Origin of the sequence: Halorussus sp. AFM4 (assembly GCF_051194995.1) — an archaeon.
Classification (GTDB): domain Archaea; phylum Halobacteriota; class Halobacteria; order Halobacteriales; family Haladaptataceae; genus Halorussus.
Map to the genome: position 1 here is coordinate 56,609 of NZ_JBNTJT010000001.1, position 221,600 is coordinate 278,208.

Sequence of the window (221,600 nt, forward strand, 5' to 3'; positions counted from 1 at the left end):
CAGCTACTGGTTCGGGCTGGCGGTCGGCGGCCTGGCGGCGTTCTTCGTGATCCACCGGACGTAGCGCGGCGACGGCCGGGCCGCGTCGGGACGGGTCGACCGGGCTCAGACGTTCAGGAACGACCCGACGACGACCCTGGTGAACACCGCGATGGCGCTCGACATCCACGTCAGGAACACGAAGTGCATGTAGGAGTTGACCTTGTGGCCCCCGTCGGCGATGCGGACCATCAGCGCCGACAGCACCGCGTTGAGCAGGGTGATGATGACCAGGAGGTACTCGATGGTCGGGATGTCGTACACGTTGGTGTGGATGATGGTCGTCACGTCGAGCTGGCTGCTGTTGAGCCCGATCGACATGCCCGCCAGCACCTCGACGATCTCGAGGCCGATGAAGAACGCGAACGTCGACGCCGCCGTGATACCGTAGAGGACGCCGATGAGGGTGACCGTCGACTGGGCGCGGCGCTCCCGGAGCTGGAGCACCTCGTTCATGTTGGCGGCGATGAGCTCGCCGAGCTGCTTGGGGTCCCCGCCCATCTGGCGGCCGACCAGGAACATCTCGGAGAACTTCTGGATGAGGTACGACCGGGAGTCGGCGGTGAAGTGACGCCACGCCATCGCGGGCTCGATCCGCATGTTGAGCCGCTTGTAGAGGTCGTCGACGTTCTCGGTCAGCGCGCCGAAGTTCTTGCCGCGCAGGCTCTCGAGGACCTTCGTGGTCGTGGACTGCTTGGCGCTCTCGGTCGCGCCGAGCGCCCGGATGAAGCTGGTGAACTCCTCGTCGCGCTCCTTGATCTGCTCCTCCTCCTTGCGGGCGACCAGGCCGGGGATCAGCAGCGGCGTCGACGGGATGGCGGCGTAGAACGGCAGGGGGATGGCGTCCGGGTCGACGCTCGTCCGACCCAGCAGGATCAGCAGGCACACGCCCATCGCGAGGAACGTCAGCAGGATGCCGACCGCGACCGAGATGCGGATCCGCCACTCGGTGTCGGTGGTGGTCCCCTCGGGGTGGTACCAGACCGGGTCGTACGGCGCCGTGGTCCGGATCATCACGAGGAAGCCGGTCTGGACGAACGCGAACATCACCACGACGGCGCTGACCGTCATCGTCGGGTTGGTGCCGGTCAGGATTGGCAGGACGGTCGCGAACACCAGCGCGAACGTCACGGACAGCACCATCGAGAGGTAGAGGTCCTTCATCACCTCGAGGTTCTGGAGCGACCCCTCGTAGATGGTGACGTAGTTCTGGATGACCACGTCCTGCTCGCTCAGCAGGAAGTCCTGGATCTCCTGGCCGGCGTTGATGGTGTAGGCGAGCCGGTCGAGGAAGTCGGCGAACGGCTTGCTCGGGGACTTGTTCGCCCGGATGCGCAGGGCGTCGTCGAGGCTCTGGTTCCACGTGTCGACCAGCTGGGTGATGCGGCGCATCTCCTCGGCCAGCGCGCCGTACTCCTCCTCCTCGCCGAGCGTCCGGAACACCTCGACGCGGTCGATGTTCGCGGTCGAGAGGATGGTCATGTGGGTGATGAACAGGTGGAGGCTGTCCTCGATCTCCTTGCGCTTCTGGTCGCGCAGGATCTTGGGGTAGATGACCGCGACCCCGAGCGACAGCAGGCCGAGCAGCGGGATGGGGCCGCGGATGAGCAGCGGGAAGTCGGTCAGCAGGAACGCGACGACCGTCAGCAGGAAGAAGGCGATCGCGGGCGCCACCACGAGCGTGAGGTATCGGCCGACCGGCGTCTCCATGTGCCGGTAGGACTCGATGGTCGAGGACGCGAAGCTGGCGAGCAGGTCCTTCGCGTCCGGTGGGTTCTCACCCGATTGCTCGTTGGTCGCCATTGTCGTCGGTCGAACCGCGGGTGTTCGCGGGGTTTTCGTCCCACCTTCATCTCTCTTTCCCTCGGAATATTTTTACTGATAATCGTCTGACCTTTCGATCTCTCGCTCACCGCCGTTCGTCGACGAGCTCAGCCTCGTCGGCCTGCACCCGCTCGTGGTCCGCCACCGCGTCGGCCCGCGCCCGGTCGTCGCCCGCCTCCCTGCCGGCGAGTTCCCGCAACCGGTCTTCCCTTCCGTACACGACGACCACGTCGCCCGGCCGGACCTCGAAGTCGGGTCGGGGCGCGCCGACGTAGGTGTCGTCCCGCCGGACCCCGAGGACGAGCACGCCCTCCGCGGGCAGGTCGAGGTCGGCGAGGGTCTCGTTCGCGAGCCAGTCGCCGTCCCCGACGTCGACCTCGGCGACGCGGTACTCGCGCTGGAGACCGAGGACGCGAGTGTAGTCCCGGAGGTCGAGGTCGGTCGTGTGCTCCAGCGCCCGCTCGATCAGCGGGGTGGCGAGGCGATTGAGCCACCGGCTCCGGGCCAGCAGGATCACTCCACCGACGCCGCCGACCACCAGCGCCAGGCTCCGAAACCGGTCGACGCCGGTGCCGGTGAACGACAGCACCAGCGACGAGACCGCGCTGATGAGCCCCAGGCTCCCCAGCCGGATGAGCGCCTTCACCACCTTGCGGCGTCCGGGCGTCTCGACCGTCCGCTCGGCCTCCTCCGTGGTGTAGCCGGCGCCGGAGAACGCGGAGGTCGCCTGGAACGACGCGACGTCGGGCGACAGCCCGGTCATGCGGAGCGCGACCGAGCCCACCCGGATGACGACCAGCGAGACCGCGAAGATGACCAGCAGCGAGAGGATCGGATAGAGGTTGACCATGGGGCGTGTCCCTACTCCGGCGAGCGTGTAAAGCGTGTCTGCCTCGCCGAATCCGGAAGACGGACCGACCGACGTCGGAGACGGGGCCGTCAGTCGAACGACCGGTGGATGTCGAACGGGAGCCCCTCGACGCCGTCGCGCTGGAACGCCTCGATGGTCTCGTTGACCTCGTGGTAGCCCAGTACGTTCTCCTCGATCATCCGCTCGAACACCTCCGCGCGGAAGTCGAGCTCGTCGTAGATGTCGCGGGTGTTCTCGTAGCCGAGCAGGGTCGCGATCTGCTCCTCGAGCACGTAGGAGTTGTTCATCCCCTGGAAGACGATCTCGTCCTCGACGGGGTCCCAGTAGAACGACTGCCGGGTGACCACGCCGCCCATCTCCTTGGAGTAGCCCTCGATCTCCTGGACCGAGGTCACCCGGCGCAGCACGTCGTCGCCCTGCTTGACCCGGTTCTGGAACAGCGCCACGTCGGCGTTGTCCATGAACGTCTCGGGGATGTTGATGGGGTCGCCGGTGAACCGCTGGATCATCGAGACGATGTCGCTGGCGTGGAACGTCAGCATCACGGGGTGACCGGTCTGGGCCGCCTGGAACGCCATGCGACCCTCCTCGCCACGGACCTCACCCACGATGATGTAGTCGGGACGGGAACGCAGCGCGGCCGCGACCAGGTCGAACATGTCGACGTCCGAGGAGTCCTCGCCGCCGCCCTCCCGAGTCAGGAGCTGCTGCCAGGTGTCGTGGGGCGGCAGCACCTCGGCGGTGTCCTCCGCGGTGTAGATCTTCGAGTCGCGGGGGATGAACGACATGATGCAGTTCAGCGTCGTGGTCTTGCCGGACGCCGTCTCCCCGACCACGAACACCGTCTGCTCGTTCTCCAGGCAGAGCCAGAGGTACGCCGCCAGCTTCGGCGACAGCGTGCCCCACTTGGTGATCTGGGCGACCGACAGCGGCGTCCCCTCGCCCTGACGGATGGTGAGGCTCGGCCCCTTCAGGCTCACGTCGTCGGAGTAGATGATGTTGATACGCGAGCCGTCGGGCAGGGTGGAGTCGACGATGGGGTCGGAGTCGCTCACCGGGTCGCCGATGCGCTCGCCCATGTTGCGCAGCCAGTTGTCGAACCGGTCGGGCGACCCGAAGTCCACGCTGGTCCCCAGCATCCCGAACGTGCCGTGGTCGACGTACGTCTCGTGGGGACCGATGACGTGGATGTCCTCGTTCGCCGGGTCGCGCATGATGGGTTCGAGCGGCCCGAACCCGACGATGTCGCGGTTGAGCCGGTACCGGATGTTCTCGTAGGTCTGCTCGGACACCTCGTAGGTGCCGATGTTGGTGTAGTCCTTGACCACCCGGACGATGTCGTCGGTCGAGAACGTCCGGACGCCCTGCTTGAAGTCGTTGTACGAGACGTTCTTGATCCAGTCGAGGATCTGGTCGGCCGAGAGGTTCCGGAGGTTGGCCCGACCGCCGCCGTCGCCGTCGTTGACCAGCACGGTGTCGTCGAGCAGCTCCTCGATGCGGTCGTCGTACTCGGCCTCGTCCTGGGGCGCCGGCTTCTTGACGCTCTTCTCCAGGATCTCGCCCCGGACCTTCCCGAACAGCTCCTGCTCGGTGCCCGACAGCTCGGGCTCGACCGCGTAGTACTCGGTGTCCTGGCCCACGTCGCCGTAGACGTGGCAGTAGATGGGACCGCCGACCGGGTAGATGACGTTGGGCTTGTCGGCCTCCCACTCGTCGCTGGGCTCGTCGATGAGCCGCGGGAACTCCCCGGTGAACTGCTTGAACCGCTTGAGGTAGTCCCGCAGGTGGGGGCGGCGCATCGCCACTTCCCGGAGGTCGTCCTGGATCTGCGCGGTCCCGTGTTCGGTCATAGTGGGTGTGAGCGGTCGTCAGGCGACGCTGCGGCTCTCGATGACGATCCCGGCGTCGGCGCGCACCGAGAACCCGATGGTGTCGCCGACCTGTTCGCCCATCCCGGCGAACCGCTTGACCGAGATGTTCCGGCGCACGTCGTTGCCGACCTCGACCATCTGGAGCTCCATGAACACGTCGGCGATGGCCCGGAACGGGCCGATGGCCTCCTCGTCGACGGTCGAGGGGTCGACCGTGAGCACGATGACCTGCCCCTGCGAGACCAGGTCGCGGAAGAACGAGATGATCTCGAGGGCGGCCTGGCGCTCCTCGTTCTGTCGGATGAGCGCCTCGAACATGGGGTCGTTGCGGAGGATGGCGTCGAACGTGTCGATGATGATGACGTCGGCGTTCCACATCGCCTCGGCGTTCATCAGCCGGTTGAGCAGCTCCTTGCGGTTGCCGTCGTCGTCCTCGCTCGGCCGGGTGAGCCGCCGGCCGCTCCCGGTGTCGACGTCGGCGTGGAGGAAGAGCAGCCGTTCGTCGAGCAGGTGGTCCTCGACGCTGTACGACAGCGAGTGCATCTGGTCGATGAACCCGCCGATGGTGAGCTCGGTCGACAGCAGCGTGACGCTGTGGTCGGTCTCGCAGAGCCCGTAGCTGAACCGCTGGCTCATCGCCGACTTGCCGGCGCCGTAGTCGCCCTCGATGAGGACGATGGAGCCCCGCGGGATGCCGCCCCCGAGCTCCTGGTTCAGTCGGTCGTGGTCTTCGAGGCCGAGCGAGTAGAGGTTGTCTCGTGTCATGGTTAGGTTCTGAACTCCATTGTCTCCTCGTCGCCGTTGACGATGACCCGCACGCGGTGGTCGCCGCTGTTTAGCGTCCCCGTATCAATTTCGAGCTGGGCGACGTTGCCGACCATCCAGGTCTCGCCGTCCGCGATCGTCATCGTCACGTCGGTCTGCAGCTGTCCGTCGACGAGCACGTCGACCTGGTCGCTGTCCGCCGCGAGATTCAGCGACCCGGTGTTCTTCACCAGCAGTGTCACATTTTCGTTCCCGGAGCTGTTGTAGATCACACCGCTACCGGGGTCGCTGATGATCTCGATGTCCGTCCTGACGTCCTTCGCGACGTCGAGGCTCCTGTCGCCGAGCGCCGACGAGAGCCGCTGGACGCCCTGGGTGAACGTGCCCGCGACGCTCGCGGCGATGAGCAGGCTGGCGATGAACAGGATGAGGTGCGAACTGGAGACGCTGGCCACTCAGACCACCTCCGCCTCCGCGGACGCGGAGACGCCCGACTCGGTCACGACCTTCACGCGGACCGGCGCGGAGGTGAGGTTGTCCTCGAAGTAGAGGGACTCGCCCGGCAACCAGAGGTCGGTGTCGGTGTCCCCGTCGACTGCCAGCGTCTCCATACTATCATGAGACGTGTAAGTCCCATTTATAAGGATGTCGGTGTCCTCGACGGACAGCGTCGTGGTGCCGGTGTTGTTGACCGTGACGTTCAACTGGAGGTCGCCGCCCTGGTTGGCGACGTGAGCGTCGGCGATCTCGATGGCGGTGTTCTGCTGGGAGAGCTCCTTGTCGGCGGAGTCGCGGTAGGCGTCGTTGACCGCCTCGACGCCGTTGTTCACCGCGGCGTGGGCGATTCCGAAGCTGATGACGATGCCCAGGAACAGGACCACGGTCGCGCCGCTAACGCTGAATCCCATCGCGCCCACCTCGGATCTGCGCGCAGTGTTCGACGATCTTCCGTTGGACGGCGTCGCCGGTCAGCTGGCTCAGGAAGGTGAGGCTCTGGATGTGGTCGTCGACCTCGAGCGTCGCGGGCCCGGTCTCCTCGGTGTCGACCGAGTCCACGTCTGCGAATCCGCTCACGAACGCCAGCAGTTCCTCCTCGACCGACTCGCTGATCCACCCGATGTCGCCGTAGTACTCGACGGTCCGGACCGCGTCCTCGGGGCCGAACTCCGTGACGAGGAACTCGAGCCACTCCATCACGACGAGGTCCGAGACGTAGCCGTTCGGCAGCTCCGCGAGGTAGGGCTTGCCGCCCCGGCCGGCGCTTCCGGTCGTCGCGGCAGGTTCGGCGGTCCCGGTCGTCGCGGGTTCGGTGTCGGCGGGCTCCTCGAACTCGAAGTCGCCGTCCTCGGGCTCGTCGGTCGCGGTCTCGGGTTCGACCGCCGGCTCGGGGTCGATCTCGCCGTCCGGGGGCGCCTCGCCGTCCTCCTCGGCCCAGTCGGCCTCGCCCGACTCGTACTCCTCCTTGAGCTCGGCGAACGTCGACCCGCCGGCCTGGCCGCCGCCGCCGTCGTCGCCGTCCTCCTCCGGGGCGTCCATCGCGGCGTCCTCGCCGTCGAGGGCCTCGTCCGGCGAGTCGAAGCCGAGGTCCTCGGCGTCGTCCTCGAAGTCGTCCTCGTCCTCCTCGAACTCCTCCTCGTCGAAGTCGTCGTCGAAGAAGCTCTCGGCCTCGGCGTCGGCGACGTCGGAGTCGAGATCCTCCTCTTCCTCGTCCTCCTCCTCGTCGCCGTCGAACAGGCCGAACCCGCCGCCGCCCTCGCCGAAGGCGTCGCCGCCGCCCATGCCCCCCTGCTGGACGTCGTCGACGAACGGGTTCACGCCGCGGGTCACCATCTCGTAGATCTCGAGCAGCTTCCGGACGTTCTCCTCGGTCTCGTCGACCTTCGAGCTGATCTGCTCGTTCTCGCTCCGGACCGTGCCGACCGTCGAGGAGATCTCGGCGACCTCGTTCTCGAGTTCGTCGATCCGATTCTCGAGCTCCTGGGTCGGTCCCCCGCCGCCCATCCCGAACTCGTCGTCGCCGCCACCGCCGTCCGCCCAGTCGTCCATCCCGTCGTCCATTCCCATTCCGTCGTCCATCCCCATCCCCTCGTCCATCCCGCCGAAGTCGTCCATCTCGCCGTCCGCGTCGTCGCCCATGCCGTCGCCGAAGAGGTCGTCACCCATCTCGGCGTCGCCGCCACCGCCGCCGTCGGCTTCGACGCTATCACCTTCCTCTTCGTCCATGAAGTCCATGATACCCATGCCGACCAAGCCCGTCCCGAGGAGGTAAACGAACTGGTCGCCGAGACCGATAAGTTTCATTGTCGTCAACAGCGAACTTCCGACACATTAATCTTCCCCCTGAGTTATCAGCGATGATACTGTCGAGACGCCCGCCGTAAATCCGGAGTAGAGGGCCTAGTAATACAGTATAGATCCGGTCACCCTCAGATGTCTACACTGTCTACTTTCCGGTATATCCGGAGTCGCCTGGCCACCGGCTCGAACGCCGGCTTGAGCAGTTCCGGCAGCGTCTCGGTCTTCCCGATGACCAGGTAGCCGCCCTCGGACAGCGACTTCGAGACCGTCTCGAGGATCGGCAGCTTGTGCTCGGCGTCGATGTAGATGAAGAGGTTCCGACAGACGACCAGGTCGAAGTCCGACTTGGGGTCGCCGCTGATGAGGTCGTGGCGCTCGAACGAGACCGGCTCCTTGACCGCGTCGGTCACGGCGAACCGGTCGCCGTCGCGCTCGACGTACCGGTCGAACTCGTCGAGCGGGGCGAGCTGCTCGCCGATGTCGGTCGTGCGCGTGTTGCGGTAGACGCCCTGGCGGGCCGCCGCCAGGATCTCGCGGTCGATGTCGGTCGCGGTGATCTCGACGCGCGAGTCGTCGACCTCGGGGTCGTCGAGCGCGAGCATCGACAGCGAGTAGGGCTCCCGGCCGTCAGAGCACGCCGCGCTCCAGAGCCAGAGCCGGTCGCGCTCGGTCGAGAGCGCCCGGAGGACCGACCGGACCTCCTCCCAGACCTCCGGGTTCCGGAAGAAGCTGGTGACGTTGACCGAGAAGGCGTCGAGCAGCGCCTCCTGCTCGGTCTCGTCGGCCGCGAGCAGTTCGTGGTAGTCGGCGTAGCCGTCGGCGTCGGACCGGCGCATCCGCGACGAGACCCGGCGGTCGAGGTAGGCGTCGTCGTAGTAGCTCGTGACGAACCCCAGTTCGGCCTCGACGTAGTCGAGCAGCGCCTCGAACGCCTCGGCGTCGGCGTCGTCCACCGTCACAGGTCCTCGACCCCCCGGTGGGTGCTGGTGACCCTGAGCGTCCCCGTCTCCGGGAACAGCTCGAGCGACCGACCGTGGCCGCCGCCGACGTCCTCGGCGACGACCGGGACGCCCCGGTCGTCGAGGGCGGCGCGGACCCGCTCGACGTTGCGGTCGCCGACGGCCTCGCTGACGCCCGAGAAGTCGAACATCTGGCTGCCGCCCGCCAGCTTGGCCTCCGCGGCGTCGACGTCGCCGCCCGCGGCCTCGAAGGCCTCGAGCAGTCGCTCGACGCCGAGGCCGGCCGACTTGGCCGGCTTGCCCCGGTCGTTGCCCGAGTCCTCGGGCAGCATGACGTGGGCCAGTCCGGCGACGCCGGCGGTCGGGTCGGCGACCGCGACGCCGACGCAGGACCCGAGCCCGCTTGTCGTGAGCCGGGTGTCGCCCTCGGCGACGGCGAGTTCGGCGACGCCGACCCGCACCCGCTCGGGGGAGTCGTCGGCGAATGAGTGTCGTTCGGCCGTCATGCTCATAGTGACCCCGCTCTGGTCGTCCGCTCGGCCGTCGCGTCCGGGTCGATGTCCGCGAGCGCGGCCCGGAGCTCGGACTCGTCGGGCAGCGCGTAGATCTCGCAGTCGAACTCCCGGTCGGCGGCCCTGAGCGTGGCGTCGAACAGGAACGCGAACGACTGGCGCCGGCCGAGCCGGGCCACGACCGACTCGGCGACCGCCCGGCCCTGGTCGTGGACGAACTGGGGCGGCGAGATGTCGATGGTCGCGTCGAGCACGTTGGCCCACCCGTCGACGAAGCTGCTGGTCATCACGTTGCCGATCTCCTCTATCGCCGACCGCTGTCGGCCCTCGAAGGTCGCGGCCGGCTCGGCGCCGGGGACGAGCGCGTCGACCACCTCGCGGGCCGACGCCTCGTCGAACAGTATCAGGACGTACCCGCCGAGCGGTCCCTCGAACTCGAGGACGACGCCGACGTACGTCTCGTCACGCAGCTCCGCCGGCACGTCCTCGATGGGGACGAACCGCAGTTGGCTGATGTCGACGTCCGTGTCGATGCCGGTCATCGCCGACACGCTGTCGGAGGCGGTCCCCGCGCCCGACCGGGCCATCCTGCGGAGGGTGGCCAGCTTCTCGACCGGGATCTCCTCGTCGCCGCCCGCGAGCATCGCCCGCATCGAGTCCGGTTCGGGGAACATGTGGAACTCGAACTCCAGGGCCTCCCCGATCGCGCTGACCCGGCTCCGGAAGACGAACGCCCGGTCGCGGTCGAACTCGACCGCGTCGAGCAGTCGCTCGCCGTCGCCCTCGACGTACTCGGGCGGCGAGATGTCGATGGTCGTCTCGAGGCGGTCGGCCCACCCGTCGACGAAGCCGCTGGTGACGACGTTGCCGACCTCGGCGACCGCGCTCTCCTCGGCGCCCGCGGACGGCATCAGGGTGTCCAGCAGCCGCTCGGCTCCCGCCGACGAGAAGGTCAGCAGGCTGGTGCCGTCGATGCCGCCCTCGAAGTCGACGAGGACGCCGACGCGCTCGTCGGCGCGCCGGAGCTCGTCGGCCGAGGCCAGCGCCACCTCGGTCACGTTGACCGCGGTCTCGATGCCGGTCATCCCGGTGAGGTTCTCGGCGGCGCGCTCGGCGCCCGCCTGGGCAGTCCTGCTGTACGTTCCGAGCGATTCGACGTCGACGTTCATGGTTCGATGCTCCCGACCGCAGTCATTCGATCTCCCCGTTCATTTGGATGTTCGTTCCCCTGATCTCATATCTCGATCTGCTGCATCAGCGCGACCAGTTCCTCCAGTTCGGGGAAGGTGTACACCTTCACCTCGACGTCGGCCTCGCGAGCGTGCACGCGCGAGTCAAAAACTAGAGCCATCTCGTCGGGCCGCGTGCCGACCAGGTTGTCGACCAGCTTCGACCCCGCGCCGTAGGTGAACTTCGGCGTCGAGATGTCGATGGTGGTGTTGAGCACGTTGGCCCACCCGTCGATGAACCCGCTGGTCATGATGTTGCCGATCTCCTGGACCGCCGACCGCTCCATGTCGGAGAACCCCTGCGAGGAGGGGTCGGCGCTCCCCGGCAGCATCCCGGTCGCGAGCTTCTTGGCGCTCTTGGCGCTGAACAGGAACAGGATGTAGCCGTGGGGCGGTTCCACGAGTTCGATGTGGGTGCCGACCTGCTTCTCGTGACCGACGTGGGTCTTGATGTCCTCGATCTCGAGGAAGTTGATCTTGGTGATCTCCATCTCGGTCTCCATCCCCGTCATCTGGTTGAGGTGGTTGGCGACCGTGTTCGCCCCCTCCTTGGCCATCTGGTTGAACAGGTTCAGCTTTCGTATGTCGACTTGCAAGTTTCGTGAGTCACCTCTGCTCATGGTCTCGGTCCTCTCGTGGGGTCAGTCGTAACTAGTCTCGGCGCCGGTGCTCCCCAGACTGCGTCGCGGGCGCGACGCAGGCCGACGACGAACCCGGACCCGGACTGGACTCCGACCGACCCCATCATAGCGTCTCCACGTCGAGTATCGTCACCACGTCGCCCTCGCCGAGGACCGCCGCGCCCGACAGTCCGGGGATGCCAGACAGGATGCCCTCGAACGGCTTGACGACGACCTCCTCCTGGCGGCTGACGGCGTCGCAGTGGATGGCGACCTTGCGCTCGGACTCCTTGACCCGGACGAGCATGCCGTCGCCGTTCCTGGTCTCGCCGGGGACGTTCAGCGCGTCGCCGAGGCGCACGAGGGGGTAGACCGTGTCGTCGTGGGTGACGACCTCCTCGCCCTCGACGGTCTGGACGTCCTCCATCCGCCGGATCTCGTCGACGTTCTTGATCGGGATGCCGTACTCCTCGTCGCCCGACTGGACGAACAGCACCTTCACGATGGCGACCGTCACCGGCAGCGAGAGGCTGAACGTCGTGCCCTCGCCGGGCGCGCTGTCGACGCTGATCTCGCCGTCGAGCCGGGAGACGGTGTCCTGGACGACGTCCATGCCGACGCCCCGACCCGAGACGTCGGTCACCTCGTCGTTGGTCGAGAACCCGGCGTGGAACACGAGCTTCTGGGCCTCCTCGGTGTCGAGCTTCTCGGCCTCCTCGCGGCTCATCACGCCCTTCTCGACCGCCTTCGACCGGATGGCGTCGGGGTCGATGCCCCGGCCGTCGTCCTCGACCTCGATGGTCACGCGGTCGCGCTCGCGGAAGCCCCGGAGCCGGATGGTGCCCTCCGCGTCCTTGCCGGCGGCCTCCCGCTCCGCGGGCGGCTCGATGCCGTGGTCGACCGCGTTGCGCAGCAGGTGCATCAGCGGATCGCTGATCTCGTCGAGGATGGTCCGGTCGAGCTCGATGTCGGTCCCCTCCATCGCGAAGTCGATCTCCTTCTCCTGCTCGCGGGCGAGGTCCCGGACCAGCCGCGGGAACTTGTTGACCACCTTCTTGAGCGGGACCAGCCGCATGTCCATCACGGTGTCCTGGAGGCTCGAGGTGATCTTGTCGAGCTCGTCGAGGTGGTCCTCGGCGCTGTCGAACTGGGCCTGCTCGACCGACCGCCGGAGCTTGATCCGGCTCGTGACCAGCTGCTCGACCTGGCCGTGGAGGTCGTCGAGCTGGTCGACGTCGACGCGGACCGACTGTATCTCCTCGATCTCCTGGGTCGCCGAGCCGCCGGCGTCGGCCGACGACTCGTCGCCGCTCGACCCGGACGCGTCGGCGGTCGAGTCCGGACCCCCGGCGGTGGCGTCGTCGGTCGACGCGGTCGTGTCGACGACGTCCGCGTCGGTGAAGCCGTCGTCGGAGGTCGCGCCGTCACCGGTCCCGGCCTCCGGCTCGGCCGCCGAACCGCCGGGCTCCGTCGCGGACGCGCTCTCCACGTCGATCTCGTCGACGTCCAGCGCGGTCACGGTCCCGCCGTCGATCTTGCCGACCGACTCGACGACCGCCTCGACCTCGCCGGCGCTGTCGGCGGCGACGAACGCGTCGAAGCCGTCGTCGTACTCGCCGTCGTTGATGGCGTCGACGTCGGGAACCGTCCCGAGCAGGTCGAGGTCCTCCTGGAGCCCTTCGAGCGCGAACATGCCGTCGACGCCCTTCATCTGGGGGTCGCCCATGTCGACGTCGACGTGGAACACCGGGCCGTCGGCGCCCGCCAGCGCGGCGGGGTCCTCGAACTCGCCGACGGGGGCGCCGTCGACGTCCGACCGGTCGTCGGTGTCGCCGGACTCGCCGTCCGACTCGTCGTCGTCCGACGCCTCGGCGGTCGCGTCGGCGTCGTCGCCGGACCCGGTTTCCGGTTCGGCGTCCGGGCTCGCACCGTCGTCGCTCGCGGCGGCGGCCCCGTCGTCGGCCGCGGCGCCGCGTTCGATGACCGCCCGGATCTCCTCGATGGTGTCGTCGGGGTCGATGTCGGACTCGCCGTCGTCCTCGATCTGGTCGAGCGCGCGGTCGATCTCGTCGACGCCCGCGAACACGAGGTCCATGATCTCGGGCGTGACGTCCATCCGGCCCTGCCGGATCTCGTCGAGCAGGTCCTCGATGGCGTGCGCGAGGTCGCTGGCGTCCTGGAACCCCATCGCGCCGAAGTTGCCCTTCAGCGTGTGGGCGGTCCGGAAGATGGAGTCCATCGCGGCCTCGTCGCTCGGGTCGTCCTCCAGTTCGAGCAGGGAGTTGTTCAACTCCGTGACGTTCTCTTCGCTCTCGCGTATGAAGTCCTGAATGTAGTCTTCCATGTGTTGTCACCCGTTCGCGCTGATCGTGTCGAGGATCGCCTGGCCCATCTCGTCGGCCGGCCGGACGTCGTCGACGCACCCGGTCTCGATGGCGCGGGCCGGGATGCCGAACACCGAGCAGGACGCCTCGTCCTGTGCGAGCGTCGCCCCGCCCGCGGCCTTGATCGCCTCGATGCCCGCCGCGCCGTCCGACCCCATCCCCGTGAGCACGACCCCGGTCAGGGGGCCGTCGACCTTCTCGGCGGCGGTCTCCATCGTCACGTCGATGGCGGGCCGGACGCCGTGGAGCTGTTCGTCCTGCTGGAGGCGGACCCGGATGCGGCCGTTGCCGTAGCCGGCGACCTCCATGTGGTAGTCGCCCTTCGCGACGAGCGCCTCGCCGCCCGAGATGCGGGCCCCGTCGGTGGCCTCGCGGACGTCGTACTCGCTCCGGCGGTCGAGGCGGTCGGCGAACCGGGCGGTGAAGCCGTCGGGCATGTGCTGGACGACGAGCACCCGGAGGTCGGCCGAGAGCGGGAGGCTCGACAGCACGCGCTCGACCACTCGCGGGCCGCCGGTCGAGGCCCCGACGACCAGCGTCGGGTTCCGGACGTACCGGTGGTCGGTCTCCAGCGGGCCGGAGGTCGTGTCGACGTCGTCGACGGACGAGGGATCGGCCCGGGTCGCCGACTCGACCTTCGCGACCAGCGCGTCGCCGTGGGCCGAGATCTCTGTCGAGACCTCGCCGCCGGGCTTGGCGAGGAAGTCGACCGCGCCCTTCTCGAGCGCCTCGAATGTGGCCTCGGCGCCGTCCTCGGTGTGGGCCGACAGCATCAGGATCGGCGTCGGGTTCGTCGCCATGATCTCCTCGACGGCCTCGATGCCGTCCATCCGGGGCATCTCGACGTCCATCGTCACCACGTCGGGGTCGTGGGTCTTGACCGCCTCGACCCCCTCGGCGCCGTCGCTGGCCTGCGCGACGACGTCGATACCCCCGTCCTCGAGGATGTCGGCGATGACCGTCCGCATGAAGTGCGAGTCGTCGACGACGACGGCCTGGGTCATGCTGAGATGACGTCCTCGATGGCGTCCATCACGCTGGGTTTCTGGAAGGGCTTGGTGATGTAACCGTCCGCGCCCGCCTTGATGGCGGCCTTCATCTTCTCTTCCTGACCGATGCTGGTGCACATGATGATGTTCGAGTCGGGGTCCTCCTCCTTGATCTCGGACGTGGCCTCGATGCCGTCGCGGATGGGCATCACGATGTCCATCATCACGAGGTTCGGGGCGTGCTGCTCGTAGAGCTCGACGGCCTCGACGCCGTTCTCGGCCTCGCCGACGATCTCGAACTCCTCCTCGAGTATCTCTCTGAGTAGATTCCGCATAAATTCCGAATCGTCCACGATGAGTACGTTTTTCGCCATGCGATGGTCACCTACGCGCTGGTTTGAAACGGGGTGAAATAAATTCTCCCCTCCGATTATCACGATTGATGCTCGTCCGAACCCGCCGGTCAGCGGCGGTTCGGCGGGGTCGGTCGGCCGGATTCCTCGCGGCGTGAACGCGCACCGTCATTTCAACTGCCCGATGATGGCGTCGATGTCGATCCAGACCACGAGGTCGAGCCCGTCGCCGTTGGGCTTGCGGATGACCCCGCGCGAGACCTTCTCCTCGATGCCCCGGGTGTCGAGGTCGGTGAGGTCCTCCTCGGTGTCGATGTTGCGCTCGGGGTGGTCGGTGACCTCCAGCACCTCGTCGACCCGGATGCCGATCTTCTGCTTGTCGTCGGCCCGGTCGAGCACGAGGACGTTCTGCTCGTCGCCCTCGGGCGCGTCGCCGTCGTCGTCCATCCCGAGGAACGTCCGGGGGTTGATGATGGCGGTGGTCTCGCCCCGGAGGTCCATCACGCCGTCGATCGAGTCGGCGGTCCGGGGGATTCGGGTCACCTTCTTTATCTCCACGATGCTGTCGACCTCGTCGATGTCGACCGCGCAGTAGTCGTCGCCGAGGCGGAACTCCACGACCTGTCGGGTCGGGACGTTCTCGACCTCCGGCGCGTCGGTCTCGTCCGTGCCGTCACCGGCGTCGGCGTCGGTTTCCTGTACCTCCATGGCGCTCTCTATCTGGACCATCGAACCAGACCACATAAAACCCGGCCTCGCCTCTCGGAGATGATAATCGGGGTCGGGGAAACGTACTTGTCGACGGGACGTAACGACAGACGCATGACTCGTCCCCGTCGCGCCCCCGACTCTCCCCTCCGTGCCTCCCGGCTCGCGGCGTGGCTGGTCGCCGCGACCCTCCTCGCCGCGACGCTGCTCGTCACCACCGCCCCGGCCGCGTCGGCCCCGCCGCCCCGACCGCTCTGCGACGCCTGCGGCGACTCGTTCGAGGCGACCGCCGCGTCCCACGGCGTCGACGTCGACGTCGAGCGAAGCACCGCGACGGTGTCGGTCCACCGGAACGGAACCGCTACCTGGGCGGTCCGGAACCGCCTGACCGACACCGACGGGCTCGCACGGTTGCGGGCGAACGCCAGCCTCCGGGCCGAGGTCGCCGACCGGGCGATGTGGGACGCGGAGTTCCTCGGCGCCGGAGTCTCGGAGTCGGGCGTCCTGACGCTGCGCTACCGCGAACCCGGGTTCGCCGAGCGGTCGGTCGGCGGCGTCCTCCGGTCGGGCGCGTTCACCGAGGCCCACGGCTACCGCAACCTCGACGGCCTCGGCGCCGACCGCCTGGCGGTGATCGCTCCCGACGGGATGCGGGTCGACTGGACCGTACCCGGCGCGACCGTCGGCGACGACGGCAGGCGGACGACGCTGACCGGACTCGACCGCTACGGGTTCGTCACCTTCGTCCCCGAGGGCGCGACGCTCGGCCCGGCGCTGAGTCTCCTCGCCGCGGCGTCGCTGCTCGGTCCGGTCGTCGCGACGAATCTCCTGACGAGGGTCGCCGTCCCGACCGCGCTGTTCGGCGCCTTCGTCGCGGCGGCGTGCGGCGGGCTCGCCAGACTCGACCGGCGAGTCGAGCGCGTTGCGGAGCGGGCCGGCGTCGCTCTCGCCGGCCTGGGCGCCCTCGTCGTCGTGCTGGTACTCGGGCCGCCGGCCGGCGGCGTCTCGCTCCTCGGCGGGGCTGGTGCGCCGGTGTTCGGCGTCGGCGTTGCCGCGGTCGGGTTCGGCGCGGCGCTCTCGCGGCCAGGCGTCCGCGAGCGGCTGACCTACCGACGGCTGGTCGGCGGCGCCGCGCTGGGCGTCGTCGCGGCCGCCGGGTCGACGCTGGCCGCCGCCGTCGCGTTCGACCGGAACGGGCTGACGCTCTCGTTTCTCACCGGCCTCCCGCCGCTGGTGCCCGTGTTCGCGCTGCTCCCGGCGGGCTACGCGCTCGGCGCCGGCGACCGGCGGCTGGCGGTCGCGACGGCGACCGTCGGGTTCGCGGTCTCGCTGCTCCCGTTCGCCTCGCTGTTCACCCCGACGGCGCAGTTCGGGCCGGTCGTCGTCCTGGTGGCGGCCGCGTACGCCGGCGCCATTGCAGTCGTCGGGGCGCCGCTGCTCGTCGTGGGAGTGGCACTGGCCGAGTCGTCGCCGGAGGACCCCGCGACCGGCGCGCCCGGCGGGCGTCGGTAGCGGTTGCTCGGGCCCGTTACGGAGGCGAACCGACGAGACGGCTCGACCGAAGAAGTGGAACTCGACCGGTGGAATCGGGGGTCAGACGTTCTCCGGCGGGAACACCATGCCGCGGTCGTCCTGGACCGCCTCGAAGAGGTCGGCGATGGTGTCGTCCGGACCCAGGTCGTAGGCCCGGAGGATGGCCTGGAGGCAGGACGGCGAGTAGCGGACCCGGACGTTCGACTCGGTGAGCAGGATGCCGAGCACGTCCTCGACGGCCGTCTCGGTGGTCAGCTGCTGGGCGTACCACCGCAGCAGGCTGTCGAACACCGTGGTCACGTCGTCGGAGAACATCTGCTGGTGGGAGATGGCGTCGTCGGACTTGGCGCTGACGTGGAAGCCGTACCGGGCGCTGGTCCCCTGGAGGTCGTCCTCGAGCCACCGCTTGACCGCGCCGGAGTCGACGTCGGCCCCGGCGGGCGGCCGGTCGGCGACCGACCGCTCGTCCCGTCCGGGGTCCGACCGGCCGGGCCGGCCGCCGTCCTCTCCCGAGGACCCGCCGGACGACGAACCGTCCTGGGCGTCCGCGGGCACCTCCGGTCGGGCGTCGGTGCCGATGACGTACCGGTCGTCGTCGAGCGGGACGACCTGCTCCTCGTCCTCGAAGTCGAGCTCGTCGGGCGACAGCGCCGACCCCTCGCCGGCGCTCTGGGCCTCGTCCGGCCGCGTGAGGGACGGTTCTTCGGGGTCCCGGCCGCCGTCCGGCGTCGGACTCATTGGGAGACGCTACCGTTCGGGTTCACATAAACCCACCGCCTGCGGGAACGAAACCCGCCGGTACTCCCGTCCTCCGGCCGGGTCTGGGCGGTCCGGTGACCCGCGGCGTCGGTCCGGCCGGGTCAGTCCCGTCGACCGCGTTCGGCCCTTGCAATAGTTGCCGGATGCGCGGGCCGCCGGCTGTCGTTCCCGCCGAGTTCGACGATCGTTGAAATAGGGATTTATTATCGTCGAACCACTCGCATCTACTACCGAAATGAGCGTACAACGTCCGACGACATCGTCGAGGGAGCTGCCGACGGAACTGGAGTCGCCGCGCGCGAAGCTCGTGTACCTCTACCTGCGGCCGGGAGCGGCGTCGATCGACGACCTCCAGCGCGACCTCGGCGTCGAGAAGATAACCCTGTACAGCATCCTCCGAACGCTCCGCGAGCGGGGTCTCGTGGAGAAGCGCGACGGGTCGTTCGCGGTGGTCGAGTAGCTACTCTTCGTCCTCTTCCGGGCAGAGCTGGTCCGGCGTGCGCTCGTAGCGCGGCGTCGCGACGAACTGCTCGATGCGTTCGCGTTCGTCATCTGAGAGGGGCATGTCCGTTGAGACTCACGGCAGGGGTAAAAAGACAGCGGCTACTGTCAGCCCGTCCGACTACACGCCCGACCGTTCCGGGGTGCGCCGGACGGGACCACCTTCTCCAGCACGCGTGCAGAGCACCCTCCGGCGCGCGGCGTAGTATGGCCCTCCGACGAGCGGCGTAGGGCGCCCCTGAACGCCGTCTCCGCTCCACGGCAACCGGGAAGGGAACGGTTATCGCCGACAGTCATATTACCGCGGAAGCCCGGAAATCCGGTGGGGATTGTATGCCGGTCAGTTTCACTACCGGACGCACGGGGGTCCAGCATGGCTGAGGTAGACGACAAGTACCCCGAGGAGTCGGGGCGACGCCGGTTCGTCAAGGGCGTCGTCGGGAGCGCCGCGCTCTCGGGGATCGGCACCGCGGCGGCGGCGAGCATCAACACGGCCACCGCGCCGACCGGGGCGGGCGGCGGCATAACCCAGTACTACGGTCCCGAGAACATCGACGGCCCCGCGCCGCGGGCGATGCCCCAGATCCCGGTCGAGATAGACGACGAGGGGTTCCTCAAGGGCATCTGGCCCGAACCGAAGACGGTCACCCAGGCGGGCCGCGAGGTCACCATCGCGGAGATGGATCTGGGCGGTGTCACCTACTCCAGCGAGTGGTTCCAGTACTGCGGCGTCCAGACCTACCCCGGCGTGGACCCGGAGGCCGATCAGGACAACTACTTCCGGTACGCGGGCTCGTCGCCGTACGAATGGCAGGAGGAGGAGGTCGAACCCGGAGAGAAGGTCAACGTCGCCGACTTCGAGGACTACGAGGAGTTCGGCAACGATATCGGCACCGACGGCATCGGCAAGCCGGCGCTGGCGACGTGGCGCTCGCAGGACGTCCCCCCGAGCGGCACGATGCCGGTCCAGATCATCCGGAGCACCCTGTTCGAGGAGATGACCGAGCAGGGCGACGACTGGCTGTCGGCCAGCATCGCCGACGGGTTCTACGCCAACCTCAACAAGTGTACGCACTTCTGTTGCGTGCCGTCGTTCAAGGGACTGGCCTCCAGCGCCCAGTTCGGTGCGGCCGACGAGATCTACTGCCAGTGCCACCAGTCGGTGTACGACCCGTACAACATCGTGCAGGTGTCGTTCGTCGCGCTCCCGCGTCCCGAGGAGGACTGACGGCGGAACTGTCGGTCGTCGACCGACGGGGCTCCCCGTCGCCCGGACTCCGGACGGCGCCGACGCGCCGAGCGTTCCGCCGTCTTGGGGACAGACGTCGACGTCGCGTCGCGCGATGACGACTAAATGTCACTTTGGAGAGCCAGCAACAAACGTTTTATAGCCGCGGTAAGCATCCACCACCGTTGACGCGCATGCTCTCCGCAGTCCTCGACCGGCTCAGAGGTATGGTGGGGTCGTCGGCCGCCGACGGCGACGACGAGAACGGCGTTCGGGACGACGGACCGGACCTCTACGAGTGCGAGGGCTGCGGAGCGGTGTTCATCTCCAGGCCCGAGGAGTGCTCGAACTGCGAGGACGACGACTTCACGAACGTCGGGAAGTTCAGGTGACTCGGTCGGTCCTGCCGGCGGTCTGCGGGTTCTCGCGACCGACGCCGTAGCTCTCCGACGGCCAGTCACGGGAGACGGGCGACCGGCCCGACGGACGGTCCATCAGGGGCATCAGACAGCCAGAGAGGAGGTAGTACAGCCCCGGCAGAATCGGAGTCCGTGGGCGGAGCGCAGAACGACCTGGTCGACGAAGCGGAAGCAGTGGGCGAAGCGGCGACGGCCGGAACCGCGTCGGCCTCCCCCTGTTGGGCCGTCCGTTCCGGCCGCCGGCGTCGGCGGGCCGCCGAGCGGGTAAGGAGCGCCCGGCGGCCGCGCTGCGTCACAGGCGAACGTGCACCGGGAGTCGGTCGGCGCCGCCGTGGCGGTCCGTCGACGAGTCGCGGCACGGCGAGGCGGTCTATCACCGCCCGTTCCTAGCGTCGACCGTGGAACTGATAAAACGGCGTCAGACTCCCGACCGTTTCGTTTTAAGTCACCGCACGCGACAGACGGATGACCGTTCCGCGGCGTCGAACCCGTTGCAACCGCCGGGTGGGTTCTTATCGGCCGAGTCGAATGTCGCAACTACCGGTGGCCCGACCCGCCGCGCACCGATCTCCACCCATGGACTTCGAAACCGCGTTCGACGTACTGAGCAACGAACACCGCCGCGCCGTCCTCGAGATCCTCGCGGAGACCGGCCGGCTCTCCCGCCGGGAACTGACGTCTCGGCTGCTCGCCCGCGACGTCGGGCCCGACGACCCGGACCGGTCGTCCCGGCGCAGGCTCCGCATCGCGCTCCACCACAACCACCTGCCGCACCTGGCCGACGCCGGCGTCGTGACCTACGACGACGAGACGGTGGCGCCGACTCCGGAACTCGACGCCGTCGTCGGGTGGCTCGACGGCTCCGGACCGACCGATGGACCCGACAGCCTCGACGACAGACTGGCCGAGTTCTACGCGTAGGGGACGCTCGACGATTCTCGAACCCCGGCCCCGCCCGTCGTCGAACAAAGCGCCGACGGTGGTCAGTGGACGTACCTCGGGGAATCGCTACCGAACAGTCCGCGTCGCTGTCGACGTCGACAGCGACGCAAGCCAGGGGTGGGATTTGAACCCACGAACTCCCGATTACAAGTCGGGTGCTTGAACCGCCCAAGCTCCCCTGGCGCGTACCGCCACGTTCAGGCTACTCCTTTGTGAGCGTATCGCTTTCGACCGATTTTTCCAGTTCGACCCGGTGGGGAGCGTAACCGTGGCGGCGGTAGAACCGCCGGGCGTCCTCGTTGCCGGCCATCACCTCCAGCGCGACGGCGTCGGCGCCCGCCTCGCCCAGACGGCGCTCGGCGGTCCGCAGCAGCTCCGACCCGATTCCCTCGCCCCGGCGGTCCGGGACGACCGCGATGTTCCGGACGACTCCCCGTGTCACGTCCTGCTCGTAGTCGCCGGACTCGATGCCGAAGGTGACGAACCCCGCGACGTCGTCGGCGTCGGTCCGGGCCACCAGGAGCTCGTCGGCGACCGCGCTCCGGGCGACCGCCGCCCGGACGGTCGCGCGGTTCTCCTCGGCCAGCAGGTGGGAGTCGTACGCCCGCTGCTCGGCGGCCAGGTCGACCCACGTGTCGGCCACCGCGTCGGCGTCTGCGGTCGTCCCGGGTTCGACGCTGACCATTCAGTCCCGGAGCGCCTCCACCGCGGGCAGCGACTCGCCGGTGAGCATGTTGAGCGCCGCGCCGCCGCCCGTGCTCACGTGGTCGAACCCCTCGATGCCGAACCGCCGGATGGCGGCCGCGGTGTCGCCCCCGCCCACGACGCTGTACTCGGCCGCCGTCGCGGTCTCGAAGAGGTCGCGGGTCCCCTTCGCGAACGTCTCGTCCTCGAAGACCCCCGCCGGACCGTTGAGGACGACCGTGCCCGAGTTCCTGATGGTCTCTGTGTAACGCTCGATGGTCTCGGAGCCGACGTCCATCGCGGACTCGCCCTCCCGGGGCGGGAGGTCCTCGATCGCGATCTCGTGGCGGTCGCCGTCGCGCTCGACCGCCACGTCGACCGGGAGCCGGATGCGGTCGCCGTGCTCGGCGAGCAGGTCGGCCGCGCGGTCGATCTCGTCCCAGTAGCCCTGCTCGTAGACGAAGTCGGCGCTGGCGTCGCCGAGGTCGCGCTCGTCGGCCAGCAGGAACACGTTGGCCACCACCCCGGTCGTCAGCACCTCGTCGGCCAGCCCCCGGTCGAGCACGCTCTCGACGACCGTCATCGAGTCGGGGACCTTCGCGCCGCCGATGACGTAGGTCCGGGGCTCGGGCGTGCTCTCGATGTCGCCCAGCACGTCGAGCTCCCGCTCCATCACCCGGCCGGCGTAGCCCGGGATCCGGGACGGGAAGCCGACGATGGAGGGCTGAGAGCGGTGGGCCGCGGCGAACGCGTCGTTGACGTAGGCGTCGAGCACGGGGACGAGCTTGTCGACGAGCTCGGTCTCGCCCGCCCGGGCGGCCGGGAACTCCATGTACTCCTCGCTGTAGAAGCGGGTGTTCTCCAGCACGACCGCCTCCCCGTCGGAGAGGTTCTCGATAGAGCGCCGGGCGTCCGCGGAGAAGGTCGCGTCGGAGTACTCGACCGGCGCCTCGAGGAGTTCGTCGAGGCGCTCGGCGTGCGGGCGGAGGTCCCTGAACTGGTCGCCGCCGGGCCGGCCCTGGTGGGCGAGGACGGCCACCCGACCGCCCCGTTCCAGCAGTTCCGAGAGGGTGTCGACGTGAGCGCGGAGGCGGGCGTCGTCGGCGAGGTCGCCGTCGTCGGTCAGCGGACTGTTGATGTCGATGCGCACTCCGAGCGTGGTCCCTTGGACGGCGAGGTCGTCCAGGGTCTCTATCGGCATGTACGTCACTCCGACAGCCCGCGGCATATATGTGTCGGGCTTCCTGACAAATAGAAATTCGCTTCCGAGTGAACTTTTCACCGGCGCGTGTAACGTTCGCTACAGTCGTGCGTAGCGTTGACCCATCACGAACCTTTTTATACCCGGTGTGAGACCTACTGGTAGACTATGACAGGCAAAGAGAAGTCGCGACGCGCGTACCTCAAAGCGACCGGTGCGGCAGGCGCAGCTGGCCTGACCGGACTGTCGGGGTGTGTCGGAAGCCTCACGGGAAGCGGAGCGAACGAGACGACGACCGAGGACCAGCAGGAGACCGCCGGCGGTGGCGACACGACGACAGCCGGCGGCGACGAGCAGGAGCAGGGCGGTCAGCCCATCCAGATGGGCTCCATTCTGCCCATCACCGGTGCGCTCAGCGCGTACGGCGCCGGGATGCAGAAGGCGGTCAACCTCGCCGCCAAGCAGATCAACGACGCGGGCGGTCCGCTCGGGCGCAAGATCGAGGTCACCAACAAGGACAGCGAGACCAAGCCCGCGAAGGCGACACAGAAGTACAAGACGCTGGTCAACGAGGCGGGCATCATCGGGTTCGTCGGGGCGGCCTCCAGCGGGGTCTCGGTCCCGCTCGCCCAGCAGGTCGCCGCCGACCAGGTGATGCAGATGAGCAACGCCAGCACCACGCCGGCGCTCGCCGAGATCGGCTACAACGAGGACGAGACGGTCAAGTACTTCGGCCGGACCGCGCCCAACGACGGGCAGCAGGGCATCGTGATGGGCCGGATCATGAACGACGACAAGTACATCGGCGCCGACAAGGCCGCGTTCCTCTACGTCAACAACGCCTACGGCAAGGGCCTCGCCGAGAAGGCCAAGGCGGCGTTCGACGGGAAGTCGGTCGGAATGGTGCCCTACGACAAGAAGTCCTCGGACTACACCTCGACGCTCGACAAGCTCTTCGAGAACGACCCGGACGCCATCGGGTTCGTCGGCTACCCCGGCAACGGGAAGACCATCCTGAAGCAGTGGTCGAACGGCGGCTACGGCGGCGAGTGGGTCCTGAGCGAGGGACTCAACTCCTCGGAGTTCTTCAAGAACCTCAGCGACATCACCGACGGGATGTACCTCGCCTCGCCGAGCCCCGAGTCCACGAAGAGCGCGAAGAAGTACGACGAGGCGATGAGCGGCCAGTCGGCCACCCTGTTCGCGCCCCACGCCTACGACGGGTTGTTCCTCCAGGCGCTCGCCATCCACAAGGCCGGCGAGGCCTCGGGGACCGCCATCGCGAAGAACATCCGGTCGGTCTCCCGTCCCGACGGCGAGAAGGTGTTCGCCGGCGAGTTCGGCAAGGCGAAGCGACTGCTCGACGAGGGCAAGGCGATAAACTACCAGGGCGCGTCGAGTCCCGTCGACCTGAACAAGAGCCTCGAACCCCTCAACCGGTTCGCCATCATGCAGGTCAACGGCGGGAAGGCGAAGGAACTCGACACCATCGAGCGGTCGTGGTTCGAGGGCAAACTGTAGCCGTCCGGGGCGTCTCGGACGTCGCCTCCCTCCCGTTCGACGCACCGGAACGCAGTTTCTTTCGGGCCGGTTCCGGGATTCGGTTGAACTATCTGCCCGTGTCGTGGTAACCATACACAATAGTTTATTACTCCGGCGTCGTGTATCACGTCGGAGATGTCAGAGAAACTTCGGACGACACGGCGGAGGTACGTAAAGGGCGCGACGGTCGCGGGGGTGGCCGGGCTGACCGGACTGTCGACGTCGGCGGCCGCGCGGCAGGGCGGCCCCATCCAGATGGGATCCATCCTCCCCATCACGGGCGCGCTCAGCGCGTACGGGAGCGGGATGCAGAAGGCGGCCAACCTCGCCGCGCAGAACGTCAACGACGCCGGGGGCCCGCTCGGCCGGCAGATCAACATGAACAACGCCGACAGCGAGACCAAGCCCGCGCGGGCCATCCAGAAGTACAACTCGCTGGTCAACGAGGCGGGCATCATCGGGTTCGTCGGGGCGGCCTCCAGCGGGGTCTCGGTCCCGCTCGCCCAGAACGTCGCCTCCGACCAGGTGATGCAGGTGAGCAACGCCAGCACGTCGCCGGCGCTGGCCCAGATCGGCTACAACGAGGATCGGACCGTCAAGTACTTCGGCCGGACCGCGCCCAACGACGGGCAGCAGGGCATCGTGATGGGCCGGATCATGAACGACGACAAGTACATCGGCGCCGACAAGGCCGCGTTCCTCTACGTCGACAACCCCTACGGGCAGGGGCTCGCCGAGAAGGCCAGCGCGCAGTTCGAGGGCGAGACGACCGCGATGGTCGGGTACAGCAAGCGGTCGAGCGACTACACCTCGACGCTCGACAAGGTGTTCAACGGGGATCCCGACGCGGTCGGGTTCGTCGGCTACCCCGGCAACGGTCGGACCATCCTGAAGCAGTGGTCGAACGGCGGTTACGGCGGCGAGTGGGTGCTCAGCGAGGGGCTGAACTCCTCGGAGTTCCTGAGTAGCCTCAGCAACATCACGGCCGGGATGTACCTCGCCTCGCCCGACCCCGAGCAGACGAAGGGCGCGACCAAGTTCGAGCAGATGATGGGCGACCAGGCGGGCACCCTGTTCGCGCCCCACGCCTACGACGCCCTCTTCCTCCAGGCGCTGGCAATCGAGGCCGCGGGCGAGGCGTCCGGGACCGCGATCGCCAAGAACATCCGGCGCGTCTCGCGGCCCGAGGCCGGCAGCCAGGCCACCGCGAACGAGACCACCACCGCCGACATGTCGGGCGGCCAGTCCTCGCCGCCGCAGGCGAAGGTCGTCACCGTCGACGAGTTCCAGAAGGCCAAGGACCTGCTGTCGAACGGCCAGGACATCAACTACCAGGGCGCGTCGAGTCCCGTCAACCTCAACGAGTCGCTCGAACCCCTCAACCAGTTCGCCATCATGCAGGTGCAGGACGACGGTTCGACGAAGGTCCTGGAGACGATTCCGCGGAGCTTCTTCCGCGGCAAACTCGGCGAAGGCGGCGCGGGGACGACCACGACGCAGGGATAGCAACTGACCCGTCGCAGATTTTTACGCGCACCCGGTGATCCGCCAGCCGACGCGTTCTCGGTGGGGCGAAACGGGGCGGTCGGCGGTCCCCGACGGCAGTCGAGACGAAGGTTGAAGTGCGAAGCCGGGACGAACTCGGGCCGGACGCCTCGCGCGGTTCCGGTCGAGGGCAGTCCGTGCACGCTGCGGGACCGCCAGTCCGACTACCCCGAGAGGGCTGTGCCAACGCCGCGAGTCGAGTCCGAACGTCGGGCCTCGAGAAGTGAACGCCATCAGGGGACCGGAAACGGCGTCGACGGGGTCGAAACCGCCGGGTCCTCAGTCGTCGGTCGCGGCCTCGCCGGCCTCGCCGCCGGTGTCGCCGCCACCGCCGCCGAGGTAGAGCTCGGTCACCTCGTCGTTGTCGAGCAGCGCCTCGCCGGTGTCCTCGAACCGGTTCTCGCCCATCTCGAGCACGTAGCCCCGGTCGGAGTTCCGGAGGGCCTTCCGGGCGTTCTGCTCGACCATCAGGATGGCCGTGCCCGACTCGTTGATCTCGATGATCTTCTCGAACACCTCGTCGACCAGGTCGGGCGCCAGCCCCGCCGAGGGCTCGTCGACCAGCATCAGGTCGGGGTCGACCATCAGCCCGCGGCCCATCGCGAGCATCTGCTGCTGGCCGCCCGACATGGTGCCGGCCTTCTGGTTCTGGCGCTCCTCCAGGATTGGGAAGCGCTCGAACACCTCCTGGAGCGCGTCCTCCGGCACCGAGTCGAGGATGTACGCGCCCATCTCGAGGTTCTCCCGGACGGTGAGGTTCGGGAAGACGTTGTCGACCTGCGGGACGTAGCACATCCCCTCGCGGGTGATCTCGTCGGGCCTGAGGCCGGTGATCTCCGCGCCGTCGAACGTCACCGTCCCCTCCCAGCAGTCGATGAGCCCGAAGACGGCCTTCATGAACGTCGACTTGCCCGCGCCGTTCGGCCCGATGATGCAGACGATCTCGTCGTCTCCGACGTCCATCGAGACCCCGTGGAGGATCTGGGCGTCGCCGTAGCCCGACACGATGTCCCGGGCCTCGAGTAGCGCCATCGGTTATCCCCCCAGGTACGCGTCGACGACGCGCTGGTCGTTCTGTACTTCCTCGGGCGTGCCTTGCATCAGCTTCTTGCCTTGGTCCATGACGATGATGGTGTCCGAGAGGTTCATGATGACCTCCATGTCGTGTTCGACGATGCAGAACGTGTAGCCCTGCTCGCGCAGGTTCTCGATGCGCTGCAACAGCTTCTGGGTCAGCGCGGGGTTGACGCCGGCCACCGGCTCGTCCAGCAGGATGAGGTCGGGGTCGGTCATCAGCACCCGGCCCAGCTCCAGCAGCTTGCGCTGGCCGCCCGAGAGGTTGCCGGCGTACTCGTTGGTGAGGTGGTCGAGCTCGAGGAACTCCAGCATCTCGACCGCCCGCTCGCGGACGTCTTCCTCCTCCTCGGCGACCGCGCCGCGCCGGAACCACGCGTTCGGGAGGCTCTCGCCCCGCTGGTCCTGGGGCGCGAGCATCAGGTTCTCCAGCACGGTCATCCCCTGGAGCTCGCGGGTCAGCTGGAACGTCCGGGAGAGGCCGGCCTCGGACACCCGGAACGGCCGCTTGTTCTTGACGTCGAGGACGTCGTTCTTGACCTTCTCCTCGGCCTGGTAGACGCCCGCGCCGAGTCCGGCACCGACGACCGCCGCGCCGGCCAGCCCGAGCGTGGAGACGCCGGCCGACGCCGCGGCCGCCAGCCCGGCGCCGCCGAAGGTCATCCCGGACGCGCTCATCCAGATGCCCTGCTCGGTCTCGCTCGGGCGCATGATGTCCTGGAGGTCGGTGCCCCGGTAGCGGATGTCGCCGCTGTCGGGCTCGTAGAACCCGCTGATCAGGTTGAACGTCGTGGTCTTGCCGGCGCCGTTCGGGCCGATGAGCCCCGTGACGGTGCCCTCCTCGACCTCGAACGTCGCCCCGTCGACGGCGGTGATGCCGCCGAAGGTCTTGCGCAGCCCCTCGACCTCGAGGATCGATTCGCCGGTGCCGTGCGTCTGGGTCTCGGATTCGACTGTCTCGCTCATTCTTCTGTCACATCCGCGACGGTTCGTTGCTCGCCCCACAGCCCCTCGGGGCGGTAGTAGAGGATGACGATGAGCAGCGCGCCGATGAACGCCAGCCGGAGCGCCTGCACCGACGACCGCGCCGACGTCGGGAAGAACGCCGCGATGTCGGCGGTCGCCTTCTGGAACGCCCAGTAGATGGTCGCGCCCAGGATCATCCCCTTGTTGTTGGCGGTGCCCCCGATGATGAGTGCGAGGAACGCGATGAACGTCACGCGCGGGGCGAACATCGTGTGGACCAGGCTCTGGAAGTAGATGGCGGTCAGCCCGCCGGCGAACCCGGCCAGCGCGGACCCGAGCATCATGCTCTGGACCTTGTAGGCGAAGGTGTTCTTCCCGAGCGAGGTCGCCACGTCCTCGTCCTCCCGGATGGCCTTGAGCACCCGGCCGAACGGCGACTCGACCGTGATCTCCGAGAGGTAGTACAGCATCGCCAGCGACGCCAGCGTCAGCACCAGCAGGAACCGCGAGTAGTCGAACTGCGCGACCCCGCCCTGGAACTTCAGCAGCCACAGCAGGTTCTGGAACGTGTTGTTCACCACCGCGTCGAGGCCGCCCCGCTTGAACGGGACGATGTTGGCCATCCCGAAGTACCGGATGACGAACAGCCAGATGGCGCCGACGCCGACGATGCGGACGAACTCGACGCCCGAGCCGAACCGCTCCCAGTTCGATCCGAGGTAGTAGACCCCGTATAGGAACGCGACCAGCAGCGCCATCGTGGCGAACAGGCCCAGGCTGCTCATCGCGTCGCCGGAGCTCTCGCCGCCGAGCACGATCAGCGGCACGAAGCAGGCGACGAACGTGAGCGCGAGCCCGAGCGCCGCGCCGAAGTCCCGGACCGAGAGGTCGCTGTACCGCCGGGCGACCGCCACGGCGCCGAACACCCAGGTGAACAGCGAGACCGCCGCGAGGAACACCGAGACGACGATCACCGCCTCGCCGAGCGCGACCCCGGCCGCGAAGGCGGCGGTCGCGGTGACGGCGCCGGCCACCGGCGCCCACCGGCGGTTCGCGCCGTAGAACCCCGCGGTGACGGCGGCGAACACGACGAGGCCGAACAGCCAGTCGAGGCTCACGCCCGCGACGGTCCACCACTCGAACGCCTGCCACGCGACGACCCCCGCCGCGAGGCCGAACAGCCCGCCGACGCCCAGCAGCGCGCGCTGCTCGGCCTCGCTCACGCGGGTCCGCGACCGGCGGGCGGCGAGGTAGCCGACGCCGAGCGTCGTGAGCGCGAGCAGACCGTCGACGACCCAGCCGCCGACGCCCCGGGTGCCCGAGATGGTGCGGCCGGCGGTGACACCGCCGTCGGACCGGGGGTCCGACGAAGCTCGCGAACCGTCGGTTCGCTCGCCGCCATCAGCCTTCGTGTCCACGTCGCCCGCCTTCCCGCCGTCGGCGGCCAGCTCGGACCCGCTATCGGTGCCGGTCTCCGCCAGCACGTGGGTCGCCACCGTCCAGAGGACGAAGACGACGAACCCGAGGAGCGCCGCCGCGCCGAGCGTGTCGCCGGGCAGCGGGAAGAAGTCGCGGAACGGCTGGCTGAACCCCCGGAGCGACCCGGGGCCGTTGGCGAGCCAGCCCTCCGACTGGACGATCCGCTTCAGGATGACCGAGATGCCCAGCACCGCGATCGCGAGGTAGTCCTCGCGGAGCCGTATCGCGGGCAGCGCGACCAGCATGCCGAGCAGTCCGGCCACGAGCGTCCCGACCGCGATGGCCGGCAGCCAGGGCCAGCTCCACCCGAGGATGTACGTGGTGAACTGCTGCTCGCTGGCGGGCGGCAACACCAGCAGGGCGGTCACGTAGGCGCCCGTCAGGTAGAACGCCACGTGTCCGATGTCCAGCAGCCCCGTGTAACCGAACTTGATGTTCAGGCCGAGCGCGAGGATCGCGTAGATACCCACGATGATGCCGAGCGATACCAGACTGGATGACAGTGCCATGTTATGAGCCTCCCGTGATGCCTTCGGGTTTGACCAGCAGCACGACGAACAGGATGGCGAACGCGATGGGGATGCGGTAGGTCGACCCGATGCCCGGGATGACGTGGATGCCGACGTCCATCGACAGGCCCACGATGTAGCTCCCGAGGATCGCGCCGTACACCGACTGGAGCCCGCCCAGGATGACGCCGGCGAACATCGGGAGCAGCAGGAAGAAGCCCATGTTGACCGTGAGCTGGCTGAACAGCACGCCGAGCATCACGCCGCCGACCGCCGCGAACGCGCCCGCGATGATCCACGTCGCCATCATCACGCGGTCGGTGTTGATGCCGGTGATCTTCGCGAGGTCGATGTTGTCGCTGGACGCCCGCATCGCCTTGCCCAGCTTTGTCTCCTGGAGCAGGAAGTGCAGCAGCGCCATCATCCCGATCGCGATGAAGATGACCGACGCCCGCATCAGCGACAGCCGGATGCGGGTCTGGAACGACGGCGACTGGGGGACGGCTCCGCCGCCGGCCAGCGCGAACAGCAGGACCACGAACGTCGCGACGCCCGCCACGGCCGCGCCGAGCCGCGGGCCGACGGTGTGGCTCGCGCCGTACCCCTCGGCGCCGCCGCTGCGCCAGCGGTAGACCGCGTACGCGACGCCGACCGTCAGCGCGACCAGCGCGAGCGCCGCGAGCCACGAGTAGGTCGCGGTGAACATCGCCTGGTCGGGGTTCGGTCCGGTGTCGATGACGTGGAGCGTGAATCCGTTGCCGGCCACGTAGAAGTCGAAGAACTTCGCGGCCGACAGGCCGACGTCGTAGCCGAACACCTTGCCGACCTGCGGGACGACGTAGGTCCGGACCTCGCCGCCGTAGAACGCCTGCGTGCCGAACCGGAGCACGAACGACAGCCCCAGCGTCACGATGAGCATCGTGGCCAGCGAGGCGTCCTTGGCCCGGAACTTCTGGAAGATGACCTTCTCGAGGAACGGCGCGACCCACGCGAGAACCAGCGCCGACAGCAGCAGTCCGGCCCAGATCGAGGGGAATCCGAGGCTCACGACGACGCCGAGGGCCGCGGCCGCCGCCGCGTGGACGCCGAGCGCGAGCGCCGGGCTGGGGTCGCCCGGCCACCACGACCCCCGTAACGCCGACATCCCGCCCAGCAAGTACACCGCGGCCAGCGCCGACCCGGCCGCGAGCGCGAACAGCACGACGAACCCGAGCGTGGAGAGGTCGCGGGAGGCCTGCGTCAGCAGCTCGAACACCGGCACGGTCGCCGGCTTGTTGACGAACAGCGCCATGTACGCCCCGAGCATCAGCAGCTCGCCGTGGGCGAAGTTCGGGACCTCCGCGATGTTGTACACCAGCGCCAGGCCGATGGCACCGAGCGCGACGATGCTCCCCGTAACCAGTCCGGTCACGATAGCGTTTGCCAGCCCGGTGCTAGGTGCCACGTGCGAACACCTCGTATACCTGCTTGTCACAGCCTACCATATGACGTATCTCGCAAGCCCGACCTATTTGTGTCTTGCGCTTTTTCGCATCCACTCCTCGCAGAAAATCGCGGAGAACGGGGGCCGCGCCGCCGGCTCAGACGTCCCGACAGTCGGCGCAGATGAGCTGGCCGTTGACGTTGGCGAGCTGCCTGCTCAGGGTGCCGCAGGTCTCGCAGATGCTGCGGTCGGAGTACTCGTGGCGCTCGGCGCCGTCGGCGACGGCGGCCTCGGCGCGGTCGTTGGCCATCCGGTCGGCCCCCATCCGGTCGGTCCCGACTGGTTCGCCGACCTCGCGGGCCGACTCCGCGCGCAGCGACTGGACGTCCGACAGCGACGCCGACGCCGAGATGACGTCCCGCTCGGACAGGAGGCCGACGAGCTCGTTGTCGTCGGTGACGAGTAGTCGGCGGATGTCCTCGCGGGACATCGTGGCCGCCGCGTCCGACAGCTCCCGGTCGGCGCCGATCGAGACGACCGGTTCGGACATCACCGACGACACCTCGGTCGCGGCCGGGTCGCCCTCCCGGGCGACCAGCGCGATGACGTCGGTCTCGGTGACGATGCCGACCGGGTCGCTCCCCCGGAGGACCACGACACATCCCACTCCCTCCTCGTGCATGAGCCCGACCGCCCCCAGCACCGTGTCGGATTCGCTGACGCCGACGTACTCCCGGGACATCACGTCCCGGACGGTCACTTCGCCTTCCATGTGTGAACGATTGGCACTATTGGTCTAAAAAGTATCCCCGGCAGGCTTAAGCGCGCGACGGCCGTACGCTGACGGTTACCGGAGGAAGTGACGGTCGTCGGCGGTCGCTGCCCGGCGGACCGCCGGAGTCAGTCGATGACGACGCGGTGGCCGTCGTCGCGGCACTTCTCGAGCGCGTGCTTGGCCGCCATTCCGGCCGACTGGGGCGTGGCCGCCTGGCCCACGCCGACCTTGAGCTCGACCTCGGCGGTCTTCTCGACGTGCCGGATCGTGTCCTCGTAGGCCGCGGCGCCGAGGTCCGGACAGACCGCGATGACGTTGTCGCCGCCGACGAAGAACGAGAGGCCGCCGTGGGCCCGCCGGAAGTACCGCATCAGCTCGGCGTACCCCTGCTCGATGTGGATGAACGAGTCGAAGGCGTTGAGCCGGTCGGTGTACTTGCCGGTGGCGTCGTTGACGTCGAAGTGGGCGATCTGGACGTCGTCGTCGGTGCGCTCGTCGGGGTCGAGGGTCGTCCCGCGGAGGATCTCGGTCCGGTCGGCCTCCTGGGCGCTGCCGGCGTCCTGGATGTGCTCGGTCGCCGCCGAGAGCGCCTCGACGGGGCTGGGGTCGGCCCCGATGCCGAAGCTGACGGTCACCGGGTACCGGTTGGCGACCGACTCCTGGATCATGGCGTGGTCGGCCTCGTCCATCCCGTTCGTGACCGCGATCATGTTGTCGAACCGCGTGAAGAAGGCGTACCCCTCGCGGTTGCCCACCAGCTGGGAGAGGTCGGCGTACAGCCGGGACTGGAGGGTCTGGAGGTCGACCTCCCGGCGGGGTTCGGGCGTCACGGTCCACGGTCCGTAGTTGTCGATCTGGATGAGCGTAACCTGCGCGTTCGTCACAGTTGACCGGGGTTTCGGTTCGGTGGTTAATAAGTCGTCCTAATCTCGATAGGTGTTCCAGAATTGGGGAGGGGACGAGAGAGGGAACGACTCGGCCGTCAGTGACCGATACCGGCAGAATCACCTGCGAAATGCCAGAATCGGCCGATATACTATCGAGAGCCGACCACTCAGTCAGATCTGTCTATCGAACCCCGAATAATGGATATGTCCGTCCAAATATTCGGCGCGTCGGCAAACGAATTGCAGAAGACTTATCCGTGTAACCGACAATTGTCTACTCGCAATGGCAGAAGGAAACGTTGACTTCTTCAACGACACCGGCGGTTACGGTTTCATCTCGACGGACGACGCTGACGAGGACGTGTTCTTCCACATGGAAGACATCGGCGGCCCGGACCTCGAAGAGGGAACTGAGGTAGAGTTCAGTATCGAGCAGGCGGACAAGGGTCCGCGTGCGACGAATCTGACGCGACTTTAAACACGCAATTCAGGCCGCCGAGAGGCGGGTGAACGCGCTTTTTCCCGACGACAACGCTCGCGAGCGACGGCCGTCTGCGACGCCGTGATTGCCGGCGCCCGGCGCTCGCAGAGCCGCCGGTTCGAAGCGAGCCGACAGGTATCGCCACCGAGAGGCGGATTCCATTCCGGGACATTCAAACCCCCTTCCGCCCTGAACCTCACCAATGACAATCCCCTCCTTCGTCATCGGAATCGCGGGCGGGACCGGGGCCGGGAAGACGACGGTCGCCCGCGAGATCACCGAGGAGGTCGAGGACGACGTCACGCGGATCCCGATGGACAACTACTACAAGGACCTGAGCCACCTCGACTTCGAGGAGCGCGAGGAGGTCAACTACGACCACCCCTCGGCGTTCGAGTGGGACCTGCTGCGCGAGCACCTCGACGCCCTGCTGTCGGGCCAGTCGATCGAGATGCCCCAGTACGACTTCTCGATCCACAACCGGAAGGACGAGACCGTCGCGGTCGACCCGACCGACGTCATCGTGCTGGAGGGCATCTTCGCGCTCTACGACGAGGACGTCAACGAGATGCTCGACATCCGGGTGTACGTCGAGACCGACGCCGACGTGCGCATCCTCCGGCGCATCGAGCGCGACGTGGTCGAGCGCGGCCGCGACCTGGAGGGGGTCATCGACCAGTACCTCTCGACGGTCAAGCCGATGCACGAGCAGTTCGTCGCGCCCACGAAGAAGCGGGCCGACCTCATCATCCCGGAGGGCGCCAACGCGGTCGCGGTCAACCTGCTGGAGGAGAAGGTCCGGGCCGAGACGCTCACCGACTCGGGGTCGGGGTGGACCCTCTCGGAGGAGGGCGTCGAGCGCGAGGACGCCGAGCGCCTCGCAGTCGCCGGCCCGACCACGGCGGACGGGGGACGCGACGGTCCGGAGTTCGGCGACGGCTCGCGCCCGGGCGACTCGCGACGGGACGACGACAGCCGGTGGCGGAGCGACGACGCAGAATAGCGGGCGACCGAACCGCGGTTCTCAGGCGCTCTTCTTCTCGGGGTTCTCGCCCTTCGGGTGGTAGTCCCAGAAGCCCCCGCGGCGCATCCCCGCGCCGACCGCCTTGTGGAAGTCGACGATTGTCTCGAACTCCTCGCCCTCGACGTGCTCGAAGATGTCGGCCACGCTCACGACGCGCTTGTAGTTGATGCGGATTGGGTCGTCGCCGTACTCCTCGACGAACTCGGCCTTCGAGAGCGGGAAGTCCTCGTCCTCGTCGAGCTTCTTGGCCAGGATGGCCATGCCGTACTTGCGTCCGCCTTCGCTGCCCTCCTCGCCGTCGGGGTCGTGCGGCCAGTCCATGTCCGGAACGTGGGACGGGGTGCAAAAAGAGTTTACCGTTCGGCTATCCGAGAGGCGGCGGTCGCTGGAGCGGGGCCAGAATCAGACCGGAAAGTGACGCGTTCAGTCGTCGGCGTCCACCGCCTCGCGCTCGTCACCCAGCAGCTCCTCGCGGTGCTCGTCGAGGAGCGGCGCGCGCTCGCCCGGTTCGGGCGGCGTCTCGCTCAGCTTGATGGGCGAGCCCGCGATGGTCACCGCCTCGTCGGCGCCGGGCTGGTCGACCTTGACGAGCATGTCGCGGGCGTGGACGTGGGGGTCCTCGAACACGTCGCTCACGTCCTGGACCGGCGCGCACGGCACCGACCCTTCCAATCGGTCGCAGATCTCCGCGGCGGGGAGCGCCGCGGTCCACTCGGCGATCTCCTCGCGGAGCGACTCCCGGTTGTCGAGCCTGTCGGCGGTGGTCGGGTACTCGGCCGCGAGGTCCGGCCGGTCCATCGCCTCGCAGAGGGCCCGCCAGTGGTTGTCGCCGAACGCCGCGATCACGACGTGGCCGTCGGCGGCCTCGAAGGCGTTGTACGGGAACAGCGTCGGGTGGGCGTTCCCCCGGCGCGTGGGCACCTCGCCGGTGTAGGAGTGCTGGTAGACCGCCCGCTCGCACATCGAGATCATGGCGTCGTACATCGCGGTGTCGACGTACTGGCCTTCGCCGGTCCGGTCGCGGTGGCGGAGCGCGGCCAGGACGCCCACCGCGTTCAGCGTCGCGGTGAACAGGTCCCCGATACCCGGGCCCACCTTGGTCGGCGGGCCGTCGGGCTGGCCGGTGATCTCCATCACGCCACCGAGCGCCTGGGCGATGAGGTCGAACGAGGGCTGGCCCTGCCGGTCTGTCTCGCCCGTGCGCGGGTCGCCGAACCCCCGGATGGAGGCGTAGACCAGCTCGGGGTTGCGCTCGCGCAGCGTCTCGTACGCCAGGTCGAACCGCTCCATCGTGCCGGCACGGAAGTTCTCGACCACCACGTCGGCGTCCTCTACCAGTCCGAGGAAGTCGGCCCGGTCGCCCTCGTCGGTCAGGTCGAGTTCGAGGCTCCGCTTGCCCCGGTTGACGCTCTGGAAGTAGCCGCCGTAGGCGTCGTCGTCGCTGACGAACGGCGGGTTCGGCCGGATGAGGTCGCCGCCGGGGCGTTCGATCTTCACCACGTCGGCCCCGAGGTCGGCGAGCAGCATCGTGCAGTACGGGCCGGCCAGCACCTGCGTCAGGTCGAGAACGCGCACGTCGTCGAGCGCTTGCATCGTTTCGCCCGTCGCCGACCCGGGACAAAAACCTTCCCAATAAATAATGTGGTTTGTCTGGAAGGGGCACATACACCCTCAAATGGCCTTAAAGGGATTTAATCATGAACAATGATTATCTTTAAGTATTGTTCATGGAAGTTGTAGGTGATGTCTGCCACAGTCATCCTCGGCGTCATCGGCTCCGACGCGCACGCCGTCGGCATCACGATACTCGAACAGGCGCTGTCGGCGGCCGGGTTCGAGGTCGTCAACCTCGGCGTCCAGTCCAGCCAGCAGGAGTTCATCGCCGCAGCCGAAGCTCACGAGGGTGACGCGGTACTCGTCTCCTCCCTCTACGGTCACGCCGAGCAGGACTGCCGCGGCTTCCACGAGGCCATCGAGGACGCGGACCTCGACCTCGTGACCTACATCGGCGGCAACCTCGCGGTCGGCCAGGACGACTTCGCGGAGACCAGCGAGCGGTTCCGCGAGCTGGGCTTCGACCGGGTCTTCGACTCCGAGACGCGACCCGAGGAGGCCATCGCCGCGCTGAAGGCCGACATGAACATCGCGGAGTCCGAGGCCGAACGCGCCAGGATCACGTCCTGAGCCCCGTCCCCAGCATGCTACGCGACACACGCCTCTCCGGTAGAGACCTCTCGCGCATCGACGAGGAGATACGAGCCGACTGGTCGGTCGAGGACCTCGACTTCGAGGAGGCGGTCGACTACCACGACGCGCTGCCCCCGGGCAAGCAGTTCGCCCGGGTCCTCGAGAACGCCGACCGGCCGCTGCTCCAGCCGCGGGCCGGCGTCCCACGGCTCGACGACCAGATCGCGCTGCTGGGGCACCTCGAAGACGCGGGCCGGGCCGACCTGCTCCCGACGACCATCGACTCGTACACCCGCGACAACGAGTACGGGAAGGCCCAGGAGGGCCTCGAGGAGGCCCGCGACACCGGCGAGGACACCCTCAACGGCTTCCCGGCGGTCAACCACGGCGTCGAGGGGTGCCGCCAGCTGATCGAGGCGGTCGACGCGCCGGTCGAGGTGCGCCACGGCACGCCCGACGCCCGGCTGCTCGCGGCGGTCACGTTCGCCGGCGGGTTCCAGAGCTTCGAGGGCGGCCCCGTCTCCTACAACATCCCGTACACCAAGGAGCGGGACCTCGCCCGGACCATCGAGCACTGGCAGTACGTCGACCGCCTCGCCGGCGCCTACACGGAGCGCGGCGTCACGATAAACCGTGAACCGTTCGGCCCACTGACCGGGACGCTCGTCCCGCCGAGCATCGCCATCGCGGTGATGCTGGTCGAGGGGATGCTGGCCGCCACCCAGGGCGTCCGGAGCATCACCCTCGGCTACGGGCAGGTCGGCAATCTGGTCCAGGACATCGCGGCGCTCCGGGCGCTCCGCGAACTCGGCGAGGAGTACCTCCCCGACGAGGTGACCGTCACCACCGTGTTCCACGAGTGGATGGGCGGGTTCCCGCCGGACGAGGCCCGGGCCAACGGCGTCATCGCGCTCGGGGCGGCCACCGCGGCCATCGCGGAGCCCGACAAGGTCATCACCAAGTCCCCGCAGGAGTTCGGCGGCGTCCCCACCAAGGAGGCCAACGCCGCGGGGCTGCGAACCACCAGACAGCTCATCGACATGATGCGAGAGCAGGACATCAACCTCGACGGCGTCGACAGGGAACAGGAGTTCATCGAGAAGTCGACTCGGTCGCTGATGGACACGGTGCTACAGCTCGGCGACGAGGACGTCGCCCAGGGCGTCGTGACGGCGTTCGAGACCGGCAAGCTCGACGTCCCGTTCGCCCCGAGCGAGAGCGCGGCGAGCGCGGTGCTGCCCGCCCGGGACGACGACGGTCGGGTCCGCGTCCTCCAGTTCGGCGACCTGGCGCTCGACCCGGACCTGAAGGACGTCCACACCGACCGGCTCGACCGCCGGGCCCGGGCGGAGAACCGCGACCGATCCTTCCAGATGGTGGCCGACGACGTCGACGCCATCAGCGAGGGACGCCTCATCGGCCGGCCGGGAGGTGAGCAGGCGTGACGACCATCGAGAACGTCCGGGCGGTCCCGGGAGCCTCGGGGTTCTTCTTCGACGACCAGCGCGCCATCAAGGACGGCGCCGAGCGCGACGGGTTCGCCTACCGGGGCGACCCGGTCACGCCGGGGTTCGACCGGGTCCGGCAGGCCGGCGAGGCGATCAGCGTCCTGGTCGAACTCGACGACGGCACGGTGGCGACCGGCGACTGCGCCGCGGTCCAGTACTCCGGCGCGGGCGGCCGCGATCCGCTGTTCCGGGCCGACGAGTTCGTCCCGGTCGTGGAGGGGCCGGTCGCCGACGCGCTCGTCGGTCGGTCCGCCGAGGAGTTCGCCGAGAACGCGGCCCTGCTGGAGGACCTCGATGGTCCCGACGGCGTTACCGGCGGCGGCGAAGCGTCGACGAACGACGGGCGCCTCCACACCGCCATCAGGTACGGGGTCTCGCAGGCGCTGCTCAACGCCGCGGCGACGGCCCGCCGGACGACCGGGACCGACGCGCTGGCCGACGCGCTCGGCACCGACCCGGCCGACCGCCCGGTCCCGGTGTTCGGGCAGTCGGGCGACGCCCGGCGTGACAACGCCGAGAAGATGCTGCTGAAGGGCGTGCCGGTCCTGCCCCACGGCCTGTTCAACAGCGTCGAGAAGGTCGGCGAGGACGGCGAGCGACTCGTCGCGTACCTCGACTGGCTCTCGACGCGGGCGGAGGAGATCGGCCCGGAGGGGTACGCGCCCCGGTTCCACGTCGACGTGTACGGGGTCCTCGGCGAGGTGTTCGGGCCGCCCTACGACCGGGCCGGGCTCGCCGACTACTTCGGCGACCTCCGGACGGCGGCGGCGCCGTTCCCGCTCCAGGTCGAGGGACCGATGGACGCCGGCGGTCGGGCCGAGCAGATCCACGCCATGGCCGAACTCCGCGAGGGGCTGGCGGACGCCGGCGTCGACGTCGACATCGTGGCCGACGAGTGGTGCAACACCTTCGACGACGTCCGGGCGTTCGTCGACGCCGGCGCGGCCGACCTCGTCCAGGTCAAGACGCCCGACCTCGGCGGCGTCCAGCGCAGCGGCGCGGCGGTCCGGTACTGCGAGGGGACCGACACCCGGGCGTACCTCGGCGGGACCTGCAACGAGACCGCCGAGTCGGCCCGGACCTGCGCCCACGTCGCGCTCGCCACCGACGCGGCCCAGGTGCTCGCCAAGCCCGGCATGGGCTTCGACGAGGGGTACATGATCGTGACCAACGAGATGCGCCGGGCGCTGGCCCGCCGGGGCGACTGGCCGGCAGCGAGCGGAGCGGACGGAACGGGCGGCGCCTCTTCGCGGTCCCGACCGGACGCGGCCTCCGACGCTGGAGGTGCCGGCGATGACTGACTGGACCGACCCGGCGACGTTCGCGGCGGCGCTCGACCGCGCCGAGACCAGGGAGAAGGGCACCTACTTCGAGGCGTTCGCCGAGGGCGAGACCGTCCAGCACGCCCCCGGCCTCGAACTCTCCCGGCACGCCTCGGAGCTGTGGGCCAGCCAGACGCTCAACCACGACCCGGCCTACTGGCGGTCGGACGCGGCCCGCGAACTGGGCTACGACGAGCGACCGGTCCACCCGGACTACCTGCTGGCGGCCGTGATGGGTCCGAGCGTCGAGGACCTGAGCGAGAAGGGCGGCTACTTCCTCGGCCGGGACGACGTGGAGCTCCACGACCCCGGGGTGACGCCGGGCACCGAGGTCCGGGTCGAGTCGACCGTCGAGGCCAAGCGCGAGTCGAGCTCCCGGCCGGCCTACGGCATCGTGACCTGGGAGACGACCGGGTACGACGCAGCGACCGGCGACCCGCTGCTGTCGTACGCGCGAACGAACATGATTCCGCGGCGCGAGCCGGTGGCGACCGACGGCGACGGGACGACGGGAGAGGAGTCCGACGAGGCGGCGACCGCCGGAGAATCGCTGGAGCCCGACCTCCCCGACGAACTCCTCGCGCCGGCGGGACCGTACTTCGAGGACCTCCGGGAGGCCGTCGAGCGCGCCCGGGACCGCGACGCCGCGGTGGCCTACCGCCACGAGCGCGGCCGGACGATGGACGACGTGCTGGTCTCGACGCTGCCGCTGCTCACGCTCAACACCGCGAAGCAGCACCACGACGACCACCACATGGCCGACTCGCCGTCGGGCGAGATCGTCGCCTACGGCGACGTCACCCGGTCGGTCGCGCTCGGCCACGCCCGGTCGGACGAGGCGACCGTCCGCGAGCTGTCGTACGGCGACGAGCGGTTCCACGACTTCGTGACCGCCGGCGACACCGTCTACGGCTTCACCCGCGTGCTCGACGCCCGGGAGGCCGACCGCGACGCGATTCCGGCGGGCGCCCCCGACGCGGGCGAGGTCACCTTCGAGCACTACGCGTTCAACCAGCGCGACGAGCCGGTCTACTCCGGCACGCGGACAGCGCTCGTCCGGAAGCGGAACTGAGCGCGGAACCGGGACGCCACAGCACGCCGAATTACCACGATTCCATGACCCGATCACGACTCTGCCGAACGTTCCAGACCGCACCCGCCGCCGTCCCCCGGGACGACGGCGCGAAGTACCTCCGCTCCGGCCTCGCGGCCGAGGGGTGGCAGGCCCCCGACTGGCTGGTCCCCGACCTCGAAGACGGCACCGCGCCCGACCGGAAGGACGAGGCGCTGGACAACGTCCGGGACCTCCTGCCGGAGTACGCCCCCGAGTTCGCCGGCGAGATCTGGCCCCGCGTCGAGTGGGACTACGGCGACGGGGCGACCAGCGAGCGCGGCCGCGGCCAGATCGCCGAACTCGTCGAGTCGGTCGGCGAGCACCTCGACGGCGTGGTCGTCCCGAAGGTCGGGCGACTCGCGGACGTGGAGGACGCCGAGGCCGCGGTCGAGGCCGCCGCGCGCGAGACCGGCCGCGACGTCGACCTCGCGGTCATCGTCGAGACCGCCCGGGCGCGCTCGGACCTCCGGGAGATCGCGCAGTTCGGCGCCGACTCCCGGCTCGCGGCGCTGGTCTTCGGCCCGGTGGACTACGCCGCGGAACTCGGCGGCCGCGACGTCGGCGGGAGCCCGGAGTGGCCCGGCCTCTACGAGGCGCTGTCGAACGAGGCCAGCGCCAACGACCTGCTGGCGATCGGCGGCCCCTTCGACAGGCTGTTCCGCGAGCGCGCCGGCGTCACGTTCTACAACGGCGACGCCTACGCCGAGTACGTCGAGCGCGAGGCCCGGGTCGGCCTCGACGGCTCGTGGTCGCTCCACCCCAACCAGACCGAGCAGGCCAACCGCATCCACCTGCCGAGCGAGGCCGAGCTCCGCGAGGCGGTCCGGAAGATCGAGGGGTTCGTCGAGGCGAAGGCGGAGGGGACGGGCGCGGTGTCCATCGACGGCCAGATGGTCGACGAGGCGACGTTCAAGAACTTCGAGAACACGGTCGAGACGGTCCGGGCGGTCCACGAGGCCCGCGAGTCCCAGACCCGCGAGTACTACGACGCCGACCTGCTCGACCGGGCGCTCGCGGCGGGGTGAGGCGGTAGAGCGCGAGTCACCACCCTTTACTCCGACGCGTACTGGCGCGACCTCCGTGTCGCGCCAAGCGTGCGAGGTCTGCGCGAGTGACGCGAGCGCAGGCTCGTCACGAGCGAAGCGAAGTGACGGTGGATGAGGACCGCAGGGAGCAGAGCGACCGAGGACCGCAAGCGGCTGGGGAGGGGAGGCTCGCGGTTGCAGTGCGGTTGCGGGACAGATGTGACGGCAGTAGCTAGGTTCGGCTTAACCGTCCGGTAGTAGACAGCTACTTCGGAACCGTCCAGGGAAATCGGAGGACGTGACTACTTACGGCCCTCGAAACGGACAGTAACTGTCCGTGTAATCCCCACATTACGATGACACGATCGGACGAGGTGCTCGCCGTGTTGCTCGCGTTAGAAGACGGTGGGATTGGGATTTGAACCACGCCGAGACGGTCCTGCTCGTTCGCTTCGCTCACTGCGCGGGCTGCGACTGGCAGGGTTCAAATCCGAGCCGTACGTCGGTAAACGCTCGCAGATTGGCGAGAGGATTAACTTCTCGCCGTGTTGCTCGCGTTAGAAGACGGTGGGATTGGGATTTGAACCCAAGAGGCATGACGCCACCTGCTTTCAAGGCAGGCGCAATAGGCCGCTCTGCCATCCCACCGCGCGCCCCCAAATTCCGGCTCGGTCGTCTAAGAACTGTCGGTCTCCTCGCGGACGAGCTCCGGTTCGCCCCCGTCGCCTTCTACCGCGCGGAGGCCCAGCTCGCGCACCAGCGCGGCGGTGTGCTCCGGGACGAAGCGGCCGGCGGTCGCCCGCGCGGTCAGCGTCGCGACCTGCGACAGGAGGTCCGCGCCGGTTTCGACGCGGGTCGCCGCGGGCAGGAAGTCGACGTCGTGGCCCGCGTCGACCGCGCGGTTCGTCAGGGTCTCGATCTCGGGCGCGGCGTAGGCGTCCTCGAAGTCGATGGTGTCGGTGAAGCCCGCGAAGTGGACCCGGCCGCGCTCGCTCGGGCCGAGCACGACCTCGTTGCGCCGGAGCTTCATCGCGGCGCTGTCGATCTCAGTGCGGGTGAGCAGCGGTGCGGTCCCGGGCGCGACCGCGACCGACTGGACGCCCTCCTCGTCGAGCAGGTGGGTGACCGCGTTGCCCGCCCGCGCCGAGAACGTCGAGCCGACCTGGACCTCGAACCGGGCGTCGTCGGGGTCGGCCAGCGCGTCGGCCGCGAGCGCGCGGACCTCCGCCTCGGCGCTCTGGTCGCCAGTGTCGGCGAATTCGTCCGGAATCGACTCCTCGTCGCGGTAGTTGACCAGCAGGTCGCCGCCGCTGCGCGCGGCGGCCCTGAAGGTGTCCTTCAGCATGGCTGCGTAGAGGTCCGCGGCCTCCCGCTCCGAGAGCGGCGACGACGCGGCGAGCTCCGGCAGCACCAGCCCCGGCCGCGGCGGGGCCGCGGGGACGACGATGACGGTCATGGGCTACACTCCGGGCGGCCGACCCTTGAAGCTTTTAATTCGGGGCGTCGACCGTTCGGGCGTGAACTGGTGGAAGCTCCTCGCCGCGCTCGCGGTCGCGGTGGTCGCGTTCGTCGCCGCCGGCGGACTGGTCGGCCTCGTCGACGCGGTGCTCGGCAGCGCGGCCGCGCTCGTCGTCGCCGCGCTCGTCGTCGCGTTCGTCGCCGCCGGCAGCTGGACCGGCACCGGCCCGAACCGGTGGCTGTCGAACCCCTACTGGGAGCGCTGAGGTCGGGCCGAAGTGACGTCGAACAGCCGCGGCGTCAGCGACCGCGCCGGCCCTTCGTCTGCCGGTAGTCCCGGTCCATCAGCGCCGAGAAGTGGTCGACGAACGCCTCGCGGTCGGCCTCCGACTGCTCGAGCGGGTCGGCCATCGGGACGATCTCGAACCCCCGGCCCCGAACGGTCGTCGCGTGATCTTCGACCGCGTCGAACTCCGCGGCGGGCGCGGTGGTGTACTCGGTCGCGATCTCGGTCAGGGCGCGCTGGCCGACGGGGACGAGTATCTCCGGGTTTATCATCCGGACCTCGGCGTTGAGGTACGGTTCGCACGTCCGGACCTCCTCGTCGGTCGGCGGGCGCTCTGGGTCGCGACACCGCGTGAGGTACGTGAGGAAGGCGTTGTCGAGCTCCGGCTCGTCGTCGCTGGGTAGCGAGTTGTTGAGCCCGAGCAGCCCCAGCACGTGCTGGAGGGCCTCCCCGCGCTCGTCGCCGGTGAACGGGACCCCCGTCCGGTCGGCACCCGCGCCGGGCGCCTCGCCGACGAACAGGAAGTCGGCGCCGACGTCGCCGTAGCCGTGAACCACCCGCTCGCGGGTCGCGCAGAGCGCCGGGCAGTTCTCGCAGTCGGCGTCCATGCCGAAGGGGTTCGACCGGGTCTGCTGGTTCGCGTCCATCGTCGGTACCCTGGGGCCCGCGCGGTAAAAACCGGTCGGAGCGGCGGCTACTCCGACCGGCGGCCGGCGTCGGTGCCCGCGCGCGAGGCGCCGTCGCCCGCGTCCGTCGCGTCCGTCACGCCGTCCGCCGCGTCGCCGTTCATCGGACCACCACTCGTCGGGTCGTCGTTCTCCGCGTCGTCGCCCGTCGGACCCCAGAGGTAGGGCTCGATTCGGTCGATGTGGGCGCCCGGTTCGACCCGGCCGCGCTCGCGGTCGTAGGCGACCACGCCGAAGTCGGCGAGCTTGGGCAGGTGGACGTGTCGGAGCGCGGTCGCGACCCGCCCGGCGTCGGAGCCGGTCCGGCGCGCGGCGCGCTCGGTCAGGTCCTCGACCGCGGCCGACCCGCGGTCGGTCAGGTCGGCGAGGACCGACCGGCGCCGGGGGTCGGCGACCGCCTCGAAGCAGTCGCTGACAGACGGCGCCGCGACCGCCTCCGCCGCGCCCTCCAGGCACTCGACGACCGTGTCGAACAGCGACGCGACCTCCCGGACGGTCGCGCAGTCGTGGGCCGACGGCGTGAGGCAGACGTAGCCCGCCGCGTCCCGGGCGTCGAACGCCCGGAGCAGCCCCCGGAGGAAGCCGACCGCCCGGTCGGTCTCCCAGCGGTCGAGGAACGCCGTCACCGAGTCGACGTACGCGACGGTCCGACCGTCGGCCGGCCACGCGTCGAGGTAGCCCGCGACCGCGTCGCGGATCGCGGCGGCGTCGGCGGGGTCGGCGACGCCCCGGACGACGCTCCGGTCGACGGGGGTCGACGCGCTCGCCGACCGCATCCGCTCGCCGACGCTGACGACGCCGACGTTCCGCGGCGCGCGGTCGACCCGGTCGCGCCACGCCCCGAGGAACGACTCGGGGTCGTCGTGGGTGACCGCGAGCGCGTCGGTCGGCTCCTCGGCCGAGAGGGGTTCGGCGAGCAGCGACAGCGCCGCCGGGTCGCCGCGACGCCGCCGCAGCACCAGCGTGTGCGGGTCGGCGTCGACCCGGGTCCGGACGAGCTTCGTCTCCGGTTCGGCACCGGCCGCGGGTCCGTCACGTACCCCCTTCATTCGTCGTCGCAGACCGCGTCGTCTACGATTCGGAGCCGGCCGTCACTCCGCACGAGGACGTGGAGGCCGCAGACCCGGAACGCGACCTGCGCGTCGCCCTCGCACCCGGTGAACAGCGCGTCGAGCGCGTCCGGGTCGACGGTCTCGGAGAGCGGGATGACGGTCGAGGTCGGGTCGACGCCGGCGACGTCGGCGACGGCCTCGATGACGGCGTCGCTGACGGTCGCCGGGCCGTCGGGGTCGTACGATGCGCGGTAGACGCCGGACCTGTCGGTCTCCTCCGTCGGACCCGAGCTGTCGGTGGTGTCGTTCCCCGTTCCACTTTTGGACATTATTTTATCTTCCGTAATTATTACGTATAGAGAGGTAATAAACTTGTGGCGGTTCGCAGCGACGGTCAGGAGCGATTTCACACCGCCACACGGGACGAGTTCAACCGCCCCGTGCGGCCGACCGAGAAGCGTCGGCCGTCGCCGCCGCGTAACGGTTCACGACGATTCGTAACCTCCCATTACGTCGCTCTCACAGGCCGGGAGCGTTCAACGATTCCCCCTCTTTAATCCGTTCGGCGCGAAGTAGCCCATGGGGGTTTCATGACACAGAAATCATCTCGTCGTCGCTTTCTGAAGGCGGCGGCAGCGACAGGCGCATTGGCCGGACTGAACGCGACGGTACTCGCCCAGAGTCCCGAACAGGACGTCATCCTGCTCGGCGGCTACACGAGAGCGTGGCAGGGCTACCGGCTCCCCGGCCAGGCGACCGCGGAGGGGTCGTCGAACCCGACGCTGAACCTGCAGGCGGGCAAGACCTACACGCTGATGTGGCAGAACGGCGACGGCGTGGGTCACAACTTCGCCATCCAGGACTCGCAGGGCAACAACCTGCAGGTGCTCGAACCGCTGACCGTCCAGCAGGACACGTTCCAGCAGATCAACGAGAGCGACGAGAACGCGAGCGTCTCGCTCCAGATCTCCAGCGGGAACATCACCGGCGCCTTCACGGGTAACCAGACCGCCGGCGGAGGCAACCAGACCGCCGGCCAGCAGTCCACGGAGTCGCTCATCGCCTCGACCCAGATCCTCTCCGAGCAGGGCGCCGTCCAGGCGGTCCGGTTCACCGCGAGCCCGGAGATGGCCCAGTACATCTGTCTCGTCCACCCGAACACGATGGTCGGCGACATCAAGGTCCAGGGCGGCGGTGGCGGCGGTGGCAACCAGACCACCACGCAGTAGCCCCGTTCCACAGAACGCGACCGAATCGGCTTTTTTCGACCGGCGCAACCTACTCGTTCTTCGGACTGCTCGGGTGGTAGTCGGTGTCGTACTCGCCCGGTCTGTCGTCGACCCGGTCGGGGTTGATGCGCCCGCCAAGCAGCATGAAGTCGACCAGCGTCAGCGCCAGCATCGCCTCGACGACCGGGACGCCCCGGGGCGGCAGTACCGGGTCGTGGCGGCCGATGACCCGCTCCTCGCGCTCCTCGCCGGCCTCCCAGTCGACCGTGGTCTGGGGCTTCGGGATGGAGGTCGGAGCGTGGAGGGTCACCTCGCCGTAGATGGGCTCGCCCGTGGTGATGCCGCCCTGGAGGCCCCCGTGGTCGTTCTCGACCGGCACGGGGTCGCTCTCCGCGGGATTCTCGGGGTCCTCGAACGCCCACTCGTCGTTGCGCTCGCTCCCGGTGTACTCGCGGGCCTCCCGACCCAGCCCGAACTCGAAGGCGGTGGACGCGGGGACGCTCATCATGGCCTGGCCGAGCCGCGCCTCCACGGAGTCGAACCGCGGCGCGCCGAGCCCCCGCGGGACGCCGCGGGCCTCGAAGTAGATGGAGCCGCCGATGGAGTCGCCCGCCTCCTGGTACTCGTCGATGCGCTCGCGCATCTTCTCGGCGGTCTCGGGGTGGGCGCACCGGACCTCGTTGTCCTCGCTGTGCTCCAGGATCTCCTCGAAGCTGACCTCGGGCGCCTCGATGTCGCCGATCTGGTTGACGTGGGCCTTGAGTTCGACGCCCTCCCGCTCCAGGATCTTCTTCGCGATCGCGCCGGCCGCGACCCAGTTGACCGTCTCGCGGGCCGACGACCGGCCGCCGCCGCCCCAGTTGCGGGTCCCGAACTTCGCCGAGTAGGTGAAGTCGCCGTGGCTCGGCCGCGGCGCCGTGATGAACGGCTCGTACTTCTCCGAGCGGGCGTCCTTGTTCTCGATGACCATCCCGATGGGCGTGCCCGTGGTGTAGCCGTCCTGCAGGCCGGACTTGATGGAGACGTGGTCGGGTTCGCCCCGGCTGGTGGTGATCATCGACTGGCCGGGCTTCCGGCGGTCGAGGTCGGCCTGCACGTCGTCCTCGTCGAGTTCGAGCCCCGCGGGACAGCCCGAGACGGTGACGCCCATGGCCTCGCCGTGGCTCTCGCCGAACGTCGTGACCTGGAAGAGGCGTCCGAAGCTGTTACCGTTCATTGACGGGTGTTGGACGGGGCGGCTATTTAGGGTTTGCAGAAGGCGCAAATGGGTCCTGCTCCGCCGGCGACCGCATCCGGGCGAGAGCGCCCGGCGAGACCCGGTGAGTCCTCGGGTTACCGGTTCACGCCCGCGCCGAGGTCGTACAGCACGTCGAAGAAGTCCGGGAACGACACGTCGACGTGCTCGCCGCCCGCGATGGTGGTCGGCCCGTCGGCCGCCAGCGCCGCCACCGCCAGCGCCATCACGATGCGGTGGTCGCCCCGGCCGTCGACCGCGCCGCCGGTCAGGTCGCTCTCGCCGCCGACCACGGTGAGGGTGTCGGCGCTCTCGTGGGTCGCGGCCCCGAGCTTCTCCAGTTCCTCGGCCATCGCGCTCACGCGGTCGGTCTCCTTGTACCGGACGTGCTCGCAGTTGACGATGCGGGTCTCGCCGTCCGCCACGGCACCGAGCGCCGCGATAGTCGGCAGCAGGTCGGGCGTGTCGCCGACGTCGACCTCGACGCCCGACAGCTCGGAGCGCTCGACCGTGATGACGCCGTCGTCGCGGTTCCAGTCGACGTCCGCGCCCATGCGTCCGAGGACGCCGACGATCTTGCTGTCGCCCTGTGCGCTCGGGTAGGCGCCCTCGACGCGGACCGCGTCGTCGGGGTCGGCCGCGACCGCGCCCGCCCCGAGCAGGTACGAGATCGAGGAGAAGTCGCCGGGGACGTGGTACTCGCCGTCCTCGGGCTCGTAGAACTGGCCGCCCTCGACGAAGTAGGTGCCGCCCGCCGTCGACCCGCCGTTCGCTCCGTCGTCGCCGTCGTCGCCGTCACTCCCGCCGCCCAGATTGCGCTTGCCGGCCTCGACGCCGAACTCGTCGAGGAGTTCGATCGTGATGTCGACGTACGGCGCGGACTTGAGTTCGGTCTCCAGGTTCACCTCGATCCCCTCGTCGGTGACCGCGCCGGCCATCAGCAGCGCCGAGACGAACTGCGAGGAGACGTCGCCGGGCATCGACACCGACCCGCCGGAGACGGGTCCGGAGACGACCAGCGGCGCCTGCCCGTTCCGTCGGGTGCTCTCGGCCCGACCGCCCAGGTCCCCGATGGCCTCGAGCAGCGGGCCGTGGGGCCGCGACCGGAGCGACTCGTCGCCGGTCAGGACGGTCGCGCCGTCGGCCAGCGCCGCGGTCGCCGTGACGAGTCGCATGGTCGTCCCGCTGTTCGCGCAGTCGAGCACGTCGCCCGGCACCTCGGGCCGGCCGTCGAAGCCGTCCACGTCGAGGTGGTCGTCGTGTCGAGTGACGTCCCCGCCGAAGGCGTCGACCGCCCGCATCGTCGCCTTCGTGTCGGCGCTCACCAGCGGGTCGTACACCAGCGCGCCGCCGGCGTAGCCCGCCGCCAGGATGGCCCGGTGGGTGTAGCTCTTCGATGAGGGCGCGCGGGCCGACCCCGAGACCGTCGATGGTTCGATCTCCACGTCCATGTCCGGCCCGACGGTTCGGGGGCGTATCAGGATACCGGAGGGAGCGATATCTCCGGACCCCGCTGTGGTCCCGCGGGCCGGCCGGCAATCGGCCTACCGCACGACCGTCACGGGCACCGTCGCGCGCCCGACGACGTCCTTGGCGGTGCTGCCGACCAGCCCCTCGTACTCCTCGGAGAGGCCGCGGTGGCCCAGGTAGATGGCGTCGACGTCCTGGTCGTCGGCGTACTCGGTGATGGCCTCGACCGGTTCGCCGTACAGCATCCCGGTCTCGACCTCGACGCCGGTCTGCTCGCCGACCTCGGCCGCCTCGTCGAGCGCGGCCTGGGCCTCGGTCTCGGCGTCCTCGACGTCCTCCGAGACCAGTTCGTCGGCGGTCTCGGTGTAGCTCATCGGCGGGTCGTCGCCGCCGGTGAAGAACTGTTCGGGCACGACCACGCTGACCGCGAGCACCTCCGCGCCCGTGGCGGCGGCCTGCTCGACCGCGTACCGGAGCGCGTCCATGCTGGGTTCCGAGCCGTCGACCGCGACGAGGTACTTCATGCCCGGTGGTTCGGCGCGACCGGTGATTTGGATTGTGGCTCGGCCGGGGTCGCGACGCCGGGACCGCGGCGCTCAGAACTCCCGCTCGCGGTCCCGGTCCCGGGCGCCGGCGTCCGGTCCCGGACCGCGGCCCGACGGCCCGCCGTCCGGGGCCTCCGTCGCGTCGGCGAGTCGCTCGACCGCCCGGACGAGTCGGCCGGCGAGGTGGAGGAACCGCCACAGGAGGTAGAACCCCGCGATCCACACCACGAACAGCGCGCCGAGCAGCGGCCGGGTGGCGATGAGGAGGCTGTACGCGAAGCCCAGGAAGGCGACGACGCCGAGCGCGACCTTCAGGGCGGTCGAGGGCTCGCGGGCTCGGTCGGCGGGCGATGGCCGGATGCCGGACATGTTAGTGGCGTTTCATCCGAGCACCGAATAACTTCTGATGCGCCCGGGGGTCGCAGCCGGGGATCAGAAATCGGTCGGCGGGGAGCCCAGCGTTCCGGAACGCGAAGTCGGCGTTCCGGAACCCGTACCGTTTTCCCGCTCGCGGGGCTTCCCGTGGGTATGAACCCCGACCTGACACCGCTCGCGGACGCGCTCGGCACCGCCGGCGTCGACGGCTACCTGCTCGACGCCGACTCGGGCGAGTCCGACCAGCTGTACCTCTCTGGCTTCGACGCCCCCGACGAGTTCGTCACGCTGTACACCCCCGAGGGCACCTTCCTGCTGGTCTCCGGGCTGGAGTACGGCCGGGCGACCGAGGAGAGCCGGGCCGACGAGGTCGCGCGGCTGTCGGACTACGACTTCCAGGAGCTGGTCGGCGAGCACGGCCGCGCCGGGGCCCGAGTCCGGGCCTGCGCCGCGTTCCTCGACGACCACGGGGTCGAGTCGGTCGCGGCGCCCGAGCGGTTCCCCCTCGGCACCGCCGACGGCCTGCGCGAACAGGGCGTCTCGGTCGAGGTGCTCGACGACGACGTGGTGACCCGGATTCGCGCGACCAAAACCGACGAGGAGGTCGAGCACGTCCACGAGGCCCAGAAGGCTAACCAGGCCGCGATGCGGGCGGCCGAGGAGCTGCTGGCCGCGGCCGACGTCGAGGACGGAACGCTGTACCGCGACGGCGAGGTGCTGACCAGCGAGCGCGTCAAGGAGGAGATCGAGGTCACGCTGCTGCGCCGCGGCTGCGCGCTCGACGAGACCATCGTGGCCTGCGGCGCGGACGCCGCCGGGCCGCACAACCGCGGGAGCGGCCCGCTGGAGGCCGGCGAGACCATCGTCATCGACATCTTCCCGCGGAGCAAGGCGACCAAGTACCACGGCGACATGACCCGGACGTTCGTGAAGGGCGAGCCGAGCGAGGAGGTCCGGCGGCGCTACGACGACACCTACGAGGCGTTCGAGGCCGCGCTCGACGCCGTCGAACCGGGCGTCACCGGCCGTGAGGTCCACGACGCGGTCTGCGACGTCTACGAGGAGAAGGGGTACGCCACCCTCCGGAGCGACCCCGCGACCGAGACGGGGTTCATCCACAGCACGGGCCACGGCATCGGGCTGGACGTCCACGAGCTGCCGCGGGTCAGCCCCGACGGCGGGGAGCTCCGGCCGGGCCACGTCGTCACCATCGAACCCGGCCTCTACGACCCGGACGTGGGCGGCATCCGCATCGAGGACCTGGTGGTCGTGACCGAGGACGGCTACGAGAACCTGACCGACTACCCCATCGAGCTGCAGGTGGAGTAGAGCGGGCGACAGCCGCGCCATCACGGGAGCTTCGGACGCGCCGACCGCCACAACCGGCAAGTGCCCGCCCGGCGAACTCGGAGTCCATGCTCCGACAGGAGAGCGAGAGCGACCGGCACCGGGCCGGGTCGCAGGACAGCGGTGGGGGAACGTTCCGGAAGCTACTGCCGTTCGCGCTGGCCTTCGCGACGGGGTTCGTCCTCGGCAGGCGCGGCGGCGACTCGACCGGCCAGCAGGAACGGGGCGAGGGGCAGCTGAGCGAGGTGGCGTCCAGAGTCCGCGAGCGGGCGATTCCGGGAGGGTCCGGCGGCACCGACGCCGAGGGCGCCACCGACCAGCCCAGTTCGATGGGGAGCGTCTCGGGCGAGGAGGTCCGCGAGAGCGAGCGCCAGAGCAGCGAGTCCGGAACAGCCGAAGGCGGATCCGCGGAGGGCGAGGCGGCCGGCGGCGAGCAGACCGAGTCCGGGAGCGCGGGACAGACCGAGACCGGGAGTGCAGAACAGACCGCGAGCGAGAGCGCGGAGCAGACCGAGACCGAGTCCCGGGAGGTCGACGAGGATGTCGCGGCGCTCTCGCCGCCGACGGCCCACGGGATGCCGATGCTCGGGCTCGGCACCTACGAGATGGACGACGAGGAGTGCCGCGAGAGCGTCGGGCGCGCCATCGAGATGGGCTACCGCCACGTCGACACCGCCGAGATGTACGAGAACGAGGACGCGGTCGGCGACGCCATCGCGGCGGCCGACGTCGACCGCGAGGAGCTGTTCGTGGCGACCAAGATCGCGCCGGAGAACCTCGACTACGACCAGGTGCTCACGAACGCCGCCGACAGCTTCGAGGAGCTCGGCGTGGACTTCGTCGACCTGCTGTACGTCCACTGGCCGACCGGCGACTACGAGGCGACCGACACCCTCGACGCCTTCGCGGAGCTGCGCGAGGAGGGGCTCATCGGCGAGATCGGCGTGAGCAACTTCACGGTCGACCTGCTGGAGGAGGCCATCGAGGTCGCCGAGGAGCCCATCTTCGCCAACCAGGTCGAGATGCACCCGCTGCTGCCCCAGACCGAGCTCCAGCAGTTCTGCGCCCAGGACGACGTCGACGTGGAACTGGTCGCCTACTCGCCCATCGCCCGCGGCGACGTCGAGGACGTCGACGAGCTGCAGGAGGTCGCCGAGAAGCACGACGCGACGCCCCATCAGGTCAGCCTGGCGTGGCTCCGCGAGAAGGAGGTCACCGCCATCCCGAAGGCCACCAGCGAGGAGCACCTCCGGGAGAACTGGCTCAGCCTCGGGGTGGAACTCGACGAGGAGGACGTCGAGAAGATCGACTCCATCGAGGAGCGACAGCGCATCGTCGACCCCGACGACGCGCCCTGGAACCAGTAGACGGTGGGACGCTCAGCTTAGCAAATTGACTTGCAAACGCTCGGAGAGACAGACCACAGTTTGGGTGGATCAAAGGGGCCGGGGCTTTCTACAATGTCCTTTCCCATCTTCGGGCGGCAGTTCTCGGTGTACGGACTGGCTCGGAGCGAACCCCTTTTGAGACCCGGCCGGCTATCTCCGCCCGATGAAGCTACTCGTCGTCGGCGCGGGCGAGATGGGCCGGTGGTTCGGCGGCGTCGCGGCGGCCGAGCTCGGCGACGACTCCGGGAGCGAGGCCGACACCGACACTGACGCCGACTTCGACACCGACGGGGTCGACCTGGCGTTCGCCGACCGCGACCCCGACGTCGCCGAGGCGGCCGCCCGCGAGGTCGGCGGCCGGGCGGTCCCGACCGCGACCGACGAGCGGTTCGACGCCGTCTGCGTCGCGGTTCCCATCTCGGCCGCGACCGACGCCATCGAGCGCCACGCGCCGCGAGCCGAGCGGGCGATGCTCGACGTGACCGGCCAGATGGCCGCCCCGGTCGAGGCGATGGCGGCCGCCGCGCCCGACCGCGAGCGGGCCAGCCTCCACCCGCTGTTCGCGGCGGCCAACGCGCCGGGCAACGTCGCGGTCGTGACCGACGAGCCCGGGCCCGTCACCGACCGCCTGTTCGAAGCGCTCGAAGCCGCGGGTAACCGACTTGTCGAGACCACGCCGGCCGAGCACGACGAGGCGATGGAGACCGTGCAGGCTGGCGCCCACGCCGCGGTGCTGGCGTTCGCGCTGGCGGCCGACGACGTGCCCGCGGGGCTGACGACGCCGGTGTTCGAGGCGCTCCGCGACGTGGCCGACCAGGTCACGGGTAACGCGCCGTCGGTGTACGCCGAGATCCAGTCGACGTTCGGGGGCGCCGACGACGTCGCCGAGGCCGCGGCACGGCTCGCCGACGCAGACGGCGAGCAGTTCGAGGCGCTGTACCGCGAGGCGAGCGAGAACGCGGGACAGTCCGAATCCGACGAGACGGGACGGGAGGACGACCGATGAACGACGACACGCGCGAGAAGGTCCGGGAGAACGCCAAGTACCTCCGGGAGGTCCGGCCCATCGACCCCGACGAGATCTCCGAGTACGTCGACGGGCAACCCCACCCGGGCGTCGTCCGGCAGATCCTACGGGAGGAGGCCCCGTCGCTCGGCCTGGTCGAGCGCGAGGACGGCGCCTTCGAGCCGGTCGCAGAGGGACCGATCTCGCCGGCGTTCCGCGGCGTCGAGGCGTTCCCGGTCGAGTACGGCCGGCTCCTGGAGGACCTGCTGGTCGAGCGGTGGGGGCCGGACTGGCACGAGGGCGAGTCGGGCGACCGGCTCCGCGAGACCGTCCGGCGGCTCAAGGAGGACTACTTCCGGAACAACCCGGTCGAGTACGACGAGACCGCCGCGCTCGGCTACGCGGTCTACCACCTACCGGACAACTACGCGGTGGCCCAGTACGTGCTCCACGAACTCGCCGAGTCCGGGCTGGTGGACCACCGCCTCCGGGTTCTCGACGTCGGGGCGGGCGTCGGCGGCCCGGCGCTCGGCATCGCGGACTACCTGCCCGACGGGGCCTCCGAGCGCGGCTCGGAGGGCGGCGAGACGGAATCTCGCCCCGCCCTCGTCGAGTACGACGCGGTCGAGCCGAGCGCGGCCGCCGACGTGTTCGAGCGGATGACCTCCGGGGTCGGCCGGAACTTCCACGTCGAGGTCCACCGCGAGACCGCCGAGGAGTTCGACCCCGGGGGCGAGTACGATCTCGTCCTGTTCGCCAACGTCCTCAACGAACTGGGCGACCCCGCCGCGGTGGTCCGGCGCTACCTCGACTGCCTCGCCGACGACGGGTCGGTGCTCGCGATCGAGCCCGCCGACCGCGAGACCAGCATCGGGCTCCGCGAGGTCGAGCGCGAGATCGCGGACGAGGCGGGCGCCGCGACCGTCTTCGCGCCGACGCTCCGGCTCTGGCCGGGCGAGCGCCCGACGGACCGCGGGTGGTCGTTCGACGTGAAGCCCGACCTCGAGGTGCCCGCGTTCCAGCGCAAGCTCCACGAAGCCGCGGGCGCGACCGGCGAGTTCGTCAACGTCGACGTCCAGTTCTCCTACTCGATTCTGCGGCCCGACGGCCGGCGGAAGGCCGACCTGACGCTCGACGCCGGGAAGGTGGCGAAGATGGCCGAGATGGAGCGCCACGTCACCGAGCGCATCGACCTCGTGGCGGTGAAGCTCAGCCACTCGCTGGCCGAGGGCGACCGCAACCCGCTGTTCAAGGTCGGCGACGGCAGCGAGTCGGTCGACCACTTCGCGGTCCTGACCAACGAGACGTCGCTCAACGCCGACCTCCGAGAGGCCGACTACGGCGACCTGCTGTCGTTCGAGCAGGTGCTGGTGCTGTGGAACGACGACGAGGAGGCGTACAACCTCGTGGTCGACGAGGAGACGATCGTGGACGCGATGCCGGTGTAGAAGCAGAATCAGAAGCGGGTCGAGACGGTGACTTCGTCGGGGCTACTGGCGTCGACGATAGCGTCGAACGGCGATTTCAGGGTGGCGATGGTCTCGGTGTCGTGGGCGTCGGGGTCCATGTGGAAGTGGGCGAACCCGTCGACGGCGTCGAACCGGCGGGTCACGACCCGGAGGAACCGGTACATCGTCGACCGGTCGGCGTACTGGAGGAACTCGGTCACCGAGTCGAAGCAGACGACCGTCTGGGCGTCGTCGCCGGCCCACGCTTGGATGACGTCGCTGACCGCCATCCCGACGCCGGTGAGGTCGGTCGGGTTCAGGGTCGTCACGGAGACGTCGTCGGTACCGACCTGCGCGGGAGCGCCGGTCTCGTTCAGCGCGATGATCTCGGTCTCGGCGGGCATCCGCTCGTACCGAGAGCGCAACCGCCTGACCCACCGCTCCGGCGGCCGGAACGTCAGAACCAGTAGCCGCTCTTCCCCGAGGGCTCGACTCGCGAGGAGGTCCTCGTGGACCTCGCCGCTCTCGGGGCTCATCGACCGCGCAAGCATGAGGACGTTCCGGGCCTCGGTCAGTTCGGCCGCCACCGACGCGGTCATCCGTCGGCCTCCACGGCGTCGGTCAGCGCCTCGACGACTGGAGTCGCGTTCGCCCCCGGGTCGACGGACACGTAAATGCCCTCCCGCTCGCCGACGTACCGGATGATGGTCTCCCGGTCGAGGAACACCGCGAAGGCGCCGACGTCGCCGAGCGGCGCGTAGAGGTCCTCGTACATGTCCCGCTCGGTGAAGTCGAGCTTGTAGTTGAAGTGGAGCTTCTCGGCGAACTCGTCGATCGCAGCTTGGCCGCCGAATGCGTCGACGATGCGCTCCGCGATGAAGAGGGCGTTGTACGTCTCGTCGTCGTACTCGACGAACGCCCGGAGGTCGTCGCCCGCGACGCCCCTGACGGCAGACAGCGCCGCCGACGCGTCGAAATCGGTGAGCCCTGGCGGGTTGCTCACTGCGTCCATGGCGCGGAGTGAAGACCGGACCGAGTTAAATCCAGTGACACGCCCGGCGGGATCGGACAGAACGTCGGGCAGTCTACCGAAACTCCGTTCGCGATCGCGCGTCCCAGCCCCCGGTGTCCCTTGCCGACTCGGTGGGCTTTTAGCGCGCCCGGCGACAATCGCCTGTATGGCAAGCTTTCGCTCGTTCGAGGGGCTCCGCGACGAACTCGCGGACGCCGACTTCGACCGCCCGCCGGCCATCGTCTGCAACGCCCACGTCACCGGGCTGAGCGTGGCTCGCGCGCTCAAGGCCCGCGACGTGCCGGTCATCGCCGTCGACCGCAACGAGAGGGGCGTCGCGCCCTACTCCGAGGCGGTCGACTTCGCGGGCCGGGTCACCTACCCGCTGGACGACGAGGAGGGCTTCCGCGAGGACGTCGAGGAGCTGACGAGCCGGCTCGACCACGAGGCGGTCGCGTTCGGCTGCATGGACGAGTGGGTCCACGCCTTCTCCCGGACCGAACCCGAGGGCGTCCGGCTCCCGTTCGCCGACCGCGAGACCGTCGACCGCGTGCTCGACAAGGAGTCGCTGTACGCGGTCGCCGAGGACCTCGACGTCCCGTACCCCGAGACCTACCGCATCGCCGAGACCGACCCGGCCGAGACCGGCGGCGACCCCGGCCCGGTCGGCGCGAGCGGCGGGAGCCGCGACGGCGTTCCCGCCGCCGAGGCCGCCGAGCGACTCGGCTTCCCGCTGGTCATCAAGCCCGCGCTCAAGCGCAAGTTCTCCGAGGCGGTCGGCACGAACGTCATCGAGGTCGCCGACGAGGCCGAACTCCAGGACGTGGTGGCCAACGCCGCCGCGGAGGGCATCCGGGTGATGGCCCAGGAGAAGGTGCCCGCGGTGCAGGGCGAGGACTGCTCGCTGGCCTCCTACGTCCCGGAGTCGGGCGAGGCGGTCTCGTTCGTCGGCAACGCCCGGGTCCGGTACCCGCTGGGGTACGGCACCTCCTGCGTGGTCCAGCGCGCCGACGCCCCGCAGGTCGAGGAGAACGCGCTCGCGGTGCTGGAGGAGACCGGCTACTACGGCATCAGCGAGGCCGAGTTCCTCTACGACGGCGACCGGGAGGAGTACGTCCTCATCGACGTCAACACCCGGCCGTGGAAGTGGATCTCGCTGCCGGTCCGGGCCGGCGCGAACCTCCCGCTGGCGGCCTACAGCGACGCGGTCGGCGAGACCTACGAGTCCGACGAGATCCGCGACGGCCGGTGGGTCTACCTCGCCGACTACTTCAAGGCGCTGGGGACCGACGGCTTCGCGGACGTGCTGGGCAAGCGGGACTGGCTGTCGCTGCTGTCCGGCGAGTTCGAGGCCCGCGACGACTTCACGACCGGCGTGTACCGACCGTCGGACCCCGGGCCGGCCTATCAGCTCCTGACCACCGAGTTCGGCACCCAGGAGTACTACTGCTCCTGCTGAGCCCTCCGTGAACCACCGCACCGCCACCGTCGGCCTGTTCGCGGCGCTCGCCACGCTGTGGGGGTTCTCGTTCCTGGCAATCTCAGTGGGTCTCGAATCGCTGGAACCCGTGCTGTTCGCGGCCTTCCGCTACGACGTCGCCGCGGTCCTACTGCTCGGCTACGCGCTGGTGGGCGACGGCGAGTTCTGGCCGACCGACCGGGCCAGCGCGGGCGCCGTCCTCGCTGGCGGGCTGTTCCTGGTCGCCGCGAACGCCTTCCTCTTCGTGGGCCAGCAGACCGTCCCCAGCGGGGTGGCGGCCATCCTGCAGAGCCTCGTCCCCATCGCGACGTCGCTGTGGGCGCTCCTCCTGCTGCCCGAGGAGCGCGTCTCGGCCCGCGGCGCGGTGGGCATCGCGCTGGGACTCGTCGGCGTCGGGCTCATCGTCCGGCCCGACCCCGCGAACCTGCTCGGCGACGACGTCCTCGGCCGACTGCTCATCCTGCTCCAGGTCGCGGGCGTGGCGCTCGGCGGCGTCCTGATCCAGCGCGCCCGCCCGACGCTCGACAGGACCGCACTCACGGGGTGGTCGATGTTCGTCGGCGCGGTCGTCCTCCACGCCGTCAGCGCGGGGCTGGGCGAACCGTTCGCGCTCCCGCGGACCCCGGCGGCCGTCGGAGCGGTCGCGTACCTCGGGGTCTTCGCCACCGCCCTCGCCTTCGTCATCTACTTCACGCTCCTCGAGGTCCGGGGCGCGCTGGAGACGTCGCTGGTCGCCTACCTCGTGCCGGTCGTCGCGACCGCCGTCGGCGTCGCGGTCCTCGGCGAGTCGATAACGCCGCTCACCGTCGTCGGATTCCTCGTCGTGTTCGCCGGGTTCGTCGTCCTCAAGCGGCGCGCCATCGCCGACCTCGCCGGCGACACGCGGCGGTTCGTCACGCAGGCCGACGACTGAGACGTCGCCCCGGCGGTCGGCCGCACGTCTCGCCGGTATCACCGGCTTTTCCCCCGGCGAGTCCGTCCTCCGAGCCAATGAGCAGCGACTACATCCACCTCAACCTCTTCACGATGAACTCGGTGGAGCACGTCACGACCGGCAACTGGCGGACGCCGGGCGACCAGTCCCACCGGTACACGGACACCGACTACTGGCTCGACGTGGCCCGGACCGCCGAACGCGGCGGGTTCGACGGGGTGTTCTTCGCGGACGTCCGGGGCGTCTACGACGTCTACGGCGGCGACCGCGAGACCGCCATCGAGAACGCCATCCAGACGCCGTCGAACGACCCCGCGTACCTGGTGCCCGCGATGGCGTCGGTGACCGACCACCTCGGGTTCGCGGTCACCAAGTCGACCTCCTACAACCACCCCTACCAGCTGGCCCGGGAGCTGTCGACGCTCGACCACGTCACCGACGGCCGGGTGGCGTTCAACATCGTCACCTCCTACCTCGAGAGCGCGGCCCGGAACCTCGGCGTCGCCGAGCGGATGGACCACGACGAGCGCTACGACCGGGCCGACGAGTTCATGGACGTCTGCTACGCGCTCTGGGAGGAGAGCTGGGACGACGACGCCGTGGTCCGAGACCGCGACAGCGGGGTGTTCACCGACCCCGAGGGCGTCGACGCCATCGACTTCGAGGGCGAGTACTTCGACGTGCCGGGGCCGCACGGCTGCGAGCCCTCGCCCCAGCGCACGCCGGTCCTGTACCAGGCGGGGTCGTCGGAGCGCGGCCGCGAGTTCGCCGCCGACAACGCCGAGGCCGTCTTCGTCAGTCAGCCCACCGAGGAGGGCGTCCGGGACTACGTCGAGGACATGCGCGAACGGGCCGCCGAGCGGGGCCGGGACCCCGACGACCTCCGGTTCTTCCCCGGCATCGTCCCCGTCGTCGGCGAGACCGAGGAGATCGCCCGCGAGAAGTACGAGACCTACGCCGAGAACGTCGACACCGAGGCGACGCTCGCGCTGCTCGCGGGCTTCATCGACCTTGACTTCTCCGAACTCGACCCCGACCAGGAGGTCGAGCACATCGAGACCGACGCCATCCAGGGCGCCATCAACGCCTTCACCAAGAACGACCCCGACCGCGACTGGACGGTCGGGGAGGTCGCGGAGTTCGCGGGCCTCGGCACGACCTCGCCGGTCGTCGTGGGGTCCCCCGAGCAGGTCGCCGACGAACTCCAGCACTGGTACGAGGACGTCGGCGTCGACGGCTTCAACGTCAAGGAGGTCGTCCGGCCCGGCACCCTCCGGGACTTCGTGGACATGGTGGTGCCGGAGCTCCGCGAGCGCGGCCTGGTCCGCGAGGGCTACGAGGGCGAGACGCTCCGGGAGAACCTCTTCGAGGAGGCGGGTCGCACGAGGCTGGCCGACGACCACCCGGCGCGGCGGTAACGGTCGGCCCTCACTACACCTCTGCTAGCACGCGGCCGGCCCGCCGCGCCTCGCCGGTGGGAAGGCTGAAACGCCCCTTTCACTCTCGGGAAGATACTCAACCCCGGCTGTCCACTCCTCGCACATGGAACGCCGCCCTCCATCGAGCCCGAATCGCCGCCGCCTCCTCTCCGCGCTCGCAGGCGTCGGAGCCGCGGGGCTCGCCGGGTGCCTCGGGGCCGACTCGGCGCCCTCGGCCGCGACCGCGCCGGACCCGGCCGGCAGTCCCGCACCGGCCACTCCCGACGGCGGGGGCCTCCCCGACGTCGACGCGCCGACCGACGAGTACGTCGCCGGCAACGCCGACTTCGGCCTCGCGCTGCTCGGCCGGCTCGCCGACGACGCGCCGAACGAGAACCGGTTCCTCTCGCCGTACAGCGTCGGCGTCGCGCTCGCCATGACCTACGCCGGCGCCCGGGGCGAGACCCGCACCGAGCTGGCCGAGACGATGCGCTTCCGGCCGACCGGCGAGGCGCTCCACGAGTCGGTCGCCGCGCTCCGGGCGGACCTGCCGCTGTCCGACGGGTCGGCCGAGGAAGACGAGACGTCGACCACGGGGGATTCGACAGGCGACGACGGCGCGCCGTTCCGACTCAGCGGCGCGAACGCGCTCTGGGGGCAGTCGGCCTACCCGTTCCGCGAGGAGTTCCTGACGACCCTCGAGCGGTACTACGGCGCGGGCCTCGGCCGCGTGAACTTCCGGAAACGCCCCGAGAAGGCCCGGAAAGCGATCAACGGCTGGGTCGCCGACCGGACGGAGGAGCGGATACCCGACCTGTTCCCGGAGGGGACCATCGACGCCCGGACCCGGCTCGTGCTCGCCAACGCGGTGTACTTCCGGGCGAACTGGGCCGACACCTTCGACGAGGCCGCCACCGAACCCGGTGAGTTCACCGCGCTCGACGGGTCGACCGACGAGGTCCCGATGATGCGCCAGAAGGCCGCCTTCGGGTTCACCGAAGCTGACGGCGCGAAGGTGCTGAAACTGCCCTACGCCGGCGGGACCACCGAGATGGCGCTGCTCCTGCCGCCCCGCGAGCGCTTCCGGGCGTTCGAGCGGAGCCTCGACGCCGACCGCCTCGCAGACCTGCTCGACGCGACCGAGGAGCGGAAGGTCGACGTCCGACTCCCGCAGTTCGAGTTCCGGTCGAAGCTGAAGCTCGCGAAGCGTCTAGCGGCGATGGGGATGCCGACCGCGTTCACGCGGCGCGCCAATTTCGACGGGATGGCCGAAGGCGACGCCGACGCGAACCTCGAACTCGGGTCGGTGCTCCACGAGGCGTACGTCCGGGTCGACGAGCAGGGCACCGAGGCCGCCGCGGCCACGGGCGTCGAGGTGGTCAACACCAGCGCGACCCCGAACCCGCCGACGTTCCGCGCCGACCGGCCGTTCCTGTTCGTCGTCCGCCACCGACCCACCTGCGCGGTGCTGTTCCTGGGTCGGGTCGCCGACGCCGCGGCGGCCGCCTGAGAGCCGGTGGGAACGCCCGACTCTGGCCGATTCGCCGGAGCCGCGCTCCGGGGACCGGACTAGCAGTAGGACTTTTGACCGCCGGCCGTAACCGTTCTCCCATGAGCGACGCCCGCGAGATCCTGCTGACGAACGACGACGGGATCGACAGCCCCGGTATCCGCGCCCTCTACGACGCCCTCTCGGAGGTCGGCAACGTCACCACGGTCGCGCCCGCCGACGACCAGAGCGCCGTGGGTCGGGCGATGACCTACGAGGTGCCGGTCGCCGAGCACGAACTGGGCTACGCCCTGGAGGGGACGCCCTCCGACTGCGTGGTCGCCGGCCTGGCCGAGCTCGGTCCCTACCCCGACATCGTGGTCTCGGGGTGTAACGAGGGCGCGAACATCGGCGCCTACGTCCTCGGCCGGTCGGGCACGGTCAGCGCCGCGGTCGAGGCCGCCTTCTTTGGGGTGCCCGCCATCGCGGCGTCGCTGCACGTCCCCCAGAGCGAGTGGCCCCGCGACACCGAGCCCGCCGAGTACGAGGAGGTCGCAGAGGCCGTGAAGTACCTCGTCGAGCGCGCGCCCGACGCCGGCGTCTTCGAGGACGCCGAGTACCTCAACGTCAACGCGCCGCTGCCCACGGAGGGCCACACGCCGATGGTCGTCACCCGGCCCTCCCACGTCTACGACATGGACGCCACCGAGGAGGACGGCGTGGTCACGCTCCACGACCGCACCTGGCAGCAGATGGACAGCGACAGCCTGCCCGACCCCGAGGGGACGGACCGCCGGGCGGTCTACGAGGGCAAGATCAGCGTCTCGCCGCTGACCGCGCCCCACACGACCGAGCGCCACGAGGCGCTCGACGACCTCGCCGAGCGGTACTGAACCGACACGCGGACGCCGACCCGGTCTTCCGCGTCGGCGAGCGGCCGATACAACCGGACGAGCGGTCGCCGCTGCTGTACTTCCCGAGAACGAGGAGCAGTGACGTCTCCGGCACACGGTCGCGTCACCCTTCCGATTCCGAAGTAGCCCATCCGCGTCCGCACCGGCCGTCGCCACAAGTCCCATTGTCGAAAAGCGAGATAATGCTTCGAGAGGGCTCGATGTGAACGACGAAGACGAGGAGACACCCAGAGTGCGCCCCCGCGACCGAGCGGCGTCGGGAGCCCCGGCCGAGGGCTGGGCGCTCAGCGATCGCTTCGCGTGGGAGGAGATCCACCAGCGGCTCCTCGCGTCCGCCGACGAGGCGATAGACAGCACCACCCAGGAGCTGTTCTTCAGCGGACTCACCGCGGGGTTCGCGATCGTCCTGACGTTCATCGGGTACGCGGTCGGGACCGCGAACTTCCCGGACAACCCGTTCCTCGCCTCCGTGCTCTATCCGATCGGGTTCCTGTACATCATCCTGGGGCGGCACGAACTGTACACCGAGAACACGTTACCGCCGGTCAAGCTGGTGCTGACGAGGCTGGCCAGCCTCCCGCTCCTGTTGCACATGTGGGGCGTCGTGCTGGCGGCGAACATCGTCGGGGCGGGCATCGGCGTGTTCGTCCTCGCCAACACGCAGGTCCTCTCGCCGGAGGCGATGCGCGCGGGTGCCGAGCTCGTCCACCACGGCCTCGAAACGGGATGGTGGGACGTGTTCTTCAAGGCGGTGTTCGCGGGGTGGCTCGTCGCCGGCGTCGTGTGGCTCGGCACTGCCGCGCACGACACCATCTCGCGCGTGGTGGTCATCTACCTCGTCTTCTACATGATCCCCACCGTCGGCCTGTTTCACGTGATCTCCTCGGGGGCCGAGGCGCTCTTCTTCGTGTTCCTCGGCGCTCCCGGTCCGGGGTTGATTACGGTGTTGTACGAGTTCTGGCTGCCTGTGCTACTCGGAAACACGTTCGGTGGCGTGGTCCTGGTCGCCCTGGTGAGCTACGCCCAGACCGAACAGCGGCGCTTTCCCGAGATCCGCGTCCTCTCCACGCGGGACGTGCTGTTCAGTCTGAAAGGCGGTCGACCCTTCGACACTCCGAGACCGGGTATTCGACTGACCGAGGAGGACGAGGACACCGGGACGAGAAAGGGCTGAGCGACTCACCGGACCGGTCAGTCCCGACGTCTCCCTTCCTCAATGGGGTGTCCGGAATAGTGATGGCGACTACCTGCTCTCCCGTTGCTCGACCTTGTTCAGGTCTCGTACTGGTGTAACAGATTTTGCGTATTTTACCGCTTTCAGTCTATGAGACGGTCGTGAATATCTAATGGTTCGATTGTCCGCGAAGCAAAGCGCCCTTCTTGGAGTTGTCGAGCCACTTCGTCGGTATCAACCCCTTGTCGCCGAAGCTCTTCGAATATCTCTTGGATGAGGTCTTCGACTGCTTGCCGAATCGAGGTACGAGAGCCGACAAGATTGACACCTTTGTGAGATAACGTCACGGAACTCCCCGTAAACTCGACTCCAAGGCCACTACTTCCCCAGAGAACGGTGTCCGAGGTGCCTTCTTCGAGTTGGTCGAGAAGGAGAAGAACGTGTTCGAGACACGTGTATGAATGGAGAGATTCTACCGTCTCTCCCGAACTACACTGTCGACGAATTTTGAGTTTGATTGCATCGGGAACCCAAACGATGCCCTCTCTCGGGTCGTACTGGGTGAATTCGGGAAGCAGTCGAACCTCGCTAATCTCTATCTCCTCTGCGTGAGTCATCCATTGTCACCGACGGATTCCCTGCGTGTAAAACGTAGAGTCTGTACGTACTGCGTCTATAGTGCGTTACCGCTTATCACGCTGTTCAACTTTGTTCAGGTCTCAAACTGACGTTACAGATTTCGTTCACTTTGGCGCATCTTCCTCTGTAGTATCGTTTTCAACTACGTGCTCGCTCTCTTCCCATACGTCCTCACCGCTAAAGAGTAGAGCGCCAATCCGACGAGACCGGGGCCGAGTGCAGCCACGACCAATTCGAGAATCAGAGCCATCGCAAACGAGACACTAATTCCGCAGAATCCTGCGACGCAGATTCGCTCCCCACCGAGCAAAAGGAGGTCACCGCGAACGAGCCCGCCGGGAGCGATGAATATTCCGAACACGACGAGCATCGCAATTGGCCATCCGTACGTCGCAAATCGTAATGCGGTCTCTCGATCGACGGCCCTGAAATGCTGAATAACGCGCTGTCCGACTATCAGCGGAAATACCGTCAATACAACCAGAGCGAGGGCTCCAACGACGAGGAGCGTTATCGCAATTTCCCACAGTTCGAGTCCTCCGGCGATTGCCCATACGACGAGGATACCGACGAGATACAGTCCACTGGCCTCGATGAGGGCGATTCGTAGTTCGGACCTAAATCTCCCGTCACGACTGCGATAGAACAGATGGGCACCGAGAGTCACAGGTACGGCGATTCCAACAGTTATAACAAAAACGAAGACGGGAATGAGTCCGACTGGGAAGGGCATATGCACTCTTCCCCTCACTATCAGATAAAGTATGTTGTACGCTACCGCCTCTCGCGCTGCTCCACCTTGTTCAGATAGATGAAATCCACCATACTCACTACTGAGGCGCGTCAGTGGGAACCATCAACCATACGTTAGTGGTAAGATTCTTTGTCCGTGGTAACGTAGTCTCATCTATGGCAACAGAGACGGATGGGCAGGGACGACTGTACATCCCGAAAGAGGTGCGCGAGAAGTACGGCCAGAGGTATCATATCGTTATGTACGAGGACAGAATCGAACTGATTCCGGTCGCGGACGACCCACTTGCCGCTGTCCGCGAGGCGGCAGGCGAGCTTCATGACGCATCAGTCGAGAAAATTCGAGAGGACATCGAGACGGTGGCGAAAGACGAGGCTGAGGAAGCCGGCGGCGACAGATGACGGTGTACGTCGAGACGGATTTCCTGCTCGCACTCGCCAAAGATACTGATTGGTTACAGGGCTCCGCAGAGGACGCCCTTGTCGAATACGACGTCGAAACGTCACCGTTCTCGTATCTCGAACTCCTCCTGGCCCGGGAACGCTACGAGTTCGACTACGTTCCGCTGGTGGCGAACCTGCTCGAACTCGTCCCCGTGCGGAACGAGGAAGAGAAACAGGTAGTTCTGAAAGCCGTCAACTACTACGACGAGGGAATGACGCGGTTCGACGCGTTCCACGCAGCGATTGCAGAAACACGAGGGATGGACGTACTCTCTTCCGAGAAAGACTACGAAGACATCGAGGTAACACGAGTCCCACTCGAACCGACCGACGAGGAATGACTCTGGACAGAGGATACAGTACCACCTGAACGAAGCATGGTACTCGTAGAGATAGTCGTGGTTGAATGCCCTACCGTGCGCCGACTCTCGTTTTCCGTCTGCTGCTCGAACGTCAGACTCACTGAATTCTGTTCAGAATCGTGCTTCTAATCGCTGAGGGCTCGATAGAGGACGTGAAAGGCCCGTATTTTGGCTACCGACTCTCCCGTTGCTCCACCTTGTTCAGCTCTATCAACAGTCTAAAGATCGCCTTCACCAGGTTCGCGTCCACGTCGAACTGCTCGGCGTTCTCGCCGGCGCGGTCCATCACGCGCTGCTCTTGGTCCTCGTCGGTCGTCGGCATGTCGCGCTCGTCCTTGACCTGGGCGACCGTCTCGGCCACGTAGGTCCGGCGCGCGATGAGTTCGACGATCTCGCGGTCGATGCTCTCTATCTCCTCGCGGAGCTCCGCGAGGTTCATCTCGTCCGGGCGGGGTCGTTGCGTGTCGTCGTCAGCCATGTGGTACCCTCTCGTTCGCTCCAGCGTTCCTCAATCGGTTCCAGCGCCGCGCGCTCGCCGACCGCGACGAAGCTCGGGCCGGTGCCCGACAGCGAGACGCCCCGGGCGTCGGGCAGCGCCTCCACCATCGGGTCGGCCGGGAAGCCCAGCGCCGCGGTGAAGGCGAACCCGTTGACCGTCATCGCGTCGGCGTACCGGCCGTCGAGCGCGAGGTCGGCGACCAGTTCGGCGACCGGGGCGATCCGCTCGCACCGCGAGACGTCGGCGTCGGCGCTGAACGCGCGCTCGGGCGGCGTCCAGACCAGCACGTCCCAGTCGACGGGTTCGCGCGCGAGCAGGTCGTCGGTCCGGTTGTCGGTGACGGTGACGCCGCCGAGCATGCTCGCGCTGGCGTCGTCGAACGCGCCGGTGACCGTCACGCCGGCGTCGCGGGCCGCCCGCACGCCGAGCCGGCAGGCGTCCTCCAGGTCCACCTCGTCGGCGACCCCGAGCGCGTCGAGCGTCGCCAGCACCGTGGCGTTCGCGGCCGCGCTCGAGCTCTTGAGCCCGGCCGCCATCGGCACCTCGCTGGTGGTGCGGACCGTGCCGCCGACCGCGGCCGGCGACGCCGCGCCGAGGCGGTCGAGCGCCTCGCTGTCGCCGTACTCCGCGACGGCGAGTTCGAGACACCGCTCGATCAGTCGGGTGTCGGCGTCCGGCGCGTCGGCGACCTCGCCGGTCGCCTCGCCGGAGGCGTCGAGTTCGACCTCGGCGGTCGTCTCGGCGTCGATGGCGAACGCCGACCCCTTGCCGCAGGCGAGGGCGTTCAGCACCGTCCCCGCCGCGGCTGCAGACGCGCGGCCGTCCATGTCCGGGACTCTCTCGCGGGGCGTATTGACGCTGGTGGTTGGTGCAAGCGAGGGCGACGGGCGGTCGGCGGCTGCCGCCCCGACCGAGTCAGGGACGGCGAAGCGCACCCCTTTTCCCGACACCGCGCCAATTCTCCGGACATGAGCGCGCGCAACGACGTGGCCCCCGACACGCTCGGCGTGGAGTTGACGGAGGACGGCATCGTCGTGGAGTACGCCGACGGCCGGGAGGCGTTCTACCGGGGCGTCCCGACCAAGGAGTCGGGCACCCTCCGGACCCAGCCCGGCAAGCTGATCCAGATCCTGGTCACCGACCCGACCGAGACCGAGGGCGTGCTGACCTACGTCAACGACCGCAACACCCACGACGAGATCCTGGAGGAGACGGGCGTCGGCCGGGTGATGCTCGACCCCGGCGAGGAGGAGGAGCTGTTCCCCGGCGTCACGGTCCGGATGGACGGCTACGCCGTCGAGGTGGAGGCCGACCCCGAGACCGCCCGCGGCCGGGTGTTCGTCTTCGAGGAGGACGAACTCGGCGAGGAGTCGTACGAGATGGTCGACGAGGAGTGACGGAGGACCGAGAGCAATGCCCCTCCCGAAGCAGTGGCAAGGGCTGAACCGCTCGACGGTCGGCTCCGCGCCCGAGCGGTACGGCGTCTACGAGCTCGGCGACGCCGACGGCGAGGTGCTGGAGGTCGGCTGGGGCGTCCTCCGCGACGAGCTCAAGGACGCGCTGGCCTACGGCTCGGGCGACCGGGTGCGGTGGGAGGCCTGCCAGACGGAGGCCGAGGCGAGGGAACTGGCGGCCGAGCACCGCGAGCGCGCCGGGTCGTAGGCCGGATCGTTACGGGGGCAGGTCGGCCGGCTTCGAGCCGACCCGGGCGTAGGGTTATGGCCCCGGACGGCGTCCGTTCTCCGCGTCCGATTCATGACATCCGAAGAACCAGAAGGACGACACGCACAGCTGTCCGCGCTCGAAACGGCGTTCGTCGGCGACGGGCTCCACATGCGGGAGGCCGAGTGGGGCGAGATGCGCGTCGGCTTCGAGGCGTACGCCGCGGACTTCGACGACGCGGCGCTGCTGGCGGGACTGCCGAACGACCGGTGCCAGTGTCCCCACTGGGGGTACCTGCTGTCGGGGCGGATGACCGTGCGGTACGCCGACCGCGAGGACGTCGTCACCGGCGGCGAGGCCTACTACATGGCGCCGGACCACACGATAGCCGTCGACGCCGGCACGGTACTCGTCGAGTTCAGCCCGCGCGACGAGTACCGGCGGACGGCCGAGGTGGCGATACGGAACGCGACCGAGATGGAGGAGGGACGGAGCGAGGCGGCGACCGAGGGTCGGGACGGGACGACGTCCGAGGACGGCAACGAGACGGCGTCCGAGGGCGGTAGCGAGGCGGCGTAACGGTTCCTCGACCCCGCCCTGCGCCGGTCGACCGGCGACTACTGGATGTACGTGGGGTCCTCGCGGTCGCAGTTGGCCTCGTGTTGCTCGGCGTCGTCCTCGTCGTCGAACATCATCCCACACCCCTCGCACTTGTACCACGTCATCTCGTCGCGCTCGGTTTTGACGACCATGTTCGTGGGTACACGAGGCGAAAGTAAATCGTTTGCCCCGACCGGCGTCGGGGCGTTTCGACTCGCCTCTATCACCGTCGGAGATTACTCCGAATCGCGGTCCGGGGAGCCCCGCCGCGACCGCCGCAGGGGAACCCTCAAGACGACCGAGCAACGAGAGGTTGACATGAACGCGAACGGTTCCCCCGCAGTCGAACTCACCGTCCAGGGCGCCGAGAAGCGCGACGCCGGACGGGGCATCGCCCGCGTCCCCGAGTCGGCCCGGTCGGCGCTGGGCGTCCTCAGCGGCGAGACACTGCTCCTTGAGGCCGAGCGTGAGACCGTCGTCAAGTTCTGGCCCGGTGGTGGCACGCTTCCAGAAGGAGTCATCCAGATTGACGGCGAAATCAGGGCGAACGCCGGACTTAGTATCGGCGACACGGTGACCGTCAGGCCGGTCTCCATCGAGGACGCCGAGGCCGTCACTCTCACTCCGACGACCGAGTTCGACCCGGACGACCGCGAGACGCTGGAGCGGGCGCTCAAGCGGAAACTGCGCGACCGTCCAGTGAAGGCTGGCGAGCAAGTCGGGCTTGAGCAGCTCGGCGATGTCGGCATGTTCCACGTGACAGAGACCACTCCTGACGGAATTGTGAAGGTGACCGACGAGACTAGCCTGACCGTCTCGCTCGGCTCGGGGTCGGGGACCTCCACCGAATCGTCGCCGGGGAGTATCTCCATCCCCGTCGGCAGTGGGTCGAGCGACGACGCCGCGCCCCAAGAGACGACGGGCGCGACCTACGAGGACATCGGCGGCCTGGAGGAGGAACTGGAGCGGGTCCGGGAGATGGTCGAGCTCCCGCTGTCGAACCCGGCGCTGTTCCGCCGGCTCGGCATCGACCCGCCGAAGGGCGTGCTGCTGTACGGCCCGCCCGGCACGGGCAAGACGATGATCGCCAAGGCGGTCGCCAACGAGGTCGACGCCCACTTCATCACCATCTCCGGGCCGGAGATCATGAGCAAGTACAAGGGCGAGAGCGAGGAGCGGCTCCGGGAGAAGTTCGAGGAGGCCCGCGACAACGCGCCGACCATCCTCTTCTTCGACGAGATCGACGCCATCGCCGGCGAGCGCGACGAGGAGAGCGACGTCGAGAACCGGGTGGTCGCCCAGCTGCTGTCGCTGATGGACGGCCTGGAGTCCCGGGGCCAGGTCGTGGTCATCGGCGCGACCAACCGGGTCGACGCCATCGACCCCGCGCTGCGCCGCGGCGGCCGGTTCGACCGCGAGATCGAGATCGGCGTGCCCGGGGAGGCCGGCCGGCGCGAGATCCTCGACGTCCACACCCGCGGGATGCCGCTTGCCGACGACGTCGACCTCGACCGGCTGGCGGCCTCGACCCACGGCTTCGTCGGCGCGGACCTCCACGCGCTCTCGACCGAGGCGGCGATGGCGGCGCTCCGGCGGGCCCGCGACGCCGGCGCCGGCGACGAGGCGCTGATGGAGGTCGAGGTCACCCGCACCGACTTCGAGACCGCGATGGCGTCGGTCGACCCCTCGGCGATGCGGGAGTTCGTCGCCGAGTCGCCCGAGATAGACTTCTCGGCGGTCGGCGACCTGGAGGAGGCCAAGCAGACGCTGACCGAGGCGGTCGAGTGGCCGCTGGCCTACCGCAACCTCTTCGAGCAGACCAACACCGAGCCGCCGACCGGCATCCTGCTCCACGGCCTGCCCGGCACGGGCAAGACCCTGCTCGCGCGGGCGCTGGCCGGCGAGAGCGACGTCAACTTCATCCACGTCGACGGGCCCGAGCTGCTCGACCGCTACGTCGGCGAGAGCGAGAAGGCGGTCCGGGAGATCTTCGACCGGGCCCGCCAGGCCAGCCCCGCCATCGTCTTCTTCGACGAGATCGACTCCATCGCCGGCGAGCGCGGCTCCGGCATGGGCGGCGGCGCGGAGGTCTCCGAGCGCGTGGTGTCCCAGTTGCTCACCGAGATGGACGGCCTCGCCGAGAACCCCAACCTGGTCGTGCTGGCCGCGACCAACCGCCGGGACGCGCTCGACCGGGCGCTGCTCCGGCCCGGCCGGCTGGAGGAGCACGTCGAGGTGCCCGCGCCCGACGAGGCGGGTCGCCGGGCCATCCTGGCGGTCCACGCCGACGACAAGCCGCTGGCCGACGACGTCGACCTCGACGACCTCGCGGCCGAACTGGAGGGGTACACCGGCGCGGACCTCGAGGCCGTGGTCCGGGACGCCTCGATGCGGGCCATCCGGGAGGCCGCCGCGGCCTGGGGCGTCGAGCAGGCCGACGAGAACGCCGACGAGATCACCATCGAGCGCAAGCACTTCGACGCCGCCGTCGAGAAGATCCGGCCGACGCTGGAGTGAGCGGTTCCCCGTGGGCACTCGTCGAGTCGCGACGCGGAACCGTCTTCGAGTTGTCCAGTAGTCGTGACGCAAAGCGGTGAAGTAGCACGGTTGTAGTCGGTGGAAGAGTTCCCCCTGCGGGAGTGCCCATCTGGACGGCGTTCGGTGCACAGCGTCGATCGAGCACTGCGGAGCCCGGAGCCACCACAAAAACTTTGCCCGTTACGCGCCGTGATAAACCGATGGTACCCGACCGTTCCCGGCGGTCCCTCCTCAAACTCGGTGCCTCGCTTCCCTGTACTGCCCTCGCTGGCTGTACCGCCACCGAACACCACATCGACACGACCACGCCGCCCCCGACTGTTCTCTCGATCGGGGAGTCCACCGGCGGTGGACGAGGGACTGTAACTGTACAGTCCGTTCGCACGCAACTGATGTTCGTCGTGGTGAAGGCGGGGGTCCATTCGGAGGTCTACCGTCGGCCGGACACCCAGTACGTGATCGTCGACGTATCGACCGACGGTGTCCCGGACCCGGTCCAGACCGTCCGCGACGCAGTCCGCCTCTCCCTCGATTCGCGACAGTACAGCGTCGTTGAGAGGGATCTCTACCGGAACCAACGGAAAAAGAACGCGGTTAGCGTTGCCCTCTCGGCACCGGCGTCGGTGTCCGCGAACACCGGTAAGGTGGTCTGGACGGGCGAGTCGTCGGCTCCCGACGCCGCGTGGAGGGTTCCGCAGGACGTGCTCGATGCACTGACTGCGCCGCCCGAGTTCGCTGTCACGGCGTTCGAAGTGCCCGCAGAGACCACGGAGGGGTCGGCGATCGAGGCCGCGGTCACCGTCCGGAACTCCGGCGGGAGCGACGGGACGTTCGTCGCCGAACTGGGACCGACGAGTCGCAGCGACCAGCCCGAAGTTCGACTCCGTGTACCGAGAGGGGAGACCACAACTCGCGTCGAGTCGGTTCGGCTCTACGGGAAGGCAGGAAGCGACGAGACGATTACGCTCGATTGGGGTGCGGGGACAGCAGAACGCAGCGTCCACATAGGACCGTAGGTGGAAAGCGCGGGACTGGACATCCAACAACCTACCGGACCGGCGACGGACGACAGTCGGGATAACGGCGCTGTACGACCAATCACTGAGATTCTAATCTACCGCAAGGCGGCCGCGGGACCCGTCCCGCATAGCGACGCCGACGCGAACGACGTCGACCGCCGCATTCGGGAACGGTTCCCGAGTCGGCAAGAAAGTACAAACCCGGGTAGGGTCTAACCCCGTTAGGTGGGGCACAAATGGATATCACCGATGCCGTGACGACCGAGTACGTGGACGTGAACCCGGGCACCCGACTCGGGAAGATCCGCGGGATATTCGACGAGGACCAGACCCTCGAGGCCATCGTCGTCCGGGGGGAGAGCGACAAGTACGAGGGCATCGTCACCAGGAAGGACCTCGTGAGCTCGCACCACGACCCCAACGAGAAGGTCCGGTCGGTCCTGCGCCACCCGCCGACGGTGGCCCGCGACGAGGACGTGCGCGAGACCGCCCGGCTGATGGTCGAGGGACAGGTCAAGCTGCTCCCCGTGCTCGACGACGAGGAGGTGCTGCGGGGCGTGGTCAGGGCCAAGGACCTGCTCCGGATGGTCCAGGACAACCTCGGGGCGCTCGACGTGTCGGACGTCTACACCGAGGACGTGGTGTCGGTCGAGCCCGACACCACGCTCGGGGAGGTCATCCACACCATCCGGACCCACAAGTTCACCCGCGTCCCGGTCATCGACGACACCGACGCGGTCGGGATGATCAGCCTCTACGACCTCGTGGACTTCACGACCCGGAAGATGGACCAGGAGCAGGGCGGCAACAACAACGCGACCGACTCCTACGGCGGCGGCGTCTCGAAGAGCCAGGGCCGGACCCACGGCGGGTGGGGCGAACGGTCGGGGCTCGAGGCCCGGATGACCAACCTCCCGGCCCGCGACGTGATGAACTCGCCGTGCGCGACGATCCCGCTCGACGCCGGCCTCGACGAGGCGTTCGCCGAGATGGACGAGAAGGGCTACTCCTCGCTGGTGGTCGTCCCCGAGGAGTTCGCCTCGCCCGCGGGCATCGTGACGATCACCGACCTGCTGCGGGCGCTGACGTGGACCGGCGACGACGAGCAGCGCTCGGACGTGCAGGTGTTCGGCGTCGAGCTGATGGACACGCTCTCCCGCGAGTCCATCGTCGAGCGCATCGACGAGATCGACGGCAAGTACCAGGAGATGGACATCCTCGAGGCCAACGTGATGTTCCACCGGCACAAGGAGAAGCACCGCGGCACGCCGCTCATCCAGTGCACGGTCCGGCTGTTCACCGACGAGGGGCTGTTCTCGGGCACCGGCGAGGAGTACGGCGCCCGGGCCGCGTTCAAGGACGCCGCCGACATCGCCGAGAAGAACGCCCTCGACAACAAGGAGCGCGAGTCGCCGCGCCACCAGATGGAGCAGGAGCGCGAGCGCACCGCCGACCTGGTCGAGTGGTGGACCACGACCGAGACCGGGAGCTGAGGACGACCGTCGACGCCATCTCCTTATCTCGCCGCTAATGGCCCTGAGGAGAGTGAAACCGCCGTTTGAATCTCCGGAAGGATTTTTGTAACGCGGCCGAAAGGAGTCGGTATGGAACGGCGCGTGAACGCGACAACTACCCGGGAGGACCCGTCGGACCGCGGCGCCCCGTTCGCGACGGTGGCGGTCCGGCGCGGGACCGGCGCCCGGCGCGGCGACGGGGCCGCGGGCGACCCCATACCCGACGCCATCCAAGATGCCGATGCCCTCCCCGACGCCGACGACGCGAGGCCGCGCACGGTCCGCGTCCGCAACGCCGCCGCCGAGCCCCGGCAACTGACGGTCGAGGTCGCGCGCGGCGCCGGCATCCTCGTCGACCGGACGGTGGAGTTCCCGGCCGACGGCGTCCTCGAACTCGTCCTCTACGCCCCCGGGGACTACCGCGTCCTGGCGGGGCTGCCGGACGGCGAGCGGACCGCCCTCGCGGTCGACCGCTCCGCGTTCCGCGGCGGCGCGAGCACTCCGGAGCTGACCGTGCTGCCTGACGGCCGGGTCGAGGCAACGCCGGACGGGACGACGGGAGTCGAGGCGGTGCAGCGCGAATCCGCCAGCCGACCCGACACCGCGAGAGACCGCGGCGAGCGACGGGACGGCCGAGCGTCGCGACCCCGCGGTCGGGGACGCCGACGCCGCGGCCGAACGGACGCGCCGGGCCGCCGAGCCCCGAGTCAGCCCCGCAGCCGGACTCGCCCGCCGAGCACCGAGTTCACCACCGCGCCGAGCAGCACGACGGCGCCGGCGAAGTAGAACCACGTCAGCAGCAGCAGGACCCCGCCGATGACCCCGTACGCCTGGTAGCGCGCGGCGTTCGAGAGGTACACCTGGAACAGCGCGTGGAGGGCGACCCAGCCGACGCCCGCGACGACCGCGCCCGGCACCGCCTCCCGGACGGTCATCTCGACCGGTGGCAGCACGTAGTACAGCGGGAGGAACGCCACCACCAGCCCCGCGGCAAGCGCCAGGTTGCCGACCAGGCTCCGGAGCGGGACCCGCGGCCCGACGGCGGGGTTCCGGAGGGCGTAGCCGACCGCGACCACGAACCCGACCGCGACCGCCACCAGCGCGACGGTCACGACCCCGTCGACCAACTGCTGCACCAGCGACGGGTCGCGGTCGGTCCCGTAGGCCTCCGAGAAGGCGAGGTCGAGCCCCCGGAACAGCTTGAACGCGCTCCACGCGACCGCCACGACCCCGACGAGGCCCGCGCCGGTCCGGCCGGTCGAGTTCGTGAGCGCCCGCTGGAGCACCCGCTCGGCCGACGTCGACAGCGAACTCGCCACCTGCTGGACGACGAACCGCGCGAACGCCTCCCCGCCCAGCACGCTCCCGAGGACGACGACCAGCAGCGTCAGCGGAATCAGCGAGACGAACGCGTAGTAGGCGACGCTCGCGGCCAGGAACAGGACGTTCTGGTCTCGGGCGACGCCGACGACCTGTCGCAGGCGGCTCCGGGAGGTTGCCATGTCCACTCCGGGACACGTCAGCCGCGCCTAAAGGCGATACGGCCGGGCTGTCGGGTGTCAGTTACCAGTCTTCCTGTTGTCAGGTGGCTGACGGCAGCGGCGGTGCTCGTCGACGCCCGTCTGCTGGCGGGTCGGTTTCGTGCGAGCACCGGCCGCGGAGCCGCGGGTACCGCCGGCCCGGCTACGCCACCGTCGTCTGTGGCGGTTCGGCGGGCTCGATGGCGAGCCGGTTCAGCCCGTCGCAGGCCTCCGAGGAGGTGACCCGATACCACTCGCCGAGCTGGAGCTCCGGCACGCCGCCGGCCGCCGCGGTCGTGGTCTCGCCCTCGGCCTCGGTCGGAGTTCCCTCCTGCATCGCCGTCGTGGTCTCCTCCTGCATCGCGGCCTCGGTCGCGGTCCCGGCGGCCGTCTCGGTCCCGCCGCCGGCCGCGGCGGTGGTCGTCTCCAGCAGGTCCTCGGCGAGCACGCGCTCGGGCGCCAGCAGGCCGCGGAAGCCGATGTCCTCGTCGTTGCGGAACGCCCGGACCATGAACAGCTGGTACTCCGCGTCCTGGTCGCCGCCGAGGCACGCCGCCGGGACGGTCTCGGTCGCGGGCCCGCCGAAGGGCTCGCGGGGCCGGTAGCGGATGCGGAACCGGTCGCCCTCACGGAGGCTGTAGCTGAAGAGGGCGCCCCGGCCGCCGGCCTGCGCGGTCGTCGTCTCCTGGGCGGACGCGCCGTCGAGCGCCAGCCCGGTGACGCCGAGCAGGCCCGCGGCGGCGCCGGTTCGGAGCACGTCGCGTCGTCGTGGCGTGTCGGAGTCGTCTGGCATACGCGAACGCCCGCCGTCGGGCGCCTTATAGCGGGTCGGCCGTTCACGCGGTTGGGCCCAACCTATCGCCCGGAAACGAAGAATACTCCGGGGAACACCGGCGTTGTGCTCCGGAAACCGCCTCTTTCCGGGACCGGTTTCGGCGGCGCTCGTCCGGACCGGCGCCGCCGGCCTCAGTCCCAGAACGACTTCGTGCGGGCGTACTGGCGCTCCTGTTCGAGGATGTCCCGGTAGAACTCGTCCTCGTCCTCGCGGAGCTTGGCGATGATGCGGGCGGCGTTCTGGGGACCGACCCCGCGGGCCGCCAGCGCGACGACCGCCCGCTTGCCGTGGCTCTGGACCAGGTTGGCGGCCTTGTAGGCGCGCTGTGTTATCTGCTCCTGCTCGTCGTCCTTCTCCTCGGCCCGGACCGCCTTGACCACCTCGTCGGCCCACGGGTTGAGCGCGGCGATGCGGGTCGACCCGCACTCCGGGCACTCGGGCTGGTCGCGGACCCGCCGGACCGGCTTCCTGCGCTTCCAGTCGGTGCAGTGGAGGCACAGCAGGATGACCTCGTCGTCGCGGATGCGCTCCTTGACCGTCTGGATGACGCTGGCGTCGGCGTTCTCGGGCGCGAGCAGCTCCCGGCCCGACGAGCGCCCGCCCGACCCGACCGGGGTCCGGCCGCCGGTGGTCACGATCTCGATCTCACCCGACCGGATGCGGGCCAGCACGTCGCTGGCGGCCTCCACGGCGAGGTCGTCGTGGAACACCTCCCGGACGGCCTCGTCGTACATCGGCGTGTCCTCCAGTGCGCCCATCAGCCGACCGATGGGCGGCCCGCTCGCGCCCCCGCCGCCCTCCCACTTGCGGAGCGCGCCGAACTTGGCGGCGACCTGCGAGAGCTTGAACTTGAGGGTGTCGGAGTGCTTGAGGCTCAGCTCGATGATGGCCGCCACGTGGTCCGGGTCGGTCTCCCGGACCACCTCGGCGACCTCCTGGCCGTTGACCTTCGGCGGGACGTCCAGTTCGATCCGGTAGGGGTCGACCTCCAGCCCGACCGACGAGCCGGTGCGCTGGCCGATCAGCGACGACAGCACCCGGCCCAGCGTCTCGTTGACCTTGTGGCCGAAGCAGGCGTTGACCACGATCGTCCGGGCGGCGTGCTCGACCACGATTCGGTCGGCCGTGGGGACCGGCGCGCCGGTCTCGGCGTGGCGATCGAGCTGCGAGAGCGCCTCGCCGGCGGTGTACTCGTCGGTCGGGTACCGGTTCGTGAACTCCCGGGCCACCCCGTCGCGGGGCGCGCCGCGCTCGAACTGCGGGCCCGCCACGGCGCGCATCTCGCCGACCTCCTGGGCCACGTCGTAGGGCACCGGGATCTCCTCGCCGACCCACGAGGGGATCTCGCCGCCCGGGTCCTCGATGGGCGAGACCTTGACCGCCTCCTCGTCGTCGTCGACCTCCGTGATGCGCCACATCTCGCCGCGCTGGACGAACACCTCGCCGGGCCGGGCGAAGTTGACGACGAACCGCTCGTCGAGCGTGCCGACCTGCGACCCCGAGGCGATGTCCTCGACCGCGTACTTCTGCTCGTCGGGGATCATCGAGAGGTTGGCGTAGAAGTACTGCCAGGTCTTGCTCGACTTCTCGAGCCGGTCGTCGCCCTCGTCGAGCCAGACGAGCCGGTTGCTCTTGAGCTCGCGGCAGACCTCCTTGAACTCCCGCTCGGAGAGGTCCCGGAAGGGGTAGGCCCGGGTGACGACGTCGTAGGCCCGCATCGCCGAGAGGTCGCCGAAGTCCATCACGAGCCCGACGATCTGGTTGGCCACGGTGTCGAGGCTCCCGTCGTGGATCTCGGCGTCCTCGACGTCGCCGTCCTTGGCGCGCCGGGCGATGGCGAGGGCTTCGAGGGTGTCGTCGGGGTGCTTGGTGATTATCGTGCCCCGCGAGACCGCCTCGCTGCGGTGGCCCGCCCGGCCCACGCGCTGGAGCAGGCGGGCGACCTCCCGCGGACTGGAGTACTGGACCACGTGGTCGATGCGACCCACGTCGATGCCCAGTTCCATCGAGGAGGTGCACAGCAGCGCGTCCAGTTCGCCGGCCTTGAACCGGTCCTCGACGTCGATGCGGGCCTCCTTCGACAACGAGCCGTGGTGGACGCCGATGTTTGCGTCCAACTCTTTGAACCGCGAGCCCAGCGCCTCGGCGGTCTGGCGCGTGTTGACGAAGATGAGGGTCGACTCGTGGGCCTCGACGATGTCGAGGATGGCCCGGACGTGGCTGGCGACCGACTCGTCGGTGGCCAGCTTGCCCGCGAGGCGCTCGTCCGCCTCGGTGATCTCGGGCTCGCGGACCTCGAACTCCACCTTGCTCCCCACGTCGACCTCGACGACGGTCGGGTCGTCGCGCTCGGCCGGGTCGCCGACCAGGAACCGGCCGACCTCCTCGGGGTCGCCGACGGTCGCCGACAGGCCGACGCGCTGGAAGTCGCCGGCCAGTTCCCGCAGGCGCTCCAGGCCGATAGTCAGCTGCGCACCGCGTTTCGCGCCGGCGAGTTCGTGGACCTCGTCGACGACGACGTGGTGGACGTCCTCGAGGGCCTGCCGGAGCTTCGACCCGGTCAGCATCGCCTGGAGGGTCTCGGGGGTGGTCACCAGCACGTCGGGCGGGTCGTTGGCCTGCTTCTGGCGCTGATAATCCGTAGTGTCGCCGTGGCGCACGTCGACCCGGAGGTCGAGCTCCTCGCCCCACCACTCCAGTCGCTCGCGCATGTCGCGGTTGAGCGCCCGGAGCGGCGTGACGTACAGCGCCGAGATGCCGAACCGCGGCCCGTTCTCGGCCTGGTTCCGGGCGATGGCGTCCAGGACGGGGAGCATCGCGGTCTCGGTCTTGCCGGTCCCGGTCGGCGCGATCACCAGCGCGTCCTCGCCCCGGGTCAGCGGCGGGATCGCCCGGCGCTGGGGCTCGGTCGGGGTCGAGAACCCGCGCTCGGAGAGCGCCGCCCGCACCTGCTCGCCGAGGTGTGCGAAGGCCGCAGAACCGGCGGCCTCTTGCTCGCTCATTGGGCGTATTTAACGGATAGCGGGTCATAAGCCCGTTGTCTTCGAAAGCCGACGGGTCGAGTCCGGCGGGCGCGTTCGCGGGCTGAAGGCTTTTCTCCGGCGGCGGCGAACGCTGCCCCATGGAGACGGAAGTCCACTTCCGGGAGACCCAGATGTTCGACCAGCTCTGGCTCCGGGGGCTGCTCGCCCTGAGCGCGCTCGCCGCCGTCCTGAACCTCCTCCGCGGGAAGCGGACGGTCCGCGGGACGGTCGGTCGGCTCGCCACGCTCGGGGCGGTCGCCCTGCTGTTCCGGGTCGCGACCCTCCGGACCGAGGTGCGCGACGACGGGGTCTCCGCGAGCGACGCGAGCGGAGGCTCGCCGCGAGCAGAGCGAAGCGGCGGTGTGTACGTCGAGTTCTCGCCGTTCCACCGGTCGTCGAAGCGCGTCCCGTTCTCGGAGCTCGCGGACGTCCAGGCCACCGGCTACAGCCCGCTGCGCTACGGCGGGTGGGGCATCCGGTGGAGCCCCAGCGGCGTCGCCTACACCGTGAGCGGGAAGTCGGGCGTCCGGTTCGAGCGTGCCGGCGGCCGGTCGACGTTCGTGGGCTCGGACCGGCCGGACGAACTCGTCGCGGCTGTCCAGCGGGCGAGCGAACGGGAGGTGTGACCGACCCCAAAGTATAAAATCACAGCCACCGAAACAGTAAGCGAGTTGTAAAGTTAATATCCTTCACAAGAACTTTCCGGGAGCAGCGGGTATCCTCGGTGGCCGGTAGCGACCGACGACAGAGTCGCCTCTGCGTGGCCCGCGACGCGGTTTATCGCCGCACGGGCCCCACGTCCGCACGGACATCCGATTACCCGTCACCGACCATGACCGACACGACCTACGCCGACACCATCGACTGGGACCGGTACTGGAGCGAGACTGACGACGAGGCGGCCGACGACGCGAACGGCAGCGCCGAGCACGTGGCCGACGCGCTCTTCGAGTTCGTCGAGGAGACGGGCGTCCCCGACTGGCACGCCGACGTCGGCTGCGGCGGCGGAGCGCTCGCGTTCGACGTCGCCGCGCGGTACCCCGAGACCGCCGTGGTCGGCTACGACGCCGCCGACCCGGTCCTCGACGCGAACCGGTCGCGGGCGAGCGAGACTGACCGGGAGAACGTCGCTTTCGAGCGAGCAGTACTTCCCGAGTTCGACCCCGACCGGCAGTTCGGCCTGGTCACCTGCTTCTACACCCTCTGCTACGTCGCCGACGCGGAGCGAGCACTTCAGAACCTCTACGACGCGGTCGAACCGGGCGGCCACCTCGTGTTCACCTACCATAACCGATACGCCCGGGCTGTCTTCGAGGGCATCGCGGAGTCGCCCGAGGAGCACCTGGACGAGTCGTCCGTCTGGAGCCCCGAGCGCTTCGCCGACCGGTTCGAACTGGTCGTCGAGGGCGAGAACCTGCTGTCCTACGACCGCATCCACGACGCGCTGGGGACGTGGCCCCGGAGCGTCTGGTCGGTCGCCGAGGAGACCGACCGCTACCGGGCGTGGCGACAGAACCCGCTCGTCTACGTGCCGAAGTGAGTCCCCGTCCGTCGAGACAACGCGCTCAGACCGCGGCGTAGTCGCCGAGGCGCGTCCCGTCGAGCAGGTACGCCTCGCCGCCGGCCAGTCCGTCGGGCAGGAACGGCGCCAGGAACTCCTGGCCCTCGACGTTGACCCACGTCGCGCCGACCAGCTCGTTGAACGCCGGGAACACCACGAGTTCGGCGCCCGCCCGGACGCCGCCCTCGCGGTCGGCGAACGCCTCGCCGGCCAGCGGCCCGCGGAGCCACGCCCGCTCGACGCGGCTCCCGCCCACCTCGTCCTCCAGCCGGACCGCGGGGTGCTCGTGGCCGACGCAGACCACCTCGCTCGCCAGCACCTCGGGCACGGGCCAGGTGTGGCCGTGGGCGAACCCCACGTCCCCGAGCCGGACCCCAGCGCCGTCGGTCACGTCGAGGTCGGCCCACGACTCGATGGCGCCGTCGTGGTTGCCCTTGACCAGCGTGGCGGACAGCCCCAGCTCGTCCAGTCGTTCGAGCAGCACCTCGATCTCGCCGCGCTCGGCGCCGCCGGGGTCGCCGATGGCGTGCATCAGGTCACCCAGAAACACCACGCGGTCGGGGTCGGTACGGGTGACCAGCGACAGGAGTCGTTCGCGGCGCTGCTCCGCGCGGCTGGCCAGCGAGACGCCCTCGGCACGGAGCGCCTGCTCGACGCCGGCGTGGAAGTCGGCGACGACCAGCGCCCGCTCCGACCCCAGATCGGCGACCGCCGCCGGTTCGCCGGGAACCGGCTCGACGAGGCTCATCAGATGGGCTTGAGCGTGTCCTCGCCCGACTCGTAGCACCGGCCGGCCATCAGCGCGGCCTCCAGCGCGTCCTCTACGTCGGCGGGGGTCACGTCGTAGGCCTGGACCACCGCGGCCATGAGGGTCTCGCGCTCGACCCCGTCGCCCTCGTTCAGCTCGCGCATCTCGTCCATCACCGTGTCTTCGAGGTTCTCGGGGGTCTCCTGGTCGTCGTCGCCCGCCCCCTCGTCGGCCTCGGCGACCTCGTCCTCGCCGATGGACGCGCCGGGCGCCTCGGCCGACGCGGTCGACCCGCCGGCGGGTGCGGCGTCGGCGTCGTTGACGGCCTCCTCGGTCCCGCCCGACGCCGACTCCACGTCCTGTAGCTCGTCGGTGTCGACCTCCTCGGCGGTCGGGTCGGCGGGCTCGCCGGCGTTGGGCTCCCCCTCGGCCAGTTCGGCCTCGCGCTCGGGGGTCCCCTCGTCGGGGCCCTCCTCGGGGTCCGGGGTCGGCGGCTCCATCTCGGACTCCCCGGGGCTCTCGACCTCCGATCCCGAGGAGAACTCCAGGCCGTACTCCTCCTCGACCTGCTCGCGCTCCTCCTCGTCGAACTCGTACATCTCGTCGCCGGCGCCCGCGGTGCCGATGTCGGGGCCCTCGTCGTCGACGTCCTCGGGCGAGAACGACTCCTCGGTCGAGGTCTCCTGCTCGGCCTCGACGGTCGGCGGCTCGTCGTCGCCGATCTCCTCCTGGTACTCGGCGGCCTCCTCGGCGTCCTCGATCTCGGGAGCCTCGTCGGCCGCGGCCTCGGCTTCGACGTCGGCCGCCGCGTCCTCGACGTCCGAGGTTCCCGTCTCGGTCTCTGCGGTTCCGGTTTCGGCCTCCGCGGTTCCGGTCTCGGGTTCGGTCTCGTCCTCGGGGTCGCCCATACTGCTAGTCGGTGCCTCGCCGAGGTCGTCACTTGTGGCCGCGCCGTCGTCGGTCCCGGCGTCGACCACCGCCTCGGCGTCGGCCGCGACGTCGGTCGTCGAGGATTCGCCCGCGTCGGCCTCGACGTCGGTCCCGGCCTCGGCTCCGCCGGCGGATTCGGCCTCGGCGCTCTCGCCGCCCGCGGCCGCCTCGGCCTCCAGGTCGGCGAGTCCGCCGGCCACGGCGTCGGTCAGCGCGTAGTCGAGGTCGACGCCGACCTCGTCGCCGCCCTCGCCGGGGGCGAGGTCGAGCGGCCCGACGTCGTCGGCGTCGAGTTCGCCCGCGACGACCCGGGCCGCGTCGACCGCGAGGTCCCAGACCTCCGCGAGGTACGCCTTCGTCGTCCCGTAGTGGTCGAGCGCCAGGGGGATGCCCGCCGCCAGGCCGGCGTCGGCGCCGCCGGCTTCGAGCGCCGCGCGCAGGTCGTCGCCCCGCCTGCCGGAGTCGATGGCGTCGGCGAACGCCGAGACCCGCGCGAGGGTCTGCTCGGCGGTCTGGACCGTCCAGCGGTCCCGGGTCTCCGCGTCGACGCGGTTGATCGACTCCGGCCGGATGGAGGTGAACACGCGGTCGGAGTCCTCGGGCTGGAACGTCCGGGCCTTGCCGGTCACCGCGACGAAGGCGGGCGGGTCGGCGTTCTCCAGGAACGCCATCTCGTCGGGCTGGTACTGGCCGGCGTAGAGCACGAACGCGCCGGTGGGGTCGACGACCCGGCCCCGGAGCACGTCGTCGCTGACCTGCTCGACCTCGGTCAGCACGCCGACGACGAACAGCCGGTTGACCCGGGCGCCGGTCGGCGTGACCACGTAGTTCGGGGCGCGCTCCTCGTCGCTCTCGGAGTAGTCGAAGTCGGCGTCGTCGTACTCGGCGGCGAACACCCGCCACGCCACCTCGCGGCGGCCCGCGCCGCCCTGGCCGGACTGGTCGTCGCCGTTCGAGCTCATTCGGCCACCTCCGAGAGGAGGTTGTTGGCGCGGTCCGCGGGCGAGTCGGCCGACCGTGCGAACTCGGTCACCTCGAGGTTCGCGCCGTAGTCGTCGACCGAGAGGTTCCCCCGGACCCGGTACTCGCGGCCGACGATGCGCTCGCGGATGGTGTCGGCCACGACCTCCTTGTCCATCGCGTCGCGGGCCTGGGCCTTGGCGTCCTCGACGTCGCCGCCGTACACCTCGGCGGTGCGCTCGTCGTCGAGCACCGCGGTCACGGTGCCGGTGCCGTCGTCGATGATGGCCTTCACGCGCAGGTCGTCCTGGCCGTCGACGTCGCCGTGGCTCCGGCACTGGCCGTTCTGGATGACCCGGCCGCACTCGGGGCAGCGCTCGATGAGGCCCGAGCCGTCCCGGACCGCCACGACGTTGCCCACGACCTCTACGTCGTAGGCGCCGCCGGTCTCGACGGCGTCCCGGACCGTCATCCGGGTGCCGGTGTCGCTCACGTCGAGGTCGCGGTCGAGCGCCGACACCTCGGTGAACTCCGAGAGGTTGACCGACGGGACGCCCCGGAACTCCCGGACGTACACGTCCTCGAGCCGGAGCGTCGCGCCCTCGGTTATCTCGGGGCGGGCCTCCCAGTCGGTGAACGGGAGCCGGGCCGACTCGTCGGCCAGCACGCCGCTCAGGATGTCGGTCTCGCCGTCGCGGCCGTCGATGGTCTTCTGTTCGACCTCGACCACTTCCACCTCGAGGTTGACGCCGCGGTCGCCGGGTTCGAGGTCCGCGAGCTCGGCGTCGCCGCCGACGGGGTAGGGCACCTCCATCGACTCTTCGAAGGCGACGTTGGTGCTCTCGCCCAGGTTGAGCTCGGGCTCGCCGTCCCACTCGCGGACGCCGGCGTTGCCCGCGGTGATGGTGTCGCCGGGCGAGAGGCCGAAGTCCTCCCACGCGGTGTAGGAGATCTTGCCGGTCTCGTCGGCGATCTCGCCCTCGTGGATCACCTGCTCGTTGCCCTGGTACCGGATCGAGCGCTTGCCGACGGTCAGCACCGTGCCGGTGACGGTGACGCTGCCGTCGTCGGTCGAGATGTCGGCGACGTCGACCCGCGAGGGCTCCGAGCCCCCGCTACTGGCGCCGCCGTACTTCCGCCGGAGGCTCTGCTTGGCCTCGTCGACCGGGACGCTGTACTCCACCAAGTTCTCGAGGTCCGCCTTGACCTCCTCCTTGTCGACGCCGAGGTCGGAGGCGAGGTCCTCGGCATGGTCGTCCAGACTCATCACCCGCACTTTGCCCGGACGGATTAAAAGTGTTCGTTACGGGCGCCGAGTCGGTGAGTCGGTTCCGAAGGAGGTCCGAGAGCAGCGGCGGGAAGACCGCCGAATCGGAGGACCACGGTGACGGGGAGGCGCGACGGTTTCCGGAGGCCCCGCGGCCCCTTTCGGTCCCCGTCGACTGTTCAGCCGGGTCCCAGTCGGTGGGTAGTCGGCCGACGAGGAACGGCGAGAGCGAACGGCCGGGTCACCGCAACCGGACCGGCCACCGGAACGACACCGACAGCGAGGAGTGGCGGTACTCCAGGACCGCCCACGCCAGCACCGTCAGGACCAGCACCACCGCGACCGCCGCGTCGAGCAGGCCCATCCAGAGCGGGAGGATGAACGAGATGCTGTTGACGACCTTCCGGGGCGTGAACCCCGCGACGGAGGTCTCGACTCGCTCGCCGTCCTCGACCGCGCCGCGCGACCGGAGGTCGGCCGCCCGGGCGCTCGGGCCGCCCGCGCTCTCGTCGCCCGTACCGAGGCGTTCGAGCTCGTACGGCGCGTAGAACGAGAGGTTCCAGACGACGTCGCCCTGCCGGTCGACCTCCAGCACGCGGTGGGCGTTGGTGTCGGCGACGAGCGTGTGGCCGTTCGGCAGGCGGTCGGCGTCGCGGGGCCACTTCATCTGCTCGTCGGACCAGACCCACGACTGCTGCCACGTCCCGTTCACGCGTTGGTACTCCACGAGGCGGTCGTTGAGCGAGTCGGCGACCACGACCGCCGGGCCGCCCGCCGACTCCGGGATGTAGTCGGGGTTGTGCTGCTCGTAGAGGACGTCGTGGGCGCCGTCGGCCCCGAGCGTCCAGTTCTCCTGGACGCCCGTCCGGGGGTCGACGAACACCACCGAGTCCTGGTTGCGGAGGCTGAGCATGACCCGGCCGTCGTCCAGTTTCTCGACGTCGTTGAGGTGGGCCCAGTCGGCCGGGTAGGGGCCGCCGCCCGAGATGGGGTAGGCCTGCTTGGTCGACCACTCCCAGGTGGTCATCCCGGTCGTGGTGTTGACGACGTACGCCTCGTCGGTGTTGATGGCCCCGACCAGCAGCCGGTGCTCGCCGATTCGGTCGACGTCGTGCCAGTTCGCCCCGCGGTCCTGCGGGATGATCCGGGAGTAGATCCGGTCGACGTCGCCGGTGGTGAGGTTGACGCGCTCGACCACCGAGATGGTGCACTTCGCGTTGCAGCCGTCGCCGGCGTAGTTGCGCTCGGCGACGTACTCGACGGTCGTCCGCGTGCCCTTCACGGGGTCGACGTCGAAGTAGCCGTGGAACGTGTCGTTGTGGTACAGGACCTTCCCGCTCGGTCCGAACGCGACCAGCGCCGCCGACTCGCCCTTCATGCCGTGGCCCGCGACCACGGTGACGTTCTCGCGGGGCGGGACGACCGGCGTCCGCTGCTCGACCGGGAGTTCGGCCTGCCGCTCGTAGCTCGCCACCGCGGCGCTCGCGGGCGAGGAGACGTAGCTGTAGCCGAGCGTGCTCGCACAGAGGACCACGATCAGGGCGAACGCGACGCGATACCGACGCACGTCTGAATCTACGCTCTCGGAGACATAAATCGACCGAAAGCGGTATTCGGCGGCGCCGACAACCCGGGGGTATGCGCGTGGTCGTCAACGCCGCGATGAGCGCCGACGGCAAGCTCTCCTCGCGCCGGCGCGAGCAGATCGCCATCTCCGGCCCGGACGACTTCGACCGGGTGGACGCGCTCCGGGCCGGCAGCGACGCGGTGCTGGTCGGCGTCGGCACGGTGCTGGCCGACGACCCGCACCTCACGCTCGACGAGCCCGAGCGCCAGGCGGCCCGGCGCGACCGCGACGAGTCGGCCCACCCGGCCCGGGTGGTCGCCGACTCCCGGGCGCGGACGCCGACCGACGCACGGATCCTCGACGACGCCGCGACCACCTACGTCCTGGTCGCCGAGGCCGCTCCGACCGACCGCGTCGAGGACCTGTCGGCGTCGGGTGCCCGGCTCCTGACCGCGGGCGAGGAGCGGGTCGACCTCGAGCGGGCGCTCGCGTCGCTGGAGCGGGAGGGCGTCGAGCAGCTGATGGTCGAGGGCGGCGGCGAGCTCATCTTCTCGCTGTTCGACGCGGGGCTGGTCGACGAGCTCCGGGTGTTCGTCGGGTCGACGATAATCGGGGGCCGCGACGCCCCTACGCTGGCCGACGGCGAGGGGTTCGTCGCGGAGTTCCCGGACCTGGACCTCGGGGACGTCGAGCGGGTCGACGACGGGGTGCTGCTCCGGTACGCGGTGGAGTGACGGGTCACTCCTCGACCCGCTCGACCGCGAGCGTGTGGCCGGTCCGCTGGCCGTGGTCGATGAGCACGTCGGCGGGCTTCTGGCCGTTCTCGGCGCACACGACGCGCTCGAACGAGCAGTCCCGGCAGTGAACGCGCATCCGCGTCGCTTCCTCGCACATCGGTTCGCTCCACTAACCTATCGCGCGGTCGATGGGAGTCGCTGTTGCCTGGTATAGTCGATGCTTTATGGTCTCCGGGCGGCTGCACCGGTGCCGGCTCGCCCTCCGGACTGCCCGACAGACGCGCTGGCAGCCGTCCGACGGACCCGCCAGCGGACATCGGACAGACCTGCCGGTGGACATCCGACGGACCCGCCGGTGGATGTCCGAGTGGCAGTAGCGTCACCAGGGCAGGGAGAGGCTCGCCGGATTGAAAACGGGCTCCGTCAGTGGGAGTGGCCGGTCATCTCGCCGAACGACTGGCCGAACCGCTCCTCGAACAGCTCCATCGCCTTCTCCTCGTCGGCCAGCACCGACTCGTCGGGCTCCTCGTGGGCGTGGTGGACCAGCGCGTGGGCCTGCTGGGCGAACGACAGCATGGCGAGGTCGCCGATCACCTCGGGGTCGGTCTCGGCGTCGTCCTCGCGGAGCAGGTCGATGATCCCGGTCGGCAGCGTCAGTTCCTCGGCGTCGCCGTCGGGCGACTCGATCGTGTACGTGGCGGTCTCGACTTCGCTGTCGGTCATACCCCCAGTTCCGCGGGCGGACGTAAAGAAGTGCGGATGTCGGTCGGGACGGTGTTTCGGTTCGCAACGCTTTTGACTGACCGGTCAGTAAGCTCCGGTAGAGAATGGACGACGTTGTCTCCCGGGCGACGACGGGCGGGCCGTCCCGCGCCCTCCGTGAGCGAACGCGGAGACGCCGGACACTCCGCCCGGAGGTGGTCGCGTGAACCCGTTCGAGGGGCAGGAGGAGCTCGACCTCACCGAGGGCGGCATCGTCAGGCCGCTGGTGTACCTCTCGCTGCCCATCGTCGTCACGAACCTGATGCAGACCGCGTACAACCTGGCCGACACCTTCTGGCTCGGTCGGTACTCCACCGACGCCCTGGCGGCCATCAGCTTCGCGTTCCCGATGGTGTTCCTGCTCATCTCGCTCGGGACGGGGCTGTCGGTCGCCGGGAGCGTGCTGGTGGCCCAGCACACCGGCGCCGGCGAGACCGAGCGGGCCGAGTACGCCGCCTCCCAGACCGTCTCGTTCGCGTTCCTCGCGTCGGTGCTGCTCGGCACGGTCGGCTACCCGTTCGTCCGGCCGTTCCTCGACTTCCTCGGGGCGTCGCCCGACGTGCTGCCCGGCGCGACCGCCTACATGCAGGTCGTCGCGCTCGGCCTGCCGTTCATGTTCGGGTTCTTCGTGTTCATCTCGCTGATGCGGGGCGCCGGCGACACCCTCACCCCGATGTTCGTGATGTTCGGCACGGTCGTGCTCAACGTCGCGCTCGACCCGTTCCTCATCAACGGCTGGACGCTGCTCGCGGACGCTCCGCTGGTCGGCACCGTCGCCTTCCCCGAACTCGGCATCCAGGGGGCGGCCGTCGCCACGGTGTTCTCCCGGAGCGTGGCGATGCTGGTCGGCGTCGCCATCATGCTCTCGGGGTCGCGGGGCATCCAGATCCACCTCCGGGACGTGCGGCCGAACCTCCGGTACCTCCGGAAGCTGCTGTCCATCGGCGTCCCGGCCAGCGTCGAGGGGACCGGGCGGGCGCTCTCGATCAACGCGCTGCTGCTCATCGTCGGCCTGTTCCCGACGACGGTCGTCGCCGCCTACGGCATCGGGACCCGGGTCTTCTCGGTCATCTTCCTCCCGGCCATCGCGGTCGCCCGCGGGGTCGAGACGATGACCGGCCAGAACATCGGCGCCGGCAAGTACGACCGCGCGGCGAGGGCCAACTACGTCGCCGCCAAGGCCATGTTCGTCGTGCTCGGGCTGGCCGGCGTGCTCATCTTCCTGGTCCCGACCCCAATCGTCGCGGCGTTCACCGACGACCCCGCGGTGCTCGCGGAGGGCGCGACCTTCCTGCGGTACGTGGCGCTGTCGTTCGGGTTCATCGGCATCATGCGGGCGTTCACCGGCGGGTTCCGCGGCGCGGGCAGGACGCTGGTCGCGGCCGCCGTCTCGGTCGTGACGCTGGCCGGCGTCCGGCTCCCGGTCGCCTACGTCGCCTCGCAGTTCCGGCTCGCGATCCCGTTCGTCCCCAGCGACGCCGTCTTCGGCGTCCGGGGCATCTGGGTCGCGTTCTTCGTCTCGAACGTCGCCGGCGCGCTCGTCGCCTGGCTCTGGTTCTCCAGTGGCACGTGGCGCGGCGGTGACGTCCGGGGCGCGCCCGGTCCCGGGCCGGCCGACGACGGCGAGCCGGCGGTCTCGGACGACTGACCCGCAGTCCGGGCGACTCCGCGACCGGAGTCTCGTTTCTCGACGATCCGGTTTCGGCGATCAGCGACGCGAGCGACAGTCAGGGTCGAGAGAACGGGAGAACTACAGCGAGAGGCAGCCGGCTCAGTCGTCGCTCGCCGCGACCTCGGTCGCGCCCGACTCGGCCTCGACCGCCGCGGTCTCGAGGTAGTCGTCGGCGTCGAGCGCGGCCTTGCAGCCCATCCCGGCGGCGGTCACGGCCTGCTGGTAGTGGTAGTCGACCACGTCGCCGGCGCCGAAGATGCCGGGCACGCCGGTCCTCGTCTGGCCGCCGCCCTTGCCGCCCTCGGTCTGGATGTAGCCGGCCTCGTCCATCTCGACGTCCGTGCCCTCCAGGTAGCCGGTGTTCGGCGTGTGGCCGATGGCGAGGAAGACGGCGCCGACGTCCATCTCGAACGCCTCGGTCTCGGGGTCGTCGAGCTTGTCGGTGGGGTAGCCCTCGGGGTGGCGGACCAGGTCGACGGTGTCCACGCCCCCCTCGGCCGAGCCGTGGATCTCGGTCACCTCGGCGTTCTTGATCAGCTCGATCTCGCCCTCCTCGACCTTCTCCTGGATGCGGTCGATCCAGTAGTCCTCGGCGCGGAACTCCTCGCGGCGGTGGACCAGGTACACCTTCTCGGCGAACTTGGTGAGGAAGTTCGCCTCCTCCATCGCGGCGTCGCCGCCGCCGACGACCAGCATCTCCTCGCCCCGGAAGAACGCGCCGTCGCAGGTCGCGCAGGTCGAGACGCCGTAGCCCATCAGGTCGTCCTCGCCGGGGATGCCCAGCGTCCGGGCGCTGGCGCCCGAGGCGGCGATGAACGCGTCGGTAGTGTAGACGTCGCCGTTCGAGAGCTCGACCCGGTAGGGTCGCGAGGAGTCGTCGACCGACTCGATGACGCCGTTCTCGATCTCGGCGCCGAACCGCTCGGCCTGCTCCTTCATGTTGTTGATGAGGTCGGGGCCGCTGATGCCCTCGGGGAAGCCGGGGTAGTTCTCGACGTCGGTGGTGAGGGTGAGCTGGCCGCCGGGCTCGTCGCCCTCGAACACGAGGGGGTCGTTGTTCGACCGGGCGGCGTAGATGGCCGCGGTCAGCCCCGCGATGCCGCTGCCCGAGATGATGAGCCGGCGGTGCTCGACGTCGTCGGCCGGTTCGCCGCCGTCGGCGGCCGCGATGCCGAGCTTCTCGTCGAGCTCGCCTGCCTCGTCGAGCGCCTGGGTGTCGTCCCAGCCGCCGATCAGCTCGTCGTCGATGAACACCTCGGGGGCCGTCTGGCGGCCGTCGGCCCGCTCGACCATCTCCTCGAACAGCTCCTCGTCGCCGGTGACGTTGTAGGTCTCGTAGTCGACGCCCTTCGAGTCGAAGAGGTCCTTCGCCTTCTCGCAGTACGGACAGTTCTCCTTCGTGTAGATCTCCACGCGCGGGTGTTCGCTCATGGTGCAATATTGCGACCGGGGAGGTATTTAGCTTGTGTTGTGGCCCCGACTTTCCGCTTCCCCGGCCGACCGCACCGCCGGAGTCCGGTGCGGACGAGCGCGGCGACGGGGCCGCGCGGCGCGGCTCCCGAAGCCCTTACACGCCGGCCGCGCCTCGGCTTTCACATGGCCGCCGACCTCGAGGAGAAGACCGACCGCTACGAGGGCCTGCTCGCCGAGGCGCTCGACGCGACCGAGATCGCGCCGCCGGCCGACACCCCGATGGGCGAGGCCGCGGCCGAGTGCCTGGAGATGGCCCGATCGTACCTCGACGACGGGCGCCACTTCCGGGAGGACGGTGACCTCGTGAACGCGCTGGCGGCGTTCTCCTACGGGCACGCCTGGCTCGACGCGGGCGCGCGCGTGGGACTGTTCGACGTGCCCCGCGAGGGCCACCTGTTCACCGTCTGAACGGGGTCCTCGCAGGCCGAGTCACTACCGGGAGTTACCTGCGCCCCCGGCCGCACTCGGCGGAGCGCTTACGGTCCGGGTCCGTGTCAGTCACCCTGATGGAGGGCGTCCTCTGGTACGTGCTCGCCGGGACCCGCGGCGGGGCCAACAGGGCGCGCATCCTCCGGGCGCTCGACGACCGGCCCCGGAACCCGAACCAGCTCGCCGAGGACCTCGACCTCGACTACAAGACGGTCCGCCACCACCTCGACGTGCTGATGGACAACGACGTGGTCCGCAACTCCGGCGACGAGTACGGCGCGGTGTACCTGCCGACCGACCGGGTCCGCGACCACTGGGACATCGTCGAGGAGATCATCGCGGAGGTCGAATGACACTGTCGACTGTACGGACATGGTGTGACCCTTTCGGGGGAGAGTATCGCTCGCACAAGGCACCTGCAACGGCGAGATTCCGGTCGCGAGGTACAGCCGACAGCGCGAGTATGGCCGAATTTGGGAAAGCGTATAACTGCGAGCGGTCGCAACGGAGGCACGGATGTCGCTCTGGGTAGACGTCGCGGAGGCCGCGGCGGTGGTGAACGTCGCGGTCCTCGCGGGCCTGGTCGGCGTGTGGGCCCGGAGCTACCGCCGGCTCGGGTCGAAGCACGCGCTCGGCCTGCTCGTCTTCGGGGGGTTCCTGCTGGCGGAGAACCTCCTCTGGGTGTACGCCTACTCGTTCGACGCCGGATTCCACGCCTGGCTCTACGAGGGGACCGCGTTCACCCGGCAGGCGATGCTGGGGCTGTGCGCGCTCGAATCGGTCGGCCTGCTGGTGCTGGCGTGGGTGACGTGGGACTGAGGGGTCGCCGTACGCGCCGTCGCCGGGCGGACGCCGTAGCCTCGAAGCGACTCACCGTCGGCAATCGGGGCGAGAATTGGGTCGGAGTTCGGAAAATCGACTTGAGTGAGAGCGTGGCAGTGCCTACCATGCCACCGACGAGGCGCACGCTGCTGCAGGCATCAGCACTCGGCCTCGCGGCGTCGGTCGCCGGGTGCGCCGGGGCGAGCGAGAACCGCCAGGAGACAGAGACGACGACCGGAGCCGAAGGCGGAACGACGACCCGACAGCCCGACGAGACCATCGTCCTCGGCGGCGAGGTCGAGCACTGGTTCGGCCTCGCGCCCGCCCGGATTCACGGGGCCGAGAACCCGACCCTGACGATGCGGCCGGGCACGGTGTACGAGGTGGTCTGGATCAACCTCGACGGCGTCGAACACGAACTCCGCGTGTTCAACGCCCGGGGCGACGTGGTCGCGGCGACCGAGTCGGCCGAGGAAGTCGGGGTGACGCGGTCGGTCGTCCTCGAGGCCACCGAGTCGCTCGCCCGCTACGACTGCGAGTACCATCCCCAGCGCATGCAGGGACAGATCTCACAGACGGCGGTGACGACGACGCCGGGCGAGACGACGACCACAGGCGGGGCGGGAACCGACACGACCACGCCGGAGGGCGGTGGCGGCGCCGGTCCCTACTGAGACCGGACACCGCTGTCGCCTCCGACGGACTCGCCTTCCGGACGCTCCGCGTCGGAGAGGCGCCGCGAATCCGGCGAAAATACGGGTCAGTTCTCGCGTCGAACCGCCGACCGAGGTCCGGGTCGCTCAGTGCGACGACGGCCGGTACTCGGTGTCGCGCTCGCTGCCGTGGCCGCGCCGGCTGCCGTACCGCCGGTCGCGCTCGCTCGTCCCCGTCTCGCCGCCATGGCGGTGCTCGCGCTCGCCGCCGGTCCCCTCGCGGAACGTCGAGTCGCTCGGGTTGGCGTGGTGGGTGGCCTCGCCGCGCTGGCCGGTGATCCGGCCCGAGACGCCCTGCTGGCTGTGGGTGCCGCGCTGGCTCCCCTCGGCGACCCGGCCCCCGGCGTGGCTCTCGCGACCGCGCTGCTCGCGGCGCTGGCCGTACTGGTCCTCGCCGCTCCGCCGTCGGCTCGTCGCGTCCTGTCCGCCCCGACCGCTCGACCGGTCGCCGCCCGTCGACCCGTGCTCGTCGATCCTCGGGCTCCGGGACGTCCCGAGGTCGTCGGCGCCGCGGCTCCCGTACCGGTCGGTGTGCCGGCGCTCGTCGTCGCCGAAGTCGCGGCCCTGCTGGCTCGCGATGCCGCCGTGTCCGCGGCCCTCTCGGCTCTCCCCGCCGCCGCTGCCCTGCGTCCGGGAGTGGGCCTCCTCGGCGAGTCGCTCGTAGTCGCGGTCCGACTGCGGGCCCTCACCGCCGTGGTGATGGTGGTGATGGTGGTGATGGTGCTGCCCGCCCTCGTCGCGGTCGCCCTCGAGTTTCGTCCAGTCGGCGTGTTCGGTGTCGCGGCTCTCGTGGAGCCCGTCCTCGTTCGATTCCTCGCGGCGTCGTTGCACTTTGTGCGGATTAGCCACGTTCAGAACCCCCGATAGGGGTAGCCCGAGAACGGCCTTGGGCCTGATGGCTGGCTACCCCAGCACGCCGAACCCGAACATCGGTCCGAACAGGAGGTGGAGCCCGACCCCGACGAACAGCGCCGGAATCGTGGTGTAGACGGAGGCCACCACGGCGGCGGTCCGGTCGACCGCCAGCAGCGGGAACAGCGCGTCGCCGTCCTGGCTGATGGCGTTGGCCGTCAGCGCCGAGAACGGGATGGCTCCCTCGGCGTAGACGCCGGCGAGGACGATCTGCGGGCCGCAGCCGGGGATCAGTCCGACGAGCGCGCCGGCGATCGGGGCGAGCAGCCCCGCGGCCGCGGCGAGTCCGCCCACGTCGACGCCGAGCAGGACGACGCCGTACTCGTAGAGCAGGTAGGCCGCCAGCACCCAGACGGTGACGAAGCTGGTCTCCATCGCGGCGTGGACCAGCGCCTCGCGGGCGCCGGCGAACGACTCGCGGGCCCGACCCACCTGCCCGTCGCCGAGGTAGCGCCGCCCGACGAAGTAGAGGTAGAACGACAGCGTGGTCCCGGTGATGCCGACCACGGTGAACAGCCCGGCGAACGAGGGCCCGACCTCGAGCGGGACCTCCGGCGCGCCGGCCAGCAGGTAGGTGACGCCGAGCGCGAGCGCGGCGACCGCCGCGACCCACCAGAGCGCGTGGGCCGCCCGGGAGAGCGGCGTCAGCAGGGGCGACTCGCGGACCGGGCCGTCGGAGTGGTGGCAGGCGTCGTCGCTCTCGAAGTCGTGGGGTCCGGCCGCCGGGTTCCCGCTCGCTATCGCACCGCCGTCGGTGGCCGTGCCGTCGATGCGCCGGACCGCCGCGTCGACCCGTCCGACGCCGACGCCGAAGCGGTCGATGACGTAGCCCGAGACGATCGCGGTCCCAAAGGCGATGCCGTAGGCGTACACCGCGGCCTTCGGGGCGAGCGCCAGGATGACGAACGCCGAGTCGCCGGCGGTCGCGATAAGGGTGGCGACCACGGTGCCGAAGCTGACGGTCCCGCGGACGTACAGCGGCATCATCACGATGGCGCCGCCGCAGCCGGGCGTCAGGCCCATCGCGGCCCCCGCCAGCGGCTGGAGCCGCTCGTTCTCGCTCAGTCGCTCGATCAGCGCGCCGCCGGTCCGGTACTGGACGAGGCTGAACAGCAGCACGGTCACCGCGACGAACGCGCTGACCTGCACGTAGCCGTCCCGGACCGACGCGACGAAGATCTCGGCGAGTTCGGCCATCTCACGCCCCCTCCTCGGGGATGAGTCGGCCGCCGAAGCACGAATTAGACATATCTAAATTCTATTTTAGCCTACTTCGCGTTATAGTTTTCGGCTGGGAGTTTCCGGCGGGCGGGCCGGCGCGACAACTTTTTTCAGTCAGCCACGCGCATTCATCGGTGTATGAACGAGACGTACGTGCGACTGGTCTGTCCCGAGTGCGGCAAGGACTGGGAGGAGTCGCCGGACGACCTGCCGGCCCACGACGAGACGTTCCACTGCCCGAACTGTCACGCCAGTCGCCGGACGGCGGAGTTCACGCGCACCGAGCGCGACCTCGAGACGCTGAAGCAGTTCAAGTGAACCGGGCCGGGCGAGGCCGGCGGTGCTCGTCTGGGAGAACGAGTGGTCAGGCGCTGGTCGCGGAGCGAGCGCCGCAGGCCTCGCACCGGAGCAACAGCGCGCCCTGTTCTCGTTCGAGCCGGGTGTCCGGGAGGCCGCACTCCGGACAGAGGACGTACGCCTCGGTGTACTCCTCGACGGCGTCCTCGATGCGCTGTCGGTCGAACTCCCCGGTCAGCCGGGCGCGACCGCTCTCGTCGATGTGAGCGCTGGTGCCGAGCTCGTCCTGGAGGAACTTCAGGACGTGGTCCTCGTCGCGCCCGAGCCGGTCGAGGATCGCCTGGAAGTTCTCGAAGACGGTGACGTTCCCCTCCTGGCGCACGTCGGCGTCGGGAACCTCGAACCGGTCCCCGTCGCCGTCGATCTCGGGCGTCGCGTCCATCGCCCGCTCGAGGTGATCGTCGTAGCTCTCCATACGTGCGGTAAGGGGCGCAAGCGGATAAAAATCTTTCAGAGTTCCGGGGTGACCCGCGCCCGCCGGCTCGCGACCCGCTCTCCGGCCGGTTCGGTTGCGCACCGCCGTGCAACGAATGGAACGGTTCGAAACGATCGGGCAATCTCGCCTTACGCTCTCTTGTCCCGAATTACGGCGTTAGAGCCGGAGGAAATCCGTACTCCGTGTTAACGGGACTCAAGATAATACTAAGACCCTGCAACTGTTAGCCTCGTTTGCTTATGAAGAAGCAGGAGCTCATCCACCTTCACGGCCTTCTGGCAGAGGTCGGGAACTACTTCGAGGAGGAGAACAGCACCGAGATCGACCTTTCGGAGTACGACTCGCTCGGCGTACGACCGACTTCTATCCACAAGTCGAAGACGGACCACAAGGCGGCCGTGTTCGCGATGGCGAACGCGATCACATCCGAGATGACCGAAGCCGAGGCGGACGAGAAAGTCCCCGCCAAGGCCGACTGAACTGCGGACGACGCTTCCTCGGACTGTCGATACGACCGACCAGCGACGCCTCTCCTGTGCGGATTTCTCTTCGTCGACTCCCCGGATACTCTCCGTTACCGCGGCGACGGCCGTCGCGAACCGTGATTACCGGACCGAAATGATAGAGGCGCCGCTATCGAACCCCGAACCCGCGGTGAGGATAGACGTGCCCGTCACGCCGCCCGAAGGCGAGTGCTGGCAGAGTCGCTCGTCACTCGATGAGGTCCTCGAACTCCGGGAGGACTTCGTCGTCTTCGTCGCGGTCGCGCGTGCTCTCTGACTCGACCTCGATGTCCTCGGTGTCGTCGGCCTCCTCCTCGTCCTCGACCACCTCGACCTCGAGGACGGTCAGGGGGATGTTCTCGAGCCGCTGGCCGATCTCCTTGCGTGCGATGCGCGAGGCGTGCTCCTCGCGCTCGACGTTGAACACCGTCATCTCCAGTTCCAGCGCCACGAGGCTCTCGTCGGCCGCGATGAACGCCGGCTCGAGCTCCTCCCCGCAGTGCGGGCAGGACCGCTCCCCCATGTTGATCTCGACGTAGTTGAGGTCGGGATTGAGCAACTCTCCGGTCTTGGAGATCGCGATGCGGACGGCCTCGTCCGGGGTCTCCACGTCGTAGACCGGAACTGCGGCTTCCACGACAACTCTGCAGTTCATGGGCAGGATAGAGGTAGGAGCGCCAACAGTATCAAGGTTGGCCCCGAAGCGAAAGGCTTCCACCGACGCGGCGCCTTCGGTCTCGCGATGGACTCGGGTTCGATTCCCGTCGACGATCTCGCGGGGGGCCTCGACCTGCAAGCGACGCTCGAGAGCGGTCAGACGTTCCTCTGGCGGCGCGACGACGGCCGCACCTACGAGGCCGCCGACCCCACCGGCGGGTCGGCGTGGTACCGCACCGTCGTCGGGGGCCACGCCGACGGCCCGACCGACGTCGTGCGGGTGCGCCAGCGCGACGGGCTCCTGGAGTGGGAGGCCACGACCGACGCCGACGCCCTGCTCGCCGACCGGCTCCGGCTCGACGACGACCTGCCGGCCATCTTCGAGCGCATCCCGGACGACGACCTGCTCGCCGAGGCACGCGCGGCCTACTCCGGCCTCCGCATCGTGAACGACCCGTTCTTCCCCTGCCTGATCTCGTTCATCTGCTCGGCCCAGATGCGGGTCGAGCGCATCCACGGGATGCAGACCGCCCTCGCCCGCGAGTTCGGCGAGACCCGCCGGGTCGACGGCGAGACCTACCACGCATACCCGACCCCCGAGCGGCTCGCGGCCGCGACCGAGGCGGCGCTCCGCGAGCTCGGACTGGGCTACCGGGCGCCGTACGTCAAGCGCTCGGCCGAGCTGGTCGCCTCGGGCGAGGCCACCGCCGACGACGTCCGGGGGCTCGACTACGAGGCGGCCCGCGAGGCGATGCAGGCGTTCGTCGGCGTCGGCGACAAGGTGGCCGACTGCGTGCTGATGTTCTCGCTGGGCTACCTCGAGGCGGTCCCGCTCGACACCTGGATCCGGAAGGCCATCGCCGAGCACTACCCCGACTGCGAGAAGGGGTCGTACGCCGAGACCTCCGACGCCGTCCGCGCGGCGTTCGGCGGGGAGTACGCCGGCTACGCCCAGACGTACGTGTTCCACTACCTCCGGACGCGGGGGTAGGTCGGCTCTGGCGACCGGAGCTCGTTCGACGACCCCATCTCCGCCCGTTCTCCGCCCGACCTCAGGGCTCGAACACGGCCCGGACGCAGCCGTCCTCCTTCTCCCGGAACATCTCGTAGCCACGCGGCGCGTCCTCCAGCGAGAACTCGTGGGTCGCCAGGTACGAGGGGTCCATCTCGCCCTCGGCGACGTGGTCGAGCAGCTGGGGCACGTACCGCTGGCCGTGCTGCTGGGCGGTCCGGATGGTCAGCCCCTTGTTCATCGCGACGCCGAGCGGGAACTTGTCCATCACGCCGTAGACGCCCAGGATCGACAGCGTCCCGCCCTTCCGGCACGCGACCATCGCCTGCCGGAGCGCCTCGCCCCGGTCGGTCTGGAGCCGCATCGACTGCTTCGCCCTGTCGTAGGCGTGCTGGACGCCGGTGCCGTGGGCCTCCATCCCGACCGCGTCGATGCAGGCGTCGGGGCCCCGGCCGCCGGTCAGCGACTTGAGCTCGTCGACGACGCTGTCGACCGCGGTGTAGTCGATGGTCGCCGACCCGGCCTCCTCGCGGGCCAGCCGGAGGCGCTCGGGGAACCGGTCGATGCCGACGACCTGCTCGGCCCCCATGAGCGCGGCGCTCTGCTGGGCCATCAGCCCGACCCCGCCGCAGCCCCAGACCGCGACGGTGTCGCCGTCCTCGATGTCGCAGAAGTCCGCGCCCATGTAGCCGGTGGGCCAGGCGTCGGAGGCGAACAGCGCCTGCTCGTCGCTCAGCTCGTCGGGCACCGGGAAGCAGTTGGTGTCGGCGTGGGGCACCCGGACGTACTCGGCGTGCGAACCGGCGTAGCCGCCGAACGCGTGGGTGTAGCCGTAGATGCCAGCGGTGGGATAGCCCAGGACGGGCTCCTGGAGCTCCGGGTTCGGGTTCGTGTTGTCGCACAGCGACCACAGGTCGTCCAGGCAGTAGCCGCAGTCGCCGCAGCCCACGAACGAGGGGACGACCACGCGGTCGCCGGCCTCGACCGACTCGACCTTCCGGCCGGTCTCGGCGACCGTCCCCATGAACTCGTGGCCGATGACGTCGCCCTCGCGCATCGTCGGGAGGTAGCCGTCGACGAAGTGGAGGTCCGACCCGCAGGTCGTCGAGAGCCCGACCTCCAGCACCACGTCGCGCGGGTTCACGATCTCGGGGTCGGGGACCGTCTCGACACGCAGGTCCTCGACGCCCTCCCAGCAGAGCGCCCTCACACCAGGTCCCCCCGTCCGCGGGCCGACGGGTTGCGCTCCAGCGTCGGGATCTCGCCGGTCTCGGCCAGGCTCTTGAACCGGTAGAGCGCCTTGCTCGCCAGCGCCTCGGGCACGACGCCCAGAAGTCCCATCGCGGTCCGACCGACCCGGCCGCCGGGCGGGTCCACCCGCAACCGCAGCGTCACCTCGGTCCCGCGGTCGCCCGGCGCCGCCCGGAAGTGGACCGACCCCTCGTTGGGGACGGTCGCGTCATCGTCCGACCGCCACCGCAGCAGCTCGCCCGGTCGGTCCTCGACGAGTTCGGTCTCCCACCCGATCTGCCGGCCCAGCGGGGCGGCCACGGACCAGCGGTAGCGGTCGTCGCCGGCCGACGTCACCTCGACGAACGGCCCGACGATGCGGTTCAGCTCGTCCGGGTCGCGCCAGTAGCCGTAGAGCTCGTCGGCCGGTCGCAGGACCGTGGTCGACCGCTCGACCCCGGTCGGGTCGGTCTGCGTCGCTGCCCCGGTCCCGGCGCGGTCCGTCTCCCCGGTCGCGGTTGCGTCGGCGGCGCTACCGGATTCGGGTCTACCCCCGCGACCGCCTCGGAGCGCCCGGTACGCCAGCCACCCGCCGGCGAGCGCCAGCGCCGCCGCGGCCAGTCGCCGGCCGCGGTCGGCGTCGGATCTCGCGGGACGATTCGCTGTCTCTCCCCGTGTGGTAAACTGTGGCAAGCGGTAGTTCCCCCACGCAGTGGTTGCGCGACTGGCCATTGTATCTTGTGCCCGCGGTCGTCGGCCGGCGAGCGACGGGCGTCCCGACCGCCGGGCGACGACCAAATTCCCTTAACTCAGAACGCCGAACGACCGAGCGAACGATGGCAGACGACACCCAGAGCGGGGACCGAACCCGCGCGCACGTCTTCGTCTCCGGGAAGGTACAGGGCGTCTACTACCGGGCCAACACCCGCGACACCGCCCGGGAGCGGGGCGTCGACGGCTGGGTCCGGAACCTCGACGACGGCCGGGTCGAGGCGGTCTTCGAGGGGCCCGAGGACGCGGTGGAGTCGATGGTCGAGTGGTGCCACACCGGCAGCCCCGCCGCCGACGTCGACGACGTCGAGGTCGAGTACGGCGACCCCGAGGGCGAGGACGGCTTCCGCGTCCGGCGGTAGGTCGGGGGAGTACGCCGGCCCCGTCGCGGACCCGCCGCCGGCGCGGGCCAGCACGACTTTCCGCGTCAGTCCCGTACCGCTTCCGACCGGCCATGCGAGAGAACACGCCCGAGATCGGCGTCGAAGTGCGAGGTACCGACACCGAATCGCTGCCCCAGGGCGCCGCCGGGGACGGGACCGACCCCGGCGACCAGCTGGTGCTGCGGGTCGCCGTCCCGGTCGTCAACCCGCAGTCGACCTCCCGGGACTCGATGGTGGACGACGACGCCATCGTCGGCCGGCTTCCGGTCGCGAACGCCGACACGCCCTGCGCCGACGACCTGCTCGACGCCGCGGTCGTCACGGTGCTCGAGGAGCGCGTGACGGCGTACTACCCCCGCGACGACGAGGTGGTCGCGCTCGTCTGGGAGGCCGCGACCGACGACTGGCGGTGCGAGTCGTGGGACGCCGACGGCGAGTTCGAGGTCGAGTCCGGCAGGAGAGACGACGACGAAGCGATCCTCTGGGAACCGGACGGATAGCGCCCGGAGTCCGTCCGACCCTCAGTACGGGCGACCGCGCTCGTCGCCCCGACCGCGGTCGTCGCCGCCCCGGCGGTCGAAGCGGTCGGTCTGCCCGGTCTCGTTCTCGCCGAAGCCGCCAGTTCGCGATTCGTCGAACCCGCCGGACCGGGACTCGTCGAATCCGCCAGTCTGCGATCCGTCGAAGCCACCCGTCTGGGATTCGTCGAACCCGATGTCGGGGGCGCGGCGCTGCTCCTCCTGGCTCATGCCGAAGTCCGGCTGCCGGGTCCGGTCGTTCCCGCCGCGGGACTCGGTGCCGCCGAATTCTGGGCCGCGCGTCTCGTTCGGCCGGGACTCGCTGCCCCGCGTCTCGCCGCCCTGCCGGCCGCGGTTCCGCTGGTATCCCTGGCCGTAGCGCCGCCGGCGGCCCTGGCCCTGCGACTGGCCTCCCTCCGTCCGGCCGCTGCCCGACCGCCGGCCGGTGGTCGATCCGCCCGTCGGCTGTCGGTCCGAGCTCCGGTACGTCCGGGTCTGGCGGCTCCGGTAGTACTGGGTCTGTCCGTCCTGCGCCTGATAGTTCTGCGTCGACCGACCGCCGGTCTGCCGGTCCTGCGCGCGCTGGCCGCGGGTCTGGCGGTCCCCCGTCTGCCGACCCCGGGACCGGCCGGTCTCGGTCCCGAGCTGGCTGCGCTCCTGCCAGGACTCCTGGGTGTCGCTGCCGGACTGTCCGGGGCCGCGCTCGGTCTGGCGCTGGGCCTCCTCCAGTCGCTCCGAGTACGGCAGCTGGGTGTCCGTGGTCCGCCCGGCGCCCTCGTCGACCGGTTGCTGGTGGCCCTGCTTCGCCGGTGTCGGTTCGGGCGACGGCTGCCGGGACTGCTGGCCGCGCGAGGACCCCCGACTCGACGAGACGTCCCGCCCGGACGAGTACCGGCTACCGGCGCCCTGCTGTCGGGCCCCGGTCTGCTGGTCCGGCCCGCCGGTCCGCTCGTCCTGGGAGAACTGCTGGCCGCCCCTGGGCGGCCCGGCGTGCGCCTGGGAGCGGCGCGAGTCCCCGCCGTACTCGAGCGTGTGGCGGCTCCCCTGGGGCGGCTGCTGGGTCGACCCCGTCCCCGACCCGCCGGGCGTTCCCGCCGGGATCAGCAGCTCCTCGCCCTGCATCCGCTGTTTGACCGCCTGCTCGACCTGCTCGGGGCTCCGGTCGTCGCCCCCGCTCCGGTCGGTTCGACGCCGCTCGCCGCGGCCGCGGCTCCCGTAGCGTCGGTTCTCGCGTCGCTCCTCGCGGCCTCCCTGTCGGTATCGGTCGTGTGTCATCGGAATCTCCCCGCCGGACGTTCCACCCGCGAGTTCCTTATCCGTGCTGGCCGGGGCGATTCAACCCCGGCGCGCCGAACATCCAACCGGTCGGCGAGCGCGTATTTTCCGTATTCTGACGGGTGTTCCGCGGTCGCTGCGCGGCCGCCGAGCCGTCGCGGCCGGCGGAGCGGTCCGCGACGCGCCCCGACGACAGGACTTAACGCGCTCCCGGCCGAACGGACGCCCATGATTTCGGCAGACCGGATGGCCCAGGTCGACGCGAACGCGGCCGCCCTCGGCGTGCCGCGCAAGCAGCTGATGGAGTCCAGCGGCAACGCCGTGGCCCGCGAGGTCCGCGAGGCGGCCGACCCCGGCGCCCGGGTGGCCGTGGTCGCCGGCCGGGGGAACAACGGCGGCGACGCCTTCGTCGCGGTCCGGTTCCTGGAGGGGTACGACACCTCGGTCCACCTGCTGGGCCGCGAGGAGACCATCGCGACCGACATCGCCCGCGAGAACTGGGCGGCCCTCGAGCGAGGCGAGTACGACGTCGAGACGGTCGGCGACTCGCGGGACTTCGAACTCCCCGACTGCGACGTCGTGGTCGACGCCATGCTCGGCACCGGCGTCACCGGCGCGCTCCGGGAACCCGAGGCCACCGCCGCCGAGCGCATCAACGAGTCCGACGCGACCGTCGTCGCGGTCGACGTCCCCTCCGGCGTGAACGCGGACACGGGCGAAGCCGAGGGCCTCGCTGTCGAGGCCGACCGCGTGGTCACCTTCCACGACACCAAGCCAGGCCTGGACGACCTCGACGCCGAAGTCACGGTCGCCGACATCGGCATCCCCGCCGCGGCCGAGCGCCTCGTCGGGCCGGGCGACCTCCGGCCGGTCCGGAGGGGCGCCAAGGCCGAGGACGCCCGCGCCTACGTGATCGGCGGCGGTCCGTACACCGGCGCGCCGGCGCTGGCGGCCCAGGCCGCGCTTCGGACCGGCGCGGACCTCTCGTTCGTCGCCGCGCCCGACCCGGTCGCCCCGCAGATCCAGGGGTACGCCGAGGACCTCATCGTCCAGTCGTACGACGGCGACCACCTCTCGCCCGAGCAGGTGTCCGACCTGGTCGACACCGCCGAGCACTACGACGACGTGGTGGTCCTCGGCCCGGGGCTGGGCAGCGCCGACGAGACCGTCGAGGCGGCCCGGCGGTTCCTCGCGGCGTTCTCCGGCAAGGCGGTCGTCGACGCCGACGCGCTCGAAGTCGTGCCCGAGGTCGACACCGACGCGACGCTGGTCTGCACGCCCAACCGCAAGGAGCTCGCCAAGATGGGCGGCCCGGAGGTCGAGACCGCCGACGGCCTCCGCGAGCGCGCCGACGAGATCGCGGACTTCGCCGCCGACCTCGGCCACGTCGTGGTGGCGAAGGCGGAGGACGACGTCATCACCGACGGCGAGCGGACCCGGGTCTCGACCGCCGGCACGTCCGGCATGAGCGTCGGCGGCACCGGCGACACGCTCGCGGGGGCGACCGCCGGCCTGCTGGCGACCCACGAGCCGTTCCAGTCGGCGTGCATGGCGGCGTACGTCAACGGCCGGGCGGGCGAGCTGCTCGACGAGGACCGCCACGACGGGCTGCTGGCGTCGGACCTGCTCGACGCGCTGCCGCGGGCGCTGTGGGGTGACGACGATGAGTGAGGACCGCGATTCGCCGGACCCACAGCAGGACGGCGGCAGCGAGGCCGACGAGCCGCGCGACTCGTCCGGGGGCGACGCTGAACTGACCCACACCGACGCGGAGGGCGACGTCCAGATGGTCGACGTTGGCGACAAGCCCGACACCGCCCGCCGGGCGGTCGCCGCGGGCGAGATCAACCTCCGGCCCGAGACGGTCGAGGCCATCCGCGACGACGAGGTGGCCAAGGGCGACGTGCTGGCGACCGCCCGGGTCGGCGCGGTCCAGGCGGTCAAGCACACCTGGGAGACGATCCCGATGTGCCACCAGATTCCCATCACCAACGTCGAGACGGAGTTCGAGCTGTTCGCCGACCGCGTCACCCTCGAGGTCGCCGTCGAGACCACCGGCAAGACCGGCTGCGAGATGGAGGCGCTGGAGGGCGTGAGCACCGGGCTGAACGTGGTCTGGGACATGGTGAAGGCCGCCGAGAAGGACGAGGACGGCCAGTACCCCGACACGTCCGTCGACCGCGTGCGGGTGGTCGAGAAGACCAAGCGAGAACTGTAGGGCGGAACTGCAGCCCAGTCGAGTTCAGGGTCACTCCTCGCGCTCTTCGCGACCCTCGTCGCCGTCCTCCCCGTCCTCGCTCTCGTCGCGGTAGCGGACCTCCTCGTCGAGCGGGGCGGGGAAATCGGGGGGTCCCTCCTCGGCCCTGCGTCGCGCCAGGGACGCGTCGTACCAGTGGGCGACGCTCGCCGCGGCGAACAGGGCCACGATGAGCGCGCCGGCCGCGACCGGCCGGAGGTCGCCGAACGGCGGAACGTCGGCCAGCACCAGCGCGAGCAGGACGGTCGAGATCGCGGTCAGCGCGAGATACACGCGGTGCCACGCCACCCGCGTACGGTTTCGTTTGCGGGCCATCATCTGTGAGGGACGCGGTCGGCGCGGGCGCTGCGGTGTCGGTCGCGCTGGCCGCCTGCCGTATGACTCTGACGACCGGCGGTACTTTGTTATTCGCGTCGTCTCCGTCGTCGACCCGGATGCAATCAGCGAATCGCCGAACGGCGGGTCGGGCGTATCGGTCGTTGCGAACAGACAGGCCGCCACTGAACGTCCGATCAGCGAGCGTCATCGACGATACGCCCCCGCGCCGAGCGCGGTAACCGCCGTTGTCCGGAGTTAGGCCGACGGTACGCTGGCGAGGTCGCCCGCCTTCGACCGGGACTGCTCGACGATGGCCGGCCTGGCCTCGAAGTCGACGACGACCTCGTCGTCGGCGTAGGTCACGTCGTTGACCCGGGCGTGGTCGTGGACCCACGAGACGACGCTCATGGTGTCGTCGGTCATCGGCAGCACGAGCCGCTCGCGCTCCCAGTCGGGGAGCTCGGCGTCGATGCGGGTCCGCAGGCCCTCGAGGTTGAGCTGCTCCTTCCCGGAGACCGCGATGGGGTCGGGCGCGAGCGCCGACAGCGCCTCGACCTTCTCGGCGAGCTCGTCGTCGCTCACGGCGTCGATCTTGTTCAGCACCGTCACGATGGGCGCCTCGTTGCGCTCGTACAGCGTGTCGTGGCAGGTGACGAGCTTCTCGCGGATCTCCTCGACGGGCTCGCTCACGTCGACCACGAGCAGCACGAGGTCGGCGTAGTACACCGCGTCGAGCGTCGACTTGAACGACTCGACCAGCCAGTGGGGCAGGTCGGAGATGAACCCGACCGTGTCGGTCAGCAGGACGTCCCGGCGGTCCATGTCCATCCGGCGGGTGGTCGTCCCCAGCGTGGTGAACAGCCGGTCCTGGGCCTCCGCCGTGGTGTCGAGGTCCGGGTGGAGCTCGTCGTTCTCGCCGAGTTCGAGGTCGGCCGCGAGGCTCTGCATCAGCGTCGACTTGCCGGCGTTGGTGTAGCCGGCCATCGCCACCAGGTCGAACCCCGACTCGCGGCGGCGGTCCCGCCGGTCGGCCTCGGTCCGGGCGATGGAGTCGAGCTCGTCCTTGATCCGGCTGATCTGGTCCTTGATGTCCTGCTCGCGGCTCTCGTCGTACTCGCCCAGCCCCATGAACCCCGGGCGCTCGTCGCGCTTGGCGAGGCTGGTCTTGGCCTCGGCCCGCGGGAGCTCGTAGCGGAGCTCGGCGAGCTCGACCTGGAGCTGGGCCTTCCGGGTCTGGGCCCGCTGGCCGAATATCTCGAGGATGAGCCGGAAGCGGTCGATGACCCGGGTGTCCTCGGGGAACCGCCGGCCGAGGTTGAACGTCTGGTACGGGCCGAGTTCGTTGTCGAAGATGACCAGGCCGGCGCCCGTCTCGGCGACCGCGCGACCGATCTCGTCGGCCTTCCCCTCGCCCACCTGGAGCGCGGGGTCCTCCTTGCGCGACTGGGTGAACTCGGCGGCGACCTCGTAGCCCGCCGCGCGGGCCAGGTCGCGGATCTCTTCGGTGTCTGGCGTGCCGTCGTCGACTCGCTTTGCGATTATCGCTTTCATAGGAACAGTTTGCGGGCGGCGTACGCGGCGTGGTGTGCGGCCTGAACGGTCTCGCGTTCGGCTATACTCTCGACGTACTTGAAGCTCGGGCCGAGGAACTGCTCGACCCTGAGCTCGGGCTCCTCGTAGAACTCGCCGCGCTCGGCGACCACGGGTCCCTCGGGCGGCTCGGGCAGCTCCGCCACCGCGTCGGCGACGACCTCGGCGGCGTGCTCGAAGGCCGGCGGGTTGCGACTCGTGGCGAACCCCATCCCCTCGACCGACTCGAGGCGCGTCGTGTCGACGCTTGCGTGGACGGCCGCCGCCACCATCAGGTACTCGCCCGACTCCTCGTGGCGGCCGCTGATGTCCACGCCGACGACGCTAGCCTCGCCGGGCCTTCACCTCGGTTTCCGCACCCACGGTGCCCATACGCGCGTCTACGGCCCGGTTCCTTTTCAATGGTACGCCGGATCCGGGCGGTCGGCCCCGCGCGACCGGCGCCGGGGCGCCCCCGGTCCGGTCGGCCGCGCCACCGCGGGGCTCCGCCGGCCGCCGGCGCTGAATGAACCCGTCCGGGCTCCGAGTTCAACGCCGGGTCGTGATTACCACAAGAGTCTTATCCCGCGACTGTGGGGTTGGTCGTATGCCCCTGCCGATAGACCCCCAGCAGCTCGGACTCGAGTTCGGGTCCGGGGCCGTCGTCGGCGGCGTCATCGGCTTCGCCGCCAAGAAGGTGGCGAAGCTCCTCGCCGTCATCGTCGGCCTCGAACTGGCCCTGTTCAAGTTCCTCGAGTCGAGAGGCATCGTCACCGTCGACTGGAACCGGCTCACCGCGGGCGCGGTCCAGGCCGGCGAGGCGGCCCAGAACGGGACGCCCCCGTCGTGGGTGACGTCCGTGCTCTCGACCCTGTCGGTCGGCGCCGGCTTCACCGGCGGCTTCCTGCTGGGCTTCCGGAAGGGATAGCTCACCACCGTCGATACGCGAACAGCTGTTCTCACCCCTGAAACCGCTCCTCGGGCGGAATGAACGACCCGACCGAGACGGTGTACCGCGAGATGGTCGCCACCCGAATCACGTACGAGACCAGTAGCGTCAGCGGCATCGCCGCCACGCCGAGTCCGAGGCTGACCAGCGGCTGGAGGACGTCCTCGCTCACGAGCGCGCCCGAACTCGCCGTGTACGTCAGCGCCATGGCGAACACGATCGCCAGCGCGACCACCCCGGTGTAGGCCACGAGTCGGGAGAGTCGAGCGAGGTCCTGCTGGACCGCCAGCGTCTTGAGGAACTGTCGGAAGACGGCGACCGACTTCACCAGTTCGAGTAGCGCCTCGAATTCGACCCGTGCGTCGGCCGAGAGCTGATCCTCGTACTCGTCCTGGAGCCGCGGGATCGTCGTCAGCGCGCGGGCGTACTCCGGGCCGAGCAGCGTGCTCAGCACGTCCATCGTGTTCGACCGGCCGGTCGGCGCGTCCGATTCGATCGTCGCGGACACGTTTTCGGCGTACCCGGCTACCTCGTCGACGAAGTCGACCAACTCGTCCGGCGCGTCGTCCGGGAGTTCGTCCGTCAGGTTCTCGGCTCGGTCCTGAATCGCCTCCGCGATCCGGTCGAGGAACTCCTCCGGATCGTTCTCGTAGAGCGAGGCGTCGGCGGCCCTCGAAACCCGTTCGCGGAAGTCCTGGGTTCCCGAGAGCCGCGTGACGAACTCCTCGGGCGGACCGAACACCCGCGACAGAAGGAGTTGGTTGATGGACAGCGCGACCGTGACGAGGGTGAGCAGACCGGAGGCCAGTCCGCTGGAGAGCAGCGTCCGGACGTTGCTCTGCGGACCGAGCGCGACCACGTCGGCCACCGCCAGCGCGTAGATGAAGACCGCGATAGCACCGGCCATTCCACCGGCGACGACGAACCGGTTGCCCTCCAGTAACACCCACTCCCAGATCCGACTGCTGGAGTTCACCCCGTCGGGTTCCGAGCCATCGCCTCCGGGCGCCTCGCTCATGGATGTCGCCACGACGGCACCCGCAAAACAGTCTGGGGCCTTCGGAGCGCACCGCAGCAGCTTCGACGCCCACTCGGGCGACCGCTATCGGGTGTTCCGGTCGTTCTCTCGGGCGACCGCTATCGCGTGCTGAGCTCGTCCTCGTCCTTGATGATGCGGGTCTCGGCTTCGCCGCTGGTGTGCTCGTTCACGAGGTCGTAGAACTCGTTCTGCATCCCGGCGGGGAACGTGAGCACGCCGACCCAGCCGCCGTCGTTCTGCCACTCCTCGCGCTCGAGGTCGCCGAACTGCCGGATCTTCGCCTGCGCGCTCCCGGCGTAGTCGGCCGGCACCTGGACCGCGACGGTCACCTCGTCGAACCGGATGGGGATGACCGGCCGGAGCGCCTCGAGCGCCTCGTCGACCTGGGTCTCGACCGGCTCCATCGGGTCGACCCGGAAGTCGGTCTCCTCGAGCGCCGACTCGATGCGCTCGGGCGGGTGGGGCGCGTTGTCCATCTGGGGGTTGACCGCGTTCCGGGTGATGCGGTTGACCAGCTGCTTGTGCTTCTGCTCCTGCATCTCGCGGCGCTGCTCGGCGGTGATCTGGATCTCGCCGTCCCTGATGACCTCGGGGATGATCTCGAGGGGGTCGGTCGTGCCGAACACCTCCTCGAGGGCGCTCTCGGCCGGCCGGTCGCCCCGGTTCGCGTTCTCGAACACGTCCTCGGCCGCGATGACGTCCTCGAGGTCACCCTCGAACTCGCCGCGCTTGATGGCGAGCGCCGCGTCGGGGTCGACCAGCACCTCGAACCGCTCGCCGTGGGATTCGAGGCGGGCGGTCACCGCGTCTTCGAGTGGTATCATACGGTACGGTAGTGTCCCGCATCTCAAATAACCTTGCACCTCGGCCGAGCCGGCTCACTCGGCCGGTCTCACGTTCCGGTTGTGCCGGAACAGGTTGTCCGGGTCGTACTCGCGCTTGACCGCGGCGAGCCGGTCGTAGTTGTCGCCGTACGCCGCCCGGACCAGCTCCTCGCCCTCCTCGCCGAACCCCGCGAAGTTCACGTACAGCCCGCCGGGGGAGAACCGGCGCAGGTCGGCCCACGCCTCGCGCGCCCACGAGACGTTCCGGTCGCACGCCAGCCGGTCGTCCCAGTTGGCCTCCACCGACAGCATGAACGCGGCGTCCCGGCCGGCGAACGCGGTCGCGCCGGCGTCCACCCTGCTCATCTCCCCGCCGAACTGCCAGAGCGTGAGGCTGGAGCGGTCCGACGGGGACCGCCGGGTCCACTCGACGATGCGGTCGACGCACTCGTCGGTCAGCTCGTCGAGGAACATCGACTTCCAGTAGTAGTTGCGCCCCCGCGGGTAGACGCCCTCCGACTCGTGGAGCTTCCGGAAGGTAGTCACCTCGCTGTAGTCGGCGACGGGGTCGCCGAGGTCCCGCAGCGGCGCGAGCCCCGGTTCGCCGTCCTCGACCGACCCCGCGTAACACCCCATGACGCCGAGGGCGGGCTCGCCCCGCGCGTCTTCCGGCACGTCGGCGTCGTCGGGCGCGGCCGTGCAGAACGCGATGGACGTGACCTCGTCGGGCGCGCCGGCCGCGTACTCCCGGTAGGACTCGAGCGCGCCCGCCGGGTCGGCGTAGTACGTCATCGCGGTCGCCACCTCCGGCCCGACGGGGTGGAGCCGGAACTCGAAGCTGGTGACGACCCCGAAGTTCCCGCCGCCGCCCCGGAGCGCCCAGAACAGGTCCTCGTTGCGCGACTCGCTCGCGACGACCACCTCGCCGTCGGCGGTGACCACCGTCGCCGAGAGCAGGCTGTCGACGCCGAGCCCGTACTTGCGCCGGAGCCACCCCATGCCCCCGCCCAGGGTCGACCCCGAGACGCCGGTGTCGGAGGCCATGCCGGCCGGCACCGCGAGGCCGAACTGCTGGGTCTCGTCGAGCAGTTCGCCGAGCCGGACGCCCGGCTCGACCCGGACCCGCCGGTCGCCGGGGTCGAGGTCGATGCCCTTCATCTCCGAGAGGTCGATCACCACGCCGTCGTCGACGACCCCGTCGCCCGCCACGTTGTGCCCGCCGCCCCTGACCGCCACGACCAGGTCGTTGGTCCGGGCGAAGTTCACGGCCGCGACGACGTCCGCGACGGCCGCGCACCGGACGACGACGGCGGGGTACCGGTTGACCAGCCCGTTCCAGACTCGGCGGGCCTCGTCGTATCCGTCCTCGCCGAACGTCCGGACGCCGCCGCGCACCCGGCGGCGCAGTCCCTCGACCGCACCGTCGGGGAGGTCCCGGAGGACCACCGCGGCCGACGGCGGTTCTGCTCCACGCATGCCGCCGGGCTACCACACCGGCCGGGATGAAGCTTGGGGCGGGCCGGCGGTAGAGTTATGTCCGACAGCCGAGAACACCGTCCAACGGCAGGCGACCGATGACCCGCTAACTTCTCCCGGCCGGCGCTCGCCCCCGGCCAGCCGCTCGTACCGACAGCCGGACGCCACCGCGCGGCCGCCAGCCGCGACCACCGGCCCCCGCGCCGGCGGCCGCGACACCGACCACGACCATGAGTCTACCAGCCAGAGACGACATCGACCCCGAGTACCGATTCGACCTGACCCGCGTCTTCGAGACCCCCGACGAGTGGGACGACGCCGCGGCCGCGCTCCGCGAGGAGCTCCGGGCGCTCGAATCCCGGGCCGACGAGCCGCTCGAAACCGCGGCCGACCTCCGGGCGCTGCTCGAACGCACCGAGGACTGCTACCGCCGGCGACAGCGCCTCGACCTCTACGCCACGCTGTACGCCAACGTCAACACCGGGTCCGACGCGGCCGGCGACCTGCAGCGGCGGTTCCGCGACCTCGACGAGACGTTCGAGCCGGCGATCGCGGCCGTCCTCCGCCGCCTCCGCGAGACCGACGACGACCGCCTCGACGCGCTCGCGGCCGACCTCGACGGGTACCGCCGGTACGCTGACCACCTCCGGGAGCGGGCGGCCCGGGTCCGCTCGCCCGGCGCCGAGGACGCGGTCGCGGCCCACGCCGAGGTCCGGTCCGGCCCGACCAGGGTCATCCGGGCGGTCACCACCCAGGACTTCGACCCGCCGAGCGTCGAGTGCCCCGACGGAGGCGGCGCGGTAGACGAGGACGAAGACGAGGAAGCCGGCGAGACGGTCAAGATACGGTACGGCAACTACCGCGAGGAGCTCTCGCACCCCGACCGCGACTACCGGCGTCGGGTGTACGAGGCCTACCGCGGCGAGCTGGACCGCTTCGAGCACACCCTCTCGCGGGCCTACGCCGAGAAACTCGCGGCCGCCGCCACCGAGACCGAGCTCCGGGGGTACGACTCGATCCGGGACCGCGACCTCCGGGGGACCTACCCGGAGAACGGCCTCGAGCCCGCGCTGCCGGGGGAAGTCCACGACGCGATGCTCGACGCGGTGCGGTCGAACCTCGGCCCGTACCACCGCGCCCAGGCGCTCCGCCGGGAGCAACTCGGCGTCGACACCCTGCGGCCGTGGGACCTCGAGGTGTCGATCGCGGAGGCGCCCGACCCCGAGATCCCCTACGAGGACGCGAGGGCCGACATCCTCGACGCGCTCGCGCCGCTCGGCGAGGACTACGTCGCCCGCGCGCGGTCGTTCTTCGACGAGCGCCGGATCGACGTCTTCCCGACCCGGAACAAGCGGACCGACATCCCGGCGTACTGCCCGTCGTCGGCCGCCGACGGCGCGTTCGTGCTGGCGAACTACCGCGGGGGCGTGCGGACCGCGTCGTTCGTCTGCCACGAACTCGGCCACGCGCTCGCCGTCTCGTACCAGCGCGAGGCGCCGACCCGCCGCGCCACCTGTCCGACCGCCGTCAGCGAGATCCCGTCCGTCCTCCACGAGATCCTGCTGGCCGAGCGCTGGCTGGCGGCTGGCGGCGCGCTCGCGGCCCACGCCGCGAACCGCCTGCTGGAGTGCCTCGGCGGGAACCTCTACGGGTCGACGATGGGTTCGGCGTTCGACCACCGGCTCGCCGCCGCCGTCGAGGACGGCGAGGAGCTCTCCGCCGAGCGAATCAGCGACGCCTACGCCGACCTGCTCGGCGAGTTCCGGCCCGCGGTCGATTACGGGGACCGCGGCGGCCGCGACTGGCTCGGCAGGGGACTCCGGCGCCCGTACAGCAGCTTCCAGTACGTGCTGGGCGCCACGGGGGCGCTGGTCGTCCGCGAGCGGCTGCGCGAGGGGAGCCTGACCCCCGGCGAGTACCGCGAGTTCCTCCGGACCACCGGCCGGCGCGACCCCCTGGACCAGCTGGAACGCCTGGGCGTCGACGCGACGAGTCCGGCCCCCTACGAGCGCGCGGCCGAGGCGTTCGCGGCGTACCTGGACGAGGTCTGACTCCCCGCTGCAATGGGGGTTCACCGGCGCAGTCGGTCGGTTCGTCCGGTCAGGGACCCCGGATGTCGGCGGTGTCGTCCGTCCGACGAGTGCCGTTCGTGACGGAGTTCGTACCTCTCAGGTCGTGTTTATTTCCCCTACCACTCTCCAGCGTGGAACACGGCAAAACCGATGACGGACAGCGCCTCGTCAAGCTCAGTTTCCCGAGATGTATACTATCGGATCGGCTGGTAACTAGAGGCCGTGATAGGAGAGTGTCCGGTAACGTGAAAATCGGTTCGCGTCCCGCGGTGCTCGGTGGACAGCGCCACTAACTCACGTGATACGACTCGGGATGATTTGGAATTGTACAGGTCAGGTATTGGCGAAAGTAATTATGAGCGACGCCGTCGTTCCACGTAACTGCGGTGTGATACTTCAGAGGTAACCATGAGTAAACGCGCACTTCTACCGGTCGGACTGGGTGCACTGCTCGTCGTCAGTCTCGTTGCGGGAGTGACTGGCTCGGCAGTCGCCGCCAGTTCGACTGATCGGGCAGCGGTCGAAGGGGGACAGTACGTGCAGGAGACAGAACAGATGAACCAGACCGGCGGCCTCAACCTCTCGGACCTCAACGTGACGGCGTACGAGGCCGCCGTCATCGCGCAGAACGAGACCGGCGGGACGGTACTGGGCGTCCGGCTCAAGCAAGTGAACGGGACGCCGGGATACGAGGTCCTGGTCGCCAACGAGTCGGGTAACGTCACCGGCGTCGTCGTCGACGCCACCGAGGCCGGGGTCATCCAGACCCAGGAGAACATCGCGCAGCTGAACCAGACCGTGCTCGAACAGCAGGGCATCAGCGTGAGCGACATCAGCGGCGCGGTCTCGGCCATCGAGACGGCCCGCCAGGAGGTCGGCGACGAGTTCGTGCCGATCGAGGTCTCCATCGAGGCCGAACCCAACTTCACCGGCCAGCAGGTCACGTTCGTCTCGCCGAACGCGACCCAGGCGGTCGTCGTCGACCTGACCAACGAGACGGTCGTCCAGGTGAGCGACGTCACCCCGGTGCGGGGCGCCGAGGCGCAGGCCACCGAGACCGAGCAGGCGAACGCGACCACCCAGGCGGCCATGACCGACGCGGACGCGGCGGCCGCCCGGCAGGACGACGGCACGCAGGGGTGCTGCGTCGGTGACGACGAACTCAGCCACGGGTTCGGCGACGCCAGCGAGTACGTCTCGCCCACGCTCACGGGCTTCGAGGACAACGTGTTCGCCGAGGACGACGAGTTCGACACCGCTGACGCGTACGGCCCCTTCACCGGCGTGGAGGACAACGAAGACGAGGGGCTCTTCGACGGTGAAGGCGAAGAGGAAGAGGAAGCCGAAGGGTTCGTCGGCGAAGAGGACGAGGACGGCTGGTTCTGACCGCCGTCGCTCGCCTCGGGTGAACCGCGCGGCAATCGCTCGCTGATTTTTCCGCGGCCGTCCCGTCGCGTTCGCTACTCCTCCGCCGGGGCGAACTCGACAAGCGTCAGGTCGCGGTCCAGCGTGCAGTAGTCGTGGGGCGGGTCGCCGAGTATCTCGGCGATCTGGTAGTCCTCGTCGAAGTCGGCGCCCGCGGGCTCGCAGAACTCGTGGCTCGGACACTCGGTGTGGGGGCACGGCCCCGCGAGGCTGGCCTTGCTGCCGGCGTAGGCGTTCTTCGCGGGGACGTTGGCCTTCACGCCGACGGGGTCGACCTCGACCGCCGTGACCCCAGTGTCGTGGACGGCGCAGTCGAGGGTCTGGGCCCCCTCCCGCACGTCCTCGACCCGGTAGCGCACCCCCTCCGAGAGGTTGAGACACTGATCGCGATACGGACAGCCCTCGCAGGCCGGGGACTCCCCCCGGTAGACGAACTCCTGTCCGGGCTCGGCGAGGCGGGTTCCGATGAGGGTGATGGACGACATGACCCGGGCTACGCGGGCCGCGCGGTTAAGGCTCTCGTCATCCGGGGCGCCCGCTACTCGCCGATCAGCTCGTCGAGCTCGTCCAGGTACTCCTCGCGCGGGACCTGGTAGGCGCCCCGGTAGTCGAGCTCCCCGCGGGCGAACTCGGCCGCGAGGTCGCGGGCGCCCGCCACCGCGGCCTCGCGGGTGTCGTACGTGCGCGCGGGAACCAGTTCGACCTCGGGTTCGAGGAAGAACTCGACGCGCCAGACGTCGGTCGTCCCGTACTCGGCTTCGGCGGCCGGGCGGTTCGGCGCGCCCGCGGCGACGTACAGCGTCGGCATGCACGCCGCCGGGAACCGGTCGCCGTCGAACACGTCGGGCCGGTAGGCGAGGATGCGCCGGCCGTCGGGCTCGTCGTTCCAGACGGTCCAGCCGGCGGGCGGGTCGGCGTCGGGCGGCCCGCCGTCGCTCGAATCGCTCATGGCCGCCGGTTCGGGCCTGCGAAGTAAGGCCTTGCCGGTCGCGGGCCGCCCGCCGCAGTCGGTCGCGGGCGGCCCGATCGGACGTTCTGCCTTAAAGGTGGGATGGAGTTGCGACCGCCATCGGAGGGGTGATTCCCCTCACTCGCGCCAGTAATCGCGCTCCCAGATAGTTAATTTTTCCAGTCGTATCGCCGACCCAAGCCAACAGTTATATATCGCTTCATCCCATCCATTAAATAGTATCGGTGGTAGCGACCCACGCGGTACACGGTAACACCTACCAGGACCCTTTCACGTCCGCCCGAGTCCGTCGCCCTCCGACGTGAGCGTCGCCGTGAACAGGGTGTGGGGATGGCACGCACATGGACGGCCAGAACGCGAGCGTCCCGCGCGGGAGCGGGACCGAAGGACTCCGAAGGGGTACGTGGCGCAGACAGCCGCGGGTCCGCGAGGAGTTCTCGGGTGGCAGGCTGGCCGTCAACGATATGTGCTCGTACGACTACCACATACTCCGTCCGCGAACCGCACCACCGGTCAGCCGCTCGCGCTCTCGCCCGCCTCTCCCAACGAAACGCGTGATACGATGACAGAAACACTGGAAGAACTCAGCCAGCGTTACCAGGAATCGATGCCAGAAGACCTCCGGGAGACCAAGTCGTTCGACTGGTACCTCGACGAGGTGTACGAAGACCCCAAGATCGCCCGGAACGCCCACCAGCGGGTGGCCGACATGTTCGACTACTACGGCACCGAGTACGACGAGGACGCCGGGGTCGTCGAGTACCTGCTCGCCTCGGAGGACCCGCTCCACGACGGGGAGAACACCTTCTACGGCCACGAGATCCACCGCGCCATCCACGAGTTCGTGAACAAGGTCAAGTCCGGCGCGCGGGGGCTCGGCCCCGAGAAGCGCATCAAGCTCCTCCTGGGGCCGGTGGGGTCGGGCAAGTCCGACTTCGACCGACAGGTCCGCACGTACTTCGAGGACTACACCCTCAGCGAGGAGGGCCGGATGTACACCTACAAGTGGACCAACCTCTGCGACGTCATCCACGACCAGGACCCGGCCGACGACACGGTCCGGTCGCCGATGAACCAGGACCCCCTGGTGCTGCTCCCGGTCGAGCAGCGCCAGCGGGTCATCGACGACCTCAACGAGAACCTCGACGCGCCCTACACCATCCAGAACGAGCAGTCGCTCGACCCGGCCTCGGCGTTCTACATGGACGAGCTGCTGGCCTACTACGACGACGACATCCAGAAGGTGCTCGAGAACCACGTCGAGGTCGTCCGGCTCACCGCCGACGAGAACAAGCGCCAGGCGGTCGAGACCTTCGAGCCCAAGGACAAGAAGAACCAGGACGAGACCGAGCTCACCGGCGACGTCAACTACAGCAAGATCGCCATCTACGGCGAGTCCGACCCGCGGGCGTTCGACTACTCGGGGGCGTTCTGCAACGCCAACCGCGGCATCTTCTCGGGGGAGGAGCTGCTGAAGCTCCAGCGGGAGTTCCTCTACGACTTCCTGCACGCCACCCAGGAGCAGACGATCAAGCCCAAGAACAACCCCCGGATCGACATCGACCAGGTCATCGTCGGCCGGACCAACATGCCCGAGTACCGGGACAAGAAGGGCGACGAGAAGATGGAGGCGTTCAACGACCGGACCAAGCGCATCGACTTCCCGTACGTCCTGGAGTACGAGGAGGAGGCCCAGATCTACCGGAAGATGCTGTTCAACGCCGACGTGCCCGACGTCCACATCGAGCCCCACACGCTCGAGATGGCCGGGCTGTTCGGCGTGCTGACCCGCATCGAGGAGCCCGACTCCGAGACGGTCGACCTGATGCAGAAGGTCAAGGCCTACAACGGCGAGATCAAGGACGGCGAGGACGTCGACGTCAAGAAGCTCCGCGAGGAGGGCGAGGAGTCGGCCGACATCGGCGAGGGGATGGAGGGCGTCTCGGCCCGGTTCATCGGCGACGAGATCGCCGAGGCCATCATGAACTCCACCCACCGCGACCGCGGGTTCCTCTCCCCGCTGTCGGTGTTCAACCACTTCGAGGAGAACCTCGAGAACCACGGCTCCATCCCCGAGGAGAACTTCGAGACGTACTACCGCTACCTCGAGATGGTCCGCGAGGAGTACAAGGACCGCGCCATCGAGGACGTCCGCCACGCGCTGGCCTACGACATCGAGGAGATCCAGCGCCAGGGCGAGAAGTACATGGACCACGTGATGGCGTACATCGACGACGACACCGTCGAGGACGAGCTCACCGGCCGCGAGCAGGAGCCCGACGAGAGCTTCCTCCGGGCGGTCGAGGAGAAGCTCGACATCCCGCGGGACCGCAAGGACGACTTCCGCCAGGAAGTGAGCAACTGGGTCTCCCGGCGCGCCCGCGAGGGGTCGCCGTTCGACCCCCAGGACAACGACCGGCTGCGCCGCGCCCTCGAGCGCAAGCTCTGGGAGGACAAGAAGCACAACATCAACTTCAGTGCGCTGGTGTCGTCCAACGAGATGGACGACGACGAGCAGAACGCCTGGATCGACGCGCTCATCGACCAGGGCTACTCGCGGGAGGGCGCCAAGGAGGTGCTGGAGTTCGCCGGCGCCGAGGTCGCCCGCGCGGAGATGGAGGACTGACCGTGGCGACCGGCCACGACGACCGCTCGCGCGACGTCGGCTCCCGCGAGGGGTCGGACCGCGAGGAGGCGCCCGACGGCGAGGCGTTCGTCGAGGCGGCCGACCGCGAGCTCCGGGAGACCTACGAGGAGCCCAGGACCCTCCCGGAGTTCGTCGAGGAGGCGTTCGAGAACCCGACCGTCGCGGCCCACGCCAGCAAGTACCTGCTGGAGGCCATCGAGTCGATGGGCACCCGGACCGTCATCGAGGAGGGCGAGGAGAAGGAGCGGTACCGCTTCTTCGACGACCCCCACAACGACGGCGAGCACGCCATCCTGGGCAACACCGAGGTGCTCAACGCGTTCGTCGACGACCTCCGGTCCATCGCGGCCGAGCGCGGCAAGGCCGAGAAGATCATCTGGTTCGACGGCCCGACCGCGACCGGCAAGTCCGAGCTCAAGCGGTGCCTGGTCAACGGGCTCCGGGAGTTCTCGAAGACCCCGGAGGGCCGGCGCTACACCGTCGAGTGGAACATCGCCAGCGCCACCCAGTCCCGCAGCCTGAGCTACGGCGAGGAGCGGGCGGCCGCCGACGAGGAGAACTGGTTCCCGAGCCCGGTCCAGGCCAACCCGCTGACGGTGTTCCCCGAGGCGGTCCGCGAGGACATCCTCGACCGCATCAACGAGGGGGTCGACGACCACATCGACCTCAAGGTCGACGGCTCGCTCGACCCGTTCAGCCGCGAGGCGTACGACTACCTCGAGGAGCAGTACCGCCGGACCGGCGAGGACGACCTGTTCAGCGCCATCACCGACCCGAACCACCTCCGCGTGAAGAACTACGTGGTCGACGTCGGCAAGGGCATCGGCGTGCTCCACTCGGAGGACTCCGGGCCGCCCAAGGAGCGGCTCGTCGGGTCGTGGATGCGCGGGATGCTCCAGGAACTGGACTCGCGGGGCCGCAAGAACCCCCAGGCGTTCAGCTACGACGGGGTGCTCTCGCAGGGCAACGGCCTGCTGACCGTCGTCGAGGACGCGGCCCAGCACGCCGACCTGCTCCAGAAGCTGCTCAACGTGCCCGACGAGAAGACGGTGAAGCTCGACAAGGGGATCCAGATGGACATCGACACCCAGCTGCTCATCATCTCGAACCCCGACCTCGAGGCCCAGCTGAACCAGCACGCCGACGCCGGGGGCGCAGACCCCCTCAAGGCGCTCAAGCGCCGGCTCGACCGGCGCCGGTTCAAGTACCTCACCAACCTGAGCCTGGAGGCCGAGCTCATCCGGCGGGAGCTGACCAACGAGACCGACGTCTGGAAGGCCGACAGCTACGACGAGCTCGAGAACCTCATCCGCGAGCCCCTGTCGGTCCGGGTCCGCAAGGACGACCACGGCGCCGGCGTGAGCCAGCGCGAGCTCGCGCCCCACGCCGTCGAGGCCGCGGCGCTGTACAGCGTCGTGACCCGGCTCGACGGCGAGGACGTCCCCGCGGGCCTCGACCTGGTCGACAAGGCCAAGCTGTTCGACCGGGGCTACCTGCTCGACGGCGACGACCGGCTCGACAAGGACGACTTCGACTTCGACGACGACGCCGACGACGGCGACCAGGGCGTCCCGGTGACCTACACCCGGGACGTCATCGCGGACCTGCTCAACGAGGAGAGCGACCGCGCCCACGCCGACTACCCGGTCGAGGAGGTCATCATGCCCCGGGACATCCTGAACGCGATGGCCGAGGGGCTGACCGGCGCGCCCGTCTTCTCGACGGCCGAGCGCACCGAGTACGAGAACCGGCTCGTCCCCGTGAAGAACCACATCTTCCAGCGCCAGGAGGAGGACGTGCTCGACGCGATGATGCGGGACAAGCGGGTCGACGAGGAGACCGTCGAGGAGTACATCGAGCACGTCTACGCGTGGGCGACCGACGAGACGGTCGAGAACGACCGGGGCGAGCGGGTCGAGCCCGACGCCCTCAAGATGAAGGTGTTCGAGACCGAGCACCTCGGCCGGTTCTCGCCCGAGAGCTACGGGCCCGACCACGGCCCGTCGCCGGCGGTCGAGGAGTTCCGGCGCAACAAGGTCATCACCGCGCTCAACCGCCACGCGTGGGAGAACCGCGACGAGGACTTCTCGGTGTCGGACATCGACCCCAAGGAGATCCCGATCATCAAGACGGTGCTGGCCAACTACGACTGGGACGACGTCCGGCGGGTGTACGAGGACTTCGACCCCAACCAGTGGGCCGACCCGCCGGGCAACACCGAGACCGCCGCGGTGAAGGACGAGACCATCGCGAACATGGTCGAGCTGTTCGGCTACACCGAGGCGTCGGCCGAACTGACCAGCCAACACGTCATGAGCCAGGTGAGCTACAAATGGGACTGAGAGAGGACCTCGAGCGGTACAGGGAGGTCGGCGAGGACAAGCGCGAGGACCTCGCGGACTTCATCCAGTACGGCGACCTGGGCCAGAGCCTGCCCGACGAGATCAACATCCCGATCAAGATCGTCGACCTGCCGGAGTTCGCCTACGACAGGCGCGACCAGGGCGGCATCGGCCAGGGCGACCCCGACGTGGGCGACCCCGTGGGCGAGCCACAGCCCCAGCCCGGCGACGACGGCGAGGAGGGCGACCCCGGCGACGAGTCGGGCGAGCACGACTACTACGAGATGGACCCCGAGGAGTTCGCCGAGGAGCTCGACGACGAGCTCGGGCTCGACCTCGAACCGAAGGGCAAGGAGGTCGTCGAGGAGAAGGAGGGCGACTTCACCGACATGACCCGCACGGGCCCCGACTCGACGCTCGACTTCGAGCGGATGTTCAAGGAGGGGCTCAAGCGGAAGCTCGCGATGGACTTCGACCCCGACTTCCTGAAGGAGGTGCTGAAGATCGACGGCTGGGGCCCCGACCGGACGTTCTCGTGGGCCCGCGACAACAGCATCAACGTCTCGAAGCACTGGCTCGAGGAGGCCTACGACCAGATTCCGGCCGGCGAGAAGACCAAGTGGGACTCCATCGAGGAGGTCGAGGAGAACGTCGACCACCGGACCACGGCCCAGAAGATCAAGGAGGAGGGCATCCGCCACGTCCCGTTCCGGAAGGAGGACGAGCGCTACCGCTACCCCGAGATCATCGAGGAGCGCGAGAAGAACGTGGTCGTGGTCAACATCCGGGACGTCTCCGGGTCGATGCGCGAGAAGAAGCGCGAGCTGGTCGAGCGCACGTTCACGCCGCTGGACTGGTACCTGACCGGCAAGTACGACCACGCCGAGTTCGTCTACATCGCCCACGACGCCGAGGCCTGGGAGGTCGAGCGAGACGAGTTCTTCGGCATCCGGTCGGGCGGCGGGACCAAGATCTCGTCGGCCTACGAGCTGGCGGCCGAGGTGCTCGACGAGCGCTACCCGTGGAGCGACTGGAACCGCTACGTGTTCGCGGCCGGCGACAGCGAGAACTCCCGGAACGACACCAGCGAGAACGTCATCCCGCTGATGGAGGAGATCCCGGCGAACCTCCACGCCTACGTCGAGACCCAGCCCGACGGGAAGGCGATCAACGCGACCCACGCCGAGGAGGTCGAGGAGCACTTCGGCGACTCCGACGAGGTGGCGGTCAGCTTCGTCAACAGCCCGGAGGACGTGACCGACGCCATCTACGAGATCCTGAGCACGGAGGCCGAATCATGAGAGAGCGACCCCGAACCAAGAAGGCGGCCGAACCGCTTCGCGAACCGGCCAGAGAGGCCCGTAACCTGGCCCACAAGCTGGGACTGGACCCCTACGACGTCAACTACTGGGTGGTCGACTACGACGAGATGAACGAGCTCATCGCGTACAACGGGTTCCAGGAGCGGTACCCTCACTGGCGGTGGGGCATGCAGTACGACCGCCAGCAGAAGCAGGGCCAGTACACCGGCGGGAAGGCCTTCGAGATCGTCATCAACGACGACCCCTCCCACGCCTTCCTCCAGGAGTCCAACGACGTGGCCGACCAGAAGGCGGTCATCACCCACGTCGAGGCCCACGCCGACTTCTTCGCGAAGAACCGGTGGTACCGGATGTTCGCCGACGAGCTCGACGCCGCCGCGCTGCTGGAGCGGCACGCCAACCGGATCTCGGAGTACATGTCCGACCCCGAGATCGACCGCGAGGCGGTCGAGCAGTGGATCGACAGCGTGCTCTGCCTGGAGGACAACATCGACCAGCACGAGCCGTTCAAGCGCCAGTTCGAGCGCGAGGACGGCGAGGACGACGAGGGGGTCGACGACGAACTCGACCAGAAGTTAGAGGAGATGGACCTCAGCGACGAGGTCAAGCGCCAGGTGTTCGACGAGGAGTGGCTCGACGAGCAGCAGCAGGCCGCCGAGCTCGACGAGCCCGAGAAGGACGTGCTCGCGTTCCTCCGGGACCACGGCAAGGCCTACGACGAGGAGACCGGCAAGGCCGAGGAGATGACCGAGTGGCAGAAGGAGATCCTCGAGATGCTGCGGGCCGAGTCGTACTACTTCGCGGCCCAGAAGCTCACCAAGGTGATGAACGAGGGGTGGGCCGCCTACTGGGAGTCGATGATGATGGGCGAGGAGGCGTTCGCCGGGGACGACGAGTTCCTGCTGTACGCCGACCACCAGGCCCGGGTGCTCAACTCCCCGGGGCTCAACCCCTACCAGCTCGGCAAGGAGCTGTGGGAGTACATCGAGAACACCGAGAACCGCCGGGAGGTCGCCCGGAAGCTGCTGCGGGTCGACGGCGTGACGTGGCGCAACTTCCACGACACGATCGACTTCGAGGAGGTCCAGGAGCTGCTGGCGCCCGACCCGCGCATCGACTCGGTCGACCCGGACAACCTCGACGAGCTCGAGCCCCTCGTCCCCGAGAAGGTCGACGGCGAGGCGCTGGACGCCGCGCAGGCGGGCGAGATCGACGTCGAGCGCTACCCCTGGAAGGTGCTGAACTACCGGGGGCTGGCCGAGCGCCACTTCTCGCTGTGCAAGCGCCAGAACCGCGGGTTCCTCCGGTCGGTCTCCCAGCAGGACCTCGAGCAGTACGCCCGCTACATCGTCGACGACGCCCGCTACGACACGGTCGAGGAGGCCATCGCGGACGTCGACTACGCCACCGGCTGGGACAAGATGCGGGAGGTCCGGGCGTCGAACAACGACGTCACGTTCCTCGACAGCTACCTGACCCAGGAGTTCGTCACCGACAACGAGTACTTCACCTACGAGTTCAGCCAGACAACGGGCGACTACCGGGTCGCCAGCACCGACTACGAGGACGTCAAGAAGAAGCTGATGCTCCAGTTCACCAACTTCGGCAAGCCCACCATCGCGGTGTACGACGGCAACTACAACAACCGCAACGAGCTGCTGCTGGGCCACCACTACAACGGCGTGATGCTGGACATCGAGCAGGCCAAGCGCACCCTCGAACGGGTGTTCGACCTCTGGGGCCGGCCGGTCAACCTCAAGACCATCGTGAAGGAGGTCGACGACCGCGACGCCGAGATCGCCCGGCGGCGCGACCGCGAGCCGGAGCCCGAGGAGGTCGGCAAGCTGCTGCGCTACGACGGCGAGGAGTTCACGATGCAGGACCTCGACTGGAGCGAGGTCGAGGACATCGCCGCGACCGAGGTCGACTACGACACCAAGCCCGACGACTGGCTGGCGTAGGGCTCAGAACTCCACTTCTCCGTACTCGACGCCCGGAATCAGCGTCGAGACGCCCCGCTCTCCGGCGTCGTACTGCTCGCGGGTGATGGTCCACTCGTGGTGGGGGACCACGGGCGCCGACGCCGCGTTCTCGTAGCGACTCGGCACCGTCGGCACCGCCCCGACGTAGGCGCCGCCGTACCGACCGACGAACTTCTCGATGGCCCGCCGCGAGCGGTCGTTCTCCGGCAGACAGCCGGCGAGGACGTACGGCGCGTCGAGGCGTTCGAACGCGGCGTGGACGAGCGCGTCGGTCCCCTCACCGCAGAGACCCCGTCCCCAGTAGGACTTGCGGAGCCAGAAGCCGAATTCCGCGTCGCCGTCGTCGCCGGGGACTGCGCACGCCGTGCCGACGTACTCGCCGGCGTCCCGCGCTTCGAGGACGTACTCGTAGCACTCCGCCCGCTCCCACTGGTCGCCCCGCCGGTCGAGGTACGCCCGCGTCTCGGCCTCGTCGCCGTGGGGCTCCCAGTTGCAGAGTTCGAAGACCTCCTCGGCGTCGACCGCGTCCGCGAACAGGGCGTGGAAGCGCTCGAACTCGACGGAGTCGGGGTGGACGCGCCGCAGTACCAGCCGGTCGGTCGTCATCCGACGGGGCGCCGGGGTCCCGCCGGCCGCGGCGCCGGTCGCGTCGAGGACGTCGGTCGCGGCGTTGGGGTGTCGGTCCATCGTCGGAAGCGGATTCCGTCGCCGGGGAGAAAGGCGTTCCCTGAAACCGATTTCTGTTCGTCCGATCACACTCGCTCCGCGTGCCGGCTGAAGTTCCGGAGCAGACGGTCGCCGAACGCCAGCACCAGCGCCGCCCCGAGCAGGTTGAAGCAGAGGTCCAGCAGCGTGTCGGTCCTGCTGTACGAGACCAGCAGCGGGTCGATGCCGAGCCGCTCGCTGACCGCGTGGATGACGTACTCCAGCAGCTCCCAGACGACGCCCCCGACGACGATGACGGCGACGACCCGCGGGCGGGGGTCGCGGCCCCGCCGCCGGGCCGCGGCGTGGACGACCCCGGCGAACAGGGTCGCCGAGAGGGTGTGGGTGACGTGGTCCCACCACCAGGTGTCGTCGTAGGGGCCGAGCATCCCGACGGCGTGGGCCAGCATCGCGACGGCGGCGTAGACCCGCTGCCACGGCCGGAACTCCACGTCCCAGACGCGCTCGACCGCGTTCGGGACGTAGGTGGCCGCGAGCGAGAACACGGCGTTCACGACGGCGCCCGGGTTCCGGCGGCGGACTCCCTCGCCGAACACCGCGACGATTCCCCAACGGAGACCGCGCTCGATAGCTCTGGCGACCGCGGTCCGCCTGCTTGGACTCATGCGTGTCAGCGGAACGTAAGCGTCGGAAGTATGAAATTGGTTCGTTTACTGGACGCGGTCTGGGGTTCCCGAGACCGGGTGGTCGGCTGGACGGGGTCGGAACAGTCTATCGCGGCTGCACTCGATCCGGATACGGGGGTGGCAACACTGGAAGGGGCCGCCCGGTCGCGTGCAGTTCAGGCGTCTCGGCGACCTCTATCGGTGCCCCGGGCGGTGTCTCCGCGAGCGAGGCGGCGGAGACTCGCCGGACCCAAGAGGGGTCGGCCGTGGGGCACCGCTCCCGGGCCGAGCGAGTGCAGGCTCGCGGTTCCACCGCTCGCGCAGACGCCAGCGAGCGCCGAGAAGGCAGAAGGAGCGGCCGGCATTCCCACTGCATCGGTCATTTACCCGGACGGTCTCTCGCCGCGGCCAGACATCGAGTGGAACTCACACGTAAGCCTGCGCTGTCGTGCAGGCGAGTGCAGAAAACACGACGGAGTAACCGAGCATCATCAAAAGGTAAAGTGGCTATGTCTCGGACGCAGTAGTATGGCTAACGAGGAGATCGACGACGTGGACAAGGCGATCCTGCATGCACTCCAGGAAGACGCTCGAAACATGTCGTCGGGAGACATCGCAGAACGAACCGGCACCTCGGACAGTACCGTCCGCAAGCGTATCCAACGTCTCGAATCCAGCGGCGTGATCAAAGGATACAGCGCTAACGTCGATTACCAGAAATCGGGCTATCCGCTCCGAATGTTGCTCTACTGTACCGCTTCGATTCCCGAACGTGGTGACCTCATCCCCGATATTCTGGAGATAGATGGTGTCGTGTCGGTCCAGGAGCTGGTCACCGGTGAACAGAACCTCCTCGTGACCGCTGTCGGCGAGACGGACAACGACATCACGCCCGTCGCACAGGAACTCCTCGATATGGGCCTCACCGTTGCTGACGAGGTTCTCGTGCGAACCCACGAGACGACACCGTTCGGCAAGTTCGATTCCAGGAATCGCACGGACGACAGTCCGTGAACGAGGCCGTAGTGGGAATATCGGCCGGCGAGGACGGCCCCGGAGGGTGCTTCCCCAACAGTACCCCGGAACCGATAACGATATGGTCTGCTGAACGGATGCATCGAACGCTCCGGTAACGTCATCTCGATTCGAAGCCATATTCGTCTAGAGATCGATGCCCGACACTGATGCGTCCGAACGGAGGTTGCAGAGCTCACGATGAGCGGAAGTGATCTCGAATCCGTCATCGAGTCAGTCCAGGACTGGACCGAGTCTCGGAGGGACCGGAGCGAGAGCTCGGCCACTCGGGCGGCCCTCGTCGTCTCGTGCTCGATGAGCGATTGTCGCTTGGAGCCGCTTTGGCCGGTCGACGCTACCTGGAACGTCGTCGGGGTTCAGACCCTCGGGAACCAGACGTGGAACCGGTCCGAGGGCCGACTGAACGGCAACATCGAATACCTCGAAGCGCAACACGACATCACGGCAGTACTCGTTGTTGGGCATACGAGGTGTCAGGTCATCGGAGATGCGCACGACCGGTGGACTGCCCACGATTCAGAGCAACCTGCGGGCATCGAAGCGCGGATGGAACCGCTCTGCTCGATCGTCGGAGATGCGTTCGAGGAGGAACGCCTGACCGATTCGATGCCACCCCGGACGATACAGTTTCGACTCGTCGAGTACAACGTCCGCCGTCAGGTCGGGTTTCTCAGGCAGGTGCTCCCGTCGTCGGTCACGGTCGCCGGCTACGTGCAAGATCAGGACGGGGCGTACAGGTCGTTTCCCGGCAAGCGGTATCTGGTCGCCCTCGACGGCGCGACAGAACCGGCCACGATCCGGACTCGCCTCCCGGAAGACGCGTCCGTACAGGTCGCAACTCTACTATCCTGAGCCCCGCTACCGGGAGTCTAACCGCAGCCCGGGCGAAACCATAACGTTCTATAATTACTTATTTGCGAACGATCCGTTCGTATAGGTGGATTTAATAGACAGCCTGTTCTCCATAGCGGTGAAGACGACCAGAAAGGCTCCGGATTCGTCTCGGTCGCCGGAATGGATCGTACGATGGGCTGAACGATGACAGAACGCACCTCGAAACCGACGGTCGGAGCGCTCCCGGACGCGACGGTGGAATCGCCGTCCGTTCCCGTTGCACTGACGCGGCTCGTGTGGTTGCTGTTCGCGGCGAGTGTCGCCGTCTTCGTCGCCCGAGTCCGAATCGGTGGCGAGTGGAGGGTTCCCGGCGTGATCACCATCGACGGCCTGACCGTTCTGATGTGGGTGGTCGTCACCTTCTTCAGCGGTATCGTTCACAGTTACTCGCGCCGTTACATGGTCGGTAGCGGCCACGAGACCGACTTCTTCCTCGCCGTGTTCGGTTTCACGGCTGCCGTGATGGGACTCGTGACCGCCGACCACGTCGCGCTGTTCGCACTGCTGTGGCTGGCGATGGGCCTCGCGATGGCGGAACTCATCGGCACGGTCGACGGTTGGAACCAGGCGCAGGCCGCCGCAGACGTCGCCCGCAAGTACTTCCTCGCCAGTAGCGCACTCCTCGGTGTCGCACTGACGGCGCTGTGGTGGGCGACCGGCGCGACGACGGTCTCCGGTATCGCCGCTGCCGCCGATGGTCTCGAAGGGGCGGTGTGGTTAGTCGGCGCGGTTGCGCTCGTCCTCGCGGCGATGATCCAGTCCGCGCTCGTCCCGTTCCACAACTGGCTGCTCTCCTCGATGACCGCCCCGACGCCCGCCTCGGCGCTGATGCACGCCGGGTTCGTCAACGCGGGCGGCATCCTGCTACTCCGTTTCGCTCCGGTCGTGACCGTCGACGCAACCCTCATGCTCGGTATCGTCGTCGTCGGTGCGACGAGCGCCCTGCTCGGAAAGCTGCTCAAAGCCGTCCAGCCGGACGTCAAGACCGAACTGGGCTGTTCGACGGTCGGACAGATGGGCTTCATGATCATGCAGGCTGGCCTCGGCTTCTTCGGGGCCGCCGTCACCCACCTCATCCTGCACGGCTTCTACAAGGCGTATCACTTCCTCAGCGCGGGCGGACGGGTCGAGCACACCAGTCCGACTGAGAGCGACCCCCGCAGGACGAGTACCGCGGGCGCCGCAGTGGTCCTGGTGACCGGACTCGCCGGGGGTGTGCTGTTCGCAGTTCTCACCGGGAAGGGCACAAGTGTCGACAGCGGGCTCCTGCTCGTGTTGTTCGTCGTGGTCACGACGCTGCACGCGGCCCGCAGCGCCGTCGCGCACACCTCGCTTCCGGCGACAGCCCGCTACGGCGCCGTCCCGCTTATCTTCATCCCAGCTATCACCGGTTACGCACTCGTCTACGAGGCGATTTCGAGTGTCCTGTCCGGACTTCCGGTCGTCACAGCCCCGACCGAACTGCGCGCGCTCCACGTGCTCGTCGCCGTCGTCTTCCTCGCCGTCTACGTCGGGATAGAGATCGGGGTCCACGAACGCAGCCAGCGCCTCTACGTCGCGCTGTTGAACGCGAGTCAACCCGCTTCGAGCACTGTGCTGACCGACACGGAGGACTACAATGAGTACTGAACGCACCGTCGAAGACCGCATCGAGAAAGCAGCGACCACCGTCGGGTCGGTCTGGCCGATTCACTCGTTCGTGACGGCCAACCCGCTCTCGGGCTTCGAGGACGTGCCGTTCAGCGAGGCGGTCACTCAGGCTGCGGACCTCCTGGGCGGTCGCGGCTATCCGAGCCCGGAACTGTTCCGGGCGGCGCTCGACAACGGGCAGATCGATCCCGAAATACTCGCCTCGGAACTGGCCGAGCGTGGCTACGAGGGCGACCCCGAGAGTCTGCTAGAGCGGGTGGACACCGGCGTCGAGTCGGAGCCTCAGAACACCGACGTCGAGCGGGTCGACCACGTGCTGACGAAGTGGCTCTCGGCGTTCCTCGACGAAGGCCAGGCGCAGTGGTCGATGCCGAACCGCGAGGACGGATTCTACAGCGCCTTCCGGTCGGTGGTCGCGTACGACGGCCAGATTCCCGACAACGGGATCGTCGCCGACCTGCCGAAGTCGCCGATCGACGCCATCGAGTCCGTGCTGGAGCCGTACCCCGAGAGCCAGTGGGTGCCCGTCTTCGAGGAGCAGTTCGCCGCCCTCCCCGGGTGGACCGGCTTCATCAAACAACGCGTCGCCGACGATAGCGCGTGGCAGTCCACCTACCCCATCACGCTCGAAGGGTATCTCGCGGTTCGGCTCGCGCTGTCGGACGCATTCGGTGTCGACGTCGAGCCGTCGACCGGCCCCGGCAGTGCCGAGGCCGAGTCGGCCGACGACATCGCCGAAGCGTTCCTGAGTGCGTGGGAGCGGAGTTACCGCACCGAGGTCGTCGAGAGGGTCGCCGCCGAGAGCGAGGCCCTCGCCGACGGCGACTCCGCCGGTCGCCCGGACGCGCAACTGGTCTTCTGCATCGACACGCGGTCGGAGATCATCCGCCGTCACATCGAGGCGACCGGCGACTACGAGACGCACGGCTACGCCGGGTTCTTCGGCATCCCGATGGAATACCAGGGATACGACTCCGAGGTGTCGGTCGACGCCCGTCCCCCCATCCTCGACTCACAGCACCGCATCTCCGAGATCCCCACCGACAGGGACACGCAGGCGACTCACGACCGCTGGTCGAACATCCGCGAGGCCGCGAGCGAGGTGGTCGAGTCGCTGAAAACGAACCCCGCCAGCGCCTTCGGCTTCGTCGAGAGCGCCGGCAGCGGATACGGGCTGGCGCTCGCGGCCCGGACGCTGGTTCCCGGCCGTGTCTACGACCTGCTCGAAACCGCCGACGACGTGGTGCCCGACAGCCACGAGTTCTGCGATCAGGTCATCACCCACCAGCACTCCTATGTCGGTGATCTCCCGGTGGGACTGACCCGCGAGGAGAAAGTCGAGTACGCCGCGACCGCCTTCGAGCTGATGGGCTGGGAGCAGTTCGGTCGCCTCGTCGTCTTCATCGGCCACGCGAGCGAGACGGCCAACAACCCCTACGACTCGAGTCTCGACTGTGGTGCCTGTGCCGGCAACCCCGGAGGCCCGAACGCCCGCGTCCTCGCGAATATTTGTAACGACAGTGCCGTCAAGGCCGAACTCCGCGACCGCGGATTCGACATTCCCGAGGACACCGTCTTCCTCGCCGGCCAGCACAACACCACGACCGACGAGGTCGAACTGTACGACGGCCACGCCCCGGAGAGCCACGCAGCGGACCTCGAGCAGTTGCGTGCCGACCTCGCCACGGCCCGCGAGAACGCGACCGCCGAGCGCGCCGAGTCGATGGGCGCCGACGGCTCGACGGGTGTCAGCGAGACGGAACGCCGTGCCGCCGACTGGGCCGAAACGCGTCCCGAGTGGGGACTGGCTGGCAACGCTTGCTTCGTCGTCGGCCCCCGCGAACTGACCCGTGGTATCGACCTCGACGGCCGCGCGTTCCTCCACTCGTACGACTGGTCGACGGACCCCGACGGCGACGCGCTCGAAGCGATTTTCACGGGTCCGATGGTCGTCACCCAGTGGATCAATGCCCAGTACTACTTCTCGACGGTCGACAACGCCGTCTACGGTAGCGGGTCGAAGGTCACCCAGAACCCCGTCGGCAACGTCGGCGTCTACCAGGGCAACGGCGGCGACCTGATGACCGGTCTCCCCCTCCAGTCGCTGATGGCCGACGACGACGAACCGTACCACCAGCCGCTCCGCCTCTCGACGGTCGTCCACGCGCCGGTCGAGCGCGTCACCGACGTCTTGGCCGACCACGAGGAGTTGACCGAACTGCTGGACAACGACTGGCTCTCGCTGACGGTCGTCGACCCGACTCGGGACCACCGCACGTTCCACTACGAGAAGGGATTGGAGTGGCTCCCGGAGTCCGAACAGACCGGTGCGACGGGAGTTAGACAGCCAGCACGTCCCGGGGATGATTAGCCGGCGCGGGCTCTAGTATTCCGCGGTGAAACGGATGCGGACCGGTGAGACGGCTCGGGCCAGGAGGTTGCTCCGGCGCGATCAGGACGATACGAGACCGACCGAAAGCTCCACCTCGGGAACGATGAGTGGCACGAGACGACGCTGATCTACCGACGGAAGGAAACTACCACGCGTACGCTTCACGCGGGTCGACGTCGTCGCGCTCGCTGTCGTAGACGCGCTCGCCCTCCACGAACACCTGCCGGACGTCCGAGTCGAGTTCGAACATCGGGCCGTCCCAGACCGCGATGTCGGCGTCCGTGCCCTCCTCGACGGTCCCGACCCGGTCCTCGATGCCCAGGATCTCGGCCGGGTTGCGCGTGACAGTCTCGAGGGCGACGTCCGCCGGGAGGCCCTCCCGGACCGCGAGGCCGACGCAGACGTCGAGGTGCTCCTGCGGGAGGACCGGGGCGTCGGTCTGGACGGCGACCTTCACGCCGGCCTCGTGGAGGATGCCCGGCGTCTCGAAGGTGATGTTGCGGAGCTCGTACTTGCTGGCCGACGAGATGGTCGGCCCGACCACGGCGGGCACGTCGCGCTCGACGAACTCCTCGGCGAGGACGTGGCCCTCCGTCGCGTGCTCGATGGACAGCTTCTCGATGCCGAACTCGTCGGCGATGCGGAACACCGTGGCGATGTCGTCGGCCCGGTGGGCGTGGACCCGCAGGGGCAGGTCGCCCTCCACCACGCGGGCGAGGTTCTCCATCCCGAGGTCGCGCTCGAAGGGCTCGCCGTCCTCGCGGGCCTTCGCCCGGCGCTCGACGTAGTCCTCGGCGTCCATCAGCGCCTGCCGGAGCGTGGCCGCCACGCCCGGCCGGGTCGCGGGCTGGCGGTCCTTCCCCTCGCCGTGGAACCGCTTGGGGTTCTCGCCGAACGCCGCCTTCATGCCGTCCTCCCGGACGAGCATCCGGTCGGCGACGTCGCCGTAGGTCTTCATCGAGCAGATGACGCCCCCGATCACGTTCGCGCTGCCCATCCGCGCCGAGACGGTCGTGACCCCGCCCTGGAACGCGTGCTTGAGCTCCTCGTCGCGGGGGTGGAACCCGTCGAGCGCGTTGACGTGCGGGGTCACCGGGTCCGAGACCTCGTTGACGTCGCCGTCCTCGGGCTCGCCCCACTCGGCCATCCCGGCGTGGCTGTGGGCGTCGATCAGGCCGGGCGTGACGTGGTCCCCGTCGGCGTCGAACACCTCGGCGTCGTCCGGCACCTCGACCTCGTCGCTCGGCCCGACGGCCGCGATCTCGCCGTCCTCGACGAGCACCGTACCGCCCTCGATCGTTCCGCGCTCCGTCACCGTGTGAACGGTTCCGTCGACGATTGCTCGCATACCACAACGGAGCGAAAGCGCGGGCATCAGTATTTCGGTTCGAAATACTCCGGCGCGATAGCGGCAGTCCGGTCGACCGCCGGTTGGTCTCCCCGACCGCAGAGCGTCCGGTGGTTCAGAGCCAGTAGCTCAGCACGTTCCAGTACGAGAGCTGCCAGAGCAGCGCCACCAGCGCGACCGCCATCAGGGTGTAGTGGAGCCGGCCGAACAGCCCCCAGTACCGGTCGGTCCACGCGAGGACCGCGAACGCGACGACGCCGAGCGCGGCGACCGCGAACACGAGCGGAACGGTGAGCAGCGCCCCGAGATTCGCCGACCGGAGGAGGACGCTGGTCGGGTCGGTCGCGAGGAGCGCGACGAACCCCACCAGGAAGCCGACCGCGAGCAGCCCCGCGAAGCCGGCGAGCCACCGGGCGGCCCGCGGGCGGTCGCTGGGGACCGCTCCCGACCGGCCGTTCGCGCGGACTCCGGCACCCTCGCTCGCGCCGCGTCGCCTCCGCCGCCAGCGGCGCACCCGTCGCCAGAGCGCCGCGGCGGGCCACCCGACCAGCCCGGAGAGGACGACGAGCAGCGCGCCGGCGAGCAGGCCGGCCTGGACCGTGGTCGTCTCCCACGGCGCGATGCGCTCGAAGCTCTGGGGCGCGGCGCCGTCGAAGAAGACGTACGTCGCCCGACCGTCCTCGACCCGGAACGCCATCCGGCCCTCGCCGCCGACCGCCTCGAAGACCGTCGGTCCGGTCCGGACCCAGCGTGTGGTCTCCTGGCCCGGGAGTGAGGTCACCAGCGTGCCGTTCCCGGCCGTCCGGACCCGGAAGTCGCCGCCGACCGCCGCGATCTTGGTGAAGTCGGTGTACGACATCCGGGTGGAGCGGTACGCGCCGGTGAACGCCGAGAGCGGCGGGTCGACGATCTCGCTGCCGCCGTCTGCGGCGACGGGGGGCGTGGCCGGCTCGGCGTCGGTCGGGAAGAACCGGTCGACGAACGAGCCGATGAACTCCTCGCGGGCCGCCGCGCCGCCGACGCTGTTGTAGGAGACGAACACGCCGAGGTCGCGCTCGGGGAACAGCCACAGCCCCGAGTGGAACAGCTCCGTGTCGCCGCCGTGGCCGATGATGCGGACGCCGTTCCGGTTCTGCTCGTAGAAGCCGAAGGCCATCCCGTCGACCGCGGGGTGGTTGGTGAAGTGCTGGCGGTGCATCCGCCGAGTGGACGACGCCGACAGGATCCGCGAGTCGCGGTACCGGCCGTCCTGGAGGTGCGCGACCATGAAGTTCGCCACGTCGGTCGCCGTGGCGCTCATCGACCCGGCGGGCGGCAGTCCGACCGTCTCGAACTCGCCGCGGACGAACCGGCCCCGCTGGTACCGGTAGCCCGCCGAGAGCCGACCGGGGAGGTCGTCGGGCACCGGCTGGCGGAAGGTGCTGCGGGTCATGTCCAGCGGCTCGAAGAGGTTGCGCTCGACGTAGCTGTCGAACGAGGTGCCGGCCCGGCGCGCGACGACGTGGCCCGCGAGCGCCGCGCCGTAGTTGGAGTAGGAGGTGACCACGCCCGGCGGCCGGACCCTCGCGGGCACGTTCCGCAGGGTCTCGCCGAGCGGCCGCACGTCCTCGGGCGACTCGACGAAGACGCCCTCGTACTGCTCCTCGAAGCCCGCGGTGTGGGTCGCGAGGTGTCCGAGCGTGACGGGTTCGCCGTACTTCCGGGGGATCTGGACCTCGCCCAGGTACCGGTTCACGCTCGCGTTCGGGTCGAGCCGGCCGCGCTCGACCTGCTGCATCGCGGCGGTCCAGACGAACAGCTTCGACACCGACCCGATGCGGAACAGCGTGCGGTTCGCGACGACCGGCGTCGCGTTCCGGCGGTCGGCGTAGCCGTACCCCTCGGCGAACAGCAGCTCGCCGTCCTTGACCACCGAGACGGTCGCGCCCGAGACGCGGTGCTCGTCCATGTCCTCGGCCATCGCGGCGTCGACGAACGCCTCGACCTCGGCGCGGGAGTCGACGCCGCGGGTCTGTCCGTCCTGGGACGACTGGTTAGCGGGGACTGTCGCCGGCCCCGCGGCGGTGGGCGCCTGCCCGGTCGAGATGAACGCCACCGCGGGACCGACCTGCCCGGCCAGGAGGGACAGCACCGCGAGGACCGACAGAAGTTGTTGTCCGTGCTTCATGAAGACCGGTACGCGCACTTCGTACTTCAAAACTCGTGGATGCGTGACACCTCGGGGCACGCGGTGCGGGGCGGGCCCGGCAGGCGCGAGCGGGGCCGTCCGGGTCCCGCGTCGCACCCGGAACCGCCGGAGACGACCGAAAATCGAACCCGCAGTGTCGCGGAATCGGAAGGTCAATTCTTTAATACCCGGCGCGGAACCGTAGGGGTATGAAGCGAGTCGACGTTGCGATCGTCGGCGGCGGGCCCGCGGGCAGTTCCGCGGCGCGGGCGGCCGCCGAGCAGGGGGCCGACGCGCTCCTCGTCGAGAAGGGCGTCCCCCGGGCCGACCGCGAGGAGCTGGGGCCGGACTCGACCGACGCCGCCGGGATGCTCGACTACTGGGTCGACATCATGGACGTGTCGTTCGAGGAGATCCCCGACCCCGTCGTCCTCCGGACGCTCGACCGGACCGAGTTCTACGGCCCGACCGAGACCGCGGTCATGGAGGCCACCGGCATCGAGTCGTCGTACGACGAGGGGTTCGGGTTCACCTTCCACCGCGCCCGGATGGACGACTGGCTCCGCGACCGGGCCGAGCGGGCGGGCGCCGAGTACCGCGTCGGCGTCGGCGTGACGGACGTCGAGACCGACCTGACCGGGACGCCGACCCACACGCTCCACCTGTCGGACGGCGAGGACGTCGAGGCCGAGTATCTGGTCCTGGCCGACGGCCCCCAGCGTCAGGTCACGATGCGCGTGCTCGACCGGTTCGCGCCCGACGACCGGCCCATCTCGGAGGTCATGGCCCCCAACACCGCCAACCACATCGCCTACCAGGAGTACCGGGAGTTCCCCGAGGAGCTGTTCGACCCGGACGCGCTCAAGTTCTGGTGGGGCGTGATGCCCGGCGAGACCGCCTACCCCTGGATCTTCCCGAACGACGGGACGGTCGCCCGGGTCGGCCTCACGATGCCCATCGGGATGAACCTGGAGGACGTAGAGAACCCGGAGGCCTACGACCTGCTCCGGCCCGACGACGAGGCGCTGCCCCGCCCCGCCGAGTACATCGAGCGCCTGCTGGAGCGCCAGTACGGCGACGAGTACGACCTCGCGGACTTCCCGCTGGTCACCGACCGCGGCAAGAGCGAGGGCACCGAGACCTACCCCATCTCCTCGACCCGCCCCATCGAGTCGCCGACCGCGGCCAACGTCGCGGTCGCGGGCGGCGCGATGGGCACCACCTCGGCGTTCCACGAGGGCGGCTACCACGTCGCGGCCCGGACCGGCCAGATCGCCGGCGAGCTCGCCGGCAAGGGCCGGCTCGACCCGTACAACGACCGCTGGAAGGACGCCGTCGGCGAGGAGATCGTCCGGAACGTCACCTTCGCCGACATCGTGGCCGACTACGGTCCCGACGACTGGGACCGGACGTTCGCGATGGCCAGCGACATCCTCGCCGACCAGGGCGAGGGCCGCCTGCTGAAGTACCGGCTCTCCTCGGGGCTCCGGGGCGCGAAGCTCGTCACCAAGTACAAGATGGCCAAGCGCAAGTACCGCAACGGGGAGTACGTCCAGTTCGCGGAGTCTGAGTACGAGGTCTGAGGTCCGACCGCCACCAGCTGCACCGACCCATATACACTCCTACAGGTAAATTCCGAAACCAGAACGCACTACACGCTCGAAGCCCTGCTGTACGTGTCGTGGGCGACTCCGGACACCGCAGCGTGGCGAAGCACCCGACGTTCGTCCGGCTCTACCGGTTCGGTATCGTCGGGGCCGGCGCCGCCGCCGTCCAGACGGTGGTCCTCTGGCTGCTTGTGGAGCTCGCCGGCCTCAACTACCTGATCGCGGCCACGCTCGCCATCGAACTCACGATCGTCCTCCAGTACGTCGCGAACAACGCCTGGACGTTCCAGCACTCGCGGTACACCTCCCGGTACGACTTCCTGGTCGGGCTGCTCCGGACCAACGTCGTCCGGGGCTCCGCAATCCCGCTTCAGCTGGCGCTGCTCTGGGCGTTCGTCAACTGGGCCGGCTTCGTCTACCTGGTCGCCAACGCCGTCGCCATCTTCATCAGCGGGCTCTACCGGTACTACCTCGACTCCCGGTGGACGTGGCAGATCGCGTGACGGGGCCGGTCAGCCCCCGCGCTCCGTCGTCTCCGCGTCCGCTCGGCTCCCCGTCTCGTCGTCGCCTCGTTCCTCGCGCCCCGTCTCGTCCCCGTCCTCTCCGTTTTCGTCCCGCTCTCCGTCCTCCGCCTCGTCGGCGTCGTCCCGGTCCTCGTCGCGGCGCTCGACATCCTCCTCGACCGCCTCCTGGAGGTCGAGGTGGCCCCCGCCGCTGTAGGTCGGCTGGTCGAGTTCCGCGGCGGTGTCGAGGAGGTGCCGGCGGACGTCCCCCGGCGTCGCGCGGGGGTTCAGGCTCTTGACCAGCGCGGCGGCCGCCGAGACCTGCGGGGCGGCCATCGAGGTGCCGGCCTTCCACCCGTAGGCCGGCACCATGGTGTCGTCGTTGTCGCCCCACTCGAAGACGGTGCTCAGCACCATGTCGTACTGCCAGTTCGCGTCGGACGGCGGGTCGGCGACGTAGTTGCCGCCGGGCGCGCTGATGTCGACCGCCTCCCGACCGTAGTTGGTGTACGTCGCTGGCGCCGTCGTCGGCTCCCGCAGGTCGTCGAGCGGGTCGTCGTAGTCCTCCAGTTCGCCGTCGTCGTCCCGGCGGCCCCACTCGCCGCCCGCCTCGCTGCCGGCCGTCTCCTCGCTCCCGGAGCCCTCCTCGGGGGCTCGTTCCTCCTCCTCTTCGTTCTCGTCGTCCCAGCGGTAGCCGATGGGGCCGGTCGCGCTCACGCTCAGCACGTTGTCGGCCTCGTTCGGCAGGCTGATGACGTCGCCGTCGGCGTCGAGGTTGACGCCGTCGTTGCCCGCCGCCGCGACCATCAGCGTCCCCTTCTCGTTGGCGTCGCTCGCCGCGCGCTCGATGGCGTCGCGGAGCGTCGCGGTGTCGGCGTCCTTCGGGAGCGGGTAGACCCCGAGGCTCATGTTGGCGACGTCCGAGCCTATTTCGGCGCTGTACACCATCGCCGCGATGATGTCGCCGAAGAACGCGAACGGGCCGGTGAACACTCGCAGCGCCACGAGGTCGGTCGCCGGCGCGGTGCCGAGCACGCCCGCGTCGCTCGACCCGTCGGCCGCGATGACGCCCGCGACGTGGGTGCCGTGGTCGTTGCTGTACGGCGTGAAGTCGCCGCCGTCGCCGGTGAAGTTCCGCGAGAGGTCGGCGTTGAGCGGGCCCTCGAGGTCGGGGTGGTCGGCGATCGCGCCCGAGTCGATGACCGACACGCGGGTCCCCTCGCCCCTGGTCTCCTCGGCGACCTCCAGCAGCTCCTGACACTGCTTGTCCCACTGGAGCGCGAACCGCGACGGGAGCTCCGACTCGTCGTCCCAGTAGTCCCGCCCGTCGAAGTGGTCGGACTCGCCCTCGTCGTCGTCCCGGTCGTCGTCGTCCTCGTGGTCCTCGTCGCCGTACTCCCTGTCGACCTGGAACTGCATCTCGACGTCCTTCGAGTGGCGGAGCCCGCTGACCGAGTCGGGGTCGCCCTCGACCACGGCGATGTCGATCTGGCGCAGGTCGTGGACGACGGTCAGCCCGTCGAGCGCGTCCGCGGAGGCGTCCTCGAGGTCGACGACGTACCGCTTCTCTGCCGATCTGGCCGAGACGGTCGCGGTCGGCAGCGCCAGACCGGCGAGCGCGGCACCTGTCCCCTTCAGAAACGAGCGACGGTTGGTTTCGTCTGCCATATCGCGGTCGTAAAACCGGGCCCCCTTAAATTTATTGTACGTCGGGAAGGTGTATCATTTTGGCCGAATTTGTGAAAGAGAAACGCGACGGCAGTGCGACGGGGTGACGGAACCGCGAGCGCAGAATCGAGAGGCGACCGCGATCGGTTGCGGCCCTAGAACCCTTTACCCATCAGCTCGCGGGCGATGATGTTCTTCTGGATCTCGGTCGTGCCCTCGTAGATCTGGGTGATCTTGGCGTCGCGGTAGAACCGCTCGACCGGGAAGTCGTTGACGTAGCCCGCGCCGCCGTGGATCTGGACCGCCTCGTCGGCGACGTCGACCGCCACCCGGGAGGCGAACTCCTTGGCCATGCTGGCGAGCTTGGTGATGTCCTCGCCCTGGTCGACGCTCCAGGCGGCCTTGTACGTCAGGTTGCGCGCGGCCTCCGTCCGGGTGTGCATGTCCGCGAGCTTGTGCTGGATGGCCTGGAAGTCGCCGATGGGCCGGCCGAACTGCTCTCGCTCCTCGGCGTAGGAGAGCGCGGCCTCGCAGGCGCCCTTGGCGATGCCGACGCCCTGGGCGGCGACCGCGGTCCGGGTCTCGTCGAAGAACTGCATCTGCTGGAGGAAGCCCATCCCGCGGGTGCCGACGAGGTTCTCCTCGGGCACCCGGACGTCGTCGAGGATGAGCTCGGCGGTGTCGGAGGCCCGGATGCCGAGCTTGCCCGTGATCTTGTCGGCCTCGAAGCCGTCGCGGTCCGACTCGACGACGATCTGGCTGAACCCGTTGTACCGGCCGTCGGCGTCGGGGTCGGTCTGGCAGAGCACGACGAAGTAGTCGCCGACCGAGCCGTTGGTGATCCACATCTTGTTCCCGTTGATCACCCACTCGTCGCCGTCCTTCTCCGCGCGGGTCGAGACCGACGAGACGTCGGACCCGGTGTCGGGCTCGGAGATGGCCGCGCCCATGATGGCGTCGCCGGCCGCGACCGGCGAGAGGAACCGCTCCTTCTGGTCGTCGGTGCCGAACTCCATGATGGCGTGGGCGCCGAACGACGCCGAGGTGACACAGAGGCCGATGCCGGGGTCGACCGAGAACAGCTCCTCGGTGATGATGGCCGACTCGAGGTTGTTGTAGCCCGCGCCGCCGTACTCCATCGGGATGATCGAGCCCAGCATCCCCATCTCGGCGGCCTTGTCCATGACCTCGTGGGGGTACTCCTCCGCGACGTCGTACTCCCGGGCGACCGGTTCGATCTCGTTCTCGGCGAACCGCCGCACTTCCTCGCGGATCTGCTTCTGTTCGTCGGAGAGTCCGAAGTCCATGTCTCGGAGTTGACCAGCCATCCCTATATCCTTTCGTAACCGTGAGTAAACTCGTCCAGAGTTTCTAACCTGGGATAGGGAAACGTTCAAACGCCCGGCAGCCGAGTCCACGCACATGGAGGTCGACAATATCAACACCGTCGCGGTTCTCGGAGCGGGCAACATGGGCCACGGCATCGCGGAAGTCGCGGCCCTCGCCGGGTACGACGTGAACCTGCGCGACATCAAAGAGGAGTTCGTCCGGGACGGCTACGACCAGATCGAGTGGAGCCTCGGGAAGCTGGCCGAGAAGGACCAGGTAACCGACGAGGAGGCCGACGCGGCCCTCGACCGCGTGACGCCGCTGGTCGACTTCGAGGAGGCGGTCTCGGACGCCGACTTCGTCATCGAGGCCGTCCCCGAGAAGATGGACATCAAGAAGGACGTGTACGGCGAGCTCGAGGAGTACGCCCCCGACCGCGCCGTGTTCGCCACCAACACCTCCAGCCTCTCGATCACCGAGCTGTCGGAGGTCACCGAGCGCCCCGAACGGTTCTGCGGGATGCACTTCTTCAACCCGCCGGTCCGGATGCAGCTGGTCGAGGTCATCTCGGGCGCCCACACCGACGACGAGGTGCTCGACCTGACCGAGGACCTCGCCGAGTCGATGGGCAAGACCCCGGTCCGGGTCCGGAAGGACAGCCCCGGCTTCATCGTGAACCGCGTGCTCGTTCCCCTGATGAACGAGGCCGCGTGGATGGTCGAGTCGGGCGACTACACTATCGAGGAGGTCGACAGCGCGACCAAGTTCGACATGGGCCTGCCGATGGGGAGCTTCGAGCTCGCCGACCAGGTCGGCATCGACGTGGGCTACCACGTCCTCGAGTACATGCACGAGGTGCTGGGCGACGCCTACGAGCCGTGCCCGCTCCTCGCGGAGAAGGTCGAGGCCGACAAGCTCGGCAAGAAGTCCGGCGAGGGCTTCTACGACTACGAGAACGGCGGCGCCGACATCCCGACCGACGCCGGCAGCGAGGACGCGGTCCGCCGGCTCCAGGCCGTGATGGCAAACGAGGTCGCGAAGCTGATCGAGAACAACGTCTCGGACCCCGACGCCATCGACGAGGCCGTGATGCTGGGCGCGGGCTTCCCCGACGGCCCGGCGAAGCTGGCCGACGAGGCCGGCCTCGCGTCGCTGGTCGACACTCTCGACGACCTCCGCGAGGAGACCGGCGCCGAGCGCTACGAAGTCAGCGACTACCTCCGCGAGGCCGCCGAGGAGGGCGGCTTCTACGGCGGCGACGAGGAGCGTGAGTCGGGCGCCGACGACTACGACGCCATCAGGGTCGAGAAGCCCGGCGAGATGGTCGGCAAGGTCGTGCTCGACCGGCCCCACCGGATGAACACGGTCAGCGAGGAGCTGCTCGACGAGCTCGCCGACGCCATCGACGCGCTCTCGGAGGACGACGAGGTGCGCGCGCTGCTCCTCGTCGGCGAGGGCGACAAGGCGTTCTCGGCGGGCGCGGACGTCCAGAGCATGGCCGCCGGCGGGGGCGACCCCCTCGCCTCGGTCGAGCTCTCGAAGAAGGGCCAGGACACCTTCGGCAAGCTCGAGGCCTGCCCGATGCCGGTCGTCGCGGCCATCGACGGCTACTGCCTCGGCGGCGGGATGGAGCTGGCGACCTGCGCGGACATGCGGATCGCCTCCGACCGCTCGGAGTTCGGCCAGCCCGAGCACAACCTGGGGCTGCTCCCCGGCTGGGGCGGCACCCAGCGCCTGAAGCACGTCGTCGGCGAGGGCCGCGCCAAGGAGATCATCTTCACCGCCGACCGGTTCGAGGCCGAGACGATGGCGGACTACGGCTTCGTCAACGAGGTCGTCTCGCCCGACGAGTTCGAGCAGCGGGCGTTCGAGCTGGCGGCCGACCTCGCGGCCGGCCCGCCCATCGCCCAGAAGTTCACCAAGCGCGCGATGCTCGCGGGCCGCGACGACACCGACGCCGGCCTCGAGGTCGAGGCCCAGGCGTTCGGCCACCTCATGAACACCGACGACCTGATGGAGGGCGTCACGGCGTTCATGGGCGACGGTGAGCCGGACTTCCAAGGGAAGTGAGCGGAGCGAGCGCCGCTGGGAGTCCGGCGAACGCCGTCAGCGCTCGCCTCTGACGGAAGTGAGCCGGAGTTCCAAGGGAAGTAACCTCGCCGCGTCGAAGTGCAGACCTCCCTTTTTCGCAGTCGGTGAGCGGGACGCCGAGTAGTTTCCACCGTCCCATCCCGAGATTTATAACCGATGTAGTCGAAAGTGACTATCCGTGAAGCGATACCGCAACGGCTGGTGGCTCGAAACCAAGTACCGGGACGAGGGGCTCACCCAGCGCGAGATCGCCGAGGAGTGCGGCGTCTCGCCGAGGTTGATTCGAAAGTACATGAACCGATTCGACATTTCGACGCGAGAGATGCGCGGCGAGACCCACCCGATGCACGGCCGGGAGCGAACGGAAGAGGAGAAGCGCAAGATCTCGGAATCGCTCGACGGTCGGTCGCTTTCGGACGAGACCCGTCGGCGAATTGCGGAGGCACAGCGAGGGCGTGAACTCCCCGAGGACGTCCGCGAAAAGATTTCTGAGTCGCTCGAAGGGCTCACCCGTTCGGAGGAGACGCGACGGAAGATGAGCGAATCGACCGCCGGCGAGAACAATCCAAACTGGCGTGGCGGTTACAGCAACAGTTATGGGCCGGGCTGGACCCTCGCACGTGAGACTGTCCGTGAACGTGACGAAGTGTGCCAACACTGTGGTCACGACGGATCGAAGTATCAGCTCGAGGTTCACCACGTCATTCCAGTCAGGGTATTCCGACGTGCCGACCATCTCGCTATCGGGGACGCCCACGACGAACGAAATCTCGTTCTACTTTGTAACCGCTGTCACGGACGAGCAGACCACGGACACATCGAGTTTGAAGCTCCGGTGGAGTTGCTCTTCGAGGGAAAGCGGACAGGTCCCGATTCGGGCGGTAGCAAATCGCAATCCAGCGAGAGAGCGATTTAGTGGAGTTTATAAGCATGCAGGTCATCCGTCAGAATGCGTTCGGGAGTGGCCCGAACTGAACGCTCCGTTGGTGTAGCCCGGCCAATCATTTCGGCCTTTCGAGCCGATGACCTGGGTTCAAATCCCAGACGGAGCATCATTCTGTCGAATATCACTCCCGAACAGCGACCATTCTTCAATTCGGAATCCTTCGGGATTTCGCCGATTCACTCGAACCACGGATCGCCGAACGACTCGAACAACGGGCGGCCGGTGTCGATGCGCTCGTAGCGCGCCCACAGGTCGCCAGCTGGGAACTCGACCGCGGGGAACCGAACCCGCTCGGGGTCGGGCTGCAAGAGGTAGAGCCCGACGAGCGGGACGTCCGGACCGAGCGCCGAAGCGATTAATCTGTCGGAGGGGTAGCGGGCCCGCAGCGGGCACACGGCCGGTCGTTACATTCGCGGCCGGGGTCCGGTCCGGGGGTCGCGGCCGCGGGTCGCGGCGTTCCTCGTCCGCGCCGCCTACTCGGTCACGACCACGTCGACGGTCCGGGTCCGCGGCCCGTCGCACTCGACGAACAGCACCGACTGCCACGTCCCGAGCGCGAGGTCGCCGTCCTCGACCGGGACGCTGACCGACTCGCCCAGCAGGGTCGCCCGGAGGTGGGCGTCGGCGTTGTCGTCGATGCGGTCGTGGCGGTAGTCGCCGTCGCTCGGGACGAGCTCCTCCGCGAACGACTCGATGTCGGCGAGCAGCCCCGACTCGGGCTCCTGGACCACCACGCCGGCGGTGGTGTGCCGGACGAAGACGGTGCAGAGCCCGGTCGCGCCGACGGGCACCTCGGCGGCCACGCGGTCGGTCACGTCGACGACCTGGGTGCGCTCGTCGGTCCGAACCTCGAACATGGCCGGGGGTTCGCGGGCGAGCGCCGTAGGTGCTCCGGGTCTCGCATCGTTTCCGCCCTTTCGTCCGCCTTCTCGACGCGCGCCGGGATGACCTCGTGTCGCGCCATCGTCGTGCGGAGTCTTCGGGAACGAACTGATCGAAGGCTCGTCGGAGCTCGTCTCCGACATCTGCAAACTCTGCTCGTTCTACGTCGAGTCCGGAGATCAGCGATGGGACAAGGAACAGAGTCCACAGATTCGGTTCGCCGCTTCAGGTGGCCATTTAATCCCGGCCCGCCAACTGGGAACCGACATGACCGACAGCCCCGACGTAGTGGTCCTGCGCAAGAGCACGCACGGCGTCCCGGTCTCGGAGTACGTCGCCGAGCTCCGCGAGCGGCTCCCCGACCGCGAGGTGGTCCACGCCCGGACGCCGACCGAGGAGCGCGAGCTGATAGCCGACGCCCGGGTCGCCGCCGGGATGGAGCTGGACGAGGAATTGCTGGCCCGCGCCGACGACCTGGCGCTGTTCGCGTGCGCCTACGCCGGCACCGGCCACCTGCCGCTGGACGCGCTCGAAGAGCGCGGCGTGGCCGTCACGAACGCCTCGGGCGTCCACGGGCCGAACATCGGCGAGCACGTCCTGGGGAACATCCTAGTCTTCGCCCGGCGGCTCCACGAGGGGTGGCGCCGCCAGCAGAACAGGGAGTGGCGCCACTTCCGGGCCCACGAGCTCCAGGGCAGCACCGTCACGGTGGTGGGTCTGGGCGCCATCGGGCAGTCGGTCGTCCAGCGCCTCCGGGGGTTCGAGGTCGAGACCATCGGGGTGCGCTACACCCCCGAGAAGGGCGGGCCGACCGACGAGGTGGTCGGCTTCGAGGGCCCCGAGTTCGAGGACGCGCTGGCCCGGACCGACTACCTCGTGCTCGCCTGCCCGCTGACCGACACCACCCGGGGACTGATCGGCGAGGCCGAACTCAAGACCCTCTCGCCCGAGGCCGTGCTGATCAACGTCGCCCGCGGCCCCGTGGTCGACACCGACGCGCTGCTGTGGGCGCTCCGGGGCAACCACCTCCGGGGCGCAGCGCTCGACGTGACCGACCCCGAGCCCCTGCCCGAGGACCACCCGCTCTGGAACCTCGAGAACTGCCTCGTCACGCCGCACTGCTCGGGCCACACGCCCAAATACTACTCGCGGCTCGCCGACATCGTGGCCGAGAACGTCCGGCGGCTGGACAGCGGGGAGGAGCTGACGAACCGGGTGGTCTGAGCGACCGCCGCGCCGGGGGTCGAACCTCGCCTCCACGCCCTCTCCGCTCACCCCGAGCGCCAGGCCAGCGACAGGAAGACGGCCCCGAACAGGCCGACGACGAGTGCGGCGTAGACGAGGACCGCGCCGCCGCGGGGGTTGGGCCCGGACGGGTCGACCGTCAGCAGGACGCCCGCGAACACGAGGAGTCCGACGCCGAACGCCGCCAGCGTCGCGCGGATCGCTGGGTCGGTCGGGTCGGACGCCGGCGGGTCGGCGGCGACGCCGGCGTCGAGCGCCGACCCGAGTGAGTCGTCCACCGCTGCGGGGACGACGAGCAAACGGGGCGTTCGGTGGGTCGCCGCGCCGGCGACGAAGGAGAGCCGGTAGAACGCGAGGCCGCCGACTCCGAACCGCCGGACGCCGTCGAGCCCTGCGAGGTCGACGTCGGTCCCGCAGTAGGTCAGGGTCCCGACGGCCGGATCGAAGTCGCCCTCCGAGGAGAGCACCGAGACGGCGACCATCGGGAGCGCGATGGTGCCGAACACGACGAGGAAGAAGCCGACGCCGCCGAGTCGCAGGCCGAGCCAGATGACGCCGGCGCCGAACGCCGTCGCGGCCGCGAGGCCCCGGTATCGCGAGTCGCGGAACGCCTCGTGGGCGAGCGCGAGGCGGTCGGAGCGAGCGCTCCGGAAGGCCGCGGCGTGGGGCGCGACCCTGGCAGCGGCGAGTGCCAGCGCGAAGAGGAGCGCGACCGCGATGCCGTACCGGCCCGACAGGAACGCGCCCGCCGTGAACGCCACCGCTGCGACCGCCGCGCCGAGCGTCGTCGCGGCGATCACGCCGAGCGACGCCCCGGCCAGCGCGCGGAGCAGGCGCGACTCGGCGACCGTGTGGGACCACTGGACGCCGTCCGCGTCGGAGTGGACCCCGGCAGTGACACCGCTCGCGGTCGGTTCGTTCGCCGTCACGCCCGACCGTACGCGCCGTCCGGTGATAAGTGTCTGGTATCGGAAAATTAAGCGCCGGAGAGGCGACCGCGCGTTCTAGATCCAGCCTTCGCTCTGTAGCAGTTCGCCGTTCAGCACCGCGGCGCCCGCCGCGCCGCGGATGGTGTTGTGGGCCAGGCAGTTGTACTGGACGCCCGCCGGCGTCTCCTGGACGCCGCCGGCCGCGACCGCCATGCCGCCGCCGAGCGTGCGGTCGAGCCGGGGCTGTGGCCGACTCGGGTCCTCGAACACCTCGATGAGCGGGTCGGGCGAGCTCGGCAGGTCGAGGCTCTCGACCGCGCGGAACGCGTCCTCGACGTCGGCCGCGCTCACGTCGTCGCGGGTCTCGGCCCAGACGTTCTCCAGGTGGCCGTCGATGGTCGGCACGCGATTACAGGACGCCGAGACCTCGGCCCCGTGGTGGGCGAGCTCGGCGCCGTCGAACTCGCCGAGCAGCTTCCGGGACTCGGTCTCCATCTTCTCCTCCTCGCCGCCGATGTGCGGGATGACGTTGTCGATGATCTCCATCGAGGTGACCCCGGAGTAGCCCGCGCCCGACACCGCCTGGAGCGTCGAGACGTGGACCCGCTCCAGGCCGAACTGGTCGAGCGCCGCGAGCGTCGGCACCATCGTGATGGTCGAGCAGTTGGGGTTCTTGACGACGGCGCCGTCCCACCCGCGCTCGTCGCGCTGGACCTCGAGCAGGTCGAGGTGGCCGGGGTTGATCTCCGGGATGACCAGCGGCACGTCGTCGGCCAGCCGGTCGTTCGAGGAGTTCGACGAGAGGACGTAGCCCGCCTCCGCGAAGGCGGGTTCGACCTCGGCCGCCACGCCGGAGGGCAGCGACGAGAACAGCAGGTCGACGTCGTCGGGCACCGCGTCGGGCTCGGTCGCCCGCACCGTCAGGTCCGCCGCCGACGAGGGGATCGGCGAGTCGACCCGCCACTTCGCGGCCTCGCTGTACGGGAGGCCCTCGCTGTCTTCGCTCGCCGTTACCGCCGCCAGTTCGAATTCGGGGTGGCCGTCCAGCAGCTGGATGCACCGCTGGCCGACCGCGCCGGTCGCACCGAGAACGCCGACTCGTACGGTCATGCTTACGGTGGTTCGGCGTCACGGCGGTAAAACCATTTGGGAAGGACAGCTTTTTGCGCGGAGGTGAAAGCGAGTTGCAGAGTCGCCGCTGGGACAACAGCTCTCGGAGCAACTAGCGCGAGCGCGGCGTTACTTCTTGCGGGTGACGTAGCCCGCGATGCGGTTGCGGACGCCCTTCGACTCGATGTTGGTCAGCTTCGAGACGCTCTCCTTGTTCTGGTCGAAGTCGGTCGTGAACGCGTCGGGGTATCGCTCCAGGAGCAGTTTCCCCGTCTTCTTGACGTAGTCGGGTTTGATCGCCATACTGGTACCGAAAAGTGCCGAAAGTAAGAACCTTACCGTTTCGTCCGTCGGCGCCGTCGCCGACCGACCCTCGGGCGCCGGTCGCCGGGGACCGTTCGGTCGGGCGAAAGCGCCGGGAGAGTTTCGCTTCGTAAGGATAATTACGGTGGAAGGTACAGACCGAATCAGCAACAGTGCGCGGAACGAACCGAGACACGGACGGCGAAGCGGTCGAGGAGGAGGCCGACCGCGCGTTCGAGAGCGAGCTCGAGGAACTCGTGCTGCGGGCGTTCGGTGAGGGCAAGGAGATCGAGGGCGTCTGGGACCTCGAGTACGAGCCCGAGGAGCTGCCCGACTGGACGGTCACCATCGACCGGAAGGACCGCATCTGAGCCCCGGCGTCCCACGGCCACCGGCGCGCGGCGCGGTGGCGTCGGTGCGAGCGATCACGCTTCTACGTGCTCGCGGAGCCGGTCGAGCGCCCGGACGACCCGGTCGTCGCCGCAGTTCCGGCCCACCTCCTCGAAGTGAGCCAGCCTGTTCCTCAGCTCCGCCTGGTCGTAGGCGTCGACGCCGAGCCGCGAGGCCGCGACCGTGGCCTCGACGACCGCGTTGAACCCCCGGTTGACCGTCGGCACCGTCTCGCGCTCGACGCCGGCCTCGCGGGGATACAGCTCCCACTCCTCCCACCGGGTCCCGCCGGACTCGCCGGCGTCGACCCGCTCGGCGTCGACCGCGACCCAGGCGTCCGCGGCGTCCAGCACCGGGGCCTCCACCTCGGAGATCGAGAGCGCCGCGTCGACGAACGTCACCGGGTCGCGGACGAACTGGACGTACCCGCCGCCGCGCCGGTGGAAGTTGCGCCGGGTCCGGGTGTTGCCCCACGTCCGGGCGGTCACGGGCGCCGGCGGCTCTGCCGCCGCATCCTCGGAGGTCGAGCCCTCCTCGGCGTTCGAGGCGCCGCCCGGGTCCGGCGGGTGGAGGCCGAGCGCCGCCACGTTCCACAGGTCGTTCGGGCCGAGCGTGGTGACGACCGACTCGGTGACGCCCCGGAACTCGACCGGCCAGTCGGCCCGGCCGTCGTCACCGCCCTCACTCACTCCTGATTCGACCTCGTCGCTCACACCGTCACCTCCCCGCGGGTCAGCGCGACGAACAGCCCCGCGGCCGTGAGGTCGGCGGTCGTCCCGGGATTGACGCCGTCGGTCACCAGCGACTCGGCGAACGCCTCGATCACCTCGGGGCCGCCCTCGAGCGCCTGCTGGGCCCGGACCCGGACGCTCTCGGCGGTCTTCGGGCCGTGCTGCTTCGCCACGAGCGTGTCGGGCTCGCGGGCGAGGAGTTCGAGGTAGACCCGCGCGGCCTTCGCCGAGGTCGGGCCCGAGAGCTCCGCGAGGCGGTCGGCCGCCCAGAACGTGCGCTCGAAGCCGCCGGTCCACTCGGCCGCCACGTCGTCCTCCTCGTCGCCCAGCGCCAGCACGTCGTAGAGGGTGACCTCGCGGTCCTCGACCGCCGGCACCGCGTCGCTGCCCCGGCGGACGTCAAGGTCCGCGGCGTCCTCCGGTGGGTCGTCGACGTAGACGTCGGCGTGGTCGAACGCCCGGAAGAAGTCCGCGGCGTCCTCGACCGTCGTGTCCTCGACGACGCGGGAGACCGACTCGGGCGAGAGCCCCTCGCCCTCGTCCAGTTTTGCCGCGGCTTTGACCAGCGGTACCAGCAGCAGCAGCGCGCCGAACTGGGTGTTGCCGCCCTCCTGTTGGCTCATCCCGGCGACGGCCTTCTCGAACGCCTCGCCGACCGGGGCGCCGTCCTCGGCCGTCCGGAGACCGGGGCCCGCGCCGACCGCGCCCGCGAGGAAGTGCTCGAACCGGAGGTCGGAGAAGTCCCGCTCGCGGTCGACGTTGCCGGGCTTGGGCGTGCCCGCCACCTCCAGCAGGAGCGCGAGCTGGGCGTTCTCGGCGGGGGTCATGCTTCCATCTCACCTCGATTCTCCGCGAACCACTCGTCGACCGCGCTCCGGACCCGCCGGAGCACCGCGGGGTCGTCGCTCGGACGACCGACGCTCACCGCGTCCGCGCCGTACGCCAGGTACTCCCGGACCGAGGCGGCGTCCCGCACCTCGTTGTTCGCGACGACGAAGAGGTCGGCCGACGCCGCGACGTCGGCCACGTCCGCGATCACCGCCTCGGAGTCCATCGCGTCGACGTGGATGGCGTCGCCGCCCGCGTCCGCGACCACTTCGGCGATGTCGGGGAGGTCGACGCCCGGGAGCTCCGCCCGGACCTTGACGCTCACCGCGGGGCCGCGGTCTCTCGCATCCGGCGCCGCGGCCGCTTCGACCTGCTCGCGGAGGCGTTCGGGGTCGCGCAGCAGGGCCTCGCCGGCGCCGGCGTCGCACATCTCGTCCTGGCGGCAGTGGGCGTTGATTTCGAGTATCGCGTTCCGGTCGGCGCAGACCCGGGCGACCTCGCGGAGCGGGCCGAGCGAGGTCGTCCGGACGTTGATGCCGGGCCGGAGGTCGGCGTCGCCGAGCGCGGCGAGCTGCCGGTCCACGAACGCGACGGGGTCGTCTGGCAGGAACTCCTCGCGGTCGCGGTCGACCATCGCTCGGGCCGCCTCCCGGGTCGACTCGTCGAGCGCGATGCCCCCGAGGAACGCTGCGCCCGCGAACGCCTCGGCCCCGCGGGCCCACTCGGCGTCCGAGCGACCGCTGAGGCTCGCGAGCGCCAGGCGCGGCTCGAACACTCACACCACCTCCAGCGCGTCGGCGACCGCCCGGGCCACGCGCTCGGCGTCGGCCTCGTCGGCCATCTCGGTGTCTGTCCGGACGACCGGGCGGTCGAGGTCGGTGCCGTCCGCGTCGTCCAGCACGAAGGCGTCGGCGAAGGGGTAGGCCTCCGCGACGCCCGCGGTCGAGGGGTCGAAGCCCACGCCCGCCATCAGGTCGGCCGCCGGGCCGGAGAACACCTCGTCCTCGACGAACGGCGAGACCGCGACGACCGTCGTCGCTTCGAGCGCCTCGCGGAGCCCATCGATGGCCAGCATCGGCCCGATGCTCGTGACGGGGTTCGACGGGCCGATCACCACCGGGCCCTCCTCGATGGCGCCCAGCGCGGCCGGCGCGGGGTCGGCGTCCTCGGCGCCGCGGAACTCGACGTCCGCGACCGGCGGGTCGCCGCGGTGGGCCACCCAGTACTCCTGGAAGTGCATCTCGTCGGCGTGCTCGTCGCTGTCCTCGGGGGTGTGGACGATGGAGGCCACCGGGTCGTCGGTCATCGGCACCACGTCCACGGGCACGTCGAGGGCGTCGGCCAGCAGCCGGGTGACCTCGGTGAGCGACCGGCCCTCGTCGAGCAGACCGGTCCGGGTGAGGTGGACCGCCCGGTCGCGGTCGCCGATCTCCATGAACTCCGCGACGCCCGAGAACCGCCGCCATCGGGCGATGTCGCGGCCGGCGGTCTGGGCCGCGTCGGGGAGGTAGCGCGGCCCGCTTTCGAGTCCGGCCCGGTCGGCCAGGGCGTGGAGCTCCTCGTGGGTCTCGGTCGTGTCGTCGGCGATGCCCCACCACGTCTCGCGGTCGAGCACGCCGCCCTGGTCGAACAGGACGGTGTCGACGTCGGGGCAGACCAGCAGCCCGCCGAGCTCGACGTCGTCGCCGGTGTTGGCGACGACCGTGGCGTCGGCCGGGTCGAACACCGACTCGGCGCCCGAGAGCAGCTTCGGGGTGCCGGTGCCCCCGGAGAGGAACGTCGTCATATGGCGTGGTGCGTGTTCCGGGGGGTAAACGCTTGTGCTGTCCCGACGTCTTGCGGGGATTCGGTCCCGGCGCTACGTCCCGCAGGGACCGCAGTCGCCCGCGGGGAGTCCGCCGCGGGCCGGCCGCGTCGCGGAGTTTCTCCGGCGGTGTCGGTTGTAGATTGGTCCGCGTGTCAGGAAAGGCAAGACAGGGACTTTCCCCGCGCGCGTCGGCATCCGACACGGGGGACCCAACATGCCAAAGAAACCGCCGCACCCCGAGAGTCACCGCGACGGCGACAGGAGCGCGCCGGACATCGGTGAGATCATCGGCCGCATCATCCGGAGCCCCACCGGCGGTTCCGGCGCGTAGCGGCCGACCGACCCCGCATTTTCTTCCGCAGAGAGCGGTCGCGTCGTTCGGCGCCCGTCGACGGGCCCACACGGAACCGCCGACGCCCGCGACCGGCCCAGACGCCCCGCTACGCGGTCTACGCGGGTGTTCGCTCCCGGCGGTTTTTATACGAAGACGCCGAACTCCGTAATATGAAGACCATCAAGGACAGCGTCCACGACCACATCGAGGTCGAGGGCGTGGCCCGCGCGCTGCTGGACACCCCCGCGGTCCAGCGGCTCCGGCGCATCAAGCAGCTCGGCCCCGCCCACCTCGTCTACCCCTCGGCGAACCACACCCGGTTCGAGCACAGCCTCGGGGTCTACTACCTCGCCTGCGAGGGGCTCGACCACCTCGGCATCCAGGGGCGGCAGGCCGAGCGCGTCCGGGCCGCCGCCATCCTCCACGACGTCGGCCACTCCCCGTACAGCCACGCCATCGAGGGGGTCGTCCACCGCCACACCGGCAAGTACCACGACGACGTCCACGAACTGCTCGCGACCAGCGAGGTCGGCGAGGTGCTGCGGGACCACGGCCACGACCCGGCGACCGTCGCGGACCTCATCGCCGGCGACGGGAAGCTGGGCCAGCTCGTCTCGGGCGAGCTCGACGTCGACCGGATGGACTACCTGGTCCGGGACGCCCACCACACCGGCGTCCCCTACGGCACCATCGACCACAGCAGGCTGGTGCGGGAACTCACGCTCATCGACGGCGAGCTCGTCCTGGCCGAGGGCAACGTCCCGACCGCCGAGAGCCTGCTTTTGGCGCGAGCGCTGATGAACCCCACCGTCTACAACCACCACGTCACCCGCATCGCCCGCGGGCTGCTTCAGCAGGCCAGCGAGCGCCTGCTCGAGGCGTCGGACATCACCCCCGAGCAGCTGCGGCGGATGGACGACTACGACCTCCTGGTAGCGCTCCGGGACGCCCCCGAGACCGCCGAGTACGCCCGCCGGCTCAGCGACCGCGACCTCTACAAGCGGGCGGTCTGGGCCGAGATGCGCGACGTCCCGGAAGGCGTCATCGACGCCGACTACGAGACGCTGCGGGCGTACGAGACCGACATCGCGGCCGACGCCGGCGTCGACCCGGGCGAGGTCATCATCGAGGTGCTGGGCCGGCCGAGCATGACCGAGTCCGAGAGCCGGGTCATCGTCAACGGCGAGATCCGGCGGCTCGACGAGCAGTCGGCGCTGGTGGCCGCGCTCCAGCACGTCCAGCGCGAGCAGTGGCGCCTGGGCGTCTACGCCCCGGCCGAGGACACCGACGCGGTCGGCCACGCCGCCGAGCGCGTGCTGGGCCTGGAGACCGACGGCGCGCTGGTCAACGAGATCCGGACCGCCGGCGAGCGGACGACGCTCGACGAGTTCAAGTAGACTTTATCCCGGTCGTCGCCGAACCACCGCCATGACACCGAACGGCACAGTCCGGACGCTCGACGCCGGCGAACCGGCGGTCGGCGCGTGGCTGACCTCGATGAGCCCCCGCGTCGCGGAGGTCCTGGCCGCGACCGACGTCGACTGGGTGGGCGTCGACGCCGAGCACTCCCCGATCTCGACCCAGACGGTCGAGTCGGCGGTCCGGGCCGTCGAGGGGGCCGCGACGCCCGTCGTCCGCCTCCGGTCGGTCGAGGCGGCGGTCGCCGGCGACGCCAAGCGGGTGCTCGACGCGGGGGCGCAGGGCGTGATGGTGCCCGGCGTCGAGTCCGCAGCGGAGGCCGAGTCGGTGGTCCGCGCCGCGAAGTTCCCGCCCGAGGGGACCCGCGGCGTGGCCGGCACGACCCGCGCGAACGGCTACGGCGCGTCGTTCGACGAGTACGTCGCCGGGGCCAACGACGAGACGCTGGTCGTCGTCCAACTGGAGACCCCGGACGCCGTCGCGCGGGCCGACGAGATCCTCGCGGTCGACGGCGTCGACGTCGGGTTCGTCGGCGAGAACGACCTCTCGGCCGCGCTCGGGACGCCCGGGGAGAAGGACCGCCCGGAAGTACGCGAGGCGGTCGAGACCGTGCTCGACGCCGCAGAGTCCAACAGCGTCGCCCCGGGCGCCGCGGCGCGCTCGCCGGCGAACCTCGACGAGCGCGTCGACCGCGGGTTCCGGTTCCTGCTGCTCGGCGCCGATCTGAAGTTCCTCCGGGCCGGCGTCGAGGAGTTCTTCCCCGCGTGAGTTCCGGCGGCGCCGTGGGGTCGGCGGATGCTGGAACCGGCGGAAATGAGGAGGTTGAAGGCGACCCGGCCGCATTCACCGGACATGATACTCGAAGGGACCGTGCTCCGGGGGCCCCGGTTCGACCCCGTGGAGGGCCGCGTGGTGGTCGAGGACGGGGAGATAGTCGCGGTCGAGGAGGAGTCCGTGAACTCCTCGCAGATCGTCCTGCCGGCGTTCGTCAACGCCCACACCCACATCGGCGACTCCATCGCCAAGGAGGCCGGCGGCGGGCTGAGCCTCGACGAGCTCGTCGCGCCGCCCGACGGGCTGAAGCACCGGCTGCTCCGGCAGGCCTCCCGCGAGGAGAAGGTCGGCGCGATGCGCCGGTCGGTCCGGTTCATGGAGTCGACCGGCACCGCCGCCTTCCTTGAGTTCCGCGAGGGCGGCGTCGAGGGCGTCTACGCCCTCCGGGAGGCGGTCGAGGGGCTGGACGTCGACCCCGTCATCCTGGGCCGCGAGACGGTCGAGGCGATGGAGGCCGCCGACGGGTTCGGCGCCAGCGGCGCGCGCGACGGCGAGTTCGGCCGGGAGCGCAACGCCACCGCCGACGCGGGCAAGCTGTTCGGCATCCACGCCGGCGAGCGCGACCCCGACGACATCAACCCCGCGCTCGACCTCGACCCCGACTTCCTGGTCCACATGGTCCACCCCGAACCCCTCCACCTCGACCGACTGGAGGACAGCGAGATTCCGGTCGTCGTCTGCCCCCGGTCGAACCTGGTCACCGGCGTCGGGGTCCCGCCCGTCGCCGACCTCGCCGACCGAACGACGGTGGCGCTGGGCACCGACAACGTGATGCTCAACAGCCCGTCGATGTTCCGCGAGATGGAGTTCGCCAACAAGCTCGCCGACGTGAGCGCCAGCGAGGTGCTGGCGATGGCGACGAGGAACGGCGCCGAGATCGCGGGGCTGGACTGCGGCGTCATCGAGGAGGGGCGCCCGGGCAAGCTGCTTGCGCTCGACGGCGACTCCGACAACCTCTCGGGCGCGCAGGACCCGGTGCGGGCGGTCGTCCGCCGGGCCGGCGCGAGCGACGTCGAAGAAGTCGTGCTGTAGTCCCGGGCTACGACCGGTTGCGCTCGACCACGTTCAGGTCGTCGTCGACCACCAGTTCGAGCGCGTCGCCGTCCAGTTCGATCTGGAGCGCCACCTCCCACGGGTCGGTCGAGCGCACGGTCACGTCCCTGTCGGTCATCGCGAACTCGAGCTCCCAGCGGGGCGTCTCGGTCACGTCGAGCCCGCGCTCCCGGCAGAACGCGACCAGGTCCGGGTCGTACAGCAGCGCCAGCCCGACCGACATGTACGAGCGGGCCCCGCAGTGGTCGCACGGTCGGCGGACCACGACGTCGAGCTCCTCGGCGTCCAGCATCGGCGTCTCCGCCGGGCGCACGAACGTCGCGCCGAGCGCGCTGGCGCAGACCGGACAGACGCCCCGGGCCTTCGCGAGGCTCCGGTGGCGGTTGTACCGGTCGACGCGGTCGAGGAGTTCGCGCTCGTCGGCGCCCTCGACCGCGCTCGGCGGGACCAGCGTGTGCTCGTAGACGCGGCCGCAGTCCGGGCAGGCGACCTCGAAGACGCCGTCGTCGTAGCTCGCCGCGACGGCGCCGCCGCAGTTGTAGCAGTCCCGCCCGACCGGGAACGGGTCGAGCGACACCTCACGGGTGAACGACCCGGCCCGGACCGCCCGGTAGAGCTTCATCCCGGCGGGCCGGAGCCGGTAGCCCGCCTCGCCCTTGGCCACGAACCGCCCCACGAGCTTCTGGAGGTGGTAGTTGAACTGCGCGCTGTCGATCTCCGGGTCGACGCGCGAGCGCAGCTCGGAGAACGACACCGGCTCCCAGGGGCTCTCCCGGCCCGCGTCGTCGCCCAGCGCGCGGACGATGCCGGCCCGGATCTCGTCGCTCACCAGGCCGAACGCCTCGTCGACCGCGTCGTCGGCCGCGCCGGTCTCGGCCCCGGCACCGCCGGCCTCGCCGTCGTCGGTCCCGGTTCGGTCGTCGCGTGGCATCCCGTGTCAGGTGTCGAACGCCCACCGGGTAATCGCTTCGGTGGCGTTTCACCCCCGCCCGGCTGCAAACCCTTAAGACGTGCGGGATGTTACCATCCACCGGATCAGATGTACGACCGGATTCTCGTGCCGACCGACGGCTCGTCCGAGACCGAGCGCGCGGTCGAACACGCCGCGGAACTCGCGGCCGCACACGGAGCGGAGTTCCACGCCGTCTACGTCGTCAACTCGGCGACGTTCGCCGGCCTCCACGTCGAGACCTCGTGGGAGGGCGTCGACGACGTCCTCCGCGAGGAGGGCCGCAGCGCCCTCGAGCGGGTCGAGGCCATCGGCTCGTCCCGCGGACTCGACGTCGAGTCGCGACTCCTCGACGGCTCGCCCAGCAGGCGCATCGTGGAGTACGCCGAGGGCCAGAACTGCGACCTCGTGGTGATGGGCACCCACGGCCGGGGCGGCATCGACCGCCTGCTGCTCGGCAGCGTCGCCGAGGGGGTCGTCCGGGCCTGCTCGGTCCCGGTGCTGACGGTGCAGGTCGGCGGCGAGAGCAGGAACGACCCGGGCGAGTCCGAAGCGACGGCCGAGTCGGAGTCCGAGCCGGCGAGCGACTCCGAGACCGAGGCCGCGACCGCAGAATAGCGTCCCCCGGCGTCGCGTCCCGCGCGAGGGGACGGCGGAGCGACGCCGCCCCTCACGCCGGCCGCAGGTGCTCGCAGTCGCCGGCGTGGACCCGGACGCGCTCGCCGTCGTCGGTCTCGACCACGAGCGCGCCGGGGAACGCCACGTCGACCGCCTCGCCGACCACGTCCCCCGACGAGGTCTCCACCCTGACGCGTTCCCCGAGCGTCGCCGTCCGGTCGCGCCAGGCGTCGACCGCCGCCTCCGGGTCGGTCCGGAGCTCGTCGAACCGTTCGAGCAGGCGCTGGACGAACGCCCGGCGGTCGACGTCGCCGACCTCGTCCCGGACGCTCGTCGCGCCGGCCGGCAGGTCCTCCGCCGGCACGTCGGCGTTCACGCCGATGCCGACCACGACCCACGAGACCCGGTCGGCCTCGCCCTCCATCTCGGTCAGGATGCCGGCAAGTTTCCTGCCGCCGCGCTCCCCGTCATCGCCCACCAGCACGTCGTTCGGCCACTTGATCTCGGCCGGCACGCCCGCCTCGCGGGCGGCGTCGGTCGTCGCCACCGCGGCCGCCAGGGTGAGCGCCGGGGCGTGGGCCGGCGGCAGGTCCGGGCGGAGCACCATGCTGAGGTAGACGCCACCTGAAGGGGCCGACCACTCGCGGTCGAGCCGGCCCCGGCCGCCGGTCTGCTCGTCGGCCAGCACCGCGACGTCCGCGGCGCCCTCGGCGGCCAGTTCCCGGGCGCGGTCGTTCGTGCTCTCGACGGCGTCGTGGTACTCGATCTCGAAGGGGGCGTCGAGGCCGAACTCGACCGCGGGACCGCCGTACTCCGGCGTCCCGGCCAGGACGTAGCCGTCGTCGCCGCTGGCGACCTCGAAGCCGGCGTCCCGGAGCGCCTCGACGTGCTTCCAGACCGCGCTGCGCGAGACGCCGAGCCGGTCGGCCAGCGCCGGCCCGGCGACCGGCCCGTCGGCGAGCGCGTCGAGCACGGCCCGGCGCGTGTCGTTCATGGACCGGGGTACGCGCGACCGGGTGAAGAAAGGCTCGTTTCGCGAGACGGCGGGTCAGTTCCGCGATCCCTCGGCGGCCTCGAGGAAGTCCTCGACCGCGGGCTGGTCGCCCGCGAGCCGGACCTCGCCCTCGCGGGCGTCGTAGGCGACGATGCCCGCCCCGTCGAGCCGCGGGAGGTGGGCGTGGCGGAGCGACCGGCGCACGTCCTCCGCGTCGGACTCGTCGGCGATCTCCTCGGCGAGCTCTCCGACGCCGACCGGCCCCTCGCCGTCGCGCTCTAGGAGGGACCGCAGGAGGTCCCGGCGCCGCTCGTCGGCGAGCGCGCCCAGCGCGTCCTCGAGGGCGGGGTCGGTTCCGTCGGACTCGCCGGCGGGTCCGTCGGTCCCGGAGCGAGAGTAACGAGTCATCGTTCTCCTCGCCCGTGAACAACGGACGGCACGGGAGTAACGGTTTGCCCTTACTTGAGAGGCCGTTGAAAAGGGATCACTCCAGCCCGGCCACGCCGAGGCACCGCCGGATGAAGCTGCTCTGGGCCAGGAACGTCTCGGTGTCGAGCGCGACCGCGACCCCGTTGCGCTCGTCGGCCACGAAGTGCATCTCGATGGCCTCCTCGAACACCCAGACCGAGCAGTTCAGCGGGCCGTGGCCCCGGAGGTCCTCGCGGATGCCCTGCTCGTAGGAGTCGGCCCAGAGGTCCGCCACGATGTTGTCGATGTCGTCGTCCGCGAAGTCGTCGACGTCGTCGCGGACGTACACGACCTCGTACCCCTCGCGGTCGTGGTAGATGACGCTCCGCAGGCCGTCGCCGACCTGCTCGTGCAGGAACTCCGCCAGCCGGTAGGGGTAGATCTGGGGCACAGACGGGGATTGGCCCCCGCTCCGCAAGTGGGTTGTGGCTACCTGCTCAGGCAGGCAGTGTGCGGTCTCGACTCGGCCGACCGTGCCGGTCGACGGAGCGAGACGGGCCGCTCACTCGATGGTGACCAGCACGTCGCCCATGTCGACGCTGTCGCCCTCCGCGACCGCGACGCTCGTGACGGTGCCGCCCCGGTCGGCGACCACGTCGTTCTCCATCTTCATCGCCTCCAGGACGCAGACCACGTCGCCGGCGGCCACCTCGTCGCCCTCCGAGACGTTCACGTCGAGGATGGTGCCCTGCATCTCGGCGGTGACGCTCTCGCCCTCGCCGCCGGCGGCGCCCGACTCGTCGCCGCTCTCGCCGCCCGCGGGCTGTGGCTTCTGCCCGCCCGACTGACCGCCGGCGTCCCCGGCGGGGATGGCGGCCGCGCCGCGCTCCTCGAGGTCGACCTCGAAGCGCTTGCCGTTGACCTCGACGGTGAACTCCCGCTCGACGACCTCCTCTTCGTCGCCCGCGGCGGACTCGGTGTCGGTGCCCCACTTCTCCTGGGCCTCCGCGATGCGCTCGGGGTCGAGCGACTGGTCGAGGTACTTCGTGGTGTGGGTGCCGGTGACGAACGCCTCGTCGGTGAGCATCAGCCGGTGGAACGGGATGATGGTCGGGATGCCCTCGATGTCATACTCGGCGAGCGCGCGCTCCGACCGGGCGATGCACTCCTCGCGGTCCGAGGCGTGGACGATGAGCTTCGCGATCATCGAGTCGTAGTCGGTGACGAGGTCGTCGCCCTGCCGGAGGGCGTCGTCGAGCCGGACGCCGATGCCGCCCGGCGGGTCGTAGGTCGTCAGCTTCCCGCCGGTCGCGGGCGCGAAGTCGTCGGCGGCGTTCTCGGCGTTGATGCGGAACTCCATCGCGTGGCCCTCCAGGTCGACGTCGTCCTGGGCGAAGCCCAGCTCCTCGTCGGCCGCGACCCGGATCTGCCACTTCACGATGTCGATGCCCGTCAGCATCTCGGTGACGGTGTGCTCGACCTGGATGCGGGTGTTGACCTCCAGGAAGTAGAAGTTCGCGTCGGTCCCGAGCAGTTCGCCGTCCTCGCGGTCCGGGTCGTCCTCCACGAGGAACTCGAAGGTGCCGGCGTTGTAGTAGCCCGCGGCGTCCGCGCCGCGGCGGGCCGCCTCGCCGATCCGCTCGCGGAGCTCGTCGGTGAGGGCGGGCGAGGGGCCCTCCTCGATGACCTTCTGGTGGCGGCGCTGGAGCGAGCAGTCCCGCTCGCCGAGGTGCCGGACGTTGCCGTGGTGGTCGGCGATGATCTGGACCTCGATGTGGCGGGGGTTCTCGAGGTAGCGCTCCAGGTAGACGTTGTCGTTGTCGAAGTACGCCTCGCCCTCGCGCTTGGCCGACTCGAGCTGGTCCTCGGCCTCCTCGGGGCCGCGGACGACCTTCATCCCGCGGCCGCCCCCGCCGCCCTCGGCCTTGATGGCGATCGGGTAGCCGTGCTCGTCGCCGAACTCCGTCACTTCCTCGGGGTCCTCGACGGGGTCGGTGGTGCCGGGCACGATGGGCACGTCGGCCTCCCGCATCGTCTTGCGGGCCTTGGTCTTCTCGCCGAGCTGCTCCATCGAGTCCGAGGACGGTCCGATCCACTTGACGCCCTCGGTCTCCTCGACCTTCCCCGCGAACTCGGCGTTCTCCGCCAGGAAGCCGTAACCGGGGTGGATGGCGTCGGCGTCGGCCTTCCTCGCGGCGTCGATGACCGCCTCGTGGTCGAGGTAGGAGTCGGCGGCCCGCGCCGGCCCGACGTTGTACGCCTCGTCGGCGTACCGGACGTGGCCGCTGTTCTTGTCGGCCTCGCTGTAGACGGCGACGGTGTCGATACCCAGCTCCTCGCAGGCCCGCATCACGCGGACCGCGATTTCGCCGCGGTTGGCGACGAGCACCTTGTCGAACATCTTGGGGGTTGATACTCGGGTCGGCAACCTCATTCTGTCGGTTCCGGGCGAGGAAACCCCACGTCCGTCTACTTTCGCGACGGTCGGCGTCGACGAGGGCCGACGCGGCGGTCGCGGGGAGGCCAGCGCCATCAGTCCGGCGCGGCGACGCTCTGCTGTGCCTATGACGTGGGGCACTGCTGACTCCGTGACACGGGCTAGCGTAACTCAGTCAGATTGAAGCGTCGGCGCGCCGACGTATCGACCGTGACGCGACCGACTCCGCCCCGCGCCGGCCCGAATCCGGGACCAGCGACGGCCCTCCGTCGGGTGGAGTCCTGACCGCCGGTGGCACGGCGCCGGGGCGAAACCCGGCGTCGTCGACGGTTCCCCCGTCCGTTCACCGACCGACAGCCACCGATACAGAACACGCACGATGGAACGCAAAAACCAGTTCCGACGGATCGCTCGCAGAGCGAACTCGACCGCCGAAACCGCGACCGCTGCGAGGGCCGACCGATGAGCGGCGGCGACGCCGACATGGACCCCGAGGCGTACTACGACGAGTTCGCCGAGCGCGAGTGGGAGCGCCTCGACCGCGACCCCGTGACCCGGATGGAGTTCGCGAACACCGTCGACTACCTGACCGAGTACCTGCCGGAAGTGGCGTCGCGAGGCGACGCCGCGACCGATTCCGAAACGGTTCGCGTCCTCGACGCCGGCGGCGCGGCGGGCCGGTACGCCTGCTGGCTCGCCGAGCGCGAGTACGACGTGACGCTGGTGGACCTCTCGGCCGAGCAGGTCGCCCTCGCCCGCGAGAAGGCGGCCGAGCGCGGCGTCGCCGACCGGGTGACCGCCGAGCAGGGCGACGTGCGGGACCTCCGGTTCGCCGACGGGACCTTCGACGCGGTCTGCTGTCTCGGCGGCCCTCTCAGCCACGTCGTCGACGAGGACGAGCGGGCGACCGCGATGACCGAGCTCCGGCGCGTGGCGAAACGTGACGCCCCCGTCTTCGTCTCGGTCATCGGCCGCCTCGCGATGCTGCGGGACATCCTGACGTTCAACCTCGACGCCGAGCACGGTCTGCTCGCGCCCATCGCGGAGGACGGCGATCTCACCGCCGAGCGCGTCGCCGAGCACGGCGACGGCGAGAGCTGGGCGGCGTGCCACGGCTTCCGCGCCGAGGAGTTCGAGGCCGAGTTGGAGGCCGCCGGCTTCGCGGTCGAGAGGCTGGTGGGTCTGGAGAACGTCGCCAGCCGGATGAAGCGCGAGATGGCGGAGGCAGACGACGAGGCGGTCGACTCGGTGCGCGAGGTCGTCCGCCTGCTCCGCGAGGACCGGGCGGCGGTCGACTGGTCCGAACACATGCTGGCGGTCTGTCGGGCGTGACGCCGCCCGACCGGGCCGCGGAGGCGTCCGGACACAGAGCAGGGAGTCAGATACACCGACGTCAACAGCTACTCCCGACGCGAACCCGGTTGCGGTCTCGCGGGAGCGTCAGCCGGTACCGCCCCAGTTCCGGCCGCGGCGGTTCGCACCGCTCCATCGCCGCGGTGTACACCAGCGTTCGGTCGGTCGCGCGGGTCTCGACCACGACAAGCAGCGTCACGTTCCGGTGCGCGACCGGCCTCGGGAGCTCGACGGTCGATTCCGGGCGCGCGGCGGCGGACCACTTCGCGATCGCCGTCGAGTTCGCCGGGCGGATCGACGAGACGTTCCGCACCGGCTCGACCGACGACCCCGTCCAGTGGACGAACGGGACGGACTGCACGAGCGGGTCGCGCTCGCCGACGTGACGCGTCAGCACCGACCCGTTCGCGTAGCTGACAGTGAGCGCGGGGCTAGGGTCGCGCAGCACGTAGAACCGGACGACGTAGGGAACCGAGCGGTTGTTGACGACGGCAATCTCCGGCGTCGTCTCGGCGGCGTCCCGACGGCGTGTCGCTTCCGTCGTCGGGTCCGGAGCCGTGGTCGTCGCCGACGGAGGGTCGGCGAGCGCGGTCGTCTGCCGGGCGTCGGGTCCGTCCGCCAGAGTGCCGGTGCAGCCCGCGAGCAGAACGAGTGCGGCGAGCAGAGCGGCGGGGAGGGCCGGTCGGAACATCTGTGAACAGTCTTACGTGACCGAGAAGTCACTTAATAGTTGACAGGCGTCGTCGGTGCCCGAGGCCGCGGACGAGCGGACTCACCTGACGAGCGCGGCGTCGACCAGCGCGCGTTCGGCCTTCCGGAGCAGCGCCGACGCCGTGCTCTGGGTGCAGTCGAGCGCGGCGGCCACGTCGGCGAGTTCGGCCTCGCGGGGCACCTCGTAGTAGCCGAGGTCGCGGGCCGCCTCGACCGCCTCGAACTGGCGCGCGGTCAGCCGGCCGGCCAGCGAGCCCGGGAGGTGGTCGTGCTCGCTCACGCGGTCGACCTCGACCGCGATCTCGTCGGGGAACTCCGCGACCGCCCGCCGGAGCTCCTCGGGGTCGCCGAGCACCGTCAGCGCGATCTCGCCGTCCGGCCCGAACACGACGGGCGGGACCACCACGACCCGGCGGGCCGCCAGCACCCCGAACCAGGCGTCGTCCTCGGGCCGCAGGTCCATGGCGACGTAGGCGTAGAACCGGTCGTCGTCGACGGGCGAGAGGTCGAACCGGCGGACCGCGTCGACCGCCTCGACGGCCTCCCGGACCGCCGCGATATCGCCGACCACCAGCGAGAGGAAGTACTGGACGCCCTCGTCCTCGCGGGTGTGCCACGACAGCAGCTCCTCCCGGACGAAGTCGTCGCCGGGCGCGAACGGGTCGGGCACCGACAGTTGCAGCTCCGGCGGGAGCCGGAGGGTCACGTCGAGCGACTGCACGTCCGCAACCACGCGCCCCGTCACTTAAAGACACCAACTGCTTCGCGGCAACGGGGAGGCCCGTTCACCGCCAATCAGCGAACATGAGCGAGATCGACCACCGCGACGAGGCGACGGCAGGGCGGGACCGACCGGGCGAGGCCGCCGACGGCTCCGACCGTCCGCCGGGGCCGACCGGTCTCCCGGTCGTCGGCTCGACGCTCGCGGCGTCCCGCGACGGGCTCGCCTTCACCGACAGACTGGCCACGTACGGCGATCTGGTCGCCTACAGTGCGTTCGGCGAGGAGTTCGTCGCCGTCTTCGACCCCGACGTGGTGGAGGAGGTGCTCGTCTCGCGCAGCGACGAGTTCGCGAAGGGCGACTTCGAGACCTCGTTCGGCGACCTGGTCGCGCCCGAGGGGCTGGCGTTCGCCGAGGGCGAGCGGTGGCGCCGCCAGCGGACCGCGCTCCAGTCGGCGTTCGCGCCCGACCGCATCGCCTCGTCCGCCGACGAGGTGGTCGCGGGCACCGCGGCGCTGGTCGACGGCTGGACCGACGGCGAGGTGGTCGAACTCGGCGACGCCTTCGCCGACCTGACGCTGCGCGTGCTGGCGCGGGCGCTGTTCGACATCGACCTCGCCGCCGAGCGCGGGGCGGTGGTCCGCGAGGCGACCCGGGCCGTCGCCGCGATGGTCGACCGGTTCGGCCTGCTCGCCTTCCTGCCGGAGTGGGTGCCGACGCCGACGGAGCGCCGCTACGACCGGGCGATGGCCGACCTCGACGCGCTCGTGGACGAGCTGCTCGCGGAGCGCGAGAGCGACCCCGCCGACCGCGACGACCTGCTCTCGCTGCTGGTCGCGGCCGCCGACGCCGAGGGGACAGGGATGGACCGCGGGGCGGTCCGCGACCAGCTCGCCACCTTCCTGTTCGCGGGCCACGAGACGACCGCGACCGCGCTGACCTACGCCTGCTGGCTCCTCGCGGGGAACTCCGAGGTCCGCCGGCGGCTCGACGCCGAGCTCGACGCGGTGCCGGGCGACCGCGACCCGGAGTTCGGCGACCTGCCGGCGCTCGACTACACCGAGGCCGTCGCGAGGGAGGCGCTGCGGCTCTATCCGCCCGTCTACGCCCTGTACCGCGAGCCGCGCGAGCCCGCGGTGCTCGGGGGGTACCGCGTCCCGGCGGGGACGACGCTCCAGCTCGCGACCTACCGAATCCAGCGCGACGACCGGTGGTGGGACGCGCCCGACGAGTTCCGGCCCGGGCGCTGGACCGACGGGGCGGCGGGAGCGACGACCGACGACAGCCGGCCCGAGTACGCCTACTTCCCGTTCGGGGCCGGCCCGCGCCACTGCATCGGGATGCGGTTCGCGATGACCGAGCTCCGGCTCGCGCTGGCGACGCTCGCCCGGCGGGTCGAGTTCGAGCGCGTCACGACCGCGGTCGAGCCCTCGATGGGGCTGACGCTCGACCCCGGTCCGGTCGAGGTGCGCGTGCGAAAACAGGGACGGTGAGCGAGCCCGGCCGGCGGCTCAGTCCGCGGTCGCCGTCTCCGCGTCTGCCTCTAGTTCGGGTTCAGCGTCGGGTTCCAGTTCGGCCTCGCCGCCGGCCTCGACGCCCGCGAGCGTCCAGGAGTCGGCGGTCGCGCCGTCGACGCCCGCCTCGCGGAGTCGCTCGCAGGTCGCGGGATCGTCGAGCCCCCAGGCGATGACGTCCATGCCGGCCGCCCGGGCGCGCTCGGTCACGTCGGTCTCCAGGCAGAGGTCGGCGTGGGGGTGGAGGTACTCGCAGTCCAGGTCCTCGGCGATCGCGAGGCCCTCGTCGACGCCCACGTCGTCGCCGAACAGGTAACCCAGGTCGGCGTCGGGGTCGGCCTCGCGGACCTCGGCCAGCGCCTCGGGGACGAACGAACTGAACCGGACGGTCCGCCCGGACTGGGCGACGACCGCCGCGGCGTCGGCGCCGACGCCGGTCTCCTTGAGCTCGACCTGCGCGGTCACGTCCGGCGGGACCGCGGCCAGCGCCTCGGAGAGCAGCGGGACGCCCTCGCCGGAGCCGAGGACGTCGAGCCGCCGGAGGTCGGTCCAGTCGAGGTCGGCGACCGGGCCGGTGCCGTCGGTCGTCCGGTCGACGGTCTCGTCGTGGAAGACGACCAGTTCGCCGGAGGCGCACCGGCGCACGTCGATCTCGACGGCGGGGAGGCGTCGGGCGGCGCGTTCGACAGCGTGAAGGGTGTTCTCGGGGTACTCGTCTGCGCACCCGCGGTGGGCGATGAGCTCCATTCCTTGCCGGGGAGCGGGACCCCTCCCGTATAAACCTTCTGTCCCGGTCACCGCGGGGAGTCGGGGCTGGCGCGCCCGGCCGTCGGCCGGGCCAGCGGGAGCCGCTCGCGGGCGCGGGCGAGGTCGTCGGGCCGGTTGATCTCGAGGTGGGCGTCGGGCGAGACCACGACCCGCTGCGTCGGCGTCTCGGGGTAGACGTTCGGGTACCAGTCCTCGGCGTTGCGGGCCAGCACGTCGCGGGCCTCCTCGCAGTTCCGGCGGGCCAGGACGCCGACGCCGGCGTGGCGGTGGCCCGGGATCTCGCCGTAGTCGGTCACCTCGCCCGAGTCGTCGCACCGGATCGCGGTGTGGTCGTCCTGCACGCCCGGCAGACAGCCCACGACGTTGCGCGCGGGGCCGACCTCCCGGAACCGCCGGACCAGCCGGCGGACCGTCCGGGGCGCCACCACGACGTCGCCGTTCAGCACGAGCGCGTCGCCGTCGATGCGGACCAGCGCGCGCCGGAGCGACTCGGCGTTGTCGTACTCGTCCCAGTCGTCGAGCACGAGCGTGTCCACCGGCAGGGAGTCGCCGCGCCCGGCCTCGACGGCCGAGAGTCGCTCGCGGGCGGACCCGGCCTCGTACCCGAGGACGACCGTGACGCCGTCGACGACCGGCGAGAGCGCGTCGCGCTGGCGGTCGTACAGCGTCCGGCCGTCGATCTCGACGAAGGCCTTGGGCAGGTCGTCGGTCGCCTCGCCCAGCCGGCTGCCGCTGCCGGCCGCGAGGATCACTGCGCGCACGTCAGCACCTCCGCGGCGGCGCGCTCGCCGGCCCGGCCGTCCATCGGAATCCCGAGGTCTGCCCGGAAGTCGGCCTCGCGTTCGGCGACGCGGTCGGGGTACCCCCGTTCGTAGAGCGCGTCGATGTCCTCGATGGTGAGGTCCGAAACACTGGTCGTGTACCCGATCTTGGGCACCTCGTTCTCGTCGGCGGCGACGTCGGTGAACTGGACCAGCGGCCGGCCGGTGTGGAGCCACTCGGCGACGATGCCCGAGTAGTCCGACAGCAAGAGGTCGGCCCGGCGCATGCCGGCCATCGGCGTCTCGTCGTCGTCGAAGGTGACGTTCGGCAGGTCGGCGATGCGCTCGCGGCACTCCGCGGTCAGCGACTTCCCCGGCTCCTCCTTGCGGTCCATCGGGTGCGGGCGGAAGAGGAGTTCGTAGTCGGTGTCCGCGAACAGGTCGAGCACCTCGCGGGCGGTGTTCACGTACGAGCCGCCGCCGTAGTTGTGGTTGGTCGGCGCGTACAGCACGCGCTTTTCGTCGGGCGGCTCCGCGGCCACCAGTTCGTCGGCCTCGGGCACCCCGACCACCGAGACGTCGACGTCGTCGGGGTACACCTCGGCGTACCGCCGCGCCCACCGCTCGCCCGGCGCCAGCGCCGCGTCGACCGCCTGCCCGGTGAGTTCGGCGGTCGTCTCGATCTCGCCCCGGCCGATCGACGCGCCGTGCCGGACGTGGACCAGCGGGTAGTCGTCGTAGAAGTCCACCTCGTCCACCCGGAACCGGTGGTTGTACACCACGACGTCGGGGTCGACCGCCCGGACGTGCCGGTCGACGTCGGTCACGTCGTCGACGCCGACCGCGGGAATCGCCTCCGAACAGCCGACCGCCTCGGGGCGGACCGGGACGTAGGCCGATTCGGCCTCGACGTGCCGGTCGATCGCCTCGAACGTCTTGCGCATGAACGTGCGTTCCACGACGTAGAGTACCCGAACCATCGAAATCCCCCGTGTACGGCCCTCGGCGTCCAGAATCATCGCGACCGCGACGGTCGCCGCAGGAGCCAATCGGTACCGTTTGTACCACCTCTGAGCACTTAGACGTGACCCCCAGAACTCCGACAGAATCGCACGACGGAACGCCGTCCTCCGGCCCGGTCGATCCCGTCAGTCGACGTACGACAGCAGGACGTCGGCGGCCCGCTCGCTCGCCCGACCGTCCATCGGGACGCCGAGCTCCGACCGGAACGCGGCCTCGCGCTGGGCGATGCGGTCGGGGTAGCCGTGCTCGTAGAGCGCGTCCATGTCCTCGATGGTGAGGTCCGAAACACTGGTCGTGTACCCGATCTGCGGGACCTCGTTCTCGTCGGCGGCGACGTCGGTGAACTGGACCAGCGGCCGACCGGTGTGGAGCCACTCGGTCACGATGCCCGAGTAGTCCGACAGCAGCACGTCCGACGCCCGGAGGCTGGCCATCGGCGTCTCGTTGTCGTCGAAGGTGACGTTCGGCAGGTCGGCGATGCGCTCGCGGCACTCCGCGGTCAGCGACTTGCCGGGTTCCTCGTCCCGGTCGGCCGGATGGGGCCGGAAGAGGAGTTCGTAGTCGGTGTCCGCGAACAGGTCGAGCACCTCGCGGGCGGTGTTCACGTACGAGCCGCCGCCGTAGTTGTGGTTGGTCGGCGCGTACAGCACGCGCTTTTCGTCGGGCGGCTCCGCGGCCACCAGTTCGTCGGCCTCGGGCACCCCGACCACCGAGACGTCGACGTCGTCGGGGTACACCTCGGCGTACCGCCGCGCCCACCGCTCGCCCGGCGCCAGCGCCGCGTCGACCGCCTCGTCGGTCATCGCCGCGGTCTCCTCGATCTGGTCGCGGCCGACCGACGCGCCGTGCCGGACGTGGACCAGCGGGTACTCCTCGTGGAAGTCGGCGTCGTTGGCCTTGTGGCGGTGGTTGTACACCACCACGTCGGGGTCGACCCGCCGGACCTGCCGGTCGATGGCCCCGACCTCGTCGACGCCGATCTCGGGGATCGACTCGCTCGAGTCGCGCGCCCCGACGTTCATCGGGACGTAGGCCGAATCGGCCTCGACGTGCCGGTCGATCGCCTCGAACGTCTTGCGCATGAACGCGTGCTGGACCGCGTAGAGCACCTCGACCATAGTAGTCACCCCCTCGGCCCCGGCGCGCGAGTCCGGGCCGCAGCCCGGAGCACAGTCCGCTGTCGGAGCCGAACGTCGGTAGTCGTACTGTCCACTACTACTCACTTAGCCGTGATGCCCGAAATCGGGGGTGCGACGGAGAGGCGACTGCCGATGTGCGGTCCGAAAAGAACTGATCGGCTCACGCGCGGCCGACTGGTTCGCCGGCCACCGCCGGCCTCAGAACCGGTCGGTCCGGCCCGAGGCGGTCCACGGGTCGGTCGGCGCGGCGGTCGGGACCCGGCCGGCCCGGCCCTGGAGGCCGCGGAGTCGGCCCGCGAACGCCCACCGGCGGTCGCGCCACGACTCCTCCTCGCCGTCCTCGGCGGCGGCCGCCGCGGCCTCCCGGGCCCGGAGGTGCGCGCCGATGGCCGCCGCGATGGCGGCCGCCTCCTCGGCGGTCGCGTCGTCGGGGATGCGGAGGTCGCCGTCGGCCAGCGCGTCCGGCCCCGCGTCGGCGGCCCGCGAGTCGGCGCCCTCGGCGTCGGCCTCGGACTCGCCCGCCTCCTCGGTGTGTGAGGACGCCATGGCTCAGAGCGGGATGTTGCCGTGCTTCTTGTCGGGCTGCTCGTCGCGCTTGCTCGCCAGCATCTCGAGGTCCTCGATGAGCCGGGGCCGCGTCTCCGGCGGTTCGAGCACGTCGTCGACGTAGCCCAGGTCCGCGACCGTGTAGGGGTTGGCGAACTGGTCGCGGTACTCGTCGATGAGCTCCTCGCGGCGGGCCTCGGGGTCCTCGGCCTCGGCGAGCTCGTCGTCGTAGAGGATGTTGACCGCGCCCTGCGGGCCCATGACCGCGATCTCGGCGGTCGGCCAGGCGTAGTTGACGTCGGCGCCGATGTGCTTGCTGGCCATCACGTCGTAGGCGCCGCCGTAGGCCTTCCGGGTGATGACGGTCAGCAGCGGCACGGTGGCCTCGGAGTAGGCGTACAGCAGCTTGGCGCCGTGGCGGATGATGCCGCCGTGCTCCTGGTCGGTGCCGGGCATGAAGCCGGGCACGTCGACGAACGTCACGATGGGGACGTTGAACGAGTCGCAGAACCGGACGAACCGGGCGGCCTTCTCGGAGGCCTGGATGTCGAGCGTCCCGGCGTTCACCCGGGGCTGGTTGGCGACCACGCCGACCGACCGACCGTCGAGCCGGGCGAAGCCGATGACGATGTTCTTGGCGTAGCCCTCCTGGACCTCGAAGAACGAGTCCTCGTCGACCACGCCGTCGATGACCCGGGTCATGTCGTAGGGCTTCTTGGGCTGGTCGGGGACGATCGTCTTGAGCTCCTCGTCGCGGCGCTCGGGGTCGTCCCACGGCTCGACCCGCGGCGGGTCCTCGACGTTGTTCTGCGGGACGTACGACAGCAGCCGCCGGATGTCGTCGAGCGCCTCCTCCTCGCTCTTCTCGGCGAAGTGCGCGACGCCGGAGGTCGACTCGTGGGTCTTGGCGCCCCCGAGCTCCTCGAAGGTGACCTCCTCGCCCGTGACCGTCTCGATGACGTCCGGGCCGGTGATGAACATGTGGCTGGTGTCCTCCACCATGAAGATGAAGTCGGTGATGGCCGGCGAGTACACCGCGCCGCCGGCGCACGGCCCCATGATGGCCGAGATCTGCGGGATGACGCCGGAGGCCTCGGTGTTGCGCCGGAAGATCTCGGCGTACCCCGCGAGCGACGAGACGCCCTCCTGGATGCGGGCGCCGGCCGAGTCGTTGAGGCCGACGACCGGCGCGCCGACCTCCATCGCCTTGTCCATCACCTTGCAGACCTTCTGGGCGAACACCTCGCCCAGCGACCCGCCGAAGACGGTGAAGTCGTGGGCGAACACGAACGTCGTCCGGCCGTTGACCTCGCCGTAGCCGGTGACGACGCCGTCGCCCTTGATCCGCTTCTCCTCCATCCCGAAGTTGTGGCTCCGGTGGGTCCGGAGCTGGTCGAACTCGTTGAAGGTGCCGTCGTCGAGGAAGTAGTCGATGCGCTCGCGCGCGGTCATCTTGCCCTTGTCGTGCTGGGCCTCGATCCGCTCCTCGCCGCCGCCCTGCAGAGCGTCCTCGCGCATGTCGCGCAACTCCTCGATCTTGTCTTCCATCGTCATGGTCGTCGGTCCCTCCGATGGCGACTCATTGGGCGAGTTGAGGACTACTGTCCGGAAAAGCGTTGCTAAAAAGGAGCCGGTCGCCCTACCCCGGCAGCGAGACGCCCGCCAGCGCCAGCAGGTTGACCGCGAGCGTCCCGAGCAGGAAGAGGGGCAGGATCGTCCGGACGCTCCAGAGCCACGCCGGGCCGAGCGACCGGACGCCGGGGCCCGCGCCGGTCGACATCTCGGCCACGGCGTCCTTCCCGAGCACCCAGCCGACGAACACCAGCGACCCGACGAGGCCGGCGGTCAGCATCATGTTGACAAGCGTGCCGGCGACGAAGCCGAACAGCCCGGGGTTGAGCGCGTTCGCCGAACCGGTCACCAGCACGAGGCCGCCCAGCGTCCCGGTCGCGACCCGGCGGTCCACGTCGTGCTCGTCGATGAGGTAGGCCACCGGGATCTCGAGCATGCTGATGGAACTGGAGAGCGCCGCGAACGCGATGACGCCGAAGAACAGCACCGCCAGCGCCCGGCCGAACGGGACCTGGGCGAAGGCGCCCGCGATGCTGACGAACAGCGCGCCCGGCCCGCCGCCCTTCGCGGGGCCGGTGAGCCCGCCGGCCGTCGTGAACAGCAGCGGGAAGACAACGAAGCCGGCCAGCACGCCGACGCCGGTGTTCAGCAGCGCGATGATGCTGCCGTCGGCCGCGAGGTTCCGGTCGTCGTCGAGGTACGACGCGTAGGTGATCATCGTGCCGCCGCCCAGCGAGAGGGTGAACAGCGCCTGGCCCGCGGCCGCGCGGAGGACGTCGAGGAAGTTCGCGCGGAGGTAGGCAGCGTCGAAGTCGAGGTAGAACGACAGGCCCGCGGCCGCGCCGGGCCGCGTTGTCGCCCAGGCGGCCAGCGCCACCAGCAGCGCGACGATGGCGGGCATCATCACCTTCGTCGCCTTCTCGATGCCGCCCCGGACGCCGCCGACCACGATGAGCGCGGTCAGCGCGAGGAAGAGGACGTGGAACCCGACCGCGGGGACGCCGTAGTCGATGCTGCCGAAGTACGCCCCGGGCGACCCGAAGTACGCGCCGGTGAAGCTGGCGACGAAGTACCGGAGGATCCACCCGCCGACGACGCTGTAGAACGACAGCAGGACCACCGCCGTCAGGACCGCGAACAGGCCGACGCCCCGCCACGAGCGCGACCCCGAGGACAGCCGGTAGAGCGCGCCGACCGGGTTGAGCCGCGCGCGCCGCCCGATGACGAACGCCGCCAGCAGCCCGGGGACGCCGACCAGCAGGACGATCGCGAGGTACATCACCAGGAAGGCGCTCCCGCCGTTCTCCGCGGTCATCCACGGGAACCGCCAGATGTTGCCGAGTCCGACCGCGCTCCCGACCGCGGCCAGGATGAAGCCCAGTCGGGTGTGCCAGGATTCGCGTGTCATTGCTACGCACTCGCCATGCGCGCCGTAAGAGAGTTTCGGGTTTGAAACCGTAGTTCCGAATATATAATCATTCTCGGCCGGAGATTCACGGTTTCTTCGATACCTGAACGGCGGTTCGAAGCGAGTCCAGTTACAAATCGTAGAATCAAGACGGGAGGAACGCTGTATCAGCTAGGAATCGTAACCGCGGCTGTCGCGGCGGGCGACTTGTACCCGGAACGGCTCGAAAAAGGGAGGTCGGTCGGTGCGCGTCGGCTCTAGAAGTAGGCCCCGCTGGTCAGGCCGTCGTAGAGCGACGTGATGCCGAGGTAGAGCGTGACGGCGACCGCGATGGGGACGACGATGCGCACCCACCACAGCCACGTCGTGGCGAACGTCGATCCCAGCGAGGAGCCGCGGCCGAGCTCGTCGACCGACTCCAGGTCGGCGATCCAGCCGACGAACACCGCGAGCAGCAGCACCGCGATAGGCAGCAGGATGTTGAACACGAAGTCGTTGTAGAAGCCGAGCCACGACGTGCCGAACGTCGCCGGCACGCCGATGAGCGCGATGAGGGTCCCCATCGCCACCGCGGTCGTCGGCCGGCCGACGCCGTAGTTCTCGGTGACGAAGGAGACCGGGACCTCCAGCAGGCTGATGGAACTGGAGAGCGCCGCGAACAGCAGGACGACGAAGAAGACGAAGCCGATGACCTGCCCCGCCGGGAGGTTGCCGAACGCGCCGGCGAGCGCGACGAAGGCGGTGCCGGCGCCGCCGCCGGCGCCCTCCGCACCGCCGGTGGCGAACAGGATGGGGAAGACGACGAAGCCCGCCAGCAGCGCGACGAGGGTGTTGACCACGACGATGGCGCCGCCGTCGGCCGGGAGGCTGTCGTCCTCGCCAAGGTACGACGAGTAGGCGATCATCACGCTGAACCCGAGCGAGAGCGTGAAGAACGCCTGTCCCATCGCGGGCGGGACGATCGACCAGAAGTTGTTCGCGAGGACGCCGAAGTCGGGCGAGAGGTAGTAGCCGTACCCCGCCGACGCACCGTCGAGGGTGGTCGCCCAGCCCGCGAGGCCGACGAGCAGGAGCAGGATAGCGGGGATCATGAACGTGGTCGCTCGCTCGATGCCGTCGGTGACGCCGAACGCGACGATGCCGATGGTGATGAGCATGAACGCGGCGTGGGCCGCGACCGCGACCTCACCGGAGGCGACCGAACCGAAGTACGCCTCGGCGTTGCCGAAGTACGCGCCGGTGGCGCTCCCGACGATGTAGCTGAGGACCCACCCGCCGACGACGCTGTAGAACGACAGCGTCACCAGCGATGAGAGGACCCCGAGACCGCCGGTGAACGACCATTCCCCGTACCCGATGCTCCGGAACGCCTCAACCGGATTGCTCTCGCCGCGCCGACCGATGACGAACTCGACCATCATCGTCGGGAACCCGATGAGGAAGACGGCCAGCAGGTAGACCACGAGGAACGCGGCGCCGCCGTTCGCCGCGGTCTGGAACGGGAACGACCAGATGTTCCCGAGCCCCACGGCGCTCCCGACCGCCGCGAAGATGAATCCGATTCGACTCGTCCAGGTTTCTCGTTCAGACATAACGTACCACGGACTATCCGAACCTGGATTTAAAAAGTGCCCGAAATCCGTCCAGTCGACCCCGTTACTGGTCGGGATTTTTGGACACATCACAGAAAGGTTTATGTGAAAGGGTAACACCTGTCACTTCAGCTGTCGGACCGGCCGCTTGCCGTCGGTCGGTGGGCCGGACGCCAGGACTACGACGGGCGATTCCGGAATCGCGATGGCCGGTCACGGAACCGCGAGTGCCGTTCCGGGACCGCGAGTTACGCTTCGCCGTAGACCGGGACCGCCGCGCCGCTGGTGACCGCGGTGGCCTCCGAGCAGAGCGCGAGCATCGTCTCGGCGATGTCGGCGGGGTCGACCCACTCGTCGTGGTCGGAGTCCGGCATCATCTCGCGGTTGGCGGGCGTGTCGATGACGCTGGGCATGACCGCGTTGGCCCGGACCCGGCCCTTCTCCTCCTCGGCGATGCTCTCGGTCAACAGGCGGACGCCCGCCTTCGACGCCCGGTAGGGGGCGTCGCCCTCGCCGCCCTCCAGCGAGGAGCGGGCGCTGACGCTGACGACGGCGCCCCGCGCGTCGCCGGCGCCGCCCTCCCGGAGGTGGGGCAGGGCGTGCTTCGAGGCGAGGAACATCGTCTTGAGGTTCACGTCGAACAGCAGGTCGAACGTGTCGACGTCGGTCTCGGCGACCGGGTCGCCGCCGCGCCACGTCCCGGCGACGTTGATCAGGTAGTCGAGGCCGCCGTGGTCGTCGACGATCTCGGCGATGACGCGCTCAACGTCGGCCTCGTCGGTGAAGTCGCCCTCGTAGAAGTCGATGCCCTCGCCCGTCTCCAGCTGGGCGTCCTCGTCGTCGGGCGCTCGCAGGTCGGCGGCCGCGACCGTGGCGCCCGCGTCGGCGAACGCCTCGCAGACCGCGCTGCCGAGCGCCCCGCTGGCGCCGGTGACCAGTGCCACGCTGTCGCCGAAGTCGAAGCTGACGCTCATGGGAGCGACGACGACCGCCGCGCCGATAAAAACCCGCCCCGAACGCGGTCCGGTCGGCCCGACCCGGCGGCGGCCGGTCGCGGACCCTCCGCGGTCGGCCCCGCGCCGTGCGGGAGCCGCGCCGGGTCGCGCCGAAGCGCCGGCCCGCGGCCGGGCTCAGGCGGCGTCGTCGACTTCGATCCGCCCCTGGAGGTCGCGCTGGGAGGCCGGGCTGATGGTGACGCCGGCGTCCTCCAGGCGGGCCTTGGCCTCCCGGGCGTACGCCGACCGGATTCGGACGACGTCGCGGCGCTGCGGGTCCTCTATCCAGTAGTAGACCCGGACGACGACCCCGTCGTCGCCGAGCTCCTCGACGTGGGCGCTCGGGTGCGGCTGGGCGAGTATCCCGTCGACGGCCACCGCCGCCGCCTCCATGGTGGCCATCGCGGCGTCCACGTCGTCGTCGTACGCGATCCCGATCTCCTCGACGATCCGGTAGTTGCCGCGACCGAACGGCCGGGTGATAGCCTGGCCCGTGAGGACGGTGTTGGGGATCGTCACGAGCTCGCCGTTGGGCGTCTGGACGCGGGTGACCCGGAGCGTGATGGACCGGACGGTCCCCTCGCCGTCCGACCACTCGATGTAGTTGCCGACGTTGAACTCCGGGTCGAGCACCAGCGCCGCCCCGCTGACCAGCGAGCCGATGACCTCCTGGCCCGCGACGCCGACCGCCAGCGTCGCGGCGCTGATGACGAGCGCGGAGTTGCCGAGGAACCGCCCGTAGCCGGCGACGCCCGCGCCGACGAACACCGCGACCACGACGACGATCACCCGGACGTACCGGACGAGGGCGTCGCGGAGCGTGGGATTGTTGCGGTTCCGCCGCCGGACGACCCGCGCGAACGCGGGCTCGAAGAGGAACCGGCTGAGGACGACGACGGCCAGGAAGCCGGCGAGGAACCACCCCGCGCGGACCAGGTTTGGCCAGTAGTCGACGAGCTCGCCGGGGCCGACCCCCGGTGCGGGCGTGGTCGTCTGCTGGGCGAGTAGCGACGCGACCGAGAACAGCGGTCCCACCCGGAGGCCGTGAACGGCGGCTCCGTCAGTCATGGACGGCAGGATTCGACCGCCGGGACCATAGGCTTTGTAACGCCGCTACGGTTCGAGGACCAGCTTCCCGAGGAAGCTCTCGCGGAGGACCGCCGCCTGGGCCTCGGTCGCCTCCGCCAGGTCGTACCGGTTCGAGACGACGGGCCGGAGGTCGCCCGCCTCGAGCAGCCGCGCCAGCCTCCGGAGCACCGCGGCGAAGTCCGGGGTGTTGAACATGCTCATCAGGTGCAGCTCCATCTCCCGGGACCGGGCGGCCGCGATGTTCTCGAAGCCGGCCTCGGGCTGGGTGTTGCCGATGCCGACGACCCGGACGCCCCGGGTCCCGACCTCGGCGTCGAAGTCGAGGTACTGGTCGAGCCGGTGGTCCAGGACGACGTCGGGGCGGCCAGCTTCCACTACTGCCTCGGCGAGGTCGTCGCGGCCGTAGTCGACGGGGACGTCCGCGCCCAGGTCCGCCAGCTGGTCGTGGTACTCCGGGGCCGCGGTGGTGAGCACCCGCGCCCCGGCGGCGTCGGCGAGCTGGACCGCGACGTGGCCGACGCCGCCCGACCCGCCGTGGACCAGGCAGGTCTCGGCCGGGTCGAGGCCGGCGTGGTCGACCAGCGCCCGCCACGCGGTCACGCCGACGAGCGCCACCGCCGCGCCCTCGTCGAACGCCACGCCGTCGGGGAGGTGAGCGATGCGGTCGGCCGGCGCGACCGCGTACTCGGCGTAGGTCCCCTGGCGGTCGTTGCCGAGGCCGGTGCCGAACACCCGGTCGCCCTCGGCGAACCCCTCGACGCCCTCGCCGACGGCGTCGACCACGCCCGCGAGGTCCGACCCCGGGATCATCGGGAGTTCGGGCGGTTCGTAGCTTCCCTCGCGGAAGTAGGTGTCCACGGGGTTGACGCCGGCGGCCCGGACCTCGACGCGCACCTCGCCGCGTCCGGGGTCCGGTCGGTCGACGTCGTCGACTGTCAGCGCGTCCGGTCCGCCGTGCTCGTGGTAGCGAACTGCTCGCATGGTCGGAGGGAGGACGCCCCGTCGCATAAATGTGCGAGACACGCGGTCCCACGGTTCGGCGACAGAGATGGAAATTTCCCAACAAAAAGGACGTACGGAGACCGAGCTTACCCGGAGAAATACACCGTTTACGGGTACTGCCGGCGTTTAAGCCGGCGCATCCGACCTGATAGCCGGTTTATAACAAACCGGCTAGGTGAAGAGTCTTCGCCGGAATGAGTCCGGAATCCCGACGCGGGGCAGATCGAAAGGACGCGGCGCTGATGGCGGTGCTGGTCGCGCTGGCGAGCGTGCTCGCCGGCGCGGGCGGCGCGGCCGCAGTCGCGACCGGCGAGATCGCATCGACAACAGACGCGACAGTCGCACAGAACGGGCCGCAGGCGGGCGGCACGCTCTCGGGGACGATCGACCTCGCCGGCGCCGACACCGAGTTCGTCGGCGAGAACCCCGACGACAGAGCCGGGTGGTCGCTGACCAACGTCGGCGACGTGAACGGCGACGGCCACGCCGACGTCCTGATCGGCGCGCCGTACGACGACACCGGCGGCGACGACGCCGGCGCGGCCTTCCTGTTCTACGGACCGATAGACCGCGACGACATCGAGCTCTCGGAGGCCGACGCGACCTTCGTCGGCACCGCGGCGGGCGACAGGGCCGGCACCTCGGTCGCGGGCGGCGACCTGAACGACGACGGCCACGCCGACGTCGTCGTCGGCGCGCCCGGCAGCGACCGCGCGGCGACGGACGCCGGCGCGGCCTACGTGATCTACGGCGGCGACTCGGTGACGGGAACCCACTCGCTCGCCGACGCCGACCTGGCGCTCGCGGGCGAATCCGAGGGCGACAGGGCCGGCACGGCGGTCGGCGTCGCGGCGAACCTGACGCGCGGCGACGGCGGTACGGTGCTGGTCGGCGCGCCGTACGAGGACGCCGGCGGCGACGACGCCGGCGCGGTCTACGCGGTCCTGGCCGCGGACGCGCCGACCGGCTGGGAGTCGCTCGACGACGCGAACGCGAAGTACGTCGGGGAGGAGGCGGGCGACCTCGCCGGCTGGTCGGTCGCCGACGCCGAGGACGCGAACGGCGACGGCTTCCACGAGATCGTCGTGGGCGCGCCGAGCGCCAACGTCAGCGCGCCGAACGCCGGCGCGGCCTACGTCGTCTCCGACGTGCTCTGGGCGGGCGACTCGGATCGCGACGAGGCCGGCACCGAGAGCCTCGCGGCGGCCGAGGCGCGACTCCTCGGCGAGGCCGCGGGCGACATGGCCGGGTTCTCGGTCGCGACCGCGGGCGACGTGAACGACGACGGCCACGCCGACGTCGTCGTCGGCGCACCGCGGAACGACGAAGCGGCCGAGAACGCGGGCGCAGCCTACGTCGTCTACGGCGAAGACGGTCTGAGCGGCGACGTGAGCCTCGCGGACGCCGACTGGACGCTCCGCGGCGAGGCCGAGGACGACATGGCCGGCTGGTCGGTGTCGTCCGCGGGGTCTGGCGACGTCACCTGCGATGGCTACGCCGACGTCATCGTCGGCGCGCCGTTCCACGACCCGGACACCGGGAAGAACGCCGGGGCGGCCTACCTCGTGTACGGCGGCACGGGCCACCGCGACGCCAGCCTCGCCGACGCCGACGCGACGCTGATCGGCGAGGCGAAGGGCGACCGGGCCGGCCGCGCGGTGTCGGACCTCGGCGACGCGACCGGCGACGGCCGCGAGGACGTCCTGGTCGGCGCGCCGTACCACGACGAGGGCGGCGACGACGCCGGCGCGGCCTACCTCGTCCGCGGGAAGTGCCCCGTCGACGACGCGGAGACCACGACGACCACGACCACCGAGAAGGACGACGAGAAGCCACTCGAACCCGGGTTCGACTTCGACTGCGAGCGGGTGTCGGTCTGGGCGCACGACTACGACGCGGTGAAGCTGACGTTCGCCGACGGGAGCGCCCAGAAGTTCACCGGCGACTTCGAGGGACGCCACACCTTCCGGGGGACCGGCGAGCACGACGACAAGGTCGTGAAGAAGGTCGCCGTCTACCGGGGGCACGAGAAAGTCCACGGGGTGAACCCCCACTACGAGGACTGCATCGAGACCACCACGGAGACGACGACCGAGGAGACCACGACGACCACGACGAAGGAGACGACCACTACCACGACCACCAAGGAGACGCCCACCACCACGACCACTGATAAAACGACTACGACGACCGAGAAGACCGAGACGACCACCGAGGAGACGACCACGACTACGACCACGGAAAAGACGACCACTACGACCACCGAGAGAACGACGACGGAGACCACGACGACGAAGGACACGACCACCACGACTGAAACGACGACCACCACGACGAAGGACACGACTACGACGTCCACGACGACCGAGACGACTACCAAAGATACGACGACAGAGGAAACGACCACGACGACTACCACGACTACCACGACCACGACGACTGAGACGACGACAACGACGACCACGAAGGACACCACGACAACGACCACAACCACAGAGACGACGACCGAGGAGACCACGACGACCACGACGAAGGACACGACCACTACGACTACAACTGAAACGACCACTACTACAACGACGACAACGACGACCACCACGACCACAACTGAAACAACCACCACGACCACGACTACAACCACAACGACGACCACCACAACCACTACAACCACGACTACGACGACCACCACGACGCAGGACGGTCGCGCTGCAATCAGCTTCATCGCGTTCTGCGTCGAGGGCGGTCAGCAGCAGGGCAACGACCCCTGTCCGGACGGCGAGAGCCTGCTCGTCAAGTTCGAGTGGAACGGGAACGCCTTCGTCCCCGAGGACGGGAACGCCGAGGGCGTCACGGTGACCGCCACGGAGTTCAAGGACAACGGCGAGCCCGTCGAAGCGACCTGGACCTCCCAACAGGAGATCTCCACAGTCGTCGTCAAGTCGGGGACGGACGAGTGCGAGTACCCCGGCGGGAACGGCGGCACCGTCGAGTCCTGCGGGCCGCCGCCGGGCCAGCAGTCGCGGGGCGACCCGACCGGCGTCGCCTTCCTCGGCGTCACGGGCGCGGCGATCGCGCTGGCGCACCGTCGCCAGCATCGACAGCAGGGCGAGGACCGCGAACTTCGGGACGCCCACGAGCGGGGCGGGCGGTCCGAGACGGGCGAGAACAGCGAGCAGTAGCCGGGCGACTCAGAGGTAGTCGTCCAGCTTCTCGGCGCTGAGCGCGACGTAGTCGAAGTCGAAGGTGTATACCTCGATCGAGACCGTCCCCGTCCAGCCCTCGCGGAGCGGCGCCAGCGCGGTCTCGAAGTCCAGCGTCCCCGACCCCGTGGGGACGTGCTCGTCGGCGGCCTCGCGGGCGTCGTTGACGTGGACGTGCGAGACGCGGTCGCCGCGCTCGGTCAGGAACTCCGCGATGGCCTCGGCGTCCAGCCCGTCGACGCGGGCGTGGCCGGTGTCGAGGGTCGCGGCCGCCTCGGTCTCGCCGAACACGCGGTCGAGGTGGTGGATCGTGAACGGGACGCCCGGCAGGTTCTCGACGCAGATCTCGACGCCGCGGTCGGCCGCGAACCGGTCGAGCGTCCGGACCGAGTCGAGCAGGTGGGGCGCGATCTCCTCCAGGTCCCACTCGGGCGGCCCGGCGCTGGTCCCGGCGTGGAGCACCGCCTTCTCGGCGCCCATCTCGGCGGCCACCTCGACGCAGGCGCGCTGCTCGGCCAGCGCCCCCTCGCGGACCGGGTTCCGGGGCGACCCGATCTCGATGCCGACGAACGGGAGGTGGACCAGCAGGTCCAGCCCCGCCTCGTCCGCGACCGACTCGACGGCGTTCGGGTCGAGCCGGGTGCGCTCGGTCGCCCCGTCCATGTAGAGCTCCGCGAAGTCGAGCCCGACGTCGGCCGCCCCGCGGAGCGCGCGCTCCCACGGCACCGCGCCGGTGTGGGTCTGGGTGACGTACCCCCGGCGGACCCCGTCGTCGGTCACGGTTCGGGACCTCCGTCGGTCGAGGCGACGGTCTGCTCCCTGTCGCTCGCCGCGTCGTCCGTCACCGGGTCGTCGCTCGCCGCGTCGTCGTCGGTCGTCGCGTCGTCACCGGACGGCCCGGAGCCGGTCGCTCGCCCGGTGGGCGTCCCCTCGCGCCGGATGAAGTCGGTCAGGGCGCCCGCGGTCGGCGCGATCAGCGTCGGCCGGCGGTCGCTGGCCTCGATCTCGTCGCGGGTCGCCTCGCCCGACAGCACGCAGACCGACTCGCACCCCACGGCCTCGGCGAGTCGCACGTCGGTCTCCAGTCGGTCGCCCACCACGACGACGTCCTCTGGCGCGTACCCCTCCCGGTCGAGCACCGGCGCGACCATCTCGGGGCCGGGCTTGCCGAACACCCGGGCCGGGCGCCGGTCGGTCGCGCGCTCGATCATCGCGGCGATGGCGCCGCAGTCCGGGACGAACCCCTCGGCGGTCGGGCAGACCGCGTCGGGGTGGGCCTGGAGGAACGTCGCGCCGTCGCGGATCGCGAGGGTCGCCTTCCGGGCCTTCTCGTAGGTGAGGTCCGTGTCGAACCCCACGACGACGGCGTCGGGCGCGTCCTCGCCGGACCCGGGGTCGGTCACCGCGTCGACGCCGGCGTCGGCCACCGCCGCGCGCATCTCGTCGGTCCCGAGGACGAACACCCCGTCCGGGTCGGTCCGCCGGAGGTGCCGGACGACGCCGTCGGTCGAGAGCAGCACGTCGTCGGGGTCGGCCGGAATCCCGAGCCCGGTCAGTCGCTCGGCGTAGTCGTCCTTCCACTTCGAGGAGTTGTTCGACAGGAAGTAGACGTCGACGCCGCGCTCGCGGAGCGCCGCGACGGCCTCGTCGACGCCCGCCACCAGTTCGTCGTCGAGGTACACCGTGCCGTCGAGGTCGAAGAACACCGCCTCCTTCTCGCCGAGCGGCGACAGCGACGAGAACCGGCGGTCGGCGGCCCGGAGGTCCTGGTGGTCGTCGATCTCGACCCAGCGCCGGCCCGAGACGTCCGCGGGTTCGAGGTCGTGGTCGCGGTTCTTGACGATGCGGTCGATCGCGGCCTCGGTCCAGCCGTCGTAGTCGCCCTCGCGCTCGATGGTCCCGGTTATCTCCTCGAACAGCAGCGCCGAGAAGTCGGCCGAGAACCGGTAGGCGTCGGTCGAGACGCCGTGGGCCACCTCCTCGGGAACGCTCTTGGCGATGTGGGTCACCCGGCCGTCGTCGCCGACGGTCACCTTCATCGCCTCCCCGGAGTGGGTGGCGGTGTCGGTGGCGACGGCGCTGTCGGCGTCGGCCTCGACCAGGTCGGCCAGCAGTTCCGGCTCGAACACAACGTCGCCGTTCGTGAGGACGAACGGCTCGCCCGCGACCGCCTCCCGGGCCAGGTACAGCGAGTACATGTTGTCGGTGTTGGCGAACACCTCGCTCTCGCGGACGGTCACGTCGAGTTCCGGTCGGTCGTCGGCGACGTCGGCGCAGCAGTCCCGGACGTCGTCGGCCAGGTAGCCGGCGATGACCGTCACGTCGGTCACGCCGGCGTCGGCGTAGGCGCGCAGCTGGCGGGCGAGGACCGGCGTGCCGTCGACCGTGACGCAGGACTTCGGCTTCCGGAGCGTGAGCGGGCGGAGGCGGGAACCGATACCGGCGGCTAAGATAACTCCCTTCATCAGTAAGTCACCGCACCAGAACCCAACGCAGGCTCGCTTAACCTTTCTGGCCTCGTTTCTCCTCCGCTTCAACTAAAATGCGACACGTATGAGACCGGGGAACTACGACGCGGGACGGGAATCGGCGCCTGGATGCCCCAGATGGGCCAGCGTCGCGTCGGCCTGCCGGCGTCCAGGGTATCGTTCTCCGCCAGCGATACGTTCAGCGATCACGCGCCGTCGCCGAACCGGAGGACGCCGGGGTAGTCGGCGATGACGCCGTCGACGCCGGCCCGCCGGAGCTGGTCGGCCTCGTACCACCGCTCGACGGTCCAGGCGTTGACCGCCCGGCCCTCCTCGTGGGCCGCGGACACGAGGTCGATCTCCTCGTAGGGGCCCAGCGACCCGTAGTCGGCGTTGAACAGCGGCGTGCCCGCGATCATGTTCCACGGCGGGTGGACCGCCTCGGCGTCGTACCGGCGGGCGATCTCCATCCCGTCGGCGATGGAGTCGGCGAACACGACCGCGACGGGAATCGAGGGGTCGACCTCGCGGACCGCCGCCAGGGCGCCCTCCGCGAACGACGAGACCAGCACGTCGTGGTCGTACGCCGCCAGCGCGGCGAGGACGTCCGCGGCGAACTCCCGCCAGAGGTCGGTCTGCTCTCCGCGGACCTCGGGGGGAAGGTTCTCCCGCGGGCGGATGTCGGCCGACCCCGGGTTCTTGAACTCGACGTTGACGCCGACCTCCGGGGGGAGCGCCTCGAGGACGTCCTCCAGAGTCGGAATCGGCTCGCCGGTGCCCAGGACGTCGAGTTCGGCGAGTGTCTCGGCGGAGGTCTCCCACACCTTGCGGTCGGCGAGGTCGTCGGGCGCGTCGGTCAGTCGACCGAGGTCGTAGTCGTGGAAGGTGACGATCTCGCCGTCCGCGGTGGGCATCACGTCGATCTCGACCATCTCGGGCGGGCCGCCGGGGTTCCGCGCCCCGGTCGCCCGCTCGACGGCCGCCACGGTGTTCTCGGGGTAGACGCCCGCGAAGCCGCGGTGCGCGATGAGCGATACGTCGGTGCTGTCGGTCGTCGCCTGCCGGGTCGTTGCGCTCGTTCGTTCCATAGTGTGCGGTGGCGCTTCCGGGGACCGGAGGAAGCACCGCTGCCACCCTTGGCCGGGCGTTTCGACCTGCCGGACTTCAACTTTTCTCTCTGAATATAAATAGCGGTCCCGAATGGCATAGAGACAATAGACGGAGCCCGAAACTACGTAGACGGCCGCCGTCACCGACTTCCGCCGGTCCGGCGGGCCAGGCGCCGCCGGACGAGCCGCGTCACCGCCGCCGACCGCGGGGCCCGGGGCGCGCTGTCGGTCGCGCTACCGCCGTTCGCGGTGGCGTCGCCCTCGACAGACTGGGCGTCGCTGTCGGGCGATTCCGTGGCCCCGACCGCCGCGGGGTCGCCGCCGAGGAGTCGCGCGCGCACCGCGGTCCGCCGGTCGGCGTCGGGGTCGGCGGCCGGGTCGAGCGCCCGGTCGAGCGCCGCCAGCAGTTCGTCGAACGTCCGGGCGACCGGACCGGGCGCGACCGACTCGTAGTCGAAGTAGAACCCCCGGCGGGCGCGGTACTCGTCGACGTCGTAGGCGTAGAAGACGAGCGGCCGGTCGCGCAGGAGGTAGTCGAAGTAGACCGACGAGTAGTCGGTGACCAGCGCGTCGGCGTGCCGGAGGAACGGGTAGACGTCGGTCGCCTCGGACAGTCGGACCACGTTCGAGAGGCCGTCCGGGAGGGCGACGGTATCGCGGGGATGGGTCTTGACGACGAGGGCGGCGTCGCGCTCGGCGAGGAACGCGTCGAGTCGCCCGACGTCGAGGCGGTCGGCGGGCGACGCGTCGGTCCACTCCCGGAACGTCGGGAGGTAGAAGACCAGTCGCTGGTCGGCTGCGAGGGCGCGGATTCGGTCAAGCGCCGCCGCGTCGACGCCCACCTCCTCGCGCGGAATCGAGGCGAAGAGCGCGTCGTTGCGGGGGTAGCCCGCCAGGACCATGCGGTCGCGGTCGATCCGCAGGCCGGAGGCGAAGGCGTCGGCCACGCCCGCGCCGGGAACGGTGAGGAGGTCGAACCTACCGGCCATCTCGGCGTGGGCGGCCCGGACCGGCGCCGGGAGGTCCCGGAAGCCGGCGTCCCACGAGACCCGCTTGAGGGGGACGCCGTGCCAGAGCAGCACCGTGAACGCGCCCGCGGTGGCCGGCATCGCGAGGTCGCGGTGGCCCTGCGTCAGGAAGACGACGCCCGCCCGGAGCGTCAGCAGGAGGCCCCGCGGCGAACAGCGGTGATACGCCTCGAACCCCGCCGCCTGGAGGTCGCGCACGACGCCGGGGTCCTTCGAGAGCCACACTGGCCGGACGTCGGGGTGTTCGGCCGCGACGTGGAGGAAGAGGTACTTGGCGTTGTCCGCGAACGCCGCCCCGCCCCGGGCGCCGAACACCCACAGCGACTCGTCGCGGCCGAACCGTGAGACCGACTCGTCGCGGGCGCCCCGCGGTCCGTCGCGGACGGGGTCCGCGCTCCGGTCGCGGAGGGGATCGACGGCCGCGATTCCGCGGAAGAGCCCCCACTGCGCGAGAAACGAGGCGTGGTCGGCGAGCGACGACGCGACTCCGGGGAGGCGAGCGCTCAGGTCCATCCCTCGCTGGCCGGGGTCGGCGACGGTCGACGGGTCATCGTCGGTGCCACGACGCCCGGGACAAAAGGCGACCGGGCCGCCGGCTGGAAAGTGCTACCGAGTATCGCGGGAGGCGTTCCCGGAGGATTCGGCCTTTAGCAGCCCTTATAACCGCAGCGCCGCCAGTTCGGGCAATGAGTTACAAGATCGGTCTCGTGGGCAAGCCCTCCGTGGGCAAGTCCACGTTCTTCAACGCGGCGACGATGAACGACGTGCCCGAGGGCGCCTACCCCTTCACCACCATCGACCCCGCGGTGGGCGAGGCGTACGTCCGGGTCGAGTGCGCCGCCCCGGAGTTCGGCGAGGAGTGCACCCCCAACGTGGGGTTCTGCGAGGACGGCACCCGGTTCGTCCCGACCAAGCTGGTCGACGTGGCGGGGCTGGTCCCCGGCGCCCACGAGGGCCGCGGGCTGGGCAACCAGTTCCTCACCGACCTGAACGAGGCCGACGTGCTGGTCCACGTCGTCGACTTCTCGGGCACCACCGACAGCGAGGGCGAGCCGACCGAGGGCCACGACCCCCGCGAGGACATCGACTTCCTCGAGGACGAGCTCGACATGTGGTACCGGGAGATCCTCGAGAAGGGCATCGAGCGCTACGAGAGCGGCTACGACGGCAACGACGACGACATCGAGGTCGAACTGGCCGAGCAGATGAGCGCGTTCCGGACCAACAAGGACGAGATCAAGCGCGAGATCCTCTCGCTGGGGCTCGACCTCGACCCGGCGACGTGGGACGACGCGGACCGCGAGCAGCTGGCCCGCGAGATCCGCAAGACCACCAAGCCGATGGTGGTCGCCGCGAACAAGATGGACACGCCCGAGGCCAGGGCGAACTTCGAGGAGATCACCAGCGACCCCGCGTACGACCACCTGACCGTGGTCCCGGTCTCGGCCCACGCCGAGAAGGCGCTGAAGAAGGCCGACGAGCAGGGCGCGGTCGACTACCGGCCCGGCGATGCGGAGTTCGAGGTGCTGGGCGACGTCTCGGGCGAGCAGCGCGAGGGGCTCGACGCCATCGAGTCGTTCGTCGCCGAGTTCGAGGGCACCGGCGTCCAGCGCGCGCTCGAGACGGCCCTGTTCGACGAACTGGGCGTCGTCCCCGTCTTCCCGGGCGGCGCGAACGGCCTCGGCAACGAGAACGGCGAGGTGCTGCCCGACTGCTTCCTGCTGCCGGAGGGCGCGACCGCCGAGGACTTCGCGTACCACGTCCACTCCGACCTCGGCGAGGGGTTCCTCCACGGCATCGACTGCCGGAGCGACCGCCAGGTGGGCGCCGACCACCGGCTCGACGACCGCGACGTCATCGACGTCGTCTCGACGAACTGACCCCGGAACCCGCTCTGCGCCCCTGAGCCGCTCCCGCGAATCCGAACGTCTCGGCCGACTGACTCGCTCCGGTCCTTTAATGTCGCCCCGTCACGGAACCACGCGACATGGGGCAGCAGCACCGGTTCAACGGCGACGCCGACGTCCTCCACCGGCGGGCGGTCAGGACGCCGCTCCCCGACGAGGAGGCCGAGCGGGTGTTCCACGAGAACATGATGACCGTGGCCGACGCCCGCGAGCGGAAGGCCGACCTGCTTGCCGACCCCGACGTCTCGGTGCTCGACGCGTTCGAGTCGGAGTTCGAGCGCGTCGCCGAGAGCTTCGAGCGCCGGCTCCGGCGGACCGCGGGCGACGACTACCGGGAGGCCGCGATGGCGTACAACCGCGGCGACCGCGACGACCGGGTCGGGGCGCTGGCGGCGTACTACTACGAGGGGCTGTGGCGGATGCAGCAGCGGACCACCGTCACCGACATGGTGTTCTTCCCCGTCATTCTCCGGTACCCCGACAGCTTCACGGTGAACATCCGGTTCGCCAGCGGGTACGCCACCGACGAGTCGGTGGTGTACGAGTCGCCCGAGCACCTCTCGGAGGAACTCGACGGCGACCACGCCGAGACGTACTACGCCGAGAGCCGGTACACCCAGCGGCGGGCGGCCGAGTACATCCGCGAGACCGCCCGCGTCATCCGCGAGGAGTTTCCCCACCCCGACGAGTCGACCCCCGAGGAGCGGGCGTACGGCGGCATCGTCTCGGCTGGCGGCCGGCAGGGGTCGGTGTTCTCGGCGATGCTGAAGCGGGTCGACCCCGACCCCGACCGGTTCGACGATCCGATCGCGGCGCCGACCCTCGTCCCGGAGGGCGAGGAGGCCCGGCGGACCGAGCGCGAGCTGCTCCCGGACGGCGAGGTCCTGCTCTGAGTCCGACAGGTCCGGAACCGCCCGAGCACGGGGCGGTGACCGTCCGGAGCGTCGGCTCGCCCGAGCGTTGAATCCGTCCGACACGTTTTTCGTGCGACACCGAGAAGCGGACGTATGGCCGGAGACGCGCGCTGCCCCGACTGCGACGTGTCGCTCGAGGAGGCCGACCTGTTCACCGGGAAGGGGGAGTTCCGGGTGCGGACCGACGCCGAGGGCGACGACGTGCTCGCGGCGGTCGGGGTCACGAGGACCCTCGACGTGACGCCGCGGCGGTGTCCGGAGTGCGGTCTCGTCCGCCTGTACGCCGAGGAGTAGCGGGAGAGTAGTCGAGTCGAAGGGGCCGGGTCGAGTCGGGAGGGCGGTGGTGCAGCGAGGACGTCGAAGGCGAATTGCTGGCGTCAGGTCAGTCGAACAGTGGTCACGTCGAGTCGGCGTTCTCGCTCCGGGAGGAGGGGTCGAGCAGGCCGCGGCCGGCGGCCGAGTCCAGCGGGACGTCGCCGGCGCGCGCCGAGAGCGTCACGGTGTCGGTCGCGGGGTCGAGTTCGATCAGGTCCGCGTCGAGCAGCTTCGGGAGGTGGACGTGACGGAGGCTGACGAGCGAGGCGACGTCGTCGGTCACCGGTGAGGCCGGGGTCCCGGACGCGCCCGCCTCGACGAGGGCGATCTCGGCGGCGAGGTCGGTCACGGGGACCGGCCGCGGCTGGCGCAGCAGGTAGCGGAGGGCGATCCTGCGGTGGGGGTGGGAGAGCGTGCTATACAGGACGTCGAGGTACTTCTCGGTAGCGGTGTCGTCGGGACTCATCATCGCGGACACTACCGAAGAGTCACCGGACTGAGAAGGACGTGTCTTTGAGTGGTAATGGTCTTCAAGTACTCCCCCTTATGCGTTCGGGTCACTGCTCCTCGGCCGACGGGTGGAAGAGGACGTGCCGGAGGACCGCGTTAGTCGCCCGCCGGATGCGCTCGGAGACGGCCTGCTCGGACACGCCGAACTCGGCGGCGAGCTCCGCGAGGCTCACCCGCCGGGGGACCTCGAAGTAGCCGCGGCCGACGGCCTCGACCAGCGTCTCGTGCTGGAGCTCGGTCAGGCCGCGGGCGTCGACCGCGACCGACCGGTCGTCGAGCGCGTAGACCCGGTTGAGCCGGTACGTGATGCCGCGGTCCGCGCAGTAGTTGTGGAACGCCGCGAGCCCCGAGTGGTCCTCGAACCGGATCCGGAACGTCCACTCGTCGTCGCCGTACGCCTCCAGGATGGTCGCCTTCGTCTCGGTGATGCCGCGGATGAGCTGCTCGGCGGGCTCCTCCCACTCGATCTTGTACAGCGCGCTGTCCGGGAGCCGGTCGAGCACCGCGAACGACCTGACGTGGGGGTCGGCCGCCATGCTCGCCTCGAACGCTTCGAGGTCGTCGCCGTGGCCCCAGACGTACGGCATGACCCGCTTCTCTGCCGGGACCACGCGCTCGAGTTCGACCGAGAGGTTCGGGTGTTCGGCGATGAGCCGGCCGAGGAGGAACTGGTCGGCGTTGATGGTGAACTCCGCGACGACGCTCATACGGAGGGATTGCGCTGTACCGCAAAAACCGCTCGCCTACATGCGTTCGCTCTGTCGGGCTTCGGGCCCGAAGAATCGGCGAGGCGCTCCCGCGGGGGCCACCTACCCCATAAGAATTTACCCCGGGATGCGAACTAGTACCATGGACACCGCACTCGACGAGGTCGAATTCCTGGTGCGCTCGGCCCACCGCGTCGAGGCACTCGGCGCGCTGGCCGAGCGTCCGCGCGGTCGGTCCGAACTCGGGGAGGCGACCGGCGCGTCGTCGTCGACCGTCGGGCGCCTGCTACGCGAGTTCGAGGACCGGGACTGGGTCGTCCGCGACGGTCGCGAGTACCGGCTGACGTCGGAGGGCGAGTTCGTCGCCGGGGAGGTCACGAGCCTGCTCGACCGGATGGAGACCAGACAGCAGCTCCGGGACGTCGCCCGGTGGCTGCCGACCGAGAAGCTCGGCATCACCATCGAGTCGTTCGCCGACGCGGTCGTCACGGTCGTCGACGCCGAGGACCCCTACCGGCCGGTCCGCCGGTACGACGCCCTCATCGAGGGCGCGGAGACGATGCGGGCGTTCGGGACGCCGACGCTCAAGTCCGCGAACGCGGGCACGCTCTTCCGGAACGTCCGGGCGGGGATGGACACCGAGATACTCTACCCGTCGCCCATCGTCGAGGCGGTCCTCGACTGGTCGCCCGCGGCCGCCAGGGAGGGACTCGAGACCGGCAACCTGACCATCCTGCTCCACGACGCGCTCCCCTGCGGGCTGACCATCTTCGACGACCGCGTCGTGCTCACGGGGTACGACCCGGACACCGGCATGCTTCGGGCGGTGGTCGACACCGACGCCGCCGAGGCCTGCGAGTGGGCGACCGAGCTCTACGACTCCTATCGCGAGGAGGCCCGACCGCTCGACCCGGAAGCGGTCGAGGCGTGATCGGACTGGGAGCGGTGGAACGGCGGTCAGCCGGTGCACCGATTGCAACCCCCGGGTCGAACCCGCGGGGTGAACGACGGTCACCGGATAGCTAGGTATCGGTGCCGCTCGTCCCTCCTCGGGGAGCAGACCCACCATGACGACCGATACGCGAACGGCAGGAGACCCGATCGACGAGGCGAAGCTGGACGAACTCATGGAGACGGCGCTGGTCGACTTCGGCGCGACGTTCCACGCCGCGCTGGTGGTCATCGGCGACGAGCTCGGCCTCTACGCGGCGCTGGCCGACGAAGGCCCGCTGACGTCGGGCGAGCTCGCCGAGGCGACCGACACCGCCGAGCGCTACGTCCGCGAGTGGCTGCGCTCGCAGGCCGCCGGCGGATACGTGACCTACGACCCCGACGGGAACCGCTACCACCTCTCGCCCGAGCAGGCGTTCGTCCTGGCCGACGAGGACAGCTCGGTGTTCATCCCCGGAGCGTTCCAGACGAGCTCGGCGGCGATACGGAGCGAGCCCAGGCTCGTCGAGGCGTTCCGCACCGGCGAGGGCGTCGGCTGGCACGAGCACGACGACGGCGTGTTCCACGGCGTCGAGCGCTTCTTCCGGCCGGGGTACGCGGCCGAGCTCGTGAGCGACTGGATTCCCGCACTCGACGGCGTGGCGGAGACCCTGGAGGACGGCGGGCGCGCGATCGACGTGGGCTGCGGCCACGGCGCGCCGACCATCATCATGGCCGAGGCGTACCCGAACTCGACGTTCGTCGGCGTCGACTACCACGAGGCGTCGATCGACGTGGCGCGGGAGCGCGCAGAGGCCGCCGGCGTCGCCGACCGCGTCAGCTTCGAGGTGGCGAACGCCAAGGAGTACGACGGGACCGACTACGACTTCGCGACCGCGTTCGACTGTCTCCACGACATGGGCGACCCCGTCGGCGTGGCGGCCCACGTCGCGGAGACGCTCGCCGACGACGGGATCTGGATGGTCGTCGAACCATACGCCGAGGACCGGGTCGAGGACAACCTCAACCCGCGGGGCCGGGCGTACTACTCGGCCTCGACGATGCTCTGCACGCCGAACTCGCTCAGCCAGGAGGTCGGCTACGGCCTGGGCGCCCAGGCCGGGGAGGCGAAGCTCCGCGAGGTGGTCACCGAGGGCGGATTCTCCCGGTTCCGCCGGGCGACCGAGACGCCGTTCGACATGGTGTTCGAGGCGAAGCCGTGACGGCGCGAAACGTTCGAGGAGACGGCGCTGCGACGGAACGACCGCCGTGACGCTTGCGACCGTCCCCAGGTACGACCCCGGCGGGCTCGACGGCGGCGGCGGACGCGCGGTGGTGGTCGGCGCGAGCGTGGCCGGCCTCCTCGCGGCCCGCGTGCTCGCGGACGGCTTCGAGGAGGTCACCGTCGTCGACCGCGATCCGCTGGTCGACGAGCCGACGCCCCGGGCCGGCGTCCCCCAGGCGCGCCAACCGCACGTCCTGTGGGAGGCCGGGCGGGCGACGATCGAGGACCTCTTTCCGGGCTACAGCGACGACCTGGTCGCGGCCGGCGGCGCGGTGATCGACAGCCGACGGGAGTTCGAGCAGTACAGCCGCGGCGGCTTCCTCGCCGCGGGCACCGAGTACCTCCCCGTGTACTCGGCCACCCGTCCGCTGTACGAACTGCTGCTCCGGCGCCGCGTCGCCGCGCTCGACGGCGTCCGCGTGCGGCCCGGCTGCCGAGTCACCGACTATCTCGCGGACGACGCGGGGGCCGCCGTGGACGGTGTCGCGGTCCGCGACGGTGGGGCCGGTCGGGACGAGCTCCCGGCCGACCTCGTCGTCGACGCGACCGGCCGGACGAGTCGGACGCCGCGGTGGCTCGACGAGCACGGGTACGCGCCGCCGCCCGTCGACGAGGTCCGCATCGACGTGGGCTACAGTTCGACCTTCGTCGAGCGACCCGAGGACGACCGCCGGGCGATCGTCGCGCCGGCCGAGGCGCCCCGGACCCGCGGCGGCCTGGTCGCGCCGGTCGAGGGCGGTCGCTGGCTGGTGAACGTCCACGGCGTCCACGGCGACCACCCGCCGGCGGACCCGGACGGCGTCGCCGACTTCGCGGCGAGCCTGCCCGTCCCCCAGCCCAGGCGGATCCTCGACGAGCGGCCGCAGGTCGGGGACGTCGCCCGCTACCCCTTCCCGAGCAACCGTCGCCGCCGGTACGAGGACTTAGACCGGTTCCCGGCGGGCCTGGTGGTGGTCGGCGACGCGATCGCGAGCTTCAATCCGATATACGGCCAGGGGATGTCGGTCGCCGCGCTCGAAGCCCTGGCGCTCCACCGCGCGCTCGCGGCGAGCGACCGCCAGGGCCTCCCGCTCCGGTTCTTCGACAGCGTCGCGGACATCGTCGACGGTGCGTGGGCGATGGCGGTCGGCGCCGACTTCGGATTTCCGCAGACCCGGGGACCGAAATCCCGGGGAACCCGGTTCTTCGGCTGGTACCTCGGTCGACTGCTCCGGGCCGCCCACGACGACGGCGCGCTGACCGACGCGTTCGTCCGCGTGCTCTCGATGCAGGAGGCGCCCGCGTCGCTGCTGCGGCCGGGCGTCGCGTGGCGGGTGCTGAAGCCAGTCTGAGCGCGCGAGGCTACTGCCCATCGGTCGCGTCGCGGACCGCGCCGAGCCGGAAGTTGTAACGATTCCGGCGTCCGGCAGTGACCGGCGGCCGTCACGGCGTCCGACCGAGTCCCGAAAAAGCGGGCGCCGAACGTCCGTCCCGCTACTGGCGCCGGTTCTCCTGCAGGAGCCGGTTGATCTCGTCGGCGGCAACAGAAGTGGCCTTGTTGACGGCCGTGTCCAGCCCCGTGCCCCGCCCGAGCATCTGGGAGATGCGCTGGTGCATCGTGCGCGGAATCTCGTAGGTGATGGCGCTCGCGCTCGGCACCGCGGGAATCACGGCGGGCCGGAACTCCCGCAGCGTCTTGAGGCACGCGCCCCGCCAGAACTCCTTGTGGGTCTGGGTCTTGCCGAAGAAGTCCTCCTCCTGGATCGTCTGGGGCGTGACCGGAACGAACCCGAGCTTCTTGGAGTTCTGGACCGCCCGCTGGTCGTCGCCGATCCACCACTCGAGGAACCGGACGGCGGCGTCCTTCTCCCGCTGGCCGCTGAACGCGTCCTTGATGAATCCGAGCGACGGCAGCCACGCCAGCGCCGCCTTGTTGCCGGCGTTCATCGGGAGCCCCCAGGTGTAGTCCCCGCTCATCATCGGGCCGCGTTGCTCCTCGAGGTAGTCGCCCCAGAGGTCGGTCGAGTCCTGGATGTGATTCACGGCGGTCTTCCCCGACCAGTGGAGCGTGGTGGCCTCCTCGTCGCCGTGATTGATCGAGTTCTCGTGGAAGAGCCCCTCGTCGATGAACTCGAACTGCATCTTGATGGCCTCCCGGGCCGCCTTGGAGTCGATGGTTGCTTCCGTTCCCTCGACGTTGACGACGCCGGAGAGCGACCCGCCGTGCTGGGGGATGTACAGCGACATGTACTCCTCGTCGCTCTGCTTCATCCCCGTCGTGTCGGGATAGTACCCCTCTCTCTGACCGAGCTGGGTCTGGTTGAGGCGCTCGTAGATCGGTTTGACGTCCTTCCGCCAGTGGAGGCTGCCCGCCTTGTAGTTGACCTCGCTCGGCTCGATGTTCGCCTGGTTGAGCCAGTCCTTGCGCCAGGCGCTGAAGTAGGGCCGGTAGCCCAGCGGGAAGGTGACCAGGTTGCCCTGCTCCCCGGTCGACTGGGCTCCCCACACCTTGTGGCCCTTCATGATCTTGTCGGCGGTCTTGTCGGCGAGTTCGGAGCTCTGCCAGAGGTCGTTGACGATGAGCCCCGCATCGCCGGCGAGGATGCCCGGCCGGGTCATCACCTCGATGAGGTGGGGGACGTCGCCGCTCGCCCGCGCCGCCCGGAACTTCGTCAGGACGTCGGTGTACGGGACGCCCGTGATGTTGATGGAGATTCCCGTCTGGTTCTCGAACTGGTTGACGATCTTGTTGGTGTACAGCCGCTTCGTCTTGCCTTCGGTGTAGTACGACAGCCAGATTTCGATCGTCGGCTTGCCTTGATACTCTAGATAGCCCGTGAGCCCCGTCGCCGTCGCACCGCCCCCGGCGGCCTTCAGGAAGTCTCGGCGGTTGACTCCGTCCCGTTCGACTCCGCTATCGACGACACCCCGATTCTGTGCCATTATCTAACACACCCCGCGAGGGATGCTAGGTGCTGACCGGTATGGGACTTTTGGCCTCTCCACATCCTTTACACTTTTTCGCACACAAATCTAAAATCGATGCACGGCGGACGTCGAAGTTCCGCTTTCAGGTGCCGAACGAATGCGCCGACTCGGGAGGGACGACAGGCGCGAGCGACAGCTAGCATCCCCGGCAGATTCCGATACTACTAACTCTCGCACGGGGAAAGTAGCACGCGAGCCAATAATGAAACTGCACGAGTATCAGGCGAAGAGCGTCTTCGCCGATGCGGGGATTCCGACGCCGGACGCGACCCTGGCGTCGTCGGTAGACGAGGTCGTCGAGGCCGCAGAGGAGATCGGCTACCCGGTCGCCGTCAAGGCCCAGGTGCACGTCGGCGGTCGCGGGAAGGCCGGCGGCATCAAGCTGGCCGACGACCGCGAGGAGGCCGAGCAGGCGGCCGACGACATCCTCGGCATGGACCTGAAGGGCTACCGCGTCGAGCGGGTCCTGGTCGAGGAGGCCGTCGACTTCAAGAACGAGCTCTACGTCGGCGTCACGATGGACCGCGGCGAGGGCAAGCCGGTCGCGATGGTCTCGACCAAGGGCGGGGTCAACATCGAGGAGGTCGCCGAGGAGGACCCCGACGCCATCGCACGCGAGCACGTCGACCCGGCGTTCGGGATGCACCCCTACCAGGCCCGCAAGGCGGTCTACGACGCGGGCGTCCCCCGCGAGGTCGCCTCGGACGTCGCGTCCATCCTGACCACCCTCTACCAGCTCTGGGACGACCGCGACGCCAGCGAGGTCGAGATCAACCCGGTGATGATCACCGAGGACGACGAGGTGATCGCGGCCGACGCCGTGATGAACATCGACGACGACGCCCTCTTCCGCCAGCAGGAGCTGGCCGAGATGGAGGAGGAGGCCTACGAGGACGACCTCGAGCGCAAGGCCGGCGAGTACGGCTTCGACTACGTGCGGCTCTCGGGCAACGTCGGCATCATCGGCAACGGCGCGGGCCTCGTGATGACGACGCTCGACCTCGTCGACTACTACGGCGGCGAGCCCGCCAACTTCCTCGACATCGGGGGCGGCGCGAAGGCCGAGCGGGTGGCCAACGCGCTCGACATGGTGTTCTCCGACGAGAACGTCGACGCGGTCGTGTTCAACATCTTCGGCGGCATCACCCGCGGCGACGAGGTCGCGAAGGGCATCAACGACGCCCTCGGGCAGTTCGACGAGATCCCCAAGCCCGTGGTCGTCCGGCTCGCCGGCACCAACGCCGCGGAGGGCCGCGAGATCCTGAACGACGACCTCGTCACGGTCGAGGAGACCCTCGAGGACGCGGTGCAGCGCACTGTCGAACTCTCCAAGGAGGAAGCACAATGAGCGTTCTAGTCGATTCGGACACCAGAGTCGTCGTACAGGGCATCACCGGCGGGGAGGGCAAGTTCCACGCCGAGCAGATGATGGAGTACGGCACCAACGTCGTCGCCGGCGCGGTGCCGGGCAAGGGCGGCCAGGAGGTCGCCGGCGTCCCGGTGTACGACACCGTCGATCGGGCCGCCCGCGAGGAGGACGCCGACGCCTCGGTCGTCTTCGTCCCGCCCGCGTTCGCCGCCGACGCCGTCTTCGAGGCGCTGGACGCGCCGCTCGACCTCGTGGTCGCCATCACCGAGGGCATCCCCACCCAGGACATGAGCAAGGTGTACAAGCGCCTCGGCGAGGTCGACACCCGGCTCATCGGGCCGAACTGCCCGGGCATCATCACCCCCGGCGAGTCCAAGCTCGGCATCCTGCCCGGCAACATCTTCGAGTCGGGCGACGTCGGCCTGGTCTCGCGGTCTGGCACCCTCACCTACCAGGTCGTCTCGAACCTGACCGACCGCGGCATCGGCCAGACCACCGCCATCGGCATCGGCGGCGACCCCATCATCGGCACCGACTTCATCGACGCCCTCGAGCTGTTCGAGAACGACCCCGACACGAAGGCGGTCGTGATGTGCGGCGAGATCGGCGGCGAGGACGAGGAGGAGGCCGCCCGCTACATCGCCGAGAACATGGACACGCCGGTCGCGGGCTTCATCGCGGGCCGGACCGCCCCGCCGGGCAAGCGCATGGGCCACGCCGGCGCCATCGTCTCGGGCAGCGGCACCGGCACCGCCGAGAGCAAGATCAACGCGCTCAACGACGCGGGCGTCCCGGTCGGCGACACCCCCAACGAGGTCGCCGACCACATCGAGGACTTCCTGTAGACCGGTCCCGCGTCTCGGCGTCCCCTCTCTCCGTCCCCGCACGTGTTTCGTCGTCTGCGGCCGCGTTTCGTCCGCACCGCTTTTCGTCCGGTCCCGCAGTCGCCTCGTCACGGAAGACTCCGGACTTCGCGGCCCAATCGGGGACGGGCACAGCCCTTAGGTGCGCGCCGACCCAATCGGACGTATGGAGGCACCAGCCCCACTTCAGTCGGCCGCCGACGAGCAGGACGGCGTCACGATCTCTCGCCGCGAGTACGAGGACGAGAACGTGATCACCGTCGACTTCGGCCGCGGCGTCGAGGCGAAGCTCGACGTCGTGGGCGAGACGGCCATCGTCGTCGCCGGCGACCGCCAGTTCGAGTTCGAGATCCCGGAGGAGGCGACGGAGGTCACGACCAACGACGGGATGCTCATCATCAAGGAGTAGCGCCGCCCCGTCCGTTCGACCGAGCGAGTCCGGCTTTTTCCGCGGAACGCCAGCCGCCAGTGGTTGTACCGTCTGTCGTCCTCTAGCCGTCAGTCACCCCCGAACCGTCAGTCGCCCCCGCATCTCCGGTCGGAGACGACCCCGAGTCACCCGCCGCCGACTCCGAGCCGGCAGCCGGTGGCGACTCCGCCCGCCCCTTCTTCGCCCACCGCTCCTCGACCAGGCTGTTGCCCAGCACCAGCGTGTCGCCGCCGTCGATCTCCAGCCGGGTCTTCCGGAGGTCGATCTCGCGCACCACGCCGGTCTCGTCGGCCGCGACGACCACGTCGCCGGGTTCGAAGTCGGGGTCGCGCAGGAGGTAGACGCCCGCGACCGTGTCGGCGATCATGTCCGAGAGCGCGTAGCTCACCCCGAGCGCGACGAACCCCGTGGCGGTCCCGAGGCTGGCGGCGATGTCGCCCATCCCGAGTATCTTCAGGAGCGCGAGCGCCGCGCCGAACCACATGAACACGCCGGCGACCGCGGCGAACAGGTCGGCCACGAGGTCGTCGGCGTAGATCCGGTCGAGCGCCGACCGGGCCAGCGACAGCGCGACCCGGATGCCTGCGTAGGCCGCGACCGCGAACAGGAGTGCCGTGATCAGCCTCGGGATCGCGTCCACGAAGCCCGCCCGGAGTCCGGCGAGCGACTCGGCGACGATTCCCTCGAACTCTCGGCTCTGAGAGACGTTCATAATCGGTCGTTCTCGGGCGCGCGACAAGAATACTCGGACGGGACGCGCCGAAACGGGAAAGCCTCAATACCGCTCGCTCCGACGTTCCGGCGTGAACGTCACCATCGTCGACTACGGCGTGGGCAACCTCCGGAGCCTCAGACGGGGCCTGGAGCGGGCCGGCGCCGACGTCGCAATCACCGACGACCCGGAGGAGATCGCCGACGCCGAGGCGGTCGTCCTGCCCGGCGTGGGCGCGTTCGAGGAGTGCATGCGCAACTCCGCGCCGTTCCACGACGTGCTCCGTGAAGTCGCGGCGGACACGCCGGTGCTCGGCATCTGCGTCGGGCTCCAGCTCCTGTTCACCGAGAGCGCGGAGGGCGCGCCCGACGGCGAGACGGTAGCCGGCCTCGACCTGATTCCCGGCCGCGTCGAGCGGCTCCCGAGCGGGGAAGTGAAGGTGCCCCACATGGGATGGAACGAGCTCCGCGTCGAGCGCGAACACCCGCTCGCCGAGGGCCTCGCCGACGGCGACTACGCCTACTTCGTCCACTCGTACTGCGCGGCGACCGACGACAACGCGGTCGCTGCGTGCGATTACGGGTTCGACTTCGCCGCCGTCGCCGCCAACGAGGCCGGCAACGTGATGGGGACCCAGTTCCACCCCGAGAAGAGCGGCGAGACCGGCCTCCGCGTCCTCCGGAACTTCGTCGACTACGCTCGGGAGTACGGGACGGAGGCGTCCGAGGCGGCGACGATCTAGGACGGACCGTCCGATTGAGAGTCCGAACGGCGCTACCGGTTCAGTTCGCCGAGACACTGCCCGCAGTACTTCGCACCGGACATGTTCGAAGCGCCGCAGGTCGAGCAGGTGAACGCGTCGAGCGCCGGACCGGGCGTCGCCGACGCGGCGTCGTCGGCCGCGTCGGCCCCGCGGCCGTCGGCGCGAATCGGTCCCCTGTCGAGGGCCTCTGCGGCGGCGTTCGAGACGTCTCGCGGGGCGTCGTCGCGTTCCGCGAGCGCGAGCAGCAGCGCGTCGTCGCGCATCTTCTCGAGGCCGCGCATCAGACCGAGGAACAGCACCGTCGGTGCGGCGATCACGAAGCAGGCGATCAGCAGTCGGAGGGCGACGTTCATGTTCGACTGGCGTCAGCACCCCATATTAATTCTACCGATTGATTGAATCGGCGCGGCCGGCGCTCCCGCGGGACTCCGAGTCGCCGTCGGCGCGGCGTTCCGCGTCGCAGCGCCGTCACTCGTCGTCGAGGCCGAGCCCGTCGAGTTGCCGGTCGAGTCGCTCGCGGGTCCGGGGCGAGAGGTCCGCGAGCGCCACCGCGCCGCTCGACGGGTCGCGGTTGAGCAGGCCCGCCTCGGCCATCGCCGGGAGGTGGTGGCGGTCGAGCGACACCCGGACGCGCTCGGGGTTCCGGTCGGTCGAGCGGGCGACAGCGTCGGTCAGCTCGGTCAGCGTGGCCGAGCCCCGGTCGCGCAGGTGGGCCAGCGCGAGCCGTCGCCGCCGGTCGGTCAGCACCCAGTGCAGGTCGTCGGGCAGCGGTCGGTCGTCCGCCCGGCCGGGTCGGTCCGACCGGTCGGTCGAGTCGGGTCCGTCCATGGACGAAAGACTCGACGGTCGCCGGCCACATTAAACTATATCCGTACTGATATGTCCCGGTGGGGTCGGTGACGGGTGTGAATATCCGACACAGGAGGGCCGACCGGTCGGTGACGCAGGCGAGGGAGTCGGAGGCGAGTAGCGGACGAGGAAGGAGTCGGGAGCGACGCCGAGAGAGGAATGGAAGGCCCACCGGATCGGGAGCGTCGGGGACCGGAAACCGGCGGCCGGCGAGCGACCGACTCGACGCGACCGTCGGCGACCGGAGTCGGGGGCTATACGACCGGTCAGCGGGCCGATTCGAGGTCGACGAAGGCGTCGTCGTCGGCCGTCAGCCACGTCGACATGCGCTCGACGCTGGAGAGGCCCTCGGGGTAGACGGTCCGGCGGTCGGGCCTGTCCTCGTAGTCGACGACGACCGAGGAGAGTTCGACGTCGGGTCGGTCGAGGCGCGGTTCGTGCTGGCGACCGTCGGGGGCGTCCGGGTCTGTCCGGGTGTCGGGGTTCGTGCTCATGGTGCTCCGACCGCGTCTCCCGGTACACCGAGGCTGGGTTAAGTATTTTCTATGAGTAATATATATCCGACCGGAGCGAACTGAACGCTCGGTACCCGCGACGTCGCCGCGCGGACGGGGGCTGACCGTCGTCCCGGCGGGACCGACGGCGCGTGCCCGAAAGCAAAATCTTATGTTTAGGACCACCTAAAATGACGGCTGACGATGCCGGCCGGGGCGACTACACTGGTGATACTCGATGTCCGCGCACTCTGAATCGGACGACGACACGGCCGAGAAGCGAGCGAACAGCCGAGTCCTCGGCGACGGCCGGCCCGGAGAGGGGTCGGGACCGTCGAGCGTCCTCCACGCCGAGGACCTCGAGCTGAGCTACCCCACGTCCGAGGAGCCGGTCGTCGAGTGCGACCGCATCGACGTCCCCGAGGGCGAGATCACCGCGCTGGTCGGCCCGAACGGCTCGGGCAAGAGCACGCTGCTCAAGGGGCTCTCGAAGCACCTCGAACCCGACCGGGGGTCGGTCGTGCTCGACGGCCGCGCCATCCAGGAGTACGGCGACAAGGAGCTCGCGCGGGAGCTCGGCCTGCTCTCCCAGGAGAACAGCTCGCCCGGCAGCATCACCGTCGAGGACCTCGTGTACCACGGCCGGTACCCCCACCGCGGGTTCTTCGACTCGGTGAGCGACGAGGACCGCGAGGCGGTCGAGCGCGCCATCGACCTCGCGGGCGTCGACCACCTCCGCGACGAGGAGGTCGGCAACCTCAGCGGCGGCCAGAAGCAGCTTGCGTGGATCGCGATGGTGCTCGCCCAGGACACCGACGTGCTGCTGCTCGACGAGCCGACGACCTTCCTCGACCTCCACCACCAGCTCGCGGTGATGGAGGTCGTCAAGAAGCTCAACGAGGAGGAGGGCGTCACGGTCGCGGTCGTGCTCCACGACATCGCGCAGGCCGCCCGGTTCGCCGACTACCTGGTCGCGCTGAACGACGGCGAGCCCTACGACTGGGGCCCGCCGCGCGAGGTCGTCACCGAGGAGCTGCTGGCCGACGTGTTCGAGGTCGACGCCGCGGTGACCTACACGCCGGATCCCGAGATCGTCCCCAAGCGGTCGCTGTAGCGCTGGCGGCCGACCGCTCCGCGATTCTATCCGCGTTTTCGGCTCCGAGCCGGAGGACTGCGTCCGACCCCGACGCGTCGGGGGTGAGATACAAGGACTCGCGGCCCGACTTCCACGTATGGACCTCCGAGACAGCGTCGATAGCCGCGGCCGACTCGCCCGCACACTCCTCGCCGCCGCGCTGGCGGTCGTAGCCATCGCTTCGCTCCGGAAGGGGAAGCGAGCGACGGGAGCACTCGCCGGCGTCGGCGCGCTCGCGCTGGGGTACAGTTCGACGACCGGCGCCGACGAGCTGGCGGAGACGGCCGACGAACTGGCGGAGACGATCGACATCGAGAGCAAACGCGAGAGCGAGAGCGAGGACGTAGAGCTGCGCTGTGCGATCTGCGGCGAGCCCATCCGCCCGGGGCAGCGACGGGGACCGGACGAGAACGGCGAGACCGCTCACGAGGCCTGCATGGAGCGGGCGCAGTGACGGCGACCCGCAGTCGCCGTACCGCCGACCGAACCCCGCCGGAGAGCGGTCCCCGCTCAGCATCGACCGGTCGCCGGAATCGGACTGCGACTCCGGGACCGGGGAGACGCCCGGCCGTCCCCGCGTCGGCCTAGAAGTCCTCTGCGGTGTCGATCCCGGCGACGACGCCGCGGTCGTCCTCCTCGAAGCGCTCGTCGGCGTCGTGGGCCTCGGCGAACACCAGTTTCGCCTGCTCGGTGTGTGCGAACTCGACCGCGTCGCCGACGCGGTCCTCGAAGTCGAACTCCTCGCGTAAATCGTCCCACGTGGATTCGGGAACTCGGTACGCCCTCGTGTCGTCGACGGTCGCGTACTCGTGGTCGGTCTCGAACGCGGAGTGGCGGCCGATCAGGTCGGCGTGGAGCACGACCAGCGCGTCCGCGATGGTCCCGGCGTCGACGTCGAACCGGTCGGCGGTCCGGTCGAGCACGCTGTCGTCGATGTGTGCCTCGCCCGTCTCGGAAGCGGCGTCGTCGGTCATGGTTCCGCGGAGAAACGGGCGCCGGCGGTTTCGGGCTTTCGGGCGTCCAGTAGGTGTTCCGGAAACGTGCTCGGCTCGTCGCGTCGCAACCGATTCAGTAAAAGACGGGCGGATTGTGGCCGATCGGAGAGGCTCTATTTCGGTGTGACGACCGTTCGACACTGGTCACACTCTGCATAGACGCCCGTCGTTCCGTCGGTTCTCTCGTACTCGATCAGCTTCGACGCGGCGGCGATCTCCGCCCCACACTCCGGACAGTTCCCCAGCGAGGCCGTGGTTGATGACATGGTGTCTGAGCGACTGCGTCGCCGTCTAAAACAAGACGACTGAACGCACTTAGCATTTCGTCAGACGAACGGTTTTGTTACAAGAAACTCCGAAGCGAGTGGGGACGGAGACGATAGGAACGTCATGGATTGTTTAGAGGTAATAGGGAATCGAACTGACTCTATCAAAAGGGTGTGAGAAAAACGGCGTTTGCCATTCTGTGTAATATACTCGGATTCACTAAGCCACCGTTCCAGAAGAAAAAGTCAAATAGGAAGTAGAGGCTCACTATTCCACCGACGAATTTTCCGATGCCTGTCATAGTAATAATAAAGTAGTAAAATACTAAATACTTTGTGTTGAACAATACAAGTTCGTCAGTCTACGATAGCACTATAGGACGATTCCAATAGGGGAGAGAGGCGAATACCCCGAAGATGTTTCTCGTCCAGTGGAAGACTTCTCTTGAATCGCACGCCGATATAGGGTTCAGACAAAAACAACCGCCAATCGGGTCATAACTCGATGACGCCGCCGACCAAATCGCAAGACAGCGGTGCAACTCATACCTTGATGAGCGTGAGGTTAAGAAATGGGTCGGGGCGGATTCGAACCGCCGACCTGCTCCGTGTGAAGGAGCTGTCATAACCGGACTAGACTACCGACCCGGGCGTCTCAAGGTTTCGCCTTCCGGGACTTAAGGCTTACTTTACGGTCGGAAAAGAGACCGGCAGAACGGGACGACCCCGGCGGGTTCACACTCGCCGCCGCGCCGCACGGAGTGCTCGTCGCGCCCGGGTCGCGGCCGCGTCCTCGGTCCGCTTCAGTTCGGTGCGCCACCGCTCGGTTCGGGTCTGCTCCTCGCGCTCGCGGCCGGTCGCCTTCCGGAGTCGTCGCTCGGCCGGTCGGAGCTCCTCACGCAGGCCGCGGGCGAGGTGGCCGCCGGCACGTCGGGCGTAGTACCAGGCGTCTTCGAAGTGCTTGTTCATCGTTCGCACACCATTGTGTTCCTACGGCGAGGACAGATATAGCTCTTGCCCTCGTCCGGGCCGCGGACCGCGCTCCCCGCCGCGATTCGCGGCGGGCCGTCGCCGCGGCAGTCCGTGTCACAAACTGTTTATCGGGCGGCGGCCACAGTGGGCGTATGTTCAGGCGGCTCTCGATACCGACGCCGTTCCAGATCGGCCCCGTCAACGCCTACATCGCCGGGCGGACGCTGGTCGATCCCGGACCGGGGAGCGAGGAGGCGTGGGCGGCGCTGCTCGACGGCCTCGAGGCCCGCGAACTCGCCCCGACCGACGTCGAGCAGGTGCTGGTGACCCACCCGCACCCCGACCACTTCGGGCTGGCGAGCCGGCTCCGCGAGGCGGGCGCCCGGGTCGTCGCGAGTCCGACCACCGCCGAGATCATCGCCGACTTCGAGGCCCGCCTCGACTACGAGCAGTCGTACTTCGTGGAGTTCTTCGAGCGCCACGGGATGGCCCGCTCGACCGCCGAGACCGTCACCGACCTCCCCGAGTCGTTCCTCCGGGTCGCGCCCGGCGTCGAGACCGACGAGGTCGTCGAGGACGGCGACGCAGTCGAGGTCGCCGGCGTCGACGTGACCGCCGAGGCGGTGGCTGGCCACGCCCCCGGCGAGACCATTTACACCTACGAGACCGACGACGGCGAGGAGTGGGCGGTCGTCGGCGACCAGGTGCTGCCCGACATCACGCCCAATCCCCTGCTCCAGCCCCCCGCCGAGGAGGGCGGTGAGCGAACCACCGGTTCGCGGTCCTCGGCGGGCCGCCGGTCCGACGGCGGCGAGCGTCCCCGCGTCCTCCCGGCGTTCAACCGCTCGCTGGCCGACCTCCGCGAGCGGGACTTCGACCGCTTCCTGCCGGGCCACCGCGAGGTGATCGACCGCCCGAGCGAGCGCATCGACGAGGTGCTGGCCGCCCACGAGGAGCGCACCGGGAACGTGAAGGAGATCGTCGCCGAGGGCCCGACCACCGCGGTCGAGGTGATGAACGACCTGTTCGACGACCTGCCCGCGACCGAGTACTTCTCGGGGATGAGCGAGGCGGTCGGCCACCTCGACGTGCTCGACGAGCGCGGCGAGGTCGAGCCCCGCGAGCGGGGCGGCGTCGTGGTCTGGGAGGTGACGGCGTGAACGACCTCCAGGCGGTCGCGCTCGGCGAGGCGACCGCCGACCTGGTCATCACCGGCGGCCGGGTCTGCCTGCCCGAGAAGGGGGAGTTCCAGTCCCGCGACGTCGTCGTGGTCGACGACCGGGTCGCCGCGCTCCCCGAGGACGCCGACCCCGTGATCGGCGAGGACACCCGGGTCATCACCGCGACGGACCGCGTCGTGGCGCCCGGGTTCGTCGACGCCCACACCCACCTCGACCTCCACCAGACGTTCGAGAACGCCTACCACTACCTGATCGAGGGCGGCACCACCACCGTCGTCTCGGAGGTCACGGGCTACGGCCCGGCGTTCGGCGCCGAGGGCGTCGAGCAGTTCCTCGCGGCGACCGCCTACCTGCCGGTCCGGGTCCGGGCGGTCGTCCCGCCCCAGCCGCTGCTCGACACCTTCGAGCCCCGGCGGGCCGACGACGAGGAGGCCGACGCCCTCGCGGACCTGCTGGCCGACGACCGGGTCGTGGGCGTCGGCGAGACCGACTGGATCCACGCCGTCGGCCGGGACACCCCGGCGGAACTGCTCTACGAGCGCGCCGCCGAGGAGGACAAGACCGTCACGGGCCACGCCGCCGGCTGCTCGGGCGAGAAGCTCGCGGCGTTCGCCTCCGTCATCGACGACGACCACGAGGCCATCTCGGGCGAGGACGTCGTCGAGCGCGTCGAGAACGGCATCCACACCGTCGGGCGCTACGGCTCGATCCGCGACGACGTCGCGGCCATCGGCGACGCCTACTCCGAGGTGCCGACCGCGGAGCTCTCGCTGTCGACCGACGGGATGTGGCCCCGCGAGCTCATCGACGAGGGCGACATGGACGCGGTGGTCCGGCGGGCCATCGAGGAGGGCGTCGACCCCGCCGACGCCATCCGGATGGCGACGCTCAACCCCGCCCGCCACTTCGGGCTCGCCGAGGAGGGCGTCGGCTCGCTATCGCCGGGCAGCGTCGCCGACGTAGTGCTCATCGACGACCTCGACGAGGTCACCGTCACCACCGTCGTCAGCGGCGGCGAGGTGGTCTTCAACAAGGGCGAGTCGAAGGTCGCGCCCCGGAGCCACGAGTACCCCGACCGCTTCTACGACTCGGTGAACGTCCCGACCGACCCCGACCGGTTCCGGGTCCCGGCCGACGCCGCCGACGGCGACGGCGCGGTCCGGGCCATCGAGCACCGCCAGGGGCTGGTCACGGGCGAGACGACCGTCGCCCCGCGGGTCGCGGACGGCGAACTCCTCGCCGACCCCGAGGCCGACGTCCTGAAGGCGACCCTGCTTGACCGGAACCCGCGGGACGACGCCGCCGGCCGCGACCCGGCGGACAAGCCGAGCTTCACCGGCTTCGTCACCGGGCTCGGCCTGGACTCGGGCGCGGTCGCGACCACCCTGGTCTGGGAGACCACCGGCCTCCTCGCGGTCGGGACGAACGACGAGGACGCCCGGACCGCGGCCGAGCACGTCGCCGAGATGGGCGGCGGCTGGGCGGTCGTGGAGGACGGGGAAGTCGTCGCCGAGCTACCCACCCGGGTCGCCGGGGTCTGCTCGGACCTCGAGGTCGAGGAGACCGCCAAGCTCTACGACGCGGTCGAGGCGGCGCTCCGGCGGCTCGGCGCCGACGCCGACCGGCCCATGCTGGCGCTCCAGACCCTGACGTTCCCCGGCGTGCCGGCGCTGAAGCTGTCGTTCTCGGGCTACGCCGACGTCCTCGACCGCGAGGTCGTCGGCCTCAGGCCCTGACGCGGACCGTGTAGTTACTCCTCCAGCATCTCCTCTTCCGCACCGGTGTCGCCCGCCTGGAGGTCCGAGGGCTCCCGGTCGGCCGCGCCCGCCTCGCCCTCGGGGTGCTCCCGGATGGTCCGGATCTGCCGGTACGGGAAGAAGTTGCGGCCCGTCTCGCGGTCGAGCCACACGCCGGTGTCGTAGAACTCCAGGCTGTGACCGCGCACCGGGGAGGTCACTTCGCGCTGACCGCCCTGTTCGCCGTGTCGCTGGACGAGATACACGGAGTAGGTACTCTCGGACATGACACCGTCCCTTCGACGTACCGGGCGAAAAGTGTGTGGGCGACCGTCCGGTTCGTCGACCAGTCTCGTCGCCGTCGGGTCGGGCCCTCCCGACCGGCGCTCCCGACCGACCCCCGGCCGGCCGAGTCGACGACTACCGGGACCGGAGCAGCGAGAACGGTCCGCTCGACTCCTGCTCGGCCGCCTCCCGTTCGACCGCCTCGCGCGCCCGTCGGGACCGGATGCGGTTGAACGCGATACCCCCGGCGACGACCAGCGCCACCACCGCGGCCGACCGCAGTTTCGGTCCCATGCTGGGGCGGCCGGTCGACCCGCCGCGGCCGGACCGTCCCGACGTCCCGCCGTCGGTCGTCCCGGCCCGGTCGCCGGTGCCGAACGAGAGCGACCGCTCCCGGCCACCGCCGGGGTTCACCGACCAGCTGAACTCCGAGTCGTGGAAGTGGATCTCGAGGATTCCCATGTCACGGTGGTTCGCCGAGCGCGAACTTAGCGGTTGGGGCGGACGAACTCTCGGCAGGCCGTCCCCTAGCCGCTAGGAGCCGAAGCCCGCCGACGTACCGCCGAGGCCGCCCCGGACCGAAGTAGAATGGTTCATTAACGCGTGGCCGCTTCTCCCGGTATGAACCAGTCGAACAGGGAGTTCCTCGAGGGCCTGCTGACGACGCCGAGTCCGTCGGGGTTCGAGGCCGACGTCCAGCGGGTCTGGGTCGACTACGTCTCGGAGTTCGCCGACGAGGTCCGGACCGACGAGTACGGCAACGCGGTCGCCGTGATCGAGGGCGGCGACCCCGCCGTCGCGTTCGCCGGGCACGCCGACGAGATCGGGCTAATGGTCAACGGCGTCGACGAGGACGGCTTCGTCCGGCTCTCGCGGGTCGGCGGCGCCGACCGCACGGTCACGAAGGGCCAGCACGTCGAGATCCACACCGACGACGGTGCGATCCCGGGCGTGGTCGGCCAGACCGCCATCCACCTCCGGGACACGGAGGACGACGAGGTCGAGGACGTCGCCGAGCAGCACGTCGACATCGGCGTCGAGTCCGAGGCCGAGGCCCGCGAACTCGTCGACGTCGGCGACCCCATCACCTTCGACACGCCGGTCCGCGAACTCCAGGGCACCCGGATGGCGGCCCGCGGGATGGACAACCGCGTGGGCATCTGGGTGGCCGCCGAGGCGGCCCGGCGCGCGGCCGAGGCCGACGTCGAGGCCACCGTCTACGCGGTCAGCACCGTCCAGGAGGAGCTGGGCAAGCAGGGCGCGAAGATGGTCGGGTTCGACCTCCCGGTCGACGCCGCCGTCGCGGTCGACGTGACCCACGCGGTCGACTCGCCCGACCTCGCCGACGAGAAGGACCAGCACGGCGAGGTCGAACTCGGCGGCGGGCCGGTGATCGCCCGCGGCTCGTCGAACCACCCCGAGGTGGTCCGGACCGCCCGCCGGGCCGCCGCGAACGAGGACCTGCCGGTCCAGCTACAGGCTTCCGGGCGCTCGACCGGCACCGACGCCGACGCCTTCTACACCTCGCAGGGCGGCATCCCGTCGCTCAACGTCGGCCTGCCGAACCGCTACATGCACACGCCGGTCGAGGTCATCGACACCGACGACCTCGACGCCGCGGCCGACCTGCTGGCGGCGTTCGCCGCCGAGTCGGCGGGACGCGACGGCTTCGCGGTGGATATTTAGCCCGGCGCCGGACTCGACGATCGTCTCCGGAACGTTTCTCCGCCGTTCCCTTACGTAATCAGGCCGCGACGTCCTCTGTCTTCGAATACGATAAGTACCCCTCCTCGAAACGATGGCAGGGAACGATACAGATGGCTATCAACGACGCAGTTGGGCGGGTCGGTCCGGAGACCGAGACCGACGCCGGCGAGTTCTGGCGACACGCGTTCGAGCAGCTAGTCGAGCACCTCCCCGAGCCCGCCTTCCTCGTCGACGACGGCGGGAACATCGTGCAGTGGAACCGGGGCGCCGAGGAGATGACGGGGTACCCCGCCGAGGAGGTCGTCGGGGAGCACGCCTACGACGTCTTCGGCACCGAGGGACAGGACGAGACGCTGGCCGAGACCGTGGTCCGGACGGGCGAGGTCGTCCGCGAGGAGGAGATCCGGTCCGCGGAGACGGCCGACGGCGAGCGGGCCCACGCCCGGGCGTTCGGCGTCCCCGTCACCGCGCCCTCCGGGGCGGTCGTGGGCGCGGTGGAGGTCCTCAACCGCGTCACCGAGCTCATCGAACAGCGCGAGACGATGCGGGATCTCCAGGCCCGGATGACCGACGAGGTCGAGTCCGCGGTCGGCGAACTGCGGGAGTCGACCGCCGACGTCTCCGAGAACTCCCAGCGGGTCAGCGACCTCGCGGGCGAACAGGCCGACAACCTCCGCGAGGTCCAGTCGGAGGTGTCGTCGATGAGCGCCACGGTCGAGGAGATCGCGTCGAGCGCCGACGAGGTGAGCACCCAGAGCACCGAGGCCAAGACGGCCGCCGAGGAGTCGGTCGAGAGCGCCGAGCGCACGCTCGACACCGTCGACACCGTGGCCTCCGAGTCCGAGGACGTGGTGGCCGACGCCCGGGAGCTGGAGGAGCGCGTGACCGACATCGGCGAGGTGGTCGAGGTCATCGACGACATCGCCGACCAGACCAACCTGCTCGCCTTGAACGCCAACATCGAGGCCGCCCGCGCCGACGGCTCCGGGTTCACCGTGGTCGCCAACGAGATCAAGGGGCTCGCCGAGCGCTCGAAGGAGCGGGCCGACGAGATAGAGGCCATCGTCGAGGAGGTCCGCGAGACGACCCACGACACCGTCGAGAAGATCGAGGCCAACGACCGGCGGCTCGACGAGGCCGCCGACGACGTCGAGTCCGTCGTCGAGAACCAGCGGGCCATCGTGGCGGCCGTCCAGCGGACCGACGACGGCGTCTCCCAGATCGCCGAGACCACCGAGGAGCAGGCCGCGAGCGCCGAGGAGATCGCCAGCATGACCGACACGGTCGTCGACCAGGCCGGCGAGGTCTCGGACGCGGTCGAGGGCATCGCGGCCGCCAACGAGCAGCAGACGGCGATGGTCCGGGAGATCGCGAAGAGCATCGAGTCGCTCGAGGCCTCTCTCGAGGACGTGACGGAGTAGTCCCCGGCGACCTCGGGACCGGGTCGACGCCGACGACGACGTAGCGATCGTCGTGACCGACGTGACCAGAGCGACCCCCGACGACGTGCTGGTGGACGCGCTGGTCGGCGAACTCCGCGCGGCCGGCGTCGAGCGCGACCGGATCGCGCTCGTCGTCGGTCATCGGCCGGTGGAGGCCGAGTCCGACGACGAGCTCCGGGCGGCGCTGGGCGAGCACGCCGACCGTGGCCGAGGCCGACGCGGTGGTCTCGACCGGGATGGTCGAACCCCACCAGTACGCCGGGTTCTCGGGCGGCGCGAAGACGGTCGCGATCGGCGCGGGCGGCGAGTCGCTCATCGGCTACACCCACGGCCCGGGGATGCTCTCGCAGGAGGGCGTCCGGCTGGGCCGGGCCGAGGGCAACCCGTTCCGCGAGACGATCGACCGGGCCGGCGACCTCGTCGGCCTCGACTTCTGCCTGAACGTCACCCACGCACCGGCGGCCGCATCGTCGTCCCCGCTCGCCTGCAGGAGGGCGCCGGCGAGGGCACGGGCGAGCAGCGGTTCTACGAGCGGCTCCGCGGGCCCGAGAGCGCCAACGCGCTCTACGAGGAGATGCGAAAGGGTACGACCCGGGCGCCCAGCGGGCGTTCGTCGTGGCCCGGGTCCTCCGGGCGTACGACTGCTACGTGACGAACAGCGAGCGCCCGGAGATCGTCGAGGACTGCCGGATGCACGCCCGGAAGTCGGTCGAGGACGCGGTCGAACCGGGCAGCGACGTGCTGGTGGTGCCCGACGCGCTCGACACGCTGCTGGTGGAGGGATGAGCGACGGTCCGGGGCCGCGGCTCACCGGAGCGACACCGTGTCGGGCAACCGGTCGTAGAACACGAGTCCGGCGGCCTCCAACTCGGGCAGGCAGTGCCGAGAGAACGAGTGGTAGACGTCCCGGCGGACGGCCGGTCGCTCCTCCCGCGGGAGGTCGTCCATCTCACCGACCAGGAACTCGTCGACGAGCTCGGTGACGTGGACCGGCGAGCGCTGGTTGGTCCACCGGAGGAAGTCGACGACGAACCGACACCGGGCGTCGCGGAGGGCGACCGGTTCGTCGGGGCGCGACCTGCGCGATCGGTCCCGTCTCGGCGCCCCGTCGGTCGGTGACCGGTACTGTTTCGGCATGAGGGGTCCAGGCGACGCGAATCTATAAGCCCACCGCCCGCAGCGAGAGCGGGAACGGAGACTGCGGCGACGGTCGGCGCGGCGAATCGGAAGGGGTGTCTGGACCGGCTACCAGAGGATGTGGGGCCAGACGAACTCGAACAGCAGCCAGATGAACCCGGTGAGCACCAGCGTCATCAGGACGTTGAGCACGACGCCGGCCCGCATCATCTGGCTCTGCTTGAGGTAGCCGCTGCCGAAGACGATGGCGTTCGGCGGCGTCGCCACCGGGAGCGCGAACGCGAAGCTCGCGGCGATGGCGCCCGACACCGAGAGGAAGACCGCGGCCGCCACGTCGGTGAGACCGAGCGTGGCGGCGAACACGCCCCCGATGCTGATGAGGATGGGGACGATGATGGTCGCGGTGGCGGTGTTCGAGGTCATCTCGGTCAGGAAGATGACCAGCAGGACCACGACAGCGACGACCAGCAGGATGGGCGCGCCCGTCAGCGACCCGAAGACGGTGTCGGCGATCCACTTGGTCGCGCCGGTAGCGGCCAGCGCGTCGGCGAGCGCGATGCCGCCGCCGAACAGCAGGATGGTCCCCCAGTCGATGTCGGCGAGCTCGTCCCACTCCATCGTGTCGGCCAGCACCAGGGCCGGGATGGACATCAGGCCGACCATCACGTAGTAGAGCAGCCCCTGGTGGCCCTCGATGCCGAAGACGCTGGTCCCCTCGCCGCCGAACAGCGTCACCGCCCACGCGTCGGGGAGGTGGGGCGCGATGAAGTCGCCGAGGCCGCCCACCACCCACAGCACCGCGGTGGCGGTGAAGATGACCGCGACGCGCTTGCCCCGCGGGTCGAGCGGACCCTCCTCCGCGAGGTACCGGCTGGCCTCCTCGCGGGCGTCGCTGACGTCCTCGACCCGCGGCGGGTAGAGGACGTAGGTGAGCATGTACCAGACGATGGGGAGCGTGACGACGACGATGGGCAGGCCGATGAGCAGCCACTGGGCGAACCCGATCTCGTAGCCCAGCATCTGGTTGAGCTGGGAGGCCAGCACCGCGTTCGGCGGCGTCCCGATGAGCGTGCCGACCCCGCCGACGCTCGCGGCGTAGGCGGTGCCCAGCAGCATCGACACCTGGATGTTGGAGAACTCGCCGTCGGCGACGTCGGCGGTCGCCGCCGCGCCGGCGCCGTCGGCGGCCACGTCGGAGTCGACTGCGTCCGCGGTCGCGGCGGCCGCCTGGACGCCCTCGCGGCCGATGACCTGGGTGAGCACGCCCAGTGCGATGGGGGTCATCATGGCCGTGGTCGCCGTGTTCGACACCCACATCGAGAGGAACGCGGTCGCCAGCATGACCGACAGCACGAGCCGGCGGGGCGACGAGCCCATCGCCGACATCATCCACAGCGCGATCCGGCGGTCGATGTCGTACTTCTGGAGCGCGTTCGCCAGCATGAACCCGGCGATGAACAGGAAGATGAGGTGGTCGGCGAAGCCGACGAGCGCCTCGTCGAGGTCGGCGTACACCCCGAAGGCGGTCAGCAGTACCGGTATCGAGAGCGCGGTCACCGCGAGCGGGAACGCGCCGGTCACCCAGAGCAGCCCCGCGAAGAACATCGTGGCGAGCGCGAACTGCCCCCTGACCGAGAGCCCGTCGGGGGTCGGGGCCGCCGCGATGACCCCGGTCCCGAGGAGTGCGATCAGGAAGACGACGATGCGCCCGCGCTCGGAGGACGGCTGTATCATTGATACACACACTCGTAGGGGTATGTACCGATTAATATCTTCCGATTCGGGTGGTATCGAACACCACGACGTCAGAAGTGGTCGGCGATGGCGCGGAGCTGGTCGTCGTCGAGCTCCTCGGCGTAGAGCTCGAGCAGCAGCCGGCGGCGGGACGGCGAGAGCGCCCGGGTTCCACTCTCGAGCATCGAGACGTGGGCCTGGACCAGCTCGTCGACCTCGCGCTCGATGGCCCGCTGCTCGTAGCCCGCCGCGACCCGGAGCAGCCGCCACGCCATCGGCGAGAGCTCCTCGACGTCGACGTCCGTCGTCTCACCCATCGACCGTACCAATCACGTCGGCCTCTTATAAATATCCGGACACCGGCGGGCGGTCGCGGAGCCGACAGTCGTCGGGGGAGCCTCCCGGACGAGCGCGGGCAATTTCCCCCGAACGAGCGCGGCCGACCTCTCCCCGACGTGCGCGGCCAAACCGTTCCGGAGAGGCGTCTGGCACCGTGCCGTCGTGGAGGCGGAGGCGCCCGCGGTGGACCGGCCACGCTACTGGACCGCCGACGTGCCGGTCGGGCGCTCGTACTCGCCGCCGATCTCCTCGAGCACCCGGTCGTGGAACTCCCGGAGGACGGCGCTCTCGTCCTCGGCCAGCACCACGTCGCTGGCCATCAGCGTGGCGAGCCCGAACGCCTTGGGCGTCGGCACGTCGACCCGGTTGGCGACCACCGACACCTCGCCGGCCTGCACGTCGGCCAGCACGTCCTCGATGGCCGAGACGGCCAGCTTGTCCTCGATGATCTCGCGGTAGGTCTCCTCGACGACCGCGAACTCCTCGAGGTCCTGGGCGAACCCGAGCAGCATCTCGCTGGAGACCTGCTGCTCGCTGGCGGACTTCTCGTAGCCCTTGTAGCGCTTGAGGATCATCAGCGACCGGGTGGCGTTGATGCGGAAGTACCGCTGGAGGAGCTCGGTGCCGTCGAGCGCGGCCCGGAGGTCGCTGCGGACGTCCTCGGGGTCGATGTCCCGGATGATCTCGGCCACGTCGACCTTCCGGTTCAGGGGCATCGACACCGTGAACCCGTGGTCGGCGACCGCGACCGAGACGTTGGTGTTGGCGGCGTTGGCGCACCGGTAGGCGACCAGTCGCGAGAGGCCGTCGTTGAACTGCCGGCCGTAGTTCGAGTGGACGTAGTAGTGGCGCTCGTACTCGTCGCGGTCGAGCTCGACCTCGACCGCGAGCCGGCGGTCGGTGCTGACGCTCTCGGGGCCGGCGTACCGGAGCTGCTCGTCGAACATCCGGGCGATGGCCCGGACGCTGTTCTCGTCCAGCGGGAACTCCCGGAGCCACACCCGGACCGCGCGCTTGCCCCGCTTCCGGAACCGCTCGACGAGCTCGCCCTGGAACTCCAGGATGGACCTGCCGAGGTCGTAGGAGAGCGGCAGGCGCTCGGAGAACCACGACGGGACGGTCGGCCGGGCGCTCGTCCGGTCGGCGTACACCTTCGACCCGCGGCGGTACCGGAACTCGAAGTTCTGGCCGCCGAGGACGAACACGTCGCCCTTCTCCAGGGTGTCGAGGTACGACTCGTCGAGGTCGCCGACCCACTCGTTGTCCGCGCGGGTGAACACGTCGCAGGTGAACGAGTCCGGGATCGTCCCGATGTTGGTCATGTAGATGACCCGGGCGAGCCGGCCCCGCTTGCCGATCAGGGGCTCGCCGACCTCGTAGTCGGGGTAGTGGTACTCTCCCTCGGGCGGGTCGTTCTCGTCGCGCCAGATCTTGGCGTAGACGTTCTTGTCCTCCAGCCCCTCGTAGTCCGAGGTCAGGTACCGGAACAGGGTCTCGAACTGCTCGTCCGAGAAATTGCGGTAGGGGTAGGCCCGCCGCAGCGTCTCGCGTACCTCCCGCTCCGGTCGGACGTCGTTGATGGCCATGCCGTAGACGTGCTGGACCGCCACGTCGTAGGCCTCCTCGGGGACGAACACCCGGTCGACGAACCCCTCCTCGGCCTTCTTGAGCATCACGGCGCACTCGACCAGCTCGTCGCGGTCCAGGGCGATGACCCGGCCGGTGACCGTCTCGCCGAGCTGGTGGCCCGCCCGGCCGACCCGCTGGAGCAGCGAGGCCACCGACTTGGGCGAGCCGACCTGGACCACCAGGTCGACGTGAGGCATGTCGATGCCCAGCTCCAGGCTGGTGGAGGTCGTCACCACGTCGAGCGACCCCGCCTTGAGGTCCTCCTCGATGGACTGGCGGGCCTCCTTCGAGAGGCTGCCGTGGTGACAGCCCGAGTTGTCCTCGTCGTAGTCCTCGTAGCGCTCCCGGAGGTTGTGGAGCACGCGCTCGGCGCCCGACCGGGTGTTCGTGAACACGAGGGTGTTGGTGTGCTCGGAGACGAGGTCGTGGAGCTGGTCGTAGAACCGCTCGTTGACCACCTCGCGGGACGTGCCGATGAGGTCGTCTGTCGGGCACTGGAGCTCGACGTCGAACTCCCGGACGAACCGGGTGTCGACGATCTCGCGGTCCCGGACCTCCCCGCCCTCGCAGCCCGCGAGGAAGTCGGCGATCTCCTCCAGGGGCTCGACCGTCGCCGAGCAGCCGATGCGGGTCGGCGACGTCTCGACCATGTTCTCGAGCCGCTCGAGGCTCACCGCGAGGTGGGTGCCCCGCTTGCCGTCGGCGAGGCTGTGGATCTCGTCGACGACGACGTACTCGACGGTCTCTAACTTCTCCTTGAACTTCGGCGAGTTGAGCAGGATGGCCAGCGTCTCGGGCGTCGTGTTGAGGATGTGGGGCGTCTCCTCCAACATCTTCCGGCGTTCGGCGTCGTCGGTGTCGCCGTGCCGGATGGCGTGGCGGACCGACGGCTCGCCGTCCATCCGGGCCGCGATGCCCGCCAGGGGCTCGGCCAGGTTCCGGTGGATGTCGTTGGCCAGCGACTTCAGCGGCGAGACGTAGAGGCAGTACACCGAGTTGTCGAGGCCGTCGGGCCGCTCGCGCTCCCGCCGGAACAGCTCGTTCAGGATGGCGGTGAACGAGCTGAGCGTCTTCCCGCTGCCGGTCGGCGAGGCGATGAGGGCGTTTTCCCCCTCGTGGATGAGCGGGATGGCCTCCTTCTGGGGCGGCGTGAAGAATCCCCCGTTGTCGGGGACGTGCTCGCCGAACTGGTCGACCCACCACTCCCTGACCGCCGGCTCCAGCGATTCGAGGACGTCGGCGTCGTCCAGCGCGACCGACGCCGCGTCGAAGTCGAACTCCCCGCGCGCCAGTAGCTCGCGCGCTCCCATGCTGGCGGTCCGTTGGGGCCGGGTACTTAAGACGGTTTGGTCACCGGAGCGAAAGTGAAACTGGCCGCCTCGGAGCGCCGACCCCGACGTCTGCCCCGTATTCCTCTCGCCCGGGACCGGTCGGTTCAACTTGAGTCGACGCTCGAACCAGGACCGGACCCTATTTCATTTAAACATTTACCACACGGTGGAAGTGTATATCCGGGCGACGAACTCGCTCCGTCGGGGTGGAGACACCTGGCCCGTACTCCGTAAGCTTATAAATCCCCTCCGAACTCAGTCGACGAGGACGAACGCAGCGAGGAGTAGCCAGGCCCGACCGCCGCGAGGGCGAGGTCCGCCGAAACTCGCCGGAGGCCGAACTGCCGTGCTGCGCTTCCGCTGGCGGTAGCGCGTCAGGCCGCCGTACAGGAGGTACGCGCCGGCGCCGAGCGCGACGAGCGACTGACGGTCCAGAGCGGGGACGCGGAGGGCACGTTCGGGCGCCGATGTGTCGGCGGCCCCCGAATAGCTGGCGATGGTCGCCGCGCCCGAAGCGATTAACCCCCTCGGTCCCCGGGAGTCGAACATGCAGGTCACGTTCCTCGGCACGGGCAGCGCGATGCCGACCGGCGAGCGCTACCAGACCGGCATCGTCGTCGGCAGCGAGGCGACCGACCGGCGCGTGCTGGTCGACTGCGGGAGCGGCGTGCTCCACCGCCTCCAGCAGTCGGGAATCGGCTACGAGAGCGTCTCGACGGTCCTGTTGACCCACCACCACCTCGACCACGTGGCCGACCTCCTCCCGCTGCTGAAGGCGCGGTGGCTCGCGGGCGAGGAGCACCTCGAGGTCGTCGGCCCGTCGGGCACGAAGGCGCTGGTCGACGACCTGCTCGACGTGTTCGACTACCTGGAGGGCCGGGTCGACCTCCGGGTCCGGGAGGTCGGCGCCCACGAGTTCGAGGTGGCCGGCTTCGACGTCGAGGGGTACGAGACCCGCCACTCGGTGCCGTGCCTGGCCTACCGGTTCGACGACACCTTCACGTACAGCGGCGACAGCGAGGCGTTCGCCGGCCTCCCGAACTTCGCCGACGGCTGCGACGCGCTGGCCCACGACTGCTCGTTCCCCGACGACGTGGACGTGGACAACCACCCGACGCCGACCCAGCTCGGCGAGGCGCTGGCGGAGTCGGGCGCCGACATCGGCCGGGTGTTCCTGACCCACCTCTACCCCCACACCGAGGGCCGCCACGAGGAGATGCTGAACGCCATCGAGGCGGTGTACGACGGCGACGTGCGGTTTGCAGATGATTTGCGGACTGTCGAGTTATAGAACGAGACACGTGCGGAGGAGTCCGCGTCCGGGACAGCGGTTTACGGCGTCGAGCCGGCCGCTACCGGAACTGCGGGACGACCTCGTTCCCGAGCTCCCGCAGCACCTCGTCGACGGGGCGCTCGCTGTACTTGAGGTTGAACAGCAGGTGGTTCACCCCGATGTCCTCGAGTCGCTCGATGTAGTCGACAAGCCACTCCCGCCCGGTGCGGAAGCCCTGATGGATCTCGGAGGGCGGCGTCGTCGGGTCTTCGGTCAGGTCGACGTAGGTCGCCTGGCCGAACGGCTTGAACTCACCCGGTGCATGCTCGGCGGTCAGGTCGCGCCAGCGGTCGACGACCTCGGCCTGCGAGTCGAGGTCCTGCGTGTAGTACATCCAGGCGTCGGCGTGCTCGGCCAGCCAGTCCTCGTCCTGGCGGGCGTGGCCGGTCACCGGCATCGGGAGCCCGTCGGCGGTCGGCTTGGGGATCAGGTCGACCTCCCCGTTCATCGCGCCGAACTCCGACTCGACCTCCGGGAACTCCTCCTCCAGGACCGTGTTGAGCACCCGGAAGTGCTCGCGGAACCGCTCGCCGCGGGTCTCGCGGTCGACGCCGAACGCGTCGTACTCCGCCGGGCGGTCGCCGCTGGCCACCCCGAGGACGAGCCGGCCGCCCGACAGCCGGTCGACCGAGGCCGCGGCCTTGGCCACGTGGAGCGGGTGGCGCAGCGGGAGGACGATGGCCCCGGTCGCCAGCGCGACGTCGTCGGTGTGGGCCGCGATGTGGCTCAGGTAGACCCACGGGTCGTATATCTGGCCCGCGTCGCCGAAGCTCGGGTCGAGCAGCGGCACGTCGCGGAACCAGAGCGCGTCGAACCCCAGCTCCTCGGCCAGCCGAGCGCGCTCGACCTGGTCCTCCATCGAGGCGGTCGCGCCCTCGTAGCCCTCGAGCGGGAAGATGGCGCCGAACGTCAGTTCGTCCTCGCGGAACGTGCGTTCGAATCCGGCGTTGTACCTAGCTGTCATCGTTCTGTGGATTCACGCAGCTCACTCCGACTCGGCCGGAACCGCCGATTCGGGCGGGACCTCCGACTCGCTGAGCGTCGCGTCGGGTTGGAGGATCTCCTGGAAGTCGAACTCCTCGGGGTCGCGTCCCTCCGCGACGCGGGTCGGCCAGTCTGGGTTCGCGAGCGCGCTCGTCGCCTGCGCCACGAGGTCTGCCCCGTGGGACTCGACGACCCGCGCCGCCGCGTCGGGGTCGCCGAGATTACCGTTGGCGACCACGGGAACGGTGGTGTACTCGTCGGCCAGCTCCGCCAGCGTCGGCCCCGAGCCGAACGCCGGGGCGGTGACGTCCTCCTCGGTCACGTGGACGAAGTCGACGCCGGCCGAATCGAGCGCGCGGAAGACGACTTCGGCGTCGTCTTCGCCGCCCGACCAGCGGTAGTCGGGGTCGTTGACCTTGCTCTGGGAAATCCGGACTCCGACGGTGAACTCCTCGGGGACCGCGTCCCGGACCGCCTCGACCACCTCGGCGGGGTACCGAATCCGGTTCTCGACGGAGCCGCCGTACTCGTCGTCGCGCTCGTTGGTGTACTCCGTCAGGAACTGGTCGAGGAGGTAGCCGTTCGCGCCGTGGATCTCGACGCCGTCGAACCCGGCCGCCTCGGCGCGCTCGGCCGCTCGGGCGAACCCCCGTCGGGCGTCGGCCATCTCGTCCTTCGTCATCTCCTTCGGAACGGCAAATTCCCCGCTCCCGCCGTAGAGTTCCAACTGTTCGCCCTTCGGTTTCACGGCGGACGGACCGACCGTCTCGTCGGCGTGCTCGTTGCCCTGCGAGAGCGCCCCGGCGTGCATGAGCTGCGCAAAGATAGGTGCGCCCTCCTCGTGGACGGCCTCGGTCACCGTCCGCCACGCCTCGACGTGCGACTCGTTGGCGAGGCCGGGCTGGTTGCGGTACCCCTGGCTGTAGGCCTCGTCCGGGTACGTCCCCTCGGTGACGAGGAACGAGAAGCCGCCGCGGGCGAACTTCGCGTAGTAGCGTTTCATCCGGTCGGTCGCGCGTCCGTCGGTCGTCGCGCTCGTTCGGGTCATCGGCGCCAGCCCGACCCGGTTCTCGAGCGTCGTCCCGTTCAGGTCGAACTCGTCGAACAGAACGCCGTGTTCGTCGTCCATGGGTACCGACGTAACCGCCCGTCGGGTTTAACGCTTTTGAACTGTATGGGCAATACTGTCGAGCGAAATAGGTCATCGCGAATCGACAATATCCGAACTGTTCTGAGCTTTCTTGGCTTCTCCCTGTTCGAGTCCCGGAAATAGTATTGTTCAGTAGAGGCAAAGTCGAGAGGTTCCTGTCAGCTTATAGTATCGCGTTCCGGCGGCGATTCGCGGTAAGTTCGCGAGGTGCCAGTGGCGTCTTACGGGACAGGGCGCTACGACCGACCGTGACCGACAACGCGACGACTCCGCGGGACCTGGACCGATTCTCGCTGAACGACCGCACGGCCGTCGTGACCGGCGGGTCGAGCGGTATCGGCCGAGCCATAACCGAACTGTTCGCGGCCGACGGGGCCGACGTCGTGGCCTGCTCCCGGACGCTGGCGGACGTCGAGGCCGTCGCCGACGCCGTCGCCGAGAGTGACCGGCCCGGCCGGGTCCACCCCGTCGAGTGCGACGTGACCGTCCGCGAGGACGTCGAGGCGCTCGCGGACGCCGCCCTCACGGAGTTCGGAGGCGTGGACGTGCTCGTGAACAACGCCGGCGGCGCGGGCGGCGAGCCCTTCGACGACGTGACGCCCGAGGACTGGCACCAGGTGGTGGACGTCAACCTCACCGGGACGTACAACGCGACGCGGGCGTTCGCCGAGCCCCTGAAGGAGTCGGGCGGCGCGGTCGTCAACATCGGCAGCATGGCCGGCGAGTACGGCGTGCCGGGGATGGTCCCCTACAGCGCGGCGAAGTCGGGCGTCTCGGCGCTCACGCGGGCGCTGGCCGCCGAGTGGGCCGACGCCGACGTCCGGCTCAACGCGGTCGCGCCCGGGTTCGTCGGCACCGAGAAGGTGCGGGAGACGTTCGGCATCGAGCGCGACGTCGACCGGTCGAAGGCCGCCCGGAACGTGGGGACCCCCGACGAGGTCGCCGACCTGGTGCGGTTCCTCGCGAGCCCGGCCGCGTCGTTCGTCGACGGCGAGACCGTCGAGATCACGGGGCGTCCGCTGGTCTACGGGCCGGGCGACCTGGCCGAGTAGGGCGCGCCGGCCGCGGTCAGCCCTCCTCGGCGGCGTCGACCCGCTCGGCGTTGCCCTCGCTCAGGACCAGCCACAGCACCGCGACGACGAGCACGCCGACCAGGGCCGCGCTCCCCGCGGTGCTGTCGGTGAACGAGTGGGTGTCGAGCCAGTAGTGGAACCAGAACACGTTGGCCAGCGGCGTCCCGTCGGTCCGGCCCAGGCCGGGCAACACCAGTCCCATGTCGGGCAGCATCGCCCACAGCCCGCTCAGGATGGCGATGGCCCCGTCCTGGGCCGTCTTCCTGTGCAGGCCCGTGACCATGAGGAACAACAGCGCCCCGGCCGCCCCGGCCGCGAAGTGTCCGATTCCCAGTGACACGCCCGGACGTTCGACCGTCGGGCTTGTAGGTCGTTCGGCGGCCCCGGCGGGACCGGCCGCGCGCCGAACTGTTTTAGGCCGACGCCCCGTCGGGTCGGCCATGACCGACCAGTGTCAGTATCTGGAGTACCGACCGCTGTCAGGGACGGGCAGTTCCGAGGAGGGCGGCGATTCGGACGGCGCCGGTTCTCAGGAACCCCGGGCGTACTGCACCGCCGCCGACACGTTCGTCCAGGCGATGCGGGCCGACGTCTGCAACCTGCGGTACGGCCTCGACCCCGAGACCGACTGCGAGTTCTACCGCGACGCAGAGGGGTTGCCCGCCGCGTCACCGGGCGAGGGGGCCGAGGCGGAGTTCGACGCGGGAGGCGAAAGCGGTGCGGGGAACACCGGCGGCGCGTCCGATACCGGAGGCGACCGCGGATGACCTATCAGGACTACCTCGACGGCGACCCCGTCGTCATCACGGCCGCGCTCACCGGCGGGGTCCAGGGGAAGGAGGCCAACCCGAACCTGCCCGAGACCCCCGCGGAGATCGGTCGGGCCGCCGCCGAGTGCGAGGAAGCCGGCGCGGCCGTGGTCCATCTCCACGCCCGGCGGCCGAACGGCGAGCGGTCGTTCGACCGCGAGCGCTTCCAGGCCATCACCGACGAGGTGCGCTCGCGGACCGACCTGGTGGTCCAGCACTCGACCGGCGGGACCGCCGCGCCCCTCGAGGCCCGCCGGCAGTCGCTCCGGACCGACCCGGCGCCCGACATGGCCAGCCTCGACATGGGACCGCTGAATCGCTACGAGCATCTGACCAGCGAGAACACCCGGGCGATGGTCGACTCGCTGTACGACGAGATGGCCGAGCGCGGCATCAAGCCCGAGCTGGAGGTGTTCAACGACGGCCACCTCAACGAGGTCCGGGGGCTGCTGGAGCGGCGCGACCTCGCGGAACCGGTGTACGCGACGCTCATCTTCGGCGGGGGCACCACGTCGCCGCCGTCGCCCCGCAACCTGCTGAACGCCGCCGACAACCTGCCGGCGGGCGCGCTGTTCAACACGCTGGGGTTCGGCCCGCACCAGCTCCCGCTCACCACGATGGGCATCCTGCTCGGCGGGCACGTCCGGGTCGGGCTGGAGGACAACGCCTACTACCGGAAGGGCGAGCTCGCCGAGAGCAACGCACAGCTGGTCGCCCGGACCGCCGACCTGGCCCGGACGCTGGGGCGCGACCCCGCGACGCCCGACGAGGCCCGCGAGATCCTGGCTCTGTGAAGGGGCCACGAGATGCCGCATCTGTGAGAGGTCGGTGACGGGCGCGTCACCAGCTTACCACTCCGTCCGGCAAGGCTGAAGGCCGCGCTCGGACAACAGTCGGTATGAGCCAGACCGAGCGCCCCGAGCTCGTGAACATCAACCACGTCACGAACATCTGCACCGACATGGACCGCACGCGGGAGTTCTACGAGGAGGTGCTGGGCTTCCACACGGTCAAGATGACCGAGAACTACGACGACCCCGGCACGCCCCACTACTACTTCTCGCCGACGCCCGAGGGCGAACCGGGCACCGTCGTCTCCTACTTCGAGTACCCCGGGTCGCGGGGGTCGCCCGGCCCGGGCGCGTCCCACCACTTCGCGATGGGCGTCGAAGACGGGGAGACGCTGCGAGAGTGGCAGTCGTACCTGCGCGAGCAGGGCGTCCGAGTCTCGGACGTCCGCGACCGCACCTACTTCGAGAGCATCTACCTCTCGGACCCCGACGGCCTGACCATCGAGATCTGCACCGAGGGGCCGGGCTTCGGCGTCGACGAGGAGGAGCCCGGAAGCGAGTTCGTCGAACCCCCGGAGGGCGTCTGATGGCGGGACGCAATCCCCACGCGGGCCACGACGACCCCCACGCCGGCCAGGAGGTCGTCACCGCCGGCCCGGACCTCGACGACGCCGACGCCGCGGTCGTGTTCGTCCACGGCCGGGGCGCCACCGCCCAGAGCATCCTCCAGATGGCCGGCGAGTTCGACGCCGAGGGCGTCGCCTACCTCGCGCCCCAGGCCCGCGGCCGGACCTGGTATCCCAACTCGTTCATGGCGCCCATCGAGGACAACGAGCCCAGCCTCTCGTCGGCGCTGAACTGGCTCGGCGACCTGCGCGAGCGCATCGAGGAGGCCGGGGTCCCGGCCGAGAAGACGATGTTCGTCGGGTTTTCGCAGGGCGCCTGCCTCTCCAGCGAGTTCGTCGCCCGCAACGCCCGGAAGTACGGCGGCCTGGCCGCGCTCAGCGGCGGGGTCATCGGACCGGACGGGACCCCGCGGGACTACGACGGCAGCCTGGACGGGACGCCGGTGTTCCTCGGGTGCAGCGACAGCGACCCCCACATCCCCCTCGAACGGGTCCACGAGACCCGCGACGTGTTCGAGGACCTCGACGGCGACGTCGAGGAGCGCATCTACGAGGGGATGGGCCACGGCGTGAACCGGGACGAGACCGAGTACGTGACCGAGATGGTCGAGAGCCTGACGGCCGACGACTGAGGACGCGGCCCGCCGACTCCGATTGCGACGGCGAACCGTCACCGATACCAACCGAC

The 221,600-nt window shown here is 69.8% G+C and carries 220 protein-coding genes, 4 tRNA genes and 2 pseudogenes (1 of these 226 cut by a window edge); 101 read left to right on the plus strand and 125 right to left on the minus strand.

From position 1 onward, the window contains the following. A protein-coding gene (locus ACQUQF_RS00255) for a lysylphosphatidylglycerol synthase transmembrane domain-containing protein (protein WP_435174425.1) crosses the window boundary here: on the plus strand, positions 1–64 show its final stretch. Its footprint begins 965 nt before the window's first position; the window shows 64 of its 1,029 coding nt (coding positions 966–1,029); its start codon lies off the left edge, out of view; the stop codon is at positions 62–64. Positions 65–105: 41 nt separating this feature from the next. Here the strand turns inward: ACQUQF_RS00255 and flaJ are convergent, their stop codons facing one another. From flaJ to ACQUQF_RS00330, 15 genes are all read right to left on the minus strand, one after another. After that, positions 106–1,842 carry an archaellar assembly protein FlaJ gene (gene flaJ / locus ACQUQF_RS00260; RefSeq protein ID WP_435174426.1) on the minus strand — a complete coding sequence of 579 codons (1,737 nt, stop codon included), beginning with the start codon at positions 1,840–1,842 and terminating at the stop codon, positions 106–108. Between the two features lie 106 nt (positions 1,843–1,948). Next, complete coding sequence (locus ACQUQF_RS00265) at positions 1,949–2,713, minus strand: TrkA C-terminal domain-containing protein (RefSeq protein WP_435174429.1); 765 nt, start codon at positions 2,711–2,713, stop codon at positions 1,949–1,951. Between the two features lie 89 nt (positions 2,714–2,802). Next, positions 2,803–4,584 carry a type II/IV secretion system ATPase subunit gene (locus ACQUQF_RS00270; protein WP_435174432.1) on the minus strand — a complete coding sequence of 594 codons (1,782 nt, stop codon included), beginning with the start codon at positions 4,582–4,584 and terminating at the stop codon, positions 2,803–2,805. A gap of 18 nt (positions 4,585–4,602) precedes the next feature. Next, positions 4,603–5,370 carry an ATPase domain-containing protein gene (locus ACQUQF_RS00275; protein ID WP_435174435.1) on the minus strand — a complete coding sequence of 256 codons (768 nt, stop codon included), beginning with the start codon at positions 5,368–5,370 and terminating at the stop codon, positions 4,603–4,605. 2 nt (positions 5,371–5,372) lie between these two features. Continuing rightward, positions 5,373–5,825: a flagellar protein G gene (locus ACQUQF_RS00280; RefSeq protein ID WP_435174438.1), complete on the minus strand. Its 453-nt coding sequence runs from the start codon at positions 5,823–5,825 to the stop codon at positions 5,373–5,375. Beyond that, positions 5,826–6,278, minus strand: a complete 453-nt coding sequence (locus tag ACQUQF_RS00285; RefSeq protein WP_435174441.1) for a fla cluster protein FlaF — start codon at positions 6,276–6,278, stop codon at positions 5,826–5,828. It lies immediately after the preceding gene. Continuing rightward, positions 6,262–7,671 (minus strand): FlaD/FlaE family flagellar protein, encoded by a 1,410-nt coding sequence (locus tag ACQUQF_RS00290; protein ID WP_435174444.1) that lies wholly within the window; start codon positions 7,669–7,671, stop codon positions 6,262–6,264. Before ACQUQF_RS00290 ends, ACQUQF_RS00285 begins: the two co-directional genes overlap by 17 nt. Positions 7,672–7,796: 125 nt before the next feature. After that, positions 7,797–8,621, minus strand: a complete 825-nt coding sequence (locus ACQUQF_RS00295; RefSeq protein WP_435174447.1) for a CheR family methyltransferase — start codon at positions 8,619–8,621, stop codon at positions 7,797–7,799. A gap of 2 nt (positions 8,622–8,623) precedes the next feature. Next, positions 8,624–9,133, minus strand: a complete 510-nt coding sequence (locus ACQUQF_RS00300) for a chemotaxis protein CheD (protein WP_435174450.1) — start codon at positions 9,131–9,133, stop codon at positions 8,624–8,626. Positions 9,134–9,135: 2 nt separating this feature from the next. Next, on the minus strand, positions 9,136–10,308 hold the full coding sequence (locus tag ACQUQF_RS00305) for a chemotaxis protein CheC (protein ID WP_435174453.1): 1,173 nt from the start codon (positions 10,306–10,308) through the stop codon (positions 9,136–9,138). A gap of 65 nt (positions 10,309–10,373) precedes the next feature. Next, positions 10,374–10,988 (minus strand): chemotaxis protein CheC, encoded by a 615-nt coding sequence (locus ACQUQF_RS00310; RefSeq protein ID WP_435174455.1) that lies wholly within the window; start codon positions 10,986–10,988, stop codon positions 10,374–10,376. A 124-nt stretch (positions 10,989–11,112) separates the two neighbouring features. Continuing rightward, positions 11,113–13,332 carry a chemotaxis protein CheW gene (locus tag ACQUQF_RS00315; RefSeq protein WP_435174457.1) on the minus strand — a complete coding sequence of 740 codons (2,220 nt, stop codon included), beginning with the start codon at positions 13,330–13,332 and terminating at the stop codon, positions 11,113–11,115. A 6-nt stretch (positions 13,333–13,338) separates the two neighbouring features. Then, positions 13,339–14,376 carry a chemotaxis-specific protein-glutamate methyltransferase CheB gene (gene cheB, locus ACQUQF_RS00320; RefSeq protein WP_435174460.1) on the minus strand — a complete coding sequence of 346 codons (1,038 nt, stop codon included), beginning with the start codon at positions 14,374–14,376 and terminating at the stop codon, positions 13,339–13,341. Then, positions 14,373–14,735 (minus strand): chemotaxis protein CheY, encoded by a 363-nt coding sequence (gene cheY, locus ACQUQF_RS00325; RefSeq protein WP_435174462.1) that lies wholly within the window; start codon positions 14,733–14,735, stop codon positions 14,373–14,375. Before cheY ends, cheB begins: the two co-directional genes overlap by 4 nt. Positions 14,736–14,882: 147 nt before the next feature. Then, positions 14,883–15,443: a chemotaxis protein CheW gene (locus ACQUQF_RS00330; protein WP_435174465.1), complete on the minus strand. Its 561-nt coding sequence runs from the start codon at positions 15,441–15,443 to the stop codon at positions 14,883–14,885. Between the two features lie 93 nt (positions 15,444–15,536). Here ACQUQF_RS00330 and ACQUQF_RS00335 point away from each other — a divergent pair, with 93 nt between their 5' ends. Next, on the plus strand, positions 15,537–16,934 hold the full coding sequence (locus ACQUQF_RS00335) for a hypothetical protein (RefSeq protein WP_435174468.1): 1,398 nt from the start codon (positions 15,537–15,539) through the stop codon (positions 16,932–16,934). A gap of 81 nt (positions 16,935–17,015) precedes the next feature. Here ACQUQF_RS00335 and ACQUQF_RS00340 read toward each other — a convergent pair whose 3' ends face one another. Beyond that, on the minus strand, positions 17,016–17,693 hold the full coding sequence (locus ACQUQF_RS00340) for a DUF7500 family protein (RefSeq protein WP_435174470.1): 678 nt from the start codon (positions 17,691–17,693) through the stop codon (positions 17,016–17,018). A gap of 256 nt (positions 17,694–17,949) precedes the next feature. Between ACQUQF_RS00340 and ACQUQF_RS00345 the strand changes: the two genes are divergently transcribed. From ACQUQF_RS00345 to ACQUQF_RS00360, 4 genes are all read left to right on the plus strand, one after another. Next, positions 17,950–18,174: a helix-turn-helix domain-containing protein gene (locus ACQUQF_RS00345; RefSeq protein WP_435174472.1), complete on the plus strand. Its 225-nt coding sequence runs from the start codon at positions 17,950–17,952 to the stop codon at positions 18,172–18,174. A gap of 414 nt (positions 18,175–18,588) precedes the next feature. Further along, on the plus strand, positions 18,589–19,443 hold the full coding sequence (locus ACQUQF_RS00350) for a ubiquinol-cytochrome c reductase iron-sulfur subunit (RefSeq protein ID WP_435174474.1): 855 nt from the start codon (positions 18,589–18,591) through the stop codon (positions 19,441–19,443). 185 nt (positions 19,444–19,628) lie between these two features. After that, a complete protein-coding gene (locus ACQUQF_RS00355) occupies positions 19,629–19,835 on the plus strand; it encodes a hypothetical protein (protein WP_435174476.1) in 207 nt (68 codons plus the stop codon). A 603-nt stretch (positions 19,836–20,438) separates the two neighbouring features. Then, positions 20,439–20,783 (plus strand): DUF7344 domain-containing protein, encoded by a 345-nt coding sequence (locus tag ACQUQF_RS00360; protein ID WP_435174479.1) that lies wholly within the window; start codon positions 20,439–20,441, stop codon positions 20,781–20,783. 130 nt (positions 20,784–20,913) lie between these two features. Here ACQUQF_RS00360 and ACQUQF_RS00365 read toward each other — a convergent pair. From ACQUQF_RS00365 to ACQUQF_RS00375, 3 genes are all read right to left on the minus strand, one after another. Then, a tRNA-Thr gene (locus tag ACQUQF_RS00365) sits at positions 20,914–20,987 on the minus strand. Between the two features lie 19 nt (positions 20,988–21,006). Continuing rightward, positions 21,007–21,489 carry a GNAT family N-acetyltransferase gene (locus ACQUQF_RS00370; protein ID WP_435174482.1) on the minus strand — a complete coding sequence of 161 codons (483 nt, stop codon included), beginning with the start codon at positions 21,487–21,489 and terminating at the stop codon, positions 21,007–21,009. Beyond that, positions 21,490–22,689 (minus strand): phosphoglycerate kinase, encoded by a 1,200-nt coding sequence (locus tag ACQUQF_RS00375; RefSeq protein ID WP_435174485.1) that lies wholly within the window; start codon positions 22,687–22,689, stop codon positions 21,490–21,492. It lies immediately after the preceding gene. 168 nt (positions 22,690–22,857) lie between these two features. Between ACQUQF_RS00375 and ACQUQF_RS00380 the strand changes: the two genes are divergently transcribed. Then, positions 22,858–24,210 carry an ABC transporter substrate-binding protein gene (locus ACQUQF_RS00380; protein WP_435174488.1) on the plus strand — a complete coding sequence of 451 codons (1,353 nt, stop codon included), beginning with the start codon at positions 22,858–22,860 and terminating at the stop codon, positions 24,208–24,210. A 156-nt stretch (positions 24,211–24,366) separates the two neighbouring features. Next, a complete protein-coding gene (locus ACQUQF_RS00385; RefSeq protein ID WP_435174491.1) occupies positions 24,367–25,737 on the plus strand; it encodes an ABC transporter substrate-binding protein in 1,371 nt (456 codons plus the stop codon). Positions 25,738–26,055: 318 nt separating this feature from the next. Here ACQUQF_RS00385 and ACQUQF_RS00390 read toward each other — a convergent pair whose 3' ends face one another. The 6 genes from ACQUQF_RS00390 to ACQUQF_RS00415 form a co-directional block, all read right to left on the minus strand. Next, on the minus strand, positions 26,056–26,808 hold the full coding sequence (locus ACQUQF_RS00390; protein ID WP_435174494.1) for an ABC transporter ATP-binding protein: 753 nt from the start codon (positions 26,806–26,808) through the stop codon (positions 26,056–26,058). Positions 26,809–26,811: 3 nt separating this feature from the next. Continuing rightward, on the minus strand, positions 26,812–27,816 hold the full coding sequence (locus tag ACQUQF_RS00395) for an ABC transporter ATP-binding protein (RefSeq protein WP_435174497.1): 1,005 nt from the start codon (positions 27,814–27,816) through the stop codon (positions 26,812–26,814). Continuing rightward, positions 27,813–29,804: a branched-chain amino acid ABC transporter permease gene (locus tag ACQUQF_RS00400; RefSeq protein WP_435174500.1), complete on the minus strand. Its 1,992-nt coding sequence runs from the start codon at positions 29,802–29,804 to the stop codon at positions 27,813–27,815. Before ACQUQF_RS00400 ends, ACQUQF_RS00395 begins: the two co-directional genes overlap by 4 nt. A 1-nt stretch (position 29,805) precedes the next feature. Then, complete coding sequence (locus ACQUQF_RS00405; protein ID WP_435174503.1) at positions 29,806–31,248, minus strand: branched-chain amino acid ABC transporter permease; 1,443 nt, start codon at positions 31,246–31,248, stop codon at positions 29,806–29,808. 136 nt (positions 31,249–31,384) lie between these two features. After that, positions 31,385–31,999, minus strand: a complete 615-nt coding sequence (locus ACQUQF_RS00410; protein ID WP_435174506.1) for a CBS domain-containing protein — start codon at positions 31,997–31,999, stop codon at positions 31,385–31,387. A 128-nt stretch (positions 32,000–32,127) separates the two neighbouring features. Then, the gene (locus ACQUQF_RS00415; RefSeq protein WP_435174508.1) at positions 32,128–32,886 is read right to left on the minus strand and encodes a GTP cyclohydrolase IIa; all 759 of its coding nucleotides are present in this window, start codon (positions 32,884–32,886) and stop codon (positions 32,128–32,130) included. A gap of 286 nt (positions 32,887–33,172) precedes the next feature. On the opposite strand from ACQUQF_RS00415, the gene ACQUQF_RS00420 reads away from it, so the two are divergent. Then, positions 33,173–33,367, plus strand: coding sequence for a cold-shock protein (locus tag ACQUQF_RS00420; RefSeq protein ID WP_435174511.1), 195 nt, complete (start codon positions 33,173–33,175; stop codon positions 33,365–33,367). Positions 33,368–33,572: 205 nt separating this feature from the next. Beyond that, complete coding sequence (gene udk / locus ACQUQF_RS00425) at positions 33,573–34,373, plus strand: uridine kinase (RefSeq protein WP_435174513.1); 801 nt, start codon at positions 33,573–33,575, stop codon at positions 34,371–34,373. Between the two features lie 21 nt (positions 34,374–34,394). Here udk and ACQUQF_RS00430 read toward each other — a convergent pair whose 3' ends face one another. Beyond that, complete coding sequence (locus ACQUQF_RS00430) at positions 34,395–34,715, minus strand: DUF5785 family protein (RefSeq protein ID WP_435174515.1); 321 nt, start codon at positions 34,713–34,715, stop codon at positions 34,395–34,397. A gap of 102 nt (positions 34,716–34,817) precedes the next feature. Next, entirely contained in the window at positions 34,818–35,987 is a 1,170-nt protein-coding gene (gene mct, locus ACQUQF_RS00435; protein WP_435174518.1) for a succinyl-CoA:mesaconate CoA-transferase, read from the minus strand. Positions 35,988–36,137: 150 nt separating this feature from the next. On the opposite strand from mct, the gene glmS reads away from it, so the two are divergent. From glmS to citE, 5 genes are read left to right on the plus strand one after another with little or no spacing between them, the layout of a single operon-like run. Beyond that, a complete protein-coding gene (glmS, locus tag ACQUQF_RS00440) occupies positions 36,138–36,578 on the plus strand; it encodes a methylaspartate mutase subunit S (RefSeq protein WP_435174521.1) in 441 nt (146 codons plus the stop codon). Between the two features lie 14 nt (positions 36,579–36,592). Further along, the gene (locus tag ACQUQF_RS00445) at positions 36,593–38,026 is read left to right on the plus strand and encodes a methylaspartate mutase subunit E (protein WP_435174524.1); all 1,434 of its coding nucleotides are present in this window, start codon (positions 36,593–36,595) and stop codon (positions 38,024–38,026) included. Then, entirely contained in the window at positions 38,023–39,390 is a 1,368-nt protein-coding gene (locus ACQUQF_RS00450) for a methylaspartate ammonia-lyase (RefSeq protein ID WP_435174527.1), read from the plus strand. Before ACQUQF_RS00445 ends, ACQUQF_RS00450 begins: the two co-directional genes overlap by 4 nt. After that, positions 39,383–40,483 carry a 2-methylfumaryl-CoA hydratase gene (gene mch, locus ACQUQF_RS00455; RefSeq protein ID WP_435174530.1) on the plus strand — a complete coding sequence of 367 codons (1,101 nt, stop codon included), beginning with the start codon at positions 39,383–39,385 and terminating at the stop codon, positions 40,481–40,483. The genes ACQUQF_RS00450 and mch overlap by 8 nt, the downstream gene beginning before the upstream one ends. 44 nt (positions 40,484–40,527) lie before the next feature. Continuing rightward, entirely contained in the window at positions 40,528–41,550 is a 1,023-nt protein-coding gene (gene citE, locus ACQUQF_RS00460; protein ID WP_435174533.1) for an L-malyl-CoA/beta-methylmalyl-CoA lyase, read from the plus strand. Positions 41,551–42,115: 565 nt separating this feature from the next. Here the strand turns inward: citE and ACQUQF_RS00465 are convergent. Together ACQUQF_RS00465 and ACQUQF_RS00470 are read right to left on the minus strand one after the other, a co-directional pair. Next, positions 42,116–42,198 (minus strand) — tRNA-Ser (locus ACQUQF_RS00465). 28 nt (positions 42,199–42,226) lie between these two features. Next, positions 42,227–43,006: a hypothetical protein gene (locus ACQUQF_RS00470; RefSeq protein WP_435174536.1), complete on the minus strand. Its 780-nt coding sequence runs from the start codon at positions 43,004–43,006 to the stop codon at positions 42,227–42,229. A 61-nt stretch (positions 43,007–43,067) separates the two neighbouring features. Between ACQUQF_RS00470 and ACQUQF_RS00475 the strand changes: the two genes are divergently transcribed. Then, positions 43,068–43,274: a hypothetical protein gene (locus tag ACQUQF_RS00475; protein ID WP_435174538.1), complete on the plus strand. Its 207-nt coding sequence runs from the start codon at positions 43,068–43,070 to the stop codon at positions 43,272–43,274. Positions 43,275–43,308: 34 nt separating this feature from the next. Here the strand turns inward: ACQUQF_RS00475 and ACQUQF_RS00480 are convergent, their stop codons facing one another. The 3 genes from ACQUQF_RS00480 to ACQUQF_RS00490 are packed head-to-tail and all read right to left on the minus strand — an operon-like array spanning position 43,309 to position 45,361. Further along, positions 43,309–43,941: a uracil-DNA glycosylase gene (locus ACQUQF_RS00480; protein ID WP_435174540.1), complete on the minus strand. Its 633-nt coding sequence runs from the start codon at positions 43,939–43,941 to the stop codon at positions 43,309–43,311. Between the two features lie 47 nt (positions 43,942–43,988). Then, on the minus strand, positions 43,989–45,029 hold the full coding sequence (locus ACQUQF_RS00485) for a DUF7504 family protein (protein ID WP_435174543.1): 1,041 nt from the start codon (positions 45,027–45,029) through the stop codon (positions 43,989–43,991). Beyond that, entirely contained in the window at positions 45,026–45,361 is a 336-nt protein-coding gene (locus ACQUQF_RS00490) for a HalOD1 output domain-containing protein (protein ID WP_435174546.1), read from the minus strand. The genes ACQUQF_RS00485 and ACQUQF_RS00490 overlap by 4 nt, the downstream gene beginning before the upstream one ends. 261 nt (positions 45,362–45,622) lie before the next feature. Here ACQUQF_RS00490 and ACQUQF_RS00495 point away from each other — a divergent pair, with 261 nt between their 5' ends. Continuing rightward, positions 45,623–46,261 (plus strand): twin-arginine translocation signal domain-containing protein, encoded by a 639-nt coding sequence (locus tag ACQUQF_RS00495; RefSeq protein WP_435174548.1) that lies wholly within the window; start codon positions 45,623–45,625, stop codon positions 46,259–46,261. Positions 46,262–46,310: 49 nt separating this feature from the next. Here the strand turns inward: ACQUQF_RS00495 and aroC are convergent, their stop codons facing one another. From aroC to ACQUQF_RS00515, 4 genes are all read right to left on the minus strand, one after another. Then, complete coding sequence (gene aroC, locus ACQUQF_RS00500) at positions 46,311–47,477, minus strand: chorismate synthase (RefSeq protein WP_435174551.1); 1,167 nt, start codon at positions 47,475–47,477, stop codon at positions 46,311–46,313. A gap of 116 nt (positions 47,478–47,593) precedes the next feature. Next, positions 47,594–48,946, minus strand: coding sequence for a 3-phosphoshikimate 1-carboxyvinyltransferase (locus ACQUQF_RS00505; RefSeq protein ID WP_435174553.1), 1,353 nt, complete (start codon positions 48,944–48,946; stop codon positions 47,594–47,596). A gap of 93 nt (positions 48,947–49,039) precedes the next feature. Next, on the minus strand, positions 49,040–49,489 hold the full coding sequence (locus ACQUQF_RS00510) for a universal stress protein (protein ID WP_435174556.1): 450 nt from the start codon (positions 49,487–49,489) through the stop codon (positions 49,040–49,042). A gap of 72 nt (positions 49,490–49,561) precedes the next feature. Beyond that, positions 49,562–49,879 carry a hypothetical protein gene (locus ACQUQF_RS00515; RefSeq protein WP_435174558.1) on the minus strand — a complete coding sequence of 106 codons (318 nt, stop codon included), beginning with the start codon at positions 49,877–49,879 and terminating at the stop codon, positions 49,562–49,564. A gap of 159 nt (positions 49,880–50,038) precedes the next feature. Between ACQUQF_RS00515 and ACQUQF_RS00520 the strand changes: the two genes are divergently transcribed. The 4 genes from ACQUQF_RS00520 (at position 50,039) to ACQUQF_RS00535 (ending at position 55,074) form a co-directional block, all read left to right on the plus strand. Next, positions 50,039–51,214: a M24 family metallopeptidase gene (locus tag ACQUQF_RS00520; RefSeq protein ID WP_435174561.1), complete on the plus strand. Its 1,176-nt coding sequence runs from the start codon at positions 50,039–50,041 to the stop codon at positions 51,212–51,214. Between the two features lie 593 nt (positions 51,215–51,807). After that, positions 51,808–52,599, plus strand: a complete 792-nt coding sequence (locus ACQUQF_RS00525; protein WP_435177574.1) for an aldo/keto reductase — start codon at positions 51,808–51,810, stop codon at positions 52,597–52,599. 184 nt (positions 52,600–52,783) lie between these two features. Then, the gene (locus ACQUQF_RS00530) at positions 52,784–53,626 is read left to right on the plus strand and encodes a prephenate dehydrogenase (RefSeq protein WP_435174563.1); all 843 of its coding nucleotides are present in this window, start codon (positions 52,784–52,786) and stop codon (positions 53,624–53,626) included. Continuing rightward, the gene (locus ACQUQF_RS00535; protein WP_435174566.1) at positions 53,623–55,074 is read left to right on the plus strand and encodes a small ribosomal subunit Rsm22 family protein; all 1,452 of its coding nucleotides are present in this window, start codon (positions 53,623–53,625) and stop codon (positions 55,072–55,074) included. Before ACQUQF_RS00530 ends, ACQUQF_RS00535 begins: the two co-directional genes overlap by 4 nt. Positions 55,075–55,082: 8 nt before the next feature. Here the strand turns inward: ACQUQF_RS00535 and ACQUQF_RS00540 are convergent, their stop codons facing one another. Further along, a complete protein-coding gene (locus ACQUQF_RS00540; RefSeq protein ID WP_435174569.1) occupies positions 55,083–55,673 on the minus strand; it encodes a DUF7504 family protein in 591 nt (196 codons plus the stop codon). Continuing rightward, positions 55,670–56,086 carry a hypothetical protein gene (locus tag ACQUQF_RS00545; protein ID WP_435174572.1) on the minus strand — a complete coding sequence of 139 codons (417 nt, stop codon included), beginning with the start codon at positions 56,084–56,086 and terminating at the stop codon, positions 55,670–55,672. The genes ACQUQF_RS00540 and ACQUQF_RS00545 overlap by 4 nt, the downstream gene beginning before the upstream one ends. Positions 56,087–56,252: 166 nt before the next feature. Between ACQUQF_RS00545 and ACQUQF_RS00550 the strand changes: the two genes are divergently transcribed. The 6 genes from ACQUQF_RS00550 (at position 56,253) to ACQUQF_RS00575 (ending at position 63,495) form a co-directional block, all read left to right on the plus strand. After that, on the plus strand, positions 56,253–57,545 hold the full coding sequence (locus tag ACQUQF_RS00550; protein ID WP_435174575.1) for a carboxylate--amine ligase: 1,293 nt from the start codon (positions 56,253–56,255) through the stop codon (positions 57,543–57,545). A 7-nt stretch (positions 57,546–57,552) separates the two neighbouring features. Further along, positions 57,553–58,479, plus strand: a complete 927-nt coding sequence (locus ACQUQF_RS00555) for a DMT family transporter (protein WP_435174578.1) — start codon at positions 57,553–57,555, stop codon at positions 58,477–58,479. Positions 58,480–58,556: 77 nt separating this feature from the next. Then, complete coding sequence (locus ACQUQF_RS00560) at positions 58,557–59,918, plus strand: LLM class flavin-dependent oxidoreductase (protein WP_435174580.1); 1,362 nt, start codon at positions 58,557–58,559, stop codon at positions 59,916–59,918. A gap of 124 nt (positions 59,919–60,042) precedes the next feature. Continuing rightward, on the plus strand, positions 60,043–61,428 hold the full coding sequence (locus tag ACQUQF_RS00565) for a serpin family protein (RefSeq protein WP_435174582.1): 1,386 nt from the start codon (positions 60,043–60,045) through the stop codon (positions 61,426–61,428). 101 nt (positions 61,429–61,529) lie between these two features. Continuing rightward, on the plus strand, positions 61,530–62,300 hold the full coding sequence (gene surE, locus ACQUQF_RS00570; RefSeq protein WP_435174584.1) for a 5'/3'-nucleotidase SurE: 771 nt from the start codon (positions 61,530–61,532) through the stop codon (positions 62,298–62,300). Positions 62,301–62,523: 223 nt separating this feature from the next. Next, on the plus strand, positions 62,524–63,495 hold the full coding sequence (locus ACQUQF_RS00575) for a formate/nitrite transporter family protein (RefSeq protein ID WP_435174586.1): 972 nt from the start codon (positions 62,524–62,526) through the stop codon (positions 63,493–63,495). 143 nt (positions 63,496–63,638) lie between these two features. Here the strand turns inward: ACQUQF_RS00575 and ACQUQF_RS00580 are convergent, their stop codons facing one another. Both ACQUQF_RS00580 and ACQUQF_RS00585 read right to left on the minus strand, forming a co-directional pair. Continuing rightward, positions 63,639–64,112, minus strand: coding sequence for a hypothetical protein (locus ACQUQF_RS00580; RefSeq protein ID WP_435174588.1), 474 nt, complete (start codon positions 64,110–64,112; stop codon positions 63,639–63,641). A gap of 164 nt (positions 64,113–64,276) precedes the next feature. Continuing rightward, entirely contained in the window at positions 64,277–64,867 is a 591-nt protein-coding gene (locus ACQUQF_RS00585) for a hypothetical protein (RefSeq protein ID WP_435174590.1), read from the minus strand. Between the two features lie 176 nt (positions 64,868–65,043). Between ACQUQF_RS00585 and ACQUQF_RS00590 the strand changes: the two genes are divergently transcribed. Together ACQUQF_RS00590 and ACQUQF_RS00595 are read left to right on the plus strand one after the other, a co-directional pair. Continuing rightward, on the plus strand, positions 65,044–65,289 hold the full coding sequence (locus ACQUQF_RS00590; RefSeq protein WP_435174593.1) for an AbrB/MazE/SpoVT family DNA-binding domain-containing protein: 246 nt from the start codon (positions 65,044–65,046) through the stop codon (positions 65,287–65,289). Then, positions 65,286–65,672, plus strand: a complete 387-nt coding sequence (locus tag ACQUQF_RS00595) for a PIN domain-containing protein (protein WP_435174595.1) — start codon at positions 65,286–65,288, stop codon at positions 65,670–65,672. The genes ACQUQF_RS00590 and ACQUQF_RS00595 overlap by 4 nt, the downstream gene beginning before the upstream one ends. A gap of 193 nt (positions 65,673–65,865) precedes the next feature. On the opposite strand, the gene ACQUQF_RS00600 is transcribed toward ACQUQF_RS00595, so the two are convergent. Then, positions 65,866–66,171, minus strand: coding sequence for a chorismate mutase (locus ACQUQF_RS00600; protein WP_115796507.1), 306 nt, complete (start codon positions 66,169–66,171; stop codon positions 65,866–65,868). Further along, positions 66,129–67,019 carry a shikimate kinase gene (locus tag ACQUQF_RS00605; RefSeq protein ID WP_435174598.1) on the minus strand — a complete coding sequence of 297 codons (891 nt, stop codon included), beginning with the start codon at positions 67,017–67,019 and terminating at the stop codon, positions 66,129–66,131. The genes ACQUQF_RS00600 and ACQUQF_RS00605 overlap by 43 nt, the downstream gene beginning before the upstream one ends. A 141-nt stretch (positions 67,020–67,160) precedes the next feature. Between ACQUQF_RS00605 and ACQUQF_RS00610 the strand changes: the two genes are divergently transcribed. The 3 genes from ACQUQF_RS00610 (at position 67,161) to ACQUQF_RS00620 (ending at position 68,433) form a co-directional block, all read left to right on the plus strand. Continuing rightward, complete coding sequence (locus ACQUQF_RS00610; RefSeq protein WP_435174600.1) at positions 67,161–67,589, plus strand: DUF5796 family protein; 429 nt, start codon at positions 67,161–67,163, stop codon at positions 67,587–67,589. A gap of 16 nt (positions 67,590–67,605) precedes the next feature. Continuing rightward, complete coding sequence (locus ACQUQF_RS00615) at positions 67,606–67,854, plus strand: DUF7508 domain-containing protein (protein ID WP_435174602.1); 249 nt, start codon at positions 67,606–67,608, stop codon at positions 67,852–67,854. Positions 67,855–67,947: 93 nt separating this feature from the next. Next, positions 67,948–68,433, plus strand: a complete 486-nt coding sequence (locus ACQUQF_RS00620; RefSeq protein ID WP_435174604.1) for a hypothetical protein — start codon at positions 67,948–67,950, stop codon at positions 68,431–68,433. A gap of 38 nt (positions 68,434–68,471) precedes the next feature. Here the strand turns inward: ACQUQF_RS00620 and ACQUQF_RS00625 are convergent, their stop codons facing one another. Continuing rightward, positions 68,472–68,606, minus strand: a complete 135-nt coding sequence (locus ACQUQF_RS00625) for a DUF7128 family protein (RefSeq protein ID WP_435174606.1) — start codon at positions 68,604–68,606, stop codon at positions 68,472–68,474. A 166-nt stretch (positions 68,607–68,772) separates the two neighbouring features. On the opposite strand from ACQUQF_RS00625, the gene ACQUQF_RS00630 reads away from it, so the two are divergent. From ACQUQF_RS00630 to ACQUQF_RS00645, 4 genes are all read left to right on the plus strand, one after another. Continuing rightward, the gene (locus tag ACQUQF_RS00630) at positions 68,773–70,971 is read left to right on the plus strand and encodes a CDC48 family AAA ATPase (RefSeq protein ID WP_435174609.1); all 2,199 of its coding nucleotides are present in this window, start codon (positions 68,773–68,775) and stop codon (positions 70,969–70,971) included. A 221-nt stretch (positions 70,972–71,192) separates the two neighbouring features. Further along, complete coding sequence (locus tag ACQUQF_RS00635; protein WP_435174611.1) at positions 71,193–72,008, plus strand: hypothetical protein; 816 nt, start codon at positions 71,193–71,195, stop codon at positions 72,006–72,008. Positions 72,009–72,247: 239 nt separating this feature from the next. Next, on the plus strand, positions 72,248–73,504 hold the full coding sequence (locus ACQUQF_RS00640; RefSeq protein WP_435174613.1) for a CBS domain-containing protein: 1,257 nt from the start codon (positions 72,248–72,250) through the stop codon (positions 73,502–73,504). Between the two features lie 111 nt (positions 73,505–73,615). Further along, positions 73,616–74,311 carry a hypothetical protein gene (locus tag ACQUQF_RS00645; protein WP_435174615.1) on the plus strand — a complete coding sequence of 232 codons (696 nt, stop codon included), beginning with the start codon at positions 73,616–73,618 and terminating at the stop codon, positions 74,309–74,311. On the opposite strand, the gene ACQUQF_RS00650 is transcribed toward ACQUQF_RS00645, so the two are convergent. The 3 genes from ACQUQF_RS00650 to ACQUQF_RS00660 all read right to left on the minus strand — a co-directional run bounded on the left by ACQUQF_RS00650 (position 74,233) and on the right by ACQUQF_RS00660 (position 78,882). After that, complete coding sequence (locus tag ACQUQF_RS00650; RefSeq protein ID WP_435174617.1) at positions 74,233–75,027, minus strand: YihY/virulence factor BrkB family protein; 795 nt, start codon at positions 75,025–75,027, stop codon at positions 74,233–74,235. The two genes, ACQUQF_RS00645 and ACQUQF_RS00650, sit on opposite strands and share 79 nt — an antisense overlap. Before the next feature lie 181 nt (positions 75,028–75,208). Next, positions 75,209–75,838: a hypothetical protein gene (locus ACQUQF_RS00655; RefSeq protein WP_435174619.1), complete on the minus strand. Its 630-nt coding sequence runs from the start codon at positions 75,836–75,838 to the stop codon at positions 75,209–75,211. A gap of 173 nt (positions 75,839–76,011) precedes the next feature. Next, positions 76,012–78,882, minus strand: a complete 2,871-nt coding sequence (locus ACQUQF_RS00660) for a DEAD/DEAH box helicase (RefSeq protein WP_435174621.1) — start codon at positions 78,880–78,882, stop codon at positions 76,012–76,014. Positions 78,883–79,001: 119 nt separating this feature from the next. Here ACQUQF_RS00660 and ACQUQF_RS00665 point away from each other — a divergent pair, with 119 nt between their 5' ends. Both ACQUQF_RS00665 and ACQUQF_RS00670 read left to right on the plus strand, forming a co-directional pair. Then, complete coding sequence (locus ACQUQF_RS00665; RefSeq protein WP_435174624.1) at positions 79,002–79,529, plus strand: hypothetical protein; 528 nt, start codon at positions 79,002–79,004, stop codon at positions 79,527–79,529. A gap of 206 nt (positions 79,530–79,735) precedes the next feature. Next, positions 79,736–80,443 (plus strand): class I SAM-dependent methyltransferase, encoded by a 708-nt coding sequence (locus ACQUQF_RS00670; RefSeq protein WP_435174625.1) that lies wholly within the window; start codon positions 79,736–79,738, stop codon positions 80,441–80,443. 25 nt (positions 80,444–80,468) lie between these two features. On the opposite strand, the gene ACQUQF_RS00675 is transcribed toward ACQUQF_RS00670, so the two are convergent. The 4 genes from ACQUQF_RS00675 to ACQUQF_RS00690 form a co-directional block, all read right to left on the minus strand. Next, positions 80,469–81,212 (minus strand): metallophosphoesterase, encoded by a 744-nt coding sequence (locus ACQUQF_RS00675; protein WP_435174628.1) that lies wholly within the window; start codon positions 81,210–81,212, stop codon positions 80,469–80,471. Further along, positions 81,212–83,104: a hypothetical protein gene (locus ACQUQF_RS00680; protein ID WP_435174631.1), complete on the minus strand. Its 1,893-nt coding sequence runs from the start codon at positions 83,102–83,104 to the stop codon at positions 81,212–81,214. Before ACQUQF_RS00680 ends, ACQUQF_RS00675 begins: the two co-directional genes overlap by 1 nt. Continuing rightward, positions 83,101–84,369: a Single-stranded DNA binding protein gene (locus ACQUQF_RS00685; RefSeq protein WP_435174633.1), complete on the minus strand. Its 1,269-nt coding sequence runs from the start codon at positions 84,367–84,369 to the stop codon at positions 83,101–83,103. Before ACQUQF_RS00685 ends, ACQUQF_RS00680 begins: the two co-directional genes overlap by 4 nt. Before the next feature lie 241 nt (positions 84,370–84,610). Further along, the gene (locus tag ACQUQF_RS00690; protein ID WP_435174636.1) at positions 84,611–85,936 is read right to left on the minus strand and encodes an arylsulfotransferase family protein; all 1,326 of its coding nucleotides are present in this window, start codon (positions 85,934–85,936) and stop codon (positions 84,611–84,613) included. A gap of 71 nt (positions 85,937–86,007) precedes the next feature. Between ACQUQF_RS00690 and ACQUQF_RS00695 the strand changes: the two genes are divergently transcribed. Further along, positions 86,008–86,670 carry a 2,5-diamino-6-(ribosylamino)-4(3H)-pyrimidinone 5'-phosphate reductase gene (locus ACQUQF_RS00695; RefSeq protein WP_435174638.1) on the plus strand — a complete coding sequence of 221 codons (663 nt, stop codon included), beginning with the start codon at positions 86,008–86,010 and terminating at the stop codon, positions 86,668–86,670. A 4-nt stretch (positions 86,671–86,674) separates the two neighbouring features. Here the strand turns inward: ACQUQF_RS00695 and ACQUQF_RS00700 are convergent, their stop codons facing one another. After that, on the minus strand, positions 86,675–86,830 hold the full coding sequence (locus ACQUQF_RS00700) for a hypothetical protein (protein ID WP_435174640.1): 156 nt from the start codon (positions 86,828–86,830) through the stop codon (positions 86,675–86,677). Positions 86,831–87,096: 266 nt separating this feature from the next. Further along, positions 87,097–87,396 (minus strand): DUF7545 family protein, encoded by a 300-nt coding sequence (locus ACQUQF_RS00705; RefSeq protein ID WP_435174642.1) that lies wholly within the window; start codon positions 87,394–87,396, stop codon positions 87,097–87,099. A 202-nt stretch (positions 87,397–87,598) separates the two neighbouring features. Here ACQUQF_RS00705 and ACQUQF_RS00710 point away from each other — a divergent pair, with 202 nt between their 5' ends. Continuing rightward, complete coding sequence (locus tag ACQUQF_RS00710; protein WP_435174644.1) at positions 87,599–89,083, plus strand: MATE family efflux transporter; 1,485 nt, start codon at positions 87,599–87,601, stop codon at positions 89,081–89,083. A gap of 123 nt (positions 89,084–89,206) precedes the next feature. On the opposite strand, the gene grxC is transcribed toward ACQUQF_RS00710, so the two are convergent. After that, on the minus strand, positions 89,207–90,538 hold the full coding sequence (gene grxC, locus ACQUQF_RS00715) for a glutaredoxin 3 (RefSeq protein ID WP_435174646.1): 1,332 nt from the start codon (positions 90,536–90,538) through the stop codon (positions 89,207–89,209). Positions 90,539–90,703: 165 nt separating this feature from the next. Between grxC and ACQUQF_RS00720 the strand changes: the two genes are divergently transcribed. From ACQUQF_RS00720 to ACQUQF_RS00735, 4 genes are all read left to right on the plus strand, one after another. Beyond that, on the plus strand, positions 90,704–90,988 hold the full coding sequence (locus ACQUQF_RS00720; protein WP_435174648.1) for a DUF357 domain-containing protein: 285 nt from the start codon (positions 90,704–90,706) through the stop codon (positions 90,986–90,988). 98 nt (positions 90,989–91,086) lie between these two features. After that, on the plus strand, positions 91,087–91,362 hold the full coding sequence (locus ACQUQF_RS00725; protein WP_435177575.1) for an ArsR/SmtB family transcription factor: 276 nt from the start codon (positions 91,087–91,089) through the stop codon (positions 91,360–91,362). Between the two features lie 163 nt (positions 91,363–91,525). Beyond that, positions 91,526–91,828 (plus strand): hypothetical protein, encoded by a 303-nt coding sequence (locus ACQUQF_RS00730; RefSeq protein WP_435174651.1) that lies wholly within the window; start codon positions 91,526–91,528, stop codon positions 91,826–91,828. A gap of 128 nt (positions 91,829–91,956) precedes the next feature. Beyond that, positions 91,957–92,505 carry a hypothetical protein gene (locus tag ACQUQF_RS00735; protein ID WP_435174654.1) on the plus strand — a complete coding sequence of 183 codons (549 nt, stop codon included), beginning with the start codon at positions 91,957–91,959 and terminating at the stop codon, positions 92,503–92,505. 126 nt (positions 92,506–92,631) lie between these two features. Here ACQUQF_RS00735 and ACQUQF_RS00740 read toward each other — a convergent pair whose 3' ends face one another. Beyond that, positions 92,632–93,375 (minus strand): hypothetical protein, encoded by a 744-nt coding sequence (locus ACQUQF_RS00740; protein WP_435174656.1) that lies wholly within the window; start codon positions 93,373–93,375, stop codon positions 92,632–92,634. A gap of 72 nt (positions 93,376–93,447) precedes the next feature. Continuing rightward, positions 93,448–94,653, minus strand: a complete 1,206-nt coding sequence (locus ACQUQF_RS00745; protein ID WP_435174658.1) for a putative manganese transporter — start codon at positions 94,651–94,653, stop codon at positions 93,448–93,450. A 162-nt stretch (positions 94,654–94,815) separates the two neighbouring features. Here ACQUQF_RS00745 and ACQUQF_RS00750 point away from each other — a divergent pair, with 162 nt between their 5' ends. Beyond that, a complete protein-coding gene (locus ACQUQF_RS00750) occupies positions 94,816–94,995 on the plus strand; it encodes a hypothetical protein (protein ID WP_435174659.1) in 180 nt (59 codons plus the stop codon). Between the two features lie 46 nt (positions 94,996–95,041). On the opposite strand, the gene ACQUQF_RS00755 is transcribed toward ACQUQF_RS00750, so the two are convergent. Continuing rightward, complete coding sequence (locus ACQUQF_RS00755; protein WP_435174661.1) at positions 95,042–95,449, minus strand: translation initiation factor IF-2 subunit beta; 408 nt, start codon at positions 95,447–95,449, stop codon at positions 95,042–95,044. A 260-nt stretch (positions 95,450–95,709) separates the two neighbouring features. On the opposite strand from ACQUQF_RS00755, the gene ACQUQF_RS00760 reads away from it, so the two are divergent. Continuing rightward, complete coding sequence (locus ACQUQF_RS00760; protein WP_435174664.1) at positions 95,710–95,949, plus strand: UPF0058 family protein; 240 nt, start codon at positions 95,710–95,712, stop codon at positions 95,947–95,949. Positions 95,950–96,181: 232 nt separating this feature from the next. Here ACQUQF_RS00760 and ACQUQF_RS00765 read toward each other — a convergent pair whose 3' ends face one another. Further along, positions 96,182–96,628 (minus strand): DUF555 domain-containing protein, encoded by a 447-nt coding sequence (locus ACQUQF_RS00765; RefSeq protein ID WP_435174667.1) that lies wholly within the window; start codon positions 96,626–96,628, stop codon positions 96,182–96,184. A gap of 87 nt (positions 96,629–96,715) precedes the next feature. On the opposite strand from ACQUQF_RS00765, the gene ACQUQF_RS00770 reads away from it, so the two are divergent. Next, positions 96,716–97,621 (plus strand): DNA-3-methyladenine glycosylase family protein, encoded by a 906-nt coding sequence (locus ACQUQF_RS00770; protein WP_435174670.1) that lies wholly within the window; start codon positions 96,716–96,718, stop codon positions 97,619–97,621. A 61-nt stretch (positions 97,622–97,682) separates the two neighbouring features. Here the strand turns inward: ACQUQF_RS00770 and ACQUQF_RS00775 are convergent, their stop codons facing one another. Continuing rightward, on the minus strand, positions 97,683–98,852 hold the full coding sequence (locus tag ACQUQF_RS00775; RefSeq protein WP_435174673.1) for a zinc-dependent alcohol dehydrogenase: 1,170 nt from the start codon (positions 98,850–98,852) through the stop codon (positions 97,683–97,685). Next, positions 98,849–99,565, minus strand: a complete 717-nt coding sequence (locus tag ACQUQF_RS00780; protein ID WP_435174676.1) for an SRPBCC family protein — start codon at positions 99,563–99,565, stop codon at positions 98,849–98,851. The genes ACQUQF_RS00775 and ACQUQF_RS00780 overlap by 4 nt, the downstream gene beginning before the upstream one ends. 143 nt (positions 99,566–99,708) lie before the next feature. Between ACQUQF_RS00780 and ACQUQF_RS00785 the strand changes: the two genes are divergently transcribed. Further along, positions 99,709–100,005 (plus strand): acylphosphatase, encoded by a 297-nt coding sequence (locus tag ACQUQF_RS00785; protein WP_435174678.1) that lies wholly within the window; start codon positions 99,709–99,711, stop codon positions 100,003–100,005. Positions 100,006–100,097: 92 nt separating this feature from the next. Beyond that, complete coding sequence (locus ACQUQF_RS00790; protein WP_435174681.1) at positions 100,098–100,526, plus strand: hypothetical protein; 429 nt, start codon at positions 100,098–100,100, stop codon at positions 100,524–100,526. A gap of 21 nt (positions 100,527–100,547) precedes the next feature. Here the strand turns inward: ACQUQF_RS00790 and ACQUQF_RS00795 are convergent, their stop codons facing one another. Continuing rightward, entirely contained in the window at positions 100,548–101,819 is a 1,272-nt protein-coding gene (locus ACQUQF_RS00795) for a hypothetical protein (RefSeq protein WP_435174684.1), read from the minus strand. 228 nt (positions 101,820–102,047) lie between these two features. Between ACQUQF_RS00795 and ACQUQF_RS00800 the strand changes: the two genes are divergently transcribed. Then, positions 102,048–103,490 carry an NAD(P)H-hydrate epimerase gene (locus ACQUQF_RS00800; protein ID WP_435174687.1) on the plus strand — a complete coding sequence of 481 codons (1,443 nt, stop codon included), beginning with the start codon at positions 102,048–102,050 and terminating at the stop codon, positions 103,488–103,490. Further along, positions 103,483–104,037 carry a cyclic pyranopterin monophosphate synthase MoaC gene (gene moaC / locus ACQUQF_RS00805; protein ID WP_435174689.1) on the plus strand — a complete coding sequence of 185 codons (555 nt, stop codon included), beginning with the start codon at positions 103,483–103,485 and terminating at the stop codon, positions 104,035–104,037. The genes ACQUQF_RS00800 and moaC overlap by 8 nt, the downstream gene beginning before the upstream one ends. Positions 104,038–104,067: 30 nt before the next feature. Here moaC and ACQUQF_RS00810 read toward each other — a convergent pair whose 3' ends face one another. The 3 genes from ACQUQF_RS00810 to ACQUQF_RS00820 form a co-directional block, all read right to left on the minus strand. Continuing rightward, positions 104,068–104,364 carry a hypothetical protein gene (locus ACQUQF_RS00810; RefSeq protein ID WP_435174691.1) on the minus strand — a complete coding sequence of 99 codons (297 nt, stop codon included), beginning with the start codon at positions 104,362–104,364 and terminating at the stop codon, positions 104,068–104,070. A gap of 285 nt (positions 104,365–104,649) precedes the next feature. Beyond that, positions 104,650–105,945, minus strand: coding sequence for a GTPase HflX (gene hflX / locus ACQUQF_RS00815; protein WP_435174694.1), 1,296 nt, complete (start codon positions 105,943–105,945; stop codon positions 104,650–104,652). Further along, positions 105,942–106,298: a DUF2209 family protein gene (locus tag ACQUQF_RS00820; protein WP_435174697.1), complete on the minus strand. Its 357-nt coding sequence runs from the start codon at positions 106,296–106,298 to the stop codon at positions 105,942–105,944. Before ACQUQF_RS00820 ends, hflX begins: the two co-directional genes overlap by 4 nt. A gap of 272 nt (positions 106,299–106,570) precedes the next feature. On the opposite strand from ACQUQF_RS00820, the gene ACQUQF_RS00825 reads away from it, so the two are divergent. Continuing rightward, positions 106,571–106,891, plus strand: a complete 321-nt coding sequence (locus tag ACQUQF_RS00825) for an FUN14 domain-containing protein (protein WP_435174699.1) — start codon at positions 106,571–106,573, stop codon at positions 106,889–106,891. Positions 106,892–106,922: 31 nt separating this feature from the next. On the opposite strand, the gene ACQUQF_RS00830 is transcribed toward ACQUQF_RS00825, so the two are convergent. The 3 genes from ACQUQF_RS00830 to ACQUQF_RS00840 form a co-directional block, all read right to left on the minus strand. Continuing rightward, positions 106,923–107,930 carry a hypothetical protein gene (locus ACQUQF_RS00830; RefSeq protein ID WP_435174702.1) on the minus strand — a complete coding sequence of 336 codons (1,008 nt, stop codon included), beginning with the start codon at positions 107,928–107,930 and terminating at the stop codon, positions 106,923–106,925. Positions 107,931–108,049: 119 nt separating this feature from the next. Further along, on the minus strand, positions 108,050–108,775 hold the full coding sequence (locus ACQUQF_RS00835; protein WP_435174705.1) for a ribosome assembly factor SBDS: 726 nt from the start codon (positions 108,773–108,775) through the stop codon (positions 108,050–108,052). Positions 108,776–108,829: 54 nt separating this feature from the next. Further along, positions 108,830–110,251, minus strand: a complete 1,422-nt coding sequence (locus ACQUQF_RS00840; RefSeq protein WP_435174707.1) for an FAD-binding oxidoreductase — start codon at positions 110,249–110,251, stop codon at positions 108,830–108,832. A gap of 230 nt (positions 110,252–110,481) precedes the next feature. On the opposite strand from ACQUQF_RS00840, the gene ACQUQF_RS00845 reads away from it, so the two are divergent. Together ACQUQF_RS00845 and ACQUQF_RS00850 are read left to right on the plus strand one after the other, a co-directional pair. Continuing rightward, positions 110,482–112,302 (plus strand): M3 family oligoendopeptidase, encoded by a 1,821-nt coding sequence (locus ACQUQF_RS00845; protein ID WP_435174709.1) that lies wholly within the window; start codon positions 110,482–110,484, stop codon positions 112,300–112,302. A 558-nt stretch (positions 112,303–112,860) separates the two neighbouring features. Next, the gene (locus tag ACQUQF_RS00850; protein ID WP_435174710.1) at positions 112,861–113,709 is read left to right on the plus strand and encodes a PepSY domain-containing protein; all 849 of its coding nucleotides are present in this window, start codon (positions 112,861–112,863) and stop codon (positions 113,707–113,709) included. A 74-nt stretch (positions 113,710–113,783) separates the two neighbouring features. Here the strand turns inward: ACQUQF_RS00850 and ACQUQF_RS00855 are convergent, their stop codons facing one another. Together ACQUQF_RS00855 and ACQUQF_RS00860 are read right to left on the minus strand one after the other, a co-directional pair. Continuing rightward, positions 113,784–114,233 carry a UPF0179 family protein gene (locus ACQUQF_RS00855; RefSeq protein WP_435174713.1) on the minus strand — a complete coding sequence of 150 codons (450 nt, stop codon included), beginning with the start codon at positions 114,231–114,233 and terminating at the stop codon, positions 113,784–113,786. A gap of 53 nt (positions 114,234–114,286) precedes the next feature. Further along, entirely contained in the window at positions 114,287–114,697 is a 411-nt protein-coding gene (locus tag ACQUQF_RS00860; RefSeq protein WP_435174715.1) for a DUF5820 family protein, read from the minus strand. A 583-nt stretch (positions 114,698–115,280) separates the two neighbouring features. Between ACQUQF_RS00860 and ACQUQF_RS00865 the strand changes: the two genes are divergently transcribed. Genes ACQUQF_RS00865 through ACQUQF_RS00880 form a run of 4 tightly spaced genes read left to right on the plus strand, consistent with a single transcriptional unit; the run spans position 115,281 to position 122,990 of the window. Next, entirely contained in the window at positions 115,281–117,344 is a 2,064-nt protein-coding gene (locus ACQUQF_RS00865; RefSeq protein ID WP_435174717.1) for a PrkA family serine protein kinase, read from the plus strand. Positions 117,345–117,346: 2 nt separating this feature from the next. After that, positions 117,347–119,707: a PrkA family serine protein kinase gene (locus ACQUQF_RS00870; RefSeq protein WP_435174720.1), complete on the plus strand. Its 2,361-nt coding sequence runs from the start codon at positions 117,347–117,349 to the stop codon at positions 119,705–119,707. Beyond that, positions 119,698–121,008 (plus strand): YeaH/YhbH family protein, encoded by a 1,311-nt coding sequence (locus ACQUQF_RS00875; protein ID WP_435174723.1) that lies wholly within the window; start codon positions 119,698–119,700, stop codon positions 121,006–121,008. Before ACQUQF_RS00870 ends, ACQUQF_RS00875 begins: the two co-directional genes overlap by 10 nt. Next, positions 121,005–122,990: a SpoVR family protein gene (locus ACQUQF_RS00880; protein ID WP_435174726.1), complete on the plus strand. Its 1,986-nt coding sequence runs from the start codon at positions 121,005–121,007 to the stop codon at positions 122,988–122,990. The genes ACQUQF_RS00875 and ACQUQF_RS00880 overlap by 4 nt, the downstream gene beginning before the upstream one ends. 3 nt (positions 122,991–122,993) lie before the next feature. Here the strand turns inward: ACQUQF_RS00880 and ACQUQF_RS00885 are convergent, their stop codons facing one another. After that, positions 122,994–123,698 carry a GNAT family N-acetyltransferase gene (locus ACQUQF_RS00885; RefSeq protein ID WP_435174729.1) on the minus strand — a complete coding sequence of 235 codons (705 nt, stop codon included), beginning with the start codon at positions 123,696–123,698 and terminating at the stop codon, positions 122,994–122,996. Positions 123,699–123,763: 65 nt separating this feature from the next. Further along, a complete protein-coding gene (locus tag ACQUQF_RS00890) occupies positions 123,764–124,342 on the minus strand; it encodes a hypothetical protein (RefSeq protein WP_435174732.1) in 579 nt (192 codons plus the stop codon). Positions 124,343–124,870: 528 nt separating this feature from the next. Here ACQUQF_RS00890 and ACQUQF_RS00895 point away from each other — a divergent pair. From ACQUQF_RS00895 to ACQUQF_RS00915, 5 genes and pseudogenes are all read left to right on the plus strand, one after another. After that, positions 124,871–125,356 carry an Lrp/AsnC family transcriptional regulator gene (locus tag ACQUQF_RS00895; RefSeq protein ID WP_435174734.1) on the plus strand — a complete coding sequence of 162 codons (486 nt, stop codon included), beginning with the start codon at positions 124,871–124,873 and terminating at the stop codon, positions 125,354–125,356. 201 nt (positions 125,357–125,557) lie between these two features. Continuing rightward, the gene (locus ACQUQF_RS00900; protein ID WP_435174737.1) at positions 125,558–126,229 is read left to right on the plus strand and encodes a carbonic anhydrase; all 672 of its coding nucleotides are present in this window, start codon (positions 125,558–125,560) and stop codon (positions 126,227–126,229) included. A gap of 186 nt (positions 126,230–126,415) precedes the next feature. Continuing rightward, complete coding sequence (locus ACQUQF_RS00905) at positions 126,416–127,900, plus strand: proton-conducting transporter transmembrane domain-containing protein (protein ID WP_435174740.1); 1,485 nt, start codon at positions 126,416–126,418, stop codon at positions 127,898–127,900. Further along, positions 127,890–130,292, plus strand: coding sequence for a DUF2309 domain-containing protein (locus ACQUQF_RS00910; RefSeq protein ID WP_435174742.1), 2,403 nt, complete (start codon positions 127,890–127,892; stop codon positions 130,290–130,292). Before ACQUQF_RS00905 ends, ACQUQF_RS00910 begins: the two co-directional genes overlap by 11 nt. After that, a pseudogene (locus tag ACQUQF_RS00915) lies at positions 130,255–130,478 on the plus strand (transposase); the annotation flags it as partial. The gene ACQUQF_RS00910 and the pseudogene ACQUQF_RS00915, both read left to right, overlap by 38 nt. On the opposite strand, the gene ACQUQF_RS00920 reads toward ACQUQF_RS00915, so the two are convergent. After that, positions 130,459–131,661 carry an amidohydrolase gene (locus tag ACQUQF_RS00920; protein WP_435174745.1) on the minus strand — a complete coding sequence of 401 codons (1,203 nt, stop codon included), beginning with the start codon at positions 131,659–131,661 and terminating at the stop codon, positions 130,459–130,461. The pseudogene ACQUQF_RS00915 and the gene ACQUQF_RS00920 sit on opposite strands and share 20 nt — an antisense overlap. Before the next feature lie 115 nt (positions 131,662–131,776). Then, a complete protein-coding gene (locus ACQUQF_RS00925) occupies positions 131,777–133,828 on the minus strand; it encodes a serine hydrolase (RefSeq protein WP_435174747.1) in 2,052 nt (683 codons plus the stop codon). Positions 133,829–134,037: 209 nt separating this feature from the next. Between ACQUQF_RS00925 and ACQUQF_RS00930 the strand changes: the two genes are divergently transcribed. Both ACQUQF_RS00930 and ACQUQF_RS00935 read left to right on the plus strand, forming a co-directional pair. After that, positions 134,038–135,411 carry an NAD(P)/FAD-dependent oxidoreductase gene (locus ACQUQF_RS00930; RefSeq protein ID WP_435174749.1) on the plus strand — a complete coding sequence of 458 codons (1,374 nt, stop codon included), beginning with the start codon at positions 134,038–134,040 and terminating at the stop codon, positions 135,409–135,411. A 122-nt stretch (positions 135,412–135,533) separates the two neighbouring features. After that, a complete protein-coding gene (locus ACQUQF_RS00935; RefSeq protein ID WP_435174752.1) occupies positions 135,534–135,938 on the plus strand; it encodes a GtrA family protein in 405 nt (134 codons plus the stop codon). A 9-nt stretch (positions 135,939–135,947) separates the two neighbouring features. Here the strand turns inward: ACQUQF_RS00935 and ACQUQF_RS00940 are convergent, their stop codons facing one another. Beyond that, positions 135,948–137,606: a S8 family serine peptidase gene (locus ACQUQF_RS00940; RefSeq protein ID WP_435174755.1), complete on the minus strand. Its 1,659-nt coding sequence runs from the start codon at positions 137,604–137,606 to the stop codon at positions 135,948–135,950. A 155-nt stretch (positions 137,607–137,761) separates the two neighbouring features. After that, a complete protein-coding gene (locus ACQUQF_RS00945; RefSeq protein ID WP_435174757.1) occupies positions 137,762–138,913 on the minus strand; it encodes an acyl-CoA dehydrogenase family protein in 1,152 nt (383 codons plus the stop codon). Between the two features lie 115 nt (positions 138,914–139,028). Here ACQUQF_RS00945 and ACQUQF_RS00950 point away from each other — a divergent pair, with 115 nt between their 5' ends. The 3 genes from ACQUQF_RS00950 to ACQUQF_RS00960 all read left to right on the plus strand — a co-directional run bounded on the left by ACQUQF_RS00950 (position 139,029) and on the right by ACQUQF_RS00960 (position 142,078). Next, a complete protein-coding gene (locus tag ACQUQF_RS00950; protein ID WP_435174760.1) occupies positions 139,029–141,005 on the plus strand; it encodes a 3-hydroxyacyl-CoA dehydrogenase NAD-binding domain-containing protein in 1,977 nt (658 codons plus the stop codon). Between the two features lie 199 nt (positions 141,006–141,204). After that, positions 141,205–141,942 (plus strand): NUMOD3 domain-containing DNA-binding protein, encoded by a 738-nt coding sequence (locus ACQUQF_RS00955; protein ID WP_435174763.1) that lies wholly within the window; start codon positions 141,205–141,207, stop codon positions 141,940–141,942. 61 nt (positions 141,943–142,003) lie between these two features. Beyond that, positions 142,004–142,078: transfer RNA gene (locus tag ACQUQF_RS00960), tRNA-Glu, on the plus strand. Positions 142,079–142,148: 70 nt separating this feature from the next. Here the strand turns inward: ACQUQF_RS00960 and ACQUQF_RS00965 are convergent. Further along, positions 142,149–142,367, minus strand: coding sequence for a hypothetical protein (locus tag ACQUQF_RS00965; RefSeq protein ID WP_435174766.1), 219 nt, complete (start codon positions 142,365–142,367; stop codon positions 142,149–142,151). 78 nt (positions 142,368–142,445) lie between these two features. Next, positions 142,446–142,829 carry a secondary thiamine-phosphate synthase enzyme YjbQ gene (locus ACQUQF_RS00970; protein WP_435174769.1) on the minus strand — a complete coding sequence of 128 codons (384 nt, stop codon included), beginning with the start codon at positions 142,827–142,829 and terminating at the stop codon, positions 142,446–142,448. A gap of 292 nt (positions 142,830–143,121) precedes the next feature. Here ACQUQF_RS00970 and ACQUQF_RS00975 point away from each other — a divergent pair, with 292 nt between their 5' ends. Continuing rightward, complete coding sequence (locus tag ACQUQF_RS00975; protein ID WP_435174772.1) at positions 143,122–144,078, plus strand: D-2-hydroxyacid dehydrogenase; 957 nt, start codon at positions 143,122–143,124, stop codon at positions 144,076–144,078. 47 nt (positions 144,079–144,125) lie between these two features. On the opposite strand, the gene ACQUQF_RS00980 is transcribed toward ACQUQF_RS00975, so the two are convergent. From ACQUQF_RS00980 to ACQUQF_RS00990, 3 genes are all read right to left on the minus strand, one after another. Then, positions 144,126–145,028 carry a hypothetical protein gene (locus tag ACQUQF_RS00980; RefSeq protein WP_435174775.1) on the minus strand — a complete coding sequence of 301 codons (903 nt, stop codon included), beginning with the start codon at positions 145,026–145,028 and terminating at the stop codon, positions 144,126–144,128. 75 nt (positions 145,029–145,103) lie between these two features. After that, positions 145,104–146,138, minus strand: a complete 1,035-nt coding sequence (gene asd, locus ACQUQF_RS00985; RefSeq protein WP_435174778.1) for an aspartate-semialdehyde dehydrogenase — start codon at positions 146,136–146,138, stop codon at positions 145,104–145,106. 129 nt (positions 146,139–146,267) lie between these two features. Next, positions 146,268–146,441 carry a 30S ribosomal protein S17e gene (locus tag ACQUQF_RS00990; RefSeq protein ID WP_435174781.1) on the minus strand — a complete coding sequence of 58 codons (174 nt, stop codon included), beginning with the start codon at positions 146,439–146,441 and terminating at the stop codon, positions 146,268–146,270. A 173-nt stretch (positions 146,442–146,614) separates the two neighbouring features. Between ACQUQF_RS00990 and ACQUQF_RS00995 the strand changes: the two genes are divergently transcribed. Beyond that, positions 146,615–146,812: a hypothetical protein gene (locus ACQUQF_RS00995; RefSeq protein ID WP_435174783.1), complete on the plus strand. Its 198-nt coding sequence runs from the start codon at positions 146,615–146,617 to the stop codon at positions 146,810–146,812. A gap of 54 nt (positions 146,813–146,866) precedes the next feature. Here ACQUQF_RS00995 and ACQUQF_RS01000 read toward each other — a convergent pair whose 3' ends face one another. From ACQUQF_RS01000 to cofD, 4 genes are read right to left on the minus strand one after another with little or no spacing between them, the layout of a single operon-like run. Continuing rightward, on the minus strand, positions 146,867–147,544 hold the full coding sequence (locus ACQUQF_RS01000; protein WP_435174786.1) for a DUF447 domain-containing protein: 678 nt from the start codon (positions 147,542–147,544) through the stop codon (positions 146,867–146,869). After that, positions 147,541–148,389, minus strand: a complete 849-nt coding sequence (locus tag ACQUQF_RS01005) for a triphosphoribosyl-dephospho-CoA synthase (RefSeq protein WP_435174789.1) — start codon at positions 148,387–148,389, stop codon at positions 147,541–147,543. Before ACQUQF_RS01005 ends, ACQUQF_RS01000 begins: the two co-directional genes overlap by 4 nt. Continuing rightward, complete coding sequence (locus ACQUQF_RS01010) at positions 148,386–149,165, minus strand: tRNA-dihydrouridine synthase (RefSeq protein ID WP_435174792.1); 780 nt, start codon at positions 149,163–149,165, stop codon at positions 148,386–148,388. Before ACQUQF_RS01010 ends, ACQUQF_RS01005 begins: the two co-directional genes overlap by 4 nt. Continuing rightward, a complete protein-coding gene (gene cofD / locus ACQUQF_RS01015; RefSeq protein WP_435174795.1) occupies positions 149,166–150,176 on the minus strand; it encodes a 2-phospho-L-lactate transferase in 1,011 nt (336 codons plus the stop codon). A 525-nt stretch (positions 150,177–150,701) separates the two neighbouring features. On the opposite strand from cofD, the gene ACQUQF_RS01020 reads away from it, so the two are divergent. The 3 genes from ACQUQF_RS01020 (at position 150,702) to ACQUQF_RS01030 (ending at position 153,816) form a co-directional block, all read left to right on the plus strand. Continuing rightward, the gene (locus tag ACQUQF_RS01020) at positions 150,702–151,928 is read left to right on the plus strand and encodes an HD domain-containing protein (RefSeq protein ID WP_435174798.1); all 1,227 of its coding nucleotides are present in this window, start codon (positions 150,702–150,704) and stop codon (positions 151,926–151,928) included. 31 nt (positions 151,929–151,959) lie between these two features. Continuing rightward, positions 151,960–152,718, plus strand: coding sequence for an HpcH/HpaI aldolase family protein (locus ACQUQF_RS01025; RefSeq protein WP_435174801.1), 759 nt, complete (start codon positions 151,960–151,962; stop codon positions 152,716–152,718). Between the two features lie 84 nt (positions 152,719–152,802). Further along, positions 152,803–153,816, plus strand: coding sequence for an amidohydrolase family protein (locus ACQUQF_RS01030; RefSeq protein WP_435174803.1), 1,014 nt, complete (start codon positions 152,803–152,805; stop codon positions 153,814–153,816). 7 nt (positions 153,817–153,823) lie between these two features. On the opposite strand, the gene ACQUQF_RS01035 is transcribed toward ACQUQF_RS01030, so the two are convergent. Then, positions 153,824–154,768, minus strand: a complete 945-nt coding sequence (locus ACQUQF_RS01035) for a winged helix-turn-helix domain-containing protein (protein WP_435174806.1) — start codon at positions 154,766–154,768, stop codon at positions 153,824–153,826. 108 nt (positions 154,769–154,876) lie between these two features. Here ACQUQF_RS01035 and ACQUQF_RS01040 point away from each other — a divergent pair, with 108 nt between their 5' ends. Beyond that, a complete protein-coding gene (locus tag ACQUQF_RS01040) occupies positions 154,877–155,404 on the plus strand; it encodes a universal stress protein (RefSeq protein ID WP_435174809.1) in 528 nt (175 codons plus the stop codon). Between the two features lie 52 nt (positions 155,405–155,456). Here ACQUQF_RS01040 and ACQUQF_RS01045 read toward each other — a convergent pair whose 3' ends face one another. The 4 genes from ACQUQF_RS01045 to ACQUQF_RS01060 form a co-directional block, all read right to left on the minus strand. After that, positions 155,457–156,398: a biotin--[acetyl-CoA-carboxylase] ligase gene (locus ACQUQF_RS01045; RefSeq protein WP_435174811.1), complete on the minus strand. Its 942-nt coding sequence runs from the start codon at positions 156,396–156,398 to the stop codon at positions 155,457–155,459. A gap of 54 nt (positions 156,399–156,452) precedes the next feature. Further along, the gene (locus ACQUQF_RS01050) at positions 156,453–156,806 is read right to left on the minus strand and encodes a DUF7344 domain-containing protein (protein WP_435174813.1); all 354 of its coding nucleotides are present in this window, start codon (positions 156,804–156,806) and stop codon (positions 156,453–156,455) included. A gap of 76 nt (positions 156,807–156,882) precedes the next feature. Beyond that, positions 156,883–157,257, minus strand: a complete 375-nt coding sequence (locus tag ACQUQF_RS01055; RefSeq protein ID WP_435174816.1) for a DUF7522 family protein — start codon at positions 157,255–157,257, stop codon at positions 156,883–156,885. Between the two features lie 111 nt (positions 157,258–157,368). Further along, a complete protein-coding gene (locus ACQUQF_RS01060) occupies positions 157,369–159,207 on the minus strand; it encodes an acetyl-CoA carboxylase biotin carboxylase subunit (RefSeq protein WP_435174818.1) in 1,839 nt (612 codons plus the stop codon). A gap of 498 nt (positions 159,208–159,705) precedes the next feature. On the opposite strand from ACQUQF_RS01060, the gene ACQUQF_RS01065 reads away from it, so the two are divergent. Beyond that, the gene (locus ACQUQF_RS01065; protein ID WP_435174820.1) at positions 159,706–160,575 is read left to right on the plus strand and encodes a class I SAM-dependent methyltransferase; all 870 of its coding nucleotides are present in this window, start codon (positions 159,706–159,708) and stop codon (positions 160,573–160,575) included. 61 nt (positions 160,576–160,636) lie between these two features. Here the strand turns inward: ACQUQF_RS01065 and ACQUQF_RS01070 are convergent, their stop codons facing one another. Together ACQUQF_RS01070 and ACQUQF_RS01075 are read right to left on the minus strand one after the other, a co-directional pair. Continuing rightward, positions 160,637–161,287 (minus strand): hypothetical protein, encoded by a 651-nt coding sequence (locus tag ACQUQF_RS01070; protein ID WP_435174822.1) that lies wholly within the window; start codon positions 161,285–161,287, stop codon positions 160,637–160,639. A gap of 81 nt (positions 161,288–161,368) precedes the next feature. Beyond that, positions 161,369–162,040 (minus strand): helix-turn-helix domain-containing protein, encoded by a 672-nt coding sequence (locus tag ACQUQF_RS01075; protein WP_435174825.1) that lies wholly within the window; start codon positions 162,038–162,040, stop codon positions 161,369–161,371. A 71-nt stretch (positions 162,041–162,111) separates the two neighbouring features. Here ACQUQF_RS01075 and ACQUQF_RS01080 point away from each other — a divergent pair, with 71 nt between their 5' ends. Continuing rightward, the gene (locus ACQUQF_RS01080) at positions 162,112–163,521 is read left to right on the plus strand and encodes a cytochrome P450 (RefSeq protein ID WP_435174827.1); all 1,410 of its coding nucleotides are present in this window, start codon (positions 162,112–162,114) and stop codon (positions 163,519–163,521) included. 18 nt (positions 163,522–163,539) lie between these two features. Here ACQUQF_RS01080 and ACQUQF_RS01085 read toward each other — a convergent pair whose 3' ends face one another. The 11 genes from ACQUQF_RS01085 to ACQUQF_RS01135 all read right to left on the minus strand — a co-directional run bounded on the left by ACQUQF_RS01085 (position 163,540) and on the right by ACQUQF_RS01135 (position 175,416). Further along, a complete protein-coding gene (locus tag ACQUQF_RS01085; protein ID WP_435174830.1) occupies positions 163,540–164,289 on the minus strand; it encodes a glycerophosphodiester phosphodiesterase in 750 nt (249 codons plus the stop codon). A 47-nt stretch (positions 164,290–164,336) separates the two neighbouring features. Next, on the minus strand, positions 164,337–165,071 hold the full coding sequence (locus ACQUQF_RS01090; RefSeq protein WP_435174832.1) for an NTP transferase domain-containing protein: 735 nt from the start codon (positions 165,069–165,071) through the stop codon (positions 164,337–164,339). Continuing rightward, on the minus strand, positions 165,059–166,051 hold the full coding sequence (locus ACQUQF_RS01095; protein ID WP_435174835.1) for a CDP-glycerol glycerophosphotransferase family protein: 993 nt from the start codon (positions 166,049–166,051) through the stop codon (positions 165,059–165,061). Before ACQUQF_RS01095 ends, ACQUQF_RS01090 begins: the two co-directional genes overlap by 13 nt. A gap of 168 nt (positions 166,052–166,219) precedes the next feature. After that, on the minus strand, positions 166,220–167,212 hold the full coding sequence (locus tag ACQUQF_RS01100) for a CDP-glycerol glycerophosphotransferase family protein (protein WP_435174838.1): 993 nt from the start codon (positions 167,210–167,212) through the stop codon (positions 166,220–166,222). A 219-nt stretch (positions 167,213–167,431) separates the two neighbouring features. Further along, a complete protein-coding gene (locus ACQUQF_RS01105) occupies positions 167,432–167,779 on the minus strand; it encodes a hypothetical protein (protein ID WP_435174841.1) in 348 nt (115 codons plus the stop codon). Positions 167,780–167,782: 3 nt separating this feature from the next. Further along, complete coding sequence (locus ACQUQF_RS01110) at positions 167,783–169,327, minus strand: acyl-CoA carboxylase subunit beta (RefSeq protein WP_435177577.1); 1,545 nt, start codon at positions 169,325–169,327, stop codon at positions 167,783–167,785. Between the two features lie 91 nt (positions 169,328–169,418). Continuing rightward, positions 169,419–170,759, minus strand: coding sequence for a sodium-dependent transporter (locus ACQUQF_RS01115; RefSeq protein WP_435174844.1), 1,341 nt, complete (start codon positions 170,757–170,759; stop codon positions 169,419–169,421). Positions 170,760–171,016: 257 nt separating this feature from the next. After that, positions 171,017–172,351: a sodium-dependent transporter gene (locus tag ACQUQF_RS01120; protein WP_435174847.1), complete on the minus strand. Its 1,335-nt coding sequence runs from the start codon at positions 172,349–172,351 to the stop codon at positions 171,017–171,019. Positions 172,352–172,599: 248 nt separating this feature from the next. Further along, positions 172,600–173,325, minus strand: coding sequence for an SDR family NAD(P)-dependent oxidoreductase (locus ACQUQF_RS01125; RefSeq protein ID WP_435174849.1), 726 nt, complete (start codon positions 173,323–173,325; stop codon positions 172,600–172,602). A gap of 156 nt (positions 173,326–173,481) precedes the next feature. Continuing rightward, the gene (locus tag ACQUQF_RS01130; RefSeq protein WP_435174852.1) at positions 173,482–174,414 is read right to left on the minus strand and encodes a mechanosensitive ion channel family protein; all 933 of its coding nucleotides are present in this window, start codon (positions 174,412–174,414) and stop codon (positions 173,482–173,484) included. Between the two features lie 45 nt (positions 174,415–174,459). Continuing rightward, complete coding sequence (locus tag ACQUQF_RS01135) at positions 174,460–175,416, minus strand: NADPH:quinone reductase (protein WP_435174855.1); 957 nt, start codon at positions 175,414–175,416, stop codon at positions 174,460–174,462. Between the two features lie 215 nt (positions 175,417–175,631). Between ACQUQF_RS01135 and ACQUQF_RS01140 the strand changes: the two genes are divergently transcribed. Further along, entirely contained in the window at positions 175,632–178,616 is a 2,985-nt protein-coding gene (locus ACQUQF_RS01140) for an integrin alpha (RefSeq protein WP_435174858.1), read from the plus strand. A 9-nt stretch (positions 178,617–178,625) separates the two neighbouring features. Here ACQUQF_RS01140 and ACQUQF_RS01145 read toward each other — a convergent pair whose 3' ends face one another. The 4 genes from ACQUQF_RS01145 to ACQUQF_RS01160 all read right to left on the minus strand — a co-directional run bounded on the left by ACQUQF_RS01145 (position 178,626) and on the right by ACQUQF_RS01160 (position 183,755). Next, positions 178,626–179,417, minus strand: coding sequence for a sugar phosphate isomerase/epimerase family protein (locus ACQUQF_RS01145; protein WP_435174860.1), 792 nt, complete (start codon positions 179,415–179,417; stop codon positions 178,626–178,628). After that, a complete protein-coding gene (locus tag ACQUQF_RS01150; protein WP_435174863.1) occupies positions 179,414–181,102 on the minus strand; it encodes an HAD-IIA family hydrolase in 1,689 nt (562 codons plus the stop codon). The genes ACQUQF_RS01145 and ACQUQF_RS01150 overlap by 4 nt, the downstream gene beginning before the upstream one ends. Positions 181,103–181,311: 209 nt before the next feature. Beyond that, positions 181,312–182,193 carry a glycerophosphodiester phosphodiesterase gene (locus ACQUQF_RS01155; protein ID WP_435174866.1) on the minus strand — a complete coding sequence of 294 codons (882 nt, stop codon included), beginning with the start codon at positions 182,191–182,193 and terminating at the stop codon, positions 181,312–181,314. A gap of 161 nt (positions 182,194–182,354) precedes the next feature. Further along, a complete protein-coding gene (locus ACQUQF_RS01160) occupies positions 182,355–183,755 on the minus strand; it encodes a CDP-glycerol glycerophosphotransferase family protein (RefSeq protein WP_435174869.1) in 1,401 nt (466 codons plus the stop codon). A gap of 173 nt (positions 183,756–183,928) precedes the next feature. Here ACQUQF_RS01160 and ACQUQF_RS01165 point away from each other — a divergent pair, with 173 nt between their 5' ends. The 3 genes from ACQUQF_RS01165 (at position 183,929) to ACQUQF_RS01175 (ending at position 186,357) form a co-directional block, all read left to right on the plus strand. Beyond that, positions 183,929–185,122 carry a redox-regulated ATPase YchF gene (locus ACQUQF_RS01165; protein ID WP_435174872.1) on the plus strand — a complete coding sequence of 398 codons (1,194 nt, stop codon included), beginning with the start codon at positions 183,929–183,931 and terminating at the stop codon, positions 185,120–185,122. Positions 185,123–185,229: 107 nt separating this feature from the next. Further along, positions 185,230–186,042 carry a hypothetical protein gene (locus ACQUQF_RS01170; protein ID WP_435174874.1) on the plus strand — a complete coding sequence of 271 codons (813 nt, stop codon included), beginning with the start codon at positions 185,230–185,232 and terminating at the stop codon, positions 186,040–186,042. A gap of 114 nt (positions 186,043–186,156) precedes the next feature. Next, positions 186,157–186,357 carry a hypothetical protein gene (locus ACQUQF_RS01175; protein WP_435174877.1) on the plus strand — a complete coding sequence of 67 codons (201 nt, stop codon included), beginning with the start codon at positions 186,157–186,159 and terminating at the stop codon, positions 186,355–186,357. Positions 186,358–186,460: 103 nt separating this feature from the next. On the opposite strand, the gene ACQUQF_RS01180 is transcribed toward ACQUQF_RS01175, so the two are convergent. Beyond that, complete coding sequence (locus ACQUQF_RS01180) at positions 186,461–186,847, minus strand: DUF7344 domain-containing protein (protein WP_435174880.1); 387 nt, start codon at positions 186,845–186,847, stop codon at positions 186,461–186,463. Positions 186,848–186,935: 88 nt separating this feature from the next. Continuing rightward, positions 186,936–187,595 (minus strand): helix-turn-helix domain-containing protein, encoded by a 660-nt coding sequence (locus ACQUQF_RS01185; RefSeq protein ID WP_435174883.1) that lies wholly within the window; start codon positions 187,593–187,595, stop codon positions 186,936–186,938. 142 nt (positions 187,596–187,737) lie between these two features. Between ACQUQF_RS01185 and ACQUQF_RS01190 the strand changes: the two genes are divergently transcribed. The 3 genes from ACQUQF_RS01190 (at position 187,738) to ACQUQF_RS01200 (ending at position 191,141) form a co-directional block, all read left to right on the plus strand. After that, positions 187,738–188,526, plus strand: a complete 789-nt coding sequence (locus ACQUQF_RS01190) for a helix-turn-helix transcriptional regulator (RefSeq protein ID WP_435174886.1) — start codon at positions 187,738–187,740, stop codon at positions 188,524–188,526. A 136-nt stretch (positions 188,527–188,662) separates the two neighbouring features. Continuing rightward, complete coding sequence (locus ACQUQF_RS01195) at positions 188,663–189,748, plus strand: class I SAM-dependent methyltransferase (protein ID WP_435174889.1); 1,086 nt, start codon at positions 188,663–188,665, stop codon at positions 189,746–189,748. Between the two features lie 46 nt (positions 189,749–189,794). Beyond that, the gene (locus ACQUQF_RS01200; protein WP_435174892.1) at positions 189,795–191,141 is read left to right on the plus strand and encodes an NAD(P)/FAD-dependent oxidoreductase; all 1,347 of its coding nucleotides are present in this window, start codon (positions 189,795–189,797) and stop codon (positions 191,139–191,141) included. 142 nt (positions 191,142–191,283) lie between these two features. Here ACQUQF_RS01200 and ACQUQF_RS01205 read toward each other — a convergent pair whose 3' ends face one another. Continuing rightward, positions 191,284–192,732, minus strand: a complete 1,449-nt coding sequence (locus tag ACQUQF_RS01205; protein ID WP_435174895.1) for an ABC transporter substrate-binding protein — start codon at positions 192,730–192,732, stop codon at positions 191,284–191,286. A 247-nt stretch (positions 192,733–192,979) separates the two neighbouring features. Between ACQUQF_RS01205 and sucC the strand changes: the two genes are divergently transcribed. The 3 genes from sucC to ACQUQF_RS01220 all read left to right on the plus strand — a co-directional run bounded on the left by sucC (position 192,980) and on the right by ACQUQF_RS01220 (position 195,418). Continuing rightward, on the plus strand, positions 192,980–194,125 hold the full coding sequence (sucC, locus tag ACQUQF_RS01210; protein ID WP_435174898.1) for an ADP-forming succinate--CoA ligase subunit beta: 1,146 nt from the start codon (positions 192,980–192,982) through the stop codon (positions 194,123–194,125). Then, complete coding sequence (sucD, locus tag ACQUQF_RS01215) at positions 194,122–194,991, plus strand: succinate--CoA ligase subunit alpha (protein WP_435174900.1); 870 nt, start codon at positions 194,122–194,124, stop codon at positions 194,989–194,991. Before sucC ends, sucD begins: the two co-directional genes overlap by 4 nt. A gap of 184 nt (positions 194,992–195,175) precedes the next feature. Beyond that, entirely contained in the window at positions 195,176–195,418 is a 243-nt protein-coding gene (locus ACQUQF_RS01220; protein ID WP_435174902.1) for a DUF7127 family protein, read from the plus strand. An 82-nt stretch (positions 195,419–195,500) separates the two neighbouring features. On the opposite strand, the gene ACQUQF_RS01225 is transcribed toward ACQUQF_RS01220, so the two are convergent. Then, entirely contained in the window at positions 195,501–196,151 is a 651-nt protein-coding gene (locus tag ACQUQF_RS01225) for a mechanosensitive ion channel family protein (protein ID WP_435174904.1), read from the minus strand. A gap of 91 nt (positions 196,152–196,242) precedes the next feature. Here ACQUQF_RS01225 and hisH point away from each other — a divergent pair, with 91 nt between their 5' ends. After that, complete coding sequence (gene hisH, locus ACQUQF_RS01230) at positions 196,243–196,893, plus strand: imidazole glycerol phosphate synthase subunit HisH (RefSeq protein ID WP_435174907.1); 651 nt, start codon at positions 196,243–196,245, stop codon at positions 196,891–196,893. Positions 196,894–196,925: 32 nt separating this feature from the next. Here the strand turns inward: hisH and ACQUQF_RS01235 are convergent, their stop codons facing one another. From ACQUQF_RS01235 to ACQUQF_RS01245, 3 genes are all read right to left on the minus strand, one after another. Further along, positions 196,926–197,267, minus strand: a complete 342-nt coding sequence (locus ACQUQF_RS01235) for a zinc ribbon domain-containing protein (RefSeq protein WP_435174910.1) — start codon at positions 197,265–197,267, stop codon at positions 196,926–196,928. A 115-nt stretch (positions 197,268–197,382) separates the two neighbouring features. After that, on the minus strand, positions 197,383–197,742 hold the full coding sequence (locus tag ACQUQF_RS01240; protein WP_435174913.1) for a DUF7344 domain-containing protein: 360 nt from the start codon (positions 197,740–197,742) through the stop codon (positions 197,383–197,385). A gap of 287 nt (positions 197,743–198,029) precedes the next feature. Next, positions 198,030–198,257 (minus strand): DUF7511 domain-containing protein, encoded by a 228-nt coding sequence (locus ACQUQF_RS01245; RefSeq protein ID WP_435174916.1) that lies wholly within the window; start codon positions 198,255–198,257, stop codon positions 198,030–198,032. 238 nt (positions 198,258–198,495) lie between these two features. On the opposite strand from ACQUQF_RS01245, the gene ACQUQF_RS01250 reads away from it, so the two are divergent. Together ACQUQF_RS01250 and ACQUQF_RS01255 are read left to right on the plus strand one after the other, a co-directional pair. Beyond that, the gene (locus tag ACQUQF_RS01250) at positions 198,496–199,371 is read left to right on the plus strand and encodes an ABC transporter ATP-binding protein (RefSeq protein WP_435174919.1); all 876 of its coding nucleotides are present in this window, start codon (positions 198,496–198,498) and stop codon (positions 199,369–199,371) included. A 118-nt stretch (positions 199,372–199,489) separates the two neighbouring features. After that, the gene (locus ACQUQF_RS01255; RefSeq protein ID WP_435174922.1) at positions 199,490–199,846 is read left to right on the plus strand and encodes a YgaP family membrane protein; all 357 of its coding nucleotides are present in this window, start codon (positions 199,490–199,492) and stop codon (positions 199,844–199,846) included. A gap of 130 nt (positions 199,847–199,976) precedes the next feature. Here ACQUQF_RS01255 and ACQUQF_RS01260 read toward each other — a convergent pair whose 3' ends face one another. The 4 genes from ACQUQF_RS01260 to ACQUQF_RS01275 all read right to left on the minus strand — a co-directional run bounded on the left by ACQUQF_RS01260 (position 199,977) and on the right by ACQUQF_RS01275 (position 201,622). Continuing rightward, positions 199,977–200,366: a hypothetical protein gene (locus tag ACQUQF_RS01260; protein WP_435174924.1), complete on the minus strand. Its 390-nt coding sequence runs from the start codon at positions 200,364–200,366 to the stop codon at positions 199,977–199,979. Between the two features lie 134 nt (positions 200,367–200,500). Then, positions 200,501–200,653: a hypothetical protein gene (locus ACQUQF_RS01265; protein WP_435174926.1), complete on the minus strand. Its 153-nt coding sequence runs from the start codon at positions 200,651–200,653 to the stop codon at positions 200,501–200,503. Between the two features lie 573 nt (positions 200,654–201,226). Next, positions 201,227–201,301: transfer RNA gene (locus ACQUQF_RS01270), tRNA-Val, on the minus strand. An 87-nt stretch (positions 201,302–201,388) separates the two neighbouring features. Further along, the gene (locus ACQUQF_RS01275) at positions 201,389–201,622 is read right to left on the minus strand and encodes a DUF7553 family protein (RefSeq protein WP_435177579.1); all 234 of its coding nucleotides are present in this window, start codon (positions 201,620–201,622) and stop codon (positions 201,389–201,391) included. 155 nt (positions 201,623–201,777) lie between these two features. Between ACQUQF_RS01275 and ACQUQF_RS01280 the strand changes: the two genes are divergently transcribed. Both ACQUQF_RS01280 and ACQUQF_RS01285 read left to right on the plus strand, forming a co-directional pair. Next, positions 201,778–202,785, plus strand: coding sequence for an MBL fold metallo-hydrolase (locus ACQUQF_RS01280; RefSeq protein WP_435174929.1), 1,008 nt, complete (start codon positions 201,778–201,780; stop codon positions 202,783–202,785). Beyond that, on the plus strand, positions 202,782–204,542 hold the full coding sequence (locus tag ACQUQF_RS01285; protein WP_435174931.1) for an adenine deaminase C-terminal domain-containing protein: 1,761 nt from the start codon (positions 202,782–202,784) through the stop codon (positions 204,540–204,542). The genes ACQUQF_RS01280 and ACQUQF_RS01285 overlap by 4 nt, the downstream gene beginning before the upstream one ends. A 14-nt stretch (positions 204,543–204,556) precedes the next feature. Here ACQUQF_RS01285 and ACQUQF_RS01290 read toward each other — a convergent pair whose 3' ends face one another. Together ACQUQF_RS01290 and ACQUQF_RS01295 are read right to left on the minus strand one after the other, a co-directional pair. Continuing rightward, entirely contained in the window at positions 204,557–204,829 is a 273-nt protein-coding gene (locus ACQUQF_RS01290) for a hypothetical protein (RefSeq protein ID WP_435174933.1), read from the minus strand. Between the two features lie 133 nt (positions 204,830–204,962). After that, positions 204,963–205,289: a hypothetical protein gene (locus ACQUQF_RS01295; RefSeq protein ID WP_435174936.1), complete on the minus strand. Its 327-nt coding sequence runs from the start codon at positions 205,287–205,289 to the stop codon at positions 204,963–204,965. A gap of 159 nt (positions 205,290–205,448) precedes the next feature. On the opposite strand from ACQUQF_RS01295, the gene ACQUQF_RS01300 reads away from it, so the two are divergent. The 4 genes and pseudogenes from ACQUQF_RS01300 to ACQUQF_RS01315 all read left to right on the plus strand — a co-directional run bounded on the left by ACQUQF_RS01300 (position 205,449) and on the right by ACQUQF_RS01315 (position 208,762). Next, positions 205,449–206,513 (plus strand): M20/M25/M40 family metallo-hydrolase, encoded by a 1,065-nt coding sequence (locus ACQUQF_RS01300; protein WP_435174938.1) that lies wholly within the window; start codon positions 205,449–205,451, stop codon positions 206,511–206,513. A 131-nt stretch (positions 206,514–206,644) separates the two neighbouring features. Further along, positions 206,645–207,955, plus strand: coding sequence for a methyl-accepting chemotaxis protein (locus ACQUQF_RS01305; protein ID WP_435174941.1), 1,311 nt, complete (start codon positions 206,645–206,647; stop codon positions 207,953–207,955). 61 nt (positions 207,956–208,016) lie between these two features. Further along, a pseudogene (locus tag ACQUQF_RS01310) lies at positions 208,017–208,269 on the plus strand (lactate racemase domain-containing protein); the annotation flags it as partial. Positions 208,270–208,591: 322 nt separating this feature from the next. After that, positions 208,592–208,762, plus strand: a complete 171-nt coding sequence (locus ACQUQF_RS01315) for a hypothetical protein (protein WP_435174943.1) — start codon at positions 208,592–208,594, stop codon at positions 208,760–208,762. Positions 208,763–208,783: 21 nt separating this feature from the next. On the opposite strand, the gene ACQUQF_RS01320 is transcribed toward ACQUQF_RS01315, so the two are convergent. The 4 genes from ACQUQF_RS01320 to ACQUQF_RS01335 all read right to left on the minus strand — a co-directional run bounded on the left by ACQUQF_RS01320 (position 208,784) and on the right by ACQUQF_RS01335 (position 214,125). Next, on the minus strand, positions 208,784–209,113 hold the full coding sequence (locus ACQUQF_RS01320; RefSeq protein ID WP_435174946.1) for a DUF7344 domain-containing protein: 330 nt from the start codon (positions 209,111–209,113) through the stop codon (positions 208,784–208,786). Positions 209,114–209,221: 108 nt separating this feature from the next. Then, positions 209,222–210,847 carry an SLC13 family permease gene (locus ACQUQF_RS01325; protein WP_435174949.1) on the minus strand — a complete coding sequence of 542 codons (1,626 nt, stop codon included), beginning with the start codon at positions 210,845–210,847 and terminating at the stop codon, positions 209,222–209,224. Between the two features lie 71 nt (positions 210,848–210,918). Further along, positions 210,919–211,164 carry a hypothetical protein gene (locus ACQUQF_RS01330; RefSeq protein WP_435174952.1) on the minus strand — a complete coding sequence of 82 codons (246 nt, stop codon included), beginning with the start codon at positions 211,162–211,164 and terminating at the stop codon, positions 210,919–210,921. 219 nt (positions 211,165–211,383) lie between these two features. After that, positions 211,384–214,125: an ATP-dependent helicase gene (locus ACQUQF_RS01335; RefSeq protein WP_435174954.1), complete on the minus strand. Its 2,742-nt coding sequence runs from the start codon at positions 214,123–214,125 to the stop codon at positions 211,384–211,386. A gap of 568 nt (positions 214,126–214,693) precedes the next feature. Between ACQUQF_RS01335 and ACQUQF_RS01340 the strand changes: the two genes are divergently transcribed. Continuing rightward, positions 214,694–215,437 (plus strand): MBL fold metallo-hydrolase, encoded by a 744-nt coding sequence (locus ACQUQF_RS01340; RefSeq protein WP_435174957.1) that lies wholly within the window; start codon positions 214,694–214,696, stop codon positions 215,435–215,437. Between the two features lie 61 nt (positions 215,438–215,498). On the opposite strand, the gene ACQUQF_RS01345 is transcribed toward ACQUQF_RS01340, so the two are convergent. After that, positions 215,499–216,443, minus strand: a complete 945-nt coding sequence (locus ACQUQF_RS01345) for an LLM class oxidoreductase (protein WP_435174959.1) — start codon at positions 216,441–216,443, stop codon at positions 215,499–215,501. 21 nt (positions 216,444–216,464) lie between these two features. Beyond that, positions 216,465–217,592 (minus strand): NADH:flavin oxidoreductase, encoded by a 1,128-nt coding sequence (locus tag ACQUQF_RS01350; RefSeq protein WP_435174962.1) that lies wholly within the window; start codon positions 217,590–217,592, stop codon positions 216,465–216,467. A gap of 269 nt (positions 217,593–217,861) precedes the next feature. Here ACQUQF_RS01350 and ACQUQF_RS01355 point away from each other — a divergent pair, with 269 nt between their 5' ends. Next, the gene (locus ACQUQF_RS01355) at positions 217,862–218,665 is read left to right on the plus strand and encodes an SDR family NAD(P)-dependent oxidoreductase (RefSeq protein ID WP_435174965.1); all 804 of its coding nucleotides are present in this window, start codon (positions 217,862–217,864) and stop codon (positions 218,663–218,665) included. Between the two features lie 16 nt (positions 218,666–218,681). On the opposite strand, the gene ACQUQF_RS01360 is transcribed toward ACQUQF_RS01355, so the two are convergent. Then, entirely contained in the window at positions 218,682–219,026 is a 345-nt protein-coding gene (locus ACQUQF_RS01360; RefSeq protein ID WP_435174968.1) for a hypothetical protein, read from the minus strand. Between the two features lie 100 nt (positions 219,027–219,126). On the opposite strand from ACQUQF_RS01360, the gene ACQUQF_RS01365 reads away from it, so the two are divergent. The 4 genes from ACQUQF_RS01365 to ACQUQF_RS01380 all read left to right on the plus strand — a co-directional run bounded on the left by ACQUQF_RS01365 (position 219,127) and on the right by ACQUQF_RS01380 (position 221,544). Continuing rightward, positions 219,127–219,453, plus strand: coding sequence for a hypothetical protein (locus tag ACQUQF_RS01365; protein ID WP_435174970.1), 327 nt, complete (start codon positions 219,127–219,129; stop codon positions 219,451–219,453). Beyond that, on the plus strand, positions 219,450–220,289 hold the full coding sequence (locus ACQUQF_RS01370) for a 3-keto-5-aminohexanoate cleavage protein (RefSeq protein ID WP_435174972.1): 840 nt from the start codon (positions 219,450–219,452) through the stop codon (positions 220,287–220,289). Before ACQUQF_RS01365 ends, ACQUQF_RS01370 begins: the two co-directional genes overlap by 4 nt. Positions 220,290–220,393: 104 nt before the next feature. Further along, positions 220,394–220,873: a VOC family protein gene (locus ACQUQF_RS01375; protein ID WP_435174974.1), complete on the plus strand. Its 480-nt coding sequence runs from the start codon at positions 220,394–220,396 to the stop codon at positions 220,871–220,873. Further along, the gene (locus ACQUQF_RS01380; RefSeq protein WP_435174976.1) at positions 220,873–221,544 is read left to right on the plus strand and encodes an alpha/beta hydrolase; all 672 of its coding nucleotides are present in this window, start codon (positions 220,873–220,875) and stop codon (positions 221,542–221,544) included. Before ACQUQF_RS01375 ends, ACQUQF_RS01380 begins: the two co-directional genes overlap by 1 nt. Positions 221,545–221,600: the final 56 nt, after the last annotated feature.

Bases quoted from the DNA above. Each gene is read 5' to 3' on its own strand.
- flaJ (WP_435174426.1), bottom strand. From the start codon at position 1,842: ATGGCGACCAACGAGCAATCGGGTGAGAACCCACCGGACGCGAAGGAC.
- ACQUQF_RS00265 (WP_435174429.1), bottom strand. From the start codon at position 2,713: ATGGTCAACCTCTATCCGATCCTCTCGCTGCTGGTCATCTTCGCGGTC.
- ACQUQF_RS00270 (WP_435174432.1), bottom strand. From the start codon at position 4,584: ATGACCGAACACGGGACCGCGCAGATCCAGGACGACCTCCGGGAAGTG.
- ACQUQF_RS00275 (WP_435174435.1), bottom strand. From the start codon at position 5,370: ATGACACGAGACAACCTCTACTCGCTCGGCCTCGAAGACCACGACCGA.
- ACQUQF_RS00285 (WP_435174441.1), bottom strand. From the start codon at position 6,278: ATGGGATTCAGCGTTAGCGGCGCGACCGTGGTCCTGTTCCTGGGCATC.
- ACQUQF_RS00290 (WP_435174444.1), bottom strand. From the start codon at position 7,671: ATGAAACTTATCGGTCTCGGCGACCAGTTCGTTTACCTCCTCGGGACG.
- ACQUQF_RS00300 (WP_435174450.1), bottom strand. From the start codon at position 9,133: ATGACGGCCGAACGACACTCATTCGCCGACGACTCCCCCGAGCGGGTG.
- ACQUQF_RS00305 (WP_435174453.1), bottom strand. From the start codon at position 10,308: ATGAACGTCGACGTCGAATCGCTCGGAACGTACAGCAGGACTGCCCAG.
- ACQUQF_RS00310 (WP_435174455.1), bottom strand. From the start codon at position 10,988: ATGAGCAGAGGTGACTCACGAAACTTGCAAGTCGACATACGAAAGCTG.
- ACQUQF_RS00315 (WP_435174457.1), bottom strand. From the start codon at position 13,332: ATGGAAGACTACATTCAGGACTTCATACGCGAGAGCGAAGAGAACGTC.
- cheB (WP_435174460.1), bottom strand. From the start codon at position 14,376: ATGACCCAGGCCGTCGTCGTCGACGACTCGCACTTCATGCGGACGGTC.
- cheY (WP_435174462.1), bottom strand. From the start codon at position 14,735: ATGGCGAAAAACGTACTCATCGTGGACGATTCGGAATTTATGCGGAAT.
- ACQUQF_RS00330 (WP_435174465.1), bottom strand. From the start codon at position 15,443: ATGGTCCAGATAGAGAGCGCCATGGAGGTACAGGAAACCGACGCCGAC.
- ACQUQF_RS00335 (WP_435174468.1), top strand. From the start codon at position 15,537: ATGACTCGTCCCCGTCGCGCCCCCGACTCTCCCCTCCGTGCCTCCCGG.
- ACQUQF_RS00340 (WP_435174470.1), bottom strand. From the start codon at position 17,693: ATGAGTCCGACGCCGGACGGCGGCCGGGACCCCGAAGAACCGTCCCTC.
- ACQUQF_RS00345 (WP_435174472.1), top strand. From the start codon at position 17,950: ATGAGCGTACAACGTCCGACGACATCGTCGAGGGAGCTGCCGACGGAA.
- ACQUQF_RS00350 (WP_435174474.1), top strand. From the start codon at position 18,589: ATGGCTGAGGTAGACGACAAGTACCCCGAGGAGTCGGGGCGACGCCGG.
- ACQUQF_RS00360 (WP_435174479.1), top strand. From the start codon at position 20,439: ATGGACTTCGAAACCGCGTTCGACGTACTGAGCAACGAACACCGCCGC.
- ACQUQF_RS00370 (WP_435174482.1), bottom strand. From the start codon at position 21,489: ATGGTCAGCGTCGAACCCGGGACGACCGCAGACGCCGACGCGGTGGCC.
- ACQUQF_RS00375 (WP_435174485.1), bottom strand. From the start codon at position 22,689: ATGCCGATAGAGACCCTGGACGACCTCGCCGTCCAAGGGACCACGCTC.
- ACQUQF_RS00380 (WP_435174488.1), top strand. From the start codon at position 22,858: ATGACAGGCAAAGAGAAGTCGCGACGCGCGTACCTCAAAGCGACCGGT.
- ACQUQF_RS00385 (WP_435174491.1), top strand. From the start codon at position 24,367: ATGTCAGAGAAACTTCGGACGACACGGCGGAGGTACGTAAAGGGCGCG.
- ACQUQF_RS00390 (WP_435174494.1), bottom strand. From the start codon at position 26,808: ATGGCGCTACTCGAGGCCCGGGACATCGTGTCGGGCTACGGCGACGCC.
- ACQUQF_RS00395 (WP_435174497.1), bottom strand. From the start codon at position 27,816: ATGAGCGAGACAGTCGAATCCGAGACCCAGACGCACGGCACCGGCGAA.
- ACQUQF_RS00400 (WP_435174500.1), bottom strand. From the start codon at position 29,804: ATGGCACTGTCATCCAGTCTGGTATCGCTCGGCATCATCGTGGGTATC.
- ACQUQF_RS00410 (WP_435174506.1), bottom strand. From the start codon at position 31,999: ATGGAAGGCGAAGTGACCGTCCGGGACGTGATGTCCCGGGAGTACGTC.
- ACQUQF_RS00420 (WP_435174511.1), top strand. From the start codon at position 33,173: ATGGCAGAAGGAAACGTTGACTTCTTCAACGACACCGGCGGTTACGGT.
- udk (WP_435174513.1), top strand. From the start codon at position 33,573: ATGACAATCCCCTCCTTCGTCATCGGAATCGCGGGCGGGACCGGGGCC.
- ACQUQF_RS00430 (WP_435174515.1), bottom strand. From the start codon at position 34,715: ATGGACTGGCCGCACGACCCCGACGGCGAGGAGGGCAGCGAAGGCGGA.
- mct (WP_435174518.1), bottom strand. From the start codon at position 35,987: ATGCAAGCGCTCGACGACGTGCGCGTTCTCGACCTGACGCAGGTGCTG.
- glmS (WP_435174521.1), top strand. From the start codon at position 36,138: ATGTCTGCCACAGTCATCCTCGGCGTCATCGGCTCCGACGCGCACGCC.
- ACQUQF_RS00445 (WP_435174524.1), top strand. From the start codon at position 36,593: ATGCTACGCGACACACGCCTCTCCGGTAGAGACCTCTCGCGCATCGAC.
- mch (WP_435174530.1), top strand. From the start codon at position 39,383: ATGACTGACTGGACCGACCCGGCGACGTTCGCGGCGGCGCTCGACCGC.
- citE (WP_435174533.1), top strand. From the start codon at position 40,528: ATGACCCGATCACGACTCTGCCGAACGTTCCAGACCGCACCCGCCGCC.
- ACQUQF_RS00470 (WP_435174536.1), bottom strand. From the start codon at position 43,006: ATGACCGTCATCGTCGTCCCCGCGGCCCCGCCGCGGCCGGGGCTGGTG.
- ACQUQF_RS00480 (WP_435174540.1), bottom strand. From the start codon at position 43,941: ATGGACGCGAACCAGCAGACCCGGTCGAACCCCTTCGGCATGGACGCC.
- ACQUQF_RS00485 (WP_435174543.1), bottom strand. From the start codon at position 45,029: ATGAAGGGGGTACGTGACGGACCCGCGGCCGGTGCCGAACCGGAGACG.
- ACQUQF_RS00490 (WP_435174546.1), bottom strand. From the start codon at position 45,361: ATGTCCAAAAGTGGAACGGGGAACGACACCACCGACAGCTCGGGTCCG.
- ACQUQF_RS00495 (WP_435174548.1), top strand. From the start codon at position 45,623: ATGACACAGAAATCATCTCGTCGTCGCTTTCTGAAGGCGGCGGCAGCG.
- aroC (WP_435174551.1), bottom strand. From the start codon at position 47,477: ATGAACGGTAACAGCTTCGGACGCCTCTTCCAGGTCACGACGTTCGGC.
- ACQUQF_RS00505 (WP_435174553.1), bottom strand. From the start codon at position 48,946: ATGGACGTGGAGATCGAACCATCGACGGTCTCGGGGTCGGCCCGCGCG.
- ACQUQF_RS00510 (WP_435174556.1), bottom strand. From the start codon at position 49,489: ATGAAGTACCTCGTCGCGGTCGACGGCTCGGAACCCAGCATGGACGCG.
- ACQUQF_RS00515 (WP_435174558.1), bottom strand. From the start codon at position 49,879: ATGTCCGGCATCCGGCCATCGCCCGCCGACCGAGCCCGCGAGCCCTCG.
- ACQUQF_RS00520 (WP_435174561.1), top strand. From the start codon at position 50,039: ATGAACCCCGACCTGACACCGCTCGCGGACGCGCTCGGCACCGCCGGC.
- ACQUQF_RS00525 (WP_435177574.1), top strand. From the start codon at position 51,808: ATGCCGATGCTCGGGCTCGGCACCTACGAGATGGACGACGAGGAGTGC.
- ACQUQF_RS00530 (WP_435174563.1), top strand. From the start codon at position 52,784: ATGAAGCTACTCGTCGTCGGCGCGGGCGAGATGGGCCGGTGGTTCGGC.
- ACQUQF_RS00535 (WP_435174566.1), top strand. From the start codon at position 53,623: ATGAACGACGACACGCGCGAGAAGGTCCGGGAGAACGCCAAGTACCTC.
- ACQUQF_RS00540 (WP_435174569.1), bottom strand. From the start codon at position 55,673: ATGACCGCGTCGGTGGCGGCCGAACTGACCGAGGCCCGGAACGTCCTC.
- ACQUQF_RS00545 (WP_435174572.1), bottom strand. From the start codon at position 56,086: ATGGACGCAGTGAGCAACCCGCCAGGGCTCACCGATTTCGACGCGTCG.
- ACQUQF_RS00550 (WP_435174575.1), top strand. From the start codon at position 56,253: ATGGCAAGCTTTCGCTCGTTCGAGGGGCTCCGCGACGAACTCGCGGAC.
- ACQUQF_RS00560 (WP_435174580.1), top strand. From the start codon at position 58,557: ATGAGCAGCGACTACATCCACCTCAACCTCTTCACGATGAACTCGGTG.
- ACQUQF_RS00565 (WP_435174582.1), top strand. From the start codon at position 60,043: ATGGAACGCCGCCCTCCATCGAGCCCGAATCGCCGCCGCCTCCTCTCC.
- surE (WP_435174584.1), top strand. From the start codon at position 61,530: ATGAGCGACGCCCGCGAGATCCTGCTGACGAACGACGACGGGATCGAC.
- ACQUQF_RS00580 (WP_435174588.1), bottom strand. From the start codon at position 64,112: ATGACTCACGCAGAGGAGATAGAGATTAGCGAGGTTCGACTGCTTCCC.
- ACQUQF_RS00585 (WP_435174590.1), bottom strand. From the start codon at position 64,867: ATGCCCTTCCCAGTCGGACTCATTCCCGTCTTCGTTTTTGTTATAACT.
- ACQUQF_RS00590 (WP_435174593.1), top strand. From the start codon at position 65,044: ATGGCAACAGAGACGGATGGGCAGGGACGACTGTACATCCCGAAAGAG.
- ACQUQF_RS00595 (WP_435174595.1), top strand. From the start codon at position 65,286: ATGACGGTGTACGTCGAGACGGATTTCCTGCTCGCACTCGCCAAAGAT.
- ACQUQF_RS00600 (WP_115796507.1), bottom strand. From the start codon at position 66,171: ATGGCTGACGACGACACGCAACGACCCCGCCCGGACGAGATGAACCTC.
- ACQUQF_RS00605 (WP_435174598.1), bottom strand. From the start codon at position 67,019: ATGGACGGCCGCGCGTCTGCAGCCGCGGCGGGGACGGTGCTGAACGCC.
- ACQUQF_RS00610 (WP_435174600.1), top strand. From the start codon at position 67,161: ATGAGCGCGCGCAACGACGTGGCCCCCGACACGCTCGGCGTGGAGTTG.
- ACQUQF_RS00615 (WP_435174602.1), top strand. From the start codon at position 67,606: ATGCCCCTCCCGAAGCAGTGGCAAGGGCTGAACCGCTCGACGGTCGGC.
- ACQUQF_RS00620 (WP_435174604.1), top strand. From the start codon at position 67,948: ATGACATCCGAAGAACCAGAAGGACGACACGCACAGCTGTCCGCGCTC.
- ACQUQF_RS00625 (WP_435174606.1), bottom strand. From the start codon at position 68,606: ATGGTCGTCAAAACCGAGCGCGACGAGATGACGTGGTACAAGTGCGAG.
- ACQUQF_RS00630 (WP_435174609.1), top strand. From the start codon at position 68,773: ATGAACGCGAACGGTTCCCCCGCAGTCGAACTCACCGTCCAGGGCGCC.
- ACQUQF_RS00635 (WP_435174611.1), top strand. From the start codon at position 71,193: ATGGTACCCGACCGTTCCCGGCGGTCCCTCCTCAAACTCGGTGCCTCG.
- ACQUQF_RS00640 (WP_435174613.1), top strand. From the start codon at position 72,248: ATGGATATCACCGATGCCGTGACGACCGAGTACGTGGACGTGAACCCG.
- ACQUQF_RS00645 (WP_435174615.1), top strand. From the start codon at position 73,616: ATGGAACGGCGCGTGAACGCGACAACTACCCGGGAGGACCCGTCGGAC.
- ACQUQF_RS00650 (WP_435174617.1), bottom strand. From the start codon at position 75,027: ATGGCAACCTCCCGGAGCCGCCTGCGACAGGTCGTCGGCGTCGCCCGA.
- ACQUQF_RS00655 (WP_435174619.1), bottom strand. From the start codon at position 75,838: ATGCCAGACGACTCCGACACGCCACGACGACGCGACGTGCTCCGAACC.
- ACQUQF_RS00660 (WP_435174621.1), bottom strand. From the start codon at position 78,882: ATGAGCGAGCAAGAGGCCGCCGGTTCTGCGGCCTTCGCACACCTCGGC.
- ACQUQF_RS00665 (WP_435174624.1), top strand. From the start codon at position 79,002: ATGGAGACGGAAGTCCACTTCCGGGAGACCCAGATGTTCGACCAGCTC.
- ACQUQF_RS00670 (WP_435174625.1), top strand. From the start codon at position 79,736: ATGACCGACACGACCTACGCCGACACCATCGACTGGGACCGGTACTGG.
- ACQUQF_RS00675 (WP_435174628.1), bottom strand. From the start codon at position 81,212: ATGAGCCTCGTCGAGCCGGTTCCCGGCGAACCGGCGGCGGTCGCCGAT.
- ACQUQF_RS00680 (WP_435174631.1), bottom strand. From the start codon at position 83,104: ATGAGCTCGAACGGCGACGACCAGTCCGGCCAGGGCGGCGCGGGCCGC.
- ACQUQF_RS00685 (WP_435174633.1), bottom strand. From the start codon at position 84,369: ATGAGTCTGGACGACCATGCCGAGGACCTCGCCTCCGACCTCGGCGTC.
- ACQUQF_RS00695 (WP_435174638.1), top strand. From the start codon at position 86,008: ATGCGCGTGGTCGTCAACGCCGCGATGAGCGCCGACGGCAAGCTCTCC.
- ACQUQF_RS00700 (WP_435174640.1), bottom strand. From the start codon at position 86,830: ATGTGCGAGGAAGCGACGCGGATGCGCGTTCACTGCCGGGACTGCTCG.
- ACQUQF_RS00705 (WP_435174642.1), bottom strand. From the start codon at position 87,396: ATGACCGACAGCGAAGTCGAGACCGCCACGTACACGATCGAGTCGCCC.
- grxC (WP_435174646.1), bottom strand. From the start codon at position 90,538: ATGAGCGAACACCCGCGCGTGGAGATCTACACGAAGGAGAACTGTCCG.
- ACQUQF_RS00720 (WP_435174648.1), top strand. From the start codon at position 90,704: ATGGCCGCCGACCTCGAGGAGAAGACCGACCGCTACGAGGGCCTGCTC.
- ACQUQF_RS00725 (WP_435177575.1), top strand. From the start codon at position 91,087: ATGGAGGGCGTCCTCTGGTACGTGCTCGCCGGGACCCGCGGCGGGGCC.
- ACQUQF_RS00730 (WP_435174651.1), top strand. From the start codon at position 91,526: ATGTCGCTCTGGGTAGACGTCGCGGAGGCCGCGGCGGTGGTGAACGTC.
- ACQUQF_RS00735 (WP_435174654.1), top strand. From the start codon at position 91,957: ATGCCACCGACGAGGCGCACGCTGCTGCAGGCATCAGCACTCGGCCTC.
- ACQUQF_RS00745 (WP_435174658.1), bottom strand. From the start codon at position 94,653: ATGGCCGAACTCGCCGAGATCTTCGTCGCGTCGGTCCGGGACGGCTAC.
- ACQUQF_RS00750 (WP_435174659.1), top strand. From the start codon at position 94,816: ATGAACGAGACGTACGTGCGACTGGTCTGTCCCGAGTGCGGCAAGGAC.
- ACQUQF_RS00755 (WP_435174661.1), bottom strand. From the start codon at position 95,449: ATGGAGAGCTACGACGATCACCTCGAGCGGGCGATGGACGCGACGCCC.
- ACQUQF_RS00760 (WP_435174664.1), top strand. From the start codon at position 95,710: ATGAAGAAGCAGGAGCTCATCCACCTTCACGGCCTTCTGGCAGAGGTC.
- ACQUQF_RS00765 (WP_435174667.1), bottom strand. From the start codon at position 96,628: ATGAACTGCAGAGTTGTCGTGGAAGCCGCAGTTCCGGTCTACGACGTG.
- ACQUQF_RS00770 (WP_435174670.1), top strand. From the start codon at position 96,716: ATGGACTCGGGTTCGATTCCCGTCGACGATCTCGCGGGGGGCCTCGAC.
- ACQUQF_RS00785 (WP_435174678.1), top strand. From the start codon at position 99,709: ATGGCAGACGACACCCAGAGCGGGGACCGAACCCGCGCGCACGTCTTC.
- ACQUQF_RS00790 (WP_435174681.1), top strand. From the start codon at position 100,098: ATGCGAGAGAACACGCCCGAGATCGGCGTCGAAGTGCGAGGTACCGAC.
- ACQUQF_RS00795 (WP_435174684.1), bottom strand. From the start codon at position 101,819: ATGACACACGACCGATACCGACAGGGAGGCCGCGAGGAGCGACGCGAG.
- ACQUQF_RS00800 (WP_435174687.1), top strand. From the start codon at position 102,048: ATGATTTCGGCAGACCGGATGGCCCAGGTCGACGCGAACGCGGCCGCC.
- moaC (WP_435174689.1), top strand. From the start codon at position 103,483: ATGAGTGAGGACCGCGATTCGCCGGACCCACAGCAGGACGGCGGCAGC.
- hflX (WP_435174694.1), bottom strand. From the start codon at position 105,945: ATGAAAGCGATAATCGCAAAGCGAGTCGACGACGGCACGCCAGACACC.
- ACQUQF_RS00825 (WP_435174699.1), top strand. From the start codon at position 106,571: ATGCCCCTGCCGATAGACCCCCAGCAGCTCGGACTCGAGTTCGGGTCC.
- ACQUQF_RS00830 (WP_435174702.1), bottom strand. From the start codon at position 107,930: ATGAGCGAGGCGCCCGGAGGCGATGGCTCGGAACCCGACGGGGTGAAC.
- ACQUQF_RS00835 (WP_435174705.1), bottom strand. From the start codon at position 108,775: ATGATACCACTCGAAGACGCGGTGACCGCCCGCCTCGAATCCCACGGC.
- ACQUQF_RS00840 (WP_435174707.1), bottom strand. From the start codon at position 110,251: ATGCGTGGAGCAGAACCGCCGTCGGCCGCGGTGGTCCTCCGGGACCTC.
- ACQUQF_RS00845 (WP_435174709.1), top strand. From the start codon at position 110,482: ATGAGTCTACCAGCCAGAGACGACATCGACCCCGAGTACCGATTCGAC.
- ACQUQF_RS00855 (WP_435174713.1), bottom strand. From the start codon at position 114,233: ATGTCGTCCATCACCCTCATCGGAACCCGCCTCGCCGAGCCCGGACAG.
- ACQUQF_RS00860 (WP_435174715.1), bottom strand. From the start codon at position 114,697: ATGAGCGATTCGAGCGACGGCGGGCCGCCCGACGCCGACCCGCCCGCC.
- ACQUQF_RS00865 (WP_435174717.1), top strand. From the start codon at position 115,281: ATGACAGAAACACTGGAAGAACTCAGCCAGCGTTACCAGGAATCGATG.
- ACQUQF_RS00875 (WP_435174723.1), top strand. From the start codon at position 119,698: ATGGGACTGAGAGAGGACCTCGAGCGGTACAGGGAGGTCGGCGAGGAC.
- ACQUQF_RS00880 (WP_435174726.1), top strand. From the start codon at position 121,005: ATGAGAGAGCGACCCCGAACCAAGAAGGCGGCCGAACCGCTTCGCGAA.
- ACQUQF_RS00885 (WP_435174729.1), bottom strand. From the start codon at position 123,698: ATGGACCGACACCCCAACGCCGCGACCGACGTCCTCGACGCGACCGGC.
- ACQUQF_RS00890 (WP_435174732.1), bottom strand. From the start codon at position 124,342: ATGAGTCCAAGCAGGCGGACCGCGGTCGCCAGAGCTATCGAGCGCGGT.
- ACQUQF_RS00895 (WP_435174734.1), top strand. From the start codon at position 124,871: ATGGCTAACGAGGAGATCGACGACGTGGACAAGGCGATCCTGCATGCA.
- ACQUQF_RS00900 (WP_435174737.1), top strand. From the start codon at position 125,558: ATGAGCGGAAGTGATCTCGAATCCGTCATCGAGTCAGTCCAGGACTGG.
- ACQUQF_RS00905 (WP_435174740.1), top strand. From the start codon at position 126,416: ATGACAGAACGCACCTCGAAACCGACGGTCGGAGCGCTCCCGGACGCG.
- ACQUQF_RS00910 (WP_435174742.1), top strand. From the start codon at position 127,890: ATGAGTACTGAACGCACCGTCGAAGACCGCATCGAGAAAGCAGCGACC.
- ACQUQF_RS00920 (WP_435174745.1), bottom strand. From the start codon at position 131,661: ATGCGAGCAATCGTCGACGGAACCGTTCACACGGTGACGGAGCGCGGA.
- ACQUQF_RS00925 (WP_435174747.1), bottom strand. From the start codon at position 133,828: ATGAAGCACGGACAACAACTTCTGTCGGTCCTCGCGGTGCTGTCCCTC.
- ACQUQF_RS00930 (WP_435174749.1), top strand. From the start codon at position 134,038: ATGAAGCGAGTCGACGTTGCGATCGTCGGCGGCGGGCCCGCGGGCAGT.
- ACQUQF_RS00940 (WP_435174755.1), bottom strand. From the start codon at position 137,606: ATGGCAGACGAAACCAACCGTCGCTCGTTTCTGAAGGGGACAGGTGCC.
- ACQUQF_RS00945 (WP_435174757.1), bottom strand. From the start codon at position 138,913: ATGGACTTCGGACTCTCCGACGAACAGAAGCAGATCCGCGAGGAAGTG.
- ACQUQF_RS00950 (WP_435174760.1), top strand. From the start codon at position 139,029: ATGGAGGTCGACAATATCAACACCGTCGCGGTTCTCGGAGCGGGCAAC.
- ACQUQF_RS00970 (WP_435174769.1), bottom strand. From the start codon at position 142,829: ATGTTCGAGGTTCGGACCGACGAGCGCACCCAGGTCGTCGACGTGACC.
- ACQUQF_RS00975 (WP_435174772.1), top strand. From the start codon at position 143,122: ATGACCGACAGCCCCGACGTAGTGGTCCTGCGCAAGAGCACGCACGGC.
- asd (WP_435174778.1), bottom strand. From the start codon at position 146,138: ATGACCGTACGAGTCGGCGTTCTCGGTGCGACCGGCGCGGTCGGCCAG.
- ACQUQF_RS00990 (WP_435174781.1), bottom strand. From the start codon at position 146,441: ATGGCGATCAAACCCGACTACGTCAAGAAGACGGGGAAACTGCTCCTG.
- ACQUQF_RS01005 (WP_435174789.1), bottom strand. From the start codon at position 148,389: ATGACCCCCGCCGAGAACGCCCAGCTCGCGCTCCTGCTGGAGGTGGCG.
- cofD (WP_435174795.1), bottom strand. From the start codon at position 150,176: ATGACGACGTTCCTCTCCGGGGGCACCGGCACCCCGAAGCTGCTCTCG.
- ACQUQF_RS01020 (WP_435174798.1), top strand. From the start codon at position 150,702: ATGAAGACCATCAAGGACAGCGTCCACGACCACATCGAGGTCGAGGGC.
- ACQUQF_RS01025 (WP_435174801.1), top strand. From the start codon at position 151,960: ATGACACCGAACGGCACAGTCCGGACGCTCGACGCCGGCGAACCGGCG.
- ACQUQF_RS01030 (WP_435174803.1), top strand. From the start codon at position 152,803: ATGATACTCGAAGGGACCGTGCTCCGGGGGCCCCGGTTCGACCCCGTG.
- ACQUQF_RS01035 (WP_435174806.1), bottom strand. From the start codon at position 154,768: ATGCCACGCGACGACCGAACCGGGACCGACGACGGCGAGGCCGGCGGT.
- ACQUQF_RS01040 (WP_435174809.1), top strand. From the start codon at position 154,877: ATGTACGACCGGATTCTCGTGCCGACCGACGGCTCGTCCGAGACCGAG.
- ACQUQF_RS01045 (WP_435174811.1), bottom strand. From the start codon at position 156,398: ATGAACGACACGCGCCGGGCCGTGCTCGACGCGCTCGCCGACGGGCCG.
- ACQUQF_RS01050 (WP_435174813.1), bottom strand. From the start codon at position 156,806: ATGACTCGTTACTCTCGCTCCGGGACCGACGGACCCGCCGGCGAGTCC.
- ACQUQF_RS01060 (WP_435174818.1), bottom strand. From the start codon at position 159,207: ATGTTCGACAAGGTGCTCGTCGCCAACCGCGGCGAAATCGCGGTCCGC.
- ACQUQF_RS01065 (WP_435174820.1), top strand. From the start codon at position 159,706: ATGAGCGGCGGCGACGCCGACATGGACCCCGAGGCGTACTACGACGAG.
- ACQUQF_RS01070 (WP_435174822.1), bottom strand. From the start codon at position 161,287: ATGTTCCGACCGGCCCTCCCCGCCGCTCTGCTCGCCGCACTCGTTCTG.
- ACQUQF_RS01080 (WP_435174827.1), top strand. From the start codon at position 162,112: ATGAGCGAGATCGACCACCGCGACGAGGCGACGGCAGGGCGGGACCGA.
- ACQUQF_RS01085 (WP_435174830.1), bottom strand. From the start codon at position 164,289: ATGGAGCTCATCGCCCACCGCGGGTGCGCAGACGAGTACCCCGAGAAC.
- ACQUQF_RS01095 (WP_435174835.1), bottom strand. From the start codon at position 166,051: ATGGTTCGGGTACTCTACGTCGTGGAACGCACGTTCATGCGCAAGACG.
- ACQUQF_RS01100 (WP_435174838.1), bottom strand. From the start codon at position 167,212: ATGGTCGAGGTGCTCTACGCGGTCCAGCACGCGTTCATGCGCAAGACG.
- ACQUQF_RS01105 (WP_435174841.1), bottom strand. From the start codon at position 167,779: ATGGCGTCCTCACACACCGAGGAGGCGGGCGAGTCCGAGGCCGACGCC.
- ACQUQF_RS01110 (WP_435177577.1), bottom strand. From the start codon at position 169,327: ATGGAAGACAAGATCGAGGAGTTGCGCGACATGCGCGAGGACGCTCTG.
- ACQUQF_RS01115 (WP_435174844.1), bottom strand. From the start codon at position 170,759: ATGACACGCGAATCCTGGCACACCCGACTGGGCTTCATCCTGGCCGCG.
- ACQUQF_RS01120 (WP_435174847.1), bottom strand. From the start codon at position 172,351: ATGTCTGAACGAGAAACCTGGACGAGTCGAATCGGATTCATCTTCGCG.
- ACQUQF_RS01125 (WP_435174849.1), bottom strand. From the start codon at position 173,325: ATGAGCGTCAGCTTCGACTTCGGCGACAGCGTGGCACTGGTCACCGGC.
- ACQUQF_RS01130 (WP_435174852.1), bottom strand. From the start codon at position 174,414: ATGACTGACGGAGCCGCCGTTCACGGCCTCCGGGTGGGACCGCTGTTC.
- ACQUQF_RS01135 (WP_435174855.1), bottom strand. From the start codon at position 175,416: ATGCGAGCAGTTCGCTACCACGAGCACGGCGGACCGGACGCGCTGACA.
- ACQUQF_RS01140 (WP_435174858.1), top strand. From the start codon at position 175,632: ATGAGTCCGGAATCCCGACGCGGGGCAGATCGAAAGGACGCGGCGCTG.
- ACQUQF_RS01150 (WP_435174863.1), bottom strand. From the start codon at position 181,102: ATGAAGGGAGTTATCTTAGCCGCCGGTATCGGTTCCCGCCTCCGCCCG.
- ACQUQF_RS01155 (WP_435174866.1), bottom strand. From the start codon at position 182,193: ATGGAACGAACGAGCGCAACGACCCGGCAGGCGACGACCGACAGCACC.
- ACQUQF_RS01160 (WP_435174869.1), bottom strand. From the start codon at position 183,755: ATGGACCTGAGCGCTCGCCTCCCCGGAGTCGCGTCGTCGCTCGCCGAC.
- ACQUQF_RS01165 (WP_435174872.1), top strand. From the start codon at position 183,929: ATGAGTTACAAGATCGGTCTCGTGGGCAAGCCCTCCGTGGGCAAGTCC.
- ACQUQF_RS01170 (WP_435174874.1), top strand. From the start codon at position 185,230: ATGGGGCAGCAGCACCGGTTCAACGGCGACGCCGACGTCCTCCACCGG.
- ACQUQF_RS01175 (WP_435174877.1), top strand. From the start codon at position 186,157: ATGGCCGGAGACGCGCGCTGCCCCGACTGCGACGTGTCGCTCGAGGAG.
- ACQUQF_RS01180 (WP_435174880.1), bottom strand. From the start codon at position 186,847: ATGATGAGTCCCGACGACACCGCTACCGAGAAGTACCTCGACGTCCTG.
- ACQUQF_RS01185 (WP_435174883.1), bottom strand. From the start codon at position 187,595: ATGAGCGTCGTCGCGGAGTTCACCATCAACGCCGACCAGTTCCTCCTC.
- ACQUQF_RS01190 (WP_435174886.1), top strand. From the start codon at position 187,738: ATGGACACCGCACTCGACGAGGTCGAATTCCTGGTGCGCTCGGCCCAC.
- ACQUQF_RS01195 (WP_435174889.1), top strand. From the start codon at position 188,663: ATGACGACCGATACGCGAACGGCAGGAGACCCGATCGACGAGGCGAAG.
- ACQUQF_RS01205 (WP_435174895.1), bottom strand. From the start codon at position 192,732: ATGGCACAGAATCGGGGTGTCGTCGATAGCGGAGTCGAACGGGACGGA.
- sucC (WP_435174898.1), top strand. From the start codon at position 192,980: ATGAAACTGCACGAGTATCAGGCGAAGAGCGTCTTCGCCGATGCGGGG.
- sucD (WP_435174900.1), top strand. From the start codon at position 194,122: ATGAGCGTTCTAGTCGATTCGGACACCAGAGTCGTCGTACAGGGCATC.
- ACQUQF_RS01220 (WP_435174902.1), top strand. From the start codon at position 195,176: ATGGAGGCACCAGCCCCACTTCAGTCGGCCGCCGACGAGCAGGACGGC.
- ACQUQF_RS01225 (WP_435174904.1), bottom strand. From the start codon at position 196,151: ATGAACGTCTCTCAGAGCCGAGAGTTCGAGGGAATCGTCGCCGAGTCG.
- ACQUQF_RS01235 (WP_435174910.1), bottom strand. From the start codon at position 197,267: ATGAACGTCGCCCTCCGACTGCTGATCGCCTGCTTCGTGATCGCCGCA.
- ACQUQF_RS01240 (WP_435174913.1), bottom strand. From the start codon at position 197,742: ATGGACGGACCCGACTCGACCGACCGGTCGGACCGACCCGGCCGGGCG.
- ACQUQF_RS01245 (WP_435174916.1), bottom strand. From the start codon at position 198,257: ATGAGCACGAACCCCGACACCCGGACAGACCCGGACGCCCCCGACGGT.
- ACQUQF_RS01250 (WP_435174919.1), top strand. From the start codon at position 198,496: ATGTCCGCGCACTCTGAATCGGACGACGACACGGCCGAGAAGCGAGCG.
- ACQUQF_RS01255 (WP_435174922.1), top strand. From the start codon at position 199,490: ATGGACCTCCGAGACAGCGTCGATAGCCGCGGCCGACTCGCCCGCACA.
- ACQUQF_RS01260 (WP_435174924.1), bottom strand. From the start codon at position 200,366: ATGACCGACGACGCCGCTTCCGAGACGGGCGAGGCACACATCGACGAC.
- ACQUQF_RS01265 (WP_435174926.1), bottom strand. From the start codon at position 200,653: ATGTCATCAACCACGGCCTCGCTGGGGAACTGTCCGGAGTGTGGGGCG.
- ACQUQF_RS01275 (WP_435177579.1), bottom strand. From the start codon at position 201,622: ATGAACAAGCACTTCGAAGACGCCTGGTACTACGCCCGACGTGCCGGC.
- ACQUQF_RS01280 (WP_435174929.1), top strand. From the start codon at position 201,778: ATGTTCAGGCGGCTCTCGATACCGACGCCGTTCCAGATCGGCCCCGTC.
- ACQUQF_RS01290 (WP_435174933.1), bottom strand. From the start codon at position 204,829: ATGTCCGAGAGTACCTACTCCGTGTATCTCGTCCAGCGACACGGCGAA.
- ACQUQF_RS01295 (WP_435174936.1), bottom strand. From the start codon at position 205,289: ATGGGAATCCTCGAGATCCACTTCCACGACTCGGAGTTCAGCTGGTCG.
- ACQUQF_RS01300 (WP_435174938.1), top strand. From the start codon at position 205,449: ATGAACCAGTCGAACAGGGAGTTCCTCGAGGGCCTGCTGACGACGCCG.
- ACQUQF_RS01305 (WP_435174941.1), top strand. From the start codon at position 206,645: ATGGCTATCAACGACGCAGTTGGGCGGGTCGGTCCGGAGACCGAGACC.
- ACQUQF_RS01320 (WP_435174946.1), bottom strand. From the start codon at position 209,113: ATGCCGAAACAGTACCGGTCACCGACCGACGGGGCGCCGAGACGGGAC.
- ACQUQF_RS01325 (WP_435174949.1), bottom strand. From the start codon at position 210,847: ATGATACAGCCGTCCTCCGAGCGCGGGCGCATCGTCGTCTTCCTGATC.
- ACQUQF_RS01330 (WP_435174952.1), bottom strand. From the start codon at position 211,164: ATGGGTGAGACGACGGACGTCGACGTCGAGGAGCTCTCGCCGATGGCG.
- ACQUQF_RS01335 (WP_435174954.1), bottom strand. From the start codon at position 214,125: ATGGGAGCGCGCGAGCTACTGGCGCGCGGGGAGTTCGACTTCGACGCG.
- ACQUQF_RS01340 (WP_435174957.1), top strand. From the start codon at position 214,694: ATGCAGGTCACGTTCCTCGGCACGGGCAGCGCGATGCCGACCGGCGAG.
- ACQUQF_RS01345 (WP_435174959.1), bottom strand. From the start codon at position 216,443: ATGACAGCTAGGTACAACGCCGGATTCGAACGCACGTTCCGCGAGGAC.
- ACQUQF_RS01350 (WP_435174962.1), bottom strand. From the start codon at position 217,592: ATGGACGACGAACACGGCGTTCTGTTCGACGAGTTCGACCTGAACGGG.
- ACQUQF_RS01365 (WP_435174970.1), top strand. From the start codon at position 219,127: ATGACCGACCAGTGTCAGTATCTGGAGTACCGACCGCTGTCAGGGACG.
- ACQUQF_RS01370 (WP_435174972.1), top strand. From the start codon at position 219,450: ATGACCTATCAGGACTACCTCGACGGCGACCCCGTCGTCATCACGGCC.
- ACQUQF_RS01375 (WP_435174974.1), top strand. From the start codon at position 220,394: ATGAGCCAGACCGAGCGCCCCGAGCTCGTGAACATCAACCACGTCACG.
- ACQUQF_RS01380 (WP_435174976.1), top strand. From the start codon at position 220,873: ATGGCGGGACGCAATCCCCACGCGGGCCACGACGACCCCCACGCCGGC.